This window comes from Mesorhizobium sp. DxT, assembly GCF_058448885.1.
In genome coordinates, this window is record NZ_JBZFLJ010000001.1 from 1 (window position 1) to 229,075 (window position 229,075).

A 229,075-nucleotide genomic window follows, 5' to 3' on the forward strand; every position below is an offset into this window, starting at 1 on the left:
GCGCTTGAACTCGTCACTGAAATTGCCGGTCCCCATCATGGCCTCCTTGCCTCAAATTTAGGGAAGAAGGCGTCCACAAATCTAGGGGCTATTCAGAGCGAGACTTTCGAACGTCCTTGGCAGCAGGCGGCGAAACTGCCTCACCTGCCCCACAAATTTTCGCACGAAGAGATACCGTAACAGAAAAATCCAGCATGGTTTTGCTCCCTTTTCAGGTGTGTACCGCGCCGAATGGACAACACAGCAACAGCAAATCTACATGAGGTTTTTCAACGGGATTGCTGCAGCAAATTCACGCAATGGCTGCACGCGATTGCATATAAAAATCCATCAAAGAGCCGCTTCAATGTCGGTCTTCGAGAAATCCTCGCCCTTGAACAGAAGCGGTGCCTTCAACCGCTTGGCAAACGCGTAGGAAAAACAGTCGCCGAAATTCAACCTCGCACGATGTCCAGTTCCCTTTCCATAACGCTGGTAGGCTTTCAAAACCTCATCAATGAGGTCGGCCGGCACATCCAGGACCTTTATGCCGGCCCGCTCGACAAAATCGGCGACTTGTGAGGCTCCAAACGAGTAGTCGCCCCCATGATAGCGACCTACGGAAATCGCCGCCTCGACCTGCGTCACCGCGCCTATTGTACGATCACTGGTGCGGGCAAGACACGCCGCGAACTCGCCGGCATCTTCTTCGTCCACGACGATTGATACAATTGCAGACGTATCGACAAACATCAGTCCGGCTCCCCCCACATCTCGTCCATAAACTGTTTGTCATCAACCCGCCTTCCCGCGGCGGCCCCCTCTTCCGCCTTGCGGGCTTTGGCACGGTCGATCACTGGCTTTATCCGCGCCAGAAAGGCATCGACTTGATCATCTTCATGCTGGCTTGCCTCGCGGATCGCCACCTTGAGAGCAGCCGTCAGCCCGAGCCCCCTTCTGCGCGCAAACTCGCGCAGAAGCCAGTCGGCCTCATCGTCTTGTACGTGTATAGCCATCCATGTCCACAATCATAAGTTGGTATGTACATAGATTCATTCTACAATGTAGAAACACGGAACACAAGAGGAACATCGTTTGCGGTGCAGCTACCCCCGCATCCGCTCGAAATTGGCGTCGAACAGTGGCATCGCCTGAATTCTTGCAGGCAGGCGCCGGCCGAGGAGCTCGATCTCGAAACCATTGGCCTCGTCGGCGATTTCGCGCGGCACATAGCCCATCGCTACCGATTTCCCGGAATGGTGGGCATAGCCGCCCGAAGTCACCCAGCCACGCACAGAGCCGTCGAACCAGATCGCTTCGTCGCCGATGACGTCGGCGTCCACCGCATCCACGACGAAGCTGCGCAGCCGTAGCCGGCCGCCCTGCTCGCGCTCGGCGAGTGCTGCTGCCTTGCCGACGAAATCCGCCTCCTTGCCATAGGCAACGAAGCGGTCCAACCCGGCTTCGAGCGGGCCGTAGATCGGCCGGTATTCACGCGCCCAGGAACCGTAATTCTTTTCGAGCCGCAGCGCGTTGAGCGCGCGCGAGCCGAACAGGCCGATACCGAATTCTTCACCAGCCGCCATCAGCCGCTCGAATATGTGACGCTGATATTCCGGCGCCATCCAGATCTCGTAGCCGAGATCGCCGGTATAGCTCACGCGACCGACCAGACAGGGCGCCATGCCGATGTCCATCCTGCGGATAGCCATGAACGGGAACGCGGCATTCGTAACCTCGGCACGCATGACCTTCTCGAGCAGTTTCCGCGCGTTCGGCCCGGCAATGGCGAAACCAACCATCGACAGGCCGAGCGCTTCGATCTTCACGCTGCGGTCTTCCGGCAGGTGCTTCTCGAACCAGCGCATATGAAATTGCTCGGCGATGCCGGAGCCGAAAATCATCCATTCCTGATAGATAGGAGCCGATATACCCCCACCCCTTACCCCTCCCCACAAGGGGGAGGGGGAATCCGAAGCGCCCGCGCTTGGCATCCGCACACCAGTTGATGGTGCGACCCCGACGTCCCCCTCCCCCTTGTGGGGAGGGGTAAGGGGTGGGGGTACTTTTCCGCCTTGCCCCAAGTTCGCCACCGTGAAATCGCCGATCAGCTTGCCGTCTTCCTTCAGCATCGGCGCGAGCGCCATGCGACCCGGTGCGGGCAGCTTGCAGGCGAGCATGCGGTCCAGCCAGTCGCGGGCGCCCTTCCCCGTCACCCGGTATTTGGCAAAGCTGGAGATTTCAATGAGGCCGACGCGCTCGCGCACGGCCTGCACCTCGTTTGCGACATGCTGGAAATCCGTCGAGCGCCGCCACGAGAATTCGTCCCTCGCGCCCTGCGGCGCATACCACAGCGGCACCTCGAGCCCGTAGGCGACACCCCACTGCGCGCCCTCGGCCGAAAGAAGGTCATAGATCGGCGTGGTCTTCAGCGGTCGTCCGGCCGGCAATTCCTCGTTGGGGAAGCGGATCGAGAAGCGCCGCGAATAGTTCTCGCGGACCTTGGCGTTCGTGTAGGCCATCGACGCCCAGTCACCGTAGCGCGCCACGTCCATCGCCCAGATGTCGGCGCCCGGATCGCCGTCGATCATCCAGTTGGCGAGCGCCAAGCCTACGCCGCCGCCCTGGCTGAAGCCGGCCATCACGCCGCAGGCCACCCAGAAGCCGGGAAGCCCGCGCACCGGCCCCACGAGCGGATTTCCGTCGGGCGCAAACGTGAAGGGCCCGTTGATGATCTGCTTGATGCCGGTCTTCTGGAAGGCCGGGAAATGCCGGAACCCCACCTCCAGCGAGGGCGCGATGCGGTCGATGTCGGGTTCCAGAAGCTCATGGCCGAAATTCCACGGCGTCTGGTATTCCGACCAGGGCTTGGCGGCCTTTTCGTAGGTGCCCATCAGCATGCCGCCGCGCTCCTGGCGAAGGTAGAGCTCGCCGTCGAAGTCGATGGCATGGATGATCTCGCTGCCGGTCTTCGCATTCCACTCCGCCACTTCCGGCATGTCCTCGGTGATGAGGTACATGTGCTCCATGGCGAGCACCGGCAGTTCCAGCCCCACCATGCGGCCGACCTCGCGCGCCCAAAGCCCGCCGGCATTGACGACATGCTCGGCCACCACCTCGCCCTCGTCGGTGATGACGCGCCACATCCCGTCTTCCCGCCGCACGATATCCTCGACCTTGGTGAAGCGATGCACCTCAGCACCCAGCTTGCGTGCCGCCTTGGCATAGGCATGGGTCACGCCCGACGGATCGAGGTGGCCGTCTTCGGAATTGCGCACCGCGCCGACGAATTGCTTCGGGTCGAGCAGCGGCATCAGTTCCGCCGCCTCCTGCGCGGAGATTTCCTCCAGGTCGAGCCCGAGATAGCGCCCCTTCGCGACCACGCCACGCAGCCAGTCCATGCGCGCCTCGGTGGCCGCCAGAAGCACGCCGCCGGTGATGTGCACGCCGGTTGCCTGGCCGGAAAGCTCCTCGATCTCCTTGTAGAGTTCGATCGTGTATTTCTGCAGCTTGGCGACGTTCGGGTCGCCGTTGACCGTGTGCATCCCGCCAGCCGCGTGCCATGTCGAGCCGGAGGTCAGCTCGTCGCGCTCCAGCAGCATGACATCGGTCCAGCCATGCCGGGCAAGATGATAGAGCACGGAAGCGCCTACGACACCTCCCCCGATGACCACGACACGTGTGTGCGACTTCATGATTGCTGTTCTCGTTCAGTGAGTTGAAGGCTTGGCCTGAATCTTGTTGTCAGGCGCTCGAAGCGGGAGCTTGGGCGTTCCGGCATGGATCCTCGGGTCAAGCCCGACGATGACGAGATCACGGGCTCGTCACCCCGTTCAAGTCTTGTAGGATGGATAGCGTCGGAAACGCATTCGTCATCCTCGGGCTTGACCCGAGGATCCATGCCTGACCATCCCCACCTCGCCAGCAGCACGAAATAGGTCACGGCTCCCCTGCCCCGATCTCTTCCTTGCGTTTGGCGACATAGGCGTCGAGCGCTTCGCGGACGCTCTCGTCCATCGGTGGCTGTTGATATTCGGCCAGCGCCTTCTTCCACAGCACGGTCGCGCGCGCCGTCGCATCGGCGCCGCCGCTCTCCTGCCAGCTCTCGTAATTCTGCCAGTTGGAGACCATCGGTTGGTAGAATGCGGTCGAATAGCGCTCCAGCGTGTGCGCATCGCCGAAGAAGTGCCCGCCCGTCGGCACACGCGACAGCGCATCCAGCGCCAGCTCGGCCTCGTTCACCTCGATCGGGCGCAGCAGTTCCATCATGTGCTGGATCATCTCGACGTCGAGCACGACCTTCTCGAAGCTCGCCGTGAGACCGCCCTCCTGCCAGCCGGCCGCGTGGTAGAGCAGATTGCCGTGGCCGAGCACGGCGCCCCACAGCGCCATCATCGTCTCGTAGGCGCCCTGCGCGTCCGCTGCGTTGGAGGCGGAGCCCGGCGTGGTGCGGTATGGCAGGTTGTAGCGGCGCGCGAGCTGGCCCGAGGCGATGTTGGCCTTGGCGTTCTCCGGTGTGCCGAAGGCCGGAGCGCCCGAGCGCATGTCGACATTGGAGGTGAACGCGCCATACATCACCGGTGCGCCGGGCCGCACCAACTGGGTCAGGACAATGCCGGCGAGCGCTTCGGCATTCTGCTGCGCCAGCGCGCCGGCCAGCGTCACCGGGCTCATCGCCCCCATCAACGTGAAGGGCGTGACAGCGACCGACTGCCCGTGTTCCGCCATCGTCATCAGCCCTTCGGCCATCTGGTCGTCGAAACGGCGCGGGCTGTTGACCGAGATGATGGTGGAAAGTGCGGGATCGCCGCGCATCTGGTCCAGCGTCAGCCCGCGCGCGATCGCCATCATCTCGATACCATCCAGCGCCCTGCCCCGGCCGATGGCGGAGACATGAAAGCTCTTGTCGGTCAGCGTCAGGTTGGCGAGATAGGTGTCGAGGTGCCGGGTGTTGGCCGCAAGCTCGATCGGCGCGCAAACCTGATTCCCAAGCATTGTGATGCAGTTGAATTGCTGCGCCAGCCGGATGAGGTCGCAATAATCGCGATGGTTCCCCGCCCGCCGCCCGCGCTCCATGTCGTGCACGTTGGGCGGCCCCGCGACCAGCGTGAAGCAGATGGCATCACCGCCCAGTGGCACCGCACGCGCCGGGTTGCGCGGCGTCAGCGTGTAGGACGGCTGCGTCGAACTGAGTGCCTCGGCAACGAGGCCACGGTCGATATAGACCGTCCTTGTCGTGCGATCGACCTTGGCTCCGCAGCGGGCAAACACGTCGAGCGCGGCGGCGCTCATCATCTCGATGCCGAGATTTTCCAGGATATGCATCGATGCGTCGTGGATCGCCTCCACCTTGTCGTCGGAGAGGACCCGCATCGGCGGATAGGGATTGCGCACATGTGACGCCGCAAGCTGCGGGATCGGTGCAGGCTCGCGGGCGTTGGCGCGCCCGCCGGAGCGGCGGCGGCGTGGTTCGGCGTTCATCCTCAAAGGCTTATCGTGCTGGAAAGCTTCTTCTGTCGAAAAAGCGTCCTATCCGGGCGTAATTTTAAGATGAGCGGCAAATATTCGCGCCCGACGGAAAGAATACCGACATTTTGCGTCGTACAAGTAACAATGGATGAATTTCGAGAGTTTCGGCGCTTCTGGACGCCACACGACAAATCGGTCAGGAAGTGAGGACGGTGCAGCCTGCGCCTGCAAGACAAACGCCGCCCGAGGTGTCTCAGTGTCCACGCTCCTGACCACGCTGTTCTCCCAATCGGCGCCGCTGATCCTTCTGGCGCTGGCGGCTTTCGGCATTGTCACCTTTGCGGTCTCGATGCTGTTGCTCACCGCCTTCAGGTCATCCACACAGCGCCTCGATCAGGCGGTTCCCGTTACCACCTTCATGAGCACGATCGCGACGGCATGGGCGTTGGCGCTGGGCTTTGCCGCCGCCGACGTTTGGTCCATACGCGCGCAGGCCGAACAGGCCGCCAGCGAGGAACGCTCGACCATCGCGCGCCTCGCAGGCATAGCCGGGCCCGATGCGCTCGACGTGCCGGCCATGATCGAAGGCCTCATCGTCTACAAGGCTGCGGTGCGCGACGTCGAATGGGGCGCCAATGCCAACCGCGACCCGGCACTGGAAGTCGACCGGGCACTTCAGCAGATCCGCATCGGCATGATCGAATTCGCTCAGGCTGGCGCCTCTGCCCCGCTGGTTGCCAAGATGGCGCAGGACTTCGACGAGTTGCAGGATGCGCGCAACAAGCGGCTTGCATTGGGCGGCAACTCGATCAGCCAGTACAAGTGGTATCTGGTGCTGTTCCTGACATTCCTGTCCATGGTTTCGATCGCCGCCGTGCATGCGGAGCGCCCCCCGGCTGCGCGCAACGCGCTGGCGGTGTTCGCCGTCGCGGCTGTCGTCAGCCTTTGGATCCTCGCTTTACATGCGATTCCCTATGCGGGTGCGGCGCGCATCGGTTTCGAGGAAATCCAGTTCCCGATCGCACGCTCCTGAACCGCGCCTTCGGCCCGCCCGGATCGTAAAAATTCAAGGCAAGCTTTCGTTTACGGGCATCCGCTAGTGTGACGGGATGTCTGTATCGCGTTCCTTGCGTTTCCTGCCGCTTTTGTTGTTGCTGGCCGTGTCGGCCTGCGCCAGCAAGCCCGATCGTATCAACAATGTCTGCTCGGTGTTCGACCAGAATTCCGGCTTCGTCGGCAACTGGCATCGTTCGGCAAGCAGCGCTTCGCGTCAATATGGCATTCCCGTTCACATCCTGATGGCGACGATCCGCATGGAGTCCGGCTTCGAAGGCCGCGCACGACCGCCACGCAAGAAGATCCTCGGCTTCATTCCCGGCAAGCGCGCATCGACGGCCTATGGCTATTCGCAGGCACTTGACGGCACATGGACTGAATATCAGCGGGCAACCGGCCGTCATATGGCCCGCCGCAACAACTTCTCCGACGCCGTCGATTTCGTCGGTTGGTACCATAACAAGTCGGCGACCACGCTCGGCATCGCGCCGCACGACGCCTACAATCTCTATCTGGCCTATTATTCCGGCCATGCCGGCTACCGGCGCGGAAGCTGGCGCAGCAATACGTCGATCCAGAACTACGCGCGCCGCACCGCTACGATGGCTCAGAACTACGCGTCCCAGATGCAGTCCTGCGGGCGCTAGACGCCGCCAGCGCCTCGCCGTTGCAATATCGACGCTGTCACTGCGTCCTTCGAGGCTCGCAGAGCCTGCCCTCGGGCTTGCCGAAGGCAAGACCCGGGAGCTCGCACCTCAGGATGAGGGAGGTGGTTTGATCGCGCCCAACAGCACAGCGGATTCAATTACAGGGTAGAGGGTCGACGACGTCGGCAGAACAACCGTCGAGCCCGCCAGTTTGCCGGAGCAATGCACAACAGCCCTCATCCTGAGGTGCGAGCCCCCGGGTCTTGCCTTCGGCAAGCCCGAGGACAGGCTCTGCGAGCCTCGAAGGACGCACGAACTACGAGCAGTACAGCAGAAGCGACCGCCTACCGCGGCTTCTTGCCGAAGACGCGGATGTATTCGGCCTCGCCGCCCTTGGCGAGCGCCTTGGCCTGCTTCACCCAGTCGTCGCGCTCGATGCGCCCCTTGAATTTGAGATAGTTGTCGACCCAGTCGCGCTCGGCCTTCTTCCACGCCGCCACCTGCGCGTAGGTGTAGATGCCGAGACCATTGAGAACGCCCTCCAGCTTTGGCCCGACACCCGAGATCAGCTTGAGATCGTCGGGGTTGCGCGGTTTCTTCACCGCCGGCGGACGCCCCTTCTCGGCGCCACCCGCCGCCTTCGAAACACCCATCTGCGCCTTGGCTTCCTCCGGCGAAGAGGCGGTGCGTGCACGGGCAGGCGTCGTGGCCACCTTGCCGGCCGCCTTTTCCTTCGCGGTCGCGGCGCTTGCGGGTTTCACCGCGGCGCTCGCAGCCTGGCGTCCCTCGCCCGCTTCCGTCAGCGACTTCTCCGGCGCGGAATCACCGGGCCGGCCCGTCATGGGCTTCGACGCACGGGCCTTTGGCTCAGCCTTGGCATCGAGCAGGCGCGCGGGCGTTGCCGCCGCAGCGGCGCCGGGCCGCTCGGCGCGGCTGCCGGCCTTCGTCGGCTTGCGCGGCGCCCTGGCCTTCGGTGTCTCAGCCGCCGGATCGGGTTCTTGCGTACCCTCGAAGCTGATGACCGGCTCCATCGAGGCCAGCTGATCGTCGTCCAGCCAGCAAAGGCTCTTGTGCCCGTTGCCGAGGTCCTTCATCGGCGGCACCTGCGTCTCGCACTTGTTGCCCGGCACGAATTGCTTCCAACGGCAGCGCGTCTGGAAAGGACAGCCGGGCGGCGGGTTCATGGCCGATGGGATGTCGCCTTCCAGCACGATGTGCTTCTTCACCACGCTCGTATCCGCGATCGGGATCGCCGACAGCAGCGCCTCCGTGTAGGGATGGTAGGGCGGCGAAAATATCTGGTCCGTCGTTCCCGTTTCCACGATGTGGCCCAGATACATGACGACGACGCGGTCGGCGATGTAGCGCACGACGGACAGGTCGTGGCTGATGAACAGCATCGTCGTCTTGTTCTTGCGCTGGATGTCCATCAGCAGCTCGGTCACCGCCGCCTGCACCGACACGTCGAGCGCCGAGACCGGCTCGTCGGCCACCACGACCTTGGCATTACCTGCAAAGGCGCGGGCGACGCCGATGCGCTGCTTCTGCCCGCCCGACAGCTGGCGCGGCATGCGCTCGGCAAACGCGCGCGGCAGCTTCACGAGGTCCAGCAGCTCGAACATGCGTTTGCGGCGATCCTCGACCGTGTCGCCGATCTTGAATTTTTCCAGCGTGCGGATGATCTGCGACCCGACCGAATGGCTCGGATTGAGCGTGTCGAACGGGTTCTGGAACACCATCTGGATACCGGAAACCGTCTCGGTGTCGCGCTTTTCGATCGGCGTAGCCTCGATCTCGGTATTGGCCAGCGTGACCGTGCCCGACGTCGCCGTCTCCAGCCCGAGAAGCACCTTGGCGAGCGTGGACTTGCCGCAGCCCGATTCACCCACGATAGCCACGGTCTCGCTCTCGCGCGCCTCGAAGCTGATCTGCTCGTTGGCCTTGACGGTGCGTGTCTCAGCCCCACCGAAGATGGCGTTGGCCGCTACCTCGTAATATTTCTTCAGATTTTCGATCTTGAGCACCGGCGCGCCCGGCTTGACGGCTTCCTTCTCCGTCGTTGCACCTTCTGGCAGCGCATTCCAGTCGATCTCGTTGAAGCGCACGCAGCGGCTGAAATGCCGGTCGTGCCCCTCGACCTCGATCATCGGGATTTCAGCCGCATCGCACAGGCCAGGCTTGAAGTGGTGGCAGCGCGGCCCGAAATTGCAGCCCTTCGGGCGCTCGTGCGGCAGCGGAAGCTGGCCCGGAATGGCGATCAGCGGCCGAGAGTTCTTGTCTGCGCCGGGCAGCGGTATCGAGCGGAACAGACCCTGCGTGTAGGGGTGGCGCATGTGGTCGAACACATCCTTGATCGACCCCGTCTCCACCGCCTCGCCCGAATACATCACCGTGATCCGGTCGCAGGTCTCGAGGATCAGCCCGAGATTGTGCGACACGAAGATCATCGAGGTGCCGAACTGTTCGCCGAGCCCCTTCACCAGCTCGACGATGCCGGCCTCCACCGTCACGTCGAGCGCAGTCGTCGGCTCGTCGAGCAGCAACAGCGCCGGATTCGACAGAAGTGCCATCGCGATGACGATACGCTGCTGCTGGCCGCCCGAAAGCTGGTGCGGAAAGGAGCGCATTATCCGCTCGGGGTCCGGCAGGCGCACGGAGCGAACCATCTCCAGCGCGCGCTTGTAGGCCTCGTCGCTCGAAACCTTGTCGTGGATCAGCGGCACTTCCATCAACTGCCGGCCGATCTTCATCGCCGGATTCAGGCTCGCCATGGGCTCCTGGTAGATCATGGCGATCTCATTGCCGCGAATGGCCCGCAGTTCGGCATCGGACAGGTCGCCCATGTCCTTGCCCTTGAACTTGATGCGCCCGCCGACGATCTTGCCGACATTCGACAGGTCGCGCATCACGCCCAGCGACACCGTCGATTTTCCGCACCCGCTCTCGCCGACGATCCCCATCGCCTCACCCGGCATCACCGTGCAGGAGAAGTCCATCACGGCAGGAATCTCGCCCTTGCGCGTGAAGAAGGAGATAGACAGGTTTTCGATCTCGAGGATCGGATCGGCGTTCTGGGCCGCCTCGCTTGGCTTTACGGCTTCGTTCATGGTTCCGTCCTCAATCCTTCAGCGACTGTTCGCGCAGCGCATCGGCCAGAAGGTTCAGGCCGAGCACGAACGACATCAGCGCGATTGTCGGCGGCAGTGCGGGGTGGATATGCGAACGCAGGAGCCGGCTCGCCTCCTTGATCGCCGTGCCCCAGTCGGGGCTTTCCGGCGCAAGGCCGAGGCCGAAATAGCCCAGCGTTCCGAGCAGGATCGTCGTGTAACCGATGCGCAGGCAGGCATCGACGATCAACGGTCCGCGCGCATTGGGCAGCACTTCCCACAGCATGATGTACCACGGGCTTTCGCCGCGGGTCTGGGCTGCGGCCACGTAGTCACGCGTCTTGATGTCCATCACCAGGCCGCGAACGATGCGGAAGACACCTGGCGACGAGGCGAAGACCACGGCTACGAAGATGTTCAGCTCGTTCGGCCGGATGGCGATGATGCCCAGCGGGTCGGCGTTGAAGACAAGGCCGAGATAGATCCATCCGCCGATCAGCAGCGTCAGCCCGATCTGTATCGCCAACGCCTGCGGTCGATGCTTGTAGCGTGTGTAAAACAGCGTGCAGAAGAAGATGATCGGAAATAGGAAGAACACGCCTGCCATCGTGTAGGGGATCGGTGTGTCCATGATGCCGGGCGTCACCAGCAGGTAGAACAGCAGGATCACAGGGAAAGCCAGTACGAGGTTGGCCAGGAACGACAGGATGGTGTCCACCCGCCCGCCATAATAGCCGGCCGGCAGGCCAAGCGTAATGCCGACCATCAGTGCGAACATGGTCGCCGCCGGCGCGATCACCAGCACGATCTGGCTGCCATAGACCATGCGCGAAAAGATGTCGCGCGCCAACCTGTCGCCACCGAAGAGGAAGGCCTGCCCGCTTTCGGGCTCAATCGCGCCCGGCAGAGCATCCTTCATCACCAGCACCTGGGCCAGCGGATTGAACGGAGCGACGGTCGAGGCGAACATCGCCGTGAACAGCCAGAACAGGCAGATCGTTACGCCGGCGATGCCGACATAGGTATCGAAGAGCTGGCCATAGAGCCCGAGCCGCGCGCGGAAGGCGAAACTGGTGCCGAGCACGACGGCCAGTGCCAGCCAGACCGGCCAGAACCGCACCAGGACACCAAGCAGCACTTGGAACGCGCTGAGATATTCATGTTGCATGCGCGGTCCCCTTACTGCACGCGAATGCGCGGGTTGAGATAGGCGTAACCCACGTCGGAGATGAGCTGGGTGAAGAGCACCACGAACACCGACACCAGCGAACAGCCGAGCAGCAGGTCGATGTCGTTGTTGCCAGCGGCCTCCACCAGCGTGAAGCCGAAGCCCTGATAGCGGAACATCACCTCGACGATCACCACGCCGGTCAGCAGCCACGGAAACTGCAGCATGATGACCGTGAACGGCGCGATCAGCGCGTTGCGCAGCGCGTGCTTGACGACGACGGCGTTGAAGGAAAGCCCCTTGAGCCGCGCCGTGCGGATATATTGCTGCGTCATCACCTCGACCATCGAGGCGCGCGTCATGCGGGCGATGTAGCCGATGCCGTAGATCGCCATCGTCATCACCGGCAGGGTGAAGTTGTAGAAGCTGATGCCCTGGCTGGTCGCCGATGCCGCAGACCCGTTGAGCCAGCCGAGCCACGACGCGAAGACGACGGTGAAGATGACGCCCGATATGTATTCAGGTGTCGCCGTCGTCGTGATCGAGGCAACGGAAAGCGAGCGGTCCGTTCGCGATCCCTCCCGCATGCCGGCGAAGATGCCGATCAGCAGCGCGACGGGCACCATGACCACCATCACCCAGAACATCAGGATGCCGGTGGCGCCCAGCGCCGGCCAGAGCTTGGCCGAAACCGTTGTCTTGAATTTGGTCGAACAGCCGAAATCGCCCTGCAGGATGCCGCCATAATAGGGCTCGGCCGGTTCGTTGCAGTAGGAGAAGCGCGGCGTCACTGCGCCCGTCTCGGCGTCTATGTTGGGCTGCTTCTGCACCACGCCGAGCCAGCGCCCGTAGCGCAAAAAGAAATTGTCTCGGTAACCGTTCCGCACGAGCCAGCTTTCGATGTGCTCGTCAGAGGAGCGCATGTCGAGCTGGCTGATCGACAGCTTGCGCAGGTTCGGCTCCAGATTGACCATGAAGAACACGACCAGCGTGAGGCACAGCATGGTCAGCAGCATCGTTCCGAGACGACGAGTGATAAAGGTCAGCATCGTACCCCCTGCCTGTCGGGTTGGGGAATGCGCCGCACTATACGCCTATGGAGAACCGCAAGGAAATGGCCGTGCCATCGGCAGGACGACCGTCCTGCTTCCGTCCCGGCCCTGGCTTGCGTCGTGTTCCCCTTCAACGCTTTTCTAGCTCAGGCGCCCCGTTGAGGCGGAAAGGGGGCTTGCGCCCCCTTTCCTGTTTTTTCTGCCGATCAGGCTTCGTCCAGCCAGACCTTGCCGAAATCATGCTCGAAGGTCTGGTGCATACCGTGGTTCTTCACGGCCGCCACCGAGTGGTTGTAGAGCTTGCGCCAGTAAGGCTGGATGATGATGCCGGAGTCCTGGAGGATCTTCTCGATCTCCTCCATCACGCCACGACGTTCATCGGCATCCGCGATCGAGAGCGCCTGGTTGATCTTGGCGTCGAGGTCCGGATTGGAGTAGCCGGCTTCGTTCCATGCCTCACCGGTGCGGTAGGCGATGGCGACCACCTGAATGCCCAGCGGGCGCATGTTCCAGTTGGTCATCGAGTACGGATACTTCGTCCAGTCGTTCCAGAAGGTAGAGCCCGGCAACACCGTGCGCTTGACCTTGAAGCCGGCTTCACGAAGCTGGGCGGCAATCGCGTCGCCCGTGTTCTTGTGCCAATCCTCGTCGACCGTGATGAGCTCGTGCTCATAGTCCATCTGGCCGGCTTCTTCCATCAGGGCCTTTGCAGCCTCGATGTCGCGCTCGAACGGCGGCAGCTCGGCATATTCCGGATGGATCGGACAGACGTGGTGGTTTTCGGCCACCTCGCCGGCATTGCCGTAGCCCAGCGCGAGGATGGTCGCGTTGTCGACAGCCTTCGTCAGCGCCTGTCGCACCTTCTGGTCGTCATACGGCGCATTGTTGACGTTGGTGCGCGCAACAATCGTGGATGCGGTAACGACCTCGGACGTCTCGAGGCCGATGCCCTCGAGGATGGACACGAAATCGGCCGTGGTCTCGTGGTTGGTATGCACCTCGAGCGCCTCGAAGGCCGAAACCATCGCCGCCGGATCGGTGCCGTAGTCGATGAACTCGACGCCGTCGAGATAGACCTCGCCGTTCCACCACTTGCCGTCTTCGCGACGCTTGTAAACCACCGACTGGCCGACATCGTAGGAGACGAGTTCGAACGGTCCGGTGCCGATCGGGTTCTGGGCAAAGTTCGCACCCGTCTCGTCGAAGGAGCGGTGCACGATGAGGCCCGGATAGTCGGTCAGGTTCGGGATCAGCGCGATGTCCGGCTCGGTCAGCTTGAGGCGGACCGTCATGTCGTCGACCTTCTCGACAGAACCTTCGCGCAGCTTGCCCGTCTCCGCATCGGCCAGCGAGCCAAGGCGGCCTGGCATGGAATTACCTTCCGCGCTGCGATCCGCCCAGCGCGTGATGTTGAAGATCACGTCATCGGCGTTGAAGGTATCCCCGTTCGTCCAGGTGACGCCCGGGCGGCAATGGAAGACGTACTCGGTGGCGTCGTCGTTGATTTCCCAGCTCTCGAGCAGATAGGGCTCGAAAGTAAACTCGCGCGTGTATTTCACCAGCGGCTCAAGCGTCTGGCGCTCGGCGTTGGCGATCTCCGACCAGTCTGCCGTGCGGGGATCCTTGGGATCCTTGACCGCCATCGCGACCTTGAGGACACCACCTTTCTTGGGCTCTTCCTGCGCCATCGCCGGGGTCGGCGCGGCCAGTCCGATCATGCCATAAGCCATTGCGGTGGTAGCACCGAAGGCGCTGGCCATGGCCAGAAATTCGCGGCGGTCGAGCTTGCCGGCCTTCGTCTCCTCCGCCAGCTTTTTTATATGGTCGGGGACACGGTTGCCGTTGCTCTTGTAAAACTTCATCGACGTTCTCCCATTTGAAGCTGCTTGCGTTAGCATTCCGCAGATGGACGGCGATGTCAAAAACCCCCGTCCGCAGGCACCGCAACGGAATGTGCAACGTTGCAGGGGGCACAGATGGCGTAATTGCGACAAAGTTGACGCAATTTTAGCAATGGGAAAAGAATCTCGGCGGCGCGGAGATCGATTCCGCCCGAGGGTCTCATGACATTACCTGCCGTTTTAGAGTGCCGATAGCGCCACCGCTGACGGGCGTCGATGCCAGTGGGCGCTGTGGGCCGCATTGTTGACAAGCCGTCACGAAGGTTGCCTAAGTTCCGCAACGGTAATTCGTCAGCGTTTGGAGGGTTTCATGTCGATGCGCGCCGCTCGGATTTTCTCCATTCTCGCGACCCTTTTGCTGGCCTTTTCGGTACCCGCTTCCGGCCAGAGCGAGCGTCGGATCGCGACGACCCCCGATTCGGATTATTTCGGCTTCGATCTGCGCACCGAGCAGGACATACCGCTCGACGCCTGCGAGGCAGTATGCCTCGCCGATCAGGATTGCCGCGCCTTCACCTACAACACGCGCGCGCAATGGTGTTTCCTGAAATCCGACTACAGCACGCTGAATTCGTTCCCGGGTGCGGTGGCCGGACGCGTGGTCGTCGACAGCGGCGAAGCCGAACTCGGCGCACCACCCGTGCTCGACTACGTGCCGCAGCATATGCGCGATGAGGCCCTGCGCTACCGCGCGACTCTTGAGCGCGAAACGCCGGACGAATCCACCGGCATCGTCTTCCTGTCCTCGAGCGCAGCCAGCGCCCTGAGTGCCGGCGACCCGCGAACGGCGGTGGAAGCCCGGCGCGCCGCGCTCGTCATCGACCCCGACGACGTGGAACTATGGGCCGGACTTGCTCGTGCGCAGTTCGCCGTCGAGCCCAACTCCGGTACCGAACGCGCGCAGCGTGGCCGGGACGGCATGTCGGCCGCGCTAAACGCCTATGCGCTGGGGCGCACCGCATCGGCTCGCGCAGACAGCCTCGCGGCGGTCGGTCTCGCGCTGGACAACCGCGACCTCTATCGCCCAGCCATCCAGGCCTATGAGGCAAGCCTGGCGCTGGTCGACGATGCGTCGGTACGTGCCGCATATCTCGACCTGAAGGCTCGCAAGGGCTTCCGCGTCGTCAACAATACGGTGGAGGCCGATGGGGCCGCGCCGCGCGCCTGCGTCCAGTTCTCCGAGGATCTGGCGAAATCGGGCGTCGACTACGCGCCCTTCGTCACCGTTGACGACGCCGCCCCGAAGGCCATCGAAACCTCCGGCACGCAGCTCTGCGTCGAGGGTCTCGAACATGGCAAATATTACCGTATCGGCATCCGGTCCGGCCTTCCCGCCGCCGTCGGCGAGGTGATCGCAAGCCCCGTCACGCTGTCCGTCTATGTACGCGACCGCACGCCCTCGATGCGCTTTTCCGGCGAGAATTTCGTGCTGCCGTCCACGGGCCGTCACGCACTGCCGATCCACAGCGTGAACACACCGCTTGCCGATCTGAAGCTGCATCGCGTGGGCGACCGCGCGCTCAGCGACTTGATGAAGGACAACCCCTTCCCGCGCCAGATCGACGAGTACGAGATTTCCTCGCTGGCGGAGAATCTCGGCGAGCTCGTCTGGCAGGGCACGATCGAGATCGACGATGAACTCAACAAGGACGTCGTTACCGCCTTCCCGATCGAAGAAGCGTTGCCGGAGCGAAAGCCCGGCGTCTATGTGCTGACCGGCACGCCGCAGGGCGACACCAGCGAATCCTGGAACGCGCGCGCCACACAGTGGTTCGTCGTCTCCGACATCGGCCTCTCGACCTATGCTGGCGAGGACGGATTGACGGTCTTTGCCCGCTCGCTGGCGACCGCGCGCCCGCTGGAAGGTGTGGAGCTGCAGCTTCTCGCCCGCAACAACGAGGTGCTGGGTGCCGCGACGACCGATGCCAGGGGACAGGCCGTGTTCACGGCCGGCCTGACGCGCGGCAGTTCGGGCATGGCGCCCGCGGTGCTCACGGCCGCGGACGGCGCGCAGGATTTTGTCTTCCTCGACATGACGCGCGGCGGTTTCGACCTGTCCGACCGCGGCGTGACCGGTCGCGCCGCCCCCGGCGCCATCGACGTTTTCGCCTGGACCGAGCGCGGCATCTACCGCCCCGGCGAGACGGTCCATGCAGCCGCCCTCGCGCGCGACGAAAGTGCCGGCGCGATCGAGAACCTGCCGCTGACCTTCATCTACACCCGCCCGGACGGCGTCGAGGAGCGCCGCATCACCAGCGACGGCGGCGCGCTCGGCGGCCATCATGTGCCGCTGGAGCTGCAGCAGACGGCGATGCTTGGTTCCTGGACGCTGGGCATCTACAGCGACCCCGACACCTCGCCCCTTGCCCAGTCGGTATTCCTGGTCGAGGAGTTCGTTCCCGACCGGATCGAGTTCGACCTCGAACCCGAAACCCCGGAGATCAATGCCGGCGAACCGGCCTGGATCGCGCTCGACGGACGCTACCTCTACGGTGCGCCCGCTTCCAATCTGGAGCTAGAGGGCGAGGTCGTCGTCTCCACAAGACGCGAATGGGATCGGTTCCCCGGCTTCTCGTTCGGTCTCGCCGACGAAGAAATCGAGGCGTCATCGACCTCCCTCGGCATTGATGCGACGGACGAGGACGGCAAGGCCCGCATCGAAGTGGCAACCGATGCACTGCCCTCCACGACGGGGCTGCTCGAGGCCAAGGTGACCGTGCGCATGCGCGAAAGCGGTGGCCGCGCGGTCGAGCGCAGCACGACGCTTGCCATCCGCCCGCAGGACGCGGTGATCGGTATCCGTCCCGATTTCGCCGGCTCCGAGGTGCCGCAGGGTTCGACCGCGTCGTTCCGCGCGATCGCCGTCTCGCCCTCAGGCGAACGCGAGGCGCTGTCTGGCGCGCTTTGGACGCTGACCAAGATTGAGCGCAACTATCAATGGTACCGCAGCAACAACGCCTGGAACTATGAGGCGATCACCGTCGAGCGCCGGATCGATAGTGGCACCGTCGACATCGCTGCCGACGATCCCGCGACCATCGCGGTCCCCGTCGACTGGGGCCGCTATCGCCTCGACGTCGAAAGCGCCGATCCTGCCGGACCGGTTGCCAGCTACGAATTCGATGCCGGCTGGTTCGTCGAGGCAACCTCGACGGAAACCCCGGATGGCCTGGAGATCGCCCTCGACAAGGACAGCTACGAAACCGGCGAGACCGCGACCCTGAAGGTGTCGCCCCGCTTCGCCGGCGAGCTGCTGGTGGCGATCGGCTCCGAACGCCTCCATCAGACGATCGAGGCGAGCGTGCCCGCAGAAGGCGCGGAGATCGAAATCCCCGTTTCGACCGACTGGGGCGCTGGCGCCTATGTCACGGCGACGCTTTTCCGCCCCGGCGAGGCGGAGGAAAGCCGCATGCCGTCGCGCGCCATCGGCGTAAAGTGGCTGGCGATCGACCCCGCAGAGCGCAAGCTCGGCGTCGAACTTTCCCCGCCCTCGCAGGCCCTGCCGCGGGCGCCGCTCGCCATCCCCGTCTCGCTGACGGGGCTCGAGGCCGGCGAAGAGGCCTATGTCGCGGTCGCGGCCGTCGACGTCGGCATCCTGAACCTGACCCGCTACGAGCCTCCCGCGCCTGAAGACTGGTATTTCGGCCAGCGCCGGCTCGGTCTTGAAATACGCGACATCTACGGCCGGCTGATCGACGGTTCGGCCGGCGCTTTCGGACGCATCCGCACCGGCGGCGACGGCGGCGGCCTCACCGCCCAGGGCAGCGCCCCGACCGAGAAACTGCTGGCTTTCTTCTCCGGACCCGTGCGGGTCGGCGAAGACGGCAAGGCCGAAATCACCTTCGACATACCCGAATTCAACGGCACTGCCCGCGTGATGGCGGTGGCGTGGTCGAAGCGCGGTATTGGCGAAGCGACAACGGACGTCATCATCCGCGACCCGATCGTGATCACCGCCGGTCAGCCTCGCTTCATGGCGACCGGCGACCGTGCCACCGTGCGCCTCGACATCCACAACACCGACGGCCCCACTGGTGATTATGCCGTTGCGGTGCGGACGGAAGGCACAGCCGGCTTCGACTTTGGCGACGTGCCGCAAAGCGTCGCGCTCGGCGACAACGCCCGCGCCACGCTGACCCTTCCGGTCACGGCGACCGCCACCGGCGATGCCACGGTGACAGTGTCGCTCACTCACGCTGACGGCGTGGAGGTCGACCGCACACTCTTCCTGCCGGTGCGCCAGCCTGCGATGCCGGTCACGAACCGTCAGGTCATCAGCCTCGCGGCCAATGGCGGATCGCTCCGCGTTGATGGCGAATTGCTGGCAGACAGCCTGCTCGACGGCGCATCGGTATCGGTCGGCGTATCGCCGGCATCGGCCTTCGACCTGCCCTCGCTCCTGATGACGCTCGACCGCTATCCCTATGGCTGCGCGGAGCAGACGGTCAGCCGCGCCCTGCCACTGCTTTACGTGGGCGAACTCTCATCCGCGACGGGCCTCGAGAACGATCCCGGCCTGCGCGAACGCGTGCAGAAGGCGATTGCCAGGGTAATGACGTTCCAGACGTCGACCGGCTCGTTCGGCCTGTGGGGGCCGGGCTACGGCGACCTCTGGCTTGACGCATACATCACCGACTTCCTGACCCGCGCCCGCGAAGGCGATTTCGGCGTGCCGGTTCAGGGCATGACCAGCGCACTGGGCAACCTCCAGAACCAGCTTTCCTATACGACGGACGTTTCCGAACGCGGCACCGAGATCGCCTATGCGCTCTACGTGCTTGCCCGCAACCGCAAGGCGCCCATCGGCGACCTGCGCTACTATGCCGACACGCGGCTGGAGGAGTTCACCAGCCCGATGGCACGCGCCCAGCTTGCCGCGGCGCTCGCGCTTTATGGCGACAGCCAGCGCGCCGATACCGTCTTTGCATCGGCGCTGCGGCGCGCGCAGGGCGACACCGCGACCAACTTCAACCGCTCCGACTACGGCTCCTCGCTGCGCGACGGCGCGGCGATGCTGGCGCTGGCGGCGGAAACCCGCCCCTCGCCTCGCACCGTTCCGGCCATGGTAAGCTTTGTCACGCAGCAGAAGAACAACGCGCGCTGGACGAGCACGCAGGAAGAAGCCTGGATGTTGCTGGCCGCCCGTGCCGTGCAGGCTTCGGGCGACGCGATCCGGCTCGACGTGGACGGCGCCCCGCATACTGGAAGCTTCGCGCGCCGCGTTGCCGGCGAGAGCCTGCAGGACAACCCCATCACAATCACCAACCGGGGCAACGAACCTGTCGATGCGGTCGTCACCACGGTGGCTGCACCAGTCGACCCGCTGCCGGCCGGCGGCAACGGCTTCACCATCACGCGCAGCTACTACACGCTCGACGGCGAGGAGGCGACGGTCTCCGAAGCGGCGCAGAACGAGCGTTTTGTCGTGGTCCTTCGCGTCAACGAAGCCAACACCTGGCCCTCGCGGGTGGCAGTGACCGACCTGCTGCCGGCCGGATTCGAGATAGACAATCCCCGCCTCGTCGGCAGCGCGGAGCTCGCCAATTTCGACTGGCTGGCCGAACCGGAAGCCGCCCATTTCGAGTTCCGCGACGACCGCTTCGTAGCCGCCTTCGACCGCAGTGGCGGCGGCTCGTTCCAGGTCGCCTATGTGGTTCGCGCGGTGACACCGGGCGTCTACACCCACCCTGCCGCCGTCGTGGAGGACATGTACCGCCCGCAATTCAACGGCCGCACGGCAGCCGGCATGGTGGAGGTGGTTGCCGCGCAATGACGCGCTGGAAGCGCCCTACTCTCGCGCTCGCGCTGACCGCAGTCCTCGGCACTGCGGCGATGACGGGGCTCGATGCGCTGGATCGCGCTTATCCGCCCCCGCTCGAGCTGCCGGCGACCTCCGCCGAAGTGGTCGACCGGGATGGTGCCCTGCTGCGCGCGCTGGCCACGCCGCAGGGCGCCTGGCGTTTCCGCGTCACACTCGAGGAGGTCGATCCGCATTTCGTCGACATGCTGGTCGCCTACGAGGACCGGCGTTTCCGTCGGCACTTCGGCGTCGATCCCACAGCACTCGCACGCGCAGCCGTCCAGTTCGTCACCAATGGCCGCATCGTCTCCGGCGGCTCGACCATCACGATGCAACTCGCCCGGCTGATCGAGCCACGCAAGGAGCGCTCGCTGACGGCCAAGCTGCGCCAGATGGTGCGCGCCGTGCAAATCGAGCGGCGGCTGTCGAAGGATGAAATCCTCGAACGCTACATGACGCTTGCGCCCTATGGCGGCAATCTCGAAGGCATTCGCGCAGCGACGCTCGCCTGGTTCGGCAAGGAGCCGAAACGTCTCGCCGTCGGCGAGGCAGCCCTGCTGGTGTCGCTGCCGCAACTGCCGGAACGCCGCCGTCCCGACCGGCACCCGCAGGCCGCCGAAGCCGCGCGCGACCGCGTGCTCGCCCGCATGATCACGGCCGGCAGGCTGGAAGAGCGCGAGACCGAGCGCGCTCGCGATGCCGCGGCGCCGGCGAGACGTCACGACATGCCCTTCCTGGCCGCACACGCCGCCGACCGCGCGCTCGCGGAAAACCCCGGCGTCGCACGCCATCAGCTCACCATCAGCCACCGCGTGCAGGAAGGACTGGAGGCCGTGGCCCGCGAGACGGCGGCGCGGCTCGGTTCCCGCCTCTCCGTCGCCATGGTCATGGCCGATGCGCAGACCGGCGATATTCTTGCGGAAGTCGGTTCGGCAGGCTTCTTCGACGGCGCCCGCGCCGGCTGGGTGGACATGACGCGGGCGGTCCGCTCGCCGGGCTCGACCCTGAAGCCGTTCATCTACGGGCTCGCCTTCGAGGAGGGGCTGGTGGCGCAGGAGACGATCATCGAGGATCGGCCGTCGAATTTCGGCGGCTACCGTCCGCGCAATTTCGACCTCGAATATCAGGGCGACGTCTCTGTGCGCACGGCACTGCAGATGTCGCTCAACGTGCCGGCCGTGCGGCTGCTCGACGCGGTCGGTCCGACGCGGCTTGCCGCCCGCTTCCGCCGCGCCGGCGTGACGCTGGCGCTCCCGCGCGACGAGGCGCCGGGCCTCGCCATTGCGCTCGGGGGCGCGGGTCTGACGCTACGCGACCTCGTGCGCCTCTATACCGGGCTCGCCAATCGCGGCGAGACGGTCGCGATTTCCAACGTTGCCGGGGAGCGAGAAACAGCAGCGATCCTCGACCGCCGCGCGACATGGCAGGTCGCCGACATGCTGTCCGGCATCGCGCCACCCGAAGGCGCTGGTGCCAGAGGCATCGCCTACAAGACCGGAACCAGCTACGGCTACCGCGATGCCTGGTCTGTCGGTTTTGACGGCCGTCATGTGCTCGGTGTCTGGGTTGGCAGGCCCGATGGCGCGGCCGTGCCCGGCCTGTCCGGTTATGCGTCTGCCGCGCCCGTTCTGTTCAAGGCCTTCGAACGGTCGGGGCTACCGGTGACGCCCCTGCCCCGCGCGCCTGCCGGTGCGCTACGCATGGCGCGCGCCGACCTGCCGATGATGCAGCGCCGCTTCTCCGCGCCCGGCGACGCATTGCGCCAGCCGGGCGTTGCCGAGCCGGCACCGCAGATCGTCTTCCCGCCGCAGGGCGCGCGGGTCGAGCTTGCATCGGGCGCGGGCAACGCGGCGATACCACTGGTGCTCAAGCTGCAGGGCGGTCGCGCTCCGTTCCGCTGGCTCGCAAATGGCCGCCCCGTCGAAAGCCTCTGGCGCCGGCGCACGGCCAACTGGCAGCCGGACGGTGCAGGCTTCTCCACCCTGACGGTCATCGACGCAGCCGGCCGCACGGCCAGCGTGAAAGTGTTCATCGAACAGGACACGCCAACGCCCTGAATGGACTCACGGATTGGCTGTGCAGCTAAGTCGCCGCGGGCTTTGGCATCAGCGCCTTGAGGTCAGATGCCGGATCGGCGGCGACATCCTGCGGGATCGACAGCCGCGCCGCGAGCAGCCGCCGCGCCACCATGTGGTCGGCCGGGCTGTTGACGCTCTCCACCGCGATCAGCCTGCCTTCGCGATAGACGAAGACGGAAAACTTTCCGTTGGCCGGGTCGCCGCGCATGACGGTTTCGTCCATGCCCATCGCAAGGCCGGCGATCTGCAGCTTGGTCGCGCCCTGATGAGACCAGAACCACGGCAAGCTGTCGTAAGCGTGGTCGTTGCCGGTCAACCGCGCGGCCAAGCATTTGCCCTGGTCGACGGCATTCTGCACGGATTCCAGGCGGATCATGCCGATGCCATACGGGTTCGGGTGCGCCGCGCAGTCGCCGATCGCCGCAATGGCCGGGTCGGTGGTGAGCAGCCGATCGCTCACAACGACGCCATTGTCGGTCGCAAGCCCGGCCTCGGAGGCCAGTTCGGCGTTCGGTACCACACCGGCAGCCACGACCACCGCATCGGTATCCAGTGTGTCGCCGTCCGAAAGCATAACCTTGCGGCCGTCGATTTCGGTCGCCACCGTTCCGAGCCGCAGGCGCGTGCCCATCTGCTCGTGGATCGGCACGAAGCAGGCGCTCATCATCGGCGAAAGCACACGGCCCATCAGCCGGTCGGCCGCTTCGAGCACATCGACGGCGATGTCGCGCTGGCGCAGCAGCGCCGCGACCTCCAGCCCGATGAAGCCACCGCCGATGATGGTGGCGTGTTTAAGGTCATCGAGCCGGCCGGTCATGAGGCGCGCATGGGCTAGCGTGCGCAATTCCATCACGCTCGCCGGATCGAGCCCTTCGATGGGCGGAAAGCGGTTGCGCGCGCCCGTCGCCAGCACCAGATGGTCGTAGGGCAGCCGCTTGCCGCCTTCGAGCACCAGTTCTCGCGCGGAACGGTCAATGCTCTGTGCCCGCTCGCCGAGCCGCAGCTCGATATTATTCTGCCCGTAAAAGGCTTCGCCCTTCAGCGGAAGCGAGAAATCCTCGACGCTTTTGAGAAATTCCTTCGACAGCGGAGGCCGCTGGTACGGCAGGTCCGGTTCGTCGCCGATGACGATCACCGAACCCTGGAACCCGTTGTGCCGCAGCGCCGCAGCGCATTCCACGCCCGCCTGCCCGCTACCGACGATCACCACCCGCGACACTGTCTCTTCGCTCAAGAGCCGTCTCCTGCAATTGGACTGTGCTGGAGATAACAACGCGCCTGCCCGATGTCGACGGGCTGCGTCGTTTGAGCCGCGGTTTCTCTCTCCTGCGTCATCCCGGCCGACCGAGCTTGCGAGGGGTCGCGAAGCGACGGGACCCATTGGCCCGAAAATCGTCTGGCACTGCCCCGTGCAGCACGTGGCGCATGTCCGTACAGCCGCGAACACCCGCAAACCGGCCGTGCTGCTCAATGGGTCCCGGATAGCCTGCGCTACGCTTCGGCTTCCGGGATGACGATGGCGAGGGCAGCACTTCGTATCACGACAACGGCACATCCTCCCTCATCCTGAGGTGCTTCGCGAAGCGAAGCCTCGAAGGGCGCACTACCCCTCAGCCCAATATCCCCGGCAGATCGAGCTGATGCTCCCTGGCACAGTCGATTGCGATCTCGTAGCCGGCGTCCGCATGGCGCATGACGCCGGTGGCCGGGTCGTTCCACAACACGCGCTCGAGACGCTTCGCCGCTTCCGGCGTGCCGTCGCAGACGATCACCATGCCCGAATGCTGCGAGAAGCCCATGCCGACGCCGCCGCCATGGTGCAGCGACACCCATGTCGCCCCGCTTGCCGTGTTGAGGAGAGCATTGAGCAACGGCCAATCGGACACGGCGTCGGAACCATCCATCATCGCCTCCGTCTCGCGGTTGGGCGAGGCGACGGAGCCGGAATCGAGGTGGTCGCGGCCGATCACGACCGGCGCCTTCAGCTCACCGCTGGCCACCATCTCGTTGAACGCAAGGCCTGCCTTGTGGCGGTCGCCAAGCCCGATCCAGCAGATGCGCGCCGGCAGGCCCTGGAACGCGATGCGCTCCTGCGCCATGTCGAGCCAGCGATGCAGGTGCTCGTTTTCGGGGAACAGCTCCTTCATCTTCGCGTCGGTTCTGCGGATGTCCTCCGGGTCGCCGGAAAGCGCTGCCCAGCGGAACGGCCCGATGCCGCGGCAGAACAGCGGCCGGATATAGGCCGGCACGAAACCGGGGAAGGCGAAGGCGTTCTCCAGCCCCTCTTCCTTGGCGACCTGGCGGATGTTGTTGCCGTAATCGAGCGTCGGCACGCCGGCGTTCCAGAAATCGACCATGGCGGCAACGTGGGTTTTCATCGAGGCGCGCGCGGCCTTCTCGACCGCCTTGGGGTCGCGCTCGCGCTTGTCGCGCCATTCTGCAACCGTCCAGCCGACCGGCAAGTAGCCGTTGATAGGATCATGCGCCGACGTCTGGTCGGTGACGATGTCCGGGCGCGCGCCACCAGCCTTCATGCGCTTGACGAGTTCCGGGAAAACATCTGCGGCATTGCCGAGCAATCCGACCGACTTCGCCTCACCGGCCTTCGTCCAGCGCTCGATCTTCTCCAGCGCCTCGTCAAGCGTGGTGGCCTTCTCGTCTAGGTAACGTGTGCGGATGCGGAAATCGATGCGGGTCTCGTCGCATTCGACCGCCAGGCAGCACGCGCCGGCAAAGACCGCCGCCAGCGGCTGCGCGCCACCCATGCCGCCGAGCCCGCCGGTCAGGATCCACTTGCCCTTGAGGCTGCCGTCATAATGCTGGCGACCCGCCTCGGCGAAGGTCTCGTAGGTGCCCTGCACGATGCCCTGTGTGCCGATATAGATCCACGAGCCCGCCGTCATCTGGCCGTACATGGCAAGCCCCTTGCGGTCGAGCTCGTTGAAGTGCTCCCATGTCGCCCAATGCGGCACGAGGTTGGAATTGGCGATCAGCACCCGCGGCGCATCGGCATGGGTGCGGAACACGCCCACCGGCTTGCCGGACTGGACCAGCAAAGTCTGGTCGCCTTCGAGATCGCGCAGCGCGGCAACGATACGGTCGAAGTCCTGCCAGGTGCGCGCCGCCCGGCCAATGCCGCCATAGACCACCAGCTCGTTCGGGTTCTCGGCAACGTCCGGATCGAGATTGTTCATCAGCATGCGCAACGGCGCCTCGGTCAGCCAGCTTTTCGCCGTCAGTTCGATGCCGGTAGCGGCGCGGATGGTGCGGGTGTTGTCGAGGCGGGAGTGGAGCGTCATCATGTCCTCCAGGGTTCAGCGACGCGCCCAATCGAGCGCGGTTTCGAATATGCTGTGCAGCACCACGCGCAGCGGCGCGGCGAAATCGGGGTCGTAGGCAACCGGCCAGTTGGTCTCGTCAACGGGACCGACCGGCTCGCGCAGATACGCCCGACAGGCGAGTTCCATCTGCAGCGCATGCACACCCTCCTCGGGTCGGCCGTAGTGTCGTGTGATCCACCCGCCCCGGAAGCGGCCATTGACGACGAAGCTCTCGTCGCTGGCCTCCAGCAGCGTGGTCACCTTTGCTTCAAGGTGCGGATCGGCACTTGCCCCGCCATTGGTCCCGAGATTGAAAACCGGAAGCTCGCCCGGAAACAGGCGCGGGATCACGGAGCGGATGGAATGGCAGTCGTAGAGCACGACCCGGTCGTGGCTCGCGCGCAGACGTTCCAACTCGGCATGAAGTGCCTCGTGGTACGGGTCGAACCATGTCTCGCGCCGCCGCGCGATGGCCCCCTCGCGGGGCTCCAATCCGTCACTGTAGAGTGGATCGCCATCGAACGTCTCTGTCGGACACAGGCCGGTGGTCGCCTGTCCGGGATAGAGCGACACCCCCGACGGGTCGCGATTGACGTCGATCACCGTGCGCGAGATCGCGGTGCGCACCACCGTCGCGCCGAGCCCGGCCGCAAAATCGTAGAGCTTCTCGATCCACCAGTCGGTGTCGCGCCGGGCCAGCCAGGGTGAGACGATCTGGCCGTCCAGACCCGGCAGTTCCGTGCCGGTATGCGGGATCGAAACCAGCAGCGGTGCATCGCCACGCGTGACGGTTAGCCAAGGGATGGTCACAACCATACCTCCAAGGCTGTGGCTTTACGTTGCCCCCCTCTGTCCTGCCGGACATCTCCCCCACGGGTGGGGAGATCAGCCGTCGCGTTTGCCTTCGCTAACCTCCTGGGTTGCAAGATGGGCGGCCGGACTGAAGCTGCCGATCTCCCCCCGTGTGGGGGAGATGTCCGGCAGGACAGAGGGGGGCGCGACAGAGTGCCAGCGTTTGCGCTCACCACTCCACCCCCGGCAGATCGACCGCTCCCGCCGCCTCGGTCACTGCCCCCGACCGCACCAGCGCGTTGGCGGCCTCCATATCGGGGTGGAAATGGCGGTCGTCGTCGAGATGCGGCACGCTGGCCCGCAACAGCGCCCTCACCGCCTCCAGCGGCGCGCTCGATGCAAGCGGCGCATGGAAGTCGCATCCCTGCGCAGCCGCCAGTAGCTCGATGCCGACGACGGCCGTGGCGTTCTCCACCATGCCGATCAGGCGCCGTGCACCGTGCGCGGCCATGGAAACGTGGTCTTCCTGATTGGCCGATGTCGGGATGGAGTCGACGCTCGCCGGATAGGCCTTCTGCTTGTTCTCCGACACGAGCGCGGCGGCCGTCACCTGCGGGATCATGAAGCCGGAATTGAGCCCCGGCTTCGGCGTCAGGAAGGCCGGCATGCCCGAGAGCGCCGGATCGACCAACATCGCGATGCGCCGCTCGGCGAGCGAGCCGATCTCGCAGACCGCCAGCGCGATCATGTCGGCGGCAAATGCCACGGGCTCGGCGTGGAAGTTGCCGCCCGACAATGCCGTGTCGTCCTCAAATTCATCACCTGGGAAGATCAGCGGATTGTCGGTCACACCGTTGGCCTCCGTCTCAAGTGTATCGGCCGCCTTGCGTAGAACGTCGAGCGCCGCACCCATCACCTGTGGCTGACAGCGCAGGCAGTAAGGATCCTGCACGCGCTCGTCGCCGATGCGGTGCGATTCGCGGATCGCGCTGCCTTCCATCAACCGGCGCAGCGTCTCCGCCGTCTCGATCTGGCCGCGATGCTTGCGAAGCTGGTGAATACGCGGATCGAACGGCGCATCCGAGCCCTTCGCCGCGTCGGTCGACAACGCCCCGGTCACCAGCGCCGACCGGAAGAGCAGTTCCGCCTCGAACAGGCCAGCGAGCGCATAGGCAGTGGAGAACTGGGTGCCGTTCAGCAGCGCCAGCCCTTCCTTGGCGCCGAGCGTCACGGGCGCGAGACCGGCCGCGGCAAGGCCTTCGGCAGCCGGCATGCGGCGATCGTCGAAGAGCACCTCGCCAACGCCGATCATCACCGCCGTCATGTGAGCGAGCGGCGCGAGATCGCCAGACGCCCCGACCGAGCCCTGCGCCGGCACCACCGGCACGACGCCATGCTGCAGCATCGCTTCGAGGAGATCGACCGTCTCCTGCCGGACGCCCGACGCCCCCTGCGCAAGGCTCGCGAGTTTCAGCGCCATCATCAGCCGCGCCACGGATTGCGGCATTGGCTCGCCGGTGCCGGCCGCATGCGACAGCACGATGTTACGCTGCAGGGTTTCCAGATCGACGGCCGGAATGCGCACGCTGGCGAGCTTCCCGAACCCGGTATTGATGCCGTAGACCGGCTCGCCCCTGGCGACGATGCGCGCCACGGCCTCGGCGCTGGCCGCGATTTTCTGGTGGCACGATGGATCGAGCTTCGGCACCGCGCCGCGATAGATAGCGCGCCAGCCGGTGAGCGTGGCAGCGCCCGGTTTGAGCTGTCTGGTCATTTGCCCCTCCACACCCGCGCATGCAGCGGGTTGAAACCGATGCGGTAGACGAGCTCTGCCGGGCTCTCGACGTCCCAGATCGCGAGATCCGCCCATTTGCCTGGCTCCAGCGTGCCGGTCTCACCCAAGAGCCCGAGTGCCCGAGCCGCCTCGCGCGTCACACCGGCGATGCACTCGTCGACGGTAAGCCGGAACAGCGTCGCCGCCATGTTCATCGTAAGCAGCAGCGAGGTCAGCGGCGAGGTGCCGGGGTTGCAGTCGGTCGCCACCGCCATGCGCACACCATGGCGGCGGAAAAGCTCCACCGGCGGCCGTCGCTCCTCGCGGATGAAATAGAACGCCCCCGGCAGGAGCACGGCCACGGTGCCGGCCTCGGCCATCGCCCGCGCACCTGCTTCATCCGTATATTCGAGATGGTCTGCCGAAAGCGCACCGTAGCGGGCGGCAAGTGCGGCGCCATGCAGATTGGAAAGCTGGTCGGCGTGCAGTTTGACTTGCAGTCCGAGCGCGGCAGCGGCATCGAAGACGCGCGCAATCTGCTCGGGTGCAAACGCGATACCCTCGCAGAACCCATCAACCGCATCGGCAAGCCCGGCCTGCGCCACCGCCGGCAGCATCTCGCCGACAACCTTGTCGATATAGCTATCCTTGTCACCCTCCATCTCGGGCGGCAGAGCATGGGCACCAAGGAACGTCGTGCGCACCGAAACGCGACGCTCCTGCGCCAGCCGGCGCGCGGCCCGCAGCGACTTCGCCTCGTTCGCCGTATCGAGCCCGTAGCCCGACTTGATTTCGATGGTGGTGACGCCCTCCCCCAGCAGCGCGTCGAGCCGCGGCAGGGACTGGCGCACGAGCTCGTCTTCGTCGGCCGCGCGCAGCGCCCTCACCGAGGAAACGATGCCGCCGCCGGCCCGCGCCACCTCCTCGTAGGACGCGCCGGCAAGCCGCATCTCGAACTCGTTCGCCCGGCTGCCAGCATGCACCAGATGGGTGTGGCAATCGATAAGCCCCGGCGTCACCAGCCTACCGCCACAATCGATCGTCTCGACCGACCCGAGCCCGGCAGGCAGTTCGGCCTCCAGTCCTGCAAAGACGATGCGGCCGTCGCGCACGGCCACCGCCCCGCGCTCGATGACACCCCCGCCACCATCGGCCTTGGCCATCGTTGCGAGCTTGGCGTTGCGCCAGACCTTCACCGACATCGTTCCTCCTTCGACAGGCAGAGGGGCATTTCCGCCTTTCATTCCTCACCAATATGTATATACATAATGAAAAGCGACGCAAGCGGAGTCTTGGGCCATGACGGTGATCTTTGCGGAACAGGCGCTCACACCCGGCGGCTGGCTCGAAAACGTCAGCATGACGGTCGCCAACGGCCGCATAGGCCGGATCGAAGCGGACTCTTCACCTGCCGACGCCGACGAGCGCTGCACGGTTCTGCTGCCGACGGCCGCCAATCTCCACAGCCACGCCTTCCAGCGCGCGATGGCGGGCATGGCCGAACATCGCGGCCCCACCGCCGATACCTTCTGGACCTGGCGCGAGGTGATGTACCGCCACGCGCTGACGATGACTCCCGACCATGTCGAGGCGACCGCGCTTATGCTCTATGTCGAGATGCTGGAGGCAGGCTTCGGCCGCGTCGGCGAATTCCACTACCTCCATCATGCGCCGGACGGTCGCCCCTATGACGACGAGGCCGAGATGGCGGGCCGCATCGCTGCGGCCGCGCAGGCAAGCGGCATCGGCCTGACGCTACTGCCCGTCTTTTACGCGCATTCGACCTTCGGCGGCGCCGAGCCGACGTCGGGCCAGCGCCGTTTCATCAACGATGTCGATGGCTTCGCGCGCCTGCTTGAATCATCCCGCAAGGTCGTTGAATCACTACCTGAGGCTAACGTCGGCGTCGCACCGCATTCGCTGCGCGCCGTCACGCCCGACGAACTTGCGGCGGTGGTGCCGCTTGCAGCCGGCGGCCCCGTGCACATCCACGTCGCCGAGCAGGTCAAGGAGGTCGAGGACTGTCTTGCCTGGTCCGGCGCCCGCCCCGTCGAGTGGCTGCTGGCCAACGCACCCGTTGACCGCAACTGGTGCCTGATCCATGCCACCCACATGACCGACAGCGAAACAATCGCGGCCGCGCGCACCGGTGCCGTGGCAGGGCTTTGCCCGGTCACCGAAGCCAATCTCGGCGACGGCATCTTTTCCGGCCCCCTGTTTGCCGAACATGACGGCCATTGGGGCGTCGGCTCCGACTCCAACGTGCTGATCGGCCTCGCCGACGAACTGCGCCAGTTCGAATATGCCCAGCGGCTCGGCAACCGCGCCCGCAATGTCATGGCAGGCGGCCCCGGCTCGACCGGCCGCGCCCTTTTCGATGCCGCGCATCGCGGCGGCGCCCAGGCGCTCGGCGCAGCGGACGCTGGCATCGCCGTCGGCGCACCGGCCGATTTCATGGCGCTCGACACCACGCACCCCACCTGCGAGGGCAAGGCGGGCGACGCGCTGCTCGACGCCTTCATCTTTGCCGGCGCAGGCCGGCCGGACCGCGTCTGGATCGGCGGCCGCAAGCTGGTCGAAAACGGCCATCACCGTCTGCGCGACGAAGCCGAACGCCGCTTCCGCAAGGCCCTGCGCGAATTGTCGGAAGCATGACCGCCCCCTCCTCACTCCACCAGCGCATCCTGGCCGACATCGGCCAGAAGATCATCTCCGGCGAATGGCCGCCCGGCCATCGCATTCCCTTCGAGCATGAGCTGACCGAGCAATACGGCTGCTCGCGCATGACCGTGAACAAGGCGCTGACTCAGCTCGCCAAATCTGGACTCATCGAGCGCCGCAAGCGCTCCGGCAGCTTCGTGGCCCGTCCGCGCTCGCAGGCAGCGGTGCTGGAAATCCACGACATACGCACGGAGGTCGAAGCGCTCGGCCTGCCCTACCGCTATTCGCTTTCGTCGCTCACGCAGCGTCTCGCCGAAACGCCGGAAGACGCTACAGCGGGCTTTTCCAATGCGGTCCCGCTTCTCGACATCGCCTGCCGGCATTTCGCAGGCGAGGCACCCTTCTGTCTGGAAGAACGCCTGATCAGCCTCGAAGCTGTGCCGGAGGCGGCGGACCAGAGCTTTGCGGACACTGCGCCCGGCGCGTGGCTCATTAGCCACGTCCCATGGAGCACGGCGGAACACACCATCCGCGCGGTCGCGGCCGACCGCGCCACGGCGCGCCTGCTGGACGTTCCGCCAAACACGGCCTGCCTCGTCGTCGAGCGCCGCACCTGGTCGGGCGGCCTGCCGGTCACGCGGGTGCGGCTGACATATCCGGGCACAAGCCATGCCGTCGTGGCCCGCTTCACACCGGAGGGCTGAACCGTTGCTTTTGCCGCGCCCGGCAGCCATGCTGCCGCAAGCAAAGCTTCAGGAGATACCATGACATCGTCGCTCATCGGCCAGTCGGCCTGCACCATCGTCGACCGGCTGAAAAGCGAAGACGTTTCTCCACTTGATCTGCTGGACGCGCTGGAGGAACGCATCGCCGCGGTCGATCCGGCCGTCAACGCCCTGCCGACGCTGTGCTTTGATCGCGCCCGCCATCGCGCCTCACGGCTGATGAAGCAGCCCGTCGAGAAGCGCGGGCGGCTCGCCGGCCTGCCGGTGCCGATCAAGGACCTGACCGAGGTCGAGGGCGTACGTACCACCTGGGGCTCGCCGATCTACGCCGATTTTGTGCCCGAGCGCTCCGACATCCTGGTTGAGACGGTCGAGGCCGAAGGCGGGCTCATCTACGCGAAATCGGCCACACCCGAGTTCGGGGCCGGCGCCAACACCTTCAACGAGGTGTTCGGCATGACGCGCAATCCCTGGAATACCAGCTGCTCGGCGGCGGGTTCCAGCGGCGGGGCGGCGGTCTCGCTCGCTACCGGCATGGCCTGGGTGGCGCATGGCTCCGATCTTGGCGGCTCGCTGCGCAATCCGGCGAGCTTCTGCGGCATCGTCGGCCTGCGCCCGAGCCCCGGCCGCGTCGCGGCCACGCCTGGCACCATCGCCGACAATATCCTCTCGGTCGAAGGCCCGATGGCCCGCACGGTCGAGGATGTCGCCCTGATGCTCGACGCGATGACCGGCGAAAACCCGCTCGACCCCGTTTCGCTGCCGCGGGACGGTACGTCCTATCTGCAAGCCGCGCGCTCCGGAATGCCGATCAAAAAGGTCGCCTTCAGCGCGGACCTCGGCGTGACGCCAGTCGATCCCGAAGTCGCCGAGATTTGCCGCCGCGCGGCCTACCGCTTCCGCGAGCTCGGCGTCGAGGTCGAGGACGCGCACCCCGATCTTTCAAACGCACACAACGCCTTCCAGACGTTGCGGGCGAGAGGCTTCGCGGCGGCACATTCACGGAAGCTGAAGGACCATCCCGATCTTCTCAAGCCGGAAACGGTCTGGAACATCGAGAAGGGCCTGCGCCTGACGATGGCCGAAATCATCGAGGCCGAGACGCAACGCACCGAGATGATCGCCAACGCGGTGGCGTTCCTGACCGACTACGACCTGCTGATGACGCCAGCGACGATTGTCGCGCCCTACCCGGTCGAACAGCGCTATGTGGCCGAATGCGCCGGCGTGACCTTCGAGACCTATATCGACTGGCTGGCGATCGCCTTCGCGGTCACGCTGACGACTGCGCCGGCGCTGTCGCTGCCCTGCGGCTTCACCAGCGAAGGCTTGCCGGTCGGCCTGCAGATCGTGGCGATACCGCGCGGCGAGGCAAAACTGCTCTCAGGCGCGCGGCAGCTCGAAAAGCTGCTCGACCTCAACACGGTTTCGCCGATCGATGCGCGGCCGGGAAGCTGAGGAACGATCATGCGTCCTTCTCAGCGCCGCTTTTCGAGCCACGCCCAGAGATAGGCCGCGAGCGGCGCCTCGACATGCAGCCGTGCCGTCTCCGGCCCGGTCCGGTAGAGAAAGACCGTGGCACCCGCGAAAAGCACGGCCGCCGAACGGCTGCCTTCCTCGAAGTCTGCAGAGGTGCCCTCGGCCACGATCTCGCGCAGCGCGACCCCGGTTATTTCGAGGATCGCATAGGCGTCGTCGCAGGGGGTGGCGACGTAACCGGTCCGCCAACCGGGCGCGGCAGCAAGCGGATCGGGCGAGACCAGAAGCGCGCGGTCGCGCCCGATCCGCAAGGCAAAAGGCTCCGCCTGGGCCACTGACCAGAGGCCGATTTCCGGCACGCCGGGCATCAATTCGGCAAAAGCGGCGCCAAGGTCGCCTGAAACAAGCGTCTGCCCGAAATCGAGCATACGCCTGACCGAATAGCCGTCTCCTTCGATCTGGGCGGTTCTCCAGTCCGGCACCGGGTTCCAGAACAACCCGCGGTCGCGCATCGTCTCAGGCATCGATCCGGCTCCCTTCGCGGTCGAAGAAGCAAGGCTGCGCGATGACCGCGCGTCTTGCTTTGCCCAGATGGAACAGGCTCACCTCTTCGCCCATGCGCGACATGCCCCGCTCGACCAGCCCCAGCGCGATCGGGCCTCTGATGGCCGGGCTCTCGTAGCTCGAGGTGACGTAGCCGGCCGAGCGCCGCATGCCGCCGGTTTCGTCCAGCACATGCGCGCCGGTCGGCAAAGCCGGCCCGCCATCCGCCACCGCGAGCCCGACAAACTGCTGCCGGTTGTCGCGCAAGGCGTTCTCGGTGAACAGCGAGCGCTTGCCGACATATTCGCCCTGCCGCTTGTCGCGCGGGCCGGTGATGCCCAGATCATGCGGCATCGACGTGCCGTCCGTATCCTTTCCGGCGATGATGAAGCCCTTTTCGGCGCGCAGCAGCAGCAGTGCTTCGGAGCCCATGAGCACGGCGTCGAGCGCCCTGCCCGCTTCGTTCATCGCAGCCCAAAGTGCTGGCGCCTTCGATGCCGGCACCGAGATTTCGTAGGAGCGGTCGCCGGTGAAGCTGACCCGCGCCACGCGCGCCGCGTCCCCTTCGAACGAGCCTTGCGCAGCAGCCATATGCGGCAGCGCCGCGTCGTCCAGGTCCACACCGAGCGACAGCGCCGCAACCAGCGCCTTTGCGCGCGGACCCGTCGCGGTCAGCGTCGCCCAGTGCGCAGTGAGATTGTGCACGAACACCGCCGCCGGATCGAACCGGTCCTGCCGCCATTCTTCCAGCCGCGCAACGACGCCGGCCACATGGCCCGACGAGCAGGAGACGACGTAATGGTCGTCCGCGAGCTTCACCGTCACGCCATCGTCGTAGATAACGCCCCCTTCGGTGAGCATGAAGCCGTAGCGGATGCGGCCGGGCTTCAGTGTCGAGATGGTGTTGTAGGAATTGTAGTCGACGATCGCGCCCGCCTGCGGACCGAAAACCTCGATCTTGCCGAGCGGCGAGCCGTCGAAGATGGCGACCGTCTCGCGCGCCTGGCGCGCTTCGCGCCGTATCTCGTCATCGGCCGCGCCGCCACCATAGAAGGCAGGCCGCAGCCAGCCGCCATACTCACGGAAAACCCCGCCCGCCGTGCGATGCTGCGGTTCCAGCGCCAGCCGTCGCACCGGGTTGAACAGTTGCCCGCGCCGCCGGCCGGCCACCACCGTGAACGGCACCGGCACGAAGGGCGGCCGGTAGGTGGTCGTTCCCGTCTGCTCGATGGTGCGGCCGGTGACCGCGGCCATTGCCGCAAGACCGTTCATGTTGGAGGTCTTGCCCTGGTCGGTCGCCATGCCCAGCGTCGTGTAGCGTTTCAGGTGCTCCACCGAGCGGAAGTTTTCGCGCGCAGCGAGTTCGACGTCCTTCAGCGTCACGTCGTTCTGGAAGTCGATCCACTGGCGGCCCTTTGCGCCGGGGTTCGGCCATGCCGGGGCGATCGCATAGTCGCCGAAATCGCCCGCCGCCGCGCCCGCAAGCGATATACCGTCGACAGGCGCGCCCGGCACGAAGGCGGCGATGGCTTCATCATAGCGCAGCTTTCCCTTCGCCTGGCAGAACAGATGCACCGTCGGCGTGTAACCGCCTGAAGCCAGCAGGCAGTCGGCCTCGATGCGCTTTCCCGAGATCGTGACGGCCTCGACGCCTTTCGGGCCATGAACAGCGTCGACGCTGGCGCCCTCCCGCAGGTCGGCGACCGTCACCGCAGCGCCGGCTTCCCGCAGCGCATCCGCCACCCCCAGCGCACGCGAATTGTTGGCGGCAAGCACGATGCGCTCGCCCACCAGCACGCCGTGGCGGCGCAGATAATAAAGCGCGGCTTCCGCCGACATGACACCTGGCCGGTCATTATCGGCAAAGACCAGCGGCCGCTCGATCGCGCCAGTCGCGAGCACAATCCGCTTCGGTCTGATGCGCCAATGCCGGTCGGGCACTCCGTCCCGACGCTCCCAGCAGCAGACGAGATTGTGGTCATAGATTCCGTAGGCAGTCGTCCGCGATAAAATCCGCGCGCCGGCCTGCTCGACATCACCGGCAAGCACGGCAGCCCGCTCTGCCCCGTCGGCCTCGCGATGGAGCATTGTTCCGCCGGGCTCGAAACGATCGTCGACGAGGATCACGCTGCCGCCTGCACGTGCCGCGTCGCGGGCCGCGATGAGCCCCGAACGGCCGGCGCCGACGACAAGCACGTCGCAGCGCGCGTTCATCGCCGGGCTGTCGGCCGGCGGCTCGTGCGCGGGATCGAGCCGCCCCAGCCCGGCCATGGCGCGGATGCGCGGCTCGAAGCGGTGCCAGTCCGGCCACAGGAAGGTCTTGTAGTAGAAACCGGCCGGCAGGAAGGGCGACAGCCTGTCGAGCAGGCCGAGCCGGTCGCCCTCGGCCGTCGGCCTTGCATTGACGGAGCGCAGGTCCATGCCCGCTTCGAGACGCTGCGTCGTCGCGCGGATGTTCGGCCACGTCTTGCCGTGGATGGTCACGTCGAGGATCGCGTTCGGCTCTTCGCTCCACGCGCCATGGATGCCGCGCGGCCGATGATATTTGAACGAGCGGCCGACAACGCGCACGCCATTGGCCAGCAATGCCGAGGCGAGCGTATCGCCCTCCCGCCCCTCATAGGCTCTGCCGTCGAAGGTGAACGCCAGCGGCGCGCCGCTGACCCGGATGCGTCGCGCGCTCATGCCTCCGGCCTCCGCAGCGAGTGCGACCCCGACACCGCATGACTCACCGTGTCGCGTTCCATCAGGAAGAACTCGCCGCAGGTCGCGTGTAACCAAACCTCCCGTGTCGCGCCCTTCGGGTTGTGGTCGAAATGAAGGTAGCGCGCCCAGGCATCTGCCGAGACCTCGGCCGCCGGCTCGGGGCGCGTCTTGCCGGCCTCGGCGCAGAATGTGAACTCGGTCTCGTCGCGCTCGCCGCAGAAGGGGCAAGAAAAGAGTTGCATGATCCGCCCCCTAATGCGCGATGCCGGAACCGGCCGCTTCATCGACGAGGCGGCCGGTCGCGAAACGGTCGAGGTCGAAGGGACGGCTGATCTCGTGGTGTTCGCCGGTGGCGATCAGATGCGCGGTCAGCCAGCCACCCGCCGGGATCGCCTTGAATCCGCCCGTCCCCCAGCCTCCGTTCAGGTAGAGCCCAGACACCGGCGATGGCCCGATGATCGGCGAGGAATCCGGCACCACGTCGACCACGCCTGCCCACTGCCGCAGCATCTTGAGCTGGCCGAAGGCGGGAAACATCTCCAGCATGCCGGAGACGACCGTCTGCTGCATCGGCGGATTGCCGCGCTGCGCATAGGACGGCACGCGGTCGAGCCCGCCACCCAGGACGATCTCGCCCTTGTCAGACTGGAAAAGATAGGTGCCGGTGCCGGGATAAAGCACCACCGTGTCGAGGCAGGGTTTCACCGGTTCCGACACCATCGCCTGCAGAGAGTAGGAGCGGACGGGAAGCTGGAAGCCCGCCTTCGCCGCAAGCACGCTCGAATGACCGGCAACGCAGAGCGCCACTGCATCGGTGCGGATTGTCCCAAGCGACGTCTCGACGCCAACGCATCGGCCACCCTCGATGACGAAGCCGGCCACCTCGCAGTTCTGGACAATGTCGACGCCAAACCCGTCGGCGGCGCGCGCATAGCCCCAGGCAACGGCATCGTGGCGCGCGACGCCTGCCCGCCCCTGCCATGTTCCGCCGAAGATCGGATAGCGCGCTTCGTCGCTCGTGTTGAGAAGCGGTGCCTTGCCCAGCACGCCGTCGCGGTCGAGCAGTTCGGCATCGGTGCCGTTGATCTGCATCGCATTGACGAGCCGCGCCGCCATCTCCATCTCGGCCGGCGAACTGGCGACTGTGACAACGCCGCGCTGTGACAGCATAACGTTGTAGTTGAGTTCCCGCGAAAGCCCCTCATAGAGCTTGAGCGAGAAATCGTAGAGCGCCACGCTTTCGGGATAGAAATAGTTGGAGCGGATGGTCGCGGTGTTGCGGCCGGTATTGCCGCCACCCAGCCAGCCTTTCTCCAGCACGGCGACATTGGTGATGCCGTGGTTCTTGGCAAGGTAATAAGCGGTAGCCAGCCCCTGCCCGCCGCCGCCGATGATGACGGCGTCGTAGCGTGGCTTCGGTTGCGGCGAGCGCCAGGCCGGCTGCCAGCCGCTATGGCCGCGAAGGCCTTCGCGCAACAACCCGAACGCGGAATAATGTCTGGTCACATGTCCCCTCTCGCTGGCGACATCGCGCCGACTGCGATCTAAGGCCGCGCCGAGCGCTGGCACAACCATGGATGCGACCAAATCTGTTGCGCGACCGAACGATTTAGGGCTTTGTGGCGCCGTTCTTCGGAGGGCCCCATGTTCGAGACGCTTCAACCCGCCGCACCCGACGGCATCCTCATGCTCATGTCGCTCTATCGCGACGATCCGCGCACCGACAAGCTCGACCTCGGTGTCGGCGTCTACAAGGACGTCGACGGCAAGACCCCGGTCATGCGCGCGGTCCGCGAGGCCGAGCGACGGCTCCACAAGACGCAGGCCAGCAAGAGCTATCTCGGGCTTGCCGGTGACGTCGTGTTCAACGAGCTGATGATCGGCCTTGTTTTCGGCGACAAGGCGGAACGCCCTCGCTTGCGCGCGGCGCAGACACCAGGCGGCACCGGCGCGCTGCGGCTGCTGGCCGACCTGATCGCGGCTTCGCGCCCCGATACCACCGTGTGGGTGCCGGACCCGACCTGGCCCAACCACATGCCGATCCTGCGCGCCGCGGGCTTGACCGCGCGCACCTACCCCTATTTCGACAGCACGACCGGCAGCGTACGTTTCGACGCGATGATCGAGGTGCTCAAGGGCGCGGCGCCCGGCGACGTGGTGCTGCTGCACGGCTGCTGCCACAACCCCACCGGTGCCGACCTGTCGACGACGCAGTGGGAGGCGGTGGCCGCCCTGCTCACCGAACGCGGCCTGACGCCTTTCGTCGACATCGCCTATCAGGGGTTCGGCGACGGACTGGAAACGGATGCCGCCGGCCTGCGCATTCTCGCAGCCCACGTGCCGGAGCTCCTCGCCGCCGCAAGCTGCTCCAAGAACTTCTCCGTCTATCGCGACCGGGCCGGCGCGGCGCTGCTGCTCGGCCGCAATGCCGCCGAGGCGGACACCGCCTATGGCCAGTTGCTCGGCCTTGCGCGCGGCATCTGGTCGATGCCGCCGGACCACGCAGCTGCATGCGTGCGCATTGTGCTCGAAGACGACGACCTGCGCGCCGACTGGAAGGCGGAGCTGGAAGCCGTGCGCCTGCGCATGCTGAGCCTGCGTGAAGGCTTTGCCGAGGCGCTGCGCCGCCAGTCCAATTCCGATCGCTTCGATTTCATCGCCCGCCAGCGCGGCATGTTCTCGAGGCTTGGCCTCACCGGCGAGCAGGTGTCCCGGCTACGCGCCGAGCACGGCGTGTACATCGTCGGCGACAGCCGCTTCAACGTCGCCGGCCTGCCCGGCGACCGGCTCGACGCGCTAGCCACGAAGGTCGTTTCGGTACTGTAGGAGGCGTAATGTCCACCACCATAGACAGGGTCAAGGCCGCCCGCGAAGCAGCCTCCGCCGGGCTCGACAGGGCCCGCGACATGGACCGGCAGGATGCGCTGGCCCCGATACGCGGTCTCTTTGCCCTGCCTGCCGGCGAGATCTATCTCGACGGCAATTCGCTGGGCGCGATGCCGGCCTCCGTCGGCCCGGCCATGGCCGAGGCCCTTTCGGAAGGCTGGGCGAAGGACCTGATCCGGAGCTGGAATGGCCGCAACTGGCACATGCTGCCGGTTACGGTCGGCGACCGGCTGGCGCCTCTGATGGGCGCGAAGCCCGGCGAGGTGCTGGCCGCCGACTCCACTTCGGTCAATCTCTACAAGGTTTTCTGCGCGGCGATGCGCATGCGTCCGGATCGCAACGGCGTCATCTCCGAGCGCAACAATTTTCCGACCGACGTCCATATCCTCCAGGGCGCGATCGCCAACGTGTTCCCGCAAGCGCAGATGGCGCTCGCCGACGATGACGACGAATCCGTGCTTGCGCTGCTCGGGCCGGACACGGCGGTCGTGTGCCTGAGCCAGGTCAACTACCGCACCGGCCGCCTGCGCGACATGGCGCGCGTCACCAGGGCCATCCACGAAGCCGGCGCGCTGGTCATCTGGGATCTGTGCCATTCGCTTGGCGCGCTGCCGGTCGACCTCAACGGCTGCAACGCCGACTTCGCCGTCGGCTGTTCCTACAAATACATGAACGGCGGCCCCGGCGCGCCGGCATGGTTGTTCGTCGCCTCCCGCCATCTGGCCAGTGCCGGCAATCCGCTGACGGGATGGCAGGGTCATGCCGCGCCCTTCGCCTTCGAGGTCGACTTCGCACCGTCGGCAACGATCGAGAAGTTCCGGGTCGGCACGCCGCCCGTTCTGTCCTACCTGCCCTTGCTTGAAAGCCTCGCTGTCTTCGAGCGCACCGACATGGAATCCTTGCGCGCCAAGTCGCTGAAACTCACCGGCTATTTCATGGAGCTGGCCGACGAGAAACTTGCCAGGCACGGCCTCAAGGTCATCACACCCAGGAACGAGGCCGAGCGGGGCAGCCAGGTCGCGCTTACCCATGAACACGGCTGGCCGATCATGCAGGCGCTGATCACCTGCGGCGTCGTCGGGGACTTCCGCGCCCCCAATATCCTTCGCTTCGGCTTCACCCCGCTCTATGTCGGCTTCGAGGATGTATGGGGCGCCGCCGCAACCCTCGAAGCGATCATGGAAAGCGGCCTCTGGCGCGAATCCCGCTTCGCCGAACGCAAGCTGGTGACGTGAGACCGCCGCATGCGGTAGCCGGCGCGCCGAAATGAAAGGGAATGCCATGATGCCATCTGTCAGACACCCCGACCTCGAAGGCAGGTCCGTACTGATCACCGGCGGTGGCTCGGGAATAGGTGCGGCACTGACTGAAGGCTTCGCGCGGCAGGGCTGCAAGGTGGCCTTCATCGACATCGCGCGCGAGGCCTCAGCGACGCTGGCTGCGCGCCTGCGGGATGCCGGGCTGAGCGCGCTCTTCCTGCAAGCGGACTTGCGCGACATCGACGCCTTGCGCCAGGCAGCCGCCGAAGCGGCGGAGGCGCACGGGCCCGTCACGGTGCTGGTCAACAATGCGGCATACGACCAGCGCCACGAGATCGCCGACGTCACCGTCGACTATTGGGATGATAATCAGGCCATCAACCTGCGGCCGCATTTCTTCACCGCTCAGGCCGTGGCGCCGGGCATGAAGGCCGCCGGCGGCGGCTCGATCATCAACTTCACCTCCACCTCCTTCATGATCAACCATCCCGACATGCCGTCCTACACGGCGGCGAAAGCGGGCATCATCGGGCTCACCAAGGGACTGGCCGGCAAGCTCGGCCCGGACCGCATCCGCGTCAATGCGATCGCGCCGGGCTGGGTGATGACGGAACGCCAGCGCGAACTATGGGTCACACCGGACGGGCTTTCCGCGCATGTCGAACGGCAATGCCTGAAAGAGGAGATGCAGCCAACAGACCTCGTCGGTCCTTGCCTGTTTCTGGCTTCGGACGCCTCGCGCATGATGACCGCCCAGACGCTTATCGTCGACGCCGGGCATCTGTAAGGGTGCGGCCAGGGCTTACGTGAATATCCGCTCCTCCGAACCATCCCTTCATTGCGCACGTCAGGTGACCGTCACATGCAGCTTCTGCTGATTACTGGACCTGCCGGCGTCGGCAAATCGACGCTTTGCTGGGAAATAAGCGCGCAACTCGCGACCGCAGAGATCGCGCATGCAGTTGTCGAGTCCGACGAGCTCGACAGGGTTTTCCCTCGGCCGAGCCGGGAAGACCTCGACAAGATCCGGCCCGGCACCATAGACATCAGCACAATCAACCTAGCCGCGGTCTGGTCGACCTACCGCGCGCTGGGGCAGACGCGCCTCATTATGTCAGGCGTCATGATGCATCTCGACTTCGACCGGCGATGGATTCTCGCCGCCATTCCCGACGCACAGATCACAGTTGTCCGGCTGTCGGCGACGGAGCCGGAGCCGGAGCTGCTGGCACGTATTGCACAACGCGAAACAGGCACAGGTGCGGAAGAGCAGGCGGAGCGCTCGCTCCGCCAGGCCAAGCGTATCGGCGCGGAGCACGCGGGGGACAAGATCGTCTTGCCCACCGACGGCAAAGGCCCTGCAGAACTTGCAAGGATCGTTCTGCAAAGGGTCGGCTGGCTGGCTATGGCCGAGACACGCCCCTAAAGCATCATCTGATAGCTCACAGGCACGAACCGATAGCCCTGGTCGAGAGGTTCGGCATAGCCGAGCGCCGGGAACGGCATGTGGTAGCCGAGGAACGGAACCCGGTCGGCCGCGATCATGTCGAACACGCGCCGGCGCGTCGCCGCCGCCTCCTCCTTGTCCATATCGAAACGCACGTGCCAGTCGGGACGCTGCAGCGAGGCCACGTAGTGGTTGGCCGTGTCGGCGGTCAGCACGAGCCGCTTGCCTTCGGATTCCAGGTTGAAGATCATGTGGCCCGGCGTGTGGCCGGTGGCCAGCATCGCGTTTATGCCCGGCACCACCTCGTCGCCATCGCCCAGGAAGGTCATCTTCTCCGCCAGCGGCACGACGTTGGCCTGCACTGCCCGCGCCGAGTTCTCGGTCGGCCCCGACAGGCGTTCGTCGGCTGTCCAGAAATCGTACTCAGCCTGTCCGGTCACGTAGCGTGCATTGGAAAATGTCGGGGCACCGTCTTCCATCACCCCGCCGATATGATCGCCGTGAAAGTGGGTGAGAACGACGACCGACACGTCATCGGCGCTATAGCCCGATGCCTCCAGCCTGGGACGGAGTTGCCCCATACCGCCTTCGCGCGCGGCTGCCCCCAGGCCTGTGTCGAAAAGCACCAGTTCGGACCCGGTATTGACCAGCGTCGGCGTGAAGCTGTTCACATATCGGCCCGCGGGCAGGAAATTTTCCTCCAGCAACGCAGCCATGGCCTCGGCATCCTGATCCTCGCCGAAGGTCGGATGCGGCCCATCGCCCGGCCGCAACCCGTCGAGGATCGCCGTCACCTCGAAGCCGCCGAGATTGAAACGATGGAAGCCGGCATTGCCCACGTCCGTCATCGGCGCCTGGGCATGCGCGGCCCGCACCATGATCTGCGGCGTTGCCAGAACCGCCGCCGTACCCGCTACGCTCATCTTGAGAACCGATCTGCGATCTGCCGTTGGCATCATCTTGCCACTCCCTCCGTTCAAATGTCGATGCTGCGAACATGGCAACCTCGGCGGCGGCGGCAAGGGCCTCACAGCAACGTGAGGTTTCGTGAGATGGTCGCCACCGCAACCGAACACGGAAAGAGATGATAAGATAGCCTTATGGATTGATGACGCCCGCACCCCTGTGCTAACCCGCCGTCATGTCCGACCATCCTGCGCCGTTGTCCCGGCGCGCTCCCGCCGACTGGCTCGTCCGTTGAACCGCGCCATCCCGCTCATTCTGGCGGTCGCGCTGTTCATGGAGCAGATGGATTCGACCGTCATCGCCACATCGCTACCGGCCATTGCTGCCGACATCGGCACCAGCCCGATCACGCTCAAGCTCGCGCTGACCAGCTACTTCGTCGCGCTTGCGATCTTCATTCCCGTCTCGGGCTGGATGGCCGACCGCTTCGGCGCCAAGCGTGTGTTCCGCATCGCCATCGTCGTCTTCATGCTGGGCTCGCTTGCCTGCGCGATGGCCGGCTCGCTCGGCGCATTCGTGGCCGCACGCTTCCTGCAAGGCATGGGCGGTGCGATGATGACGCCGGTCGGTCGCCTCGTCCTGGTGCGTTCCACACAGCGCAGCCAGCTAGTTTCCGCCATGGCCTGGCTGACCGTGCCCGCATTGATCGGCCCGCTGATCGGTCCGCCGGTCGGCGGCTTCATCACCACCTTCTTCACCTGGCACTGGATTTTCCTGATCAACATCCCGATCGGCCTGCTCGGCGTGATCGTCTCCGGCTACGTGCTGCCGGATATGCCGCCCTCGCCCGTCGCCCGCATAGACTGGACCGGCTTCTTCCTGTCGGCACTTGCTGCCGCCGGCGTCGTCTTCGGCCTTTCGGTGGTCAGCATGCCTGCCCTGCCCCCGCTCGTCGGCGTCGCAACGCTCAGCCTCGGCATCGCGGCCGCCGTGCTCTATGTGCGCCACGCAAGGCGCATCGCCACACCGATCCTCGACCTTCGGCTGTTCGACCACCCAGCCCCGCGCATCGCGATCCTATCGGGCACCATCTTCCGCATCGGCATCGGCGCGGTGCCGTTCCTGCTGCCGCTGATGTTCCAGCTCGGCTTCGGCCTCAGCCCGTTCGAATCCGGCATGTTGACCTTTGCAAGCGCATTGGGCGCGATCGCGCTGAAATTCGTGGCGACGACCGCCCTGCGGTTCGCCGGCTTCCGCAATGTGCTGATCTTCGCGACGATCGCCGGCGCGCTCCTGATGGGCGCCAACGCCTTCTTCACCCCGGCGACGCCTTACTGGGTCATCATAGCGGTGCTGGTGGCGGCCGGCTTCACGCGGTCGCTGTTCTTCACCTCCAACAACGCGCTGGTCTTCGCCGAGATCGACGACCGGCAGGCGAGTCAGGCAACAGCGATTGCCTCGGTGGCGCAGCAGATTTCCATCGCCATGGGCGTAGCCTTCGCCGGCATGATGCTGGAGGCACACCACGTGCTGACCGGCGAGCCTACGGGGTTGGCTGCCTTCGGCCCGGCCTTCATCGGCGTCGCCCTGCTTGCTGGATGCGCGGTGCTGCCGATCCTGTGGTTGTCGCCAGACGCAGGTCTGACCGTATCCGGCCATGTCCGCAAGAAACAGCCACCGCAGGAAAGCCCTCACTCGGTCGACTGAGGGTCCGTTTCCGCCCTGCCCTTGAAGTCCTTGGCGAGGATGTAGAGCTCGACCGACTCGTCACGCGAGGCCGGTGGCTTGACGTGATGCACCGTGCGGAAATTGCGCTTGAGAAGGTCGAGCAGCCCGCCTTCCGTGCCGCCCTGGAAAGTCTTCGCCAGAAAATGCCCGCCGGGCTTCAGTACCTGGATCGCGAAATCGGCCGCGACTTCGCACAGATGCATGGTGCGGATGTGGTCGGTGCGGCGGTGCCCCGTCGTCGGCGCGGCCATGTCGGAAACGACCAGGTCGGGCGCGCCGCCCAGCGTCTCCATCAGCCGCGCCGGCGCCTCGTCGTCGAGAAAATCCATCTGCAGGATCGCGGAGCCCGGCACCGGGTCCATCTCCAGATAGTCGATGCCGACGACGGTCGGCGCATCCTCCGGCGACTTTACCCGTGCCGCCGCCACCTGCAGCCAGCCGCCGGGTGCAGCCCCCAGGTCGATCACGCGCTGGCCGGGCTTCAGCAGCTTGTGCCGGTCGTCGATCTCGATCAGCTTGAACGCCGCGCGCGAGCGATAGCCTTCCGCCTTGGAGCGGTGAACGTAGGGATCGTTGAGATGACGCTCCAGCCAGCGGCGCGACGAATTCTTCAGCCCGCTCTTCTTCTTGATCCGCGTCTTCAGCGCGCGCGCACCCCCGCCGCCCGACGCCCCGCTTTTGCCCGGCTTCTTCATCGCCCGAACGCTCCCCTGCGGCGGTTGCGGCGCCACGCGCCGTCGTCGGCCATCAGCTCTGAAAGCATGCCCTCGCGCAGGCCCCTGTCGGCGACGCGCAGGCGCTCCGACGGCCAGTGGCGGCGGATTGCCTCCAGGATCGCGCAGCCCGCGAGCACGAGGTCCGCCCGGTCCGGCCCGATGCAGGGGTTCGCCATGCGCTCCTCGAAACCCCAGCCAAGCAGCTTCTCGATCATCGCGTCGACATGTCCATTGTCCATCCACAAGCCGTCGACGCGGCGGCGGTCGTAGCGCTCCAGTCCCAGATGCACGCCTGCCAGCGTCGTCACCGTTCCGGATGTGCCGAGCAGGTGGAAACGCTCGCCAGCCGCCAGATGCGAAAGCCTTGTCCGGCCCTCGAAGCGGTCGAGCATGCCCGACACCTCCTCCACCATCGCCTCGAAGATTGCGGGCGTCACGTGCCGGCCGCCGAACCGCTCGGCAAGCGAGACGACACCGACCGGCAGCGAGGTCCACGAGACGATGTGGTTGGCAAGCCTTGGCGTGCGGTGGCGCGAAACGTCGATCAGCGCGATCTCGGAAGAGCCGCCGCCGATGTCGAACAGCACCACGCCATCCGTGCCGCGCTCTACCAGCGAGCCGCAGCCGGAAACGGCGAGTCGCGCCTCGGTCTTGCGGTCGATGATCTCCAGCTTCAGCCCGGCCTCTGTCTCGACGCGGGCGATGAACTCGGCGCCGTTTTCGGCCGAGCGGCAGGCTTCGGTGGCGATCAGCCGCGCCTTGCGCACCTGCCGCGACTGCAGCTTGTCGGCGCAGACCTTCAGCGCCTCGACGGCGCGGTCCATCGCCGGCTGACCGAGCCGGCCGCTGGCCGAAAGCCCCTCGCCCAGCCTCACGATGCGTGAGAATGCGTCGATGACGCGAAACTGTCCCGGCCGCTGCGGGATCGCCACCAGCAGCCGGCAATTGTTGGTTCCGAGGTCAAGCGCCGCATAGACGGGAAGGTCGGCCGCGCGAGACCGCTGGCCGTTGGCCGCATGTTGCCCTCCGGCCGCGCCACCCTTGCCTATGCCCGGCTGGCCCTGCGGCGCTGCCGGTGCGTCGGTCACTCCCTTGCCCTCAACTGCCTGTCCGCCTGCTGAGGCCGGCTGTGCCGCACCGGGGTTGGCGCCGCCGCCCGGCGTCACGCCGTCGCGCGCGAAAACCTTGCGGCCACGGCGTCGCTTGCGGCGTTTTCTGGATTGGCCTTTTCCGGGAGCGGCGTCACGACCATCCCGTGCCGGCGCAGGATTGCCCTGGCTCCGGCTGCTGGGGTGTCCGGAATGCGGCGCGGCGGCCTCGACCGGCCCGCCCACGCCGCCAGACGCCCCGCCCTGCGACGCATCCGCGCCCGAATCGGGGTCTTTCACTGGCTATCCTTCAGCGCCGCGCGAACCAAAAGGACGCAGCAGGCGCACTCGTCTTTTCTGTTGGCGACAGAGTATCAGCGCCGATGCGAAACACCAAGTGCGTGTACCGGCGAAATTTTCGCAACGGAGGCGCAAGGCCCGCCCCACCGCCAATCCCCGCGAAAAGCGCGGCGGCCCTGCGACGGTTTGGGGTTGACTATTCGCCGTCCGTGGCTATATCGGGCGCATTCGGTGCCGCCCAAGCTGCACCGCCGCCCGTTTCAGGGCGAACCCGGCCAATGTGCCGTGTTGGGGAATAGGTTAACGGTAGACCCACGGACTCTGACTCCGTTAGTCCTGGTTCGAATCCAGGTTCCCCAGCCACCTTCCAAGCCCTTGAAATCATTGAATAAAAATGCTTCGACTTCGCGCCTCGGCAGACAACAAATTTGACCGCATGTTGCGTTTTGTACCAACAAGCTGTGGAAAGCGTTTCAGGCCAAACCGCCTTCCCCGCACGTCATCGCAATTTAAGTTTGTCACCTATAGGTGACATCGGGCGTTGGAGAGGAGGCATTTGTTTCTGCATCAGATGCCACGAAGTACCGATAGGCCTGAACTCCGCTACTTATAGCTTGTGGGAGACCTACGAGAATCAGGGCAGCGGTGAGTATCGCAAGGATTGTCTGGTGACGCTTGTTGTCGCGATGTCGCCGCTCATCCTCTTCAAACTCCGATAGCGTCCGAAGTGCCCGGGACTCTAGCGTGTATGAATACTGCCCCCTCTTAATATCGCCATCTCCGCAAAGCGCGTCCAGAAGGAGATTGTAATAGGCATGCATTTCTTGCTGGCGGGGATGACGTATCCACCGTTTGGAATAGAGTTTCGTCATCAGATCAAAACCGGACGTTTGAAATGTCTGGTCTCGTAGCGTTTGCTCGTAGATGTATCGGAGGGCATCCATCCGATCCTTTCGTACAAGCCTCTTTCGGTTGAAAAACGCCTGCGCTATCCGATCCCGCCAGAGAATGAACCAAGCAAAATGGGTATAATGGTGCAGCAGGAAGCGCCAAGGCGAAAAATAGTAAATCTCGAATCCACGATAATAATGAGAAATCCGGAATGTAAATTCATCGAGACTTCGATTCAAAAGAACGCAATCCATTCCTCCTTGACCATGTCCGTTAAACCAAACTCCTTCAATTCCTTCCGGCAATACATTTCCGGTAACAACAAAAACGTAATCGACTTCTCCAATTTTCGCGCGGGCGGTGTAAACGTTGTTGTTGTCCGCTTCAGGTGAAGTAAGGGGAATGCTCCTGCCTGCTGGCCTGTGACTCACCACGCCAATTGCATGGCGCAGAATTCTTTCGCGCAGCATCGCTCCCCCCACCACTTGACGATGGACATCCTAATCCACGACTTGGCATTCTGACCACAGCGTCAACTGGCGAAACATTATAGGCTCGCCGCTGCCGGCGTCCTTATCGTAACCGTCCGCTTCCAGACTCACCCCTACCGCATCGCGGCGATCTTCCTCCGCAGCCAGCCGGAGCCGATTTCGGCGAGCAGCACGAGGGCGATGATCACGAGCAGGATCGCGGCGACGCGCTGGCTTTCGAGCTGCTGTGTGGTGCGTTTCAGGTACCAGCCCATGCCGCCGCCGCCGAAGAAGCCGACCACGGTCGCGGCACGGAAGGCGACGTCCCAGGTGTAGATGGCGATGCCGGTGAAGGCGACGCGCACCTGTGGCAGCACCGCATACTGGAAGACCTGCAGCGGGCTTGCCCCCACCGAGCGCATGGCTTCCACCGGCCCCATGTCGATCGCCTCCAGCTCGTCGGCGAACAGCTTGCCGGCAAAGCCGATGCAGAACACCGTCAGCGCCAGCGTGCCGGCCAGCATGCCGAAGCCCAGCACGGTCACGAACAGAATCGTCCAGATCGTCTCGTGGATCGACCGGCTGCCCATGATCGCGAAACGCCCGAAGGGATAGGCGATCCGGCGGCCGATCGTGATGTTGCGCGCCGCAAGCCACGCAAGCGGGATGGAGCAGACCACGCCCAGGAAACCGCCCAGCAGCGACATTTCCAGCGTGCGGATCACCGAATGGATGAAATCGGCATCGGAGACGTAGCCAAGATCCGGCGGGAAATAGCGCGTCGCCAGAATCTCGGCGAGCCGGGGAAAGGCCCCAAGCACGCGCGACAGGTCGATGTTGAGGAACGCGATCGACCAGCCGAGGAATGCGAGAACGGCCAGCATGACCGCGAAGCGGATCGTTGCCTCTGGGTGACGGTAGCGCGACCAGCTCCTGCGTGGCGCGGCGACGGTTTCGGCGGTAACGACGGTCATGGCGCCCTCCTCAGATCACGGCCTTGCGGGCATAGTGCGAGACGACCTCGCCGATCGCGATCAGCACCAGCACGGCCAGCACCACCAGCGTCACGCCGCCATAGTTGAACATCGCCATCTGGCGGAAGAACACGAGGCCGAGCCCGCCCGCGCCCACCAGCCCCATGATGGCGGAACGGCGGATGTTGATGTCCCACTCGAAGATGATGGTGCCGATGATGACCGGCAGGATTTGCGGCACTATACCGTAATACATAACCTGGAACTGGTTGCCGCCGACGGCGCGGATCGCCTCCCCGGGCTTGGGATCGATGTTCTCGATCGCCTCGGCGGTGATCTTCGAAATGAAGCCGATCGAGCGCATGGCGACCGCGAGAATGCCCGGAAGCGCACCCAGCCCTACCGCGCCGACGAACAGCAGCGCCCAGATGATCTCGTGGATCGAGCGCGACAGCACCATCAGGAAGCGGCCGACGGGGTAGAAGAAATATTTGCTCGGCGTGACGTTGGCGGCGCCGAACCACGCCACCGGCAGCGAGAGCACGCAGCCGAGCAACGTGCCCAGCGTCGCCATCATCAGTGTTTCCAGCGCCGGCACGATCAGGTGCGGCACCAGCGACCAGTCGATCCACAGGAAGCGTTCCAGCGTGCCGCCTATGCCCAGCGCGCCGCCCATGCGCGCCCAGTCGGTATCGACCATGATGGTGTCCCAGAAACACCAGCCGAGCACGGCAAGGGCAGCCGCCACCAGCAGCCAGTTGTTGATGCGGCGGCCGCGCTTGTGCGCGACCCATGCATCGAACCCGTGTTCGGAGACGGCCGGTGCTGCGACGCTCATCACAGCACCTCCATCGCGTAGATCTCGTCGAGGTCCTGCTTGCGCATGCCCTTCGACGGCCCGTCGAACTTCTTGTAGCCGTCCTGCATGCCGATGATGCGGTTGCAGGTTTCCAGCGCAAGCTGCACGTCGTGAATGTTGCAGAGCACCGGTACCTTGAACTCGTCGGCAAGCTCGCGAATGAGCCCCATGACATCGCGAGAGATCTTGGGATCCAGCGCCGAAGTCGGCTCGTCCAGCAGCAGGATTTCCGGCTTCTGCATCAGTGCGCGGGCAATGCCGACGCGCTGGCGCTGGCCACCCGAAAGGGCGTCGGCGCGCTTGTCGACATGGTCCTGCAGCCCGACACGCTCCAGAAGATGCAGCGCGCGGTCGATGTCCTCGCGCGGAAACGCCTTGAAGAAAGAGCGGAAGGCCCCGGTGTAGCCGAGCCGGCCGGACAGGACGTTGTCCATCACCGACATGCGATTCACCAGGTTGAACTCCTGGAAGATCATGCCGATGCGCCGCCGCAGGTGCCGAAGCTCGCCGCCGCGCAGTGCGCGCACGTTCTGGCCGAACAGCACGATGTCGCCCTCGGTCGGCTCGACCAGCCGGTTGACGCAGCGGATCAGCGTCGACTTGCCGGCGCCGCTCGGGCCGATGACCGCGCAGAAATCGCTGCCGTCAACGGAGAAGTCGATCCCCTTCAGGATCTGCGGCCCGCTCGAAGTGTAACTGACTTTCAGATTGCGAACGTCGAGCACAGGCACGCGGTTCTCCTCATGTCCGGGAGGGCCGCGGCGTGCGCGGCCCTCCACAATACCGGCCTCGTGTCTCACTGACCTTCGGCCTTCTTTTCGGCGTCGACCAGCTTGCGGATGATATCGTAATCCGAATCCTGCATGGCGACGAACTTGGTGGACTTGATGCCGTCGAAGAACGGCTTCGCATCCGCATTTTCGTGAAGCGTCAGGAACGCTTCCTTGATCGCGGCCTTGATGGGCGCGCACAGGTCGGTGCGATAGACCATCGGGTCCTGCGGGATGATGCCCGACTGCCAGAGCACGCGATAATCTTCCGGCGCGGCGAGCCCCCGGTCGATGACGTTGTCGAGGCGATGGGTGGCTACGAAGGCGTCGTCGACGCGGCCTTCCTTCACTGCTAGAGCGGACTGGTCATGGCCGCCGGTATAGACGACCTTGGAGAAATACTGCTCCAGCTCCGGTCCGGTCCCAATCTCCTCTCCGAAGACCATGCGCGGCATCAGGTTTCCTGACGTGCTGGCGGGATCGGCGAGACCGACAATGGTGCCCTTCAGCGACTCGATGCTGTCGAATTTCGAGTCGGACCGCACCACCAGCACGGCGCGATAGCCTGGCCCTTCCTCCTGGAAATGACCCTTCACCTTGGTGTAGGTCGCAAAAACCTCCAGGTTCGGGTCCTTTTCCCTGGCGAGCACATAGGAATTCGGGCCGTGGACGCCGATATGCACCCATCCGTTGACCATGCCTTCGATCACCGAGGCGTAGGATGTCGGCATGAAGAACTCGACGCTCTTGCCGGTCTTCTCCTTCAGGGCGTCGAGAAGCGGCTTGTAGATGTCGAGTTCCTGCGTCGTCTCCTCGGTCGGAATGATCGAAAAGACGAGCTGGCCGGGATCCTTGCACTCCTGTGCGAGGGCAGCCGATGCGTAGGCGACGACCGCGCCGGCGGTCGCCAGTGATGCGAGTATGCGGGTAGCAGGCTTCATGTTTTGCTCCTCCCTTTTGAGCGTCAATCCAGACGGGCGTGCTGCGCAATGCAGACACCCGAAATTCCCGTCAGGCCACCGCCTTGCGGCCGCCGCCCTCCAGTCCCGCAACGGCAATGAGATCCTCCCGCCTGCCGATGAAGTTCTGGCCGCGCTCTCCCTCGAACGCGGTATCGATAAGCGCGCGCCACTCCGCATCGTCGATGCCATAGGCGCGGAAATCGGTCGAAACCCCGAGCTTGTCGAGCGTGGTCTCGAGGCGCTCCGCCGCACCGGCTGCGTCCGTCCCGAAGATCGAGCGCAGCCCCTCCTCGCAGATGCCCCCCTGCCCGGCGACGCTGCGGATGATCATCGGCAGCGAGAACGAGCAGGCGATGCCGTGCGGCACGCCATGTTTGAGTGTGATCGGATAGGAAAGCGAGTGCGCGATCGCCGTCTTGGTGTTGGAGAATGCGAAGCCGGCCAGCGTGGCGGCACGCGCCATACGCTCACGAAGTTGAGGGTTGCGCAGGTCGCCGGCAAGCGCCGGCAGCGTTGAGAGAACGCCACGCGCGGCGGCCACCGCATGGGCCGCCGAAACGGGATTCGAATTGCGGTTCCAGAGGCTTTCAAGCGAATGCGAGAGTGCATCGAGCCCGGTCTGGATCGTCAGTTCGCGCGGCTTGCCGGCCATCAGGTCCGGGTCGACGAGCGCCACCTCGGGATAGAGCCCCGGATGCGCCAGCGAGTATTTGCTGCCGGCCGCGTTGTCCCAGACCGTGCCCCAGCAGGTCACCTCGCTGCCGGTTCCTGCCGTGGTCGGCACGGCGATCAGCGGCCAGGGCGAAAGTGTCTCTGCGCCGGCGCGCTTCTTCAGGAATGCGTCCATCGCGGCGAAATCACCGCGGGCGGCGGCGAAAACCTTGGCGGAATCGATCACAGAGCCGCCGCCGAGCGCAACGATCACCGGCGTTGCGTCAAATGCGGCGAACCGCGCCACCTGACCTTCGAGCAACGCGATGTCCGGGTTCGGCGCGATGTCCTCGACGACCAGCAGCGGCTTTCCCGCGCTCTTTTCCAGCGCGGAGGCCAGGCTTCGGAAGTAGGGTTCGCCATAAGTGACGAGCACATAGGGACGCCCGTTCAGCAGCGAACCGAGCTTTGAAAAGCTTCCGTATCCGAACTGGACGTCGACCGGGTTACGATAGGACCACACGGCGATTTCCTGCGTTGAATGTTCTTGCGCCTCGAACCGTGACCGACTTGCATTCCATTGACTAATACAAATTTCCGGCCACTATCATTGACTGTGGCTATAGTTTTCACCCATCTCCGTTCCTTCCATGCAGTGGCCGAGCATCGCGGCTTCACGGCTGCCGCGCAGGCGCTCAACATCAGCCAGCCCACCGTCACGACGCAGGTGAAGGAGTTGGAAGAGCGTTACGGCGTGGAGCTCCTCGTGCGCCGCGGCCGTCGCGTCGAGCTGACGGAGACGGGCGCGGCGCTGTTCGACATCAGCCGCAGGATCATGAAGCTGACCGAGGAGGCCGACGAGCTTCTGCTGAGCAGCGGCCATCTGACGATCGGGCAGTTGCGTGTCGCCGCCGTCGGGCCTTTCCACGCGACGGACATGATCGCCCGCTTCCTCGCCGCCTATCCCGCGATCAAGGTCAGCATGCTGCTCGGAAATTCGGACCAGACGCTGCAGCGCATCCTCGAGCTGGAGGCGGATGTAGCGATACTCGCCCATGTGGTCGACGATCCGCGCGTCCATTCGGTGCCGTTCAGCACCCACGAGGTCGTCGTCTTCGTCAACACCGACCATCCATGGAACGCGCGCGACGCGGTGTCGATCGCCGAGCTGGCCGACCAGCCGCTCATCCTGCGCGAGACCGGCTCGACGACTCGCCGCGCACTCGAACGCGCTGCCGAGGCGGCGGGCGTCGAGATCAGGCCGTTTCTGGAAATCGGATCGCGCGAGGGCATCTGGAAGGCCGTCGAGCGCGGACTTGGCATCGGCGTAGTCGCCGATTTCGAGTTCGTCGCCCACCCCCGGCTCACAACCATCGCCATCTCCGATGCCGCGATACGCACCGAATACCGGCTGGCCTGCCTGCAGGAGCGGCGCAATTCGCCGAAGATCGAGGCTTTCATGGAAACCGTGCTGGCCGATCGGCCGACTGGAAGATAGTTCCAGCCTATCGTTCCATTGACAGTATCGATTTGACCAATGGCTGCAGTGGCGCGATTCCTACAGGCTCGCTGCCGGAGCCGCCTCTATGCACATCTCACTGATCCTTCTCCACCTTGCCGGTGCCGTCATGCTGCTGCTGGTCGCGGTCCACATGGTCAGGACCGGCATGGAGCGCGCGCATGGCACGCCGCTGCGCCGACTTCTGGCGCGCGCGCGGAAGGGTCGCCTGCCCGCCGCGGCCGGAGGAACGGTCATGGCGGTCCTGCTCCAGAGTTCGACCGCGGTGGCCATCCTCGCTTGCGGCTTTGCGGCGAGTGGCGCCCTGCCCGTCTCGACCGGCATTGCGCTGCTGCTCGGCGCCGACTTGGGCTCGGCAATCGTCGTTCGGGTCCTGTCGTTCGATCTTGGCTGGCTCATTCCCGTCTGCTTCCTCGCCGGCGGTGTGCTGTTCCTGAAGACGCGCGCGCAGACGACGCACGAAACCGGACGCATGGTGCTCGGCATCGGCTTCGTCCTCATGTCGCTGCAACTCATCGCCACCGCGACCGGACCGCTGCGCGATGGCGGCATGCTGCCCACCATCGCCCGCTATCTGGCCGAGGACTATCTGACGGCGTTCCTGCTTGGCGCGGTCTTCACCTGGCTGATCCATTCGAGCGTCGCTTCGGTTCTCATGCTTGCTACCTTCGCAAGCCAGGGCCTGATGCCGCTCGAAGCGGCCGTGCCGATGGTGCTTGGCGCAAACCTTGGCGGCGGCCTGATCGCCTACTGGCTGTCGCGCGGCATGCCGGTCGAGGCCTCCCGTCTGCCTGTCGCAAACCTCCTGTTCCGCGCAGTCGGCTCCGTCCTGGCGCTCGCCCTGTTCGAAACGGCAACCCTGCCCCTGGAATGGCTCGGCGCCGATGCCGGCGCCGGCCTCGTCAACCTGCACCTTCTCTTCAATGCCGCCCTGGTCGCGCTCAGCCTGCCCTTCGTGGGCCTGATGGAGCGCCTGCTCACGCAGTTGATGCCCACTGCCACCGCAAAGCCGGCGGACGAGGACCCGTTGCGCCGCCGTATCAGCGCGCTCGATCGCGCGGTCATCGGCACGCCCCGGCTGGCGCTGGCCAGCGCCACACGGGAACTGCTGCGCATGGGCGAACTGGTGGAAGTGATGGTCCGGCCGGTGATGGACCTGTTCAACGGCGGCGACAGGGTCGAGATCGTCCGCGTCCAAGGCGTCGATGAGGACGTCAATCAGGCGCACAGCGACATCAAGCTCTACCTCGCCGAGGTCAATCGCGGCGAAATGACCAGCGAGGAGGCGCGACGCAGCATCGAGCTCACGGATTTCGCCATCAACCTCGAACACGCCGGAGACATCGTCGCCAAGAACCTGCTGCCGCTCGCCGAGGAGCGCGCGCAGAAGCGTTGGCGCTTCTCCGACGAGGGCTGGGCCGAGTTGCAGGACCTGCACCAGCAACTGCTGGAGAACATGCATCTGGCCCTCAACGTCCTCGTCTCGCAGGACCTCCCTTCCGCGCGCCAGCTCGTGGTCGAGAAAGAGCGGATGCGCGAACTCGCCCGCGCCAGCCATGACCGGCATCTCAAGCGGTTGCAGACCGGGACGCCCGAAAGCATCGAGACGAGCGGCATGCACCTGGAGGTCGCGCGCGGGCTCAAGGAGATCAACTCGCTGCTGGCGACCGTGGCCTATCCGATCCTCAAGCGCAGCGGCGACCTGCTGGAAAGCAGGCTTGCACAGCCGTCCCATTCATAGGACGGCCTCGCCGCTCAGCCGCTCGTTTCGTCTGCAAACTGCTCGGCGATCTTCCAGAACGCACGCACGAGCTTGCCGCCCGAGCGCTCGCGCAGGCAAATGAGCGCCTCGTCCATCGTCACCTCCGGCGCGTCGATCCTGAGCGGCGACAGGCCGCTGTGCCATCCGAACTCGGCAGCCGACACGAAACCGACGCCGGCGCCCGACGCGACGATCTCGCGCACCGCCTCGCGCCCCTCGGCCTCGATCACCGCCTTCAGCGGAACGCCCTGCTCCTGCGCCATCGCTTCCAGCTTGTGGCGCGTTTTCGACCCGCGCTCGCGCATGATGAGCGGATGGCCGGCAAGCTCCTGGAGTGTCACCGACTGCCGGCCTGCCAGTACATGCTTGCCTGACACGAAGGCGATGATCGGCGTGGAGTTGAGATGCAGGATCTCGAATTCCCTGCCTTGCGGAATTTCGCCCAGAACGCCAAGGTCGGCCTCATACGCGAACAGGCTCGAAATCACCGTCTCCGTATTGCCGGACCGCACGCTGATCTGGATGCCGGGATAGGCCTCCCGGAACCGCCCCAGCACATGCAGCAGATGGTGGGCCGCATCGGCAACGATGCGCAGCGTGCCCGACCTCAAAGCCTTCGATTCCGACAGCAGATCGTGCGCCTGCTGCTCGGTGTCGAACATGCGGTGGGTGATGTCGAGAAGCTGCTGACCCTGCCGTGTCAGCGAAACCTGCTTCTTGTGCCGGTTGAAGAGAAGAACGTCGTATTCTTCCTCCAGCTTGCGGACCTGGTCGGAGATCGCCGGCTGGGTCAGGAAAAGCGCCTCGGCCGCGCGCGAAAACCCACCGCAGATGGCGACGTAGTGAAAGGCCCTAAGCTGAACGTAACGCATGCTCTTTCCTTTTTGCCGGCTATCCGACACGTCGACTATCCATCGCCAGGGCTTATTGATGGATACAAAATAACGATTTGGCAAATAGAAAAGCCGAGCGCATGGTGCGCCCATCTTTATCGGAGATGCACACCATGGCGCCGGAATTCTCGCAAACCGCCCCGCTGGAAGCGCCCGCGCTGGGCGAGCCCTACCTGCTGACACCCGGCCCGCTCACGACCGCCTATTCGGTCAAGCAGGCGATGCTGAGGGACTGGGGTTCTTGGGATGCCGACTTCCGCGCGATGACCGCCGATCTGCGCCGCCGCCTCCTCGCTCTGATCGGCGACGACAAGGGCGCCTATGACTGTGTTCCCATGCAGGGATCGGGATCGTTCTGCGTCGAGGCGATGCTGGGTTCGTTCGTGCCGAAGGATGGCAAGGTGCTGGTGCTGGCAAATGGCGCCTACGGGCTGCGTGCTGCCCAGACGATGGACTATCTCGGCCGCGCCCACACGCTGATCGACAAGGGCGACTACCTGCCACCGCGCGGAGACGAGGTCGCCGCAGCACTCGACGCCGATCCGGCGATTACCCACGTCATCGCGATCCACTGCGAGACCAGCTCCGGCATCCTCAACCCGCTCGCCGAGATTTCCGACGCCGTTCACTCACGCGGCCGCAAGCTGCTTGTCGATTCGATGAGCGCCTTCGGCGCCGTGCCGCTGGAGGTAAGCCGCATCCCTTACGAAGCCATGGTGTCGTCGGCCAACAAATGCATCGAGGGCGTGCCCGGCTTCGGCTTCGTCATCGCCAGGAAGACGGCGCTGGAAGCGGCCAGGGGCAACAGCCATTCGCTGTCGCTGGACGTCCACGCCCAGTGGGCGACGATGGAAAAGACGGGCCAATGGCGGTTCACGCCGCCCACCCATGTCGTCGCCGCCTTTATCGAGGCGCTGAAGATGCACGAAGCCGAGGGCGGCGTCGCCGCGCGCGGCGCGCGCTACACGCAGAACCGCGATGTCATGGTCGCCGGCATGAAGGAACTCGGCTTCGAGACGTTGCTGTCGGACCAGTGGCTGTCGCCGATCATCGTCACCTTCTTCTGCCCCGCCGATCCGAACTTCGTGTTCTCGAAATTCTACGACCTGATGAAGGACAAGGGCTTCATCATCTATCCCGGCAAGCTGACGGTAGTGGATTCCTTCCGCGTCGGCTGCATCGGCCGGATGGACGCGCACGTCATGCGCCGCGTCGTCGAGGCCGCAGGCCAGTCGCTCGCGGAGATGGGCGTAACGAGCGCAGCCCCGCCGAGCGCGGCCCTCGACGAGCGTTCGAAGCTCGCGGCCTGATGCCCGAGGGAATTCATAGATCAGATCAATCGATCCAATTCAGAATTGCGATTGGGCAAATGGATTGGAATGCGCGACACAGGCAGCGACCTGCCAGTTTTGAGGAAATGCCATGAACCAGATGTCCCCTGTCACCGTGTCGGCCAACGGTCGATCCTATGCCTGGCCGCGCGTGCCGGCGATCGCGATCTGCCTTGACGGCTGCGAACCGGCCTATCTGGACGAGGCTATTCGCGCCGGCCTGATGCCGACGCTCAAGCGCATCAAGGAGAAGGGCACGGTTCGCACCGCGCACTCCGTCATTCCGAGCTTCACCAACCCCAACAATCTGTCGATCGCGACCGGCCGCCCGCCGTCGGTGCACGGGATATGCGGCAACTACCTCTACAACCCCGAGACCGGGGAAGAGGTGATGATGAACGATCCGAAGTTCCTGCGCGCGCCGACCGTCTTCAAGGCATTCTACGACGCCGGCGCCAGGGTCGCGGTCGTCACCGCCAAGGACAAACTGCGCGCCCTGCTCGGCCACGGCCTCGCCTATGACGAAGACCGAGCGATCTGCTTCTCCTCGGAGAAGTCGGACACCACCACCAAGGCGGCCAACGGCATCGACAACGCCTCCACCTGGCTCGGTCGGCCGGTTCCCGAGGTCTATTCGGCCGAACTGTCGGAGTTCGTCTTCGCCGCAGGCGTCAAGCTGCTCAAGGAGTTCAAGCCGGACGTGATGTACCTGACCACGACCGACTATGTGCAGCACAAATATGCACCGGGCGTGAAGCAGGCGAACGACTTCTACGAGATGTTCGACAAATATCTCGGCGAGCTCGACGCCCTGGGTGCTGCCATTGTCGTGACCGCTGACCACGGCATGAAGCCCAAGCACCATGCCGATGGCTCGCCCTCCGTGATCTATGTCCAGGACCTGCTCGACGAATGGATCGGCAAGGATGCCGCCCGCGTCATCCTGCCGATCACCGATCCTTATGTGGTGCACCACGGCGCACTCGGTTCGTTCGCCACGGCCTATCTGCCCAAGGGCGCGGATCGCGCCGACATCATGAAGCGCCTGGCCGTCATCGACGGCATCACCGTCGTGCTTGGTCGCGAGGAGGCTTGCGAACGCTTCGAACTGCCGGAAGATCGCATCGGCGACATCGTCATGGTCTCCGGCGAGAACATCACCGTGGGAACCTCCGAGCACCGGCACGACCTCGCCGCCCTTGACGAGCCCCTTCGCTCGCATGGCGGCCTGACCGAGCAGGCGGTGCCCTTCATCGTCAACCGCGCCCTGCCGGACATGCCGGATGCCCCGGCGCTCCGCAACTTCGACGCCTTCTATTACGCGGCGATGGCCGCGGCACAACAAAAGTGAGGGAGGCAGCCATGACCAAAGCGGAACCAGCCATCAAGGTTCGCCACGAGCCGATGCGCATCGCCGGCGAGAAGGTCGACGCCGACGGCATCGTCGAGGTTCGCTACCCGTGGGACAATACCGTGGTCGGCACCGTGCCGGCAGGTGGGGCCGAGCATGCGCGCCGCGCCTTCGAGATCGCGGCAGCCTACCAGCCGAAGCTCACCCGCTACGAGCGCCAGCGCATCCTGTTGCGCACCGCCGAGCTTCTCAATGCGCGCAAGGACGAGATTTCGGATCTCGTCACACTGGAGCTGGGCATCTCCAAGCAGGATTCGCTCTATGAGATCGGCCGAGCCTTCGACGTCTTCACGCTCGCCGGTCAACTGGCGATCCACGATGACGGCCAGGTCTTTTCCTGCGACCTCACCCCGCATGGCAAGGCACGCAAGATCTTCACCATCCGCGAGCCGCTGACCGCGATTTCCGCGATCACGCCGTTCAACCATCCGCTGAACATGGTTTCGCACAAGATCGCACCGGCGATCGCCACCAACAACTGCGTCGTCGTCAAGCCGACCGAGCTGACGCCGATGACCGCGCTGGTTCTGGCGGACATCCTCTACGAGGCCGGCCTGCCGCCCGAAATGCTCTCCGTCGTTACCGGCTGGCCGGCCGACATCGGCGACGAGATGATCACCAATCCCAACATCGACCTGATCACCTTTACCGGCGGCGTGCCCGTCGGGAAGCTGATCGCCTCGAAGGCCGGCTACAAGCGCCAGGTGCTGGAACTCGGCGGCAACGATCCGCTGATCGTGCTCAACGACCTCTCCGACGAGGACCTGGCCAAGGCCGCCGATCTCGCCGTTGCGGGTGCCACCAAAAATTCAGGCCAGCGCTGCACCGCCGTCAAGCGCATCCTCGTCCAGGAGAAGGTGGCCGACCGGTTCGTGCCCATGGTGCTGGAGCGCGCAAAGAAGATCGTCTTCGGCGACCCGATGGACCCGGCAACGCAGCTCGGCACCGTCGTGCACGAGAAGGCGGCGGCGATGTTCGAGAGCCGCGTCCACATGGCGGCGGAAGCCGGAGCCGAGGTGCTTTACAACCCGGGTCGGCGTGGCGCCCTGCTGCCGCCGATCGTCGTCGACCATGTGCCGCACGAATCCGAACTGGTGATGGAGGAGACCTTCGGCCCGATCGTCCCGATCATCCGCGCGCCCGATGACGACGACGCCCTGATCGCGCTCTCCAACTCCACCGCCTTCGGCCTTTCCTCGGGCGTCTGCACCAACGACTACCGCCGCATGCAGAAATATATCGCGGGGCTCAAGGTCGGAACCGTGAACATCTGGGAAGTGCCCGGCTATCGCATCGAGATGAGCCCCTTCGGCGGCATCAAGGATTCGGGCAACGGCTACAAGGAAGGCGTGATCGAGGCGATGAAGTCGTTCACCAACGTCAAGACCTTCTCGCTGCCCTGGTAGAGCCCGCATGACATATGATCTCGCCGTCGTCGGCGCGGGCATCGTCGGGCTGGCCCATGCGCTCGCGGCGGCCAGGCGCGGTCTCAGCGTCGTCGTCATCGACCGCGACGCACAGGCCAACGGTGCATCGATCAGGAATTTCGGCCTCGTCGTGGTGTCCGGCGAGGAGCCCGGCCGCCAGCGGAAACTCGCTGAACGGTCTCGCGAGATTTGGCTCGAAGTCGCCCGGCCTGCCGGCATCGAGGTCCTGCACACCGGTCTGCTAGCCGTCGCGCAGCGCCCGGAGGCGCTGGCTCTGCTGGAGGCGTTCGCGGCCAGCGAGAGCGGCGCGGGCTGCACCTTGCTCTCCCCCGCCGAGCTCGGCCGCAGACAGGATGGCCTGAACCTCGGCAACCTGCGCGGCGGGCTCCTCAGCCCCGCGGAAATCCGCATTGAATCGCGCGAGGCGATCCCGAGGATCGCGGCCTATCTCGAGGCCGAGCTGAAGGTCGATTTCCGTTTCGCCACGACCGTTATCGGCGTCTCTCCTCCGGTCGTCGAGACGAGCAGCGGCCCGATCCGCGCCGGCAAGGTCGTCGTCTGCCCGGGCGACGATCTCACCGGGCTCTTTCCCGAGCTGATCGCCCGGCATAACGTCCAGCGCTGCAAGCTGCAGATGCTGCGCCTTGCCCCGAGCGGCCTGCGCCTAGCCTCGGCCGTCGTCTCCGACTTGAGCCTGATCCGCTATTCCGGATACGCGCTGCTGCCCGAAGCCTCGGCCCTGCGCGCGCGGCTCGAAGACGACAGCGCCGAAGCCCTGCGCAACGGCGTGCACATGATCGCCGTCCAGAGCGCCGACGGTTCGCTCGTCGTCGGCGATTCCCATCATTATGGGAAGACGCCCGATCCGTTCGGCTCGGAAGCCGTCGACGCGCTGATCCTTCGCGAGTTCGGCGCGGTCTTTGCAAAATCACCGACAGTCTCGGCGCGCTGGACCGGCACCTACGCCTCCGCACCGGAGCGCGCGCATTTCCGTGAGCACGGCGGCGATGACATCCGTCTCGTGATGATCACCAGCGGCACCGGCGCCAGCACGGCTTTCGCCATTGGCGAGGAAACCATAAGCGAGCTATTCAACTGAGGCGTCCGGCACCGTAGCCGGGCAGACGTCACACCGGGGCGGGGAGACACGACAATGAGCATTGTCCACACCGAGGGCGAGTCCAACCGCGCGGCGGCAAGGCAGAAATGGAACGCGCGTCAGCATCATGTGCCGACGCGTGAACTTCTCCAGCGCGACGCAGACGCCTTCCTGCACCAGAGCCTTTCGAGCCCCTGCGTGTCGACGATCGCGAAGGCTGAGGGCATCTGGATCGAGGACCTCGCTGGCCGGCGATACATGGATTTCCACGGCAACAGCGTCCACCATATCGGCTACGCCCACCCCCGGCTGGTTGCCGCGATCAAGCAGCAGCTCGACGATCTCAGCTTCGCCCCGCGCCGCTTCGCCTGCGAGCCTGCGGTGGAGCTGGCCGAGAAGCTTGGCCGCCTTGCACCGGGCGATCTCTCGAAAGTGCTTTTCACGACCGGCGGCTCGGATGCGATCGAGGTCGCGTTGAAGATCGCGCGTGCGGCCACGGGTCGTTTCAAGACCCTTTCGTTCTGGGATGCCTTCCACGGTGCCGGTTTCGGCGCCGCGAGCGTCGGCGGCGAGGCAACGTTTCGCTCGCAGATCGCCGGCCCGCTCGTCACCGGCGCCGAGCACGTCGCGCCATGGGCCAGCCGCAACTGTGCCTACGGCCACGACAGTCTCGAAGCGTCCGCCCACGCCTGCGCGAACATGATCTCGTATGTGCTTGGCCGCGAGGGCGATTTCGCAGCCGTCATTGCCGAGCCGATGCGCGCCACGCCGCTCGTTCCCGCGCCTGGTTTCTGGAAAGCCGTGCGCGAAGCCTGCGACCGGCACGGAACCCTGCTCATCTTCGATGAAATCCCGACCGGCCTCGGCAAGACCGGCAGGTTCTTCTCGCACGAGCATGACGGGGTCATTCCAGACATTCTCGTGCTGGGCAAGGCGCTGGGCGGCGGCATCCTGCCGATCGCATCGGTCATCGCGCGACGCGACCTCGACGTCGCTGGCGACTACGCGATCGGTCACTACACCCACGAGAAGAACCCGGTGACGACCCGCGCCGCCCTCACCACCATCGGCATCATTGAAGAGGAAGGCCTCGTCGAGCGCGCCGCCGAGCTCGGCGGCTACGCCATGGCAAGGCTTTCGGAAACCCTGGCCCGCAGCCCTCATTTCGGTGAGGTACGCGGCCGGGGCCTGATGATGGGTGTCGAGCTGGTGACCGATACCGACAGCTACGCCCCTGCCCGCGAGCTGGCCGAGCGCGTCTATTATCGCTGCCTTGAGGAAGGCCTGAGCTTCAAGATCAGCGCCGGCAACGTGCTGACCCTGTCACCACCGCTCATCATCGAACGCGAGGATCTCGACCGTGCGTTGGCGACCGTCGAGCGCGCGGTCATGGCCGGCTGAGCATCCGCTTTCCGGTACATGACGGCGCGATGACAAATATCGCCGTGCGCGATAGTACCATCGATTAAATAGATTTTACTTATCGCGACACTTTCCCCACGATCCCACCATGGACGTTTTGAAGCCGGCGATACCGGCATGCCGCAGAGCAGCAGGCGTCCCCTCGCATCCGCTTCAGGTGCCAAATAATGGGGAACACGATCATGACAACATATCGCGCAGCCGCATTCGCAGCTTTCGCGACGGCTCTTTCCGCCTCGGCTGTTTTCGCCCAGACCGAGCTGACCGTCTACACCTCGATCGAGGCCGTCGACCTCGACCGCTACAAGCAGACCTTCGAAGCCGCCAATCCCGACATCAAGGTCAACTGGGTTCGCGACTCCACCGGCGTCATGACCGCCAAGCTGCTGGCCGAGAAGGACAACCCGCAGGCCGACGTAGTCTGGGGCGTGGCCGCGACCTCCCTGCTCCTGCTCAAGAGCGAGGGCATGCTTGAGCCCTATGCGCCGGCCGGCGTGGACAAGCTCGACCCGAAATTCGTGGATTCCTCCACCCCGCCCAGTTGGGTCGGCATGGACGCTTACGTGGCCGCGCTTTGCTACAACACCATCGAGGCGGAGAAGCTTGGCCTCACCCCGCCCAAATCCTGGAAGGATCTGACCAAGCCGGAATACAAGGGCCACGTGGTCATGCCGAACCCGAACTCGTCGGGCACCGGCTTCCTCGACGTGTCGGCCTGGATCCAGATGTTCGGCGAGGACGACGCCTGGGCGTTCATGGACGGCCTGCACGAAAACATCGCTGCCTACACCCACTCCGGCTCCAAGCCCTGCAAGATGGCGGCGGCCGGTGAAACCGTGATCGGCGTATCCTTCGAGTTCCCGGGCGCCAACGCCAAGAAGGCGGGCGCGCCCATCGACATCATCTTCCCCGAGGAAGGCTCCGGCTGGGAAGCGGAAGCAACCGCCATCATCGCCGGCACCGCCAATCTCGAGGCTGCCCAGAAGCTGGTCGACTGGTCGATCACCAAGGAAGCCAACGAGATGTACAATGTCGGCTACGCGGTCGTCGCTTATCCCGGCATTGCCAAGCCGGTCGAGCACCTGCCCGAGGACATTCCGTCGAAGATGATCGAGAACGACTTCGAATGGGCGGCCAACAACCGCAAGGCCATTCTGGCTGAATGGCAGAAGCGCTACGACGCAAAGTCCGAACCGAAGGGCTAGCCCCTTGAGGACAAGGCCGGGTGGAGCGATGATCGCGCCCGGCCTTTTTCATGCCAAACAAAAGGTCGTGCGATGAAACACGAGACCATTCCCGGCGCGACCAGCGCTGCGGTACGCTCGCGGCTATCCGCGGAAGGGACCGAACCGGTGAAATCGCCTTACCTGCAGATCGAGAACGTCTGGAAGACCTTTGGCGACTTTGCCGCGCTCAAGGGCATCTCGCTGTCGATCCAGGAAGGTGAGTTCGTCTGCTTCCTCGGCCCCTCCGGATGCGGGAAGACAACCCTGCTGCGCGCTGTGGCCGGTCTCGACCTTCAGACCCGCGGCACCGTCCATCAGGGCGGCAAGGACATATCGGTGCTTCCCCCATCCCAGCGCGACTACGGCATCGTTTTCCAGTCCTACGCGCTCTTTCCCAACCTCACGATCGAGAAGAACGTCGCCTTCGGCCTTGAGAACACCCGGCGTTCGAAAGCCGAAATCGCGCAGCGGGTCGCCGAACTTCTCGACCTCGTCGGCCTTGCCAGCCAGGCCAGGAAATACCCCGCCCAGCTTTCCGGCGGCCAGCAGCAGCGCATCGCGCTGGCGCGTGCCATCGCCATCTCTCCCGGCCTGCTGCTGCTCGACGAGCCGCTTTCGGCGCTCGACGCCAAGGTGCGCGTCCACCTCCGCCACGAGATCAAGAACCTGCAGCGCAAGCTGGGCGTGACCACCATCATGGTCACCCACGACCAGGAAGAGGCCCTCGCCATGGCTGACCGCATCGTGGTCATGAACCACGGCGTGATCGAGCAGGTCGGAACGCCGACCGAAGTCTATCGCGAACCGGCAAGCCTCTTCGTCGCCGACTTCATCGGCGAGACCAATCAGTTTCCCGCCAAGGTGCTGGCCGACGGCAGGGTTTCGCTCACCGGCACCGAGCTCGCCTGCGCGCCGCACGATTGCGCTGCCGGCACGCCGGTCACCGCCGTGATCCGTCCGGTCGACGTCATTCCTCACGGCGACGGCGCCCGCTCACCCGGCGCGCCGGACGTGGTGGCCACGCGTGAGAACCTGATCGAGGTCGACGTGCGCGAGATGGAATTCCTGGGCGGCTTCTGGCGCACCCGCCTCGCCTCGCCGCGCTTTGGCCACGGCCTGCTGGTCGCCGATTTCTCCATCAATGCCGTGCGCAGGCTCGACATCGCCGAGGGCAGCGCCATGAGCGTCGAACTCCCGCGCGACCGGGTGCTCGTCTTTCCCGAGAGGGCCGCCTGACATGACCGCCGCAACGCTCGAAATCCCCAAGGGCCGCGCGTTGCGGACCAGGGTCTCCGGCGACGATCTCGTCAAGCGCGGCTTGATGGTGGTCATCTCGCTCTATCTGCTGGTGGCGCTTGCCGCCCCGCTCTACGTCCTGCTGTCAAAGTCCGTCTCGACCTACGAGTTCGACCTGACCGCCTTCGAGCTCCAGCGCAGTGACGAAAGCGCTACGAACTGGAGCGAGCCGAAGACCGTCGCCACGCTGAATGAGGAAGTCGGGGGCGTCATCACGCCCGACCAGTTGAACACCGGCTCTGACGGCCGCCTCTCCCTGACCGCGCTTTATCCCGACTTCAGTTTCCGCAGTCCGGTCATGTACCGCATCCGCGGCACGAGCGACGACGCGGCCTATCTGGTGGGCTCGGAACTGCATCGCGGTACCGAATGGCTGGAACTCGATTCCAACACCTTCCGCCGGGTGGTGATCCGCCCCTCGGCTTCGCTCGGGCTCGACAATTTCGTCGCCTATTTCTCGACCCCGGCGCTCGCGCAATCGATCGCCAATTCGGTGCTGATGGGTGTCATCAGTACCGTGCTGGTCATCAGCATCGCCTTCGGCCTCGCCTACGCACTCAACCGAAGCTGCATGCCGTTCAAGGGTTTTTTCAGGCTCGTCACCACCATTCCCATTCTCGTGCCGTCGCTGCTGCCAGGCATCGCGCTCGTCTATCTCTTCGGCAATCAGGGCCTGTTGAAGGGCCTCATGATGGGCCATTCCATCTACGGCCCGATCGGCATCGTCATCGGCTCGGTGTTTTTCACCCTGCCCCACGCCCTGCTCATCATCTCTACCGCGCTGTCGGTAGCCGACCAGCGCCACTACGAGGCCGCGCAGTCCCTCAGGTCGAGCCCATGGCGCACCTTCTGGACCGTTACGGTGCCGGGAGCGCGCTACGGCATCATCTCCGCCGCCTTCGTGGTGTTCACGCTCGTCATCACCGATTTCGGCCTGCCGAAGGTAATCGGCGGCCAGTACAACGTGCTCGCTGTCGACATCTACAAACAGGTCATCGGCCAGCAGAATTTCGAGATGGGCGCGGTGGTGGCTGTGCTGCTGCTGGTGCCCGCCGTCGCCGCCTTCTTCGTCGACAGCGCCATCCGAAAGCGCCAGGTGGCATTGCTGTCTGCGCGTTCGGTGCCCTATCAGCCGAAGCCCGATCGCAGTTTCGATACCGCCTGCTTCGTCTATTGCTCCGCCGTCGCCCTTTTCATCCTGATGATGATCGGCGTCTGCCAGTTTGCAGCGACAGTGAAATTCTGGCCCTACGACCTGACACCCAGCCTCAACAACTTCCGCTTCGACCTGATGGATGGCGGCGGCTGGGGCGCTTATTACAACTCGATCGTGATGGCGCTGCTCACCGCCGTCTTCGGCACGATCATCGTCTTCGTCGGCGCCTACATGGTGGAAAAGACCGACGGCTTCGCGGCCGGCCGCACACTCTTCCAGTTCCTTGCCATGCTGCCGATGGCCGTGCCGGGCATGGTCCTCGGCCTCTCCTACATCTTCTTCTTCAACGATCCGGCAAACCCGCTCAACGCGATCTACGGAACGATGGCGATCCTGGTGGTCTCCACCGTCACCCACTTCTATACGGTGTCACACCTCACGGCGCTGACTGCGCTCAACCAGATGGACCGCGAGTTCGAGCCGGTCGCAGCCTCGCTCAAGCAGCCGTTCCACCGCCTGTTCTTCCGGGTGACGGTGCCGGTTTCCCTGCCCGCCATCCTCGACATATCAATCTATCTGTTCGTCAATGCGATGACGACAGTGTCGGCGGTGGTGTTCCTCTATTCCACACAGACGCAGCTCGCCTCGGTGGCCGTGCTCAACATGGACGATGCCGGCGACATCGCGCCCGCGGCTGCCATGGGCATGATGATCTTCTACACCAACGTCGCCGCTCGCCTGCTGCACGGTATCGTATCAAGGCTGCTGTTGAAGCGCTCGCAGGCCTGGCGGCAGCGGTAGCGCCTCTTTGCCCACGGCTTGCTGTAGATAAGAAAAGGGCCCGCACAAGGCGGGCCCTCTGCATGTCGGAAGGTGCCGCTTGGATCAGAACGCCGGTTCGACGCTGTCGACATTCGCCTTCGTCACGACCGTGAGCGGGATCGGCAGACGGGCGCCGACTTCCTTGCCGTCGAGGATCTCGGCCATGGTCTCGATGGCGAGCTTGCCGTCTTCCACCGGCGACTGGACGATCGTCGAATACATCTCACCCGACTTGATCGACTCGAACGCGTCCTTCTGGCCGTTGATGCCGACGATCGGCGGCGTCGGCTCGCCGGGCTTGGCTTCCTTCCACGCGTCGATGAAGCCGCGCGCCATCGTGTCGTCGTTGGCATAGACGCCGTCGATGCCGTCGCCGAAGCGGGTGATGAGGTCGCGGCTGACGACGAGCGCCTTCTGCTGGTCGAAATCGGCATTCACCGTGTCGAGCACCTCGAGCTTGCTGCCGATCTCGGCAAGGCGATCCACGAAGCCGCCGACGCGGCCGATGGTCGTGCCATTGCCGGCCTGCCCGGCGATCACGACGACGGAGCCTTCGCCGCCCAGCGCGTCATTGAGCGAATCCGCGGCCATCTCGCCTTCCTCGTAGACGTCAGGTCCGGTGAAGGACTTGATGAACTGGTTGGCCTGCTCGTCCATCGGCGAATTGATGAGGATCGACGGGATTTCCGCCTGCTGCGCCCGCGCGAGGCCGGGAATGTAGGCCTGCGGGTCAAGCGGCCACAGGATGATGCCGTCGGCGTTGCGCGCGATGCAGGTGTTGAGCTGTTCGGTGCCGGTCTGCACGTCGAAGTTCTGGCTCAGCGTGATCACCTCGATGCCGAGTTCCTTGGCGCGCGCCTCCAGTGCCTCGTTGGCCGGCGTCGCATAGGCATGCGCGTCGGCAGCGGTGACGTAGCAAACGGTCTTGGCTTCCGCCACACCCACTGAGGCAAGCAGCGCCAGCGCGCTGACAATCATTCCGGTTTTCGTCTTGGTCATGGTTTCCTCCTTAAAATCTCAAGATTTTCAGCCCGATGCGCCTGCCGCCGCATGTGTGCGCGGGCCAGGCCGCACCGTACGGTCGAGAACGACAAGCAGAATGAGGATGAGGCCGGCGACGACCTGCTGGATGTAGGCGGGCACCGACTGGAACTCCATCGCCGTTGTCAGCGCCGCGATCGTCAGCACGCCACCCAGCGTGCCGAGCGCCGAGCCACGCCCGCCCTCGATCCGCGTGCCGCCGACCACCACCGCCGCGATCACCGTTACGATCAGTTCTGCGCCGAACACCGGCGAGCCGGTATTCGTGGTCAGGCTCTGGAGAACGCCGGCCACACCCGCCAGCGTTCCGGCAAAGACGAAGGCGAGGAACACGGTCCGGCCGGGCGCAATGCCGCTTGCCTCGGCCGCGTCGGCGTTCGACCCCACCGCGAACAGGTTGCGCCCCGCCACGGTGCGCGTCAGCCAGAAATGCAGCACCAGGATCGCGCCGACGAACAGCGCGCTGCGCAGCGTGAATATCTCGAGATAGATCTTCGACAGCGCCAGCGACAGCATGATGTCCGTGCCCGGAACCGGCTGGCTGTCGGTCAGCCAGTGAGCAACCGAACGAAAGATCAGCATCGTTGCAAGCGTTGCGACCAGCGCGTTGACCTTGAAGACGACCGAGAGCAGCCCGTTGAAGGCGCCAGCGGCCGCACCCGCAAGCACCCCGGCAAGTGCTGCGGGCCAGATGCCGATGGCAGGCTGGAGCATCACGGCGGTGATGCCCGCCAGCGCGAAGGTCGAGCCCACCGAAAGGTCGATCTGGCGGGCGATGAGCAACACCGTCATGCCGATCGCGATGATGCCGATGGCGGCGCTGCGGTCGAGCCCCAGGCTCAGCGTCGTGACGCTCAGGAATCCGGGAACCGTGAGCGAGGCGACCAGCAGCGTCAGCCCAAGAATGACGGCGACGCGGTAGCGGACGAGCCGTGCGATCGGAGTCATCAAGCCCCTCCCCGCCTGCGAAGGGCGACATCCAGCGCGACCGCGCCGGCGATCAGCAATCCGAGCACAAAGCCCTGCACCGGCGTGCGCACGCCCTGCAGCACCATCACATTGGTCAGCAGCTGCACGAACACCAGCCCGGCAATCGCGCGCGGCACCGAGCCGAATCCGCCCATGATCGAGATACCACCGACGACGACGGCCGTGATGGCGCTGAACTCGTAGCCAGTGCCCACCAGCGGCCTCGCGCTTTGAAGGGTCAGCCCCAGCAGCGCGCCGCTCAGGCCCGAGCACAGCGCGGTAATCACGAATGCGCCAGCCTTGACCGCGCGCACCGGCACCGCGCTCGCCTCGGCGGCGCTGTAATTGCCGCCCGTGGCCACCGTCCACCGCCCCCAATAGGAGCGCGACAGCACGAAATGGCCGACAATCGCCACGGCAAGGAAGATCAGAACGATTGCGGGTATGCCGAACACGCGGCTTTTCACCAGCGCGGCCGTGTCCGGGTTCGTGCCATAGACGATAACGCCACCCACCGCTGCCTGCACGATGCCGAGAACGATCGTGCCCACGCCGAGCGTCGCGATGATCGGATTGATGCCGATATAGCCGATCAGCAGACCACTCATCAGCCCACAGAAACCGGCCAGCGCGATCGCCGCCGCGAAGGCCGGCACCGGGCCGATGACGGGTTGCAGGGCAAGCGACAGGATGGCCCCGCACGCGATCGTCGCCGGCACCGACAGATCGGCAAGCCCGCCCACCACAAGCACGAAGGTCATGCCCACGACGACGATGCCGACGATCGCCATGGAGGTCAGTACATTGACGAAATTGCCTGCCGTGAAGAAGACCGGGCTGGCCAGCGAGCCGTAGATCAGCACCGCCAGGATCGCGATCGCAAGCCCGCCACGGGACAGGAGATCGACCAGAGGGCTTCCGCCCCGAAAACGTTCGTTCGTTGTGTCTTGCTGCATCTGTATCGGGACGTCCGTCACGCTGCCTCCTCCCCGGTGGCAAGCGCCATGATCCTCTCCTCGCTCAGGGCCGCGCGCTCGACGGGTGCGGCAGCATGGCCGTCCCGCATCACCACGACGCGGTCGCACACGCCGAGAACCTCGGGCAGTTCCGACGAAATCATCACCACCGCCATGCCGCCGGCGACGAGTTCGCCGATGATGCGGTGGATTTCGGCTTTCGCGCCCACGTCGACGCCGCGCGTCGGCTCATCGAGGATGAGCACCGAAGGGCTGGCAGACAGCCATTTGGAAATGACGGCCTTCTGCTGGTTGCCGCCCGAAAGAAGGCTGATGCGCCGTTCCGGGTCCGGCGGCACGATGGAGAATTCCTTCGTGTATCGGTCGGCCAGCTTACGGTCGGCGCTCATGCTCACGCGGCCGAAGCGGGACAGCTTGCGCAGCACCGGCAGGCTGATGTTCTCGCGCACGCTGAGCGAGGGGACGATACCGTCGTCCTTGCGGTCTTCCGGCACATAGGCGATGCCCGCGCGCATGGCAGCCGCCGGCGACTTGATTGTCACAGCCTTGCCGCCGATCTCGATCCGGCCCTCGGTGGCGCGTGCCAGGCCGAAGATGGCCCTTGCCAGCTCCGTGCGCCCTGCCCCGACAAGCCCGGTAAGCCCGAGGATTTCGCCCGACCGCACCTCGAAGCTCACATCGCGAAAATTGTAGCCGTCGCCGAGGCCGATCACCTTCAGCACCGGCGAGCCAATGTCCGACGGCGTCTTCGGGAAGACGTTGGTGACTTCGCGCCCGACCATCAGCCGGATCATCTCCGCAGCCGTGATCCCGTCGGCAGGCCGCGTGTCGATCATGCTGCCGTCGCGCAGGATCGTCACGTCGTCGGCGATCTCCAGCACCTCCTTGAGGCGATGGCTGATGTAGATGATGGCAATGCCTTCCTGCTTCATCTTGCGTAGGATGCGGAACAGTGCCGCCGTCTCGTGCTCGCTCAGGCTCGAGGTCGGCTCGTCGAGAACGATGATGCGCGGCTTGGCGGCATAGGCCTTGGCGATCTCGACAAGCTGCTGCTGGCTGATCGACAGGTCGCCGAGGCGCGCCTTCGGGTCGATGGCCGCGCCAAGTTCGTTGAGGATGACTTCGGTGTCGCGCACCATGGCCGCCTTGTCGGCAAGGCCCCACTTTCGTGGCATGCGGCCGAGATAGACGTTTTCGGCAACCGTGAGGTCGGGAACAAGATTGAGTTCCTGATGAACCATGCGGACGCCGAGTTTCTGGGCATCGGCGGGCTTGCGCATGCGCACTTCGACCCCGGCAATCTCCGTCGTGCCGGTCGTGGGCAGGTAGGTACCGCTCAACACCTTCATCAGCGTCGACTTGCCGGCGCCGTTTTCGCCGACGATCGCATGGACGCGGCCGAACTCGACCGTCAGGGTGACGTTCGAAAGCGCCTTGACGCCCGGAAAAGTCTTGCTGATCCCCCGCATGCGGAGGGCCGTTGCCGCAGCCGACATACCCTTCCTCCCGATCGCGCGCCCCTGCCCTTCGTTCCGGTATCGGATGCGCATTGTTCTATTACACTAATATAATACCCTGCGCAAGCAAGCGCCCGGGCTTTCTTCCCGCCTTAGATTGAAAGACCGTAGAAGCGTACGGCATTCAGGCCGTAGACCGCGCCCCGTTCGGCTTCGCTCAGTCGACCGTCGAGGATCGCGCGCAGCGCCTGCAGTGCCTCGGCATAACTCCCCGCCTGAAGGCAAACCGGCCAGTCGCTGCCGAACATCAGCCGTTCGGAGCCGAACAGTCCGGCGACACGATCGACATAGGGCTTGAGGTCTGCCGGCTTCCAGGCCCGGTGATCGGCCTCTGTAATCATTCCCGAAAGCTTGCAAAGCACATTTGGAAATGCAGCTACGGCGGCCATATCCTCGGCCCAGCCGCCGAACGCGCCGGATGCGATATCCGGCTTCGCGATATGGTCGATGACAGCCTTCAGCCCCGGCACCGCTTCCAGCGCGCGAGCGACATGCGGCAGATGCCGGGGATGAACGAGTATATCGAACGCGATGCCACGTTCCGCCAGCAGCTTCAGATTAGCGAGCACTGCGGGTCGCAGGATGTAGGCATCGTCGTCAAGGTCTTGCAGCATCGGCCGCAGGGCGACGAATTTGGGCTGCCGCGCAAGTGCGTCGAGCTTCGTCCCGAAGCCACCATCCTCCATGTCGAGCCAGCCGACGACGCCGGCGACGAACGGCGTTCGCTCCGCCAGCTCGAGCAGGAACGCGGTCTCCGCCTCGGTCTGCGCGGCCTGCACCACAACCGTCGCGTCTACGCCGGCCTTGCGCAGCAGCGGCGCAAGGTCGTCGGGCATATAGTCGCGGTAGAGTGGCTCGCCCATCTCGGGCGACATCCAATGATAGTCGCCGCGCCCGACCTGCCAGAAATGATGATGGGCATCGATAACGGGAGCGGCGGCCATCTGGATCCCCTACGCGTCCGCGCGGAATGTCTGCTTCTGGGTTCCGAGGCCCTCGATGCCGAGTTCGACGACATCGCCGTCCTTGAGATAGCGCGGCGGCTTCATGCCCATGCCGACGCCGGGCGGTGTGCCGGTCGAGATGATGTCGCCGGGAAGCAGCGACATGAACTGCGACAGGTAGGAGACCAGATGCGCGACGCCGTAGACCATCGTCCTCGTCGAGCCGTCCTGCATCGTCTCGCCATTGACCTTCAGCCACATGCCGAGGTCCTGCGGATCGGCCACCGCGTCGCGCGTCACCAGCCAAGGCCCGATCGGGCCGAACGTGTCGCAGCTCTTGCCCTTCGTCCACTGGCCTTGCCGCTCGGTCTGGAACGCACGCTCGGAAACGTCATGCGCCACGCAATAGCCGGCGACGTAATCCATCGCCTCGGCTTCCGTCACGTATTTCGCGGGCTTGCCGATCACCACGCCGAGTTCGACCTCCCAGTCGGTCTTCTCCGATCCGCGCGGGATCAGCACGTCGTCGTCGGGACCGACGATCGCCGAGGTCGCCTTCATGAAGATCACCGGCTCGGACGGCACCGCCATACCCGACTCCGCGGCATGATCGGCATAGTTGAGGCCGATGCAGATGAACTTTCCGACGCCGGCAACGCAGGGTCCGATGCGCGGGTTGCCGGCAACGAGCGGCAGGCTCTTGGGATCGGTCTGCGACAGCGCCTTCAGCGCATCGGGATGCAGATGCTCGCCCGCCACGTCTGCGATCACGCCGGAAAGATCGCGGATATTGCCATCGGCATCGATCAGGCCCGGCTTCTCCGCACCGGGCTCGCCAAAACGAACAAGCTTCATGACTGGTCTCCCGAATAAAATGATCAGTAGGTGGCGCGGCCGCCGGAAAGGTCGAAAACCGAGGCGGTGGTGAAGCTGTTTTCCTTCGTCACCAGCCAGGCAACCATGTTCGCGGCCTCGTCCACCTCGAGGAACCGCGCGCGCGGGATCTTCGACAGCATGTAGTCGATATGCTCCTGCTTCATCTGGTCGAAGATCGGCGTGCGCGCGGCCGCAGGCGTGATGCAGTTGACGGCGATGTCGAAGCCGGCCAGTTCCTTGCCGAGCGATTTCGTCAGGCCGATCACCGCCGCCTTCGAAGCTGAATACGCCGAGGCATTGGGGTTGCCTTCCTTGCCGGCGATGGAAGCCACATTGACGATGCGGCCATAGTTCTGCGCCTTCATTGACGGCACGACGGCCCGGTTCACGTAGAACGTGCCGTTGAGGTTGATGTCGATCACCCGCCGCCACTCGTCCAGCGGATACTCGTCGAGCGTATGATTGGGGCCGGCAATACCGGCGGAATTGACGAGGATCGACACCGGCCCGAGCTGCTTTTCAGTCTGCTGATGCGCAGCATTGACGGCATCGGCGTCGGTGATGTCGACAACCACCGTCTCGACGCCCGCGCCGAGTTCGGCCTTCGCCGCAGCCAGCCGCTCGCCACCGATGTCCCAGAGGCAAACCTTCGCACCGGAGGCGAGGATACGCTTGGCAAAGGCGAAACCCAGTCCCTGAGCGCCCCCTGTGATGACGGCAACCTGGCCTTCTAGATCCAACTTGTTCATTGCCCGAACCTCCCGAATCGTCGTGTCGTGTGCCTTGCCCAGCCTGTCCTGCGCATCGGCTTTTCCTGCATTGCTCTTGCATATTACACTAGTATAATGCAAGCCTTGAAACGCCACGTGATGGCCTCGTGCAGGCCGGTTACCGCCATCGTGGCGGAAAACATGTCGTGAGGACGGGACCATAGTTTCGAAATCGCCTGACCAGCCAACCGAAGACCGGCTGTCCGCATTCCTCGGCGGCGTGGCGCTCAACAGGGCGATACCGCTGCGCGACCAAGTCTATTCGCTCGTCCGCAAGGCTATCGTCACCGGCAAGCTGGCACCCGGAGCCCCCATCAACGAGATCGAGATCGCAACGCGGCTGGGCATCTCGCGCACGCCAGTCCGCGAGGCGGTCAAGAAGGTCAGCGACGAGGGCCTCGTCGAGGTCTTCGCGCAGCACGGTACCTTTGTCGCCGACATCCGCCGCGAGCAGGTGGAAGAAGCCTACATCATCCGCATCGCGCTGGAGTTGGAGAGTATCAGGCGCGCGGCGGAGCGCATAACGCCGTCTCATGTTCAGGACCTCGAGGACATCGTCAACGCGCACGAGACGGCGGTGAAGCGCTCGCGCTACGACGAGGCGATTGCCCGCGACGACGACTTCCACCGCTACATCGCCGAGGTCAACGGCCTGCATATGCTGTGGAAGGTGGTCGACATCTCCAAGGCGCAGATGGATCGATGCCGCCTGCTGACCCTGCCGAGCCCCGGCGCGGGCCAGGAGACGATCGCCCAGCACCGCGCGATCCTCGAAGCGCTGGCGCAACGCGATCAGGACGCGTCGATGCGGGCCTTGAAGACCCATCTCCAGACGTCGCTCGACAATACGCTCGCCTATCTCGACGCAACGATCGGCGACCGCGCATCCTGACCTGGGCGCCGCGGAAGACAAAGACAAACGACCGGAGGAATGCAGGTGAAGGTTTCGCAACGCAGGGCCGTCGGGCGGGCAGGCCTGGAGCTGACGGCGCTGGGACTGGGCTGCGCCGCTTTCGGCGGGCTCTACCGGCCGATCGCCGCCACCGACGCGCTGGCTGCGCTGCGCGCTGCCTGGCAGGCAGGCATTCGCCATTTCGACGCCGCTCCCATGTACGGGCTGGGGCGGGCCGAACATCTCCTCGGACACTTCCTGCGCGAGGAAAGCGGCAATGTCGACGAGGCCGTCATCAGCACCAAGGTCGGCCGGCTGATGGCTCTGCCCCGCCCCGGCCGCGAACTGCCGCCGGAGCCGCCGAAGAACCCGTTCGATTCCGGCTGGAACAACGGCCTCGGGTTCCGCGAGGTCTTCGACTACAGCTATGACGGCCTGATGCGTAGCTTCGACGACAGTCAGCAACGCCTCGGCATGCCCGGCATCGATCTTCTTTTCGTGCACGACATCGGCCGCGTCACCCACGGCGAGCGGCACGACAGGACGTGGAAGGATCTCACCGGCGGCGGCTTCCGGGCGCTTGTCGAACTGCGCGAGGCGGGCCTCATCAAGGGCTTCGGCCTCGGGGTCAACGAGACGCAAGCGATCGACGAGGCGATGAACGAGACCGACCTCGACTGCTGCCTTCTTGCCGGGCGCTACACCCTGCTCGACCGGTCCGGTGAGGAACTTCTGGCCAAGGCCCGGTCTCGCAATGTCTCGATCGTGGCGGGCGGCGTGTACAATTCGGGCATCCTCGCCGCGCGCAACGCAGCCGACCGCAAGTTCGACTACCGCGATGCGCCGGCAGAGATGGTGGAGCGTGTCGACCGTCTCGCCGCAATCTGTGCGCGGTTCGACGTGCCGTTGGGCGCCGCGGCGATCCAGTTCCCGATGCGCAATGAAGCGATCACGTCCGTGCTGGTTGGCGCCAGAAGCGTCGACGATGTCACGACCAGCATCGACTGGTTCGAGCGCGAGATACCGGACGCGCTGTGGAACGAGCTCGACGCGGCCGCCTGATACGGCCGCAAGACCTTACATGGTTGCGCCTACCGACCAGGGCACGAATTCGCTATCGCCGTAGCCAAGCTGCTCGGACTTCGTCCGCTCGCCGGATGCCACGGCCAGCACCCGCTGCAGGATTTCCTCGCCTTTCTGCGCCAGCGAGACCCCGTCGAGGACATCGCCGCAATTGATGTCCATGTCCTCGTTCATCTGCTCGTAGATGTAGGAATTGGACGCGAGCTTGAGCGAAGGCGTCGGCTTGCAGCCGAAGGCCGAGCCGCGCCCCGTGGTGAAGCAGAGCACGTTCGCACCGCCGGCCACCTGCCCCGTCGCCGAGACCGGGTCGTAGCCGGGCGTATCCATGAACACCAGCCCCTTGGCCGTGACGGGTTCGGCATAGTCGAAGACACCGTTCAGGTTGGTCGAACCGCCCTTGGCCGCCGCACCCAGTGACTTTTCGAGGATGGTCGTCAGCCCGCCTGCCTTGTTGCCCGGCGACGGGTTGTTGTTCATCTCCATGTTGTGGCGGGCCGTGTAGTCCTCCCACCAGCGGATGCGCTCCGCAAGCTTCTCGCCCACCTGCGTACTTTCGGCCCGGTGCATCAGCAGATGCTCGGCGCCATAGATTTCAGGCGTCTCCGAAAGGATCGCGGTGCCCCCTTCGGCGACCAGCAGGTCGACCGCCACGCCCAGCGCCGGATTGGCGGTGATGCCGGAATAGCCGTCGGAGCCGCCGCACTGTAGCGCGAGCATCAGCTCCGAGGCCGGCGCCTCGCTGCGCGTCGCTTCGTTGACGATCGGCAGCATTTCCTCGATCGCGCGCACGCCCGCTTCCACGGTCTTGCGCGTGCCGCCCACCTCCTGGATCGTCAGCGTGCGGAAGGTCGTGTCCTCGCTGATACCGTAGGACTGCATCCAGCGCGGGATCTGGAATGCCTCGCAACCTAGACCGACCATCAGCACCCCGCCGATGTTGGGGTTGGTCGCGAACCCCCACTGCGTACGCTTGAGCAGTTCATACGCCTCGCCGTGGGTGTCGAGCCCGCAGCCGGTGCCGTGAACCAGCGAGATCACGCCATCGATGTTTGGATAATCTGCGAGGATGCCGGAGCGCGTCACCTGGTCGGCGATGAAGCGCGCGGCACTCGCCGAACAGTTAACCGATGTCAGCACCGCCACATAGTTGCGCGTGCCGTATTTGCCGTTCGCGCGGCGGAAGCCCTGGAAGCTGCGCCGCTTGTCCGCGGCGACGAACGCCGTCGGCTTCGTTTCAGTACCGAAGGCGTAGTCGCGGTCGAAGGCGTGCAGATAGACATTGTGCTCGTGCACCCAGCTTCCCGGTGCGATGTCCTCCTTGGCGAAACCGATCACCTGCCCGTACTTGATCACCGCTGCATCGCGGGGGATCGCCTCCACCGCCATCTTGTGGCCGCGCGGCACGCGCTGCGATGCGGTGACGCCCACGATCGTATCGCCGGCGCTGAAGGGTTCGATTGCCACAACGATGTTGTCGGCATCGGTAAGTCGGAGTGCGCGCGCTGTCGGTGCCGTCAACATATCCTGGAAATCGCCTGAAAACGGGGTTGCAACCCAAAGGGAATGTAAGAATACTAATATAATAGCTCAGGTCGGTCAAGGCGGCTCCCCCTCCCCGACCGGTGCGAGGAGGACTGAGAGAATGCAACGGATGGGTTTGTGCATCGGCCTGAAGGCCAGCGAGATCGAGCGATACCGCGAACTGCACGCGGCCGTCTGGCCCGACGTGCTGGCCGCCATCTCGACAGCCAACATCCGCAACTACTCGATCTTCCTCAAGGAGCCGGAAAACCTGCTCTTCGCCTACTGGGAATATGTCGGCACGGATTTCGAGCGCGACACGGCGATCATGCGCGAAAACCCCGCCATGCAGGAATGGTGGAAGATCTGCGACCCGCTGCAGCAGCCGCTCGAGACCCGTCGCGACGGCGAATGGTGGGCGGCGATGGAGCCCGTCTTCTTCCACCCGTGAATCCGGGCAGGTCTTCCTCTCTTACAACAGGAAGAAGACGATCGCCGGAAACAGTGCCAGTAGCAGCACGCCGAAAAGCTGGATGCCCACGAACGGCATGATCCCGCGATAGATGTCGCCGATCTTGACCGACCGCGGCGCAGCCCCCTTCAGGAAGAACAGCGCGAAACCGAATGGCGGGGTCAGGAACGACGTCTGCAGGTTGACCGACACCAGGATCGCGAACCAGAGCAGCACCAGGGAACGCTGGTCGGCAACCGGCAGGTGATCGATGCCGAGCGCCGGCGCGAAGTCGGGCGCGAAGCTCGCGATCACCGGCGCGAAGACGGGCAGCACGATCAGCGTGATCTCCAGCCAGTCGAAGAAGAAGCCGAGCAGGAAGATCACCACCATGAGCAGCAGTAGAAGGCTCCAGTGTGTCAGCCCCATCCAGGCGATGAAATCGAGGATCAGGTCCTCGCCGTAAAGCGCGCGGAACACGTAGGAGAAGGCGGTCGCGCCCGCGAAGATCAGGAAGATCATCGCCGAGGTCAGCGCCGTCTGCATGCACACCTTGTCGAGCGATGCCCGCGTCAGCTTGCCGTTGAACCATGCCAGCAGGATGGCCCCGAACGCGCCGATGCCCGACGCTTCTGTCGGCGTCGCCCAGCCGGCAAAGATCGAACCGAGCACGAGCGAAATCAGGAAGACGATCGGCACGAAGCCCTTCACCACCATGCTGACGAGATTGGCAACGCCGATCTCGTCGTCGGCACGCTCCACGGGCGGCGCCTTCTCCGGCCTGAAAGCGGCGATGGAGACGATGTAGGCACAATAGAGGAAAGCCAGCATCAGGCCGGGCAGTATGGCCGCCAGAAACAGGTCGCCCACCGAGATCGCCATCAGGTCGGCCATCATGACCAGCATGACCGAGGGCGGCAGCAGGATGCCCAGCGTGGCGCTGGCCGCGACCGTGCCCGTGCCGAGGCGAACGTCGTACTTCTGCGCGATCATCGCCGGCAGCGCCATCATGGTCAGCATCACAACCGATGCGCCGATAATGCCGGTCGTCGCCGCAAGGATCGTGCCCAGCAGCGTTACGGCAAGGGCCAGCCCGCCGGGCACCCGGCGCAGCATCACCTGCAGCACGCGCAGCAGGTTGCTCGCCACCTGGCTCTGCTCGAGCATGATGCCCATGAAGATGAAGCAGGGAACGGCCACCAGGATCTGGTTGTTGGCCGCCGTCTGCCACAGCCGTTCCACGAAGAGGTAAAGCTCGGACGTATGCATCACTCCGAGGCCGATGCCGCCCAGCGCGAAAAGCAGGGCAAGCCCGCCAAGCACGAGCCCTACCGGAAAGCCGGTGAACACGCACAGCGCCAGCGCCACGAACATGTAGCCGCCGAGATAGTCGTAGAGATGATTGTAGATCGCGGTCATGACGAAACTTCACCGGGCTTGGCTTCGTCTGCGGCTTCCGGCGGATGCCCCACCATGTCGAGACGCCGCAGCGCTTCCTGGCGCAGCGCAGAAGAACCGAACAGATAGACGGCGAGCCGCATCAGCGTCGACAGCAGCGACGCCATCAGCAGGGCTGCGCCGATCAGCACGAAGGACTTGATGATCCAGCGGTTCGGCAGTCCTGTCATCGCCGGAGACCCTTCCCCTTGCAGGAAGGCCTTTTCGACGAAGAACCAGGATTGATAGATCAGCACCCCGCAATAGGGGATCGCCAGTACGAGAAGCGCGATCAGCTCCAGCCATCCGCGCCGGCGTTCAGACTGGCGCTCGCGCCAGATGTCGACGCGTACATGCGTGCCGTTGAGATAGGCCAGCCCGTAGGCGAGCAGGAAGATGACGGCATGCAGATGCCACTCCATCTCCTGCAGCTTCGTCGGAGACAGGAAATCGTAGAGCCAGCTGTTCATCACGAACTGCTGGATGAAGATAATCTTCCGCGTGACGACATCGTAAACGATGATCAGGATCAGCGGGATGATGAGCCATGAGCCCACGCGCCCGAAAAAGGCGCATATCCGCTCCAGAATGTCGGATGCGGCGAGGAAAGAACGCATCATGTGCTCCAATCGAATGCCGGATCGCGCGCCCGCGGAAGAAGAGGCGCGCCGCTGCCGGCGCGCCTCCGACGGTTATTTCAGGTAGGCGCGCTCGCCCCAGACCTTGTAGTTCTCGCGGAACGCCGCAAGGCTTTCCCAGACGCGAGCGGAATCGGCGTTGGCGCCGGTCTCCGCGTCCAGCACCTTCTCCCACGCGGTACGGAATGCGTCGAGCATCTCCTGCGGCCATTCCATGGTCGCCACACCGTCGGCCTCGTTCTGCTGCATGATCTCGTACTGGCCAGCCTCGCCATCGGCAAACTGCTGCACCAGCGCGCTTTCGCAGGTCAGCTCCACAGTGCGCTTCTGGCTGTCGCTGAGCTTGTCCCAGCTATCCTTGTTGATCAGGAGCTCCTGGACAGTGGACTGCTGGTGCCAGCCGGGGAAGTAGTTGAACTTGGCGATCTGGTAGAAGCCCAGCCCACGGTCGATTGAGGGAACCGACTGCTCGGCGCCGTCGAGCGTGCCAAGCTCCAGCGCCTGATAGACTTCGCCCGGCGCCAGGAGCTGCGTGGAAACGCCGAATTCCTCCATCACCTTGGCGCCGAGGCCGAGGAAGCGCATCTTGATGCCGCGCAGGTCCTCGAGCGTCTTGATTTCCTTGCGGAACCAGCCACCGCTTTCCGGAGGCAGGATACCGCACGGCAGCATGTGGATGTTGTCACGCGCGTAGAATTCCTGCGCGAGCTCCAGCCCGCCGCCATGGCGGAGCCAGGCGAGCATCTCGCCCGCACCGGGGCCGAACGGCACGGCAGCGAAGAACGCATAGGCCGAGTTCTTGCCGACGTTGAAGCCCGGAGAACCGTAGGCGGCATCGACGGCCCCTTCGGAAACCGCGTCGTAATACTGCGTTCCGGCGACGATCGCGCCCGGCTCGAAGACGCGGATGTCGAAATTGCCGTCGGTCAGCGTTTCTACGTCCTCGGCGATGTTCCACGCGGTCGGGCCGGCAATCGGCATGGCCTGCGCATAGGCGGAATGAACCCGCCAGCGCAGGCGCTCCTGTGCGTCGGCCACGGTGGTCATCCCCACGGCCAGGGCAAGCGCAAAGCCGCCGGCGGCTGCAAAATTCTTCATTTCGAACTCCTCTCTCGTTTCCTCCGGCTGCCCCCGATCAGGCCTGGCCGAACTCCTCTTCGAAGTCATGGAACCGGTCGTACCCGACCATGCCCATGAACTCGTCATACGTCGCCATGCCCGATGCCGCCGCGATCGTTGTCCCGTCGTTCTTCAGCGTGTCGAGTATGGTTTTCGCCGCCCTGGCGGCGGCAAGCAGGGTCGAAAGCGCGTAGAACACGATGTCGAAACCCATCTCCTGAATGTCGTTCGCCGTCAGCTTCTGGACCTCGTTGCCGTCCATGATGCTGAGAACCTTCCGCCCTGAAACGCCCCGCGCGATGGCCTCGGCCTGCGCGATCGTGCGCACCCCGTCCACGAAGACGAGGTCGACGCCCGTCTCCGCATAGAGGTTGGCGCGGTGGACCGCTTCCTCGATCCCGTGGACGCCCAGCGCGTCCGTACGCGCGATCAGCAGCATGTCGGACTTGCCGCGCGCGCTCACCGCGCCCTTGAGCGTGCGAACCTGGCTTTCGGCGGAAACGAGCTGGATGCCCGCGAGCTGGCCGCAGCGCTTCGGCAATGTCTGGTCCTCAAGATGGATCGCGGCGACACCCACCTGCGCATAGTCCTCGACGGTACGCAGCAGGTTGTTGGCGCCGCCATAGCCCGTATCGGCATCGGCAATCACCGGCAGCGAGGTCGCTCGCACCATGCGCCGCGCGTGATCGATCATCTCGCTTTGCGTCATGAGGCCAAGGTCTGGCATGCCCAGCGTGGTGGCTGTCGCGCCGAAGCCGGTCATGTAGACGGCCGGGAAGCCCGCCTGCTCGACGAGACGTGCCGTCAGCACGTCCGATGCGCCCGGCGCCTGTATGAGCTTGCCCGCGGCAAGAAGGTCTTTCAATGTCGGCATCGGAAACTCATGTCTGGATCAGCGGCCGCCAGCCACGTCGAGTACGCTGGCGCTGATGTAGGAGGATGCGGGCGAAAGCAGCCACACGGCCGCCTCCGCCACTTCGGCGGGAGCGCCCAGCCGCTGCAGCGGGATGACATCGGCCAGCGCGGCGACGGCGGCCGGATCGCCAAGCGAATCAAGCTGGATTTCGGTGTCGATGATGCCGGGCGCGAGCGCGTTGACGCGCACATGCGGCGCAAGCTCCTTGGAGAAGGCATGCGTCAGCGTGACGATCGCGCCCTTCGTCGCGGCATAGGCCATGTTGCCGACCATGCCACCGGTGCGGGCCGCAATCGACGCCATCGAGACCACCGAGCGATCCGCAAAGCTGCCTGCGCGCGCTGCAAAGGCGGAGGTGACGTAGAAGACGCTCTTGAGGTTGACCGAAAGGACGCGTTCGAGCTCCCCCGCGTCCAGATCGGCAAGCGTCATGCGCTTTCCGATGATGCCGGCATTGTTGACGAGATGGGCGATACCGCCCCACTGGCTCTGGACGAGATCGGCCGCCGCGTCGACCTGAGCCTTGTCGCTGACGTCCACGACCTGAGTCAGCACACGCTCGTCATGGCGGTCGGCCAGTTCTGCGAGGCGATCCTCGCGAACGTCCCACACGGCAACGCGCGCGCCGGCCGCCACCAGCTTTTCGGTGATCGCGCGACCGATGCCCGAAGCACCGCCGGTCACAAGAGCCACACGCCCATCGAAAGACGATGCGAACGCGGTCTCGCTGGCTGTTGAAGACATCACCCCTCCCGTTTGCGGCTGGTCAGCCGACGGCGGCGGTATTAGCATATCAGAACTAGTATGCAATCCATTTATGCAATTTGCTCTGGTCAAGGCAGCTTCGGTGCCGCAAAACAGGGCAGGAAACGACGCGGCCGGCCACTATCGCAACGGCACCGCCGCGCAACGATGTTGGGAACGTATGGCCGCATTCACAATTCCACAGGGGAAATCATCGCTCGCCGTCACCGTCGCGGCCAGCATTCGCGACGCGATCGTGAACGCGAAGTTCGGCTTCGGCGAAGCGCTTTCGGAGGAGAACCTGGCCGCCGCCTTCGAGGTTAGCCGCACGCCGGTGCGCGAGGCTCTCAACCTGCTGCAGCTCGAGGGATTGGTTTCGATCGTCCCGAAATCAGGCACCTACGTGTTCACGCCCACGCTGGAGGACATCTCGGAGATCTGCGAATACCGCGCGGTTCTGGAGACCCACGCGGCAGAGCTCGCAGCCCGCGATAATCCTGAGGCCCTGGCTGCAGAGCTGACCGCGCTCGCCGACGAGATGGAGGCGGCGATGAAGGCGCAGGACATCCCGCTCTACGGCCGCCTCGACAGCCGCTATCACGAGGCGTTCTTCGAGAACGCGCGCAACCGCTATCTGGTCATGGGCTTCCAGATGATCATGGGCCGCGTCGCCACGCTGCGTACCCAGCTCGCGCTGCATGCCCGCAACGAGCCCGAACGCTCCTACGGCGACCACCGCCGCATGGTCGAGCTCATTCGCAAGGGCGACACGGCCCGGCTGAAGCAGGTGCTGCGCGCCCATATCCGCCGTACCCAGGACAACTACATGCAGGCGTTCCAGGCGAACCCGATCCGCCCGCTCACCGCGCGGGAAGCGATGCGCAGGAAGCTTGGCCCGCTGAAATCGTGAGGCGCGGCTGTCGGCGATCCCGCCTCAGATGAGCCCGGCACTCGCGAGATCGCGCATGAACCGGCTGGCGCCATAGGTCCACGGCGTGCATTCGGTCGAAAGCTGGACGCGGTTGATCAGCGTCCCGAGCTTCGGCCAGGAAATCTCGACGCTATCGCCCGCATGGTGCGTGAACCCCCGGCCCGCTTCGCCGCGATCCTTGGACGGCACGAACATGGTGCCGAGATAGAGCGCCATGCCGTCGGGATACTGATGATGACGGCCCATGGCGGCCGCGACGAGCTCTTCCGGCGCGCGGCTGATCTCCGACATCGAGCTCGACCCTGCCAGCTCGAACCCGTCCTCGCCGCGCACGTGAAGCCGCACCTCCGCCTGCTTCACGTCATCGAGCGAGAACGTGTCGTCGAACAGACGAATGAACGGACCCAGCGCCGCCGAAGCGTTGTTGTCCTTGGCCTTGCCGAGCAGCAGCGCCGAACGCCCTTCCACGTCGCGCAGGTTGACGTCGTTCCCCAGCGTCGCGCCGACGATGCGGCCCTCGCTGGAGGCGATCACGGCCACTTCCGGCTCAGGATTGTTCCAGGTCGAAACCGGATGCAGCCCCACATCGGCGCCGAAACCGACCGACGCGAGCGGCTGGCATTTGGTGAAGATTTCGGCATCTGGCCCGATGCCCACCTCGAGATATTGCGACCACGCGCCCCGCTCGATCAGGCGCTGCTTGATCGCCATCGCCTCCGGCGAACCGGGCTTGAGTTTCGAAAGGTCGTGACCGATGTGTTGCGCGATGTCGGCGCGGATCGAATCCGCCTTGTCCGCATCGCCGCGCGCCTGTTCCTCGATCACGCGCTCGAGCAGCGACACGACAAAGGTGACGCCGGAGGCCTTCACCGCCTGCAGGTCCACAGGCGAGAGCAGGTGCGGCCTGGCCTTGTCCCTCGCCGCCTGGTGGCTATTGGCTTCGATCTCTGCGACAGGCCCAAGCGAGCGGCCAACGCACGACGCCACATACCCAACCGGATCGGTCATCTCGCAGATGTCGCGCACCGTCGGCGCATCCCGCGCTGTGATGTCGTGCACCTCCCCGTCGCGAACGGTCACGACCAGCGGATGAGCGCGGTCGGCGACGCGGGCGCGGCCGACAAGCGTGCCTTCGCCGGGTGTGGCTGTTGTTGTGCTCACGAAATCCCCTCCTCCTGCTGATGAAGCGCGCGCACTATTGCCTTTTTGATTGCCAAGGCAAAGGGCCATAGCGGATTTGCGGCAAGGTTCCCTCCGATCGCAATCGGCATTGCGCTCGTGGCTGGATGTGCCAGACTTGCCCGTCACCAGCAAGAAAGCACACCGCCATGAGCCTCTATCTGCTTGCCCTGCTCGCGGGCATCGTCACCGGCCTGCGCACGGTAATGGCGCTGGCGGCTTTGAGCTGGGCCGCCTATCTCGGCGTGCTGCCGCTCGGCGGTAGCTGGCTCGGCTGGCTTGGCCATTGGCTGACGCCCTGGCTTCTCACCGCTGCGGCGGCTCTCGAACTTGTCGGCGACAAGCTGCCATCGACGCCCAGCCGCAAAGTGCCCCCTCAGTTCGGCGCACGCCTGGTAGTCGGCGCGCTGTGCGGCGCTGCCATCGGCCTGCCGGCCGGCGCATGGATCGGTGGCTTGCTCGCCGGCCTCCTCGGCGCGGCGATCGGCACGCTGGGTGGCGCGGCGGCCCGCGCCCGCCTCGCCGCGCTGTTCGGGCGCGACCTGCCCCCAGCACTTGTCGAGGACGCGGTCGCGATCGTTGCCGCACTTCTTCTTTTGGGAATTCTCAGGTGACCACCAGCTACGACGCCATCATCATCGGCGCCGGCCAGGCAGGCCCCTCGCTTGCTGCGCGCCTGGCCGGTTCCGGCATGAAGGTGGCGCTTGTCGAGCGCAAGCTTGTCGGCGGCACCTGCGTCAACACCGGCTGCACCCCCACCAAGGCCATGGTCGCGAGCGCCTATGCTGCTCACATAGCCCGTCGCGCCGGCGACTACGGCGTTCGCGGCGTCGGAGAGATCACCGTCGACATGAACGCCGTGAAGGCGCGCAAGGACGCTATCGTCGAAGCCTCGCGCAACGGCCTCGTCGAATGGCTGCAGGGCACGGAAAACCTCACCTTGATCGAGGGCCACGCCCGCTTCACCTCCTCCAACGAACTCACGGTTGCGGACAACCGGATCGCGGCCCCGCGCATCTTCCTCAACGTCGGCGGGCGCGCCTCTGTGCCCGATTACCCGGGCACAGAGGAGATCGGCTACCTCACCAATTCGACCATCCTCGACCTCGATGAATTGCCGGCCCACCTCGTGATCGTGGGCGGCGGCTATATTGGTCTCGAATTCGCGCAGATGTTCCGCCGCTTCGGTGCGCAGGTCACCGTGGTCGAGCGCGGCGCGCGGCTGCTTCCCCGCGAAGACGAGGATGTCGCGCAGGCCATCCACGACATGTTGGTGGATGAGGGCGTGACCATCCGTCTCAACGCCGATTGCATCTCGTTCGAGCGGCGTGGAGACAGCAAGGTCGTGGGCGTGAGCTGCACGCAGGGCGAGCCGGAAGTCGTTGGCAGCCACGTTCTGCTCGCCGTCGGTCGTACGCCCAATACGGACGATCTGGGCCTCGATGCCGCGGGCGTCGAATGCGACAAGCGCGGCTACGTCACCGTGGACGACGAACTGCGCACCAGCGTGTCCGGCATCTGGGCGCTGGGCGACTGCAACGGCAAAGGCGCGTTCACCCACACCGCCTACAACGACTTCGAAATCGCGGCGGAAAACCTGCTCGACAATGCCGGCCGCAAAGTCTCCGACCGACAGACCGCCTACGCGCTCTACACGGACCCGCCCCTCGGCCGCGTCGGTATGAGCGAGACCGAGGCACGCCGTGCCGGTCACTCCATTCTCGTCGGCAAGCGGCCGATGACCCGCGTCTCCCGCGCCAAGGAGAAGGGCGAGACCGTCGGCCTGATGAAGATCGTCAGCGACGCTGCAACCGGCAAGCTGCTCGGCGCGGCGATCCTCGGCGTCGGCGGCGACGAGGCCGTGCACGCCGTGCTCGATCTCATCCATGTCGGCGCGACGGCGGAAACGCTTCGGCGCGCCGTCCACATTCATCCCACCGTGGCCGAACTGCTGCCGACGCTGGTGGCGGAACAGAAGCCCGCCTGACGCTCAAGGCCTGAAACCCGACTGGCGGGAACGACACCATGTCGTCTAGCGTTGGCGGCACATGATTCTTGTCGTCGTCATTCTTCTCGCCGTCTGTATCGGCATACCTTTGGGCTATGCTTGGCGCATCTGGCGCCTGTCGGAACACTCCCGCGTTGCATGGCTGCTCGTGGTCGCCGACTCTGCCGTCTTCGTGGCGCTCGTTATGCTTGTCGGCCGATGGGATATTGCCGGCTACTATACACGCTTCGTGCTGCTGGCCCTGCTGGCGGTGGCCGTTGTGCTTTCATTGCTGCGCCATGCCCGCCTGCCGTGGCTGCCGGCTGACGGCACCTCGATCTGGCGCCAGCACTGGCCCACGGCCGGCTCGCTGGCGCTGTTTTGCGCAGCGCTGGTCTACGTGCTTCTGGGCCTGCGGACGCCGGCCGGCACGCGAGACCTGGCGTTTCCGTTGCAGGGCGGCACGTTTGTTGTCGGGCAAGGTGGCAGCATCACGCTGTTGAACCACCATGCCAGCCATAGCGAGCAGCGCTACGCTGCCGACATCACCGCGATCGGCCCCGCCGGCTTCCGGGCCAGTGGCATCCTGCCCCAGGACGTTGCCAGCTACGAGATTTATGATGCTCTGGTCGTGAGCCCTTGCGAAGGCACGGTGCTGGCTGCCGTCGACGGCTTGCCCGACCTCCCGCCGCCCGAAAGGGACGGAGACAATGCGGCAGGCAATCACGTCGTACTCGACTGCGGCGACATCGACGTCGAGATCGCGCATTTGCGGGAGGGCTCGGTGGCCGTCGAACCCGGCGACACCCTGGTGGTGGGAGTGCCCATCGGCCGCATTGGCAATTCCGGCAACACGACCGAGCCGCACCTTCATATCCACGCGGTCGATCCGCAAACGCGAGACGGCGTGGCCGTCACCTTCGACGGGCGCTTCCCCGTCCGCAATCGCATCTACCGCAACTGAAAACGGGCGACCGTCGCCGGCCGCCCGTCATTGTTCAGCAAGCTTGTCTGCCCGCGTTTTATTCGAACATGCCCTTCGGCGTCTCGCCTTCGAGGAACGGTTCAATGAAAGCGTGCAGAAGGTCGACCTGGCCGATGACCGCGGTATGCGAGGTCGCCGGCAGCACCGCAAGACGCGATTCCGGCAGCGGCTTGCCCATGTCGCCCATGGCTCCGCCGCCCAGCAACCGGAACATCGCCACCGCGTGCTCCAGCGTGCTGACGTCGGCGTCGCCCGAGATGATGAGCACCGGCGTTTCAAGATCTTTGACGTCGTCTTCCCATGCCATCGGCTCGTGCTCGAGCTGGATCAGCTTCTCGACCAGCGCGGGGAAGCCGTCGGGATTGGCTGCAAGCTCGCGGTATTCGGCGGCAAACGGCATGTCGAGGAACATCTCCACGGTCATCTGCGGAATGAACGCCGTAAACTCCGGCTGCCAGCCTTTGGCGTCATAGGCGACGGAAGCGGCCGCCAGCTTGTTCACCTTCTCTGGATGACGGATGGCAAGCTGCAGGCCCGCAGCGGCCCCCATCGAATAGCCGAACACATCGGCCTTCTCGAGGCCCACCGCATCCATGAACGCAGCCACGTCATCCGCAAGGTTAGGGTAGGTGATCGGCCGGTCTATGTCGCTCGTACGGCCGTGCCCCTGGAACTCCAGCGCATAGACCTTATGGGTCTCGGCCAGCTTGCCGACAATGCCGCCCATCGAGGGAATATTCATGTAAGCGCCATGAAGCACGACCAGCGGGTCGCCCTCGCCGGACACCTCATAATACATCTGCATCCCGTTGACCTCGACGCGGTCACCCACCGGCTCGGTCTGTGCGAAGGCGGGGGCGGTCATCAGCAGGATGGCTGCGGCAAAAGTGGTGCGGAACATGGTCGTCTCCTCGGATATTCGGTTTGGCTGCCACTAGGACGCACGACGCAGCCACCTCCCGACACTCGACCCTGAACTTTTTCTAGCGAGGGTATTCGAGCTCCATGGCAACCACGTCGGTCGTGCGTCGGCCATAGCGCTGCTCGATCGCCTGCAAGGTTGCATCGAGCGCCTGCGCCGGCTTCGCATCCGAGAAATCGGCGACCCGTTCGTCGCCTCGCCAGCTTCCCGTTCGATCGGGCACGATCCGCGCGCCGTTTCTGCTTGTGATCGGCCCCTCGGCAAAGGTCCGCGCTTTCGAACGGTAGGTCCGCGACCATGCATCGGCAACCAGCGCCAGCGAAACCTCGTCCACACCCTCCTCCAGCGCAATGGCGAGCTGCTCGCGATTCCAGAACGTCGCACTGTTGCCGATCACGGTCCGCGCGAAACTACGGTTGAAACGGAAGGCACCGCTGGCATGGCGCGCGTCCCACGTATCGACGCCGAGACCCCGCGCGACTTCCACGGCCTTGTCCCGCCCGGCAATTGCCTCGATCAGCGTCAGCATCATCGGCATCGACGCTGTGATGCCGGTCGTCGTCGCCACGTTCCCGTCGACAACGAAGCGCCGGTTGGCCACGTGTTCGATGGTCGGGCTGCGCTTGAGCAGTTCGGTGAGGTAATACCAGTGTGTGGTGGCCTGCCGCCCATCGAGCAGCCCGGCCGCCCCCACCACCTTGGCCCCGACGCAGACGCCGATGACGATCGCGCCCTTGGCCGACTGTCCCCTGATCCAGTCGAGTGCGGCCGGGTCGTCGTCGCGGCTCATCGCCGGCACGATCACATAGTCCGCGCCCTCGGGATATTGTGCGTCGAAAGCCGCGATCGTCGTATCCGGCTCCACCGTCAGCGCCGGATAGAGCGAAACCGGCCCCTCCTGCGTCGCCACCAGCGACACGTCCGCTATGTCCGCGCGGCGCAGGATACCGTAGGGCATCAGATAGTCGGTGGTCTCCGTGGCGTCGTTGATACCGATGATCGCGATCACCGGCCGCTCGCGCTTGGGCGGCTTCAGCGCCGCCAGCATCGCCTGCGTTTCCTCGGGCGGCACCGCCGACGCCGCCATGGCGGGCGGAGCCGGCGGCAGGCTGTAGAGCCAGCCCAGCCACGCTAGGGCGGCAACGGCAACCAAGCCCAACACGCCCAGCGAAATCATCTTCACGCTCATCCTGCGTCTCCATTACCGCAAACCGCGAAACTTGACGCCAATTCTACCGCTGCTACGATTTGGCCGAAATGACATAAATCAGGCAAAAACTGCCATGAGCCGAGCCGTTGCCATCATCCTCCATCCCGGCTTCCAGATGCTGGACGTGACCGGGCCGGTCGCCGCTTTCGAGATCGCCAACCGGTTTCGCCCTAGCAGCTACACGCTGACCGTGCTCGCGCCGGAAGGCAGCGGTCGGGTGCAAAGCTCCTCCGGGCTCGATCTCGACGCCGCGCCGCTCGACGACGCCGAATACGACACGGTTCTGGTTTCGGGCGGTGAGATCGTGCGGTCGATGGCCGCGATGCAGGAGATCGTCGGCTGGCTGCCGCAGGCAAAGGCGCGCCGCATCGCAAGCGTCTGCTCCGGCGCCTTCTTCCTGGCCGAAGCGGGCCTGCTGGAGGGCCGTCGCGCGACCACGCACTGGGAAAGCACCGAACACTTCGCACGCCGCTACCCGGATATCCGGCTGGACGCGGAACGCATCTTCATTCGCGACGGCGATGTCTGGACGTCCGCCGGCATCTCGGCCGGGATCGACCTGACGCTTGCCCTTATCGAGGATGATCTGGGATCGGACATTGCCCGCCGCATCGCCCAGCAGCTCGTCGTGCATCAGAGGCGACCGGGCGGTCAGTCACAGTTCTCCGCGATTGTCGAGCTGGGTGGGCGCAGCGGCCGCTTCGCCGCGCTGATCGACTGGATGCGCGCCCATATCGCCGAACCTTTGACGGTGGAGCGTCTTGCGGATCGCGCCGCGATGAGCCCCCGCAATTTCGCGCGCGCTTTTACTGCCGAGACCGGCACAACGCCGGCCAAAGCGGTAGAGCGGCTACGGCTGGAAACCGCAAGAACGGCGGTGGAATCGAGCGCGCGCCCGCTCGACGAGATTGCCGTATCGGCCGGCTTCGGCGATCCCGGACGCATGCGTCGCGCCTTCGTTCGGCAGTTCGGCCTGCCTCCGCATTCAATGCGCCGCGCCGCACGCCAGATGCCCCAAACGGGCCAATAACGCCGGCGAGCGGTCTGACGGCTATTCGGCCGCGAGCCGCCGCGGCTTTGCCGCACGCGTACGCTTCGGCGCCGGCTTTCGATGCTGGTCGGCCAGCGGCGAAACCTCTTCCATCGGCCACGCATCCACGGCAACGACGCGCTGAACCAGCTCGGCGGCCGCAGCCAGCCGCCCGAACTCCGCCGCGTCGATGACGCCGCGCTCGCGTGCTTCCTCGGGGTCGCGGATTTCCGCGGCCCGCATCTTCTTTTCGATCGGCTCCACGTCCATCACCGCCTGGAAGGCATGTTCCAGATCCTTGAGCGCATGGGTCTCGTGGCCTTCGCCGAGATAGAGCCCCGGCGTCAGGCGATCACGCTGCTCCGACGGTGTCATCAGCGTCTCGGCCACCTTGTCCGTCAGCCTGTCGGAAGGCGCGCGATAGGAAATGCCGAACGGGAACGCAACGATGCGCGTCGCCCAGGCCGCCCAGCGCGCCGGCAGATTGTCGAGCACGCCATCGAACGCCGCACAGATGCGCTCCTCGCCATTCACCATGATGTAGTCGACGATGGGACGGTCGATCTTCTGCCGGCCCTCGTCCTCGTAGCGCTTCAGCACCGCGCCCAGCAGGTAGAGTTCGGACAGGATGTCGCCCAGCCGCGCCGAGATCAGTTCCTTGCGCTTCAGCGCGCCGCCCATCGTCAGAAGCGCCAGATCGGAGATCAGCGCGAAGGCCGAGGCATAGCGCGAAAGCCGCTGCCAGTGGTGCGGCATGCCCACATCCTTCGGCGACGGTGCAAACAGCGCGCCCGACCAACCGCGCAGGAATGCACGTCCGGCATTGGCGATCGAATGCCCCGCATGCGCCCAGAAGCTCCGGTCGAATGCGTCGAGGCCCTTGTCCTTGTCGGCCTCCGAAAGCGCCTCCAGTTCCCTCAGCATGTAGGGATGCGAGCGGATCGCCCCCTGGCCGAAGATCATCAGGTTGCGTGTGAGGATGTTCGCGCCTTCGACCGTAATGCCGATCGGCACGGAGCGATACTGCCCGCCCATATAGTTGCGCGGGCCGTCTATGATCGCCTTGCCGCCATGGATGTCCATCGCCTTTTCGATCGACTCCCGCATGCGCTCGGTGGCGTGATACTTCATGATCGCCGAAATCACCGACGGCTTCTCGCCGCGGTCGAGCGCGGCCACCGTCAGCCGCCGCGCCGCGTCGATCAGGTAGGCGTTGGCGGCAAGGTCGGCGAGATGCCGGCGGATGCCCTCGAACATGCCGATCGGCACGTTGAACTGGCGTCGCACGCGCGAATAGGCGCCGGTCGCCCGCGCGCACATTGCCGCCGAGGCCGCGGACTGCGAGGGCAGCGAAATCCCGCGCCCCGCCGCCAGCGCCGTCATCAGCATCTTCCAGCCCTGCCCGACCTGTTCCTGGCCGCCGAGAATCCAGTCGAGCGGGATGAAGACGTCCTTGCCGTAGAGCGGTCCGTTCTGGAAATGGGTGAACTGCGGGATATGACGCTCGCCATGGTTCACGCCCGGCGTCGCTGTCGGCAACAGGGCAACGGTGATGCCGCGCTCCTTCTCGCCACCGAGCAGCCCGTCAGGATCGAAGAGCTTGAAGGCCAGTCCCATCACGGTCGCGACCGGACCCAGAGTGATGTAGCGCTTGTGGAAATTCAGGCGAATGCCGAGCACCTTGCGGCCCTCGTGCTTGCCGTATTCCACGATGCCGCTGTCGGTCATCGCCGCGGCATCCGAGCCCGCATCCTCCGATGTCAGCCCGAAGCAGGGAATCTCCGAGCCGTCCGCCAGCCTCGGCAGCCAATGGTCCTTCTGCGCCTCGGTGCCGAAATGCATCAACAGTTCGCCCGGCCCGAGCGAATTCGGCACCATGACGGTGACGCCGGCCACCACGCTCGCCGATGAGATGGTCCGCACCACCTCGGAATGCATCGTGTTGGAGAAGCCGAGCCCGCCATATTTCTCAGGGATGATCATGCCGAAGAACTTGTTCTTGCGCATGAAATCCCAGACGTCTGGCGGCAGGTCGCGGTCCTGCCAGGCGATCTTCCAGTCGTCGATCATGGAACAGAGTTCGCGCACCGGGCCGTCCATGAACGCCTGTTCGCGCGCCGAGAGTGCTGCGGGCGGCATGTCCAGCAGCTTCTGCCAGTCCGGATTGCCGGTGAAAAGTTCGCCGTCCCACCAGACTGTGCCGGCGTCGATCGCCTCGCGCTCGGTGTCGGAAATCGGCGGCAGCACGCCGCCCGCCCAACGGAAGATGGGCCGGGTCAGATAGTCCCTGCGGAATTCTCGGATACCCATGTCGCTCCCTTCGCTCGGTTTGCCAATGCGGAAACCGCCTGAAAGTTCCCGCGCGGCGGCCTGCCACTTTTGGATGCGGTCATTCGCATGCCAGTCGAACGGCGGCAGCCAGCATAAGCCGCGCCCCGGCCACTGCCGCTTCCCAGTCGGTCCACTCGTCCGGCGCGTGGCTCACCCCGCCTCTGCTGGGCACGAAAATCAGGCCCGCCGGCGCGAGTGCCTGCATGGTCTGGGCGTCGTGCCCCGCACCTGAGGGCATCACCATCGACGGCAACGCCAGAGCCTCCGCCTCCATGCGCAGAAGCCCTGCAATCGCCGCATCGAGCATGACCGGTTCGATGCGGCTGCGTTCCACGATCTCATGGGCCAGCCCGTGACGTCCCGCCACCGCCGCGATGCGATCGTGCAGACCATCGCACAGCCGGTCCAGCTCAACGCTTTCCGCATCCCGCACGATGATCGAAAACCGCGCCTCGCCCGGGATCGTATGCGGGAAGTTCGGGCTCAGTTCCACCTTGCCGATGGTGATGCGCGACTGTTCCGTCCCCTTCGCTGAAATGAGACCAGGTATTCCGGCCGCAATCTCGGCCAACCCGGCGAAGGCGTCGGCGCGCATGTCCATCGGCGTGGTGCCGGAGTGATTGGCGATCCCGCGCAGTGTGACGCCGAGATGCACCACGCCCGAAACGCGGTCTGCGATGCCGACTGGAATGGAGGTGCGTTCGAGCACCGGCCCCTGCTCGACATGCAGTTCCAGAAACGCCTTGACCGAACCCGCCGGCCGCGCCGACGCCATCACGCCGGCTGGGCCGAGGTCGTGGCTCGCCAGCGCATCGGCGAGGCGCACCCCGTCGGCATCGGCCGCCGTCTCAAGCCATTCCTGCGTCACCAGCCCGGCCAGCGCCTGCGAACCCAGCATGCCGCCGAAGCGACCTTCCTCCTCGCTGGTGGCGATCACCTCGATGGGGTGGACGAGCGGCAGGCCCGCATCGCGCATCGCAAGCGCGCATTCGAGCGCGACAGCAACCCCGAGCGCGCCGTCGAAAGCACCGCCTGAAGGCACCGTGTCGAGGTGCGAGCCCAGCATCACGCAAGGCGCGCCTTCCGGCCCCAGCCGTCCGGACACGTTCACCGCGCCATCCATTGAAACGCGAAGTCCCTCTGCCTCCATGCGCCCGGCGAACCAGCGACGGACGGCCATGTCCTCGGCCGAAAGCCCCGGGCGGTTCCAGCCCGGCCTGTCCGGCACGCGCCCGAAATCGTTGATCGCGTCGAAGATTGCCTTCATCCGCCGGCCGTCGATCTCCGCCCGTCTTCCGCCTGCCACCGGATCCTCCCTTGCTTCGCGTTGCAGTTCCATCGCTTCAACGGGCTGCAGCTAATTTATATGTATAAATCATTGCCTGCCGCAAATTATAGTGATTAATTATCGCTATAACGCAGCGGAACGACGAACGGAGATACCCATGAGACGCGTACTTGCCGCGATGGCGGCCGCATGCGCATTGGCGATCGCGCCAGCCGCCTTCGCCCAGACCCCGCCCAATGTGATCGTGGTCGGACAGATCGCCGAGCCGCAGTCGCTCGACCCGCACGCTGTAACGGCGGTCAACGACTTCCGTATTCTGGTGAACGTCTATGACGGGCTAGTGCGTTTTGCCGACGGCTCGCTCGAAGTGGAGCCCTCGCTCGCCGAGAGCTGGGAGATTTCCGAAGACGGGCTCACCTACACCTTCAAGCTTCGCGAAGGCGTCACCTTCCATGATGGCACGCCGTTCAACGCCGAGGCGGTGAAGTTCAACTTCGAACGCATGCTAGACGAGGAGCATCCGTTTCACGACACCGGCCCCTTCCCGCTGGCCTTCTTCTTCTCGGCGGTCGATGAGGTGACGGCGGTTGACGGCACGACGGTCGAATTCAAGCTGAACGAGCCGTTCGCCCCGTTCCTGTCCAACCTCGCCTATCCGACCGGCCTGATCGTCTCGCCGGCTGCCGTCGAGGCAAGCGGCAAGGATTACGGGCGCAATCCGGTCGGCACCGGCGCTTACAAATTCGAGGAATGGCAGGGCAACCAGCGCGTTGTCGTGACCCGCAACGAGGATTACTGGGACGGCGCCCCGGCGCCGGAAGCCATCGTCTTCCGTCCGATCATCGATGCCAACACCCGTGTTGCCGAGATGCTGTCGGGCGGGCTCGACATCATGGTCGAGGTGCCGCCGGATTCGGTCGCCCAGTTCCGCGATGCGCCCGACTTCGAGGTGCATGAGCAGGCCGGCCCGCACGTCTGGTTCCTCATCCTCAACATGAAGGAAGGCCCCTTCGCGGAGAAAGCCGTGCGTCAGGCGGCCAACTACGCGATCAACAAGGAATCACTCGTCACCGACGTGCTGCAGGGAACCGCGGAGGTCGCGGCAGGCCCGATTCCGCCGGCCTTCGCCTGGGCCTACAACGAGGAGGTGCAGCCCTACCCCTACGACCCCGACAAGGCGCGCGAGCTGCTTGAAGAGGCCGGCTACGACGGCGAGGAGATCACCTTCTACGTCACCGAGGGCGGCTCCGGCATGCTCGATCCGGTCGCCATGGGCACGGCGATCCAGGCCGATCTCGCCGCCGTGGGCATGAACGTCAAGATCGAGACCTATGAGTGGAATACCTTCCTCGGCCAGGTGAATCCCGGCCTCGAAGGCAAGGCCGACATGGCCGAGATGGCGTGGATGACCAACGATCCCGACACCTTGCCCTTCCTGACCTTGCGGACCGAGGCATTTCCCTCCGAAGGCGGCTTCAACTCGGGCTACTACTCCAATCCCGAGGTCGACGAACTGCTCAACCAGGCCCGCGTCTCGGTCGAGTCGGAAGAGCGCGCTACCCTCTACCAGCAACTGCAGGAGATCGTGCACGAGGATGCCCCGTGGGTGTTCGTCGCCAACTGGGTGCAGGGCGCGGTCACGACGGCCAATGTCGAAGGCTTCAGCCTGCAGCCCTCGTTCTTCCTGATGCTTCAGGACGTGTCGAAGAACTGACGTGCCAGCCTGCCCGCGCATCCGGCGCGGGTGGGCTCACCTTCGGCGACCCGGAGCGCACCCATGGCAGCCTACATCGCAAAGAGGCTTCTTGCCGCGATACCCGTCCTGTTCGGGCTCACCCTGATCGTGTTCCTGATCATGGCGCTGATCCCAGGCGACCCGGCGACGGCCATTCTCGGCAATTTCGCCACGCCCGAAAACGTCGCCCGCCTCAACGCGCAGCTCGGCCTCGACAAGCCCCTGCCTCAGCGATACCTGATCTGGCTCGGCAACCTGTTCCAGGGCGATCTCGGACGCTCCTTCGCGCTCAACCGGCCCGTGCTCGACGAAGTGCTGGAGCGTTTCCAGGCAACCCTCATTCTCGCGGGCGCCGCACTCCTGCTCTGTTCGATCTTCGGTCTGCTGGCCGGCATCGTCTCGGCTGTGCGCCAGTTCGGCTGGGCAGATCGCATCGTCACACTGCTGGTGCTGATCGGCATATCCACCCCCTCATTCTTCCTCGGCCTGCTCCTGATCCTGTTCTTCGCGGTCGACCTGCGATGGTTCCCGGCCAGCGGCATGTACGCGATCTATGGCGGCGGCGACCTGCCGGACCTGCTCTACCACCTCGTCATGCCGGCAGTGACGCTGGCGGCGGTCGCCACCGGCGTCATCGCGAGGCTCACCCGAACCGCCATGCTCGAGGTGCTGCGGCAGGATTACATCCGCACCGCCCGCGCCAAGGGGCTCAGCGAGCGCCGCGTCATCTACCGCCATGCCTTCAAGGCCGCCCTCGTCAGCGTCATCCCGGTCATCGGCATCCAGGCCGGCTTCGTGCTTGGCGGCGCGGTCTATATCGAGACGGTCTTCCAGTGGCCGGGCATTGGCGCCATGCTGGTCAACGCCATCTCCACCCGCGACATCCTGCTGGTTCAGGGCGGCGTGCTGGTGGTCGCCGCCAGCTACGTCCTGTTCAACCTTGCAGCAGACGTCATTCAGTCGACGCTCGACCCGAGGTTGAGGCGATGAGCGCAACCATAGAAACCGCGAAGCCGGCGCGCGGATCGGGCCGCCCCGACGCCATTCGCCTGATGCTCAACAACAGGCTGGCGACGGCCGGTCTGGTCATCCTCGCATTCATGGCAGCACTAGCGCTGCTTGCACCGCTGCTGCCGCTTGCCGATCCCGATGCGACAGCGCCTGCGCAGCGGCTGCTTCGCCCGTTCGCCGAAGGCCACCTGCTCGGCACCGATGCGCTTGGCCGCGACATCCTCTCCCGCATCGTCTGGGGTCTGCGCGTCAGCCTCGCCGTCGGCATTTCGGCAACGCTCATCGCCGCCTTCTTCGGCTCGCTGATCGGCCTCGTCGCCGGCTACGCAGGCGGGCGCACGGATACGCTGCTGATGCGCGGCATCGACATGCTCATGGCCTTCCCCTACATCCTGCTCGCGCTCGCCATCGTCGCGGTGCTGGGGCCGGGCCTCATCAACGCGCTTTATGCCATCGCTGCCGTCAACATTCCCTTCTTTGCCCGCAACATTCGCGGTGTCACGCTCGGCCTCGCCCGGCGCGAATTCGTCGACGCGGCGCGGCTTTCCGGCAAGTCGCACATGCGCATCCTGACCTCCGAAATCCTGCCCAACGTCATGCCGGTGATCGTCGTGACGATGTCGACCACCGTCGGCTGGATGATCCTCGAAACCGCCGGCCTTTCCTTCCTTGGGCTGGGCGCTCAGCCGCCGCAGGCCGACCTAGGCTCGATGCTCGGCGACGGCCGACGGGTGCTGTTCAATGCTCCGCACGTCGCGCTGATGCCCGGCATCGCCATCTTCCTGCTGGTGATGAGCATCAATCTGCTAGGCGACGGCATTCGCGACGTGCTCGATCCACGGCTGAAGTCCGGCGCTCTGACACGGCCCGTCGCGCGCACCGCCATCGAGCTTCCGGCCGGCGAAAACCACGCCGACCCGGTTCCCGGCGCAGTGCTCGATGTCGCGGGACTGAAGACCCAGTTCCAGATCGGCTCGAAGACGCTTCACGCCGTCGGTGGCGTCGACCTGCTGCTCGGCGAGACGGAATGCCTCGGCCTCGTTGGCGAATCCGGCTCCGGCAAGTCGGTCACGGCCATGTCGATCATGGGCCTCGTGCCCACCCCGCCGGGACGTATCGCCGGCGGCGCCATCCGCCTGAAGGGCGAGGACCTGCTTGCCGCGTCCGACGCGCGCATCCGGCAGTTGCGCGGCGGCGCGGTCTCCCACGTCTTCCAGGACCCGCTCTCGACGCTGCACCCACTGTTCACGGTCGGCGACCAGATCATCGAGGCGATCCGCGCCCATCAGCCGTTCGGGCATGCGCAGGCGCGAGAACGTGCGAAGGAGCTGCTGGCGCTGGTGCGCATTCCCAACCCGGAACAGCGGCTCGACGCCTGGCCGCACGAGCTGTCGGGCGGCATGCGGCAGCGCGTCTGCATCGCCATGGCGCTCGCCAACGACGCCGAACTGCTGATCGCCGACGAACCGACGACCGCCCTCGACGTCACCGTTCAGGCGCAGATCCTCGCGCTGATGAACAAGCTCCGCCACGAAAAGCAGGCGTCGATCCTGTTCATAACCCACGATTTCGGCGTGGTCTCGGCACTCTGCGACCGTGTGGCGGTGATGTATGCGGGCCGCATCGTTGAAACCGGCACCACCGAACAGGTGCTGGAGAGCCCGGCCCATCCCTACACCCGCAAGCTGATCGACTGCGTGCCCGTGCTGGGCGCGCCCGAACGCCGGCTGGATGCGATCGAGGGCCTGCCGCCTTCCGTCGACGACCTGCCGGAAGGCTGCGCCTTCGCGCCGCGCTGCCCGCGCGTACAACCCGAATGCCGGCGCGGTGAGATCGCGCTCGACCCGCTGGGCGGCGGCCGCGCCGCGCGCTGCCTGTTCCCGCTGGTGAACGATACAGAAAGGCCCGCAACCGATGCCTGACGACGCCGCACTGATCGAGATCGACGCCGTCGAGCGTGTCTTTGGTGGCGGCCGCACGCTGTTCGGCGGGCACAAGCCCGGCGTCCATGCCATCCAGCAGGTCTCCCTGGAGGTCCGCCCTGGCGAGACGCTTGGCATCGTCGGCGAATCCGGCTGTGGGAAGTCGACGCTGGCGCGCATGCTGGTCGGGCTCGACAAGCCGACCGGCGGCGCGATCCGCTTCAAGGGCGAGGACGTGGCCGAAGCCGCGCGACGCGATTTCGGCACGCTGGCGCGGCGCGTCCAGTATGTGTTCCAGGATCCCGTCTCGTCGCTCAATCCGCGCAAGACGATCCGCTCGATCCTGGAAGCGCCCCTCATCCATCTCCTCGGCCTCGGCCGCAGCGAGCGCCGGCAGCGGCTGGCCGAGCTGATGGACGCCGTCAATTTGCGCCCTGAATTCCTCGAGCGCTATCCGCACGAATTCTCCGGCGGTCAGGCCCAGCGCATCGGCATCGCCCGCGCGCTGGCGGCCAGCCCCGAACTGATCGTGCTCGACGAGCCGGTCTCGGCGCTCGACGTTTCGGTGCAGGCGCAAGTGCTCAACCTGCTCGACGACCTGAAAGCGCGTTTCGGCCTGACTTACGTCTTCATCAGCCACGATCTGTCGGTGGTCGAAAGCGTCAGCGACCGTGTCGCGGTGATGTATTTCGGCCGCCTCGCCGAGATTGGCCCGTCGAAGGCCATCTTCGCCGATCCGCGACACCACTATACGAGGCTGCTGCTCGATTCGGTGCCGGTGCCCGGCCGTCCGGTGCTGGCGCCTGAGGACGGCAATGCGGAGCTGCCCGATCCTTACGATCCGCCGCCGGGCTGCGCCTTTGCCGCGCGCTGTCCGGCAGCCGACGAGCTGTGCCGGTCGAAGCGCCCCTCGCTGGAGGAAGGCGCGGTGGACAAGGAGCACCTCGCCGCTTGCTTCCACCCGCCGCTCCTGACAGGAGAGAAACGGGCAGGCTGATGGGCGACAAGGGATGACGACGGGAAACACGCCGCTGGTGGTAACGCCGCCGAAACGGCGCAAGCGCTCGGATATGCTCGCGGCGCGCATCCGCGACCTGATTTCCCAGCGAGGCCTGTCCCCCGGCGACCGCATCCCGCAGGAATGGCTGGCCGAAGAGGAGATGAAGGCATCCAAGGGCACCGTCCGCGAGGCGATGAAGGCGCTGGAAACGCAGGGCCTCATCAAGACCCGTACCGGCCCCGGCGGCGGTGCCTTCGTCACGGCCCTGTCGGGCGAGCAGGCTATGGACCTGCTGAGCAATCTCTTCCTCTTCAACCAGCCGGGCATCGCCGACATCTATGCGCTGCGCAAGCTTCTGGAGCCCGAACTGGCCGCTAGCCTTGCAGGCAAGCTCGACGAGCAGGGCATCTCGGCCCTTCAGGCGACGATCAGGCTCTACGAGAACGAGCCGAAGACGGCCGAGGAGGAATTCCGCCAGCGGATCGCCGAACTCGACTTCCATTCGGTCCTCGCCAGCCTCGCCGAGAACCAGTTGCTCGGCTTCGTCTGCGTGTTCCTGCAGACGCTGCTGCGCGATTTGACCGAGTGCCGCGCGATCTATGCCGAGCCGAACCCGCAACTGCGCGAGACCGCGCTCAACTATCAGGTGCGCACGATCCGCCTGCTCAAGGCAGGCGATGCCGAAGGTGCGCGGCGGCTGATGCGCGAGCATATGGAAGACGCCGAGCGCTACATGCTGGAACGCGCCCGCATCCGCAGCCAAGCTTCGCGCGAAAGCTGACAGCGCCTAGCGCGCCAGCCAGCCGCCGTCGACCGGCAGTACCGCGCCGTGGATATAATCGGAAGCATTCGAGGCAAGGAACACCGTCGCGCCGCCCAGGTCTTCCCCCTTGCCCCACCGTCCAGCCGGAATTCGCTTGAGAATTTCGGTGTTTCGGTCCGAATCCTCGCGCAGCGCCCGCGTATTGTTGGTCTCGATATAGCCGGGTGCAATGGCGTTCACGTTGATGCCGCGCGCCGCCCACTCATTGGCAAGCAGCCGCGTCAGGCCGGCAAGGCCGCTCTTTGCGGCGGTGTACGATGCGATCCTGATACCACCCTGAAACGACAGCAGCGACGCGATGTTGATGATCTTGGCCGGCGCGTTCTCCGCAAGCGCGCCCGCCGCGAAGGCCTGGCAGAGGAAGAAGACAGACTTGAGATTGACGTCCATGACGGCATCCCAGTCTTCCTCGGTGAAGTCCACCGCGTCCGCGCGCCGGATGATGCCGGCATTGTTGACCAGTATGTCGGGCCGACCGCATTCCTGCGTAACGCGCGGCATCAGCCCACGTACCGCCGTCATGTCCGAGAGATCGGCCTTGACAGCCGCAAAGCGTCCGCCCTTGCCCTCGATCAGCGCCGCCGTGTCGTCCATGGCCGAACGGCCCGCACCAACAACAGAAGCACCGGCATTTGCCAGCGCGACAGCGATCGCCTGCCCTATGCCGGTGTTCGCGCCGGTCACCAGCGCCGTCTTGCCTGAAAGATCGAAGGGAGATGCGTGCACGGTCATGCCTTCCTGTGGTGTCGGAAGGCCGTAACAGACCACGGCTCGGGCGTCTGCGTCCATCCCCTGCGCGGTGCTACCGGATCGCGTATTTGTCGATCACGGTTTGCAGGTAGGCGGCGGCTTCCGCCCCCTTAAGCGCATCGCCCCACAGCCGCGCGGCGATCTCCTCGTGCAGCGACATCGCCTCAGGTGCCGAGGTTATCAGCGCCACGCCCAGCCGCACATTCGGCTGCTCGCCCAGCCGGAACGGGCTGATTGCTAGAACCGAGCGGTCCGCCTGGCGGAATATCTGGAAACTCGTCGCCGGCACCTGCTCGCGCACGATACCGATCTGGATGCCGATCGGCTGGTCGTTCAGCATCGAGAGGATGTATTCGGCCTCGTTGCGCGCGGCGCGTCTGCGCTCGTCGACGGTCGCTGCCGGCAGGTCGTGCCGTCCCACCATGCCGTGCATGAGGAAGCGCTCGAGATCCGCCGACGAGATCAGGCTGACGATCAGCGGCCGGCGCAACCGGAAGGCGGCCTTACGTTCGCGCAGGATTTCGACGAGCGCATCCACCGCCCGTGCCGACGTCCCGTCGGGATCGACGCCCTCGGGAATCGACTCCTTCAAAACGGTCTTCAGCACCGTGTCATAGCCGTCGGACGTCAGCAGGTAGGACACCGGGCTGAACAGCCCGATGATCTGCTGGCATTCCTCCTCGAGCTGGCGCATCCGCTCGAAGAACGCCGTCGACGTGCTGACATATTCCACGCCGACGCCCATCAGGCTCGGCAGCGAAACGCCGAGTTCGCCGGCGATGTTGGTCAGCGTATCGATCTTGCGGATTTCGCCCTTTTCGGCGCGATAGAGCGCCGCGCGCGACATGTGGAGCTTTTCGGCCAGGGCATCGGGCGTCAGCCCCTTGCCCATGCGATGGGCACGCAGGCGCGCGCCGATGTCGCGGAAGCTGATTGCGTCTTGGTCCGAACTGCTCACATTCTCTCCCGCGCGGGCTCCAGAAGCGGTCCCGTTATCCGGCGACCGACGCATGATTGTCAATGAAACCTCTCATATCCGCCACTTCGGATCAATTATTGGACGCATCTTAAATTCGTCTCATTTTTGAGAATTGCGATTGACAGCCAATCCGCCCCTCCATTACCGTCCATTCTTTCTTGGCCCCAAAAATAAGAGGTGGAACAGTGAACAGGGTAGTCAGCAGGCTCAAGGCAATCGCATTGTCGACCGTTATCGGTCTTTCTGCCGCGTCGGCGGCATGGTCGGCGGATTTCGTCGCCAAGATCGGCCATCTGGAATCCGCACAGCAGTCGCGTCACGTGATGCTGGAGAAGGTCGCGGCCCTCGTGGCCGAGCGCACCGACGGCGCCGTCGAGTTCCAGATTTTCCCGCAGGGCCAGCTCGGCCAGCAGCGCGAGATGACCGAAGGCGTCCAGCTCGGCACGCTTGAGGCAACCGTCGCGCCGGCGGCCTTCCTCGGCGGCTTCAACCCGCTGGTGTCGATCCTCGACATCCCCTTCCTGCTACCGGACGATGCCGAAGCCGCGCAGAAGATTCGCGGCGGCGCCTTCGGCAAGGCGCTGTGCGATTCCTTCTCCACCCGTGGCGTCGTCTGTGTGACGCTGTGGCCGAACGGCCGCAAGCACTTCACCTCCAGCAAGCCGCTGGCCGCCATCGACGACTTCGCCGGCCAGAAGTTCCGCGTGATGGATTCCAACATCCTGATCGAGCAGTTTAACGCGCTCGGCGCCTCGGCAATAGCGCTGCCCTTCGGCGAGCTCTACACCGCGCTGCAGACCGGCGTGGTCGATGCGCAGGAAAACCCGCTCGATACCATCCAGCGCATGAAGTACTACGAGGTCCAGAAGCATCTTGTGGTTTCGGACCACGGCGCGATGGAAGATGTCGTGCTGTTCAACCCTGCGTTCTGGAACGGTCTGCCTGAAGAGCACCGCACCGTCATCACCGAGGCTTTCCAGGAAGTCATTCCCGAGCTCATCGCCCACAAGGCCGAGGCCGTTAAGGCGGCGCTCGCCGAAATCGAGGCGTCGGGCATCGACATCCGCGAGATGACTTCCGACGAAAAGCAGGCCTTCCGCGAGAAGATGTACCCCGCCACGCGCGAGGCCTTCCTCAGCCGCACCGGCGATGAGGGCAAGGCGCTTATCGAGGTCTACGAGCGCGAATACGAAGCCGTAGCGCAGTAAGAACCGATACGCGGCGCCCGCTTCGATAGCGGCGCCGCGCCCCGATCTTCGAGGAACCGGCCATGAAGGCGCTTTCCATTTTGCGGGCCGCCGAGCGGATTGCCATTGTCGCGATCTTTCTCATCATGGTCGCGCTGTACTTCCTCAATGTCGTGGGACGCCAGTTCGGCGGCTCGATGGCCTCCAACCTCGCCTGGATCGAGGAGGCCGTCCGCCTGATGAGCCTGTTCCTCGTCTTCCTCGCCATCGGGCTCGCGCTTGAAAAGGGCCGCCATGTCGGCGTCCACACATGGCGCGACCGCATCGCCGCGAAGACGCGCCTTCCGGTACGCCGCATCATCGACGCGGTCGGCGTGATCTTCAGCCTCTATCTCGCCTGGCTTGGATACCAGATGACCATCTTCGTCCACTCCATGGGCCAGATCAGCCCAACGCTGAACATGCCGATCTTCTGGATGTACCTGGCGCCGACCGCCGGCTTCATCCTGCTCGCGCTGCGCTACGGTCTGAGCTTCTTTGGACTGATCGACCGCTATTCAGCGCAGGACAAGGAGTAGACGCATGTTGCTCGCTATCGTCGTAGCCACTGCCGTAATCCTTCTCGTCCTCGGCTTCGAGATGCTGCTGGTGCTTGGCGTGCCGGCCCTGATGGTCAAGGAGTTCTTCTACGGCACCCTGCCCGACCCGGTCGCGGTGCAGAAGATCGTTGGCGGCATCAACCATTCCACCCTGCTGGCGATCCCCTTCTTCATCCTCGCCGCCGAACTGATGGGCGGAGGCCAGATTTCCGCCCGCCTCACGGGCATGGCCAGCGCGTTCCTCGGACATTTCCGTGGCGGCCCCGGCTACACCACTATCGGCGGCTCGCTTGCCTTCGGCTCGGTGTCGGGCTCCGCTCCCGCAACGGTCGCCGCCATGGGACGCATGGTCTATCCCGACCTGCGCGCCAAGGGATTCAGCGACAAGTTCAGCCTCGGGCTCATCGCCTCGGCCGCCGAGACATCGTTGCTGCTGCCACCGTCCATCACCCTCATCATCTATGGCTGGATGACGGGCACGTCGGTAGCCAAGCTATTCATCGCCGGCATCGTGCCCGGTCTTGTCCTTGCGCTGTCCTTCGCGATCCTCGTAGCCATCGAGGCGCGCAGGAACGGCATCGAAGGCGGAGAGCGCACAAGCTGGCGCGAGCGGCTGAGGGCGGTATCGCGCGCGACCTGGGCGCTGGGCATGCCACTCATCATCCTCGGCGGCATCTACACCGGCTATTTCACGCCCACCGAGGCAGCGGCCGTCAGCGTCGTCTATGCGATCTTCGTCGAGACCGTCATCTTCCGCAGCCTCAACCTGCGCAAGCTCATCGACATCACCGAGCGCGCGGCCCTGTCCACGGCCATCATCTTCATTCTGCTGGCGTTGGGCGGCCTGCTGTCCTACTTCGTCACACTCGCTCAGGTGCCGAGCCACATCCTCACCTTCATCGAAACCGTCAACGCCGGTCCGATCGTCTTCCTCATCATCATCAACGTCGTGTTCCTGGTCGTCGGCATGTTCGTCGATCCCAACTCGGCGCTGCTGATCCTCGTGCCGCCGCTCTATCCGGTCGCCATGGCGCTCGGCATCGACCCCGTCCACTTCGGCGTCATCGTCACGCTCAACATCACGATCGGCATGATCACGCCGCCATTCGGCCTCGACCTGTTCGTTGCCGCCTCGACGCTGTCGAAGCCGGTCATGGTCATCATTGCGGGCATCGGACCGTTCATCGCCGCCAACCTCGCGACGCTGCTGGTCATCACCTATGTGCCGCCGGTCTCCACCTTCCTGCCCAACCTGCTGGTCGGCTGACGGGGAGATGACGATGCTGCATGCCGAAAAAACGATTCCGCAGATTCCATCGGTTTTCGAGCGCGACCTGCCCGTGGTCTCCAACGACCCGGTCAATGGCGAATATATGCGCCTCGTGCTGCGCGCGCCGGCCGATCTTCTGGAGCAGTGCCGGGCCGGTCAGTTCTTCCATCTGCTCTGCCCCGCGATTGGCGGCGAGACGCCCTATCTGCGCCGTCCCATGAGCATCTACGGCTTCTATCCCGAACGCGAGGAACTGCACTTCCTCTACAAGGTGACGGGCGAAGGCACGCGCGCGCTCTTCCATCTCGGGCCGGGCGACAGCCTCAACGTGCTCGGGCCGCTCGGTCAGGGATTCCGCATCGAGGCCGACTGGCAGCATCTCGTGCTCGTGGCGCGCGGCGTCGGCCTCGCAACGCTTGCGCCGTTGGCGCTGGAAGCGCAGCGGCTCGGGCGCAGCCTCACCGCCATCTGCAGCGCACGCAATCCCGAGGTGCTGATGTCGACGGACTATTTCCGCGATCTCGGCGCCAATGTCATCACCGTCACGGATTCCGAGGGCACCGCCGGCGTCGACAACATCGAGCGTATCATCGAAGGACTGGTCGCCCACCAGGGCGTCGACGCGTTCTACACCTGCGGCTCCAACCGCCTGCTGCGGCTGCTCCAGGTGCTCGGCGAGCGCCACGGCATTCCCGGCGAGATCGCGTTGGAGCAGCAGATGGCCTGCGGCCTCGGCATGTGCCATTGCTGCGTGCGCCCGTTCCGCAAGGGCGAACGCCTCGTCAACCTGCGCGTCTGCCGCGAAGGCCCCGTCTTCGACATGCAAGAGGCGATGCCATGGTAGACCTCTCCGTCGACATCGGGGCGCTGCGCCTCAAGAACCCGATCATGCCCGCCTCGGGCACCTTCTCGGAAGACCTCGCCGACGTCTTCGATCTCGAATGCCTTGGCGCGCACGTCACCAAGACGATCACGCGCGGCTGGCGCGACGGCAACCCGACGCCGCGCGTCTGCGAGGTCTCGGCTTCGATGCTCAACTCCATCGGCATCCCCAGCAAGGGCATCGGCTACTTCATCGAGAAGACGATCCCCTTCTACCAGCGTTATCGCACGCCGCTGGTGGTCAGCATCTCGGGCAACACCGCCGACGAATTCGCCACGCTCTGCTCCGAGGTCAGCGTCGACGGCGTCGATGCCATCGAGGTCAACATCTCCTGCCCGAACATCGAGGAAGACGGCAAGGCCTTCGCCATCCGCGCTTCTTCGACCTATGACGTGATGTGCAAGCTGCGCAAGGCGACCAGCCTTCCGCTCTGGGCCAAGCTCACGCCCAACACCGGCGAGACGCCCGAGGTGGCACGCGCCGCTGAAGAAGGCGGCGCCGACACGCTGGTCGTCGCCAACACGCTGCTGGCGATGGCCATCGACATCCGCACCCGCAAGCCCAAGCTCGGCAACCTGATGGGCGGCCTCTCCGGCCCCTCGCTGAAGCCGATAGCGCTGCGCATGGCCTACCAGTGCGCCAAGGCCGCCAAGATCCCCGTCATCGGCTGCGGCGGCATCTCGACGGCCGAGGACGTGCTTGAATTCCTGATCGCAGGCGCCAGCGCCGTGCAGGTCGGCACTGCGACCTTCATCAACCCCACTGTCATGCCGGCCATCATCGCCGATCTCCAAAGCTATCTGGAACGCGAGAACATCGCCTCCGTGCGCGACCTCGTCGGCACCGTCATCGACGACGAGCAGAAGGCCGGCGTCGTCTTCATGGAGACCGCGCCATGACCGCGCTCAAGGCCAAGCCCGCCGACGACCGCGACGTCGACCTCGAGACCGCGCGCTATCTCTTCGAGACCATCGCCGCACGCACGCCGGATACGCAGGGCGTCAGCCGCCCGGCCTTCTCGGCGGTCGAAACCGATACCCTGCGCTTCCTTGAGGACTTCGCACGCGATAACGGGCTGGAGGTCTGGTACGACGCCGGCGCCAACGCCAACTTCGCCCTGCCCGGCGACCGTGACGCCGAGCGTTTCGTCGTCATCGGATCGCATGTCGACAGCGTGCCCTACGGCGGCAATTTCGACGGGCTCGCCGGTGTCGTTGCCGGCCTCGTCTGCCTGTTGCGGGCGCAGCGGCGCGGCGAGCATTTTGCACGGCCCGTCCATGTGCTTGCCATGCGCGGCGAGGAAAGCGCCTGGTTCGGCCCCTGCTATATCGGCTCCAAGGCGCTCACCGGCACGCTCGATGCGGCCGAGTTGAAGGCGCAGCACAAGGGCGACGGCCGCACGCTCGACAATCACATGGTCGACGCCGGCATTGCCATGGAGCCGGTCCGCGCACGCCAGCCGCTAATCGATCTCTCGGCGATCGAAGCCTATCTGGAGCTGCATATCGAGCAGGGTCCCCTGCTGATCGGCAAGGAGATTCCCGCCGCCGTCGTTTCCGGCATTCGGGGCAATTTCCGTCACCGCCGCGTGCGCTGCATCGGCGAGGCCGGCCATTCGGGCGCGGTGCCCAAGGCCTACCGCCGCGACGCGGTGCTCGCCATGGCCGACCTGCTGGTGCGCCTCGACGAGAGCTGGTCGACCATCCTCAACATGGGCGACGATCTGGTGCTGACCAGCGGCATGGTCGGAACCGACCCCGAGCGGCACGCCATGTCGAAGATCCCGGAAGAGGTTTCCTTCAGCCTCGACATCCGCAGCCAGAGCCCGCGCACCCTCGATGACATGCGCCGGCTTCTCCAGGCTGAGATGCAGCAGGTCGAAAAGGACCGCAAGGTCCGCTTCGAGCTCGACGAGGAGATGCGCGTCGAGCCGGCGATGTGCGATCCCGAACTGGTGGAAGGCCTGAAGGCGGCGATGGCGCGTGTCGGTCAGGAGCCGTTCGTCATGCCATCCGGCGGCGGCCACGACGCGGCGGTATTTTCCGCGGCCGGTGTTCCCTCCGCCATGGTGTTCGTGCGAAACAGCAACGGCTCCCACAACCCGCAAGAGGCGATGGAGTTGGCGGACTTCATCGCTGCCACCGACATCGTCCACGAGTTTCTGACGAGGCACGAATGACGACGCTGACCATCCGCCGACCCGACGACTGGCATGTCCACCTGCGCGACGGCGCTATGCTGCAGGCTGTCACACCTCACACGGCCGCGCATTTCGCCCGCGCCATCATCATGCCCAACCTAGTGCCGCCGGTGGTCACCCGCGCCGATGCCGCAGCCTACCGCCAGCGCATCATGGCCGCCCTGCCACAGGGCAGCGACTTCACCCCGCTGATGACGCTCTATCTGACCGAGGAGACCGACCCCGCCGATGTCGAGGCGGCCTTCCGCGCCGGCGAGATTTCCGCCGTGAAGCTCTATCCGGCTGGCGCCACCACCAACTCGCAGAGCGGCGTGCGCGACATCCGCAAGGTCTACCCGGTGCTTGAACGCATGGCCGAGATCGGCCTGACGCTGTGCGTCCACGGCGAAGTGACCGACCCATCGATCGACATCTTCGACCGCGAGGCCGTGTTCATCGACCGCGTGCTCGATCCGATGCGCCGCGCGATCCCCGGCCTGCGCGTGGCGATGGAACACGTCACCACGAAGGATGGCGTCGATTACGCCCTGTCGCAGGACGAAAACCTCGCCGCGACCATCACAACCCATCACCTCATCATCAACCGCAACGCCATCCTGGCAGGCGGTATCCGCCCGCACTACTACTGCCTGCCGGTCGCCAAGCGCGAGACGCATCGGCTGGCGCTGCGCGCGGCCGCGACCTCGGGCGACCGGCGCTTCTTCCTCGGCACGGATTCAGCGCCGCATACCGACCCGCTCAAGGAATGCGCCTGCGGTTGCGCCGGCATCTTCTCCTCGATCAACACGATGGGCTGCCTCGCCCATGTCTTCGAACAGGACGGCGCGCTCGACCGGCTGGAGGCGTTCGTGTCGCTGAACGGGCCGGCCTTTTACAGGCTCCCCGTCAACGAGGCGCGCGTCACGCTGCAACGGCATAACGAGCCCGTGGCCTTCCCCGAAAAGATCGAGACCGGCGACGGCCCGGTTACAGTCTTCGACCCGATGTTCCCGATCCACTGGAATCTGGCTGGCGAGGCTGGCTAGAGCGAGACGAAGTTGATAGCGAGAGGTCCCGGTCAACTTTTGGGGTGAAGCCATGTTCTCCAACACTTTTCCAGATCGCGCGGTGATATCCGAAACGGTGGCCAAGATGCTGCTGGAGATCAACGCCGTCCATTTCCGCGCAGATCAGCCCTATACCTTCACCTCAGGCCTCGCGAGCCCGGTCTACATCGACTGCCGCAAGCTGATTTCCTACCCGCGCATCCGCTCTGCGATCATGGATTTCGCGGCCTCCGTCATCTTCCGAAATGTCGGCTTCGAACAGTTCGACGCAGTGGCCGGCGGCGAGACGGCCGGCATCCCCTTCGCCGCTTGGCTGTCCGACCGGATGGGCCTGCCGATGCAGTATGTGCGCAAGAAGCCCAAGGGCTTCGGCCGCGACGCCCAGATCGAGGGCACGCTGGAAGAAGGCGCGCGCGTGCTGCTGGTCGAGGACCTGACCACAGACGGCGGCAGCAAGATCAAGTTCGCCGAGGCGATCTCCAAGACCGGGGCGCGCGTCACCGACACCTTCGCCGTCTTCTATTACGACATCTTCCCCGACACGCCTCAGAAACTGGAAGCGGCCGGCATGCGGCTGCACTATCTGGCGACGTGGTGGGACATCCTCAGCGTCTGCAAGGAACAGAAGCGCTTTTCCGCCGAGACGATCGCCGAAGTGGAAAGCTTCCTCAATGCGCCGGTCCAATGGTCGGCCAACCACGGCGGCATATCCGAACTGCCGCGCTCGTAGCCAAGGAAACGGATCATGTTTGATACGCTTGTAAAGGGTTTGAACGAACAGGGCGGAGGCGTGCGCGCCTATGAAGCCTGCGCCCGCGCCGCGCGCGCCCGCATCGCGGACGAGCCGGAAAACGCGGCCGCGCTGTTCCTCATCTCCTTTGCCGCGCAGCGTTTCGTCGAAGCCTATGACGACCAGCCGCTGACGGTGGATGCCGCCGGCGAGGAGCTGGAACAGTTCACCGCCTTTGTCTCGACCCTCGACGCAGCATGGTCCGCTGGCTCGGCCGAAGCCAAGCTCGAGGCCCTGAACACCGTAGCCTCCCGGATCAACGCGACGGCGCGAAGCTGATCCTCGCCCGCCCGGCATCGTCTCAGACGAATTTGATCGACAAGCCGGACCGCCGCACTCTAGTAAAATGAGAGTGCCTGCGGCCGGCCGGTCGGCGGCGGGCGGGAGGAAAGAATGAGCGAGACCGAACCGTGTTTCGACGTGGCCCATCTCGGCCATGTCGAGCTCCTGACCGACAGGCCCGAGGAAAGCCTCGACTTCTTCGTCAACGTCTATGGCCTGACCGAGAGCGGCCGCGACGGCGACTCCGTCTACCTGCGCGCCTTCGACGACTACGAATTCCACACGCTGAAGCTCACCGCGGCCGGGACGACCGGCGTCGGGCACGTCGCCTACCGCACGTCCTCACAAGCCGCTCTCCAGCGCCGCGTCGCTGTCATCGAACAGATGGGGTGCGGGATAGGCTGGCACGACGGCGATCTCGGCCATGGCCGCGCCTATCGCTTCAACGATCCGGACGGCCACATCTTCGAGCTCTATTACGACACAAAGGTCTACGAGGCCCCGCCACAGGAGCGCCCTGCGCTCAAGAACCTCGCCCAGCGCTACCACGGACGCGGCGTCGCCGTGCGCCGCATCGACCACCTCAACCTGCTGGCCGCCGACGTGTCGGTCATCCGCGACTTCATGACGAAGGCGCTCGGCAGCCGTGTGACGGAGCAGATCCAGCTCGACAACGGCCGCCTCGGCGGCTGCTGGTTCACGGTCAACAACAAGACCTACGACATCGCCTATACGGAAGATCATTCCGGCCAGCGCGGCCGCTTCCACCACATCACCTACGCGGTGGACCAGCGCGAGGACGTGCTGCGCGCCGCCGACATCTTCCTCGAAAACGGCGTCTTCATCGAGACCGGCCCGCACAAGCACGCGATCCAGGGCACCTTCTTCCTCTACGCTTACGAGCCTGCGGGGAACCGCGTCGAGGTGGCCAATGCCGGCGCGCGGCTGATCCTGCGGCCAGACTGGCCGACCGTCACCTGGACCGAGACCGAGCGCAAGAAGGGACAGGCCTGGGGGCTGAAAACCATCGAAAGCTTCCATACCCACGGCACGCCGCCGGTCGAGACCGGGAAAGGCTGAGCCGGCCATGAAGATCGGCTTTATCGGTTTCGGCGAAGCCGCGCGCGCCTTCCGGAAAAGCCTCGCCGAGGCCGACCCGGCGCTTGCCTTCTTCGCCTACGACATCCTGCTCGACAGCGAAGGCTCACAGGGCCCCTGCGCCGCCTTGATGAAGGAATGCGACGTGGTCGCCGTCACCTCGTCGGCGGAAGGATTTTCGGATTGCGACTGGATCGTCAGCGCGGTGACCGCCGACCAGAGCCTTGAGGCGGCACGGGCGGCATCCGGCTGGCTGCACCCCGACCAGACCTTCTTCGACATCAATTCGGTTTCGCCGCAGCGCAAGCAGGAGAGTGCTGGGCACGTCTCCGCAGCCGGCGCCGCATATCTCGACATGGCCGTCATGGCGCCGGTTCATCCGCGCGGGCACCGCACGCCGGTGCTGCTTGCGGGCAACGTCGAACCGTCCACAAGACAGGCACTTGCGGATTTCGGCTTCGATTTCGAGGTCGTCGGTCCCCAAGCGGGTGCTGCGACAGCGATCAAGATGGTACGCAGCCTGTTTGTGAAGGGGCTGGAGGCGATCACGGTCGAGGCACTGCTGGCCGCGCAGGCGTCAGGTTGCCTCGACTACGTTCTCAAGTCGCTCGGCAGCTCGTTCCCCGGCCTCGGCTGGCCGAATTTCGCGCACTACCAGTTCGAGCGCACGCTGACCCATGGCAACCGCCGTGCCGCCGAAATGCGTGAAAGTGCCGCAACCATGGCCACGCTCGGCCGCAATGATCGCCTTGCCGACGCGATCGCCGACACCCAGGCCCGCATGGGCGCGATGAAGGCCGATACCCGGTCGAATGCCGATCTGGCGGCCGTTATTGCGGCGCTTGAGCCGAAGTCGGCGCGTTAGCCGACGCGCTTCGCCGTAAATTCGCCGGCAACGCCGTATTCAACAGCAATGAGCCTGCTGCGCGTTGCCTACGCGTTCGGAACCTCCCCGCCGGGCATCCGTTGGGTCGATGCCGCCGGCGATCCACACGGCCGTCAATCGTGGGTACGAGCCTTGGTTCGGCGGCTGATTTTGCGGTTCAATCAACGCACCTGACGCAGCGAGACCATAGACACCAGCATCGATCACGTGTTCATGTCAGTCGTTTTCAATTCCGTTACCACTTTCGCGCTTATGATGCCGAGGGCGGTTTGGGGTGTGAGCGCGGCGGCGCGACCTGTCGCGCACTCGGGGCTTTGCACGAATCGTGCCGGCGCCCTGCAAAAAACGAAATGGTACGGCCGGTTCACCGGTCGAGACCTCAAGGGGAGTACACCTTGAAGGTGAGGAAATATTTCTGGCCCGTCGTCGGTGTGGCGGCCGTGGCATTCTCGATCTGGCTTCTCTACCACGAGCTGCGAGGCCTTTCACTCGACGAGCTGTGGGGCAGTCTTGTTGCAATTTCGGCGAAGGACTGGATTCTCGCCGCCTTGGCAACGCTGCTCGCCTATGCCGCGCTGGCCGGCTACGACCATCTGGCGCTGCTGCACCTGAAACGCCACGTCGGCTGGACCTACATCACGCTCTGTTCCTTCACCACCTATGCGCTGTCGCACAATATCGGCGCTTCGGTCGTCTCGGGCTCGGTGGTGCGATACCGCGCCTACAGTGCAAAGGGGCTCGGCGCGGCTGAAGTCGGCGTCCTCGTCGCATTCTGCTCGTTCACCTTCGCGCTCGGCACGATCATGCTGGCCGGCTTCGTGCTGATCCTGGAGCCCGGCCTTGCCGAACGCTTCGTCGACGTGCTGCCGATGGAAGCCTCGGCGGCGACAGGTCTGCTGCTGCTTGCTCTTGTGCTGCTCTACGTCATCGGCAGCGCGCTGCACCTGAAGCCGCTGAAGGTCGGCAGCTTCGAAATTCACTATCCGCGCCTGCCGATCGTCGCGCGCCAGCTCGTGATTGCGCCGCTTGAACTCATCGGCGCCGCCGCCATCATCTATTTCGCACTGCCGGAAGCCGGAAATCCGGGCTTCCTGATCGTGCTCGGCATATTCCTGGTGTCGTTCTCGGCCGCCCTGCTCTCGCATGCGCCGGGTGGGCTGGGCGTTCTAGAGCTGGTGTTCATAACCGGCCTGTCGGACATGGACCCTGCCGACGTTCTGGCGGCCCTGCTGGTCTTCAGGCTGCTCTACCTGATCATACCCTTCATCATTGCCCTGTTTGTGGTTCTGGGTTTCGAGAGGACCCAGCTTGCGCATCAGAAGGAATGATCGGGCGCCGGATGTCCTCCGGCCAGTTGATGGGGAACGTGTCGGGCGACATCGAGCCGCCGGAAACGATGAAGGCCATGGCGTCGTTCTTGCTCCAGTCGAGCCAGGTCAACCGCGATGTCGGCACGATCTCCACGAACCCTGACGTCGGGTTCGGCGTCGTCGGCACATAGACCGTGGCCAGTTCCGGCTGATCCTCGGTCGCGGGGAAAATGCGGGTAACGATGCCGACGACACGCATGTCGCGCGACGGAAACTCAATCAGCACGACGCGTTGACCTGCCGCCACGCCATCGCCGCCCATAGAGCGGATCAACGTGCGTGTCGCCCCGTAGATGGTGCGGGCCAATGGCACCGCATCGACGAGCCTGTCGACCATGCCGAGAAATCGCCGTCCCACCACGGCGTTGGCGATCCTGCCGAGCACGTAAAGGAAGATCAGCACCAGCAGCAGCGCCAGGCCCGACTGGAACCAGCCTGCCAGAATGAGGTCGGCGATTTCGGGCGACGTCGGCCGCACCATGCCTGACAACGCCAGCGTCGCCGGCCTTCCCGTCCAGATCAGCATGTCCACCACGAACCAGACGATCCAGACCGTAACGAACAACGGAATGACCGTCAGCACTCCGGTAATGATATGGCGGGTGATCGATTGCATCGTGCCTGTCCAGTTCCCGGTGGCCGGTTCCGTACGCTTACTCCTGGGCAGCGCCCGGCTCGATCACGCCCTTCGGCGGATCCATCGCCGGCACTTCGGGATTGCCTTCCGCCCGATCGCGGTAGAGCGCGGCGCGCCCCAAAAGCATCAGCGTCACCGGTGTCGTGATCGTAATGAATATCCCGATCAGCAGTTCATGGAAAACCGGGCGCGACTGCAGCACGCTGAAGCAGATCATCGACGCGATCAGAATCGCTGCCGCGCCCCAGCTCGTGCCGAGCGTCGGCGCATGCAGCCGGTCGTAGAAGGAACCCAGCCGATAGAAGCCGAAAGACCCGATCAGCGTCAGTCCCGCTCCAATCAGCAGGAAGATCGAGACCAGCACGGAGGCCCACAGCGGAAGCTCGGCGATATGGCTCATTCGATCACCTCCCCCCGCATCAGGAACTTGGCCAGCGCCACCGTCGCCACGAAACCCAGCACGGCGATGATCAGCGACACCTCGAAATAAAGGGTGTTGCCGGTGCGGATGCCGAAAACCAGCAGCATCAGCATCGAATTCACATAGAGCGTATCGAGCCCGAGCACCCGATCCTGCGCGCGTGGTCCCCGCATCATCCGCACCATCGCGAACGCCATGGCGACAGCGAGTGCGGCCTGCGCGATCGTGACGGCCAGGGTGAGGATCGCGACGCTCATTCGAATATCTCCATCAGCAGGTGCTCGTAGCGCGTCTTGATCAGTTCGTACCACGTCTCCTCGTCGACGAGGTCGAAAACATGGAGCAGCAGCGTCCCGCGTGAGGCGTTGTAGTCGAGCCAGGCCGTGCCGGGCGTAGCCGTCAGGATCACCGCCAGCAACGCAAGCGCGGTCGGGTCGCGCAGTTCGAGCGGGATCATCATGAAGCCCGACGTATTCGGGCGGCGCGAACCCTGGAGCACGATGCGCGCCACATCGATGTTCGAACGCACGACATCATACACAACAGTCACGACCAGCTTGCCGATCAGGTCCCAGCGCCGCAGGCGCGGCTTCGATGGGTGCAGCGCTGCCATGCCTTGCGCGGCAACAAGCGCGACAGCCAGCCCGACGATGAACTGACCAAGCGAGAAACTCGTCAGAAGCAGCCACATCGTCACCAGCGACGCGATCAGCAGCGGATAGGGAAAGACGCGGCTCATTCGCCCTGCTCCCGCTGCGGCCGCGTCGCCCGCGGCGCTTCCATCACACCCTCGATATACGATTGCGGTGCATAGAGGCTCGTTGCGGTCGCCTCCATATAGCGCATCACCGGCCCGGCCTGCGTCGTCAGGGCAAGCGTCAGGAACAGCAGCCCCACCACTGGCGCGATCTCGATAAGAAGCACGCGCGGCACGCGCACCTCCAGCGGTGCCCAGAACGCGCGGATGCCGGCACGGCTCATGGAGATCAAGGCTGCAAGACCGGATGCGATCAGCATGGCGACCAGCCACCAAGCACTTTGCGGGATCGTCCCGCCCTGCCCGAAACCATCGGGATTCAGCATCGCGGTCAGCATCGCGAACTTGGCGACGAAACCCGACAGCGGCGGCAGGCCCGCCAGCAGGATCGCGCAGGCGCCGAAGCTTATGCCGAGGATCGCGAGCGTGCCGGGTATCGACACGCCAACCACCTCTTCCTCTGCCTCTTCGTCGCCGTCCTCGCCAAACGCTTCCATCGTCACCGCGAGCACGTTGGCAATCGAGTCCTGGCCGCGTTCGATCAGCTCGATCAGCAGGAAAAAGGCCCCGATCGTCAGTGTGGAGGAGACGAGATAGAACAACGCTCCCGCCGTCACGTCGACCTGCAGCAGGCCCATCGTCGCCAGCAGCGTGCCGGATGAGACGAGCACCGAGAAGCCCGCGAGCCGCCCGAGGGCCTGCGAGGCCAGGACGCCGAATGTGCCGAAGGCGATCGTGGCCATGCCGCCGACAAAAAGCAGCCAGGAGCCGAAACCGGGCGAGCTGTCCGGCGTCTCGACGAAGAACAGCAGCGACAGCCTCAGGATGACATAGACGCCCACCTTGCTGAGAATCGCAAAGATCGCGGCAACCGGCGCCGGCGCCGCGGTGTAGGTCGTCGGCAGCCAGAACGACAGCGGCCACATGCCGGCCTTGATGAGGAACGCGACGCCGAGAATGGCCGCACCGGTTTCGAGGAAGATGCGGCTGCCGGGATCCACGAGCGGAATGCGGATGGCCAGGTCGGCCATGTTGAGCGTGCCGGTTGTGCCGTAGATGAGCGCCACGCCGGTCAGGAAAAGCAGCGCCGACAGCAGGTTTATGGCGATGTAGTGCAGGCCTGCCTTGACGCGCTGCGTGCCCGAGCTGTGCAGCATCAGCCCGTAGGATGCCGCGAGCATGATCTCGAAGAAGACGAACAGGTTGAAGAGGTCGCCTGTCAGGAATGCCCCGTTGAGCCCCATCAGCAGGAACATGAACAGCGTATGGAAATGCGGGCCGGCGCGATGCCAGCGGCCGATCGAGAACACCAGCGAGGGGATGGCGAGAAGGCTGGTCAGCACCAGCATCATCGCCGAGAGCCGATCGAGCACAAGGTTGATTGCGAAGGGCGGCGGCCAGTTGCCAAGAAGGTAAACCACGACCCGACCCTTGTCGGGTTCGCCGTCGGCATGCGCCATGCGCAGCAACAGCAGCGAGATCGCCAGCAGGGCCACCGACGTCAGGATCGAGACCGTCGCCTTCAGCAGGCGCTCACGATCGTCGAAGAACAGCAGCAGCGCTCCCGCCACCAGAGGCAGCAGGATCGGTGCGATGACGAGGTGCTGGGGCGCCACGCTCATCGCTCGGGCTCCCTGCCGTCGACATGGTCGGTACCGGTAAGGCCACGGGCGGCCAGCAAAACCACCAGGAACAGCGCCGTGGTCGCGAATCCGATGACGATGGCCGTCAGCACCAGCGCCTGCGGCACAGGGTCGACGAAGGCTGACGGATCGACCTCGACCGAGGTGTCGATCACGGGGGCAAGCCGGTTGGTCAGGCGTCCCATGGAGAAGATGAAGAGGTTCACCGCGTAGGACAGCAGCGCCAGACCGATGACCACCTGATAGGTGCGCGGGCGCTGAATCAGCCAGACGCCCGATCCGACCAGAAGACCGATGCCGAGGGAGAGCGTCAGTTCCATCAGACGAACTCCTCTTCCAGCTCTTCGGCCTTCGTCGCCTCGATCGCGCGTGCACGGTGGCTACGTATGGACTGATGCGCGATGGCGATAAGGATCAGCACGGTCGCGCCGACCACCAGCGAGAAGACGCCGAGGTCGAACAGAAGCGCGGTCGCCGTCGGCACTTTCCCGATGAACGGCACCTCGGTGTACTGGAAGTAGGATGTGAGGAACGGAAAGCCGAACAGCCACGAACCGATGCCGGTAAAGGCCGCCATCAGCAGGCCGAAGCCGATCCAGCGCACCGGGAGGATGCGCAGCCTGTCTTCCACCCAGCGCGTGCCGCCTGCCAGATATTGGAGCAGGAAGCCGATTGCCATGGTGATACCTGCGGCAAAGCCGCCGCCCGGCAGGTCGTGACCGCGCAGGAACAGATACGCCGCAAGCAGGATCGTGACCGGGAAAAGCCATTGCATGATGACCGACGGGATCATCAGATACTCGCGCACGGTTTCGCCCACTTCCCGGTCCGTGCGATCATCGTCGTAGGCGTCCTGGATGCGCTGCTGCTCGGGCACGCCGATGCTTTCGGCAGCGGGACGGAAACGTCGCAACAGCGCGAAGACTGTCAGCGCCACGATGCCGAGCACCACGATCTCGCCGAACGTGTCGAAGCCGCGGAAATCGACCAGGATCACGTTGACGACATTGGTGCCGCCGCCTTCCGGATAGGCGTTGAGGAGGAAAAACTCGGAAATCGACTCCGGCCAGGGCGTCGTCATCATCACATACGACAAGAAAGCCATGCCACCGCCGCACGCGACCGCCAGCGCGAAATCGCGATGCCGGCGCATGCGCGCAATCGACGTCGTCGCGTTGTCGACCTGCTCGAGGCGCTTGGGCAGCCAGCGCAACCCGAGAAGGATGAGCACGGTCGTCACGATCTCAACGAGAAGCTGGGTCAGCGCCAGGTCGGGCGCAGAGAACCAGACGAAGGTGATGCAGGTCACGATGCCCGCGCCGCCCATCAGCACCAGCGCGGCGAGGCGGTGATACTTGGCCTTGTAGGCCGCGCCCAGCGCGCAGATGCCGCCAACAGCCCAGATCGCCGCGAAGATCGGGTCGATGCCTCCGAGTGTGGGCGTCTCCGGCACGAAGCCGATGCGCAGCACGGGCCACGCGCCCGCCACCAGCGCCAGGAACAGGACGAGCCGCAACTGCGGCTGCAGCCGCCGCGTCCCGAAAGCGGTCTCCATCCAGCGCGCCCAGCGCCAGGAAATCGTGACCAGGATGCGTTCGAAGATACGCTGGCCCTTGAGGTTGCGCAGGAACGGCGTTCCGTCCTCGCAGGTCGCAAGGTAGCGGCGCAGCGCCAGGTAGAGGAAGATGCCGCCCACAAACGCCAAAAGGCTCATGATCAGCGGCATGTTGAAGCCGTGCCACACCGAGAGGCTGTAGGCCGGCGTGCGATCGCCCAGCACCGCCACCACGGCTGCGTGCAGATAGGGTCCAACGGTAATGCCCGGCACGATGCCCACGATCAGGCAGATCAGCACCAGAACCTCGATCGGCACCCGCATCCAGTGCGGCGGCTCGTGCGGCACGCGCGGCAGGTCCGTGGGTTTGGGGCCGAAGAAGACCGTATGGATGAACCGGACGGAATAGGTGACGGCAAATGCGCCTGCGATCGTCGCGGCGTAAGGCGTCAGGCCGTCGAGTATCGAGCCGTGGTGCTGTTCCAGCGTCTCGGCGAAGAACATTTCCTTCGAAAGAAACCCGTTCAGCAGCGGCACGCCCGCCATGGCGGCGCTGGCGACCATCGCCAGCGTCGCCGTGATCGGCATGAAGGTGATGAGCCCCGACAGGCGCCGCATATCGCGCGTGCCCGCCTCATGATCGATGATGCCCGCCGCCATGAAGAGCGATGCCTTGAAGGTCGCGTGGTTCATCATGTGGAAAATCGCAGCCACCGCCGCCAGCGGGCTGCCAAGGCTCAGCAGTGTCGTGATGAGGCCGAGATGGCTGATCGTCGAATAGGCCAGCAGCCCCTTCAGGTCCTGCTGGAAAATCGCGAAGAATGCGCCGATCAGCAGGGTGCTCATGCCCGCGAAGCCGAGAATGAAGAACCATTCGTCTGTCCCGGACAGCACTGGCCATAGTCGCGCCATCAGGAAGACCCCGGCCTTCACCATGGTCGCGGAATGCAGGTAGGCCGAGACAGGTGTGGGCGCGGCCATCGCGTTAGGCAGCCAGAAGTGGAACGGGAACTGCGCGCTCTTGGTCAGCGCGCCCATCAGTATCAGCAGAAGGGCAGGCGTATAGAGCTCATGCTCGCGGATCAGGTTGCCGGATGCCAGCACGTCGTCCAGTTCGTAGCTACCCACGATATGGCCGATGATGATGAGCCCGACGAGCAGGCATAGACCACCGATGCCGGTGATCGTCAGCGCCATGCGCGCGCCGTCGCGCGCCGCTGCATTATGGTGCCAGTAGCCGATCAGCAGGAAGGAGAAGATGCTGGTCAGCTCCCAGAAGATCGCCATCACGATCAGGTTGCCGGAGATGACCATGCCCTGCATGGCGCCCATGAACGCCAGGAAAAACGAGAAGAAGCGCGGAACCGGGTCCTTCGGCGACATGTAGTAGCGCGCATAGAGCACGACGAGGAAACCGATGCCGGTGATCAGCATCGAGAACATCCAGCCGAAGCCGTCCATCCGCAGCGTGAAATTCAGCCCGAACTCCGGCAGCCACTCGACCTGCCGGCGCACAACGCCACCATTCGCGACCGACGGAAACAGCGATGTGGTTATCGCGAACGCGACGATGGTCAACCCGCCCGAAAGCCACGCCTCGGCGTTGCGTGCGTTGCCTGGCAGCATGGCCGCCAGCACGCTGCCCATGAAAGGCAGCAAAATCAGGAGCAAGAGCAGGTTTGCTTCGGTCATGCACCAGGTTGGGTTGTTCGAATCGAGAATGCCGGGCGAGCCCGGAGCGCATCATTGAAAAGCGGCATTAGGCCCGCTCCCGTCAAGCCGGTAATTTCACACCGCATCGATATGACGCTATCGGGTGCTCTGGGCGCAACGCCCAAGGAGCGGATCAGGCCGGCGGCGACGACGCCGGCGGCCGTGCCGGCGTATGGTCCGGTGGCGCCAGAACAGTTTCCGTTGTCCGCATCTCGTGCAGCCATTCGCGCCAGATCGCCACCAGCAGCGCCATCAGCACCGGGCCGATGAACAGCCCCAGAAAGCCCATCGTCTTCACGCCGCCGATGAGGCCGAAGAATGTCGGCAGGAACGGCAGCTTGATCGGTCCGCCGACCAACCTCGGGCGCAGCGTCTTGTCGACGATGAAAAGCTCGGTCGCCCCCCAGGCGAAAAGGGCAACACCGGCTACCGGCGAGCCGGAAGCCACCAGATAGACGGACACCAGCGTGAACGACAGCGGCGCACCGCCCGGCACCAGCGCCATGACGCCCGTAATCACGCCCAGCGTCACGGGCGACGGCACGCCCGCGATCCAGTAGGCGATACCAAGCACGATACCTTCACCGATGGCGATCAGCGTCATGCCCATGACGGTGGAGCTGATGGTTGCCGGCACAACCCGCGAAATCCGCTCCCAGCGCATCGGCAGGATGCGTTCGCCCAGAGTATCGAGCTGTGCCACGAAATTCTCGCCGTCGCGATAGACGAAGAACAGCGCGATCATCATGAACAGCAGCGTCAAAAGCAGGTCGAAGAGGCCGGTGCCCGCCGCGAGCACTCCACGATAGATGCTGCCGATATTGGCGCCGCTGACGATCTGCACAAGCTCGCCGATCGCGCCCGGGTGCCCGATATATCGATACCACTGCTCGTCGATCCACTGGCCGATGCCCGGCAGCGCAGCCATCCACTCCGGCGTCGTCGAGCCCGTGCGGTTGGTCTCGACCGCCCAGTTGAACCATTGGCCAACCTCGGTGATCGTGTAGCTGACCGCAATCACGATCGGCACGATCAGGAAGGTGAGGATCAGCAGGATCGCGACCGTCGCCGCGATTGTCCGGTTTCCGCCGCAGCGCCGCAGGATGTCGCGATAGATCGGCCAGCTTGCAAAGCCGATGACCATCGCCGCCAGTACAGGCACCAGAAAGCCGTGGAAGAAATAGATACCGGCCGCCAACACCGCCACCAGCAGCCAGCGCGCCGCCGAAATAGGCGGTATGAGGCCGATGCGCGAAGACGCGGTGGTGCCCAGCCAGCGCGGCTCCTGCGGTTGTTCGATCGGCTTCACGTCGCGAGGGTTCATTGGCAGTGGGCTATCCCGGGATGAGGGCCTTTTCGTTCGGTACGAGGTGTTTGGGCCGTAAGCATATCGGTTGTGTGACACCCGCTCTCAAGCCCGGTCAAGTCCGATAGTCGCGCGGCGTGCGCGCCTTTAGTCGCGCCTGCGGGCTTCAGGGCATTCTGAAAGCCTCGTAACGAAGCGGCATGCCGGGTCTGATCGTCTCGTCTTCTGGCGGCAGAAGGGCTATGCCGTCGGCCGCAGCCATGGCCGAAAGGTTGGCTGAAGAACCGCGTCCCAGCATCTCCACGATAGGGACACCTGCGTCGCTGCGCCCCGCTATGCGAACCGGCACGAACTCCGTTCGTCCCACCCTCTTGCCATACTCGAACCCCGCCACTGCAGGCTGCCAGGCAGGGACGACATCGCGGAGCCCGGCGACCGTGCGGATCGCCGGCAGCGCGATCTGGCGAAACGTCACCAGCGCGGCATTCGGGTTGCCGGGAAGGCCGAAGAACACCGCCTCGCCCAGCCTGCCGACCTTGACCGGCTTGCCCGGCCGCATGGCAACCTTCACCACCTCCAAAGGCGTGCCCTCGTCGCGCATGATCGCCGCGACATGGTCCTCGTCCCCGCCCGATACGCCGCCGGTGGTGACGACCACGTCGCAGGTCGACGACGCGGCGTTCAGCGTCCGCTCCAGCAGCGACCGGTCGTCGGGCACGATGCCGAAATCCTCGACCTGCGCCCATGTCAGCCGCGACAGCATGGCGCGCAGCACCACCCGGTTGGAGTTGTAGATCTGCCCCGGCGCCAGCGTCTCGCCAGGCTCCCGCAGTTCGGAACCGGTGGAGATCAGGCCGATACGCACCTTGCGAAAAAGGGATAGGTTATTCACGCCTGCCCCCGCCAGCAGCGCGAGTTTTTGCGGCGACAGCGCCTCGCCGCTGGAGGCCAGGAGCGCACTACGTTCCACATCCTCGCCCGCAAGACGGATGTTCTCGCCCGCCCGCGGCCGTTTGCCGGAAATGATGACCTGATCGCCATCGCGCCTGCAGCGTTCCTGCATCACGACTGCGTCGAAGCCGTCCGGCACCGGCGCACCGGTGAAGATGCGCAGGGCCTGAGACTCGCCGGGCTTCGAGCCCTGCAAGCTCGCACCAGCGGCGATCCGGCCGGCGACGGGCAAGGTCCACGGACCGTCTCCCGCGAGGTCGCCAAGCCGCACCGCGTAGCCATCCATCGCCGAATTGTCGAAGGGCGGCACCGCCATCGGCGAGATGACGTCTGTCGCAAGCACCCTGCCCTGTGCGTCGACCAGATCGATCGTTTCGGTCTCGACGACCGCGCCAGCGATCGCCACGGCGCGCGCTGCGGCAATATCGGGCGACACCGGCCGCGACGCGTCACCGGCCGAACAGGTCTCTTCCGATAAGGTTTCGGTTTCGCTCATGGGGTTCGGTTCTGGCATCGCTTTCAAGACAATGGCGCACCGCGTGCTCGCGATGCGCCATATCTTGTTACAGGCGGTGTTCGCCCCGGTCCATCAGGCGATGCAATATCAGCCTCAGTCCCCGTCCATCGCAAAGGCGGTGTTTGCGCCTTTCGGCTGCATCGCGCGCCAGATCACAGGCCCCAGCACCGCCGCAAACGCGATCGCGTAGATCGTCAGCGCGATCGGCGAGGTGAACAGGAACGTCCAGTCGCCGCGATTGATCATCAGGCCGCGCCTAAGCTGCTCCTCGGCCAGCGGACCGAGGATCGTCCCCACCAGCACCGGCGCCAGCGGATAGCCGAAGCGGCGCATCAGGAAGCCCAGCAACCCGAACGCAAGCAGCAGCACCAGCGCGAAGACCGACCCTTCCGCCCCCACGATGCCCAGCGTCGCGAAGGTGAGGATGCCGGCATAGAGCCACGGTCTCGGGATCATCAGCAGCTTCACCCACACGCCCACGAAAGGCAGGTTGAGCACGACCAGCATCAGATTAGCGATGAACAGGCTGGCAACCAGCCCCCAGACGATGTCCGGGTTGTTGGTGAACAGCAGCGGACCCGGCTGCAACCCGTACTGCTGGAAGCCGGCCAGCATGATTGCCGCGGTCGCCGAGGTCGGAAGGCCCAGCGTCAGCAGCGGGATCAGCGTGCCGGCAGCCGAGGCATTGTTGGCGGCCTCGGGCCCCGCGACGCCCTCGATGGCGCCTTTCGACCCCTCGAACTCCTCCTTGGCCACGCCTTTCGCCGTCTTGCGCTCGGTCGAATAGGACAGGAAGGTGGGAATCTCAGCCCCGCCCGTGGGCAGCGGGCCGAAGCTGAAGCCCAGCAGCGTGCCGCGCAGATATGGCTTGATGCAGCGCTTGAGGTCGGCGAACGTCAGCCAGACCGAGCCCTTGATGGCTTCCACCTTGTCGCTGATATTTTGCTTCTGCGAGGCGATGTAGAGCGTCTCGCCGACCGCGAACAGGCCGACCGCGACGATGGCGATCGAGATGTTGTCGCGCAGTTCGGCGACCCCGAAGGCAAGCCGCGCCTGCCCTGTCAGCTTGTCGATGCCGACGAGGCCGATCGCGAGCCCGAGGAACAGCGCCGTCAGCCCCCGGATGATCGAGCCGCCGAATGCCGCCGAAACGGTCATGAACGACAGCACCATCAGCGCGAAATATTCCGCCGGGCCGAACGACAAGGCAACCATCACCATGAAGGGGGCGACCACCGCCAGCCCCAGCGTCGCGAAGCTGCCGCCGAAGAACGAGCCGATCGCGGCAGCACCCAGCGCCTTGCCGCCGCGCCCGTCACGAGCCATCTTGTTGCCCTCGACAGCGGTCATGATCGATGCGGTTTCGCCGGGCGTGTTGAGCAGGATCGACGAGATCGCACCGCCATACATGCCACCGTAATAGATGCCGGCGAACATGATGAGCGAGCCAGTGGCGCCGAAGGAAAGGCTGACCGGCAGCAGCAGCGCCACCGTCAGCGCAGGGCCGATGCCCGGCATCACGCCGACGGCCGTGCCGAGGATCACGCCGATCAGCGCGAACAGCAGGTTCATCGGCTCGATTGCGACCGCAAGTCCGTTCAGGAGAAGCGAGAATGTATCCATGACGCTTTGCCTTCCTCAGCGGCGGAACGGGCTGTCGATCAGCCGTTCAAGCGGTCCGGCCCTCAGCGAAAGCCCGAGGCCGTGGCGGAAAAGGATGTAGAGAAACGCCGAAATGCAGACGCCGACGAGAATGGTGAACCACACAGGCCTGCGCCCCATGCCGCGCGCCGAAAGGCCGAACAGCGCGCCGGAGGCCAGAATGAAGCCCGCTCCGATGCTCAGCAGCGCAATTTCGGCAACGACTGCGCCGACGATCCAGCCCACCGGCGGCCAGTTCATCTCCGAGCGCTCCGGAAACTCGCTCAGGATCGCAAGCCGCACTGTCAGGAAGCCGAACACGACAAGCCCGGCCGCCACCAAATAGGGAAAGATTTCCGGGCCGACCTGGGCATAGTTGCGCCTGGCCGGATAACTGGACGCATCCCACCAGATCAGGACCGCCAGCGCGAACAGGCCGAGGGCGATGGCCAGTCCGGCTAGATCACGGCCGGTGGTGTGCTGCGGCTCGGAGGGGAGCCGGCTCTCGCCGGCTCCTTCTGTCTCGGTGGACATCGCCGTCTCCCTTACTGGGTGATGCCCAGCTCTCCAAGGATAGCGCCGGTCTGCTCGATCTCGCCCTTCAGGTATTCGGCGAAATCAGGACCGTCGAGATAGGTGTTCACCCAGCCCTTGGTCTCCAGCTCCTTGTTCCAGGCATCGGATTCGGCCATCGTGCGAATGGTGGAGATCAGCGCGTCGCGCTGCTCGTCGCTCAGCCCCGGCGCGCCGGCGATCATGCGCCAGTTCTGCACGTCGACGTCGAAGCCCTGCTCGACGAAGGTCGGCGCGTCCAGATAGGACTGCCGCTCCGGTGCCGTGATGCCGATGACCTTCAGCGCGCCCGCCTCGATCTGCGCCGAGAACTCGCTGTAACCGGAGACGCCAACGGTAACCTGGTTGCCGAGCAGCGCGGCCAGCGCCTCGCCGCCGCCGGAATAGGGAATGTAGTTGATCGCCGCGGGATCGGCGCCTGCCGCCTTGGCGAACATGCCGGCCGCGATATGGTCGACGCCACCGGCCGAGCCGCCCGCCCACGTCACGGCGCCCGGATCGGTGCGCAGCGCCTCGGCAAGCTGTTCGGCATTGTCGATCTCGCTGTTGGCCGGAGCGACCACCACGACATATTCGCCGGTCAGGCGCGCGATCGGGGTGACGTCGGCAAGGCTCACCGGCGAATCGTTGGCGATGATGGCGCCGACCATCACGTAGCCGCCGACGATGGTGGCAGCCCCGTCGCCGTTCGAATTGTTGACGAACTGCTGCAGGCCGATCGTGCCGCCGGCGCCACCGACATTCTCTACCTGGATGTTGGAGACGAGGCCCTCCGACTGCAGCGTCGACTGGATCGTGCGCGCGGTCTGGTCCCAGCCGCCTCCGGGCGCTGCCGGCGCCATGATCTTCAATTCGGAAAGCTGCGCGAAAGCGGACGTTGCGGAAAGCAGCCCGACGGCTGCGGCAAGCGCGAAAATTCTCATGATGTCCTCCCAGACAATGCTGTCATGACGGCCGCGTGCGGCCAGCCGGTATCCTCCCGGTTGCGGGCATTCTAGCAGCCGAACCTGTCATCCGCCTGTCACCGTCTTTCAGAGATCGTTTGAGAAGGTGCTCCGGCGAGGCAGGTGACGCGGGTTTCGAGAACCCAAGCGGAGCGCATTTTTTTTTTGGGTACGCGAGCATCGGAAGCGCAGAAAACGGCGTCACCTGCCCGCCGGAGTAGAGTTATGGGGCGATCTCTCAGCGGGGAGAGACGATCTCGCGCCATGTCGCCAGGAAACGGCTGCGCCGCTGCTGGTCGAGCGAAACCAGCAGCGATGGCCCAAGCGCCAGCGGCTGGACCGCCCCCCTGCCCCGCGCCGAGATCGCCTCGGAGGTGAACGGCCCGGTCGAGCCGGGCACGATCGAGCCGAGCGCCGCGTCGCCAGCCGAGATCGCCTGCCCCTGCGGCGATAGCGCGAAATCCACGAACGCCCGCGCAAGGTCCGGCTCGGATGCGTCGCGCGGGATCAGCATCGTTCGGGTCAGCACCAGCACGTAGTCGTCCGGCACGATGATGCCGATCTCGGCGCCTGCGGCCTGCCGCGCCAGTGCATAGGAGCCGAGAACGTTGTAGCCGAGCGCCAGATCGCCCCGCGCAACCCGGTCGAGAATATCCGGGCTCGACCCGCTCAGATGCACGCCGATCCGCCCGAACGCGGTCGCAAGCCGCCAGAAGTTCGACGAGATGAGCTGGTCCTGCGCGGCCAGCAGGTAGCCGACGCCGCTCTTGGCGATGTCGTAGGTGCCGACCAGCCCGCGAAAGCGTTCGGGCTGTTCCTCCAGCAGTTCGGCAAGCCGCAGATGCGTGCGCGGCAGCTCGTCCTCGCGCACGAGGTCGGGATTATAGATGATGACGGCAGGCTCGAAGGTGAAGCCGATCACCTCGCCGCGCCACTGCGCCCAGCCCGGCACCGATTGCAGGTACTGCGAGGGATGGGCGAGCGCGTGGCCGTCATTGGCAAGCTTGAGTTGCAGATCAGCCGCCGACGAGATCATCAGGTCCGGCTTCGGCGCGATGCTGCCGCCGAGGAATTCCTCATACATCACCAGCGTGTCGGTCTCCCGGTAGATCACCTCGACATCGGGCCGCACTTGCTGGAAACCCTCCACGAACCGCGCGAAAAGCGGCGTATCGGTCGTGCCGACGATCGTCAGCGTGCGCGCGCCTTCAAGTGACGGCTGCGGAGCTGCATAGCGGTTCTCGGCCGCCTCCCCCTGCCCCGGCATAAGCACCAGCGCGGCGGCAAGAAGCGTCGCCCCGGCGACAGCCGCCGCTGCCGTGTGCGCGGCCGGCTTCCTGCGGCGCAGCGGCAGCGTGATCTCCACCGTCAGCCCGCCGCCGTCGCGGTCTGCCAAGCGGAGGCTGCCGCCATGAGAATCGACGACACGCTTGACGATGGCGAGCCCCAGCCCCGAGCCTGTCTTGCCTTCCCCGGCGCTGCCCCGCTTGAAACGTTGAAGCACCGTTTCCTTCTCCGGATCGGGAATGCCCGGCCCCCGATCGCTCACAGAAAGCACCACCGTTGCCGGCTCGGGCGATTGTGCCGCGATCTCGACCGCCCCCACCGAATAGAGCATCGCGTTGTCGACCACATTGCGCAGCATCTCGCGCATCACCACCCGGTCCGCGAACAGCTCCGCCGCGCCCGCGTCCTTCTCCACCGACACGGAAAGCCGCGCGGCGGCCACCGGATCGAGCCGCTGCCGCACCTCGTCTATCAGCGCGTCGACGCTGGTGGGCCGCGCATCGCGCATATCCAGCCGGTGCGAGATCGTCGCGTCCATCAGAAGCTGCGAGACGAGCTGGCTTGCCTGCGCAGCACTCTGGTGGATGCGCGAGACCCTTGCGCGCAGCTTCTCCGGGTCCGGCTCGTCCATGGCGATCTCGGCCTGTGCGCGAAGCGAGGCCAGCGGCGTGCGCACCTCGTGCGCGGCCTCGCTCACCAGCCCGCTCAGCCGTTCTATCGCCAGCCGCAGCCGGTCGGTGAAGCCGTTCAGCGCAACGACGAGCTGGCTGACTTCCGCCGGCACCGGCACCGAAACCGGCGACAGGTCGTCGGGCGAGCGCGCGCGCAGCTCCTGCTCCAGCGTGGAGAGCGGCGCGAAGGTGCGGCCAAGGCCGAACCAGACGATGCCGATCGCCAGCAGCGTCAGCGCGGCCAGCGGCAGCATCGCGTTGGAGAGGATTTCGGCCGAAAGCAGTTCGCGCTCGTTCTGCGTCTCCGCCACGCGGATCGTCACCCAGGCGGCCTCGTCCGCCGACGAGATCAGCCTTCCAAGGCTCACCAGCCGCAGTGTCTCACCGCGATAATCGAGGTCCTGGAAGACCGGCTCGGCCGAATCGGCCGGAGGCAGGTCGTTGGCGAGGTCGTCATAGCCGGTCACCAGCACGCCGTCGGGTGCCCTGACCGTGTAGAACAGCCTGTCGCTGCCCGAAAACATCGCAAAGGACGCGAACGGCAGCTCGACCAGCACCGTCTCGTCCTCGATCTGCACCGCACCCGCGATCGTCAGCGCGGACGCAGCCAGCAGACGGTCGAAGGCCCGGTCGGCCGCGCGCTCCGCATAATCGTTGATGAAGGCCGCGAGCGCCACGGCGGCCACCAGCAGCAGCGAGACGGCCAGCGCGAAGATACGCCGGCGGATCGAGAACGCGCTATTTGCCATCGCCGCCCGCAGCCCGCGCGAGATAACCCACGCCCCGCACCGTCTCGATTTCCAGCCGCGAGCCCTCCAGCTTGCGGCGCAGGCGCGAGACCTGAAGCTCGAGCGCGTTGACCGAGACGTCCTCGTCGAAATTGAAGAGCTGCGCCATCAGCCGTTCCTTGGCCACCACCTGCCCCACCCGCGCGAGCAGGATTTCCAGCAGCCGGAACTCGCGCCGCCCCAGCTCGACCTTGCGTCCGCCGACGCTCACGAAGCCGTTGGCGAGATCGACAGTTACGTCGCCCACCGTGGCAAGGCTCGTCACCTGCCCCGCCGGCCGGCGCATCAGCACACGCAGCCGCGCTTCCAGCTCGCGCAGGTCGAACGGCTTGACCAGATAGTCGTCGGCGCCAAGGTCGAGCAGGCTCACCTTGTCGTCGATCTCCGCGCGCGCCGTCATCACCAGAACCGGTGTTTCCGACTTGCGGCCCCGCAGCTCGCCAAGGATCGAGATGCCATCGCGGCCGGGCAGCGTCAGATCGAGCGCCACCACGTCGAACGTCTCGCTCGCGGCCACCTCGATCGCATCGTCGCCATTGCGCAGCCACTCGACGGAATGGCCGGCATCGCGCAGCCGGCGCTCGATCGCCTCGCCGAGATCCTCGTTGTCCTCCACCAGCAATATGCGCATTGTCGTCGCATCGCCCTCCTCCGGCGTAGCGGGAGACAATCGCACCTGCAGGCCTCCGCTTCAACGCACCCCGCACAAGTTTGCGCAACGATGGTCTTGTGTGCGCCGCGATTGATTGTCAGAACGTTGCCAGCCGTTTCCTTTCCGCATGCGCCAAGGGACAGACAATGGAAAACGACCTCGAAAGATACGCCATCGCCATCATCGTCGTGTTCGGTGCATTGGCCGTAGGCGGGCTGATGGCGGCCGGCATCGCCGCCGGCGACCGCAGCACCTTCCTTTACGCACTCGGCGCCGCAACGGCCGCGTGGGTGGCGGGCTATGCGATGGTCTTCGGTTTGCCTCGCCTTCTTGCCGTGCTCATCCTTGTCGCGGTGGTGATGGCCATCGCTTCGACCGTCGCCTTCATCACCTGAGTTCAGGCAGGATTCGAGCCAAGCAGCTCCCGCGCGCGCTCAAGGTCGTCGGGCGTGTTGACGTTGAAGAACGGATCCGTGCCCTCCCCGGCAGCAAACTGCGCAACGGCAGCGTCGTGATTCTGCGCCCATGTGGCGACCTTGCGCTCTCCGCGCTCCAGCGCGGCCCGCAAATCCCCGCGCAATGCCACCGGCCAAAGGCCGAAGGTCGGATGAAGCCGCTGCACGCCTTCGCTATCGAGAGACGCCGCAAGCGCCAACCCACCACCGCCGGCATCCTGCAGACGTTTGGCGAGGTCGCCCGGCAGGAACGGCGTGTCCCCAGCGGCCGAAACCAGCGAATCGCCGCCACGCGCGGCCGCCCACTCCATCCCGGCCAGAATGCCGGCCAGAGGGCCCGGCTGGTCCGCAATCGTGTCGGCAACAACCGGAAGGCCAAAACGCGCAAAGCGGGCCGGATTGTTATTCGCATTGATGACAAGCTCGGCGCATTGCGGTCGCAGCCGGGCGATCACATGGTCGAGCAGCGTCGCCTCGCCAAGTGCCAGCAGCGCCTTGTCGCCGCCGCCCATGCGTGAGGCGCGGCCGCCCGCAAGAATCACGCCAACCGTTTTCGCCACCTGCGCCTCCATTTGCCCTGGCGCCGCCATTGAGCACGCGCCGCCCGAAGCGGGCAAGCCGATACGGAACGATCGCGGTTCGCACCCGTTGCGAGACTGGGCGGGTCAGCAAGGGAGAAGATCATGTCCGTAGCACGCATCACCGAAATCTCCTCGACATCGACCAAAAGCTTCGAGGACGCCATCAATGTCGGCATCGAACGCGCCGGAAACACCCTGCGAAACGTCAAGGGCGCATGGGTCAAGGATCAGGAGGTGACTGTGGAGAATGGCCGGATCGCATCCTACAAGGTCATCCTGAAAGTCACCTTCGTACTCGACGATTGATCCGTCGACGCCGGGCGCGGTCGAATGGCCGCGACCGGCACGTGCCCGTCAGTCGAGACGGATATGGCCGGCGAGATAGTCGAGAACAGCGCGAACGCGTGCCGTCTTCCTGAGATCGGGATGCACAAGCAGCCAGAGCTCCGTCTCCAGCGCCGCGATGGGTTCGCCTGTCCTGCGCAGCGACCCATCACTCTCGGCAAGATAGGTCGGCAGGATCGCCGCACCCGCGCCAATGCGTACGGCGTATGCATCGAAAGAATAGAGTTGAAGCGCAGCACGCAGCGCGCATCCAGTCCCGCGTCCTTCATCCACGCGTGAAGCGCGCCATAAGGCATGTCCGCTGACGGACCCAGCATCGGCACCTCTTCGATAGTGCCGCTCGTTTCCGCCGGCACGTAAAGGGCCTGCCGGATGAGCCCAAGCCGCCGCCCCGCCAGGTTAAGCTCCGGGTCCGAAGACGGCCGCAGCGCGATCTCGGCATCGCGACGCGCCAGATCGTAGACGTCGTTGGAGACGCGTATATCGAGCACAATGCCCGGAAAGGCGTTTCGGAAAGGCGCAAGTATCGGCGCGAGCAAGCCGGCAAACAGCGTATCCGTCGTCGTCAGGATGACGCTCCCGGTCGGACGGCTGTCGCGTCCGGCCACTTTGCGTTCGGCCTCCGTTGCGATCTCGCGCATGTCGCGCGCCGCCTTCAGAAGCGCCTCGCCCGCCACGGTCGGCTGATACCCGTCGCGAAACCGTTCGAACATGCGCGCGCCGAGCCGCGCTTCGATGGCGTTGAGGCGACGCATCATCGTCGGATGGCTTTGGCCCGTCGACCGCGCCGCCGCTGCCAGCGACCCCGATTCGGCGATCGCCAGCAGCACGGCATAGTCGGACCAGTCCATCGCATCTTTCAATTCTGAAAGTCCTATCGGCACTTCTGTCTATCGATAAACGAAATTGAACACACTACTCTCTCCCGGACAAGAGATAGGGAGATCGACATGCAGGCTCACATCGTTCACGTTCATCCGGAACCGGCCTCGTTCAACGCCGCGCTGACGCAGCGCGCGATAACCACCCTTGAGGCGACCGGCGCCGCAGTCACCGTATCGGATCTCTACGCGTCCCGTTTCGATCCCGTCGAGGCGGCGGAGCACTATCGCAATCGTTCTAACCAGGCGACCTTCTCCGCGCTCGCCGAGCAACGCCACGCATGGCAGACCGACACTGTGCCCGTTGATGTGGCTATTGAAATCGAGGGGCTTTCGAAGGCCGACCTGCTGGTCATCCAGTTCCCGCTCTGGTGGCACGGGCCGCCCGCCATGTTGAAAGGCTGGTTCGACCGCGTGTTCATGAATGGCGGGCTCTACACCGGCCGCAAGCGCTACGACGCGGGCCATTTTCGCGGTCGCAGGGCCATTCTATCGATCACAACGGGCGCACCCGAAGCGGCGTTCGGTCCAGGCGCACGGGGCGGTGACCCGGAAACCATGCTGTGGCCGATGCACTATTCGCTCCACTATATGGGCTTCACCGTGCTCGCGCCGTTCTGGACCTTCGGCGTGCAGGGGCATGGCTACGTCTACGAACAGGAAGACAGCCTCTCGACCAGGCTCACCACGCAGCTCGATCGCTGGCAGCATCGGCTGGAAACCATCGGAAGAGCACCCACGCTTACTTTTCCCGCTTGGGAGGACTGGGATCGGCACGGCCAACCCCTCGCATCAACGCGCGCACGGGAACCTGTGGCCGCACAATCCTGACGACCCGCCCCGCACCCCTGTCGCAACTCAATGCCGTGTCGTGCGTTGTGCCCGAAAAGATACAGGGAAAAGTCAGATGGACGCCGCACAATTCCGCTTGCCGGTGCGTATCCAGTCAGCACCGGGCGAACCGATCAGTGAAGTCTACAGCGCCGAGCAGGCGCTGGATCTCCTGCTGGCATGGCCGCATCATCAGGGCCGGGTCTATGAGGCGGCCTTGAAGGCCTGTTTCGCTGCCACGGTCGATGTCGAGGCAGCCGAAAAGGCCCAGCAGGCCTTCCGCGCCTTCGCACGGCTGTCAGGCATTCTTTCACGCGACATGATGCCGGCACTCCCCGGCGCTTTCGGCTTCCGCCCGCATCTACCGGGATAGCGTCAGCAAAAGGACCGGACAGCCTTCAAAATGACGTCGTCAGCCGACCCGCGCCGACTCCTCGCTGGCCTGGTAGCTCCGGATGAATTCCCACGCGTCTTCTGCTGTTAGGGGGCGGCTGAACAGATAGCCCTGACCCATGGTGCATCCTTCGGACGCGACGGACACAAGCTGATCTTCTGTCTCGATACCTTCCGCGGTGGTGCCGATACCGATGTTCTGGCCAAGAAGAATGATCGATCGCACAATCGCTGCATCGGAGTCGCTCGCCGCCAGTCCCTGAACGAACCGCTTGTCGATCTTGATCTTGTCGAACCGAAAATTGCTTAGATAGGCAAGCGACGAGTACCCGGTACCGAAATCGTCGATCGATACGCGCACGCCCAAGCCGCGTATCGCCTCGAGAATCTTGACGTTCCGGCCCTCTGCTCCCAGAAGCGCAGATTCCGTGATCTCCAGTTCGAGCCTGTGGGGCGCAAGTCCGGTCGCCGCCAGAGTGTTCACGATGTTCGGAACCAGCGATGGGCTGTTGAACTGCAGCGGCGAGAGGTTGACGGAAACCCCGATCTCCTCGGGCCAGCTCGTCGCCTGCTCGCATGCCTTGCGCAACACCCATGAACCGATCTGGGCAATAAGGCCGGTTTCTTCAGCAATCGGGATGAAGGTGGCCGGGGAAAGCATGCCCCGCGTCTTGTGTGGCCAGCGCAGCAGGGCTTCGAAGCTTTTTATGCTGCGCGACTTCACATCGAGGATAGGCTGGTAGAATACCTCGAAATCCATCGTTGCGACCGCTCGCAGAAGGTCGCTTTCGATCTGCCTGCGTTCATGCAATTGGTCCAGCATTTCGGTTTCGAAGAGTACGACATTGCCGGTGCCCTTTGCCTTGGCATGGTACATTGCAAGATCCGCGGCCTTTATCAGTGCATCGAGATCGCTGTTGAAGCACCGGGCCTGCGCCACTCCGCAGCTTGCACCGACCCTGATCGCGATACCATCCACCTGATAGGGTGCCGATAAGGCCTCAACAATCTGTTCGGCGCGTTCGACCTCGCTCTTCAGATCGCCGGTTTTTTCGATGACGATCGCGAACTCGTCACCGCCAAGACGGGCAACAGGCGTCCCTTCCGGCACCATCGAAACGAGACGCTCGCCGACCCGTTTCAGGAGGCTGTCACCGATGCCATGCCCGTAGCTGTCATTGACGGCCTTGAAGCCGTCGAGATCCATGAACAGCAGGACTGGTTCGCTGTTGTGTACCGGTATGCCGCCCAGCACTTCGAACAATACGTCTCGAAAGCCCTGTCGATTCAGCAGTTCGGTCAGTGTGTCGTGATACGCGAGATAGCGCAGGCGATCTTCCGAGGCGTTGACCCGCGCCGTTTCCTTTGCAAGCCGCTGCGCTGTGTTCTCGAGTTCCTCGTCCAGCACGCGGGCCTTGTCTTCCAGCTTCGACTTCTCGTCCAGGGTCGCCTCCGCTGCTCGCTTGCGTTCGAGCTGCGTGTTGATGCGGGCGACGGCGATCTCGAAATCAACCGGCTTGGTGACGTAGTCGTTCGCTCCCATTTTGAGGTTCTCGACGACATCCTCGCTCTGGCTCTTCGCCGTCACCATGATGACAGGCATGTTGTCGTACTTGCGGTCTGCCCGAACACGCCTGAGCACTTCGGTGCCCGAAAGATCGGGCATCATCACATCCAGTAGAACGAGATCGAAATTGCCCTCTGCGATCTGCTTGAGAGCATCCTCGCCACCAACCGCCTCAGCAACCTCGAAATTGCGGCGAACCAGGCGGCGGACGAGAATGTCGCGATTGTCCGCAACGTCGTCGACAACAAGGATACGCGGCTTCGCCTGATTCACGCGGTCAGCGTTACCTGAAAAATTTTCAGAAAGTATTGCCGCGTTTTGCATTGTGGCCCCCGCCATGAATATTCACCAAGAAGAGTACCCGGAGCGATATTCTGCTCCGAATGAGTTGATCTATGCTTAAGCTGCCTGCGCCATTTGGCCGGCAGAACCCGTATTCTTGTCAGACACGTCGCGGCCAAGCTGCGCCGGAATGTCCACAGTGAAGACCGACCCCTGCCCGGGCTTGCTGGCGACGTGAATTTCGCCTCCAAGCAAAGCGCAGAACTTTCTCGTGATCGCCAACCCCATACCTGTGCCGCCGAAACGCTTCGAAATGCTCGCATCCGCTTGTATGTAGGCCTCGAACAGCTTGGGCAGAACGTCGGCCTCGATGCCGATGCCGGTGTCGCTCACGGTTGCCACCAGGCGATCTTCGGCTATGGACCTGTCGATCTTCAGGCTGATCGAGATTGTGCCATTCTTTGTGAATTTGCCCGCATTGCCGAGCAGATTGATCATGATCTGCGCCACTTTGGTCCGGTCCGTGGACAGCATTTCGTCGCGCATCGGGCAGTCGATGACCAGCTTGTTTCCGTTGGCATTGATTGTCGGAAGCGCGGTTGCGACCACATCATCGCAGAACTGACCGAGACTGAAGTCCACTACATCGATCGCATGAACCCCACTTTCGATCTTGTCGGAATCCAGCACATCGGCCACGAGCGACAGCAGATGCTTGCCGGCCGCGTTGATTCTCGTTAGGTCCTGAGCGGTCTGCTCCGGCACGTCGTCCATGTCCGCGCAGTCTTCGAGCAATATTTCCGAATAGCCGATGATCGCGTTCAGCGGCGTCCTGAACTCGTGGCTCATTTTTGAGAAGAATTGCGATCGGTCGCGATTGAGTCGCTCTGCGACCTCGCGCGCCCGCTCCAGTTCGATAAGGGCGCTGCGGTGACGCTCGGCTTCTGTCTCGAGTTCCGAACGCAAGGCCATGACGCGCGCGTAATAGAGCGCCATCCAGGTCATGTAGATGGCAGCAGCGACGATTGAAAGCCACGCGAGAAGCCGCAGGTTCTGCACGGGGATATCATCCGGCAAGCCGAAATAGGCCACGCAACCGATGAATATGCTCAGGTTGACCGCGAAAAGCGACAGCACGGGAACCACCTGCTTCGACAGGTAAAATAGACCCAGCAATAGGCTCACGATCAGCCAGGGAAGAAACGGCGAGCTGAACCCGCCGTAGAAATACATCCCGAAGAGCGATGCGCTCGACAGGATCATGAACGAAAGCTGGGTGACGAGCTTCATATTGCCCGTCAGCTTCAGCAGGAAGGGAAGCGCCCAGAAACTGCTGATGCCGAACATCATCACCAGCAGTTGCGGGGTCACTTCAGGCGATACCAAGTATAGAAGGATCGCCATTGGTTGCGCGATTATGGGCCCAGCCAGATGCGTGAAAACGAAGATCCTGGCCATTTCCACATTGGTTCGGCTGCTGATGACCGAAGCTGGAAGAAACCAGTTGATGATCTTGTTGTTCGTCATGTCCGTCCCCGCAATGCCGCAACCGCGATGGTCGGGCCTACCCGGCAAGCCGTTCGTCGACGGCGTCGAAACCGGCTTCGAGTTGCGACTTTGCAAGCCGCATCGCAGCCTGCAGCCGCTCCGCCGCTGCTCGGATTTCCTCGTCGGTGTGTCCCGCCATCACCTGCAGACGGAAGCGTGCCAGCCCCTTGCCTACGGCCGGGTACTCGACGAGATTGGATATCAGGCCCATGTCGGGCAGCGCCCGGGCAGTCATCCGGGCCAGGGCCTCGTCACCCGTTTTCACGGCGACGATCGCCGACGGCTCGCCATAATAGTCCATGCCGCGAACGCTGAGTTCGTTGCGCAGATTGACGATGTTGCTCATGAGCCTGTCGCGTAGAACCTTGCCTTCGGTCGACTCCACGATTTCGAGCGCCTTCGAAATGGTTGCAAGCTGCGCCGGGGACAGCGCGTTCGAGAACGTGCAGCTCGGTGAATAGAACCGCAGATATTCCTTTACGGCGCGCGAGTTTGTCGCGACAAAACCGCCGTTCGAACCGAATGTCTTGGAGAAGCTACCCATCACGAGGTCGACTTTGCCCAGCATACCCTGAATGCCGATATGACCGGTCCCGTCTTCGCCGAGACAGCCGAGGTCATGCGCCACGTCCACCATGAGTGTTGCATCGAACGCGTGGGCGAGTTCCTGCAGGCCGACGATGTCCGGTGTATCGCTGTCCATCGAGAACAGACCTTCGGTCACGACCATGATGCCGGCATTGGGTTCGCGCCGACGGATATCCTCAAGGCGCCCCCGGCAGTGATCCAGGTCGTTGTGCCGGAAAAGCACGACATTGCGGGTAGCAGCCTGTGCCCCGGTCTGAAGGCAGGCATGCGCCAGCGCATCCATGACAATGTAGTCGTGCGAACGCACAAGCCCCTTGATGACGCCGAACCCGGCGGCCCAACCCGTAGGAAACAGAACCGCTTCCTTCATGTTGAGGAAGCTCGCGAGCCTCTGCTCCAGCGCCACTGAAACGGAGGTATTGCCGACCAGCGCCGGCGAGCCTGCGGAGTGGACTCCGAACTCGTCGATTGCATTCTTTGCGGCTTCCAGCACCGCAGGATGCGATGAGAGGGAAAGATAATCCTGCGATGCAAAGTTCACGCCGTTGGTCAGCATGCCTCGATCATCTCGCACGGCACAGCTGGAGGCCGGTCCGGTTTCCGTCGACCGGGAAAAAGGCCACGTACCTGAAAGGCGCCGCGTGTTCTGCCAATCATAGAATGCGCCGCAGCGATCAAGCAGATCTGTACCAGACGGAACGCGGAAATCTCGCATGCTGCCGCGCAGCGCCTGCTCCGGAACTCCGTCAATCGTCGATGTTTTGGAATACATTTTTACGCCCCCGTTTTTGTTCTATGCACTATTGCTAAAATAGATGCAGAATCAGTTAATTGCGGAAGCGGGGCGATGCTTGAATTAGCTGTACGGTTAATAAGTAGTGTCTCAATTAGAGGGCAAAAATATTTGTTTGCCCGCATGATTTTCGATGCGTGTGCTTGTAATGGAACGCACCGATGTCGACCGACGAGGACGCTGATAGGCGCTCAGGCGGCAATTTTGGGCTGGCTACTCTGAGCAACTAGCGCCGCAGGTGCCCAGGTTTTCGGGATGCGGACCGTGAAGGACGTGCCTTTGCCGACTGTACTCTCCACCGAGATGGCACATCCCATGGCGCGGGTAAGTTTATGGACGATGGTCAGATTGAGTCCGGTTCCGCCATATTTGCTGGCGGAGGCGTCCCGCTGATCGGCCAGTGCTTCGAAAATCGTCTCAAGCCGATCTGGATGAATGCCGCCACCATTGTCGCGGATCTCCAGCTCGTATCCGCTGTCGTCAGTGGATGACCCGGCCGTCCTGAGGTGAATCTCTGCATAGGCGCCCGGCGCATGCACGGGAATGTTGTCGAGGATAGCACTGATGACCTGCAGCAGCCGCTGCTTGTCCGTCTCCGCAAAGCTATCCTGCGCGCTGATGTGGATCTCCAGCGTATTGCCCTGCCGTCTCATGTCGCCGCGCACGCGCGCGGCTGCTTCCTGGACGACATCGACCAGTTCGATCTCCTCGACCGTGAACTGCATCAGGCCGGCCTCGATCTTCGACAGGTCCAGGACGATGTTGATGAGCCTCATGAGGTATTGCGCGGCGTCGTGAATACGGTCGACGTCTTCCTTCATCCTGTGGTCGTCATTGTCCATCGCGTCCTCATGGATGAGCCGGCTGTAGCCGATGACCGCATTCAGCGGAGTCCGCAATTCATGGCTCATCCGCGCGAGGAATTCTGCCTTGTGAAGGCTGGCGCGATCCGCAGCTACAACGGCCGAGCGTAGTTCGTCGGTCGCGCGGCGGCGCTGGCGAACCTCATTCTCCAGCTCCACGCCCGCATCGAAGATACGCGCATAGTAGATCGCCATGGTCGCGACGTAGCAGAGCGCTGCAACTGTCGAAACAACGCCCAGCACGATAAGCGCGATCATGGGTATGTCGCTCGCAGGCGGGTTTGTCGAATAGTACAGCAGAAGAAAAAGCCCGAATGAGCCGGCAAAAATGCTCATCAGACTAACTTGAAGCCGCGTGTTTGCGCCAATGTAGAAGAACGAGAGGATGGGTATGATCAGCACCCACGGCAGCGTCGGCGACAGAACGCCATCGTTGAAGTAGCAGCTCCAGAAAATGCAGAAATTCAGATTGAGCACCGAGGCGACGACAAGCTGGTCGTAGTTCACGCCGCGCCGCAAAAGGAACGGAAATATCCAGAATGCCAATATGCTCAGCGACAGGACCAATATGTCCCAACCTGGCGTCGGGTCGACAAAGTACAGCGCAATTGGAACCGAGCTGCCCAGGATTGGCCCCATCGTATGGCTTATCAGAAACATACGGGCCTGATTGGACGCATCCCTTTCGTGCCTGATTGCTTCTGGCACGAAATAGTCGATAAGGCGCTGGTAGCGCGCTGCCAACTTCCTGAGCATTCCAACCCCCAAGCCACTGTACATCATCGCGATGCGGGCAAGTCGTCTTCAATCCGACACCGGCAAGTATTTACGCGCGATTACTTACAATGCTGTTAAACAGCTTGTTCCCGCACGCTTGGAGCTCGCCTCCGTCGCAGACTCTCCTCCTCGCCTCGCACTCCAGCGCTTCGCGTTAAGGGTTCGTTAGCCATAATCGACAAATATCCCAGCCATCTATCTGCCCGGGCGCGAAATGCCCGGAACTGTGAATGTCGGGGGTTCGGCGATGACAAAAAAGCTCATATTTGCGGCCATGTTGGTCTGCGCCCAGCCTGCTCTTGCGGGCGACTGGACTGATGCGTCTCTGGAAGCGCGTTACGCTGGCTGGTCCGGTGCATATGTGACCGGGTTCGCTGGCCTCGGTATCACCAATGGTCGCGCGAGCCTGAACGATTATTCCGGTACGCTGCTCACGCTCGACGTTCAGAACGGGCTTTTCCCTCAGGCCATAAGCGGAACCAAGACCCACGGCCTTGTCGGTGCCGCGGCCGGCTACAATTTCCAGTCGGGACGGTTTGTCGGAGGCGTCGAGGTCGATGTAGGCTATTCTTGGTCCGAGGCAACACACGCATATTCGCGCGTCGACCCGGGCCCGATATTTCCAGGCGTCAACACGAACACGACATATGGAACGGAGTTCGGGGCGCTCGGCAGCGCGCGCTTCAGGGTCGGCTACGACATGGGCAACACACTCATTTACGGAACGGCCGGCATTGCAGCAGGCCGGGTCCGCAACAGCCTTTCGCTGGCGCTACCGGAACTTGGCTACACCTCCCCAGACTGGTCCGAATCCGGCACCCGAATCGGCTATGCCGTGGGTGTGGGTGTGGAACACCGCCTGACCGGCAATCTGAGCCTGAGGCTCGAGACGCTGTTCGTGGATCTCGAAGACCAGGTCGTTAACGCTTCGGATTCAACCACATTCCCTGGCGAGACCTTCGGCTACAGGTTCTCCAACACCATCGTTACACCGCGGCTCGGGGTAACGATGAAGTTCTAGCCGGCCCGTCTGCTGGCCGCATACTCCGGCTTCTTACTTGGCGTCGCCGGTACCGGTGCCAGGGGCGTCTTTCATGTCGGGCCAGCGCATCTGAACCGGACACTGGGCGCGATCCATTTTGCATCGATACTCCGCATCGGTCATGCCGGGAGGCGGCGCGCCGCGATACATCGGCCCCGGGGCTCCACAGGCGGAAAGTGCCATCAAAGCTGAAAGCGCCAGGGCCAATTTGCAAACCATGACACTTCCGGCACGCGAGCGGGCGTAGCCCTCATCACGGGGTCCGGCCTCACCAACATTCACTCTGACAACCAATGCGACCTCCTGACAGGTTGGACCGTCCGGAGCACGCCGCAAGGCTGCAACCTGACGGCGCGCCCGCCCTATAGCACGCGCCCTGCCGCCGGTTCAAACGCGGCAACCGCCGAAATCCGGTTTGCGCCCGCGCCGCAAAAAAGGGCCGGCTTCGCGCCGGCCCTTTCCTGTCACTGCTTGATTTCGAAGGTCACGTTGACCTGAACCCTGTAGGTGTTTTCGCCCGCCTCGACGGGCACCGCGTCGGATGCGGCCTCCATGCGATAGGCCCGGCCGCCGAGCGGCATCGGCGGCGGCGCGAAGGACTGCTCCGAGAGTTCCAGGATACCACCGAGTTCGACACCGGCGGCTTCGGCCAGCGTCCGGGCACGGGCCATCGCGTCCTCGACCGCGCGCTTGCGCGCCTCGGTGGTGGCGGCTGCCTGATCGTCATTGGTGAAGGTGATATTGCCGCCCTGGTTGACGCCGAGCGTCACCGAACTGTCGATGACCTCGCCCACCGTTGCGATATCGCGCACGCGCACCGTCAGCGTGTTGGAGACCTGATAGGCGACGATGCGCGGCTGCTGTTCGCCGGCATTGTTCTGTGGGTAGACATAGCGCGGGTTGATCTGCAGGCCGGCGGTCTGGATATCGCGCTGCTCGATACCCGCATCCTTCATCGCCTTGATGACCGCATTCATGGCCTCGTTGTTGGCGTCGAGCGCATCGCGCGCGGTCTCGGCTTCTCGCATCACCGCGAGGCTGACAATCGCCATGTCGGGCGCGATAGCGGTCTCGCCTTCACCGGTGACGACGACGCGCGGGGTATTCCGGGGTTGAGATTCCTGAGCCATGGCCACTCCTGGCAGGGTCATCGCTGCCGCCAGCAGCATCGGCAGGTATCTGCGGTTCATCTGGTTCTCCAATAAGTTGTTTTCCCGAGACCGGATCGGCATAGGAAGCGATTATGGGTGGATTGCGGCGGCAGTCTTGTGCCGAAGCAAAAAAGCAACTAGGTCAGCGGCGGTGGGGCCTGTAGCTCAATGGTTAGAGCCGGCGGCTCATAACCGCTTGGTTGGGGGTTCGAGTCCCTCCGGGCCCACCAATTCCGCCTCAAATACCCGCGATCAGCGGATCACCGGGCAGTTGTGCCGGTCGGCGAAGGTAATGATCGCGGTGCGGTAGCCGTGGCCACGGCCCTTCACGCGCACCGTGCGCGGGCCTGAGCCGATCAGGCGTACATCGCGCAGGCCCATGCGGTAGGCCTTGCGAACCGCCTCGCGGGGCGAGCAGCCACGGTCACGATAGGCGTGGCGGCGATGGTCGCGATAACCGCGGCGGTCGCGATAATCATGACGCCCGCGATCCTCGAAATGAAGCCCGACATTGGGACCGGAATTGCCGAACCCGAAATAGATGCCGCCGTTCTGCGCCTGCGCGGCAGCCGGCATGGCCGACAGCGCTCCGAGGCCGATAAGGATGGAAAGGGCGGCGGTTTTGATGATCTTCAGCATGATTCTCTCCGGAAGCGCTGTGCGTGTTGCGATGGGCCGCACACTGCCACCGGCAAGCTGAACCTGCCGCGAACCGCCCGTTCATCCTGCGTTCAGCAGGCCCGGTCGATCCGCCTTGTCCAGTATTCCATTGTCTTGACTGTCTCTTGCGCCTGCCCGACATCGCGCCAGGAGAACCCCGTGGTCAGCCCCTCGATGCGGGCATAGCCCCGGTGCCGCCAGAAATCGTCGAGTGGCCGATAGCCGGCCGGCCGTAACGGATGATCCGCAGGCCTTATGACGGCAGAGAAGACACAGGCGCCAAACCCTGCTTCCGCCGCCGCCTTTTCGCGTTCCTCGAAGAACCGCACCCCGACCCCCTGCCCGCGATAGCGCTTCTCCAGCACCGATTCGCCGAAGTAGAAGAAATCCGCGGGGTCCAGCCCGCGCTTCGCGAACGGTTCCGCGAATGCCTCGAAATGATCGTTGAGCGGCGAGGCCGTTGCCGCTCCCACGAGCCGGCCACCATCGAAAGCGCCGATCACCACGGCGCCCGACGACCCCATATAGGTCGCAAGGTAGTGCCGTTCGTAATCGAGGTCGCCGTCGTAAAGGTATGGAAAATCGCGGAAAACCGTGATCCGCAGCCGCGCGAGATCGTCGAAGGCCGCTTCGGCTTCCGCGCGGGCGAGTCTGCGTACCTCCACCCGTTCAGTCCTTTACCACCTGCGCGGTCCAGTCGGCGAGATTGTAATAGGTGGTTACGCGCGAGATGAGCCCGTCATCGATCTCGAAGAAGATGCCGGCCGGCAGCGAATAGGTCTGGCCATTGGCCTCGGGCAGCCCTTCCGCCGTTGCAAGATAGGTCCCGCGCACCGTGAATTCGGCCGCCGCGCGGCCGCCGCCCTGGTTGACCATGATCGCCACGTCCGACAGTTCCTCGCGATAGTGCCGGTCCATCATGCCGAGGAACCACCGGAACTTTTCCTTGCCGATCTCGCGACCGCCCTGGTTGATGTCATGGGCGACGTCCTCGGAAAGACAGGCCAGCATCGCATCCCGGTCGCCCGAATTGAAGGCGGCGAAGTAGCGCTCGATCAGCGTGCGGGTCTCGGCTTCGCTCATGTCGGTCTGGTCCTTTTCTGCAGTCTGGTTTTTGTCTAGCCACCGTGCGGCAAGTCGGATGGATGGAAAACGGCAGCGGAAGCCGTGGCAGCGACGTGTCGCCGGCTTCAGGGCTCCTCATCCAGCATATAGTCGAAATAGTCCTCGGGTTCGGCAAGGTCGGTCTCGCTGGCCGTCACCTTGCCGCGCACGGAAACGCCTGCCTCGTGCACGGTATCGCGGCTGCCGGAGACGAGATGATGCCACCAGTAGAGGTCGCGGCCTTCCGCAACCAGCCGGTAGGCGCATGTCTGCGGCAACCACCGGATGGTTGGCACGTTCTGAGGTGTCAGCCCCACGCAGTCCGGCACCACCGCCAGCCGGTGTTCGTAGTCGTGGCAGCGGCAGGCATCCCCATCGAACAGCCAGCAGGCGACGCTCGTCCAGTAGATCTCGCCGCTATCCTCGTCCTCGAGCTTGGAAAGGCAGCATTTGCCGCACCCGTCGCAAAGCGCCTCCCATTCCTGCGGCGTCATCGCCTGAAGCGTCTTTGTTTTCCAGAATGGCTGCGTCATCGGGCCGGTTTGCGCGCTTGAGCCCGTCCGGTCAAGCACCATGCAGACGCGCCTTGCTTTCGCCGCGAAATTGCCCGGCTTTCGGCCATCTCCCCCTTTCGGCGGAACCATTGGAGGCGGGTCGAGTTGCTGTCGCGAACGGGACGATCGGACAGGAGTTTACCGCACGATGAAACGAGCACCCATCCTCACAGGCACCGCCTTGGCGCTGGTCATGGCCGCAGCACAGGCTCAGGCCGCACCATCCGCGGCAGCAATGAAGGTGAGCGAGGCGCGCGCGACCGCACCGGTTGTTCTTGCCCAGGCAGACGAGCAGCTCAGCGAAGAAGAACTGCTGAAGCGTCAGCGCGAGGCGGAGGAAGGCGCACAGGACGAAGCGCCGGCTGCCGAAGAAGCGCCCGCAGCCGAAGCGCCGCCTGCCGCTGAGGAGGCAGCACCTGCGGAAGAAGCACCGCCTGCTGCAGAGGAAGCACCCGCACCGGCAGAGGAAGCACCCGCACCGGCAGACGCTGCACCCGCCGAAGAGCCGGCGGCTGAACCTGCGCCTGAGCCAGAGGCAGCGCCGGAACCCGAAGCCGCGCCAGCGCCCGATGACGAGCCCGGCCTGCAGTTCGAGCAGGATGAGGAGGCACCCGCCGAAGAGGCCGCACCGGCACCTGAGACTGCCCCAGCACCCGCCGAGGAAGAGCCGGCCATGGAAGAAGAAGCTCCGGCCGCAGACGAGCAGCCCGAAGAAGCTCCGGCCGCAGAGGAAGCCCCCGCTCCGAACCCCGAGCCAGCGCCTGCGCAGGAGCCCGCAGCCGAGGAGGAAGCTCCTCAGGCTGATGAGCCCGGTCTCCAGTTCGAGGAGGAGCAGGCCCCGGCTGACGAACCGCAGCCGATCCCGTCCGGCGAGGGCGAACCCGTCCCGACCGACAAGCCACAGCCCATCCCTTCCGGTGAAGGCGAGGCTGTTCCGGCCGATGAGCCGCAGCCTGTCCCGTCTGGCGAGGGTGCGCCTGACGAGGAGGCGACCGGCGAGGAAGCCCCGATCCTCGACAGCCAGAAGGAAGGTGATGCCGCGCAGCAGCAGCCGGAAGGCGAAGGCGAAACGGAAGAGCAGGGCTTGACCTTCGAGGAAGAAGCGGGCCCGCCACCCACGTCGGATGCCGAAGCGCAGAAACTTGAGGAACCTGTCGAAGTTGAGTCGCTTCGCGCCGAGGAAGGTCGCCGCATCGAACGTCGTGACCGTGGCGAGCGCCGCGAAGGTACCGATGTTCTACGCGAGATCGGTGACCGCATCGTGATCCGGCTCAACAACCAGGTGGTTGTTCAGAGCGACGATCGCGAGCGCATCGGCCGCGACGCCGACGAGGTCTACTACGAGGAGCTGCCCCGTGGACGCGTCCGCGAGACTGTGGTGCGCCCGAATGGCGTTCAGGTGGTGACGGTTCGTGACCGCTACGGCGACGTTATCCGCCGTTCGCGCATCATGCCGGACGGGCAGGAATATGTGCTGGTCTACACCGATCGGCGCGACCGTGAGGAGCGCCGCGAATGGCGCGACCCGGCTCGCGAACTGCCGCCGCTGCGCCTCACCATCCCGCGCGACGAGTACATTCTCGACGCCCGCCGCGTGCAGAACGAGGACGCCTACTACCAGTTCCTCGACCAGCCGCCGGTCGAGCCGGTGCGTCGCCTCTACACCGTCGATGAGGTGAAGTATTCGGCCCGCGTTCGCGACAGTGTGCGCCGCGTCGACCTCGACACCATCACCTTCGAGTTCGGCTCCGCTTCGATCTCCGAGAGCGAGATTCCGCGCCTCGAAGGTGTGGCAACCGCGATGGAGCGTCTGCTGGAGGAAAATCCGGCGGAAACCTTCCTGATCGAAGGCCATACCGACGCGGTCGGCTCCGACGAGGCCAATCTGGCGCTGTCTGACCAGCGTGCGGAATCGGTCGCGATCGCTTTGACGAACGTGTTCGCAATTCCGCCCGAAAATCTGGTTACACAGGGCTACGGTGAAACCTACCTGAAGGTGGATACCGAAGAGCCTGCGCGTGAAAACCGCCGCGTTGCCATACGCCGCATCACGCCTCTCGTCTCGCCGGTGGCGAGCCGCTAGTTCCCTGCCCCGTTCCCGCCAGTCGGGAATGACGGCGAAAGCCCGGCCGGATCCCCCTCCCCGGCCGGGCTTTTCTTTTGAGCCTTGAACTTTGGTCACGGTGACGAACGCATCGCGCAGTGCCAGAGTGTGGCGGAGGGAGGAAACCGATGAAGCCCATCAGCGGAGCGATGCCGCTTGCCGCACTTGAGGCAGTCGCCGTCGACACGGAGACGACCGGCCTCGACACGGCGCGGGCACGCATCATTCAACTCGCCGGCATCGGCATCGAACTGGGCCGGGTCAACGCTGACGATTCGTACGAGACGCTGATCGACCCGGGCGAGCCTATCCCCGAAGCATCGAGCGAAATCCACGGCATTCGCGACAGCGACGTGCGTGGCGCTCCCGCCTTCGCCGAAGCGTTTGCCGCCTTCTCTGCGTTCCGGGCTGGCCGGGTGCTGGTCGGCCATTCGATAGGCTTCGACCTCGCCGTGCTGGAAGGCGAGGCAATGCGCGTGGGCCTGCCCTGGATGAAGCCGCGCTCACTCTGCGTGCGTCTTCTTGGGGCCGTCGCCAATCCTCGCCTTCACGATGAATCGCTCGATACGCTGGCAAACTGGCTCGGCATTGCGATTTCGGGCCGGCACAGCGCAAAGGGCGATGCCCGCGCCGCCGCCGAGATCTTCGTTGCGCTTCTACCTCACCTTGCCGAACGCCACGTGCGAACGCTCGCCGAAGCGGAACGCGCCTGCCTGGGCCTGTCCACCCGGCTTGAAGACGGTCACCGTGCCGGCTGGGTCGAACCGGTTTCCCGCCCGGACCTGTCCACCTCCACCGGCGCGATCGACCCCTATGCCTACAGCCACCGCGTCGACGACCTGATGGCCAGTCCGGTCGTGGCGATCGCGGAAAACGCCACGGCGAAAGACGCCATCGACCTCATGGCCGAACGCCGCATCAGCTCGATCTTCGTGTCGGCCGACGGCACGCCCGATGGACCGCTCTCCGCCTACGGCATCGTCACCGAGCGCGACGTGATGCGCCGCATCGCGGCCCATGGTGCGCAGGCGCTGGACATGTCGGCCGGCGAGATCGCCTCGCGTCCACTCGCCAGCATAGCCGCCGAAGCCTTTGTCTATCGCGCCGTCGGCCGCATGGAGCGGCTGCACATCCGTCACCTGGCGGTGCGCGACGAAGGCGACAGGCTCGTCGGCGTCATTTCCGCGCGCGACCTCCTGCGTCTGCGCGCCGGCGCGGCGATCAGCCTCGACGATGCCATCGGTTCGGCCAGCAGCGCCGAAGCCATGGCTCAGGCCTGGGCGACCTTGCCCGCTGTCGCCCGCAGCCTCGGTGCCGAGGAGCTCGACGCCCGCATCATCGCCGGCGTCGTCAGCGAGGAAGTGCGCGTAATGACCCGGCGCGCCGCCGAACTCGCCGAGGCCGCGATGAATGAGGCCGGCCACGGCTCTCCGCCATGCCCCTACGCCCTTCTGGTGCTGGGTTCGGGCGGGCGCGGCGAAAGCCTGCTCGCGCCCGATCAGGACAACGCCATCGTCTTTGCCGAAGGCGCTCCCGGCGGGGAGACCTGCCGCTGGTTCGCCCAACTCGGCAGCCACGTCTCGGACATCCTCGACACCGCCGGCATCCCCTACTGCACCGGCGGCGTCATGGCCAGAAACGAAGCCTGGCGCGGCTCGCTGGAAACCTGGCAGGCTCGCATCGCCGACTGGGTAGGGCGATCGAGCGGTGCCGACCTGCTCAACGTCGACATCTTCTTCGACCAGCGCCCCGTCCACGGCGACCTGTCGCTCGGCGCGCGGCTGTTCGATAGCGCTTTCGATGCGGCCGCCAACCAGCCGGTTTTCGCCAAGCTGATGGGCGAAAAGCTGTTTTCCGCCTCGAACCCGTTCACACTGCTCGGAAATATTCGGACCGATGAGGGCCGCATCGATCTCAAGCTGCACGGCCTTTTCCCGATAGTCGCTGCCGCCCGCGTCCTGGCAATCCGCCACGACATCCGCCGCCGTTCTACCCGCCAAAGGCTAGAAGGCCTTGCCGAACGCGGCCTCGGCAATGTCGGCGAGATCGCACGGCTGCTCGAGGCGCATCGCCTGTTCATGACGCTTATGCTGGAGCAGCAAAGCCGCGACCTCGAAGCCGGCATCCCGGTCTCCAACAAGGTCGAGATAGCAACCCTCCCCACGCCCGTCCGCTCAGACCTCAAGGCAGCACTCAAGGCCACGCAGCTCGTGCCCGATTTCGTGCAGGGGCTGATGTTTCGATCTAGCTGAACGTCCCCGCCAGCTTCGTGCCCGTCCGTTCCAGCACCTCGTCCGGCACGAAGAAGTCGGCTGCGAGTGCTCCCGTGGCACCGGGTGCATAAACGGAAAAGTCGGTCACGCCTTCCGCGCGCAGCACCTCCTCATCGATGAAGAAGTTGCCGGTGGCCTCGCGCGACGGTCGCGTCAGGATGGCGTGAGCGGCGTCCGCCATGATCTGCGGCGAGCGGCTCATCGCCGCCACCGCCTCGCCGCCGAGCAGGTTGCGCACGGCGGCCGTGTCGATGGCCGTCAGCGGCCATAGCGAGTTGACGGCGATGCCGTCGCCAGCAAACTCGGCGCTCATGCCTAGCGTACACATCGACATGCCGAACTTGGCCATCGTGTAGGCCACATGGTTCTTGAACCATTTGGCCTCCATGTCGAGCGGCGGCGCCAGATTCAGAATGTGAGGATTATCCGACAACTTCAGATGCGGAATACACATTTTGGAGACGAGAAACGTCCCGCGCGTGTTGATCTGGTGCATCAGATCGAAGCGCTTCATGTCCGTCTGAAGCGTGCCGGTAAGCTGGATCGCGCTGGCATTGTTGACGCAGATGTCGATGCCGCCGAAGGCCTCGACCGTCTTCTTCACCGCGGCTGAAACCTGCTCCTCTTGACGGATGTCGCACAGCACCGGCAACCCACGGCCACCCGCCGCCTCGATCTCCTCCACCGCCGAATAGATGGTGCCCGGCAGTTTCGGGTGCGGCTCGGCCGTCTTGGCCGCAATGGTCACATTGGCGCCGTCGCGCGCGGCCCTGAGCGCGATCGCAAGCCCGATCCCGCGCGACCCGCCCGAGATGAACAGCGTCTTTCCCTTGAGCGACATGAAATCCTCCTCTCGGCCCCTCGGGGCTATTCAGGCAAAATCAGTTCCGTTCGCGTCCGGCTGGAGCGCGTTTGGACGCCCTGCGTCCCGACGCTGGCGCTTCTCGACGCGGTTTCCACCGACGTCCCGCTGACGCGCGCCGTCGCCGCGCCGCCATAGACCGTGCAACCCGAAACGACGGCCATCAGCGCGGCGAAAACGACATATCGCAGCATCTCAGCCAAAGATCTTGTCGCCCTGCTCGTCGATGACCTGCCTTGCCTTGCGCAAGGTCACGTCGATCGCATCCTGCTTCGCGGCGAACCGGTCTGCGCGGATGAAGCGATGCTCCTTCACCTCGCCCCCGATCTCCTTGCTGATGACCCCGCAGGTCTGGTACTGGCCGCCCTCGGTGAAAGGCGTGGCGCGAATGGTGAAGCCGTTATGCTCCACGGGTTCGCCTGCGGCTTCCGGCCCCGCCTCGCCACCACTACCACCGAAAAGCTTCTTCCAGAACGACATCGCAGAATTCTCCCGTCAGGCCGCGCGAACGGCACGGCCGCTACCGACTGCCTTATCTAAAACGGCAGCGGCGCGCCAAGGGAAACCGCCATCATGCGCTCAAGTGCAGCACGATCTCGCGCCGATGCGGCCGCTCGCGGTGCTCGAACAGGTAGATGCCCTGCCATGTGCCCAGCGCCGGCAGCCCCTCCACCACCGGTATCGACAGCGAAACCGCCGTCAGCGCCGCCTTGATGTGCGCCGGCATGTCGTCCGGCCCCTCCGTCGTATGTACCACCCAGCCCATGGAGGGGTCATCGGCCGGCGGCACCAGCCGACGGAAGAAGGCGTCGAGGTCGCGCCGCACGTCCGGGTCGGCATTTTCCTGGATCAGCAGCGAGCAGGAGGTGTGCCGCACGAACAGCGTCAGCAGGCCGGTATCCACCCGCGCCTTGCGAACGAAGGCGAGCGCTTCCTCGGTGATCTCGTAAAGGCCGGGGCCGGTGGTCGCGACTGTGATCCGGGTCTGCATGGTATGCCTCACAAGCGCCGCACCGGCTGGCGCAGCACGGTCTTGAGCTTTTCAGGCGCGGTCTTGCGCGGGTCCGAAATGTAGATTTCGTGATGGCGCCCGGTCTCGGCGAGCCCGTTCTCCGGCAGGAATTCCTCGTGCAGGCGGCGCAGCACCGGCCCCTCGTCGTCATAGGAGCCGACATGCATGACCTGCACGCTCAGCCCCTCATCGTAAGCCTCCAGCCGCAGCGTCTCCGGCGGCGCGCCGAACTTCGCTTTCGCCTTCTCCACCGCCGCCTCGAACATGGCGGACGTGATCCATTCCGGCTGCATGATCATCATCGTCCACGACCACGCATCCTTGTCGCGGCTCAGGAAGGTGGACATATCCTGCGCCCACCACAATCCCTCGAGCGGCATCACCGCATAGTCGCGGCCCAATTCCTTCTTCGACATGAATTTCAGCGGATAGCTGACCGAATAGAGCCATTCGACCGCGCGCTTGTAGGCCGGCGCGGTGTTGGGGTCGCCATGCCCGTCGAGCTTGACGAACTGCATCGGCGGCACGTCGACCACAGTGAAGCGCCCAGCCGGCGGCTGCCACAGAGCCTTCATCGTCTTCTTGAAATCAACCTTATCCACCGGCACCGCCTCGATTCTAGCCGGACCAGTCAAGCAGTGGCGGGAAAGTGGTGCAAGATGGATGAAGGCCATGTGCCGTCAGATCCCGCACTGACGACCCTTTTGTTGCTACGATTAGCAGGATACGATCGCGCGCATATGCCTAAGCCGCGCATCATGTACATCGAGAATAAATCCGGCTCTCTGAACGGGCCGGCGAGGATTGGACGCGTGACCTTCTCGAAAACAGGCAAATCTGTAAGCTATGACGGACGAACATTTCGGAGTTTAAAGGGAAGCGGCTTCAAAGCGAACTACGTCGACGTCGAAACGGGTGAAGAGTTCTGGATATCCGGGCCGAGGAAAGACGGCCGTGACCGCCTCTACCCGGAAAGCTCCAGCCCCGTCGAAATCGACGCCGACGTCGCGGAAGAATACTGGCGAGAAATCAGGGGGATGAACCAACCTGATTGATAAATATCGCTACTCCGGCATCGCTCCGGCATAGATCGCGGTCGGCCTCAGCAACCTGCCCGTGCGCTGCTGTTCGATGGCGTGCGCCGTCCAGCCCGCGCTGCGGCCCACCGCAAACACCGGCGTGAAGGCGCGCCGCGGGATGCCCAGCGCGTCGAGCAGGATCGCCGTATAGAATTCGACATTGGTGTCGAGCCGGCGGTCCGGCTTTGCGATCTCCAGTGCCCGGCGTGCATAGGCCTCCACCTCGGCCGCGAAACCAAGGTCGGTTCCGCGCCCGCCAAGCCGCTCCACGGCCTGCTTCAGCACATCGGCCCGGGGGTCGCGCACTTTGTAGATGCGATGGCCGAAGCCCATCAGCCGCTCGCCGCGCGCAAGGGCGGCATCGATCCATTCGCCGATCCGATCGGGCGTCGCGATGGTATCGAGCATGTCGAGCACCGGTTCGGGCGCCCCGCCGTGCAGCGGCCCCGTCAGCGCGCAGTAGCCGGCCAGCACCGACATCGCGAGGTCGGCCTGCGTGGAAGCTACCACCCGCGCAGCGAAGGTGGAGGCGTTCATGCCGTGGTCGGCCACCGTCACCAGATAGGCATCGAGCGCCTTCGCCTCCTCGTCCGACGCGACCTCGCCCCGCATCATCCGCAGAAGGTCCGCCGCGTGTCCCATCGACGGGTCAGGCTCGACCGGTGCCTCGCCCTGCGCCTGGCGCACGAGGCATGCGGCAATTACCGGCATCGCACCGACGATGGCTGCCTCCGGCGGCATGCCGTCGGCCGGCGAGATTCCCGCGACGCCGATGCGAAACGCCTCGATCGTCGGCACGCCATCGGTCACCGGCATAACCGTTTTCATCCGTGCAAAGGCGGCAACCCTGGCCTCGCCCAGCCAACGCCGCACGTCCGTCTCATCCAACGGCTTCGCAGAAGCAGCGCTCCACAGCCGCGCGACAAGACCCTCGAAGTCTGTCTGCTCGGCGAGGTCGCCGATACGCGTGCCGGCAACGATCAGTTCGCCGTGCTCGCCATCGACATGGGAAAGCGCGGTCACCGCTGCCGCAACCCCATCGAGTCCTGCTGCCGATTTGGTGTGAATGGTCATCGATCTGTCTCCTGCTGCATTGCAACAAGGTGATGCCCCTTCCATAATTGATCAATATTGATTAGCTTGATCAATATGAAAAATGCGCCGACGCCCGCTTATCTCACCGCCCGCGAAGCCGCTGCCGAGCTCTCGGTTACGCCCGCGACCCTCTACGCCTATGTCAGTCGCGGCCTGATCCGCTCCGAAGCGGTTGGCGACAGCAGAAGCCGCCGCTATCGCGCCGACGACATCCGCGCCCTGCGCGCGCGCCGCAACGCTTCGCCAACGGCCCAGGGCGAAGCGGCGATGCCCGTGCTTGATTCCGCCGTGTCAACGATCACCGAGGCTGGCCCGATCTATCGCGGCGTGCCTGCAATCGCCCTGTCCGATACGGCTACGCTGGAGCAGACGGCGCAGATCCTGTGGGACGCGCGCGGTGCCGACCCGTTTGAGGCCGGAAACATGCCGGTGGTCAGCGCGGAGATGCAGGCAGTCATGCAGGCGGCCTTGCCGGCAAAGCCGCTGCCGCGCGCGATCGCCGCCCTGTCGCTGGCCTGCGATGCCGATCCCCGCGCCCACAACCGCTCGCCCGAAGGCCGCATGGCCGCCGGCGCGCGCGTCATGCGCCTCGTCGCGGCCGCGATCCTCGGCACGGATCCGTCGTCGCGTCCGCTGCACCTGCAACTGGCCGATGCCTGGATGCCGGGCGAGCCCAGCGCCGGCGAGCTCGTCCGCCGCGCGCTCGTGCTTCTTGCGGACCATGAGCTGAACGCCTCCACCTGGACCGTGCGTAGCGCCATCTCCACCGGCCTCAGCCTCCACGACGCCCTGATTGCCGGCCTTGTCGCGCTGAAGGGCCCGCGCCACGGCGGCGCCGGCCCGCTTGCGGCTCGTTTCGTGACGGAGCTTGCCGAGGGGGACATCGCCGACAGGGTGGCCGACCGCGTGGAGCTGGGCGAAACCATCCCCGGCTTCGGCCACAGCGTCTATGCGGATGGCGACCCGCGCGCGGATGTTTTGCTGCGTGCGCTCGTCAAGGCCGGCGCCGACAGGCGGCTGGCAGCAGAGGCCCCGGCGCTCGTCACCGAGGCGACGGGCCTGCATCCCAACATCGATTACGCGCTGGCGGTGATGATGCACATGTTTGGCATGCCGGTCGGCCGCGAGACGGCGATCTTCGCCGTCGCCCGCACGGCCGGCTGGGTCGCGCACGGCATCGAACAACTGGAGACCGGCACGCTCATCCGGCCCCGCGCCCGCTATGTGGGCCCGGAGCCGGGACGATCTCACTCCATCGGCTAGACGTCAGACCGGCAGCGCCTCCTCCGCATACTGCGCCGCATATTCGGCGTTTGGCGGGATCGGCTTGATGATGTCGATCAGCACGCCGTTGGGGTCGGCGGTGATGAAGTGGCGCTGGCCGAAATCCTCGTCGCGCAGCGAACGCAGCACCGGCAGCCCGGCGGCCACCAGCCGGTCGTGCACGGTATCCACGTCCTCCACCTCGAAATTGAGCAGCAGGCCCGACACGCGGCCCCTGCCCTGTTCGGGGATGGTCTCATGGCTGCCGTCGAGGATCGCGAGGTTGATCGTCTCGTCCTCGCTCGATGTCAGATGCACGTACCAGTCGCTTTCGAACATCACCGTGAACCCGAAATGCTGGACATAGAACGCAGTCGTGCCGGCAACGTCGCCGGTCATGATCACGGGGTAGTAGCTGGTCGCTTTCATGGTCTTCCCTTTCGCTTGCCATTAACATACAATCTGCATGTATCTATTCAAATAACATACAGGCTGCATGTATGCAAGAAGCAAATTCCCCCCGCCGCTCCAACCGCGAACGCACGGAAGCCACCCGCGCCGCGCTGCTCGATGCGGCGCGCAAACTTTTCGTCGAAAAGTCTTATGCGGAGACCGGCACGCCGGAGATCGTGGCCGCCGCCGGCGTCACGCGCGGCGCGCTCTACCACCATTTCGCTGACAAGCAGGCCCTGCTGCGCGCGGTTGTCGAGGCGGAATCGCAGGCCGTCGCGGATGAAATCGACCGCGCGGCCCCCGAGGCCCTTTCGGCGCGCGATGCGCTTGTGCGCGGCGGTGAGACCTTTCTGGAAGCGATGGCCGCTCCCGGCCGCACCCGGCTCCTGCTGCTCGACGGGCCGGCCGTACTGGGCCGCGCGGCGATGGACGAGATCGATGCCCGCCACGCCAACCGCACCCTCAAGGTGGGGCTGGAAGCAGCCATGCAGGCCGGCGACCTGCCCGGCCTCCCACTCGATGCGCTGGCCGCCCAGCTCGGCGCGATGTTCGACCGCGCGGCACTCGCTATCGAGGCAGGCGCCCCGCCGGAGGATCACCGCAAGGTGCTGGCCGCCGTCATCGATGCGCTGGTGGCCGCAAAGAGCTGATCTGGCGGGCTACCCTGCGTTTGGCTCCGAAGGCAGCGTTGTATCGCCTGCCCCCAGCGATCGCTGCATCAGCACGGTGTCGACCCATCGGCCGAGCTTGAAGCCCACCGAGGTGAACGTTCCGGCATGGGCAAATCCCATGCGCCTGTGCAGCGCAATGGAACCCTCGTTGCCGCTGTTGCCGATCACGGTCAGCATCTGCCGCCACGACCCCTTTTCGCAGCGCGCAATCAGCTCGCCAAGCAGCGCGCTGCCGATACCCTTTCCCGCAAGCCCGTCGGCGACATAGACGGAATCCTCGATCGAAAACCGGTAGGCCGGCCGCTGCCTGTAAGCCGTGGCATAGGCGTAACCGACCACCTGCCCATCGAGTTCGGCAGCAAGATACGGAAGCTCCGCTGCAAGCACGGCCGCGCGCCGCGCCAGCATCTCCTCGGCCGCCGGCGGCACCTCCTCGAAGGTCGCCAGCCCATGCAGCACATGATGCGCGTAGATCCCCCGGATCGCTGCCATATCGCTCTCGCCCGCATCGCGAACGGTTACGCTTGTCGTTGGGGCGCCCGCATCAGCCATGGCTTCTCCTGCTCGCTCGACGTTGCATGCCCGCCATCATGCGCGATGATTTCGAATAAGGAAAGATTTGCCTATTGATGATTCATATGAGATTTTCTTTGATATGAAAGGCCTCAATCTGGATTACCTGCGCACCTTCGTTGCCGTCGTGGAGCACGGGGGCTTTTCGGCGGCGGCCACCCGGCTGGGCCTGACGCAACCGGCCGTCAGCCTGCAGATCCGCCAGCTCGAAAAGCGGCTTGGCGTCAGGCTCATCGAACGCGTCGGACGCGGCACACGCCCCACACCCGCAGGCACGGAACTTCTACACCACGCCGGAAGGATCGAAGGCGAGGTCGCAGCCGCGCTCGACGCGGTCGCGCACCATGCCTCCGGCACGATGGGCCTTGTGAGGCTCGGCACCGGCGCGACCGCCTGCATCTTCCTCCTGCCGCCGCTGTTGCGCGAACTGCGCGAGCGCTTTCCTGATCTGGAAATCACCGTCAGCACCGGCAACACGGCTGAAATCGTCCGGGCCGTCGAGGAAAACACGCTCGACATCGCTCTGGTCACCATGCCGGCATCGGGCCGCATTCTCGAAATACAGCCGGTCATGGAGGAGGAATTCATGGCAATCGCCCCGCCGGGCACTGTGTTGCCCGATCCTGCGACCCCTGCCGCACTGGCGGAAATGCAGTTGCTACTCTTCGAACCGGGCGGCAACACGCGCCGTATCGTCGATCAATGGTTTGCCGCCGCCGGCATCCAGTTCAGGCCGGCAATGTCGCTCGGCAGCGTCGAGGCGATCAAGGAACTGGTCGCGGCCGGCCTCGGCTGCTCGATCCTGCCCGCATCGTCGGTCAGCGCGGACAGGCGAGAAACCGCGTCGCCGTATTCTCGGTTGTCGCCGCCGCTGCACCGTACCCTGGCAAGCGTCGTGCGGCGAGACAAGCCGCTCACCCGCGGCATCAGGGAAATGCTGCGCGCGCTGGAGCGGCTGGCGCCGGATGCTCCCGCCTCTCGGCCCACTCCGTCGGGCAAAGAAAAACCCGGCGTGTAGCCGGGTTTTTCGATTTAACTTCAAACGCTTGAGCTTGCTTCCGGACTCAACTGTCGAGGAAGCTTCTCAGCTTGCGCGAGCGGCTCGGGTGCTTGAGCTTGCGCAGCGCCTTGGCCTCGATCTGACGGATACGCTCGCGCGTCACCGAGAACTGCTGGCCAACTTCCTCCAGCGTATGGTCGGTGTTCATGCCGATGCCGAAGCGCATGCGCAGCACGCGCTCCTCGCGCGGCGTCAGCGAAGCGAGCACGCGCGTGGTCGTCTCGCGCAGATTCGCCTGGATCGCAGCATCGATCGGCAGGATCGCCATCTTGTCCTCGATGAAATCGCCGAGGTGCGAGTCTTCCTCGTCGCCGACCGGCGTTTCGAGCGAGATCGGCTCCTTGGCGATCTTGAGAACCTTGCGCACCTTTTCCAGCGGCATCGCCAGCTTCTCGGCGAGTTCTTCCGGCGTCGGCTCGCGGCCGATCTCGTGCAGCATCTGGCGCGAGGTGCGCACGATCTTGTTGATCGTCTCGATCATGTGCACCGGAATGCGGATCGTGCGCGCCTGGTCGGCGATCGAACGGGTGATCGCCTGCCGGATCCACCACGTCGCATAGGTGGAGAACTTGTAGCCGCGGCGATACTCGAACTTGTCCACCGCCTTCATCAGGCCGATATTGCCTTCCTGGATCAGATCGAGGAACTGCAGGCCGCGGTTCGTGTACTTCTTGGCGATGGAGATCACGAGGCGCAGGTTTGCCTCGACCATTTCCTTCTTGGCGATGGCTGCCTCGCGCTCGCCCTTCTGCACCTGATTGACGATCTTGCGGAACTCGAGGATCGAGATCGCCGTCTCGGTGGCCAGGTTCTGGATCTCCGAGCGGATTTCCTTGATGGTCTCTTTTTCGTTCTGGTAGAATTCCTTCCAGCCGCGGCTGGAAAGATTGGCGATCGCCTTCATCCAGTTCGGGTCGAGCTCGGTGCCCTGATATTCCTTCAGGAAATCCTCGCGGCGCACGCCGTAGCTTTCGGCCAGACGCAGCAGCTTGCCTTCATTCTGCACCAGTCGCTTGTTGATGTCGTAGAGCTGCTCGACCAGCGCCTCGATGCGCGCCTGATTGAGCGACAGCGACTTCACCGCCGTGATCAGCTCTTCCTTGAGCTTCTTGTAGGAACGCTCCTGGCTGGAAGACAGCGCGCCGGCGGCAGCAAGACGCGCCTCCACCTGCTGGTCCTGAAGCTTGCGCAGCCGCTTGTAGGTCGATGCGATGACGTCAAGCGTCTCCATCACCTGCGGGCGCAGCTCGGCCTCCATCGCGGCGAGCGACAGGTTGGCCTCGTCTTCCTCGTCGTCCTCTTCCTCGGCGCGGCTCTCGCCACCGACATTGGTGATGTCGTCGTCTTCGCGGCCACGGCGTCCGCCGCGGGCATCCTCTGTCTTGGGCTTTTCTTCTTCCTCGACGCGCTCGACCGTGGGCGCCTGCTTGGCCTCGGGCCCGGCATAGGTCGCCTCGAGATCGATGATCTCGCGCAGCAGGATCTTGCCTTCGTTAAGCTCGTCACGCCAGATGATGATGGCCTGGAAGGTCAGCGGGCTCTCGCACAGGCCCGCGATCATCGTCTCGCGGCCGGCCTCGATGCGCTTGGCGATGGCGATTTCGCCCTCGCGCGACAGCAGCTCAACCGAACCCATCTCGCGCAGATACATGCGCACGGGGTCGTCGGTGCGGTCGGTCGGCTCCTTCTTGGCCGGCGTCGCGGCAACGGCCGTGCCGGTCTGTTCGGCCAGCTCGTTGGCGTCTTCCTCGGCGTCGGAGTTGTTGTTGTTGTCCGCTTCCTCGCCCGCCTCGTCATCCTCGACCACGTTGATGCCCATGTCGGACAGCATCGCCATCGTGTCTTCGATCTGTTCGGACGTGACCTCCTCGGAGGGCAGGACGGCATTGAGCTCGTCCATCGTGACATAGCCGCGCTTCTTGGCGACCTTGATCATCTTCTTGACAGCGTCGTCGGAAAGGTCGAGCAGGGGACCGTCGGTCGTGCCCTCGCGTTCGGTTTCGACCTCTTCCTTCTCTTTTGTCGCCATATTGTTTTTTCTCCAAGCGGCAGAAGCTTCGTCGAGGCGTCAAAGCCCCTGCGTGCGCGGCAAGATCGGTTTCTACTTGCGCCTAGACCGCGATAGCTGCGTTTGCCTTAATTCCCGATTAACCCTGCTATACGGCATATAAGGCGCATATCTCGGCCGTCCAACGGCAGCCGCATCCTTTTTACCCCAGCGAGGCCCAGACCTCGTCCGTCACGATTGCGATCGTCCTGATTCCGTCATTCACGCGGAAGGTCAAGCGGCTAGAGCTGATTCGGCGCAAAAAAGCGAATCAAATGCTCCTTAGCCTGCCCCAACCGTCAAGCGGTCAAGGGTATCCTGCGAAGCCATCCGCCTCGCTGCGCCTATGTAGAGAGCCGTCGAAGTTTCGACAAGGGGCGCTCACGAAAGAGATGGCAGCACGATGCTCGCGTCAACCGGGCCAGCGCGCCTCGAAGGTGATAATGTTGTCTCCGTCTCGCGGTGCGCGTCCGAAGGCGTAGTTGCCGGAGACCGTAACATCCGTGAAGCCAGCGGCCTCGAGCGCCAATCCGAACTCCGTGACACCCCACCACCGCAGCCTGAAGAGATCCAGTTCGGTGTCGACGAGCCGGCCCTCGCGCCACAGCTCATAGCGAAGATGAGACAGCGTCACCTGCGCCACGTGATCGGTTTCCACGCGTTGGTCAGTCAGCGTCAGCAGGCCGCCATCGTCCGTCTCCCAGCTTCGTACCGACATTGCAGGCCCCACAAATGCACCAGCCGGATCGAGATCGAGGATAAGTCTGCCGCCAGGCTGCAAATGGTCGCGGAACCGCGCGATCACCGCCCGCGCGGTTCCAACGTCGGTCACAAGCTGGAATGAACCGGCCGGCACGACGATGGCGGCAAAGCGCTTGTCATAAGAGAACGTATCGAACGTCTGGCGTGTCAGATTGGCCGGCAAGTGGCGAGCGCCACATACCTGGCGACAATTAAAAAGCATCTCTTCCGAAGCGTCGAACCCCTCGACGGCGAGACCGGCTTCGAGCAGCGGCACGAGAATCCGTCCGTTGCCGACGGCGGGCTCCAGCAAGGGACCATCGCATCCGGCAAGCCGCTGAAGATAATACTCGACATCGCCGAAGGACCGTCCCACCGGCTTATCGAGATCGTAGACCCACGAAGCGAGCTTCCCATAGCGATTATGCATGATGTCCCTGCGAGATTGCGCGGTTGCCCAACGGCGACGTCATAGGGGTGCCGGCTGGAACGTGCCAGCAGACTTGCGGTGTTTCGGTGCGTCAAATTGGCCTTAAGTCGCGGCCATGGTCGCAGAGAAGACCAGTCTCTACACCCGCCCCGACGAAACCCCGAACCCCTCGATCAGCGCTTCCAGCCGCTCCAGATTGGCGATGTCGGCGCTGATGGCGTTCAGCACGTGCAGCAGGTGCTGGCATGACTGCTCTTCGCCGCCCTCCACCGCTTCCGCGAGTGCGGCTTCCACGCTCGAGCGCTGCTCGCGCAATTCGCGGGTGCGTGAATGAAGTGCGGCGAGCTGGCCGAAGGCTTCCCGCACATCGTCGAGTGCGGCATCTTCAAGTGCCGGCCACAGGCGCGCCCGGCGCACCAGCGCGACGGCGTTATCCCACGTGCCGCTCAGCCCGGCCTGTTCCAGCGCGGCGACAAGCGTCGACCGCTCGTGCGCCGCGCCGTGGGCCAGTGCATCCAGCAGTGCGGCATGCAGCCGCTTGAGGTCGAGATGCTGCAGGTTCATATGCTCGAACGCATCGAAATAATCGTCGAGCAATGTCGGGTGGTTCACCATCGCGACCAGCATTGCCGTATCGCGAAGCGGCAGCGGCCCACCGCTGCTGCGAACGAGCGCCGAACGCGCGAGGCTGTCGCTCACCGCCAGCCGGCCCGAAGCCTGCCCCGGTCGCCCGCGCCCTGCGCCGTAGCCGCCGCGCTCCTGTCCGCCGAAGCGGCTGTCGCGCCCGCGATTGCTTCCGAAGAACGCCTGCACACGCTCGCGCATATCCTGCTGGTAGTGCCGCCGCACGCTTTCGTCACGGATGCGGCTGGTGAGATCGCGCAGTGTCCGTTCGAGCTCGGCCCGTCGTTCGGGCGTGTCGAACACGCCGCCGGACGTCTCGCGCAGCCACAGCAACTCAGCGAGCGGCCGGGCCTGCGCCAGCACCTCGCGAAACGCTTCCGGCCCGCCGGCCTTCACCAGGTCGTCGGGGTCCTGCCCCTCCGGCAGAAGCGCGAAACGCAGCGTGCGCCCGGCCTGCACCAGCGGCAGAGCCAGTTCGGCCGCCCTGTGCGCCGCCTTCAGCCCGGCCTGGTCGCCGTCGAAACACAAAACCGGCTCGCCGGTCATCCGCCACAAGAGTTCGAGCTGGTTCTCCGTCAGCGCCGTGCCGAGCGGCGCGACCGCGTTCTCGATGCCGGCCTGCGCCAGCGCTATCACGTCCATGTAGCCCTCGACGGCGATCACCGTGCCGGCCTTCACCTGCGCCTTGCGGGCGCGGGCGAAATTGTAGAGCACGTTGCCCTTGTGGAAGAGCTCGGTGTCGTTCGAGTTGAGGTACTTCGCCGGCACGTCGGCCGAAAGCGCCCGCCCTCCGAACGCGATCACCCGGCCGCGGCTGTCCTCGATCGGGAACATGACCCGGTCGCGGAACCGGTCGTATGAAACGGGGATGTCCGACCCGTGCACCACCAGCCCGCACGCCTCGATCTGTTCCTTCGTCGCGCCCTTGCCGGCGATAAACTCCTTCAGCGCGTTGCGGCTGTCGGGCGCATAGCCCATCCGGAAGGCCTGCTGCGTCACCGACGAGAGGCCGCGCTCGCGCAGATAGGCGCGTGCCTTCGCCCCATTGGCCGACTGAAGCTGTTCCTGGAAGAACCGCGTCGCAAGTTCCATCACGTCCGTCAGCGTGGTGCGCTCGCGCTCCCGTCGTTCGGCCTGCTCGTCGCGCGCCGGCATCGGCACGCCTGCCATCTCCGCCACCCTCTCGACCGCCTCGGGAAAGCTCATGCCGTCCAGCTCGGTCAGGAAGCGGAAATGGTCGCCCGACACCCCGCAGCCGAAGCAGTGATAGCGGCCCTTCTTGTCCTCGCAGTGAAACGATGGCGACTTCTCGCCATGGAACGGACAGCAGGCCCAGTAGTCGCCGCGCTGGGCATTCGTCTTGCGCCTGTCCCACGTCACACGCGCGCCGATCACCGATGAAATCGGCACACGGTCGCGTATCTCGTCGAGGAATGAGGGCGAAAAGCGCATCGGCGGAACTCTTTTGTCACCCCATATAGGCGAGCCCGGCCCGCAAAGCGACAAGCCGCGCGCCGCCTTGCCCGGTATTCACAGCCCGCACGCAACAGGCCGCCCGCCCGCCGGGCCGCCACGACCATAACGCGTATGATGAGCTAGTTGCGCGTACGCGGCTTGACTCACGTGCCCCTGGGTCAATACTGCTGTCCCGCAGATCATCGGTGTTCGGTGCGCCGGGCACAAGAATACCGAATGTGGGGGGCATGTAATGCTACGTTTGGTAGGCGACGCGCATCGATTTGCGTGGTTTTCGGCACTTGTCGCATACTTTGGCGTCGCTGCCGCAATGACAAGTCTTCCTGCACGATTCATGCGCGCCAGCTTGCCGGCATTGCTTGTGGTGTTTGGCATCGCCGTTGCAACTGCGCCGGCCAGCGCGCAGCACATCACGATCACCCCATCGCCGTCCAGCTTCACCGCCGCCGGTCAGACCATCAATTTTACGATTACAGTTCATTCCGGCTCGTTCAACCTGACGAGCTTTGACGGCATGACCGACATCAATGGAAAAATCTCGCCAAGCTGCAGCTTCTCGCCGCCTGTGGCGCCGGGTTCGAGTTTCAACTGCACAGCCAGCTACGTAACGACGGCCGCCGACATGACCAACGGCTTTATGTTTGTAAATCTTTCGGCATCGGGCAATCGCACCGGCGGCACCTGGAACGCGGGACCGCAATACCAGAACATCCCCCGCGACGGCGGCGGCGGCACCAATACGACGGTCAGTGCCGGGCCAAACTTCAGCCAGTACGGTCAGACGGTTACCTTTACCGCCACCGTCACTCCCAACGGGGCCGGCACACCGACGGGAACGGTAGAATTCGTCATTGGCCCTTTAGGCTCGCCGGTCCAAACGGGCACGGCTACGCTCTCGGGCAATACCGCCACCTATACGACCAACACCCTGCCACCTGGCAGCCGGCCATACCAGGCCACCTATCTGGGCGATGGCGACTTCGGCGCCAGCTCTGCCCTTTCGGCGAGCAACCATACGGTCACGAAAGCGTCGACCAACCTATTGATGACCGTGACCCCGAGCCCAAGCCTCGTTGGCCAAACCGTGGAGTTGAGGGCCACCGTCACGCCCCAGTTCGGCAGCCATGTACCGACCGGCAGCGTTACCTTCACGATCGACGGCGCGCCACAAGCGCCCACGCCTCTCGACGGCAGTGGACTGGCCGTGTTGCCGACCAATTCGCTTGCATTGGGCTCGCATACGATATCGGCGCAATATACCGGTGACACCAATCATAATTCGACGAGCGTGCTGCCGCTCACCCATACCGTCAACAAGGCCGACACGACGACAGTCCTGTCGTCCAGCGCGAACCCGTCGACCGTCGGGGACCTTGTCACCTTCACCGCCACCGTGGCGCCGACGGCCGGCGGTGGCACCCCGACCGGCACCGTCACATTCACCATAGACGGCGCGCCGCACGCGCCCACAACCTTGAACGGTAGCGGACAGGCATCGGTATCGACCAGTTCGCTCGCGGTCGGACCGCATACAATAGCCGCGCAGTATAGCGGCGACACCAATCACAGTTCGTCGACAGCGACCAATCTGAGCCAGACCGTCAACCAGATCGCAACCACCACTAGCCTCGCGTCGGGCTCAAATCCGTCGAACGTGGGAGATTCTGTCACCTTCACGGCCACGGTTGCGCCGGTTTCCGGCGGCGGCACGCCGACCGGCACCGTCACCTTCACCCTAGACGGCACGCCGCAGGCCCCGGTCGCCATCGACGGCAGCGGTCAGGCGACATTTTCCACCGCGGCACTCGTGCCCGGCAGCCGCACGATCGGCGCGTCATATTCCGGCGACGTCAATTACGTCGCTTCAAACGATTCCCTGACGCAGACCGTCAACCAGATCGCCACAACGACTGCGCTTGCATCCAGCGAGAACCCCTCCTCTGTCAGCGATTCAGTGACATTCACGGCCACGGTGACGGCCAATTCCGGCGGCGGCACGCCCACGGGCACCGTCACGTTTACCGTTGACGGTACGCCCCAGGCGCCGGTGGCGCTGAACGGCGGCGGCCAGGCCAGCTTCTCCACTGCCGCCCTTGCGATCGGCTCGAGGTCCATCGGCGCTTCATATTCGGGCGATACCAACTATGTCGCCTCTAACGACACGCTGACGCAAACCGTCAACCAGATCGGCACGACGGTCGCGCTGGCCTCCAGCCAGAACCCCTCCACTTCGGGCGACAACGTCACCTTCACGGCCACGGTCGCGGCCAACACCGGCGGCAGTACACCTACGGGCTCGGTGACGTTCTGGGTCGATGGCACTCCACAGGCCCCGGTGGCCCTCGACGGCAGCGGCCAGGCGAGCTTCTCCACCGCCGCTCTTGCGCCGGGCGCTCACACCATCGCCGCGGACTATTCGGGCGATACCAATTATGTCTCCTCGAACACCTCGCTGACGCAGACCGTCGACCAACTCGGCACGACGACCGCGCTGGTATCGAGCCTGAACCCCTCCACTTCCGGCGACAGTGTCACCTTCACCGCAACCGTGGCCGCCGCGTCAGGCGGCGGCACGCCCACCGGCACGATCACCTTCACTGTGGACGGCACCGCGCAGGCCCCGGTTGCCCTCGACGGCAGCGGCCAGGCGAGCTTCTCCACCGCCGCTCTTGCGCCTGGGCCCCACGCCATCGCTGCGGACTATTCGGGCGATACCAATTATGTCGCCTCGAACACTTCGCTGACGCAGACAGTCGACCAGCTCGGCACCACGACCACTCTTGCGTCCAGCCTCAACCCCTCCACTCCCGGCGACAGTGTCACCTTCACTGCAACCGTGACCGCTGCGTCAGGCGGTGGCACGCCGACCGGCACGATCACCTTCACCGTGGACGGCACCGCGCGGGCCCCCGTGGCAGTCGATGGCAGCGGTCAGGCAAGCTTCTCTAGCGCCGCTCTTGCGCCCGGCGCCCACGCGATCACCGCTGATTATTCCGGCGACACGGATTACGTTGCATCCACCGCCTCGCTGACACAGACGGTCAACCAGATCGGCACCACGACCGCACTCGCCTCCAGCCTCAATCCTTCCAACTCGGGCGACAGCGTCACCTTCACCGCCACGGTCGCGGCCGTATCCGGCAGTGGCACGCCGACCGGCACCGTCACCTTCACAGTCGACGGACCGCACAGGCCCCGGTCACGCTCGACGGTAGCGGCCAGGCCACCTTCACCACCGAGTCGCTCGCTCCCGGCAGCCAGACCATCGAGGCAGCCTATTCCAGCGACACCACATACACTGCCTCGACCGACACGCTGACGCAGACCGTCGAGCAGATCGCGACCACCACTGCGCTCACGTCGAGCCAGAACCCCTCCAACGGAGGCGACAGCGTCACCTTCACCGCCACGGTCACGGCGGCATCCGGCGGCGGCACGCCGACCGGCACCGTCACCTTCACCATCGACGGAACCGCGCAGGCCCCGGTCACGCTCGACGGCAGCGGCCAGGCAAGCTTCTCCACCGCTGCCCTTGCCCCCGGCAACCGAACGATCGAGGCGTCCTATTCCGGCGACACCACCTACACGGCCTCGACCGACACGCTGACGCAGACCGTCGACCAGATCGCCACCGCAGCCGCGCTGGTTTCAAGCGCCAACCCCTCCACGGCTGGCGAGGCGGTAACGTTCACAGTCACCGTCTCTGCGGCATCGGGCGGCGGCACGCCGACCGGCACCGTCATATTCACCATCGACGGCACCGCACAGGCTCCGGTCGCGCTCGATGCGAGCGGTCAGGCAAGCGTTTCTACGACGGCCCTTTCTCCCGGCGCGCGGCCGGTCGCGGTCGCGTATGGCGGCGATGCCACCTACCTCGCCTCCTCCGATACGCTGACCCAGACCGTCAATCAGATCGCCACCACGACCATTCTCGCCTCCAGCAGCAACCCGTCGGATTTCGGCGAGAGCGTCAGCTTCACCGCAACGGTCGCGCCCGTGACCGGCAGTGGCACGCCCACAGGCACGGTCACCTTCACGATCGACGGGACGGCGCAGCCCGCTGTCGCGCTCTCCGGCGGCACGGCGGTGCTGACGACCAATGCGCTGTCGGGAGGCGACCACACGATCGTCGCAACCTACAATGGTGGCAGCGGCTACTCGGGCAGCACGTCACCGTCGCTGCTGCAGCGCGTGCGCGCACTCGGAACCGTCGTCATCCGCCAGACCGTCAGCGGAACGGACAGCACTTTCGACTTCTCGTCCGCCACGCCGGAACTCAATCTGTCGATCGCCACCGCAAACGGCTCCGGACAAAGCGGCCCGATAGGGCTCATGGCCGGCAGCTATGTCGTCACCGCCGGTGATCGACGTGCCAAGGGTTATGCGCTCGTGGGCATCGCGTGCGACGACGGTGACAGCGCCGGCAATGTCGGGGCCCGCACCGCGACCATCAACCTCACCGCCGGCGAAACGGTCACTTGCACGTTCAATTCGCTCAGCTCCGCCGACAAGGCGACGCAGATGATCGGCGAGTTCCTCGAGGCCCGCGGCGCACTCATCCTCTCGCACCAGACCGACATGCAGCGCCGCATCGACCGTCTCAACGGCACCGCTCCCTCCATGGGCAACCCGGTCTCGATGCTTTCGGCCTATCTGCCGGGCATTGTCGACGGCGGTGTGCTGTCGATGTCCACCAGCCTCGCGCAGGTCGACAGGCTGGCCGGCAAGGAAAAGCAGTCGCGTTTCGACATATGGTTCGAGGGCACCTACGGCCGGTTCGACGGCGACAGCGCTGACGGCAAATTCGCCGTCGCCTCTGTCGGCGCGGACTATCTGGTCAACCGCAACCTGCTGGTCGGTGCATTTTTCCAGGTCGATCATCTCAGCCAGTCCCCGCTGGCGGACGGCAGCTTCGTGCGCGGCACCGGCTGGCTTGCCGGGCCGTATGTCACCGCACGGCTTTCCGAACATCTCTTCCTCGATCTGCTGGGCGCCGCCGGCACGTCCCAGAACACGATCAGCCCACTCGGCACCTTTACCGACGACTTCGATGCGCGGCGGTGGCTCGCAAGCGCGCAGGTGAGCGGTCAGTGGGCCTATGGCGCATGGACCTTCTCACCACGCGCAGGCGTCTCCTGGTTCGGCGAGCACACGAAGGCCTATGTCGACAGCCTGGGCGTCAGCGTTCCGTCCGTTGACTATAGTGTCGGTCAGTTCGCGTTCGGACCCGGTGTCTCCTACCGTCACCTGACGGAGAGCGGATACGTGATCGAACCGAAGCTGCGCGTTGAAGGCGTTGCCGAATTCCGCAACGAGGCGTCGGGTGCGCGCACCGAAGATTTCCACGCGCGCATCCAGGCCGGCACCGACATCAGGACACCGGGCGGCGCCTCGCTGGGGCTCACCTTCACCTATTCCGGCATCGGCGGCGATACCCGAAGCTATAGCGGCAAGATCGGCGTCTCCGTCCCGCTGAACTAGAGTATTTCTCGTCTCGTCCGTTTCAGACGAAAAGCCTCCAGCATGACCGGCCTGCCATTCGGGCAGGCCGGTCAAACAGGGTTCGGTCAAAAAACCCGACCCCGACTTAAACGTTTCTCAATAAGCTTCAGCTAATCCAGCCAAGTACTTCTGGGGGCTCATCTTCTGGGTTGGGGCTTGTCTGCATGCTGACCGTCTACAATTGCATCGTCGAAGACCATGACGTGCGGCTCGTGTTGCTCGCCGCGATCATCTGCGCCATATCCTCGCTGACTGCGGTTTCACTTCTGGATCACGTCAAGAAGGCGACAGGGCGCGTGCATCTGGCATGGACGGCCCTTACCGCCTGCTCGATCGGCTTCGGCATCTGGGCCACGCATTTCGTGGCCATGCTCGCTTTTGCCCCTTCCCTGCCGGCCGCCTACGATATGCCGCTGACGCTTCTGTCGCTTGCCGCCGCCGTGCTCATAACCGGCCTTGGCGTCTATCTGGCGACCATCGGCGAGACCATCGACCATCACCTCGTCGGCGGATCGATCATCGGCGGCGGCATCGCCGCCATGCATTTTATCGGCATGGCAGCCTTCGAGGTTGAAGGCGTTCTCCTGTGGGACCAGCGCTATGTGGCCGTGTCGCTCGTCGCCGCCGTCATTTTCGGCGCATGCGCGATCCGCGCAGCACTCGCATTGGCCGGGCGCTGGAACAAACCGGTCGCCGCCCTCGTTCTCACGCTCGCGATCTGCAGCCTGCACTTCATCGCCATGGCCGCCGTGTCCATCCGGCCCGACGCTTCCGTGACGATTGCGCCGTCGGCCGTCCCCACGACCTGGCTTGCCGTTGCGGTCGCTGTCGCCGCGCTCGTCATCCTTCTGCTTTCGGCGGTGGCCCTGTGGGTTGACCTGCGCGACCTGCGTCGCTCGGATGTCGAGAGAAAACACCTGCTCGATCTCGCCAATGCAGCGATCGAGGGGCTGGTCGTCTGCCAGGCCGGCACCGTCGTCACGGCCAACGCCAGCTTCCTCGGCCTTTCGGGCCTCGCCCTGTCGGATGTGATCGGGGTCGACTTCGACCGCTTGATCATGCGTCAGGCAACCAAGACGCCCGAAGACGAGACGTTGCTGCTGCGTGCCGACGGCAAGCGGCTGCCGGTCGAGGTGCTGGCGCGCACCATGAGCTACAACGGCGTCCCGCATACCGTCTACGCGGTGCGCGATCTGCGCGAACGCAAAAAGGCCGAGGCCGACATCCGCCATCTGGCCTTGCATGATGCGTTGACCGGCCTTCCCAACCGCCGTGCCTTCAACGAGCGGCTGGAGCAGGAGATCGCCGCCCACGGCGCTGACGACGGCCGCCAGCTGGCGCTGCTGTGTCTCGATCTCGATCGCTTCAAGGAAATCAACGACCTCTTCGGCCACGCAGCCGGCGATGCCATGCTGCAGCGCGTTGCACAGTCCATGGAGGGCGTCCTTGGAAAAGACCAGATGTTCGCACGCCTGGGTGGCGACGAGTTTGCCATCATCGCCCCCGGCGTCGACGGCTGGCAGGACGTCGCGCGCCTTGCCGAGGCTGTCCTCGAAGCGTTTCGCATCGAAAACCGCGACGCGACCAACGACGGGGTCATCTCCACCAGCATCGGCATCGCGCTCTTCCCGTCCGATGCCACCGACGCCGAGACGCTGGTCGGTCAGGCCGACACCGCGCTCTACCGCGCCAAGGCAGACGGCCGCGACACTTTCCGCTTCTACGAAAAGCAGATGGGCCAGGAAGTGCGCATGCGCAGGCTGATGGAGCACGAGTTGCGCCACGCGGTGTCGCGCAACGAGTTCAGCCTCGTCTACCAGCCGCAGAAGAAGCTCGACACCGGCGAGACGATCGGCTTCGAAGCGCTTCTTCGCTGGCATCATCCCGAGAGAGGCAGCATCTCGCCGGCCGTTTTCGTTCCGGTCGCGGAAGAATGCGGCGCGATTGTCCCAATCGGCGAATGGGTTCTGGAAACAGCCTGTAACGACGCGGCCGGCTGGGAAAGCCATATCACCGTTGCCGTGAACGTGTCTGCGGTTCAGCTTCACAGCCCCGAATTTGCGCAGAAGGTCCACCAGATCCTGCTCAGAACCGGCCTTCCGCCGAGACGGCTCGAGATCGAGATCACCGAGACGGCACTCGTTCGCGACATGAACCGTGCCCTGGCCACGCTGCGCCAGCTCAAGGGCCTGGGCGTGATGGTGGCGATGGACGATTTCGGCACCGGCTATTCGTCCCTTTCGAACCTGCGCGCGTTCCCCTTCGACAAGATCAAGATCGACGGCTCCTTCGTGCGCTCTGTCGACACCAACGAGCAGGCCGCAACCATCGTCAAGGCGGTGCTGGGCATCGGGCGCGGTCTCGGCCTGCCTGTGCTGGCGGAAGGCGTGGAGACCACCGAGGAGCTGAAATTCCTCGCAAGCGAGTTCTGTCAGATCGGCCAGGGTTATCTGCTCGGACGTCCGGCGCCGCTGTCCTCCATGAAGGATGACAAGGTGGCAACGCCCTCCGCAGCTTAGCCGGGAGCCGATGTGATTCGTCGGAAATAGGCCATTTAAAGTTTATTCGGCTAAGCTATAATTGTCGGAACCAAAACGCTTTCCGGTGATTTGCAGGCCATGGCCTCACATGTGAACCAAGCCGGCCGCGCCCGCCGCGCGGCCAAGTCGCGATGACGGGCTCCGTCGTCCTCATCCATCTCGCAGGCGCCGTCGCGCTGCTGCTGTGGGCCACCCGCATGGTCCGGACCGGCGTCGAACGCGCCTATGGTGACGTCCTGCGCCGCAAGTTGCGCGGCACGTTGCGCAATCCGCTGCTCGCGGTCGCGGCCGGCGGTGCGCTGGCGATTGCGTTTCAGAGCGCGACCGCCGTCTCCCTGCTGGTCGGCTCCTTCGCGGGGTCCGGTATCGTTACGGGTGCGGCAGGCCTGGTCGCCGTGCTCGGCGCGGACCTCGGCTCCGCCTTCGTCGTCAAGCTCCTGTCTTTCGATCTGTCACTGCTTGTGCCGATCGCGCTCTTCGTCGGTACGACGATCTTCCTGGCCACCGAGCGTCGCGCATGGCGCCAGTTCGGGCGCATCCTGGTCGGCGTCGGCCTCCTGATCCTGTCGCTGCGCCTTATCGGCGAAGCCTCCGAGCCCCTGCGCGAGAGCGGCATCCTGCCGGTTGTCGTCAACTACCTCGCAGCCGATCCCGTCACCGCGTTCCTGATTGCGGCCGTTGCAACCTGGCTCTTCCATTCCAGCGTCGCGTTCATCCTGCTCATCGTCGCGCTGGCCGCGCGCGGCCTCGTGCCGGCCGAGCTCGGCATCGTCATGGTGCTCGGCGCAAACCTCGGCGGCGGGCTGATCGCGGCAATGCTCTCGCGCACCATGTCGCCGCCCAGCCGCGTCGTGCCCCTGGGCAATCTCACGATCCGGGCCATCGGCGCGTTGCTGGCATTGGCCGGCATTGTCTGGCTGCACCCGCCGCTGGAACTGCTGGGCGCGAGCGTGCCGTTGCAGATCGTCCACGCGCACATTGTCTTCAACGTGGCGCTTGTGATTGCTGGCATTCCGTTTGCCGGCCTCGTCGCCCGCACGATCGAGCGGCTGCTCGCCTATGCCGCGCCGCCGGTTCCGGTCACGCTCGAGGACAAGGATACGAACGCGCTCGATCCCGAAGCGCTGGGCACACCGTCGCGCGCGCTCGCCAATGTTACGCGCGCGGTCGTCGGCGTATGCGAGACCATCGAGGTGATGTTGAAGAACATCATGGAGCTCTATGAGGAGCCCGATCGTGCGCGCATGGCGGCGCTTGCCGCGCTCGACGACCGGGTGGACCGCAGGCACGCGGCGATCAAGCTCTATTTGGCGCGCATCACCACCGGCCAGATGAATGACGACGAAGCCCGGCGCACGCAGGAGCTTCTTGGCGCCTGCGTGAAGCTGGAGCAGGTCGGCGACATCATCGTGCGCAACATGCTCGTACATGCCGGCAAGAAGCTGGACCGTGGCCTGAACTTCACGCCGGAAGGCTGGCGCGAATTGTTGAACCTGCATGCGGCGGTGGTTGCCAATGCCCGCCTCGCCTTCAACGTGCTGATCTCGCGCGATACCGAGACCGCGCTGCAGCTTGTGCGCGAGAAGGATCGGCTGCGCGATGTCGAGCGCGCGACCAGCCGCAGCCACTTCGAGCGTCTGCGCGAAGGAACGCCGCGCAGCGTCGAGACGAGTTCGCTCCACCTCGACACGATCCGCGACCTGAAGCAGATTAACTCCCTGCTCGCCTCCATCGCCTATCCTGTGCTCGAGGAGCGCGGCATGCTGGGCGGCACCCGGCTCAAGGCGGCGGAGTAGAGCGCATAGACCCGATTGGTAAGAAGCGGAACGCTCCGTCTCATTCAATCAAGCTGCGCGTCGTTCCAGGCATCTACGGTCTGGCCCGGCTCGCCGGCGACGCCCCCATCCCGGACTGGGCCAATGGTCCCGGCTTTTCGGCGGTAATCCGCGCCGACGACGAGCTTACCATCGTCTGCCCGCAGGACCGGATACCGGATCAGGTGGATGCAGACCGCAACTGGCGCTGCTTTCGCAGTCTCGGCCCGTTCGCGTTCGATGCGACCGGAATCGTGCTATCGCTCATTCAACCCCTGTCCACGCAGGGCGTCGGCGTCTTTGTCGTCTGCACCTTCGACGGGGAACATATCCTCGTTCCCGAAATGGATTGGGACAAATCGCAGGCTTTGCTTGAGCGCGCCGGCCATATCTTTGTGGAGTGAGGATCAAGGCCCTGCCCGCCTCAATCGCCCATCCAGGGTTGGAGGGGCGCGGCATGCTGGGCGCTGCCCGGTTGAAGGCGGCTGAATGGCCGCCGCCTCCCTCCAAGCCGTCCTCGTTCAGGCGAAGACATCCGCCACATAGCGCCCGTGGTCCCGCTCCACCGTGTCGGCCCAGTCTTCCGCCTGCGCCTCGCTCGCGCCCGAAGCCTCGCGGTAGATGCGGATCAGCGTTTCGCGAACGGCGGGCGCCATGTGCCTGCCGTCGCCGCAGACGAAGACCGTAGCGTCCTGCCGGAAGAGCGCCTCCACGCGCTGCCGCTCCGTCCAGACCCGATGCTGCACGAACGTGACCTCGCCGTCAGGCTGTTCCGAAAACGCCGGCAGCACGGTCACGACCTCGTCCCTCTCCCAGCCCGACAGCTCGTCGCGATAGAGATAGTCGACATCGGCGTGGTTGGTGCCGAAGAACAGCAGCGCAGGGCCGACCTCCTGCCCGCCGGCCTTCTGCGCCGCGCGCTCCTGCAGGAAGCCGCGGAACGGCGCAAGTCCGGAGCCGGCGCAGATCATCACCATCGGCTTTGCCGGGTCTGCCGGCGGGTGGAAGCGCGCATTGGAGGGCCGAACCGCGATCGAAACACGGTCGCCCGCTTGCAGCGATGCGAGGTAGGACGACGCCACGCCCCGGTACTGGCCGGCGCCCGAAAAAGCCGGCGCATCGACCACAGCGATCGTCAGCGTCACATGATCCGGCTTCCACAGTGGCGACGACGAGATCGAGTACTGCCGCGCCTTCATCGGCGGCAGCATCTGTAGATAGGTCTCGAACGTGACGGGGCACGACTGGAACCGGTCGAGCAGGTCGATGACGCTGCAACGCCGGCCAAGGACGTCTGCATCGTATCCGTCGCCTGCAAGCAACTCCAGCTCCGCCTTCTCCGGCGGGCAACGCGTTGCGGCGGCAAGCGCACCGACCTGCGCCCGCGTTGCAGGCTGCGACAGTTCCACATAGTTCGACAGAAGCTCTGCGCAGCTCACGGGGTGGCCCACCGGTAGACCTGACGCTCCTTGCGCACGGTTGATGACGACCATCGTATCCGCCGCCAGCCCGAACCGGCGCAGCACGCGATCGACGGCAGCCTCGGGGTTGCGCGCCAGAACGGCCAGATAGTCGCCCGCGCGGTAGGTCATGCCTTCCGGCAGCCTGAATTCGATATGCCGCTTCGAGCGCGCGCCGGGCGCCGTCATGTCGACCAGCTCCCGGTTTTCGGTGACGACGCCCTGTTCGAGGTCGCCTAGCCGCAGCGCACTTTCGCGCCCGCCCTTCACGAATTCGAGTTCGAGCGTGGCGGCTGGCTCTGCGGCCGCGATCGTCCGCCCGAATGCCTCGCCCAGCGCCGGCCACAGACCGGCATACCAGCTATCGAAGCTGCCGAAGAAGTCGCCGCCCGAATCCGCTTCGCCGCGCTCGCCAGCCCGCTTTGCGCCCGCCTTTTCAAGCGCGACATCCACCCGCTTGGGGATCGCCTGATAGGTGCGCGCCCACTGGCGGTTGCCGCAACCGAAGACGGCGAAGGTGAGCCCGTCCAGCGACCCCGCCTTCAGGTCTTCCACCGAAGCGACGAACTGACGTGCATTGTCCGGCGGCTGGCCTTCATAGGACGCGGTCACCACCACCAGCGCTCCTTCAGCCGGCAGGTTGTTGGCATAGCCGTCCATCGGCGCGACGACGGCGTCGAACCCGTTGGCGGCCGCGTCCGCCGCGATCCTGCCGGCAAACGCCTCCGACGAGCCGGTATTGCTCCCGTAGAGCACCAGCAGCCGGGTCGCGGCTTCGCCCTCCGGCAGCGAGACCTTTGCCGGAGCCGCAAGCGGCTTTTGCGGCGTGGTCAGTGGCTTGCCGCGCGTCAGCGTCTTCGACGAGCGGCGCGCTTTGGCGCGGATCTTCAGGTTGTCCGGCTTGATCGTCAGCGTCTCGTGAATCTTGAGCTGGTAGGCCGGGTCGTCGAAGACGAAGTCGAACCGCTGCAGCATCATCGCAAGCACAAGCTGCGCTTCCTGCATGGCGAATGGACGGCCGATGCAGGCGCGCTTGCCGGTGCCGAAGGGTTTCCACGCGTTCGGCGGAAGCTGCTCTGCACTTTCCGGCGCGAACCGCTCGGGGCGGAATGCTTCCGCGTCCTCGCCCCACACCGCCGGGTCGCGATGCAGCATCGGCTCCAGGATCATCACGGTATCGCGTGTCGTCAGGTCGTATTTGCCCGCAAGGACGGTGTCTTCCAGCGGCTTGACCGCAAAGGCGGCGGCAGTCGGCCAGATGCGCAGGCTCTCCATCAGCACCTGCTCGATGTAGCGAAGCTGTGCCAGATGTTCGACGCGGGGCACCTCGTCGCCCAGCACCTCGTCGACCACGGCGCGCGCCTTCTGCAGCACCTCGGGGTTTTTCAGAAGCAGATAGGTCGCGAACGAAAGCAGCCCGCTGGTCGTCTCGTGCCCGGCGATCAGGAACGTGATCATCTGATAGGCGATGTTTTCTTCCGAGAGCTTCTCGCCCGTTTCCGGATCGACACCGTTGAGCATGCGGCTGAGAAGATCGTCCTTTTCAGCCCCCTTCGGATCGCTCTTGCGTTCCGCGATCAGGTCCTGCGCGACGCCGCGAAGCAGGTCGGAATCGGCCTGGTACTGACGCGCCGTGGAAAGCATCAGGTTGCTGACCAGCTTTGGCCGGCGCGCCCTTTGGCCGGATTCGGCCAGCGCTCCCACCATCGCCCCCACGAACGGGTGCATCTCATTCTGGTAGAAGCTGTTGAAGCGATAGTCGAAAGCGCACAACGCGATCGTGTCGAGCGTAAGCCGCGTCATGTTGTCGGGCACGTCGATCACCGCGTCGGGGCCAAACCGCTCCCACCGCACGAACATCTGGTCGGCAATGTCGAGCATCTTGTCGAACATCGAGCGCACGCCGATCGGCCCGAATGCGGGCATCAGGATGCGGTGCGCCTTGCCCCAGTTCGGCTCTTCGCTATGGGCGGTAAACAGCCCGTCGCCGGCAAAGGCGCGGATTTCCTCCAGCGGCGCATGCACGCGCTTGTTGAAACGCGTCTCGTCGCACAGCTCGTTCACGAGTTCCTGCGAACTCGCCACATACATCTCGCGATCGAGGATCTTCAGCTTGAAGAAGGGACCGTACGTCCTGGCAAGCCCCATGAGGCTTTGGACCGGGTTCTGCGCGTCCAGCTCGGTCAGGTTGCCGATGATCGGCTTCAGCGGCGGTTGCGGTACATGGTTCGTTGCGGGCATGAAAGCACCTCTGGAAAAAGCCGGCGCTTGACGGTCAGCCGGCAGACAACTAAATTACAAATGTAAAATAGTAAGCAGGCAGGGGCTTGTAAAGTGGCGGATGTCAAAAACAGAAAATCGCGGGAAGACGACCCCCGTTACAGGCGCAGCCTCTCGGCGATCCTCGACGCGGTCACCAGCCTCGTCGAGGCGCATTCGCTTGCTGAAATCTCGATAACGCGGGTCGTTGAGGCCGCCGGCGTCACCCGCCCCACCTTTTACCAGCACTTCGCCGACGTGCCGGCTGCGGCAAGGGTGGCCGGCCTAGCAAGACTGGAGGCGGCATTCCCGCCGCCTGAGCCGCTGTCCGATCTGGGGACGCTGACCCCGCAAGCCTTGCGCACGCATATCGTCGGCCACGTCGAGCCGGTTCTGCGTCACCTGTGCGAGCACCGCGTCTTTTATCTGCGCATCCTCGACGGTGCGGGAAACGTCGCCTTCTTCGAGGAGATCGTATCCTTCGTCTCCGGCCGCATGTTGCCGGATGTCTTCGAGATCGCCACGCGGGAGGGAGGGGCCGAGACCGACGACCTCATCGCCGTCACCGCGGGCGGTGTCATGTGGCTGACCATCCGCTGGCTTCGGGGCGAACCGCCGCCCGAAAACGCCGAGCAGATGGCCCATCGCATAGCGGGCCTCACGCCCGCCATGGTCGCGCGGATCGGTTGAGAGGACGAAGCCTGCCGGCGCGTGCCAGCCTAAGCCAGCAATTCCTTGACGATGGCGCTGGCGCGCGAAAAGTCGACCCGGCCCGGATAACGCTCTTTCAGCACGGCCATCACCGCGCCCATGTCGCGCAGGCTCGACGCGCCCGTCTCGGCAATCACGTCCGCACAGATGCGTCGCAGCTCGTCCTCGCCTATCTGGCGCGGCAGGAACTCTTTTACGATCTCGATCTCGGCGCGCTCCGCGGCCGCCAGTTCAGGGCGCCCGCCATCGGCGAACGCCTTGGCCGATTCCTCGCGCTGCTTGACCATCTTGGTCAGGATCTGGAGAATCTCGTCGTCGCTGACCCGCTCCTTGCCGACGCCGCGATTGGCGATGTCCCTGTCCTGGATCGCAGCAGTGATCAGCCGCAGCGTCGCGACGCGGATCCTGTCCTGGCTTTTCTGCGCATCCCTCAATGCCTGGGCGATTGTGTCGCGCATGACTGTTCCCTTGTTTCGCCGGCGTGCGTTGCCGATCATTGACCGCGCCAAGGCCTTCGCCTATGGACCGGACCATACTATCTATAACGCGGCGAAGGCCAGAAGGTCCCCGCCAGGCTGCAGTCTGCGCGATATGTCCCGCCGACGGGATGATTGCAAGCGCGGTCTCTCAGGAACGGAGAACGGCGATGGTCGAAAAGAACGACGCGAGCACGAGCGCGCCCTGGGCGCAGAGGAAGCCCACCGCCCTTCTGGTGCTGGCCGACGGCACGGTGATCGAAGGCTTCGGACTGGGCGCGACCGGCCACGTCGTTGCCGAGGTCTGCTTCAACACCGCGCTCACCGGCTACCAGGAAATCCTCACCGATCCGTCCTATGCCGGCCAGATCGTCACCTTCACCTTCCCGCATATCGGCAATATCGGCGCCAATGGCGAGGACATTGAGGACCTGAACCCGGCTGCGCGCGCCGGCGCCGTCGGCGCGGTCTTCAAGGCCGACATCACCGCACCGTCGAACTACCGCTCCGCCGAAGGCCTGAACGACTGGCTCAAGCGGCGCGGCATCATCGCCATGAGCGGCATCGACACGCGGGCGCTCACGGCGCTGATCCGTGAAAAGGGCGCGCCCAACGCCGTCATCGCCCACGCGCCGGACGGCAATTTCGACGTCGCGGCCCTCACGAAGGAAGCGCAGGCCTGGTCCGGCCTCGTCGGCCTCGACCTGGCGAAGGACGTCACCTCCGGTCAGTCCTCGGCGTGGAACGAGACGCCCTGGGAGTGGAACAAGGGTTATGGCGAGACGGCCGCCGAGCCTGCCATGCACATCGTCGCCATCGACTACGGTGTGAAGCGCAACATCCTGCGCCTTCTGGCGGGTCTCGGCGCCAAGGTCACCGTGGTGCCCGCAAAGACCCAGGCCGAGGACATCCTTGCGATGAAGCCGGACGGCATCTTTCTGTCCAACGGCCCCGGCGATCCGGCAGCAACCGGCGAATATGCGGTGCCGGTGATCCGCGACCTTCTGGCAGCCGACCTGCCGATCTTCGGCATCTGCCTCGGCCACCAGATGCTGGCGCTCGCCGTTGGCGGCAAGACGGTCAAGATGCACCAGGGTCACCACGGCGCGAACCATCCGGTGAAGGACCACACCACCGGCAAGGTCGAGATCGTGTCGATGAATCACGGCTTCGCGGTGGATTCGAAGTCCCTGCCGGAAGGCGTTGAAGAGACTCACATTTCGCTGTTCGACAATTCCAACTGCGGCATCGCGCTTGCCGGCACGCCGGTCTTCTCCGTGCAGCATCACCCGGAAGCCTCGCCGGGCCCGCAGGATTCGCACTACCTCTTCCGCCGCTTCGCCAACCTCATCCGCGCCCGCAAGGGCGAACCCGCACTCGCCGAGCGCTAGTCGGGCCTACCTGGCCCCGGCACGCCGTCGCCTGCGGCCGAAACCCAGCAGGCGCGCGATCGCCATCGTCATCAGCGCGCCGATCCCGAACCCGGCTGCCGCCCATGCCAGCCCGTGCGGCGTGATCGGCAGCGCCGGCTCGAAGTCGCGCCACGCGCCCCGCACGAGCCTCCCGTCATAGCCACGAGTCAGCGCCAGCGGGCGCGCGATCGGCGGCATCGCGCCCATGCGCTCCACCTGCTCGGCAAGGCTTTCATAGCGCGCCACCGCCTCGCGCATGCTGATGCCACGGTCGCGGAAGAACGTCTCCGCGGATTCGCTGTACAGCGCCAGCGCCTCCTCGCGGCTCAGCCCGCTGCGCGCCGCATCCTCGTCGAAGCGCGCGACCACGGCCTGCATCTCCTCGATCGCGCCGCCCAGCCGCTGCCTGTACTGTTGTGCGAACTCCGGTGCCTGGCCAGCCGCAAGCGCCACGGCGATCCCGCCCGCCATGACTGCCGTTCTGCGCACGATCGCCACGAGCCTTCCTCCCGCTATCCCGCCGCCACCGCGGCGTACCCGAAGACCCTCTCCAACGTCCCTGCCACCGCCATGGTTTCATCGAGGTGACCGGGTGACGTAAAGGTGCCGTCTTGCGTAAACGTCACCGCAGCCTATCTAGGGGGGCGGTTACCAAAAGATACCGCCCTCGTTCGAACCGACTTCCCACCGCAGGAACGCCCTTACCCATGAGTTTCACCATCGATCTTCTCGACGACGCGACACGGCCGAAGGCGCCCAGGATCGAGGGCGTCACCGAGCCGCAGCGCATGCAGGGCCGCCGGCTCGCCATGATCCACGCAATGCACCTGCGCCAGATGGCCGAAGTGCGGCAGGTCATGGAGCATGTCACGGCCGGCGAAATGCAGGTGGACGCGCTCGGCGAAGCGCTGTCGGACATGCAGATGAGCCACAACTACCGGGTCTTCGGCAGTCTCTGCGGTCAGGAGTGCCGCATGCTCACCTTCCACCACACAGCCGAGGACCGGATGCTGTTTCCGGCGCTTGCGGCGCAGGACAATGACGGTCTGCGCAAGGTAGTCGAGCGCCTCGCCGCCGAGCACGAGGTCATCCATCACCTGATAGAGCGCATGGAGGCCGCAGCCCGAGCCGCGATGAGCGAGCCCGGCCCGGAAACCTTTGCCAGCCTGCGCGAATCGTTCGAGACGCTGGAACGCGTCGTCGTCTCCCACTTCGGCTACGAGCAGGAAGAACTCGAGGAAGCGCTCGGCTACTACGAGATCGAGATCTGACCTGACACGTCGGGAAAAGCGCGTCAGATCGGGTTGTTGAACGTATCGCAGTCCGCCAGCCGGCCGTTGCGCAGGCCGTTGGCGAACCAGGTCGCGCGCTGCTCCGACGTGCCGTGGTTGAAGCTTTCGGGCACGACATAGCCCTGCGTGCGCCGCTGCAGCGTGTCGTCGCCGATCTGGTGGGCCGCGTTCATGGCTTCCTCGATATCGCCGTCCTCGAGCAGGCCCTTCTGCGCGGTGAAATGCGCCCAGATGCCGGCGAAGCAGTCGGCCTGCAACTCAACCCGCATCGACATGCGGTTGGCCTCGGCCTGTCCCATGGTCTGGCGCTGCCTGTTGAATTCCGGCAGCACGCCGATCAGGTTCTGCACGTGATGGCCGACCTCGTGCGCGATCACATAGGCCTGCGCGAAATCGCCGGACGCGCCGAAGCGCTGCGACAGTTCGCGGAAGAAGCCGAGATCGATATAGACCCGCGAATCGCCGGGGCAGTAGAATGGGCCGGACGCCGCGGAAGCAAAACCGCATGCCGAACGCACCTGATCGGTGAAAAGCACCATGCGCGGCTCGGTATAGGTCTGCCCTTCCGCCTGGAAGATGCCGTTCCACACATCCTCTGTCTCGGCCAGAACCACGGAGACGAACTGCGCCTCTGCATCGGTCGGCTGGCTGCCGGGCGCCTCATCCTGAGTGATCTGCGGATTGGCCGGCCCGCTGCCGCCCTCCAGGATCTGCAACGGGTCGATGCCGCATGCGCGCAGCACGAAGAACAGCACAACCAGGATAACGATACCGGAAAGCCCGCCCCCGCCGATGGGGATCTGCATCGGCCTGCCGCTACGCCCGAAACCGCCGGGTGCGCCGCTCTGTCCACGACGGTCCTCGACATTGCTGCTCTGCCGACGGCCTCTCCAACGCATGGTCTGCTCCTCGCAAGTCCCGGCCTGTGCCCACTCGGCCAAGCGCAATACAACTGCAAACTAGCGAAAGCGTTGCACCGGGTCATCCGCTTTCTCGCATCGCCCGCAGAACGTGTCAGCGTTAATGAAGCGTTAAATCAGGGCGGTTAGCGTCGCGCAACCATCCTGAAAACCGGCCCCGCATGACCACGCCCGCGCCCCTTGCACCGCTGATCGAACTCGCCGCGCAGAAGAACCTCGATCTGTTCTTCCGCGTCGGGCGAGGCTATCTCACGCGCGCCATGCGCAGTGGCATGCAGAACCAGCAGGGCTGGGGCGCAAGCCCCCTCGGCGTCCAGTCGCGTGCGGAGGCCCGCATCGTCTGCACGCTGGCTCCGCCATTGCCGGAAGCCCGCCTTTATGCGTGGCCCGGCGGTGCGCAGCGCCGCGGCGCCCTGCCGGTCACGCGCTGAACGCCGCTACCTGAACAACAGCACCGGGATCTTGCACGACCGGATCATCTCCGTCGTGGTAGAGCCGATGAACAGCGACCGGATACGGGAATGGCCATAGGCGCCCATGACCAGCAGGTCGATCCCGTCGCGTTCCACCGTCTCTGAAATGACCTTGTCGGGCTGTCCGGGCACCAGCTCGGCGGCTGACTCGTGCCCTCCGGCCTTCAGCGTCGCCTGCGCGCCCTCCAGGGCCCGCCGCGCCTCCACGCTCTCGGTGCCCGCCATCAGAAGCCGGATGTCCAGACCTGCGAAAAGCGGCGAGCGCGCCACATGGTCCACGGCCTTCATCGCGCTCTGCCCGCCATCATAGGCGATCAGGACCTTGCGAACCGGCCTGAATGTACGCGCGGCAACGAAGACCGGCTTCTTCGACGCGCGCGCGATCCGCTCCATGTTGGAGCCGAGATGCAGCTTGGCGAAATCCGCCGCCTCGCCCCGCTTGCCGATCACGATGCCGCGCGCGTCGACCTCGGCCTCCGCAACGGCCTCAAGCAGATCGCCATTGCGCAACCGCGCGCTCACCGTCTCGACGCCGGCTTGCTTCAGGGCGGCCTCGGCATCCTCGAGGATCGCCCGGCCGCGCTTCTGCGCCAGGCGCGCACGCTGCTCGTCCAGTGTCGAAAGCTCCTCCAGCAGAGCGGTGCGCGCGCCGAGCGCAATCGAGCCCGAAAGGTCGGAGCTCGCCGTTTCGCGCCGCCCGAGCACGTGCAGCAGTTCGACCGGCGCACCGGTGCGGCTGGCGATCCAGGCTGCGTATTCGCACACGCTCCTGGAATAGGCCGATCCGTCGACCAGCGCGATGAGTTTGTCGGTCATGAAATCCTCCCTGCCGTGCAGGTTAAGCCGAGAAATCGAAAAGGTGCAAACGAAGCAAGCTCGCCCATCGTCAATGCGCCATCAGCTTGTCGAGCGCGCCCGGCTTGTCGTGGATGGCAAGCCGGTCGACGATCGTCTCGCTCGCCGTGTTCATGCCGACTATCTCCACCTCCGCGCCGTCGCGGCGGAACTTCAGCACCGCCATGTCGAGCGCGGCCACGCTGGAGATGTCCCAGATGTGGGCGCCCGAGACGTCGATCGTGACCTTCTCCAGCGTCTCCCTGAAATCGAACGCCGCCATGAAATCCTCCGCCGAGGCAAAGAAGAGCTGGCCTTCGACCCTGTAGGTGCGGTGTCGGCCGTCCGCGCTGAGCGTCGAGGAAACGGCGAAGAGCTGCGCGATCTTCCAGGCAAAGAAGATGCCCGAGAGAAGCACGCCGATCAGCACGCCGATGGCGAGATTATGCGTGAAGATGACGCCGACCACCGTCGCCAGCATGACGATGGACGACGAGCGCGGATGATCCCGCAGGTTCCTGATCGACGACCACGAGAAGGTGCCGATCGACACCATGATCATGATCGCCACCAGCGCGGCCATCGGGATCTGGCTGACGAGGTCGCCGAGCACGAGGATCATGAACAGCAGCAGCACGCCGGCGGCAAAAGTCGACAGCCGCCCGCGCCCGCCCGACTTCACGTTGATGATCGACTGGCCGATCATCGCGCAGCCCGCCATGCCGCCGATGAAGCCGGTCGCCGTGTTGGCGATGCCCTGTCCGATGCACTCCTGGTTGCGGTCGGACGGCGTGTCGGTCAGGTCGTCGACGATCTGCGCCGTCATCAGCGATTCCAGCAGGCCCACCACCGCCACTGCCGCCGAATAGGGCAGGATGATGAGCAGCGTTTCCAGCGTCAGCGGAATATCCGGGATCAGGAATACCGGCAGCGTCGAAGGCAGTTCGCCCATATCGCCCACGGTGCGCACGTCGAAGCCGAAGGCAATGGCAACCGTCGTCAGCACGACGATGCACACCAGCGGCGACGGAACGGCCTTGGTGAGGCGTGGAAAGAGATAGATGATCGCCAGTCCCGCCGCGACCATGACATAGGTCAGCCACGGCACGCCGATCAGCTCGGGAAGCTGCGCCATGAAGATCAGGATTGCCAGCGCGTTGACGAAGCCGGTCATCACCGAGCGCGACACGAAGCGCATCACGTAGCCGAGCTTCAGGAAGCCCGCGCCGATCTGCAGCAGCCCGGCAAGCACCGTCGCTGCCAGCAGGTACTGCAGCCCGTGGTCGCGCACCAGCGTCACCATCAGCACGGCGGTCGCCGCCGTCGCGGCCGAGATCATGCCCGGCCTGCCGCCCACGAAGGCGATCAGCACGGCAATCGAGAACGAGGCGTAGAGCCCGACCTTCGGGTCGACCCCGGCGATGATCGAGAAGGCGATGGCCTCAGGGATAAGCGCAAGCGCGACGACGAGGCCGGCGAGAAGATCGCCGCGCACGTTGCCGAACCACTGCGCGCGGTAGGCGGACAAGGATTTCATGAAATTCCAGCAGTATCGAAAGCCTGACGATCGGCCCGGGCGGGTCGCATGGCGTCTCAGGCGTGTTCGTTGTCCGGCGGATTGGCGGCCGGAAGAGCCACCCGGACTTTCACCGGGTCCTGACGGGATGGGGTGGTCTTAGGCAATTCGTTGCTGCGCCGCAACATAAAATCCGGATCGCCGCCACATTCGCTGCGGCGTCTTCACGTCGGGCAACCCTCATGCTACCCAGCACCCGCTATGAAGTTCGCATTCAAATCCTCCTCGACCTTCTTCCTGGGCTGAACCACGCGTTCAGGCCGGCGCATTGCGATGCGTCAGGAAGATGACGGCCCGGCTTTGCCAGCGGCCGAACAGAGGATTTCGACATGCAGAACGATACCGCGCACGGGCTGAGCCCCGCGCAAATCTCAACCTTCATCTCGCATGGCTTCGTCAGGATCGACGAGGCCTTCCGACCCGAGCTGGCGCACGACGCCCGCGCCATCCTGTGGCGGGCAATGGGCCTGTCGCCCGAGGAGCCGACCGGCTGGACCCAACCCGTCATACGGCTGAGCATGTTCACCGAGCAGCCGTTCATTGCCGCGGCCAACACCCCGCGCCTGCACGCGGCCTACGACGCGCTTGTCGGACCCGGCCGCTGGCATGCGCCGGCCGCCATGGGCACCTTTCCGGTGCGGTTTCCGAGCGCGGATGATCCCGGCGACGCCGGCTGGCACATCGACGCCAGCTTCGGCACCGACGCGGCGGACTTCATGCAATGGCGCGCCAATGTGGTCAGCCGTGGTCGCGCCCTGCTGATGCTGTTCCTGTTCTCCGATATCGGCCAGGACGACGCGCCGACACGCATCCGCATCGGCTCGCACCGGCAGATCGCGCGGCAATTGCTGCCGCATGGCGAGGCGGGTCTGACGCTGCGCGAACTGGCAGCCAACGGCTTTGCGGAGAGCGCAGATTGCGCCGAAACTCTGGCGACCGGCCCCGCCGGCACGGTCTATCTGTGCCATCCGTTTCTGGTCCACAGCGCCCAGCCGCATCGCGGAACGACACCGCGTTTCCTGGCCCAGCCACCGCTGCTGCCGACAGGCCCCTTCAGGTCGGACCTGCCGCCTTCACCGGTGCAGATCGCCATCCGCGAAGCCTGCAAGCTGACCTTCTAGTGGCAAGGTGCCGCTTTTGGCCTGCGTTGAATATGCGTCGAAAACCCTCTCGCCGCAGACGTCAGGGCAATCGCATGCGGGGACGGCCGGCGTCGCGGCAGCGTCGTTGCGCCCGTCCGAAAGGCCTTGAGCAAGAGTGCAGCCACCTCAGAATCCCCCTCCCCCTTGTGGGGAGGGGTAAGGGGTGGGGGTGACGCCTTGTGCGATTGCTTGCCGCACACGGTGAGAGGCGACAGATTAATCACCCCGATGCCGGACAAGCTCTACTCCGCGATCGCGCCGCAGGTCAGGTTGGCCACCGCGCCTGTCATCGCACCGGCCCGGTCCGAGGCCAGAAACGCAGCCGTCTCGGCTACATGCTCGATGCGCGGCAGCCGCTTCAGCATGGTCGATTGCGCCGCACCGCCCAACCATTGGTCGACGCTGAGCCCCATCATCGCTGCCTTGGCGTCGAACATCGGGCCTGTGAACGAGCCGGCCGCTGGCGCATCGGTCAGTGCATGAGACCTGATGCAAGCGACCCGGATGTTGCGTGGCCCCAGTTCGTCCGCCAGCGTGCGGGAGAACGCCTCGACACCAGCCTGCGATGCGGCGTGGCCGAGGTGCCCGCCCACGGCAAGCACCGCGCCCGGCGCCGACAGCGTCAGGATCACGCCGGTCCGCGATCGCCCCATATGCGGGGCGACCGCCTTCGACGTGATGAAAAGCGCCCGCAGGAACCGATCCACCGGCAGCATGAACGCGTCCAGCGTCAGCTCTGCGATCGTCGTTCCCTGGTCATGCGGGAAGCTCACCGCGTTGAGCGCGATGTCTATGCTTCCCGCGCGCTCGGCGATGTCCGCCGCGTGGCGGTCCACGGCCTGTTCGTCGAGCACGTCGAGTTCGGCCGTCTCCACCTGTCCGCCCGCCGAGGCGATTGCATCGGCCACCCGGTCGAGCTTTGCCCGGTTGCGCCCTGCAACGAAGACGCGCGCGCCTTCCCGGGCAAACAACTCGGCCACGGCGGAGCCGATGGCGCCGGCGCCGTAGATCACGGCATTCCTGTCATTCAGTAACATGATGTTTCTCGCGTGCTCCGGCTGCCGTCAGGCAAGGGACTTTTCAAGCGCCTCAAGGATTGTGGTCCAGCCATTGATGTGGCCGTCGCGCGAATCCTCGCTCCTGAACTTGACCTGCCGCAGCGTGATCTCGGTTGCGCCCGCTTCCGGCTCGGCGAAGTCGACCGTCACCACGCTGTCGTCGAGCGAGTGCGGCGATTCCCAGGTGAACGACAGGTGCGAATGTGGGTCGATCGCAAGGTAGGTGCCCGCATGCGGGATCTCCTTTTCGGGCGTCACCATGACGATCGAGAACCGCCCGCCCTTCACCGGGTCGTTCGTCACCCGGGCATTGCCCGTCGTGGACGGCGGCCGCATGAATTTCGACAGCATCTGCGGCGACAGCCACGCCTCGAAAACCTTCTCACGCGGGGCCGCGATCCTGTGGTTTATCGTCAGTTCCAGTTCGCTCATCGTCTTGGTCTCCTGTAACCAGCAACTCTTCCAGCGCCGAGAGGCGCAGTTCCCAGATCGATTTCAACTGGCCGAACCACTGCTCGGTGAGCCTCAGCGGTGCGAGCTCGGGTGCGATGAAATGTTCGCGCCCCACGGTCCGGCGGGTGACGAGACCCGCCTCCTCCAGCACCTTGATGTGCTTCGAAACGGAGTTCAGCGACATCTCGAAATGGGCGGCGAGTGCCGTCACCCTCAACGCGCCCTCCTGCACGAGGAGCGTGAGTATCCTGCGCCGCGTGGTATCGCCTGCGGCCTTCAGAATGCGTGACAGGTCTTCTTCGTCCATTCATTCACCCTTATGGTTGAATATATGCCCCACGAAAATTAGTCAACCATTTGGGTGAATAATTTTTCGCGACGCGCCCCCGGTCCGCGACGACTGGCTGCGAACCCTTGTCTATCTCGAGACCACCAGCTCCTGCTCTATCCGGTCGAACAGCGCACGCCAGGCCGTGTCGGGAAGATCGACGAGCCCAAGCCCGCGCAGCAGGAACGCCCCCTCGGCGGCGAAGAATGCAATGCGCGCCTGCTCGTCACGGCCGAACAGCTTCAGCCGGTCGCGATAGTAGTCGCGCAGCACCTCGGCATGGCCGGGCGATTCCGCCAGCGTCGCCATCAGGCTTGCGGCGCGCGCGGCAAGCGCGTCGTTTTCGTCGCGGGTCGCTGCCAGATGCGCCTGCATGCCGGCCTCCGCGCTGTCCGCAAGCGTCTCCCGCTTTGCCTCGACCTCACCCAGAAACCGGTCGATGTCGCGCCTTGTCATCGCGGCAACCAGTTCCTGCTTGCTGGCGTAGCAATAGAGCACGCCACCCTTGCTGACACCGGCGCGCCGTGCGACCGCGTCGAAGGTCAGGCTCCCTGCCCCCTCCTCGGTTACGATCGCTTCGGCCGCGTCCAGGATCGCATCCCTGTCGATCGTTCTCTTCCTGCCCATCTGTTTTCCTCTTTTCAAACCGTCTGGTCGGATATATATAGCACCGAAGTTCCGGCACGTCACCCGTCGCCGGCATCGGATCGAAAGGAGAAAAGTCATGGCCTGGCTCTATCTCGGCTTTGCCGGCCTGCTGGAAATCGTCTGGGCCTCGTTCCTGAAGCAGTCCGAGGGGTTCACCCGCCTCACGCCGAGCGTCATCACGCTGGTGGCGATGGTTGGCTCCTTCTGGCTGCTGGCCCTGGCCATGCGCAGCCTGCCGCTCGGCACCGCCTATGCCATCTGGACCGGCATCGGCGCGGTTGGCGCCTTTGTTGTCGGCATCGTGGTCATGGGCGAAGCCGCGACCCTTGGCCGTATCGTCAGCGTTGCCCTGCTGATAACCGGCATGGTGGGCCTCAAGCTCTCGTCGGGCCACTGAGACCTGCCGCGCCTCATCGCGGTCTTGACCCGGCCCGTGACCATGTCGCGGGCCTTTTCCGTCAATTCCCACCCACGTCATCGCGCCCGGCCAGGCGACCGCGTAACCACGTGCAGAAAGTTGATGCGCGGTTGTCGGGGTAGGCTCCCCTCGCGCGTCCTTGGTCCGAAACGTTCGGTTGACGGAAGGAAGGAACGGACAATGCGCAAGATCATCGCGGCAGCATTCACCACGCTCGACGGCGTCATGCAGGCGCCGGGCGGCCCCGAGGAAGACCCCAGCGGCGGCTTCGAATATGGCGGCTGGCTGCCGAATTTCTGGGACGACGAACTTAGTGCTGCGTTGGACAGGAACTTCTCCGAGCCCTTCGACCTGCTGCTCGGGCGTCGCACCTACGACATCTTCGCTGCGCACTGGCCCTACATCCAGGTTGACCCGGAGGCGAGCGATTTCGATGCGATGAATGCCGACATCGCCAACACCTTCAATCGCATCACCAAATACGTCGCGACCCACCGGCCGGAGTCGCTCGACTGGCAGAACAGTCAGGCACTCGGAACCGACGTTGTCGCCACATTGCGCGAACTCAGGCAGGGTGACGGCCCCGACCTGATGACGCAGGGCTCGAGCGAATTGCTCGATATCCTGTTCGAGAACGACCTCGTCGACGAGCTGCGCCTTTTCATCTTCCCGCTGGTGCTGGGCAAGGGCAAGCGCGTCTTCGGCAATGGCAGCGCTCCCCGCACGCTCAAGCTCGCCTCCTCGAGCCTCTCGCCCAACGGCATCCTCATCACGCGTTACGAGCGCGCCGGCGATGTCCAGATCGGCTCTTTCGCCATGGAAACACCAACACTGGCCGAGCTCGAGCGCCGCAGCAACCTAGGTTGACCCAGCCCTTCTCAGGCTTCCGCTTGGCCGCGCCGCCGCCAGCGCGGCCAAGCGGCAATCGTTACCGCCCGCAACAGCCATTCGAGCGGACCGTAGGCGAAACGCTGGAGCCACCACCGGCTGGCGACGAGTTGCGCGGCGAAGATCGCCGCCGCGATCCCCTGCACCGCCAGCGGCGGCAGCTCGCCCATCAGCCGCATCCCGTATCCGTAGAAGATCACGGCGCAGACCAGCGATTGCAGCAGGTAGTTCGAAAGCGCCATGCGTCCGGCAGGCGCCAGCGCCGCGCTGACCATCCGGCCGGGGCGCGTCTGGAAACCAGCCATGACCAGGGCGATATAGGCCCCCGTCAGCAAGGGCGCGGTTGCCAGCCCGATGCCGAGCCCAACAACCTCCCAGCCGCTCCCGGTGAGGTGAATCGTCGTCCATGCGTAGAAAATGCCGCCCGGCAGACCGATCGTCAGTCCCGCCATCGCGATTCGGCGGAACAGCGGCCTGTAGTCGTCGAAACGCACGAACATCTGCCGCTTGCCCGCCACCAGCCCCAGCAGGAACATGGCCAACGCACATGGCGCCTGCATCAGCCCGGTCACGATCCAGATGACGCGCAGCTCACGCAGGTTCTGCTCGATCACCGCTGCAGGCGTGCCGCGATAGGCCTGCAACGCGCGCTCCGCGTCGGCAATGGCGGACGACGTGTCGATCGGCTCGCCGGAGATCAGCAGCACAGCCCCCAGGCCTGCCCACAGCGACGAAACGATGAGCACCAGCCAGAACGCGGTGCGCAGCGCGCGGCCTTCGCCGATGTCCCGCAACCAGAGAAGCAGCAGGCCGAGCACCGCATAGGTCGTCAGGATGTCGCCGCGATAAAGCAGGACCGCATGCGCGAGGCCGGCCACCCACAGCCCCGCCTGCCGGCGCAGCAGGCGCGGCACGAATGCCTCGCCGGCGCGCTGCGCGGATTGCATCTGCAGCGTGAAGCTGTAGCCGAACAGGAACGAGAACAGCAGGTAGAACTTGGTTTCGAACAACAGCGCGACAACGAAGCCCACCGCCCGGTCGAGCGGTCCTGCATAGATCGGATCGGAGACCCCGGCGCCGTAATAGGCGGAGGCGAACGTCATGATGTTGACCACCAGGATACCGTAAAGCGCGGAACTGCGCAGCGCGTCGATGTCGGTGATCCGCGCCTTGTCGGCGTTCATGCTCATCGTCCAAGCTCCCCGCCCCGGAGGAAACGGCCGAGCAGCAGCCGCATCGTCGCCCCCTGCTCGCGCGGGCGGAAATCTGCATCCACGGCGACACGGTTGAAGATGCCGTCCACCAGCGCGGCCAGCCAGCTTGCCGTCGAAGTCGCGTCGAGCGTCTTGTCGATCTGTCCGCGCTGCGCAGCCTCGCGCAGCAGTTCGACCAGGGCTGTGCGCAGTTCGGCATCGTTGCGCGCCACCCGCGCGCCAATATCCGGGTCGCGCATGGCCTCCGCGGAGATTTCCAGCGCGAGGCTCGAAGAGTCCGCATCGGCCGCCATGTCGAGAATGACATCCATGAATTCGATCAGCGCGCCGTAGAGGTCATCACGCACGCCGAGCGTCTCGAAATAAGCCGCCGTCTCCGCCTGCTCCTGGTCGACGATGGCTGCGATGATCGCCTTCTTGTTGGGGAAGTAGTGAAACAGGTTGCCCGGGCTCATACCGGCCGCGGCACAGATCTCGGCTGTCGAGGTCTGGTGAAACCCCTTGAGCGCGAAGCACGACTTTGCAGCCTCCACGATCGCCTGTCGCCGCGCCTCGTGCTTTTCGGGGTCCACTTTGCGCACCTTGTGCTCCTAGTTATTAGATCGACTAGTCTATTAATTATAGGAGGCGGACGGGATGTCAAGCGCGATGGCAGGCGGCAGCGCGGAACAGGCTATCGCCGGCCCTCGCACTGTCGTCTGCGTGGTGATCTTTGGTTTTCCGCTGCGCCGCCCTAGGCAGCCCGGTAATCCGGCGCGCTCTTCAGATACCGCGCATAGGCGTCGGCGTTGGGTGGCGACAGGTTCTCAGCCAGCGGATTGCGCTTGCGCACCTTGGCCCCTATGTCGTCAAGCAGTTCGTCGAAGTGCTTGAAATGATAGGGCGCAACGCATAGCCCGCCATACACGCCGGCGGCCGGCCGCTCGTGCCGCTTCCATTGCAGCATCATGTCGATATTGGCGTTCATCTCCTCGGCGCTGGGCTGCCGCGCCAGCATGCCGTCGGCATAGCGCACCAGCCAGTTCGCCGCGAGCTCCGCGCTCAAAACCGTGCAGAAGGACGAGTTGAACCCGACGAACCCCATATCCGGCAGGTCCGGATTGGCGACGATGCGATAGAGCCTGTATTGACCGTCCGGCTCCACCAGCTTGCGGGCATATTCGTGGGGCAGAAAGGGCACGCCGAGCTTCCAGCCCGTCGCCAGTATGGCGATGTCCGTGGGCACACGTTCCCCGCCGGTCAGCACGACCCCGCCCTCCTCGTAGCGCGCGAACGTGCCCTGCACGGCCTTGATGCGCCCGTCGGCGACCATGTCGAAGAAGCCGGGCGTGACGATGGGGACCGAACAGTTGAGCCCGGTCTCGATCGGCTTGGTCGGGCGAAGTCCCGTCTTCTTCAGCTTGAGCTGCATCGTCAGCAGGCTTTCCAGCGCCCGCCAGTTGGCCCACACGAACGGCTTGGCAATCGCATGGTTCAGCCGCGCCATCGCCGTCTGCCCCCAACCGGGAAACATCTTTTCCTGCGCCCGGATATAAAGGATACGCTTGAAGTTGATCAGCCCGCCGATGAAGTAGGGTATACGCCAGACCGACTCCAGATAGACGATGGTCACGCTGCTCGCGCCCGACTTCACTGCGTTGACCGCAATGTCGGTCGCCGATTTCGAGAAACCGAGCACCGTCACCCGCTTTCCCTTGACCATCGCCGGATCGGTATATTCCGAAGAATGGACCGCTTTGCCGCCGGCCGCCTCGAATTCGTCCCGTCCGGGAAATTCCGGCACGTTCCGGTCGCTGAACTGGCCGGTGCAGACGGCGAGGAAATCGCAATCTGTCTCCTGTTCCGCGCCGTTCGATTCCAACGTCAGCGTCCAGCCCTTCCTGCCGTCGGCGCGGCGCTTCATCCCGGTTACGCGCGTATCGAGCGCGATCAGCGGTAGAATGCCGTTCTCGTTCGCATAGTCGCGCAGATAGGCATGCACCTGTGGTCCCTTGGGCCATTCCGGATAGCTCGCCGGCATAGGCTTGGACGTGTAGCGATAGAGCTCCTTCGGGCTCTGCGTTTGTACGTCGGGATATGAGCGCGACGGCTCCCACACGCCGCCGAGGTCGTGGATGCGTTCGACCACGGTCACGTCGTGCCCGCGTTCCTTGAATGCCTTGGCGGCTGCGAGCCCGCTCACGCCCGCGCCGATGACGAGGACCTTCTTCCTCTCGACCATTGTCGTCTCCTCTCATCCGGCACGCGCTTCCCCGTCCGGCGCGCACGGCGCACCGGTGGAGATCGGTCCAGATCAGTTCGTGTCAGGTTGGGTCTGCCGAAGTTCAGGTCAGGGCGAGTCGAAAATGGCCGGATTCACGGTCGTGCGGCGACGAACTTGTTTAAGGCAGGTCAGCATCGCAGACGCAGAAAGTCGCCATTTACAGGCCGCCCTCACCCGAACTTTAGTCGTTGGCTTCTGGCGGCAGGAAATCGACCTCATGCATCGCCGAAATCTTCACCACCTCTTCAGGGTCGCTGAGGTTGTCGAGCTTGGTGAAAAGCGCCTCCAGCATCCGCGCCGGCGAGACCCAGAACAGCGCCCGCGTCGGCTTGTCCGACTTGTTGAAGTAGCCATGAGGGATACCGCGCGGCATGCGCACGAGGTCGCCCGCTTTGGCCTTCACCCACTCGCCGTCGAGCTTCAGGTCGAGCTCTCCTTCCTGCACAAGGATGAACTCGTCCTGGGTGGGGTGGATGTGCACGGGCACGAACTGGCCGGGCTCGCTGTTTGTCTCGAAGGCAAAGGTGCTTTCACACACCGCCTTGGGAAAATAGACCTGGCCCAGGATGTTCCAGGTCTTGCCGTCGTAGCCGGTGCCTTTGCGGGTGATGCCCTTGTCGAGGTCATTGCTCATCGTGAAGCTCCCATTCTGATTGAGGATGCAGCCTTTTGCGGCTGTCATTGGTTCCGTTCCCATGTGTAGGATAGCAGGCTTCCAGCCCTCTATCCGCATCACGCGGCCACTATCCGGAAAACGCAAAAATCGACCGGCTGCGGCTCCACGCCGCGCTTTCGGCTTGGTGACGTTTAGTCATGTGCTAATGTTCAGGCATGCACATGAAAGAGGGGCATAGCAACGCAGCACCGCTTTCGGCACATATCCTGTTCGAGTCGGACGATCTCGACTGCGCGCGGGAGCGGGTTGCGGAGAAATTCTGCAGTCACCGGCTGGAGATCATCGGTGACAGGAAGCCTTTTCGCGCGGTCCACCACCACGCTCCAGGCGACATCATCTCGCTCAACTACATCAGCTACGGCGCGGACGTTCTCATCGACCCCGGCGAGCTTGGCGATTTTTACCTGATCCAGATGCCGGTCAGTGGCGGCGCCACCATCCGCCACGGCGGCCGCGAGTTCATCACCAGCCGCAGCGTCGCCTCGGTGCTCAACGCGGACCTCGCCACCCGCATGCAGTGGTGGCAGGGCTGCGCGCAGATTCTCGTCCAGGTGCGCAAGGCGCCCTTCTTGGCGCTCGCCGAACGCCTGCTCGACCGACGCCTTCCCGGCCCCGTCGTCTTCGACCCGCTGATCGACTTCAACCGGCCGCACATGCTCGCCTGGCGCGGCATGGCCAACGCCATGTTCCACGCCGCGGAGGAAACCGCCGGCGGCCCCACGCTTCAGGCAGCCCTCAACGAGCAGCGCCTCATGGAGCTCTTCCTGCGCGGCCAGCCCAACAGTTGCAGCCTGTTCTTCGACGATGCGCCGTCGTGCGCGACCCCGCGCCATGTCCGCCGTGCCGAGGAATATATCCGTGCCTTCGCCGACCGACCGATCACCCTGCTCGACATCGCCGAGGCCGCAGGTGTCGCGCCGCGTACCCTGCAGCTCGGCTACCGCACCGTCCTCGGCATCTCGCCGCTGCGCTCGCTCGCCCGGGAACGCCTGCGCCGCGTGCGCTACGAGCTCATCGCCGGGGAAGGATCGGTTTCCGTCACCGACGTCGCATTTCGCTGGGGTTTCGGCCATCTCGGCCGCTTCGCAGCCGACTATCGCCGCGAGTTCGGGGAGCGCCCGAGCGAGACCGTACGCCGCAGCGCAGCCGCGCCGTTTCCCTCCTATCCGGAGCGTTTCGGGCAGCTTCGCTAGCACGACGTCCACACGCCGCGACGCTTCGCCGCCGCTCGCCCCATTTCCGGGGTTCCCTACCCCTTCTCCTTACCCTATAAGGCCCGCCTAGCCTGACAGAATCTTCACTTGCCCCGAACCGGCAGGGCCTCCGCGACGCGTCAGCGCAAAACGGAGAATCCCCGTCCGGCGCTTGGGCAAGCCCGAACCGACGGACGCTTCCATGCCAAAACGCACCGACATCAAGTCGATCCTGATCATCGGGGCCGGCCCCATCGTGATTGGCCAGGCCTGCGAGTTCGACTATTCGGGCACCCAGGCCTGCAAGGCGCTGAAGGCCGAGGGCTACCGCATCATCCTGGTCAACTCCAACCCGGCCACCATCATGACCGACCCGGAGCTGGCCGACGCGACCTATATCGAGCCGATCACGCCGGAAGTCGTCGCCAAGATCATCGCCAAGGAGCGCCCCGACGCGCTGCTGCCCACCATGGGCGGCCAGACCGCGCTCAACACCGCTCTCTCGCTGCGCCGCATGGGCGTGCTGGAGCGCTACAACGTCGAGATGATCGGCGCCAACGCCGAGGCCATCGACAAGGCCGAGGACCGCTCGCTCTTCCGCGAGGCGATGGCGAAGATCGGGCTGGAGACGCCGCGCTCCATGCTCGCCAACGCGTCGGAAGTGAAGGACGCCGACCGCAAGCAGCACGAGGCGCGCCGCGCAGAACTCAAGGCTTCCAACCCCGCCGATCTCGACGCCGCGCTCGACGCGCTCGAGACCGAATGGAACCTCGGCGAAGGCGACCGCAAGCAGCGCTACATCGCGCATGCCATGGGCATCGCCGCCCAGGCGCTCGACCATGTCGGCCTGCCCGCCATCATCCGCCCGTCCTTCACCATGGGCGGCACCGGCGGCGGCATCGCCTACAACCGCGCCGAATTCTTCGACATCATCAATTCCGGCCTCGACGCCTCCCCCACCACTGAAGTCCTCATCGAGGAATCCGTGCTCGGCTGGAAGGAATACGAGATGGAGGTCGTGCGCGACCGCGCCGACAACTGCATCATCGTCTGCTCCATCGAGAACCTCGACCCGATGGGCGTCCACACCGGCGATTCGATCACCGTCGCGCCGGCCCTGACGCTGACGGACAAGGAATACCAGATGATGCGCAACGCCTCGCTGGCGGTGCTGCGCGAGATCGGCGTCGAGACCGGCGGCTCCAACGTCCAGTTCGCCGTCAACCCGGCCGATGGCCGCCTCGTCGTGATCGAGATGAACCCGCGCGTCTCGCGCTCGTCCGCGCTTGCCTCCAAGGCCACCGGCTTCCCCATCGCCAAGGTCGCGGCCCGCCTCGCCGTCGGCTACACCCTGGACGAACTGGACAACGACATCACCGGCGGCGCGACGCCCGCCTCCTTCGAGCCGTCCATCGACTACGTCGTCACCAAGATTCCCCGTTTCGCCTTCGAGAAGTTCCCCGGCGCCGACAATGTGCTCACCACCGCCATGAAGTCGGTCGGCGAGGTCATGGCCATCGGCCGCACCTTCCAGGAATCGCTGCAGAAGGCGCTGCGCGGGCTGGAAACGGGCCTCACCGGCCTCGACGAGATCGAGATCCCCGGCCTCAACCACGGCGACGACAAGAACGCCATCCGCGCCGCCCTCGGCACGCCCACGCCCGACCGCCTGCGCATGGTCGCCCAGGCGATCCGCATGGGCACCTCGCTCGAAGACGTGCACCAGATGTGCCGCATCGACCCGTGGTTCCTCGAGCAGATCGCCGGCATCCTCGCCATGGAGGCCCGCATCCGCCAGCACGGCCTGCCGCAGGATGCCGAGAACCTGCGCATGCTCAAGGCGATGGGCTTCTCCGACGCCCGCCTCGCCTCGCTTGTCAACAAGGACGCCGAAGACGTTGCGAAGATTCGCGAAAAGCTCGCCGTCCACCCCGTCTACAAGCGCATCGACACCTGTGCTGCCGAGTTCGCCTCGCCCACGGCCTACATGTATTCGACCTACGAGGTGCCTTTCGCCGGCGCGCTCGCCGACGAGGCCAAGGTCTCCGACCGAAAGAAGGTCGTCATCCTCGGCGGCGGCCCCAACCGCATCGGCCAGGGCATCGAGTTCGACTATTGCTGCTGCCACGCCTGTTTCGCGCTGGCCGATGCCGGCTACGAATCGATCATGGTCAACTGCAACCCCGAGACCGTCTCCACAGACTACGACACCTCCGACCGGCTCTATTTCGAGCCGCTGACGCCGGAGGACGTGCTGGAGATCCTGCGCGCCGAGCAGGCCGCCGGCACGCTTGCCGGCGTCATCGTCCAGTTCGGCGGCCAGACCCCGCTCAAGCTCGCCGAAGCGCTGGAGAAAGCCGGCATCCCGATCCTCGGCACCTCGCCCGACATGATCGACCTCGCCGAGGACCGCGACCGCTTCCAGAAGCTCCTGAAGAAGCTCGACCTGAAGCAGCCGCACAACGGCATCGCCTGGTCGGTCGAGCAGGCGCGCACCGTCGCCTCCGAGCTCGGCTTCCCGCTGGTCGTGCGCCCGTCCTACGTGCTGGGCGGCCGCGCCATGCAGATAATCCACGACGAGGGCATGCTGCAGACCTACCTGCTCGACACCGTCCCCGGCCTCGTGCCCGAGGACATCAAGCAGAAATACCCCAACGACAAGACCGGCCAGATCAACACGCTGCTGGGCAAGAACCCGCTGCTGTTCGACACCTACCTGTCGGAGGCCATCGAGGTCGACGTCGACGCGCTCTGCGACGGCAAGTCCGTCTACGTCTCCGGCATCATGGAGCATATCGAGGAAGCCGGCATCCATTCCGGCGACAGCGCCTGCTCGCTCCCCGTCCGCTCGCTGTCTGCCGACACCGTCGCCGAGCTCGAGCGCCAGACGGCGGCGCTTGCCAAGGGCCTCAACGTCGGCGGCCTGATGAACGTGCAATATGCCATCAAGGACGGCGAGATCTTCGTGCTCGAGGTCAACCCGCGCGCCAGCCGCACAGTGCCCTTCGTCGCCAAGACCATCGGCCGCCCGATCGCCAAGATCGCGGCCCGCATCATGGCCGGCGAGAGCCTCGACGAAGCCTTCGCCCACTATGGCGAAAAGCCGGACCTCGCCGGCCTCTCCCACGTCGCGGTCAAGGAAGCCGTCTTCCCCTTCGCCCGCTTCCCCGGCGTCGACACGCTGCTGGGGCCGGAGATGAAGTCCACCGGCGAGGTCATGGGCCTCGACGCCGATTTCGCGCTCGCCTTCGCCAAGAGCCAGCTCGGCGCCGGCGTCGACCTGCCGCGCGCGGGCACCCTCTTCGTCTCGGTGCGCGACGAGGACAAGGTCAAGATCCTGCCTTCGGTCAAGAAGCTCGCCGATCTCGGCTTCCGCGTGCTCGCCACCGGCGGCACCCAGCGTTTCCTCGCCGAAAACGGCGTGGCGGCGGAAAAGATCAACAAGGTCCTCGAAGGCCGCCCCCACATCGAAGACGCCATCCGCAACCGCCAGGTCCAACTCGTCTTCAACACCACCGACAGCCAGAAAGCCGTCTCGGACTCAAAATCCCTCCGCCGCGCCACCCTGATGCAGAAGGTGCCCTATTACACGACGATGGCCGGTGCGGCTGCGGCAGCGCAGGCGATCGCGGCGCTCAAGGCTGGCAGCCTCGAAGTGCGCCCGCTGCAGGGGTATTTCGGGTAAGGCGCGACACCGAAGGCGCTCTCCTCTTCCTGCTTGCGGGGAGAGGATGCCGGCAGGCAGGTGAGGGGCAGCACCAGAGTCGGTGACTAGCCGAGAATCTTTGCGCCGTATCCCTTATCCGTCACTTCGTAACGCCTTTTCCCCGTAAGCGGGGAGAAGGCAAAGCGTCGGGCCATCCTGATGCAGAAGGTGCCCTACTACGCCACCATGGCGGTGCTTAGGCGCCCCCGGCCAGACCACCGCAGTCTTGAAGGTGGCGACTCTGGAAGTGATAACGTTGTCGGGGTATTTCCACATAGGGATCGCGTCCCCCTCCTAACCAAATATCGGAGAGCGTCACCTATGTCGAAGAAGGCAAAGACCACCGAGCCTAAGCAACCGGGCATTGACTTCGTGGTGCCGTTGGAAGTGTTTCAACTGAAGCTTGTTCAGGCCGTGCTGGACCCCACTGCCGTCGTCGGCAACTTCGCTGTCGATCAGCGTGTCCGAGCAGCAAGGGACGCGGCCGGAACCGACAAGAACATTGATGCCGGTCAGGCACTAAATGTGCTGAGTCAGGTAACAAGCTACCATTTGAATGCCGACGACAAGATCGAGCCATTCGGCCCTGTCGCGATCTTCGAAGGCCGAAGGTCGCCTATTCCCTCTGATTTGCTTTCCGATCAGGTCGTCATTCTCGCTCAGTTAGTGCCTGAGATAGGACATCCAGCATTACGTGCGCGACTTGCCGATGTGTGCTGGTTGCTCAACAGACGCGATGTATCGTCCGGCCTATTTGCCGTTAGCGGCTATGTAGAATGCGTTAGGATGGTTCTAAATGGTGAAGCTAAATTCGACTTCGACCAAGCCAACGCAGCTAGCGTATCCAGTGCTGATCTACTGACCCGTGCCGCAAATATCGCCCGAAGAATGGGATGGGGTCGCACTGATTTCGATTGTCTAAGGGCCACAATCGACCACGTGTGCGAACACGCCATTGCCAATGATGACGGCTGGGGCTTCATCCACGTCGGTCCTGTCAACCTAGCTCATCAGATTTGGAAACCTGAGAAGACGGCCAAGGCAGCCGAAGCACTGGCAATCTCCTTTAGGCCTGAAGGTGATAACAGAGGTCGAAGGCTCCTTTGGGAGATCGCCGGACAGGCATACCGTCGTGCTGGAGATAACGACAGCAGTAATAGAGCCTTGATCGAGGCAGCGGAAACCCATGTCGCAGACGCCGATCTCCGAACGGATTCGGCCTTCGTACAGGTCCATTTCCTGAATGAAGCCATACAGGCCCTGCGGCCATTACCGGGCACAGTTGCTCGACGACGGGAATTGCAGGATCGCATGAGTGCCTTGCAGGCCCTCACCCATGACGAGATGCGCGTTTTCGAGATGAAAGACGACATAACGGAGTTGGTGAAGGCTTCCGAAAAAGAGGTCAGGGGCAAAATCTTGTCTGAGGTCATCCGCACGCTATTCACCTGTGCAAGATCGCCAGACCCTACAAAACTCCGCGAGGATGCGCTTAAGGAAGGCTACGGCAGCATTTCCGCCCTGTTCTCAACCAAAGTGAGCGACCACCAAGGCCGCATCCGGTTCATTGCGCCGGGACTGGCACCGAACGGCGAACCGGACAAGAATCAGGTACTCTACCTAGTAAACCAAAGAGACCAGATCAGACGGCATCTAATAGTTGCTTCAGCGATCAATCCTATCCGGCGCGTGCTATGGGAAGAGCATTCAGTCACCGCTGCAGCGCTCACCCCACTAATGCAGATGAGCCCCTTCGTCCCGCCTAATCACGAAACAGTCTTTGCTCTGGGTGCAGCCAAGTTCATCGGTGGTGACGAGATAGAAGCTGCTCACCTCATCCTGCCTCAACTAGAAAACTCACTTCGACACCTCCTTAGTCTGGCAGGCGTAGAGACCAATCGCTTGAATCAGGACGGCACGCAAGAAGAGGCAATGCTGTCCCGCTTACTTGGTGATTATCGAGAACAGTTGTTGGCAATCCTGCCAAGATCCATCGTTGAGGAAATCGATCTACTCTTCAACTTTAAGGGCGGTCCGTCCATCCGCCATGAGCTTGCCCACGGAAAGATGTCAGACGGTGATTTCTGGGCGAGGGACGTGACTTATTCTATATGGCTGGTTCTGCAATTAGTGACCCTGCCGACTTTGCAGCATTGGCACGAGGTCGCGCAGCATATTGAAGAATACGCCCGATAACCGCAGAATCGAATACTCCCGCCTAAAGACTTGATAGGCTGCTCTTGCCGTTTAGGCGACGACTGCTAAATTTCGATCATGACCAAGCTTGAAAAAATCGAGCGGGAGATCGAGGCACTTGGCCACGAGGAGTTGTCGCGTTTCCGCGCGCGGTTTGCCGCCTTCGATGCCGCCAATTGGGATGCCCGTATCGACAGAGATGCCGCGTCCGGAAAACTCGATGCGCTAGCCGAACGGGCTCTCGCCGCCCATCGCGACGGCCGCAGGCGTCTGCTGTGAACCATTTCACCGTAGCCTCTTCGTCATCCCAGGGCGGAGCCGAAGCGAAGCGGAGGCGCAGACCCTGGGATCCATGCCTGAATGACAGCGGCCGCATGAGGCGGCTGGGCGAAGGGCGACCCTTGCTGTCCCGCCGCGCACCTAACGAACGTCCCGGCATGGATCCTCGGGTCAAGCCCGAGGATGACGAAGCGGAGGGGGCCGCGCCTAACGACCAGGCGGACAGGGCAGCATCTCACCCACCGACGTTGGTAGCCTCCCCACACTTCGTCATCCCAGGGCGGAGCCGTAGCGAAGCGGAGGCGCAGACCCTGGGATCCATGCCTGAATGACAGCGGCCGCATGAGGCGGCGGGCGAAGGGCGTCCATTTCTTCACCGCTAACGCGAAATTACCGCCCTGGCATGGATCCTTGGGTTTGCCCTTCGGGCGTTCGGCCGCTCGCAAAGCCAAATCGTTGGCTTTTCGTCTGCTTCGCAGACCGCTCCTCACCCCGAGGATGACGACGCGAAGAAGGCTGTGCTCAACGACAATGCGGACAGGTCAGCGCCTCACCCATCCGCGCCGGTTGCCACCCAAGCCTGATACTCACCCACCAGCCCCTCATATTCCTCCATGTCCGGAAATTTGTCGAAGCTGCGCACAGCGCCCGTCTGCGCGAAGGGCAGCCGGGTGGAGGTGTATGTCTCCATGAAGGGGTGGAACCACGAGGCGTCGTCCAGCATCGTCGGGCGCACGTTCACGAACCGTGAGACAGCGGTCCGCGGAGCGGACGAAGAGCCAACGATTTGGCTCTTCGAGTGGCGAACGCCCGGAGCAGTAGCGGAGGGCTCGCCTTGGGCGCGCGTGAACATCCACGTCATGCAGTGCCCGCAGCAATAATGGTGGATGTCGTCGCCATGCAGGCCGCCGATCACCGGCTCACCCTTGGTCACCGCGAAGCCGTCGGCGGGGATGATCGCGGTCAGCGAATAGGCGCTGGCCGACATCTTCTGGCAGCCGGGGCAGTGACAGGCGCTGGTTGCGAGCGGCGGTTTCGTCACGCGGATTTCGACGCGCCCGCAGCGGCACGATCCGGCAAGCGGCAGGGGCATTCTGGACATAAGGACATCTCCGGGTGTTTTCGGCGGTGAACGTGGCGCACCGGGCCGGCGCGGCATCGCGCCATGGAAGAAAATTCACCCCCGCCTGTCCACCCCCTCCCCGCCCCGATCTGCCCTTTTCAACCGCCCGCCGGTCGCAACGGCGACGGCGTTGCGCCACCGCCGCCTCGTCATCCCAGGGCGAAGCCGCAGCGAAGCGAAGGCGCAGACCCTGGGATCCATGCCTGAACGACAACGGTCGCATGAGGCGGCGGGCGAAAGACACCCGTTTCTGCGCCGCGCACGCCCTTCCCCCGTTCCGGCATGGATCCTCGGGTCAAGCCCGAGGATGACGACGCGGAAAGGATAGCGCCTCATCAAGATGCGGATGGGTCAGCGCCTGGAGACGAAGCAGATAGAAGCGGACAGCCGATCAAACGCCTCACCATCCGATGCCCACGAACAGCTCGTTCCAATCCGGGTTCGACTTCTCGATCAGCTCGATCTTCCATTGCCGAGGCCAGCGTTTCAACGACTTCTCGCGCTGAATGGCATCACGAATGTCGAAATGCTCCTCGTACCAGACCAGTCGTTGCACGCCGTAGCGGGACGTGAATCGCGAGCCGGCACCGGCCTTGTGTTCAGGCATCCGCCGCGCGAGATCGTTCGTGACACCGATATAGATGGTGCCCCGCTTCTGGCTGGCGGTCATATAAACATACCCAGTCATGACGAGATGGTAGCTGGCACGTAAGTGCTCGTCATCCCGGTTCTCCCCTGCGTTAGCGGGCTCCCACCCCTCGTCATCCTCGGGCGGAGCCAAAGCGGAGCGGAGGCGCAGACCCAGGGCCTGAACATCGCGGCCGCGCGAGGCGCTGGCGACCGGCGGTCCTTTCTACGCCGCCGCGCACCGTCTACGGGTCCGGCATGGATCTCGGGTCAAGCCCGAGGATGACGATCCGGAAGTGTGAGCGCCCAGCCGCACAGGGCGCTCGCCCTCCAAAAAAAATCCATCCACCTCCTCCCAACTCGCCCGACAATCCCACGCCGGACCGGAATGAGGAACGGCGATGGACTGGCATGTGGCGATCGAGAAGAACCGGGAGGCGCTGAAACGCGTGCTTGCCATGCTCGTTGCCATGGTGAGGAGCGGTCCGCGCAGCGGGACGGAAAGCCAACGATTTGGCTTTCCGAGCGAACGAACGGCGAGACCCCGGTGGCCCTTCGGGGGCATCGGAAGGTCCAGTGGACCTTTCGAAGGGGTCGAATGCCCGGAAGGGCAAATGGCCATAGCCGAGGGCTGGGCTCAACAGGTGGCTAGCCCCAACGAAGCGTCTGAGAACGGCCGGGACACTGCCGGAGGCAGCGGGCACCCGGAGGGGATGCGTTCCGAAAGCCGCCCGGCGCTCCCCCGCCATCTTCACCGCGCCGTGCTGCGGCTGCTGCGTCCGGCGGAAGCGGCGGCACGACGGCTGATCGTCGTCGCCGCGCGCGACCTCGTCGTCACACTGCCGCCGGCACGCCCGCGAAAGCCCGCGCCGCAGCCGGCCGCGCCCGCTCTGCGCCGCCTCGGCATTGCCGGTTCGCCGTTGGCTACCGGGGCGGCGGCGGCCGCGATCACAGCTCCCGCCCGTCCGCGATCCGCGCCCAGCCTGCCGCTCATCGATCCGATCCGCCTTCCGAGGCTCGGGCGTCATGTGCCGCCGCATCGCGCCCCGCGCATTTCCTTCCCCGGCGCGGCAGACCGGCGGCCGCTCACGCAGCCGCCGGCGCCCGACGATCTGCTGGATGCGACACGGCTCGGCCTCAGGCTGCGCGCTCTGGCGGATGCCCTCGACGATTTGCCGAAGCACGCCCGCCGTTTCGCCCGCTGGCGGGCGCGGCGCGATCGCGCGGTGACGGCGGGACGCGTCCGCCGCCTGTCGCCACTGCGCCCCGGTCGCCCGCCCGGCGCGCGGCGCGGCTCCACCCGTGAGGTCCACGAAGTCCTCGCCGACCTGCTATGGTTCGCCCAACAAGCGCTGTCACGACCGGACACCTCATGATGGAGCGGGCAGGAAACAATCGGCCCCGACCCAAGCCCGCGACTGCGGGCCGCCGGTCGTCCGGCGCCCCCGCGGAGCGCCAGCCGCCGCAGGCGGCGAAACGGCGCGTGAGCGAAAACCAAAGGCAAGCGAAAGCTAAACCACCACTCCGATGATCTCCGCGAGCAGGTCGTTCAGCCTGTCGCGGTAGCCGTTTTCGGCCGAGCGGCGGGTCTCGTCGGAGGTCATCGCCACGGTCAGCGACAGCGCCGGCACGATATAGGCCATCTGCCCGCCATGCCCCCAGGCGAAGCGCACCTCCTGCCCGCCGATTTCGTGCAGGAACCAGCCATAGCCGTAGCGGTAGCCGTTGAAGGGTGAGCGCGTGCGCGGCTGCCAGGACTGTTCGATCCAGCCGGCCGACACGATGCGGGTGCCGTCGGGGGTGCGTCCGCCACTGCGGTAGAGCTCGGCGAAGGCCGCAAGCGAGCGCGTCGACATCGCCATCTGGTTGCCGCCGAGATAGATGCCCTGCGGGTCGCGCTCCCAGCCGCCGATGGCGAACCCCTCGAGCGGGTCGAACCAGTCGCGCGCCAGCGCCAGCATGGTCTGGCCGCTCACGCGGGTCAGAATCGCCGAGAGAAGGTGCGTCGAGCCGGTCGAATAAAGCATGCGCCCGCCCGGCTCGTCCTCGAACGGCATGGCAAGCGCGGCGCGCACCCAGTTGGTGCTCGCCACCCAGCGCCCGTAATTCGGGCCCGACGTGCGTCCCAGCCCCGCCTGCATCGAAAGCAGATTGCCGATGGTGATCTGCTCCAGCCGCGGGTCCGGTTCGGCCGGCAGCTCGGCGCGCAGCAGCGGCGCGATCTTCTGGTCCGCTCCCTCCAGCAGCCCCTTGTCGATGGCGATCCCCACCATCGCCGACACCACCGACTTGGAGGCCGACTTGATATTCGTGGGATCGCCCGGCGCATGGCCGCGATAGCCGCGCTCGGCGATCACGCGCCCGTCGCGGCACACCACCACCGCCTTCAGCGACTCCAGCGCCTCCGCCCTCTCCAGAATATCGACGACTGCTTCGGCGCTGGCCTCGTTTTCCTCAGCGCGGGCAGCGGGCGCAAGCGGCAGCAGCAGGGGAAGGGTGAGCGCGGTGCGGCGGGTGATGCTGATCATGTCTCGCAGCTAGGCGAAACCGGCGGCGAAATCACGGTCCCTTCCGACGATTCACGGCAAGTTTATCGGCAACGCACAGGTCCTCCCCTTCTGTTTCAGTTTCGCCTAATATGGAAACGGGACGGACGGGCGAGACCGGAAGCGAGAGAGGGAGTATCGCAATGCCCAATTCCATCCAGCAGCCGCAGCCTTTCGACATCGTCGGTGACCCGGTGCTCATCGCCGGCATAGGCCAGGGTTTCGAGGCCACGCTCAACTGGCGCGTCCATGACGGCCACGACGAGCGCACCGGCTTCTTCAATGTCGGCGGCGGCACGGGCGAGCACGGCCAGTTCCAGGTGCAGGCGGCGATCGGCAGCGCCGCGTTCCAGCTCGACCGGCTTTTCGTCGAGGTGTTCGAGGAAAGCGCGCAGGACGGCTCGGAGATCAACAAGGTGATCGTGCCGGTGATCTACGGCCCACGCATCGTCCCGGGCTATGTCGGCTTCCGCCTGCATCTGGTGAAGGCGGGCGATACGCTGTCGAAAATCGCCCAGCAGCACTACGGCGATTCCGGCCAGTTCCAGCGGATCGCGCGTGCGAACCCGCAGCTCGTTACCGACCCGAACGTGATCTTCCCGGGCAGGAGCTGAAGGTGCCGATCGGGACTTGAGGAGGACAGCTAGTCGGCCGGTGGAACCGGGCAACTCATGTCGCCTTCCTCGCAGTCGAGATAGGCCTTGAGCTGTTGTGTCCGCGCGTCGGTCAACGTCGTCTTGCAGCCGGCGACGATCAACGGGTAGATGCTGCCGCCCTCGACGCTCTTTGCCTGGAACGCGCACTCGCCGTCGCGGAAAGCGATCCACGCGCGCTGGGCTGCGGTCAGCGCCGTTTTGGTCTCGTGATCGTCACCGATCCGGCGGACCATCTCACGATAGGCCGCGTTGAGTGCCTTGTCGGCGGCCTCGAATTCCTTGCCCGCGCAGATGTTCATCGTCGTCTGGTCCTGCGGGTCGGCGCATTCGTCAGCGAGAGCAGGCATGCTTATGCCACACAGCGCGACGACCGAAAGGATAATGAGCTTTCGCGACAGCCACATCGGCGCGCTCCCCGGCTTCATGGTCAGGACGATTTCGCCATGCGCGTACGCGCCGGCCGCAGCCCCGTCTCCTCAAGCAGGCCCTTGCGCTTGGCGTCGTAGTAGTAGCCGCGTGAATAGAACCGCACCGCCAGATCATGGTCGCCGCCTGCGGTAATGTAGGCGCCGCGCAGATATTTGCCCGCATACATCAGGTTCGTCTCGGCATCGAGCAAACCTTCGGGCGTACCGCGATAGCCCATGGTGCGCGCCGTCTGCGGCAGAATCTGCATCAGCCCCCAATAGGGACCGTTGCGCGCGGCGGGATTGAAGGTGCTTTCACGCTCGACCACGCGCCGCAGCAGCGAAACAGGGATTTCGTGTTGAGCGGCGTAGCGTGCGATCAGCGCATCGAGTTCCGGGCTGCGTGGCGCCACCGCCTTACCGGGCATGAACGCCGCTGCGGCAGGGTTATCCGGCGTCGGTCCCGCAAATGCGCTTGCCACGACGGCGTCGGTCGACGCATCCGTCGAAAACGCTGGCAGCGTTTCCACCGTTTCAGGCAGGACCGGATCGGAGCCTGCAAACGACATTTCGGGCTCGAGGCCGAGATCGGTCGAGGTGCATCCGGATGCAAGTGCGGTACAGAGCAGTGCGCCGGCAGCGATTGTGAAGCGGAAACGAGGCAAGGCCGCGCCCATCATTCGTTGATTTCGTGGTCCCACCCAACGTTGCCTTAACTGAAAGCGCGCCGCGAAGCAACGCCGCGCGACGCGCTTGCTGGTCGCAGTTTTACAGCAGTAGAATGAAACCCAGCCCAATCAGAAGACCTCCCATGCCGAACCGTTTTCATGGCCTTGCACTCGCTTCCTCACTCTGCGTCGCCTGCCTGCCCGCGCTGGCTGCCGAGGAGACGGTCTCGTTCGAAGTTGAGGGGATGAAAGTCGTCGGCACGCTCAACCTGCCCGATGGAGTGAACAACCCGCCCGCGATCCTGCTGTTGCATGGCTTCACCGGCTCGCGCGACGAGCTGGAAATCCCAGCGGTCGGCGAAGGCATTTTCGCACGCGCGGCGCGCATGTGGGCAGAAAAAGGGATCGCCAGTCTCCGCATCGACTATCGGTTCAACGGCGAGAGCGACGGCGAATTCGCCGATTCGACACTGCATGCACACATCGCCGACGGGCTTGCAGCGCTGGATTGGCTGGCAAGGTCCGGCCGGGTCGACGACGATCGGCTGGCACTTGTCGGGTGGAGCATGGGCGGCGCGGTTGGCGCGGCCGTGGCTGGCCGCACGGAGCATGACCTAGACGCGGTCGCGCTATGGGCGCCGGGCGTCAACATGGCAGCCTCCATCACGATGATGTTCGGACCGGAAACGGTCAAGAAAGGGCTTGCAGGTGGCGATACCCCAGTGACCGCCACGCTTCCCTGGGGCGACAAGATCGAGCTGAAGCCCGCATTCTTCCAGAGCCTGTTCGAGGTCGATCCGGTCGCCGAGATCACGGAATACGACGATCCGCTTTTTGTCGCCGTCGGCACCAAGGATGACGTGGTGTTTCCGCAGCCGGCCTCCGGCCAGATCCTGCTCGACTATCGCGACGACGACGATGATGACGCCACGCTGTTCGTCCGCGAGATGGACCATGTCTTCAACGCCTTCGCCGGCGTGGAGCAGGTCGACGAGCTCATCGGCGCAACCGGCGACTTCATCGCCAGGCATCTGGACGACTGAGACACGTTGTGCCGTGCAGCAACTGTCAGGAGCGTTCGGCGCTCACTTCGTTCCCTCTATGTTCCGTGTCGCCATTGTGATACGCTCTGCTTGAGTCGAAAAAGGCCGGGTCGATGAGCGAAGCCCCTTCCCAGCATCATCTCGTGTTCGAGACGGAGCTCGGTTTTATTGCGATTGCGTGGAGCCAGACGGGATTGACTCATCTGGCTCTGCCCGAGGGGAGTTATGAAGCTGCCGAGCACCGCGCGGCACGCTGGTCTACCGGTGCGGCTGGAAAGACGGAAGAGGCGCCGGCCTTCGTTGGCGAGGCGGTTGCCCTCATCCGGCGTTACGCGACCGGCGAGGCGATCGACTTTTCAGCACTACCGCTGGACCTGACCGGCATCGATCCGTTCCGGCGCGCGATCTATGCGGCAGCACTCAAGCTGGCTCAGGGCGAAGTCACGACCTATGGCGAACTGGCTGACCGCGCGGGCTTTCCAAAGATGGCGCGTGAGACCGGCGCTGCGCTCGGGCGCAATCCCCTGCCCCTCGTTGTGCCGTGCCACCGTATTCTCGCCGCCGGCGGCAAGATCGGCGGTTTTTCGGCGCCCGGTGGCACCGTCACCAAGGAGAGGCTGCTGTCCCATGAGGGCGTACAGCTAGGTCCTCCCCCGCCAGCGCAGACCTCTTTCGCATTCTAGGACCATCCCTAGGGCGTAGACTCATTACCACGTAGCCAGATGCGGATTGCTACGAGTTTGAGAGCGGCGAGATAGTTCTCAGCCAGCTTGTCATAGCGGGTTGCGATACGACGGAATTGCTTGGCCGTGTTGAAGAAGCGTTCAATGAGGTTGCGTGCCTTGTGGAGGAAGGTGCTAAATTAGATCGCGAGGTGCGCGCGCCGTATCGCAGAACCCAGAAGATGCCGTTCAGCATTCTGCGGTCGTCTACGCGAGGCACGCCTCGCGACTTGTTGGGCAAATGCGGCTCGATCGCGCGCCATTCAAAGTCGGTCAGGTAAAATCGGCTCATTTCCGACTTGAATCAGACTTCTCGCTCTAAGAAAAGGTCTGGTAGTGAGGCATCCATTAACCAACTACCCATGAGGATATTCTTGGCGTCTTCGCTCACAATCTGGGACCACGAATTCGCAGCTTTCGGCAAGCGACGTATGACCTTTGCTGGTTCCGCTGGGACCTATTTCGTGGACGTGGACGAGCAGAACCAGGATCAGATTCTCGTCACTTACGAGAGCGCACCTTTGCCATGGGAGATCCTGCAAAAGAGCGTACTTGACGGCGTATTTCGTTTGGAAGGCACCACTTGGGGGCACGGAGACCCTTATGATGATGGCGGAGACTGGTTCGAGCTGACCTTACGAACCCCGGCAGCTATGCGCCTGTGGGGCAATCAGGTGATTGTTCATGAGGATAACGAAATAGACGCTGGCGCAACAATCAAATGACAGCCGCTCACTCCCAAATCAAACGGCCACCGTTTATGAGTGTACGGCCTGGCGGCTTTCCCGAAGCTTGCCGAGCGCAGCCCTTGTTCTTGTGAATGCAGGGGAAGCTGACATAATTGGGATGTCGAATCGACCGTGGTCGTCCCGACTAGTTCTTCTCTCCCAGTATTCGTCCTGTATCCCCCGAGTTCCCCTGGTTCCGGGTACGCGCGCCTGCGCCAGAACCAAAAGAACAGAATGACAGGGATCGAAAATGATGCTGCTTCCACCCGATGACTACACCAAACGCCGGCTGACGGAACCGGCCGAGCTCACGGTTGCCGCCGAATTTCTGATCGCGCGCGGTTTCGGCAGCGACGAGATCGCCGTCCAGCTCTCGCGCTTCTATTATGTCGACATCGACGCATTGAACGATGTCGTTTCGAACATGAGCGACCATGGCAGGAAGGCTCAGTGGAGGCACGTCTCCTGACTGCCTCTTGAAAGGCCGGGGATCGGTGCCCACATAGGGTCTGTTCCTGCTGGTCGCGCCGCGAGGCGCTTGACCGGTCTTTCCTCGAAAGATGGCGCAATGCGCCGGCAGGAACCTTCGGCAATCATGGCTGGCCGCATGCGCCATCGACCCGGGTCGGTGATGGCGCGGCAAGTCACGGATGTACTGGCGGCCCCGCCTCGCGCGCGGCCGGCCTGGTTGACCTGAGTGATTCCCCGCTTCGAGGTATCAGATACGCTTGCCGCTGCCTGCGTCGAACAGATGCGCCATGCCGGCGTCGATCGCAAGCGGCAGCACGTCGCCGTCGGCAACGCGGACGGTACCCGGCAACCGCGCGATCAGCTCGCCCGCTCGCGCATCCCCGTCGACCGGATAGCCGTGCGCAAGCGTGTCGGCGCCAAGCGCCTCGACCGCGGTGACCTTCATCTCAATGTCGGCGTTGTTGCGCGCCGAAACCAGCGTGAGATGCTCCGGCCGCACACCGAGCAGAACCTTGCGTCCGGCTTCCGGCAGGCTCGTTTCCCGTGGCTTTACCGTGCCGCCGGCTGCCAGCTTCAGGCCCTTGCCCGTTTCACCGCCTTCGGCGGCAAGCAGGTTCATTGCTGGCGACCCGATGAAGCCCGCAACGAAGATGCTCGCCGGCCTCTCGTATATCGCGATAGGCGTATCGACCTGCTCGGCCAGCCCCTGGTTCATCACCACCAGCGTGTCGGCAAGCGTCATCGCCTCCACCTGGTCGTGCGTGACATAGACGCTTGTGACGCCGAGCGAGCGCTGCAGGTTCTTGATCTCGATGCGCATCTGGCCGCGCAGCTTGGCGTCGAGGTTGCTGAGCGGCTCGTCGAAAAGGAACGCCTTGGGACTGCGGACGATGGCGCGGCCCATCGCCACGCGCTGGCGCTGGCCGCCGGAAAGTTCGCGCGGCCGCCGCTCCAGAAGCTCGGCAAGTCCAAGCGTGCCAGCCGCATCGCGCACGCGCCGGTCGATTTCGTCCTTGTCCATGCCGCGATTGCGCAGCCCATAGGCCATGTTGTCGTAGACCTTCATATGCGGGTAGAGCGCATAGTTCTGAAACACCATGGCGATGTCGCGCTCGGCCGGCCCCAGCGTGTTGACCACCTTGTCCCCGATAGAGACCGTACCGGAGGTGATCTCCTCCAGACCCGCGATCATGCGCAGGAGCGTGGACTTGCCGCAGCCGGAAGGGCCGACGAGCACGCACATCGCGCCATCGGCAATGTCGATCGAGATGCCTTTCACGGCCTCGACGCGGCCGCCATAGGTTTTTCTTACGTCTTTGAGTTCGACGGTCGCCATGGAGGTTGGTTTCTCACTTCTCGGTTTCGACGAGGCCCTTCACGAACCAGCGCTGCATGAACAGAACCACCAGGATCGGCGGCAGGATTGCGAACACCGAGGTCACCATTACGAGGTGCCATTCCGTGTCCGCATCGGCAAACGAGATCATCTTCCGCAGAGCGATGACGATCGTGTTCATGTCGTTGCTGTTGGTGACGAGCAGCGGCCAGAGATATTGCGTCCAGCCGTAGATGAACATGATGACGAACAGGGCCGCCAGATTGGTCTTCGACAGGGGCATCAGGATGTCCTTGAAGAAGCGCCACGGACCCGCGCCGTCGACGCGCGCCGCCTCGACCAGTTCGCCCGGTATAGTCATGAAGAACTGGCGGAACAGCAGCGTCGCGGTTGCCGACGCCATCAGCGGCAGAATGAGGCCGGTATAGGAATCGATCAGGCCGAGATCGACCATGACCTTGTATGTCGGCAGGATGCGTACCTCGACCGGCAGCATCAGCGTGATGAAGATCACCCAGAAAAAGAACATGCGGCCGGGGAAGCGGAAGAAGACGATCGCGAAAGCCGACAGCACCGAAATCACGATCTTGCCGATGGCGATGCCCAGCGCCATCACCGTTGTGTTGAACAGCAGCGTGCCGACGCCCACCCCGCCGATGCGGCCGACACCGCCGAAAAGCGCCTCGTAATAATTGTCGAAGAAGTGCTCGCCCGGCAGCAGCGGCAGCGGCGGCCGCAGAATAGTCTGCAGCGAATGAGTGGAGGCGACGAAGGTGTAGTAGATCGGGAACGCGACGATGAACACGCCGACGATGAGGATCGCATGGGCGATGTAGCGCGATCTGCGGCTGATGCCGAGCATCGCGCCTTGCTCGCGCCGGCCGAGAGCGGCCGCCGTCGACTGCTGGGTGGCGGCCTCAGCCATAATGCACCTTCTTTTCCACGTAGCGGAACTGGATGGCCGTCAGCGCGATCACGATCACCATGAGGATCACCGACTGCGCGGCGGAGTCGCCGAGGATCAGATTGACGAAGCCGTCATTGTAGACCTTGTAGACCAGCGTCTCGGTAGCCTTGCCCGGTCCGCCGCCGGTGACGGCATGGATGATGCCGAACGTATCAAAGAATGCATAGGTCGTGTTGATGACCAGCAGGAAGAAGGTCGTCGGCGCCAGCAGCGGGAAGATGATCGTCCAGAAGCGCTTGGTCTCGCCGGCGCCGTCGATCGCGGCAGCCTCAATGAGCGTCTTCGGGATCGCCTGCAGTCCGGCGACAAAGAACAGGAAATTGTAGGAAATCTGCTTCCAGGCGGCAGCGGCGATCACCAGCACCATTGCCTGATCACCGCGCAGCAACGGATCCCACTGGTAGCCGGACGAGCGCAGCATGTAGGCGAAGGTGCCCATTGCCGGATTGAACATGAACAGCCACACCATGCCCGCAATCGCCGGCGCGATGGCATAAGGCCAGATCAGCATGGTGCGATAGATGCCCCTGCCCCGGATGATCTTGTCAGCCATCACCGCGAGCAGCAGCGCAATCGACATCGCCACGAAAGCGACTGCTATCGAGAACACAGCCGTGTTCTGCAGCGCGTTGATGTAGTTCGGCTCCGCCAGCACGCGGCGGAAATTGGCCAGTCCCACGAAGGTGCTGCGCAGCCCGAACGGGTCCTCCCGCAAGACCGACTGGTAGAGCGCCTGGCTGGCCGGCCAGTAGAAGAAGATGCCCACGATCACGAGCTGCGGCGCGATCAGCAGATAGGGCAGGATCTTGTTGGGAAAGGTGACGCGCGGGGACAAGAAGCCTCCTCCACGGTGAAAGGGCCGCCCGCGCGAATGTCGCGCGGGCGGCCGGGATGAGAGACGGGACTGCTAGTTGCCGATCGCCTGCTGGATCGCAGCGTTGCCGCGTTCCACCGCGTTGTCGAGCGCCTGCTGCGCGGTCTGCTCGCCGGCAAGCATCTTCTCGAACTCCTCGTTCTCGATGTCGCGCACCTGCGGCAGGTTCACGAGGCGGACGCCGCGCGAGTTCTCGGTCGGTGCCTTGCCCATCATCTGCGTGATCGGGATCTCGCGGCCCGGGTTCTCGTCATAGAAGCCGGAGGCCTTGGTCGCCTCGTAGGCTGCCAGCGTCACCGGCAGATAGCCGGACACCTGGTGGAGACGCTCCTGGATCTCGGTCTGCGACAGGAAATTGAAGAAGGCCGCGACGCCCTCATACTCCGCGTCCTCGTGGCCGCCGAACACCCAGAGGCTCGCGCCGCCGGGGATCGTGTTCTGCGGTGCGCCTTCTGCTTCCGGATAGTAGGGAAGCTGGCCGAGGCCGTAGTTGAGGCCGGACTTCAGCACGTCGCCGAGACCACCCGAAGACTCCGTCAGGATCGCGCACTCACCCGACAGGAAGAGCTGCTTGGCCTCGGAGGTGCGGCCGCCGTAGCGGAACGTGTCGTCCTTAGCGAGATCGGCGAGGTTCTGGAAGTGGGTGACGAAGAGGCCTTCGTTGATCTTCAGCTCAACATCGGTGCCGGCAAGACCGTTCTCCTGCGTGCCGTACTGCAGATTGTTCCAGGCAGCGAAGTTCTCGAGCCCGATCCAGGTGAGCCAGGTCGAGGTCAGGCCACACGATGCCGCACCCGATTCCTTGATCTTCTTGGCGGCTTCGAACACTTCCGGCCAGGTCTTGGGCGGGTTTTCGGTGTCGAGGCCGGCCTTCTCGAAAATGTCCTTGTTGTAATAGAGGATCGGCGAGGAGGAGTTGTAAGGGAACGACAGCATCGTGCCGTCGGGCTTGGAATAATAGGCGACGATTCCCGGCAGGTACTCGTCCTTGTTGAACGCTCCGCCGCCCATGGAAAGCACTTCGGCCACCGGCTTCACCGCGCCTTCGGCGGCCATCATCACGCCGGTGCCGACGTCGAAGACCTGAATGATGTGCGGCGACTGGTTCGCACGGAATGCGGCAATGCCGGCATTCAGTGTCTCGGGATAGGTGCCCTTGAACACCGGAACGACCTTGTAGTCGCTCTGGCTCTCGTTGAACTCCTTCGAGAGCGTTTCCACGACCTCGTTGTTGGCGCCGGTCATCGCGTGCCACCACTGGATTTCGGTGACGGCGAAGGCCGCGGATGTGGACAGAACGGTGAATGTCGCGGCGAGTCCGGCCGCAAAGCCCTGGGTCTTCATGTTACGCTCCCTTTAATTCGTTGGCGAAAGATCCGGGATACCAGGCGCAACCCAAGGCTGCGCGGCCGGTAGCCGGCTCCGCAATCGGGAGTATTGTCGCTCTATGACGGCTCGGCAACAGTTTTGTTTCACTTTCATGAAATTTCGCGGCGAACATTCCACAGCGAAACGCGAGCGAAACGAAAATCAGGCGAAAGTGCGCGCTTAAACCGCGCGCAAATTCTAGGGCAGCCAGTCGATCGGCACGTGGCCTTCGTCGGCGCGCACCCGGTCAAGCCAGGCCACGACGTTCGCAAAGCGCGCCATCTCGTAGCCGGCGTAGTCCGCGTCCTGCGTATAGGCGAACAGCGCGATGTCGGCGATGCTGAGCGCCTGCCCCGCGACGAACGGCGTATGCGCGAGCTGGTCCTCCATGACGGCGAGCGCGGCGTGCCCACCCTGCAGCAACTGCTCCATGCGTTCGGGCGTCGCCTGGCTTGCCCGCTCCGGATATTTCCTCAGCGCCCGGCGAACCGCGATGAACGGTTCGTGGCTGTATTGCTCGAAGAACAGCCACTGATAGACCAGCGCGCGTTCGTATGCGTCGTCAGGCAGGAAGCGCGTCCCTTCGGCGAAGTGGAGAAGCATCGCATTCGATTCGGCCAGAAGCCGGCCATCCTCGAACTCCAGCAGCGGCACCTTGCCGTTGGGGTTCTTCGCCAGATAGCCGGGACGCCGGGTCTCGCCGGTGATCGAGTTGACCTCGACGTGCCGGAACGGGCGTCCGAGCTTGGCCAGCAGCAGGCGCGGCTTGTAGCAATTGCCGCTGTCGTGCATTCCGTAGAGTGTGAGCATGGCTGTTCCCTGTGTTCGCGATCGCGGCACTATCCGCGATCGCCGTCACAGGCGCCAATGACAAGAATTGCTCTTCCCTTCAGCCGCGTTGATGCGTCTCAGCGTCGTCCGCCGAACAGAGGGATCACCTTGGCTTCGCCGGCAAACATCTCCGAGAATTCGATCTCGGCGGCATCCGATGCCGTACCGGCCAGTTGCGGAGCGGAAAGCAGAAATCCCTGATAGAGATCCGCACCGGCGTCGAGCGCAGCCGAAAGCTGCCGCCTCGTCTCGATACCTTCGATCAACACCTGCGCGCCGTCGGCCTGAAACCCCTCGACTAGCCGCGGCAGCAGCCGCGAAGCGCCTTCGCTTTCCGCCACTCGCCGAAACCAGAGCCCGTCGATACGCACGAGGTCCGGCGCAACCGTACGGATAAGATCCAGCGGTGGCGGTTCGCCGGCGATGCCGCCAAGCGCGATACGCAGGCCGTGCCCTCGCAGCGTCCGGACAATATCAGGTATGGTCTCGAAATCGAACGCGGCAAGGTTGCGGAAAGTGCTGGTCATGCGATCGACCGGTAGTTCCACACGGTCCAACAGCTTGGCGATGTCCTCGGCAAATCCCCGCGACGAGCCAACCCCGATTATGCAGTCCAGGCCCTGCAGATCGAAATGTCGGTAGTTGCCGAGATGCAGCGCAGCCGCAAGACGCTCGGCGAAGGCGCGCTCTCCGGCCGGCAGAGAGGCGAGATAGGGCCTCGGCGGCATTGGAGTGCCGTCTCTGAAAGGCCGTAGGAAACCTTCGGCATGCGCAGCGACAAGACCACCTGCCTTGCGCCGATAGACCGGCTGAAATGCACTGCGCAGGATGAAATCGCCGAGACGCGCGGTCTCGATCCCTATTTCGTCAGCGGAAATCGCATCGTCAGGTACCCGCTGCGGTCTCATGAAGACTTGCGCCGTCCGAAGGTTGGGTGGGGATGTCTGGTGAAAGCTGCCGGAGCTGCTCCAGCAGATGATGTCGCGCCGGCGCTCGCACTGGCGCCGAAGCTGCCGGGCACCACTTCCGGCCGCGCAAGAAGGAAGCCCTGCACCATATGCGCGCCGGCGGCTTCCGCTGCCTCGAGTTGCCAGTTCTCTTCAATGCCCTCGAAGATAACGGTGATCCCCTTGGACACAAACTCTTCGACCATGACGGACAGCAGGGCGAAGCCCGGCTTGGTTTCCATCAGCCGCGAAATCCAGCGCGCGTCGAATTTGACGATGTTGGGTCTCAGCGCTTCGACGCGTTCCATATCGGACGCCTCGGCACCAAAATCGTCGATTGCGACCTGGAAGCCGCTGCTGCGCAATGCCTCTACGAAAATGGCAAGTGCCTGTTGCGACGACGACTTCTGCTCGGTCACTTCGCAGACGACCCTGCGCGGGTCGATGCCGGCTTCGTTCAGGGTCACGCGCATTTCATGCAAGGTCATGTCGGCAATCTGACGCGCGTGGAAAACCGAGGGGTCGAAATTGACGAACAGCATCTTTTCCGGATCGAGGAACCTTCCCGCATTGAGGACATGGAGAGTACGCGTCAACGTCTCGACGTTGAGCCGCTCTGCCGGCGGTATGGCCAGAAAGAAATCTTGAGGCGAGACGCTCTGCTCATCTTTGAAGGGACGGATCAGCCCCTCATACGCCGTGACCTTGAGCTTGCCGTGGCCAAGGGCAAATATCGGCTGAAATGCCGACCTGAGCACGTAGGGTTCCCATATGCCCGTGGCAGTGCCGTCGTCCTGCTCCTCAATGTGCGCCAAGATTGTGCTGCGCGACACGCAGTGTCCTCCAAGCTGCCCGCATTTACCCCATCATCGGACCTTCCCACCGAAGGATTTACTATCTGTTAACGGCAGTCCGGAGCCGCGCTGCACCAACGCTTCGCGCTTTCCGCGCTTGCGATTCCGTGTGCAATGCGACATTAAACGCGCGGCCGCGAAGGGCGGCCTTTCCCGGAACGGAGATTTGATTATGGCCTTCCTCGCCGATGCCCTTTCACGCGTAAAGCCTTCCGCGACCATCGTGGTGACGCAGAAAGCGCGCGACTTGAAGGCGAAAGGACGCGACGTGATTTCGCTGGGCGCCGGCGAGCCGGATTTCGACACACCCGACAATATCAAGAACGCGGCCGTCGAAGCGATCCGGCGCGGCGAGACCAAATATACGCCGGTCGCCGGCATCACGCCGCTACGCGAAGCGATCGCGGCGAAGTTCAAACGCGAGAACAATCTGGACTACAAGCCCGAGCAGACCATTGTCTGCACCGGCGGCAAGCAGGTTCTGTTCAACGCTTTCATCGCCACGCTGAACCCCGGCGACGAAGTCGTGATCCCGCGTCCTTACTGGGTCAGCTACCCGGAGATGGTGGCGCTCTGCGGCGGCACCCCGGTCTTTGCCGAGACGTCGATCGACAACGGCTTCAAGCTGACGGCCGAGGCGCTGGAAAAGGCGATCACGCCGAAGACCAAGTGGTTCCTGATGAACTCGCCGTCCAACCCGTCGGGCGCGGCCTATACCGAGGCCGAGCTTCGCGCGCTGGCCGACGTGCTGATGAAGCACCCGCATGTCTGGACGCTGACCGACGACATGTACGAGCACCTGACTTATGGCGACTTCAAGTTCCGCACGCTCGCGGAGGTCGAACCGGCTCTCTACGAGCGCACGCTGACCATGAACGGCGTTTCCAAGGCCTATGCGATGACAGGCTGGCGCATCGGCTACGCGGCAGGCCCGCTGCAGCTCATCAAGGCGATGGACATGGTGCAGGGCCAGCAGACCTCGGGCGCCTGCTCGATCGCGCAGTGGGCCGCGGTCGAAGCGCTCAACGGACCGCAGGACTTCATCGAGACGAACAGGACGCTCTTCCAGGGGCGCCGCGATCTGGTCGTGTCGATGTTGAACCAGGCACGCGGCCTCTCCTGCCCGACGCCCGAAGGCGCGTTCTACGTATATCCGTCGTGCCAGGATCTGCTCGGCAAGAAGACGCCCGCAGGCAAGGTGATCGAGACCGACGAGGATTTCGTCTCGGAACTGCTGGAGGCCGAAGGCGTTGCGGCGGTCCATGGCTCGGCCTTCGGTCTCGGCCCGAACTTCCGCATCTCCTACGCAACGTCGGACGCGCTGCTGGAGGAAGCTTGCACCCGCATCCAGCGCTTCGCTGGCTCCCTCACCTGACGCGACACGCGCCAGCTTCGCCTCGGTTATTTAATGCACTCCCTGAGCCCGGCCCGTCGGCCGGGCTCTTTCGTTGAACAAGCCTCCACTGCACTTTGTGTTGTGCGATTGTCGTCTGCGTGTGCAAACTGCCGACGACGTCCGGCGAAAACGCGAGGGAGGAAGATCCATGCTGAAACAGGTTACGATCGTGGCAACGGCAGCAGCAATGTGGAGCGGGATCGCCGCGGCACAGGAAAACCGGATCGACATGGTTCGCCCGGATGCGCCGGAGCTCGCCGCGCACGGCCAGCAAGCGATCGGCGTGCGAACGATCGAACTGGTCAACCCGGACCAGATCGACATCGTCAATGTCGAGGCCGGCAAGGATCATCCTCGCTACGACCGTCCACTGACCGTTGAAGTCTGGTATCCGGCCGATACGATGGAACAGGGCGGGACCTATGAAGGCGTCTATCTACGCGACGGCGAAACGCAGGTCACGCTGACCGGCAAGGCAGTACGCGATGCCGAGCCGCTGGCAGGCGACAACGCACCATACCCGCTCGTCATCATCTCGCACGGCTATCCCGGCAATCGCTTCCTTCTGAGCCATCTCGCCGAGAACCTGGCGACCAAGGGCTATGTCGTTGCTTCCATCGACCACACGGACTCGACTTACAACGACCAGAACAAGTTCGGCTCGACACTGGTCAATCGCCCGCTCGACCAGAAGTTCGTCCTCAACGAGATGGAGCGGCTTTCCGCCGAGGCGGACGGCTTCCTCTCCGGCATGGTGGAAACCGGCAACGTGGCGATCGTGGGCTATTCGATGGGCGGATACGGCGCGATGATCAGCGCCGGAGCCGGCGTAACCCAGGCAAGCACGGAATATGACTGGGGCGCACCCGACGGCACGCTGGGGATCCACCTTTCGGGGTCCGACACCTATGCCACGCTGCCGGACGAGAGGGTCAAGGCCGTGGTTGCTTTCGCGCCATGGGGCATGAATACGGGTTTCTGGGATGCGGAAGGGCTTAAGGGCGTGGCCAAGCCCGTCTTCATCGTTGCGGGCAGCGTCGACGACGTCTCGCTCTACGAAGGCGGCGTGAAGACGATCTACGATCTAAGCGTCAACGCGCCGGAGCGCTTCCTGCTCACTTTCGAGAACGCGAACCACAACGCGGCCGCGCCCATGCCGGCGCCGGCGCAATCGTGGAAGCATTCGGAGAAGCTGGGGTTCGCGCCCTTCGAACACTATGCCGACGCGGTTTGGGATACGGTGCGCATGAACAACATCGCCCAGCACTTCGTCACCGCGTTCCTCGGCAAATATCTCAAAAAAGACAACGAGATGGAGGCCTATCTCGATCTCATCCCCAATGCGGCGGACGGCGTTTTCGCACTGGAGGAGAACGGCAATCCCAAGCCGGAGCACACCTACTGGAAGGGCTTCGGGGATCGCTCCGCAAAGGGACTGACCCTGCAGCACGCGACAGCAGCGGAATAGTCCTGCTTCCCCGGCGTCGGTCAGTCGCTGTCGTCGGGGATCTTCAGCATGTGGCCGCAGGCCTTGCAGTAGACCGCATCCATTTCATGCCGTTGAAGCGCGCATTGGGGGCACGGGAAAAACACCTTCGCCGGCCGAAAGATCGCCTGCGCCAGCCGCACGAACAACGATATGCCGACGATCATTGTCACGATCGCCGTCAGCTTGCCCCACGTGCCGGGCAGCACGATATCGCCGAAGCCTGTGGTCGTGACGGTTGCGACGGTGAAGTATAAAGCGTCGACATAACCCACCACGCCCGACCCTTCGTTGAAGAAGAAGGTGTAGACGAAACCGGTGACAACGAAGAGGAACGTCAGCAGGTTCATGACCGCGTGCACGGTCTCGCGCCATTCGCCGTAACCGTTGCGCTCGAGCGGTCCCCAGAGCACACCGCTGCGCGACAGCGTCCACAAGCGTAGGATGCGCAGGAACCCCAGATTGGCGAGCGTCTGGGGAAAGAGCAGCGTCACCAGCACGAGCAGGTCGACCCAGATTGTCGGCTGCCTGAACCAGCGCCCGATATCGCTCGAAGCCAGTGCACGCGCGGCGATGTCTATGCCGAGGATCGCGGCCACGGTGTAGTCGATCCACAGGAACGACGGCCGGTCGCGCAGCATCGGCGACGCGATGAAGAACACAATGGCCGCAAGATCAACGACGGTAACGGCGAGCTGGAACCGCAGGGCGGCGCGCGTGCGCCCATGATAGAGCTTTCGAAGCTTCGCGCGCAGCGCCGCGAACCTGGTTTCTTCGGCGGCTGGTGTCTTGTCGATGGTCATACGGCCTCGATAGACGCTGCAGCCATCGGCGTCCACTGCCCCGGTCGAGAGCCGCCCTTGCAGCACGAATGCTGCGCTGCATCATTTTTTTCGTCGCGCGAAACGACTCCTTAAAGGCTGGGCGCTAGCGTCCTGCTGGAACGGGGCGTTTGGGGCGACGCACAGTGAATACCCTTGCAAGCATTCGCAAACACGGCAGGCGTGGCTACCTGTTGCTGCAATTTCTGCTTGCGGGCAGCGCGCTGGCGCTGACGGGCGCGCTACTCGTCTTGAATGGCAACAAGATGCTGTCATGGGCGCTCGGCTCGGGGCTCGCCGCCAACATGCTTGCCATCGTCATCCTTTTCCGCCTGCAACGTACGATCGTCGCCGAACTTGATCGTGCCAGCCTCGATGCCGAGGAACGGCAGCAACGTGCCCTCACCGATGCACTGACCGGCGCGATGATGCGGGGGCATTTCCTCGATGAGCTGAAGCGCAGCGTCGGCCGCCCACTGGAACCACGGCAGGCGACACTCGTCCTCGTCGACATCGATCATTTCAAGCAACTCAATGACAGCTTCGGCCACCCTTTCGGCGACGCCGTGCTTGTGCACGTGGTCAGGGCCATGAAGCGCATCTTTCCCGATGGCGCTGTCGGGCGTCTCGGCGGCGACGAGTTCGGCATCATCCTGCGCGACTGCGACATGCAGACAACGCTGGCGCGCGCCGATATTCTGCTCGGCACGCTGCGCAGTGGCATCCACCACGAAAACCACACCATCGCGCTCAGCGCCTCCATCGGCGCTGCACTGGCACCGCTACATGCAACACAGCCCAAGGAATTGATGTTGCTGGCCGATGTCGCCCTTTACGAGAGCAAGGCGGCCGGGCGCGGGCGCATGACCGTCTTCGACAAGGGCATGCTGTCGGACAAGCGGCACCGCCGGTTCGTGGAACGGGAGTTGCGCGCGGCCATCTACATGAACGAGCTCGAACTTCACTATCAGCCCGTCATCAATGCCGATGGCTCCGTCTTCGGGGTCGAGGGACTGGTGCGCTGGCGTCATGGCGTTCGCGGGCTCATTCCGCCGGACGAGTTCATTCCGATCGCCGAATCCTCAGTCCTGATCGACTCGCTCGGCGAATGGGTATTCCGCCGCGCATGCGCGGACATCGACGATTTTCCCGGCTACCACATCGGGATCAACGTGTCCGGCGAGCAGCTCAAGCGCGACGAGTTCGTCGCCATGCTGGCGCGCGTTCTGGATGAAACCGGCCGAAGCGCCGAGCGGTTCGTGCTCGAGATCACCGAGACGGTGGTGACGACCGCAACGCCGGACGTGCTGCGCCGGCTGGCGGCTGCCCGTTCGATGGGCTTCCGCGTCGCGCTTGATGATTTCGGCACGGGCTTCTGCGGTTTCAACTATCTCAAGACGCTGCCAGTCGACTCCATCAAGGTCGACAAGAGCTACATCCAGAGCCTTTCGGAAGACGAGGTCGCGCGCGTGCTGGTTTCAGCGCTGGCTCAGATCGCGCGTATCCGGGATCTGACGATCGTGGCCGAAGGGGTCGAGACCGAGCTCGATTTCACCCTCGCGAAGGCTGCCGGTTGCAACCGCTTCCAAGGGTACCACTTCGCCCGCCCGGCTCCCAAGGAGCAACTCGTCCGCCTCTTTGGGTGCGACGGAGCCCGCTCGACGTCGCTGGCGGGCTAGCACCCTAGGCAACCACTTGCCCTCGCCCAAATCCCGTGGGACGATGACCATATGGCCCCGCACGGCCGCAGAGCCGTCGTGGTCATGCGACGGCCGAAGGCCGGCCGCCGCTCATGAGGCAACGCGTGAGAGGAGGTCAGGTCATCATGGGTGCAAGAGCCGGAGAACGACGCAAGGGACCGAAATGCATAGCCATCGTCGGTCCCTTCGCGAGCGGCAAGACAACGCTTTTCGATGCGATTCTGGCGCGAACCGGCGCAATCCCGCGACAGAACGCGGTGTCGTCGGGCAACACCGTCGGCGACCACACGCCGGAAGCCCGTGCCCACCAGATGAGCGTCGAGGCGACCTTCGCCACCACCGAATTCCTGGGTGAGAGCATCACCTTCGTCGACTGCCCGGGTTCCGTCGAATTCGCTTTCGAGGCCCAGCCGGTGCTGGCTGCCTGCGATCTTGCGGTGGTGGTCGCCGAACCGGACGAGAAGAAGTTTCCGGCGCTGCAACTCATCATGCGTCAGCTCGACGCGATGGGCGTGCCGCGCATGCTGTTTCTCAACAAGATCGACAAGGCAACTGTCGGCGTGCGCGATACGTTGAAGCTCCTGCAGCCGGCAAGCTCGATCCCGCTTCTGCTGCGGCAGATCCCGCTCCGCAAGAACGGCATCGTCATAGGCTCGATCGACCTCGCACTGGAACGGGCCTACATCTACCGCGAATATGCCGAAAGCTCGATCGCGGACATCCCCGACGACGACAAGGCACGCGAGATCGAGGCGCGCTTCTCCATGCTGGAGACGCTGGCCGACCACGACGACCTCCTCATGGAACAGCTTCTTGAGGAGATCGAGCCGCCGCGCGACAGTATCTTCGACGACCTCGCTGCCGACCTGCGCGAAGGTGCCGTGACCCCGGTGCTGATCGGCGCAGCCGAAAAGGGCAACGGCGTTCTGCGCCTGCTGAAGGCGATCCGCCACGATTCCCCGGACTCAGAAGCAACGCGCGCGCGCCTTGGCGTGCCGTCCGGCCAATCCGCGCTTCAGATCATGAAGACGATCCACACGCCGCATGGCGGTAAGCTGTCGCTCGCGCGGGTGCTGTCCGGGACCATCTCCGATGCGACGGAGGTGTTCTCTTCCTCCGGCACCACGGGCAAGGTTTCCGGCATCTATCGAATGCTTGGCAAGGATCAATCAAAGGTGCCGGCAGCGGAAGAAGGCGAGACCGTGGCCCTCGGCAAGCTTGACGACATTGCAACGGGCGAGACGATCAGCACGGCGAAAGGCGTTGCGGCGCTGGTGGAACTCGATGTGCCCTCGCCAGTCTTCACCACCGCGCTCAGGCCGAAGGAGCGCAAGGACGACGTCAAGCTGTCGACCGGCCTGCAGAAACTGCTGCAGGAAGACCCCTCGCTGTCGATGGAGCAGAACCAGGATACCGGTGAGACGATCATCTCCGGCCATGGCGAGATGCATTTGAGGGTCACCGTCGAGCGGCTGGAGGGCAAGTACCAGATCCCGGTAGAATCCCACACGCCGCAGGTCCCCTATCGGGAGACGATCCGCAAATCTGTCACTCAACGCGGCCGGCACAAGAAACAGTCGGGCGGCCACGGCCAGTTCGGCGACGTGGTCCTCGACATCAAGCCGCTGCCACGCGGCGCGGGCTTCGAGTTTACCGATACGATCACCGGCGGCGTCGTACCGAAGCAGTACATACCGTCGGTCGAGCATGGCATAAGGGACTATCTCAAGACCGGACCGCTAGGCTTTCCGGTCGTCGACGTGGCCGTCAACCTCGCCGACGGCTCCTACCATTCGGTCGACTCCTCCGACATGGCTTTCCAGCAAGCCGCGCGCCTCGGCATGAAGGACGGCATGGCCGCCTGCTCACCGGTTCTGCTCGAACCGGTGCTGAAAGTGGAAATCTACACGCCATCGGAAGCGACCGCGAAGGTCACCGCGATCGTCCCGCAAAGGCGGGGCCAGATTCTCGGCTTCGACGGTCGTCCGGGCTGGCCCGGATGGGACGTGGTCGAGGCGATGATGCCACAGGCCGAGATTGGAAACCTGATCGTCGAGCTGCGATCCGCGACCGCGGGCGTCGCCACGTATGTGGCGACTTTCGATCACATGGCGGAGCTGACCGGGAGGCTTGCCGACGAAGTGATGAACGCGAACGGCAAGGCCGCGTAGAACCACCCGCAAACAAGAAACGGCGTCTGGATGATAGCCAGGCGCCGTTTCCTTGCAGACCGCCATCGTGTCGTCCGATTTCGGCAGGCCCGCCGCATATTACCGGAACAAGCCGGGACGGTTGTGAGTGGGACACGGCGTTTGCCTGAACGCCTCTTCGTTGCGACAGATGCCCCCATCTCCCGCTACGCCTCAGCGCCACCGCGTCCTGACTTCAATTCCTAACCGATCTGCACGCGCTCGCGCAGGTTACGGAGGGTTACAAGTCACCGTTACGTGCCCGCTTTCCCGGCATTCGCGGCTGCGGACGAGCAACAATCAGGCATGCAGACAAGAAAAAAGCCGGATCTGGGAAGATCCGGCTGAGTTATTGGAAGTGCCGTTAGGCAAAACCTCCAGAGGGGAACACTCGCGGGCGCTAATGGGAGGAGGAACGCGCCCGGGAGATGATTAGGATATGGGCGTTATCTGCCCAAAATGCAAGCAAGGTATTTTGCATTGCACCTATGCAGGTCGCGCATGGCTTGTTTGCCGGGCAACCTGCCACCCTGCCGGGCAGCGACTGGCGTCAATATGACCAGCTCCGCGCCTTGGCGATCAGGAAGTCGCGGAAGACGTGCAGCTTGACCTGGTTCTTCATCGCGTCCGGGTAGCAGAAATAGGTGTCGAACGACGGCACCTCGGTCTCAGGCATGATCTGGACCAGCCCAGAGTCCTTCTCGACCATGTAGTCGGGCAGCATCGCGATGCCAGCACCGCGCTGCACGGCCGCCTTTATCGACATGATGTTGTTGATCTGCAGCGAGGCCACGCGCTTCGACCCCTCCGGGCGCCCCGCCGTCTCCAGCCAGTTCATGTCGGCGAGATGCGACGGCACAGGCTCCCCAAAGCTGACGATGCGGTGCTGGTCCATCTCGTCTATGGAACGCGGCTTGCCATGCTTGTTGACGTAGGAGGGCGCCGCGTAGAGATGGAAATGCACGGTAAACAGGCGACGCTGGATCAGATCCGGCTGCTGCGGCTGTCGAAGGCGGATGGCGCAATCGGCCTGGCGCAGCGTCAGGTCCAGTTCCTCATTGGCGAGGATGAGCTGGAGCTGGATTTCCGGATACAAATCGAGGAATTCCTGCACGCGCTCGGTCAGCCAACCGGAGCCGAGGCCGACCGTCGTCGTGACGCGCAGCGGCCCGGACGGCCGGTCCTTGGCCTCCGTCAGGCGCATCTTCACGCTTTCGAGCTTCATCAACACTTCGTGTGCCGCCTGGTAGAGCATTTCGCCCTGCTCGGTCAGCACCAGGCCGCGCGCATGCCGATGGAACAATGCCACCCCGACATCCTGCTCAAGCGCGCTCACCTGCCGCGAGATCGCCGATTGCGACAGGCGCAGGCTCTCGGCGGCATGGGTGAACGACCCAGCCTCCGCGGCTGCGTGGAAAACGCGCAGCTTGTCCCAGTCCAGAGCCATTTTCCGGTCCCCTCAACCAGATTGCGGGACGGCTATTCCGCCGCTTCCCGGTGCGCTTCCATTTCAGCGATGTAACGCTCGGCTTCGAGCGCGGCCATGCAGCCCAGACCGGCCGCCGTGACCGCCTGGCGATAGATGTCGTCGGTGACATCGCCAGCCGCAAAAACGCCCGGCACATCGGTCACGGTCGAATCCGGCGCCGTCCAAAGATAGCCGTTCGGCTTCTGCTTGAGCTTGCCTGCGAACAGCTCCACGGCCGGAGCATGGCCGATCGCGACGAACAGCCCATCCGTCGACATTTCAGTCACTTCGCCTGTCTTGGTGTTCTTGAGCTTCAAGCCGGTGACAGAAGGCGGCAGCGGCGCCTTGCGCACATCGCCGACGATCTCGTCGACCTGATGATCCCAGAGAACCTTGATGTTGTCCTTCTTGAAAAGGCGATCCTGCAGGATGCGCTCGGCCCGGAATTCGTCACGGCGGTGAACCACCGTCACGCTCTTGGCGAGGTTTGCAAGGTAAAGCGCTTCCTCGACCGCGGTGTTGCCGCCGCCGACTACCACAACGTCCTTGCCACGGTAGAAGAAACCGTCGCAGGTGGCGCAAGCCGAAACGCCAAAGCCCATGAAAGTCTGCTCGCTGGGCAGCCCAAGCCATTTGGCCTGCGCACCCGTGGCGACGATCAGCGCATCGCATGTGTACTCCGCGCCGGAGTCCGTCGAGATGCGGAACGGCCGCACGTCGAGATCGACGCTGGTCACGAGGTCGGTGACGATCTCGGCGCCGACATGCTCGGCCTGTTTCAGCATCTGCTCCATCAGCCAAGGCCCCTGAATAGGGTCGGCGAAGCCGGGATAGTTCTCGACGTCGGTGGTGATGGTGAGCTGCCCGCCCTGCTGCATGCCGGAGATCAGCACCGGCTCCAGCATTGCGCGCGCGGCGTAGATCGCCGCCGTATAGCCGGCCGGACCCGAACCGATGATGAGGACAGGCGCGTGTTTCGCTGTCATGACGTTGCCTTCTGCCGCTGCTGCTGCGCGCCGGAGCGCGTCGCAAAATCGCTGTGGAATTGTTGCCGCTAATCTAGGTGTTGTGGCCCGGCCGTTGCAAGGCGACGAATTGTTCCGCCCGGCAAAGGCTGGGGAAAGTCGTTCTCCCGTCGCACCTACCGGCGCAAAGCGGCCAAAAAGCTTTGGATGCTTGGACATTATCCGCTAGTTTCGCGACCGAAACGCGACAGATTCTCTCTCCTCGCCCACCCGGAACCACCAGATGCCCATTAAGGCCGACCTCGACGCCATCGACTGGAAGATCCTCAAGGAGCTTCAGGATGACGGCCGGATGACCAATGTCGAATTGTCGCGCCGCGTCGGCATATCCGCCCCGCCCTGCCTGCGGCGGGTCAAGCGCCTCGAGGATGCGGGGATCATCCGTGGATACCGGGCATTGCTCAACGCGCGTGAACTGGGGCTCGATGTCGTCGCCTTCTGCCTGATAGGGCTTCACCACCAGTCGGAAGCGGAATTGAAGGCTTTTGCCGCCCGCACGCTCAACTGGCCGATCGTGCGGCGCGCGTGGATGGTTTCGGGCGAGTCGGATTTCATGCTGCATTGCGTGGCGAGCGACCTCACCGCGTTCCAGACCTTCGTCATTGAGGAACTGACCTCAGCCCCCAACGTCGACACCGTGCGTACGGCTCTGACTATCCGCCAGGTGAAGGACGAAGGGCTCGTGGGCATCGGCGAATAGGGTTTCGACAATGACCGCGACAACCAGACCGCTTTCCAGCGAAGAGCATGAAGGCGTCGATCAAGACGAGCACCTGCCATTCGGGCACTTTGCGCCCGATGGCCGGCAGAAGGCGCTGATAGCGATTGCCCGCGCCAGCTTTCTACACCGTGGCCTCTTCCGCGGTGCGGTCACCCGTGCCGTTATGGGGAGCGCAGGTGGACCTCTGGACGTTCAGTTCCGAGATTGCGCGTATCGCCTTCGCGGCCTGGACAACTCGATTCAATCGGGGCTTCTGCTTAATCCGAATTACAATGCGGCCGATCTGGATTTCCTGATCGAAGGCGTTCGTTCCGGCGGCACCTTTCTGGATATCGGGGCCAATATCGGCCTCTACACGCTTCCCCTTGCGAAGCGGGCAGGCCCAGCCGGAAAGGTGGTGGCGATCGACGCGAACCGGCTGATGGCACGGCGGCTCGCCTGGAACGCCAGGGCGTCCGGCATCGACAACATCGCGATTTTCCCATGCGCCGTGAGCGACCATGAAGGCATGGGGTCTCTCAGTCTGCGCAAGAACAACATTGCCAGCGCCGCGCTCGCCGACGACAGCGACGGCGGCATCGTGATCCGCACCTTGCCTTCCATACTCGCGGAAGCTGGAATAAGTCGGATTGACGGCCTCAAGATCGACGTCGAAGGGCACGAGGACCGTGTCCTGGCCCCGTTTCTCGAGACTTGTGACGACGAACTTCTTCCCGCGCGGATCGTCATCGAACGTCCGAACGGAAGTGACGACTACCCGGCCTGCAGGGCGGCTTTCAAGAACCGCGGCTACCGACCGGTGGGGCGCTCGCGCTACAATTCATTCTACATGCTCGGCTGAGGCGTTCCGCCAAGCCGCCTGTAAATCTCGATCAACCGCTCCGCCTCGCCTTCGAGACGGAACCGCGCAGCGACATGCCGGCGGCCGTTTTCCCCGTGAAGTGCCGCCCGCTCCGGATCGCGCAGATAATCTTCTACCGCTGCCGTCATTGCCGCGAGGTCGTCCGGAGCGATCACCG

The 229,075-nt window shown here is 64.5% G+C and carries 200 protein-coding genes, 2 tRNA genes, 4 pseudogenes and 1 other annotated feature (1 of these 207 cut by a window edge); of the genes and pseudogenes, 90 read left to right on the forward strand and 116 right to left on the reverse strand.

Features of this window, described 5'->3' with window-relative positions:
- A partial coding sequence (locus tag ACVJNE_RS00005) for a hypothetical protein (RefSeq protein WP_499561864.1) occupies positions 1-180 on the forward strand: 180 nt, incomplete at its 5' end.
- 150 nt (positions 181-330) lie between these two features.
- Here ACVJNE_RS00005 and ACVJNE_RS00010 read toward each other — a convergent pair.
- The 4 genes from ACVJNE_RS00010 to ACVJNE_RS00025 form a co-directional block, all read right to left on the reverse strand.
- A complete protein-coding gene (locus ACVJNE_RS00010) occupies positions 331-732 on the reverse strand; it encodes a type II toxin-antitoxin system VapC family toxin (RefSeq protein ID WP_499561866.1) in 402 nt (133 codons plus the stop codon).
- Positions 732-995 carry a type II toxin-antitoxin system VapB family antitoxin gene (locus ACVJNE_RS00015; protein ID WP_499561868.1) on the reverse strand — a complete coding sequence of 88 codons (264 nt, stop codon included), beginning with the start codon at positions 993-995 and terminating at the stop codon, positions 732-734. Before ACVJNE_RS00015 ends, ACVJNE_RS00010 begins: the two co-directional genes overlap by 1 nt.
- Before the next feature lie 90 nt (positions 996-1,085).
- Entirely contained in the window at positions 1,086-3,674 is a 2,589-nt protein-coding gene (locus ACVJNE_RS00020; RefSeq protein WP_499561870.1) for a GcvT family protein, read from the reverse strand.
- 244 nt (positions 3,675-3,918) lie between these two features.
- Positions 3,919-5,460, reverse strand: coding sequence for a trimethylamine methyltransferase family protein (locus tag ACVJNE_RS00025; RefSeq protein WP_499561872.1), 1,542 nt, complete (start codon positions 5,458-5,460; stop codon positions 3,919-3,921).
- 244 nt (positions 5,461-5,704) lie between these two features.
- Between ACVJNE_RS00025 and ACVJNE_RS00030 the strand changes: the two genes are divergently transcribed.
- Both ACVJNE_RS00030 and ACVJNE_RS00035 read left to right on the forward strand, forming a co-directional pair.
- On the forward strand, positions 5,705-6,481 hold the full coding sequence (locus ACVJNE_RS00030) for a bestrophin-like domain (protein ID WP_499561874.1): 777 nt from the start codon (positions 5,705-5,707) through the stop codon (positions 6,479-6,481).
- A gap of 76 nt (positions 6,482-6,557) precedes the next feature.
- A complete protein-coding gene (locus ACVJNE_RS00035) occupies positions 6,558-7,151 on the forward strand; it encodes a transglycosylase SLT domain-containing protein (protein WP_499561876.1) in 594 nt (197 codons plus the stop codon).
- 344 nt (positions 7,152-7,495) lie between these two features.
- Here the strand turns inward: ACVJNE_RS00035 and ACVJNE_RS00040 are convergent, their stop codons facing one another.
- The 5 genes and pseudogenes from ACVJNE_RS00040 to ACVJNE_RS00060 form a co-directional block, all read right to left on the reverse strand.
- Complete coding sequence (locus ACVJNE_RS00040; RefSeq protein ID WP_499563156.1) at positions 7,496-7,993, reverse strand: helix-hairpin-helix domain-containing protein; 498 nt, start codon at positions 7,991-7,993, stop codon at positions 7,496-7,498.
- Positions 7,994-8,095: 102 nt separating this feature from the next.
- Positions 8,096-10,258 (reverse strand): annotated as a pseudogene (locus tag ACVJNE_RS00045) (dipeptide ABC transporter ATP-binding protein); the annotation flags it as partial.
- 10 nt (positions 10,259-10,268) lie between these two features.
- On the reverse strand, positions 10,269-11,426 hold the full coding sequence (locus ACVJNE_RS00050) for an ABC transporter permease (RefSeq protein WP_379013079.1): 1,158 nt from the start codon (positions 11,424-11,426) through the stop codon (positions 10,269-10,271).
- Between the two features lie 11 nt (positions 11,427-11,437).
- On the reverse strand, positions 11,438-12,475 hold the full coding sequence (locus tag ACVJNE_RS00055) for an ABC transporter permease (protein ID WP_173192322.1): 1,038 nt from the start codon (positions 12,473-12,475) through the stop codon (positions 11,438-11,440).
- A 209-nt stretch (positions 12,476-12,684) separates the two neighbouring features.
- On the reverse strand, positions 12,685-14,340 hold the full coding sequence (locus ACVJNE_RS00060; protein ID WP_499561878.1) for an ABC transporter substrate-binding protein: 1,656 nt from the start codon (positions 14,338-14,340) through the stop codon (positions 12,685-12,687).
- Positions 14,341-14,689: 349 nt separating this feature from the next.
- On the opposite strand from ACVJNE_RS00060, the gene ACVJNE_RS00065 reads away from it, so the two are divergent.
- The gene (locus tag ACVJNE_RS00065; RefSeq protein ID WP_499561880.1) at positions 14,690-20,152 is read left to right on the forward strand and encodes an alpha-2-macroglobulin family protein; all 5,463 of its coding nucleotides are present in this window, start codon (positions 14,690-14,692) and stop codon (positions 20,150-20,152) included.
- Positions 20,149-22,236, forward strand: coding sequence for a penicillin-binding protein 1C (gene pbpC, locus ACVJNE_RS00070; RefSeq protein WP_499561882.1), 2,088 nt, complete (start codon positions 20,149-20,151; stop codon positions 22,234-22,236). Before ACVJNE_RS00065 ends, pbpC begins: the two co-directional genes overlap by 4 nt.
- A gap of 25 nt (positions 22,237-22,261) precedes the next feature.
- Here pbpC and ACVJNE_RS00075 read toward each other — a convergent pair whose 3' ends face one another.
- From ACVJNE_RS00075 to hutI, 5 genes are all read right to left on the reverse strand, one after another.
- Positions 22,262-23,491, reverse strand: coding sequence for an NAD(P)/FAD-dependent oxidoreductase (locus tag ACVJNE_RS00075; RefSeq protein WP_499561884.1), 1,230 nt, complete (start codon positions 23,489-23,491; stop codon positions 22,262-22,264).
- Between the two features lie 376 nt (positions 23,492-23,867).
- Positions 23,868-25,556, reverse strand: a complete 1,689-nt coding sequence (gene hutU, locus ACVJNE_RS00080) for a urocanate hydratase (protein ID WP_499561886.1) — start codon at positions 25,554-25,556, stop codon at positions 23,868-23,870.
- 15 nt (positions 25,557-25,571) lie between these two features.
- A complete protein-coding gene (hutG, locus tag ACVJNE_RS00085) occupies positions 25,572-26,393 on the reverse strand; it encodes an N-formylglutamate deformylase (protein WP_499561888.1) in 822 nt (273 codons plus the stop codon).
- 205 nt (positions 26,394-26,598) lie between these two features.
- Complete coding sequence (gene hutH / locus ACVJNE_RS00090; protein ID WP_499561890.1) at positions 26,599-28,143, reverse strand: histidine ammonia-lyase; 1,545 nt, start codon at positions 28,141-28,143, stop codon at positions 26,599-26,601.
- Entirely contained in the window at positions 28,140-29,345 is a 1,206-nt protein-coding gene (gene hutI, locus ACVJNE_RS00095; RefSeq protein ID WP_499561892.1) for an imidazolonepropionase, read from the reverse strand. Before hutI ends, hutH begins: the two co-directional genes overlap by 4 nt.
- Positions 29,346-29,442: 97 nt before the next feature.
- Between hutI and ACVJNE_RS00100 the strand changes: the two genes are divergently transcribed.
- Genes ACVJNE_RS00100 through ACVJNE_RS00110 form a run of 3 tightly spaced genes read left to right on the forward strand, consistent with a single transcriptional unit; the run spans position 29,443 to position 32,987 of the window.
- Positions 29,443-30,798, forward strand: a complete 1,356-nt coding sequence (locus ACVJNE_RS00100) for a formimidoylglutamate deiminase (RefSeq protein WP_499561894.1) — start codon at positions 29,443-29,445, stop codon at positions 30,796-30,798.
- Positions 30,795-31,508 carry a histidine utilization transcriptional repressor HutC gene (hutC, locus tag ACVJNE_RS00105; RefSeq protein WP_499561896.1) on the forward strand — a complete coding sequence of 238 codons (714 nt, stop codon included), beginning with the start codon at positions 30,795-30,797 and terminating at the stop codon, positions 31,506-31,508. Before ACVJNE_RS00100 ends, hutC begins: the two co-directional genes overlap by 4 nt.
- 60 nt (positions 31,509-31,568) lie before the next feature.
- On the forward strand, positions 31,569-32,987 hold the full coding sequence (locus ACVJNE_RS00110; RefSeq protein ID WP_499561898.1) for an amidase: 1,419 nt from the start codon (positions 31,569-31,571) through the stop codon (positions 32,985-32,987).
- Between the two features lie 20 nt (positions 32,988-33,007).
- Here ACVJNE_RS00110 and ACVJNE_RS00115 read toward each other — a convergent pair whose 3' ends face one another.
- The 4 genes from ACVJNE_RS00115 to ACVJNE_RS00130 are packed head-to-tail and all read right to left on the reverse strand — an operon-like array spanning position 33,008 to position 37,763.
- Entirely contained in the window at positions 33,008-33,532 is a 525-nt protein-coding gene (locus ACVJNE_RS00115) for a hypothetical protein (RefSeq protein ID WP_499561900.1), read from the reverse strand.
- Positions 33,525-36,236, reverse strand: a complete 2,712-nt coding sequence (locus ACVJNE_RS00120; protein ID WP_499561902.1) for a 2Fe-2S iron-sulfur cluster-binding protein — start codon at positions 36,234-36,236, stop codon at positions 33,525-33,527. Before ACVJNE_RS00120 ends, ACVJNE_RS00115 begins: the two co-directional genes overlap by 8 nt.
- Positions 36,233-36,499 carry a sarcosine oxidase subunit delta gene (locus ACVJNE_RS00125; RefSeq protein ID WP_173192338.1) on the reverse strand — a complete coding sequence of 89 codons (267 nt, stop codon included), beginning with the start codon at positions 36,497-36,499 and terminating at the stop codon, positions 36,233-36,235. The genes ACVJNE_RS00120 and ACVJNE_RS00125 overlap by 4 nt, the downstream gene beginning before the upstream one ends.
- A gap of 10 nt (positions 36,500-36,509) precedes the next feature.
- Positions 36,510-37,763 carry a sarcosine oxidase subunit beta family protein gene (locus ACVJNE_RS00130; protein WP_499561904.1) on the reverse strand — a complete coding sequence of 418 codons (1,254 nt, stop codon included), beginning with the start codon at positions 37,761-37,763 and terminating at the stop codon, positions 36,510-36,512.
- 138 nt (positions 37,764-37,901) lie between these two features.
- Between ACVJNE_RS00130 and ACVJNE_RS00135 the strand changes: the two genes are divergently transcribed.
- The 4 genes from ACVJNE_RS00135 (at position 37,902) to ACVJNE_RS00150 (ending at position 41,828) form a co-directional block, all read left to right on the forward strand.
- The gene (locus ACVJNE_RS00135; RefSeq protein ID WP_499561906.1) at positions 37,902-39,083 is read left to right on the forward strand and encodes an amino acid aminotransferase; all 1,182 of its coding nucleotides are present in this window, start codon (positions 37,902-37,904) and stop codon (positions 39,081-39,083) included.
- Between the two features lie 8 nt (positions 39,084-39,091).
- Positions 39,092-40,378, forward strand: coding sequence for a kynureninase (gene kynU, locus ACVJNE_RS00140; RefSeq protein WP_499561908.1), 1,287 nt, complete (start codon positions 39,092-39,094; stop codon positions 40,376-40,378).
- A gap of 46 nt (positions 40,379-40,424) precedes the next feature.
- Positions 40,425-41,189, forward strand: coding sequence for an SDR family NAD(P)-dependent oxidoreductase (locus ACVJNE_RS00145; protein ID WP_499561910.1), 765 nt, complete (start codon positions 40,425-40,427; stop codon positions 41,187-41,189).
- A gap of 75 nt (positions 41,190-41,264) precedes the next feature.
- A complete protein-coding gene (locus ACVJNE_RS00150; protein WP_499561912.1) occupies positions 41,265-41,828 on the forward strand; it encodes an ATP-binding protein in 564 nt (187 codons plus the stop codon).
- Here the strand turns inward: ACVJNE_RS00150 and ACVJNE_RS00155 are convergent.
- Positions 41,825-42,805 carry an MBL fold metallo-hydrolase gene (locus tag ACVJNE_RS00155; protein ID WP_499563158.1) on the reverse strand — a complete coding sequence of 327 codons (981 nt, stop codon included), beginning with the start codon at positions 42,803-42,805 and terminating at the stop codon, positions 41,825-41,827. The genes ACVJNE_RS00150 and ACVJNE_RS00155 overlap by 4 nt on opposite strands.
- 241 nt (positions 42,806-43,046) lie before the next feature.
- Between ACVJNE_RS00155 and ACVJNE_RS00160 the strand changes: the two genes are divergently transcribed.
- Positions 43,047-44,462 carry an MFS transporter gene (locus tag ACVJNE_RS00160; protein ID WP_499561914.1) on the forward strand — a complete coding sequence of 472 codons (1,416 nt, stop codon included), beginning with the start codon at positions 43,047-43,049 and terminating at the stop codon, positions 44,460-44,462.
- Here the strand turns inward: ACVJNE_RS00160 and ACVJNE_RS00165 are convergent.
- Entirely contained in the window at positions 44,447-45,178 is a 732-nt protein-coding gene (locus ACVJNE_RS00165) for an RlmE family RNA methyltransferase (RefSeq protein WP_499561916.1), read from the reverse strand. The two genes, ACVJNE_RS00160 and ACVJNE_RS00165, sit on opposite strands and share 16 nt — an antisense overlap.
- Positions 45,175-46,587 (reverse strand): Ppx/GppA phosphatase family protein, encoded by a 1,413-nt coding sequence (locus ACVJNE_RS00170; protein ID WP_499561918.1) that lies wholly within the window; start codon positions 46,585-46,587, stop codon positions 45,175-45,177. Before ACVJNE_RS00170 ends, ACVJNE_RS00165 begins: the two co-directional genes overlap by 4 nt.
- Before the next feature lie 289 nt (positions 46,588-46,876).
- Between ACVJNE_RS00170 and ACVJNE_RS00175 the strand changes: the two genes are divergently transcribed.
- Positions 46,877-46,950: transfer RNA gene (locus tag ACVJNE_RS00175), tRNA-Gln, on the forward strand.
- Between the two features lie 155 nt (positions 46,951-47,105).
- Here the strand turns inward: ACVJNE_RS00175 and ACVJNE_RS00180 are convergent.
- The 6 genes from ACVJNE_RS00180 to psrA form a co-directional block, all read right to left on the reverse strand.
- Positions 47,106-47,948: a hypothetical protein gene (locus ACVJNE_RS00180; RefSeq protein ID WP_499561920.1), complete on the reverse strand. Its 843-nt coding sequence runs from the start codon at positions 47,946-47,948 to the stop codon at positions 47,106-47,108.
- A gap of 134 nt (positions 47,949-48,082) precedes the next feature.
- Complete coding sequence (gene phnE, locus ACVJNE_RS00185) at positions 48,083-48,922, reverse strand: phosphonate ABC transporter, permease protein PhnE (RefSeq protein ID WP_499561922.1); 840 nt, start codon at positions 48,920-48,922, stop codon at positions 48,083-48,085.
- 10 nt (positions 48,923-48,932) lie between these two features.
- Positions 48,933-49,760 carry a phosphonate ABC transporter, permease protein PhnE gene (gene phnE, locus ACVJNE_RS00190; RefSeq protein ID WP_499561924.1) on the reverse strand — a complete coding sequence of 276 codons (828 nt, stop codon included), beginning with the start codon at positions 49,758-49,760 and terminating at the stop codon, positions 48,933-48,935.
- Positions 49,760-50,512: a phosphonate ABC transporter ATP-binding protein gene (gene phnC, locus ACVJNE_RS00195; protein WP_368804296.1), complete on the reverse strand. Its 753-nt coding sequence runs from the start codon at positions 50,510-50,512 to the stop codon at positions 49,760-49,762. Before phnC ends, phnE (ACVJNE_RS00190) begins: the two co-directional genes overlap by 1 nt.
- Before the next feature lie 65 nt (positions 50,513-50,577).
- Complete coding sequence (locus ACVJNE_RS00200) at positions 50,578-51,492, reverse strand: phosphate/phosphite/phosphonate ABC transporter substrate-binding protein (RefSeq protein ID WP_499561926.1); 915 nt, start codon at positions 51,490-51,492, stop codon at positions 50,578-50,580.
- A 70-nt stretch (positions 51,493-51,562) separates the two neighbouring features.
- Complete coding sequence (gene psrA, locus ACVJNE_RS00205; RefSeq protein ID WP_499561928.1) at positions 51,563-52,687, reverse strand: iron-containing alcohol dehydrogenase PsrA; 1,125 nt, start codon at positions 52,685-52,687, stop codon at positions 51,563-51,565.
- A 93-nt stretch (positions 52,688-52,780) separates the two neighbouring features.
- Here psrA and ACVJNE_RS00210 point away from each other — a divergent pair, with 93 nt between their 5' ends.
- Both ACVJNE_RS00210 and ACVJNE_RS00215 read left to right on the forward strand, forming a co-directional pair.
- Complete coding sequence (locus ACVJNE_RS00210) at positions 52,781-53,662, forward strand: LysR substrate-binding domain-containing protein (protein WP_499563160.1); 882 nt, start codon at positions 52,781-52,783, stop codon at positions 53,660-53,662.
- Positions 53,663-53,750: 88 nt separating this feature from the next.
- Positions 53,751-55,424 (forward strand): Na/Pi cotransporter family protein, encoded by a 1,674-nt coding sequence (locus ACVJNE_RS00215; RefSeq protein ID WP_499561930.1) that lies wholly within the window; start codon positions 53,751-53,753, stop codon positions 55,422-55,424.
- A gap of 14 nt (positions 55,425-55,438) precedes the next feature.
- Here ACVJNE_RS00215 and ACVJNE_RS00220 read toward each other — a convergent pair whose 3' ends face one another.
- Positions 55,439-56,317, reverse strand: coding sequence for a LysR substrate-binding domain-containing protein (locus ACVJNE_RS00220; RefSeq protein WP_499561932.1), 879 nt, complete (start codon positions 56,315-56,317; stop codon positions 55,439-55,441).
- Between the two features lie 134 nt (positions 56,318-56,451).
- Here ACVJNE_RS00220 and ACVJNE_RS00225 point away from each other — a divergent pair, with 134 nt between their 5' ends.
- The 8 genes from ACVJNE_RS00225 (at position 56,452) to ACVJNE_RS00260 (ending at position 67,507) form a co-directional block, all read left to right on the forward strand.
- Positions 56,452-57,648 (forward strand): 2-aminoethylphosphonate--pyruvate transaminase, encoded by a 1,197-nt coding sequence (locus ACVJNE_RS00225; RefSeq protein WP_499561934.1) that lies wholly within the window; start codon positions 56,452-56,454, stop codon positions 57,646-57,648.
- Positions 57,649-57,760: 112 nt separating this feature from the next.
- Entirely contained in the window at positions 57,761-59,020 is a 1,260-nt protein-coding gene (gene phnA, locus ACVJNE_RS00230) for a phosphonoacetate hydrolase (RefSeq protein ID WP_499561936.1), read from the forward strand.
- An 11-nt stretch (positions 59,021-59,031) separates the two neighbouring features.
- Positions 59,032-60,486 (forward strand): phosphonoacetaldehyde dehydrogenase, encoded by a 1,455-nt coding sequence (phnY, locus tag ACVJNE_RS00235; RefSeq protein ID WP_499561938.1) that lies wholly within the window; start codon positions 59,032-59,034, stop codon positions 60,484-60,486.
- 7 nt (positions 60,487-60,493) lie between these two features.
- Positions 60,494-61,606: a TIGR03364 family FAD-dependent oxidoreductase gene (locus ACVJNE_RS00240; protein ID WP_499561940.1), complete on the forward strand. Its 1,113-nt coding sequence runs from the start codon at positions 60,494-60,496 to the stop codon at positions 61,604-61,606.
- A gap of 54 nt (positions 61,607-61,660) precedes the next feature.
- The gene (gene pbfA, locus ACVJNE_RS00245; protein ID WP_499561942.1) at positions 61,661-63,007 is read left to right on the forward strand and encodes a (R)-1-hydroxy-2-aminoethylphosphonate ammonia-lyase; all 1,347 of its coding nucleotides are present in this window, start codon (positions 61,661-61,663) and stop codon (positions 63,005-63,007) included.
- A 203-nt stretch (positions 63,008-63,210) separates the two neighbouring features.
- A complete protein-coding gene (locus ACVJNE_RS00250; protein WP_499561943.1) occupies positions 63,211-64,233 on the forward strand; it encodes a putative 2-aminoethylphosphonate ABC transporter substrate-binding protein in 1,023 nt (340 codons plus the stop codon).
- 72 nt (positions 64,234-64,305) lie between these two features.
- Positions 64,306-65,490 (forward strand): putative 2-aminoethylphosphonate ABC transporter ATP-binding protein, encoded by a 1,185-nt coding sequence (locus ACVJNE_RS00255; protein WP_499561945.1) that lies wholly within the window; start codon positions 64,306-64,308, stop codon positions 65,488-65,490.
- A 1-nt stretch (position 65,491) separates the two neighbouring features.
- Positions 65,492-67,507, forward strand: coding sequence for a putative 2-aminoethylphosphonate ABC transporter permease subunit (locus ACVJNE_RS00260; protein ID WP_499561947.1), 2,016 nt, complete (start codon positions 65,492-65,494; stop codon positions 67,505-67,507).
- Positions 67,508-67,591: 84 nt separating this feature from the next.
- On the opposite strand, the gene ACVJNE_RS00265 is transcribed toward ACVJNE_RS00260, so the two are convergent.
- From ACVJNE_RS00265 to ACVJNE_RS00295, 7 genes are all read right to left on the reverse strand, one after another.
- The gene (locus tag ACVJNE_RS00265) at positions 67,592-68,527 is read right to left on the reverse strand and encodes a sugar ABC transporter substrate-binding protein (protein WP_499561949.1); all 936 of its coding nucleotides are present in this window, start codon (positions 68,525-68,527) and stop codon (positions 67,592-67,594) included.
- A 27-nt stretch (positions 68,528-68,554) separates the two neighbouring features.
- Entirely contained in the window at positions 68,555-69,517 is a 963-nt protein-coding gene (locus tag ACVJNE_RS00270) for an ABC transporter permease (RefSeq protein ID WP_499561951.1), read from the reverse strand.
- Positions 69,517-70,515, reverse strand: a complete 999-nt coding sequence (locus ACVJNE_RS00275; RefSeq protein WP_368804281.1) for an ABC transporter permease — start codon at positions 70,513-70,515, stop codon at positions 69,517-69,519. The genes ACVJNE_RS00270 and ACVJNE_RS00275 overlap by 1 nt, the downstream gene beginning before the upstream one ends.
- The gene (locus ACVJNE_RS00280) at positions 70,512-72,011 is read right to left on the reverse strand and encodes a sugar ABC transporter ATP-binding protein (protein ID WP_499561953.1); all 1,500 of its coding nucleotides are present in this window, start codon (positions 72,009-72,011) and stop codon (positions 70,512-70,514) included. Before ACVJNE_RS00280 ends, ACVJNE_RS00275 begins: the two co-directional genes overlap by 4 nt.
- Positions 72,012-72,124: 113 nt before the next feature.
- Positions 72,125-72,976, reverse strand: coding sequence for an amidohydrolase family protein (locus ACVJNE_RS00285; protein WP_499561955.1), 852 nt, complete (start codon positions 72,974-72,976; stop codon positions 72,125-72,127).
- Between the two features lie 9 nt (positions 72,977-72,985).
- Positions 72,986-73,831, reverse strand: coding sequence for a fumarylacetoacetate hydrolase family protein (locus tag ACVJNE_RS00290; protein WP_499561957.1), 846 nt, complete (start codon positions 73,829-73,831; stop codon positions 72,986-72,988).
- A gap of 23 nt (positions 73,832-73,854) precedes the next feature.
- Positions 73,855-74,601 carry an SDR family NAD(P)-dependent oxidoreductase gene (locus tag ACVJNE_RS00295; protein ID WP_499561959.1) on the reverse strand — a complete coding sequence of 249 codons (747 nt, stop codon included), beginning with the start codon at positions 74,599-74,601 and terminating at the stop codon, positions 73,855-73,857.
- A 241-nt stretch (positions 74,602-74,842) separates the two neighbouring features.
- Here ACVJNE_RS00295 and ACVJNE_RS00300 point away from each other — a divergent pair, with 241 nt between their 5' ends.
- Positions 74,843-75,514, forward strand: coding sequence for a GntR family transcriptional regulator (locus ACVJNE_RS00300; protein WP_499561961.1), 672 nt, complete (start codon positions 74,843-74,845; stop codon positions 75,512-75,514).
- Between the two features lie 39 nt (positions 75,515-75,553).
- Complete coding sequence (locus ACVJNE_RS00305; protein ID WP_499561962.1) at positions 75,554-76,576, forward strand: aldo/keto reductase; 1,023 nt, start codon at positions 75,554-75,556, stop codon at positions 76,574-76,576.
- A 15-nt stretch (positions 76,577-76,591) separates the two neighbouring features.
- Here ACVJNE_RS00305 and ACVJNE_RS00310 read toward each other — a convergent pair whose 3' ends face one another.
- Positions 76,592-78,118 carry a UxaA family hydrolase gene (locus ACVJNE_RS00310; protein ID WP_499561964.1) on the reverse strand — a complete coding sequence of 509 codons (1,527 nt, stop codon included), beginning with the start codon at positions 78,116-78,118 and terminating at the stop codon, positions 76,592-76,594.
- Positions 78,119-78,239: 121 nt separating this feature from the next.
- Between ACVJNE_RS00310 and ACVJNE_RS00315 the strand changes: the two genes are divergently transcribed.
- Positions 78,240-78,569 carry an L-rhamnose mutarotase gene (locus tag ACVJNE_RS00315; protein ID WP_499561966.1) on the forward strand — a complete coding sequence of 110 codons (330 nt, stop codon included), beginning with the start codon at positions 78,240-78,242 and terminating at the stop codon, positions 78,567-78,569.
- Positions 78,570-78,590: 21 nt separating this feature from the next.
- Here the strand turns inward: ACVJNE_RS00315 and ACVJNE_RS00320 are convergent, their stop codons facing one another.
- From ACVJNE_RS00320 to ACVJNE_RS00340, 5 genes are all read right to left on the reverse strand, one after another.
- Positions 78,591-79,988 carry a TRAP transporter large permease gene (locus ACVJNE_RS00320; protein WP_499561969.1) on the reverse strand — a complete coding sequence of 466 codons (1,398 nt, stop codon included), beginning with the start codon at positions 79,986-79,988 and terminating at the stop codon, positions 78,591-78,593.
- Entirely contained in the window at positions 79,985-80,626 is a 642-nt protein-coding gene (locus tag ACVJNE_RS00325) for a TRAP transporter small permease subunit (RefSeq protein WP_499561972.1), read from the reverse strand. The genes ACVJNE_RS00320 and ACVJNE_RS00325 overlap by 4 nt, the downstream gene beginning before the upstream one ends.
- A 72-nt stretch (positions 80,627-80,698) precedes the next feature.
- Positions 80,699-81,742 carry a TRAP transporter substrate-binding protein gene (locus ACVJNE_RS00330; RefSeq protein ID WP_499561974.1) on the reverse strand — a complete coding sequence of 348 codons (1,044 nt, stop codon included), beginning with the start codon at positions 81,740-81,742 and terminating at the stop codon, positions 80,699-80,701.
- Positions 81,743-81,779: 37 nt separating this feature from the next.
- Positions 81,780-82,637 (reverse strand): isocitrate lyase/PEP mutase family protein, encoded by an 858-nt coding sequence (locus ACVJNE_RS00335; protein ID WP_499561976.1) that lies wholly within the window; start codon positions 82,635-82,637, stop codon positions 81,780-81,782.
- A gap of 18 nt (positions 82,638-82,655) precedes the next feature.
- The gene (locus tag ACVJNE_RS00340) at positions 82,656-83,423 is read right to left on the reverse strand and encodes an SDR family NAD(P)-dependent oxidoreductase (protein WP_499561978.1); all 768 of its coding nucleotides are present in this window, start codon (positions 83,421-83,423) and stop codon (positions 82,656-82,658) included.
- A gap of 181 nt (positions 83,424-83,604) precedes the next feature.
- On the opposite strand from ACVJNE_RS00340, the gene ACVJNE_RS00345 reads away from it, so the two are divergent.
- Complete coding sequence (locus tag ACVJNE_RS00345; protein ID WP_499561980.1) at positions 83,605-84,333, forward strand: GntR family transcriptional regulator; 729 nt, start codon at positions 83,605-83,607, stop codon at positions 84,331-84,333.
- Positions 84,334-84,357: 24 nt separating this feature from the next.
- On the opposite strand, the gene ACVJNE_RS00350 is transcribed toward ACVJNE_RS00345, so the two are convergent.
- Complete coding sequence (locus tag ACVJNE_RS00350) at positions 84,358-85,515, reverse strand: fumarylacetoacetate hydrolase family protein (RefSeq protein ID WP_499561982.1); 1,158 nt, start codon at positions 85,513-85,515, stop codon at positions 84,358-84,360.
- 167 nt (positions 85,516-85,682) lie between these two features.
- Between ACVJNE_RS00350 and ACVJNE_RS00355 the strand changes: the two genes are divergently transcribed.
- From ACVJNE_RS00355 to ACVJNE_RS00365, 3 genes are all read left to right on the forward strand, one after another.
- Positions 85,683-86,147 (forward strand): DUF4126 domain-containing protein, encoded by a 465-nt coding sequence (locus ACVJNE_RS00355; RefSeq protein ID WP_499561984.1) that lies wholly within the window; start codon positions 85,683-85,685, stop codon positions 86,145-86,147.
- Positions 86,144-87,520 carry an FAD-containing oxidoreductase gene (locus ACVJNE_RS00360; RefSeq protein WP_499561986.1) on the forward strand — a complete coding sequence of 459 codons (1,377 nt, stop codon included), beginning with the start codon at positions 86,144-86,146 and terminating at the stop codon, positions 87,518-87,520. The genes ACVJNE_RS00355 and ACVJNE_RS00360 overlap by 4 nt, the downstream gene beginning before the upstream one ends.
- A 61-nt stretch (positions 87,521-87,581) precedes the next feature.
- Entirely contained in the window at positions 87,582-88,484 is a 903-nt protein-coding gene (locus ACVJNE_RS00365) for a M23 family metallopeptidase (protein ID WP_499561988.1), read from the forward strand.
- A gap of 58 nt (positions 88,485-88,542) precedes the next feature.
- Here ACVJNE_RS00365 and ACVJNE_RS00370 read toward each other — a convergent pair whose 3' ends face one another.
- Positions 88,543-89,406 (reverse strand): alpha/beta fold hydrolase, encoded by an 864-nt coding sequence (locus ACVJNE_RS00370; RefSeq protein WP_499561990.1) that lies wholly within the window; start codon positions 89,404-89,406, stop codon positions 88,543-88,545.
- Between the two features lie 82 nt (positions 89,407-89,488).
- On the reverse strand, positions 89,489-90,616 hold the full coding sequence (locus ACVJNE_RS00375) for a DJ-1/PfpI family protein (RefSeq protein ID WP_499561992.1): 1,128 nt from the start codon (positions 90,614-90,616) through the stop codon (positions 89,489-89,491).
- Positions 90,617-90,710: 94 nt separating this feature from the next.
- On the opposite strand from ACVJNE_RS00375, the gene ACVJNE_RS00380 reads away from it, so the two are divergent.
- The gene (locus ACVJNE_RS00380; protein ID WP_499561994.1) at positions 90,711-91,667 is read left to right on the forward strand and encodes a GlxA family transcriptional regulator; all 957 of its coding nucleotides are present in this window, start codon (positions 90,711-90,713) and stop codon (positions 91,665-91,667) included.
- 21 nt (positions 91,668-91,688) lie between these two features.
- Here the strand turns inward: ACVJNE_RS00380 and ACVJNE_RS00385 are convergent, their stop codons facing one another.
- Positions 91,689-93,977 (reverse strand): acyl-CoA dehydrogenase, encoded by a 2,289-nt coding sequence (locus ACVJNE_RS00385; RefSeq protein WP_499561996.1) that lies wholly within the window; start codon positions 93,975-93,977, stop codon positions 91,689-91,691.
- A 79-nt stretch (positions 93,978-94,056) separates the two neighbouring features.
- Positions 94,057-95,304, reverse strand: a complete 1,248-nt coding sequence (locus tag ACVJNE_RS00390; protein WP_499561998.1) for a Zn-dependent hydrolase — start codon at positions 95,302-95,304, stop codon at positions 94,057-94,059.
- A 139-nt stretch (positions 95,305-95,443) separates the two neighbouring features.
- On the opposite strand from ACVJNE_RS00390, the gene ACVJNE_RS00395 reads away from it, so the two are divergent.
- From ACVJNE_RS00395 to ACVJNE_RS00415, 5 genes are all read left to right on the forward strand, one after another.
- A complete protein-coding gene (locus ACVJNE_RS00395; protein ID WP_499562000.1) occupies positions 95,444-97,000 on the forward strand; it encodes an ABC transporter substrate-binding protein in 1,557 nt (518 codons plus the stop codon).
- 63 nt (positions 97,001-97,063) lie between these two features.
- Positions 97,064-98,011, forward strand: a complete 948-nt coding sequence (locus tag ACVJNE_RS00400; protein ID WP_444727399.1) for an ABC transporter permease — start codon at positions 97,064-97,066, stop codon at positions 98,009-98,011.
- A complete protein-coding gene (locus tag ACVJNE_RS00405) occupies positions 98,008-99,954 on the forward strand; it encodes a dipeptide/oligopeptide/nickel ABC transporter permease/ATP-binding protein (RefSeq protein WP_499562002.1) in 1,947 nt (648 codons plus the stop codon). Before ACVJNE_RS00400 ends, ACVJNE_RS00405 begins: the two co-directional genes overlap by 4 nt.
- The gene (locus tag ACVJNE_RS00410; RefSeq protein ID WP_499562004.1) at positions 99,947-100,951 is read left to right on the forward strand and encodes an ABC transporter ATP-binding protein; all 1,005 of its coding nucleotides are present in this window, start codon (positions 99,947-99,949) and stop codon (positions 100,949-100,951) included. The genes ACVJNE_RS00405 and ACVJNE_RS00410 overlap by 8 nt, the downstream gene beginning before the upstream one ends.
- 13 nt (positions 100,952-100,964) lie before the next feature.
- Positions 100,965-101,735 carry a FadR/GntR family transcriptional regulator gene (locus ACVJNE_RS00415; protein ID WP_499562006.1) on the forward strand — a complete coding sequence of 257 codons (771 nt, stop codon included), beginning with the start codon at positions 100,965-100,967 and terminating at the stop codon, positions 101,733-101,735.
- 6 nt (positions 101,736-101,741) lie between these two features.
- Here ACVJNE_RS00415 and kduD read toward each other — a convergent pair whose 3' ends face one another.
- Complete coding sequence (kduD, locus tag ACVJNE_RS00420; protein ID WP_499562008.1) at positions 101,742-102,509, reverse strand: 2-dehydro-3-deoxy-D-gluconate 5-dehydrogenase KduD; 768 nt, start codon at positions 102,507-102,509, stop codon at positions 101,742-101,744.
- Between the two features lie 70 nt (positions 102,510-102,579).
- Complete coding sequence (locus ACVJNE_RS00425) at positions 102,580-103,485, reverse strand: helix-turn-helix domain-containing protein (protein ID WP_312860643.1); 906 nt, start codon at positions 103,483-103,485, stop codon at positions 102,580-102,582.
- 206 nt (positions 103,486-103,691) lie between these two features.
- On the opposite strand from ACVJNE_RS00425, the gene ACVJNE_RS00430 reads away from it, so the two are divergent.
- The 12 genes from ACVJNE_RS00430 (at position 103,692) to ACVJNE_RS00485 (ending at position 115,075) form a co-directional block, all read left to right on the forward strand.
- Positions 103,692-104,714, forward strand: coding sequence for a TRAP transporter substrate-binding protein (locus tag ACVJNE_RS00430; RefSeq protein ID WP_499562010.1), 1,023 nt, complete (start codon positions 103,692-103,694; stop codon positions 104,712-104,714).
- Positions 104,715-104,776: 62 nt separating this feature from the next.
- Entirely contained in the window at positions 104,777-105,271 is a 495-nt protein-coding gene (locus tag ACVJNE_RS00435) for a TRAP transporter small permease (RefSeq protein WP_444727406.1), read from the forward strand.
- A gap of 4 nt (positions 105,272-105,275) precedes the next feature.
- Positions 105,276-106,559, forward strand: a complete 1,284-nt coding sequence (locus ACVJNE_RS00440; protein WP_499562013.1) for a TRAP transporter large permease — start codon at positions 105,276-105,278, stop codon at positions 106,557-106,559.
- 13 nt (positions 106,560-106,572) lie between these two features.
- Positions 106,573-107,406: a dihydroorotate dehydrogenase electron transfer subunit gene (locus ACVJNE_RS00445; protein ID WP_499562015.1), complete on the forward strand. Its 834-nt coding sequence runs from the start codon at positions 106,573-106,575 to the stop codon at positions 107,404-107,406.
- Positions 107,400-108,344: a dihydroorotate dehydrogenase gene (locus ACVJNE_RS00450; protein ID WP_499562016.1), complete on the forward strand. Its 945-nt coding sequence runs from the start codon at positions 107,400-107,402 to the stop codon at positions 108,342-108,344. The genes ACVJNE_RS00445 and ACVJNE_RS00450 overlap by 7 nt, the downstream gene beginning before the upstream one ends.
- Positions 108,341-109,624: a Zn-dependent hydrolase gene (locus ACVJNE_RS00455; protein WP_499562018.1), complete on the forward strand. Its 1,284-nt coding sequence runs from the start codon at positions 108,341-108,343 to the stop codon at positions 109,622-109,624. The genes ACVJNE_RS00450 and ACVJNE_RS00455 overlap by 4 nt, the downstream gene beginning before the upstream one ends.
- On the forward strand, positions 109,621-110,670 hold the full coding sequence (pyrC, locus tag ACVJNE_RS00460) for a dihydroorotase (protein ID WP_499562020.1): 1,050 nt from the start codon (positions 109,621-109,623) through the stop codon (positions 110,668-110,670). The genes ACVJNE_RS00455 and pyrC overlap by 4 nt, the downstream gene beginning before the upstream one ends.
- Before the next feature lie 52 nt (positions 110,671-110,722).
- Positions 110,723-111,421 carry an orotate phosphoribosyltransferase gene (locus tag ACVJNE_RS00465; RefSeq protein WP_173192443.1) on the forward strand — a complete coding sequence of 233 codons (699 nt, stop codon included), beginning with the start codon at positions 110,723-110,725 and terminating at the stop codon, positions 111,419-111,421.
- Positions 111,422-111,436: 15 nt separating this feature from the next.
- Positions 111,437-111,760 carry a hypothetical protein gene (locus ACVJNE_RS00470; RefSeq protein WP_368804246.1) on the forward strand — a complete coding sequence of 108 codons (324 nt, stop codon included), beginning with the start codon at positions 111,437-111,439 and terminating at the stop codon, positions 111,758-111,760.
- Between the two features lie 114 nt (positions 111,761-111,874).
- On the forward strand, positions 111,875-112,843 hold the full coding sequence (locus tag ACVJNE_RS00475) for a catechol 2,3-dioxygenase (protein WP_499562023.1): 969 nt from the start codon (positions 111,875-111,877) through the stop codon (positions 112,841-112,843).
- A gap of 7 nt (positions 112,844-112,850) precedes the next feature.
- Positions 112,851-113,726, forward strand: coding sequence for an NAD(P)-dependent oxidoreductase (locus ACVJNE_RS00480; RefSeq protein WP_499562025.1), 876 nt, complete (start codon positions 112,851-112,853; stop codon positions 113,724-113,726).
- A gap of 416 nt (positions 113,727-114,142) precedes the next feature.
- Positions 114,143-115,075, forward strand: a complete 933-nt coding sequence (locus ACVJNE_RS00485) for a lysylphosphatidylglycerol synthase transmembrane domain-containing protein (RefSeq protein ID WP_499562027.1) — start codon at positions 114,143-114,145, stop codon at positions 115,073-115,075.
- On the opposite strand, the gene ACVJNE_RS00490 is transcribed toward ACVJNE_RS00485, so the two are convergent.
- From ACVJNE_RS00490 to ACVJNE_RS00555, 14 genes are all read right to left on the reverse strand, one after another.
- Positions 115,014-115,733 (reverse strand): DUF502 domain-containing protein, encoded by a 720-nt coding sequence (locus ACVJNE_RS00490; RefSeq protein ID WP_499562029.1) that lies wholly within the window; start codon positions 115,731-115,733, stop codon positions 115,014-115,016. The two genes, ACVJNE_RS00485 and ACVJNE_RS00490, sit on opposite strands and share 62 nt — an antisense overlap.
- Positions 115,734-115,770: 37 nt before the next feature.
- On the reverse strand, positions 115,771-116,154 hold the full coding sequence (gene mnhG, locus ACVJNE_RS00495) for a monovalent cation/H(+) antiporter subunit G (protein ID WP_173192455.1): 384 nt from the start codon (positions 116,152-116,154) through the stop codon (positions 115,771-115,773).
- Positions 116,151-116,432, reverse strand: coding sequence for a K+/H+ antiporter subunit F (locus ACVJNE_RS00500; RefSeq protein ID WP_368804241.1), 282 nt, complete (start codon positions 116,430-116,432; stop codon positions 116,151-116,153). Before ACVJNE_RS00500 ends, mnhG begins: the two co-directional genes overlap by 4 nt.
- On the reverse strand, positions 116,429-116,914 hold the full coding sequence (locus tag ACVJNE_RS00505; RefSeq protein WP_499562031.1) for a Na+/H+ antiporter subunit E: 486 nt from the start codon (positions 116,912-116,914) through the stop codon (positions 116,429-116,431). The genes ACVJNE_RS00500 and ACVJNE_RS00505 overlap by 4 nt, the downstream gene beginning before the upstream one ends.
- Entirely contained in the window at positions 116,911-118,554 is a 1,644-nt protein-coding gene (locus ACVJNE_RS00510) for a monovalent cation/H+ antiporter subunit D (RefSeq protein ID WP_421926070.1), read from the reverse strand. The genes ACVJNE_RS00505 and ACVJNE_RS00510 overlap by 4 nt, the downstream gene beginning before the upstream one ends.
- On the reverse strand, positions 118,551-118,895 hold the full coding sequence (locus tag ACVJNE_RS00515) for a Na+/H+ antiporter subunit C (RefSeq protein WP_173192463.1): 345 nt from the start codon (positions 118,893-118,895) through the stop codon (positions 118,551-118,553). Before ACVJNE_RS00515 ends, ACVJNE_RS00510 begins: the two co-directional genes overlap by 4 nt.
- The gene (locus ACVJNE_RS00520) at positions 118,895-121,822 is read right to left on the reverse strand and encodes a monovalent cation/H+ antiporter subunit A (protein WP_499562034.1); all 2,928 of its coding nucleotides are present in this window, start codon (positions 121,820-121,822) and stop codon (positions 118,895-118,897) included. The genes ACVJNE_RS00515 and ACVJNE_RS00520 overlap by 1 nt, the downstream gene beginning before the upstream one ends.
- A 154-nt stretch (positions 121,823-121,976) precedes the next feature.
- A complete protein-coding gene (locus ACVJNE_RS00525) occupies positions 121,977-123,167 on the reverse strand; it encodes an AI-2E family transporter (protein WP_499562036.1) in 1,191 nt (396 codons plus the stop codon).
- Between the two features lie 148 nt (positions 123,168-123,315).
- Positions 123,316-124,596: a molybdopterin molybdotransferase MoeA gene (locus ACVJNE_RS00530; RefSeq protein WP_499562038.1), complete on the reverse strand. Its 1,281-nt coding sequence runs from the start codon at positions 124,594-124,596 to the stop codon at positions 123,316-123,318.
- A gap of 114 nt (positions 124,597-124,710) precedes the next feature.
- Positions 124,711-126,240: a tripartite tricarboxylate transporter permease gene (locus ACVJNE_RS00535; protein ID WP_499562040.1), complete on the reverse strand. Its 1,530-nt coding sequence runs from the start codon at positions 126,238-126,240 to the stop codon at positions 124,711-124,713.
- A gap of 15 nt (positions 126,241-126,255) precedes the next feature.
- A complete protein-coding gene (locus tag ACVJNE_RS00540) occupies positions 126,256-126,792 on the reverse strand; it encodes a tripartite tricarboxylate transporter TctB family protein (RefSeq protein WP_499562042.1) in 537 nt (178 codons plus the stop codon).
- Between the two features lie 11 nt (positions 126,793-126,803).
- Positions 126,804-127,754: a Bug family tripartite tricarboxylate transporter substrate binding protein gene (locus ACVJNE_RS00545; protein WP_499562044.1), complete on the reverse strand. Its 951-nt coding sequence runs from the start codon at positions 127,752-127,754 to the stop codon at positions 126,804-126,806.
- Positions 127,755-128,013: 259 nt separating this feature from the next.
- A complete protein-coding gene (locus ACVJNE_RS00550) occupies positions 128,014-130,482 on the reverse strand; it encodes an extracellular solute-binding protein (RefSeq protein ID WP_499562046.1) in 2,469 nt (822 codons plus the stop codon).
- On the reverse strand, positions 130,472-131,152 hold the full coding sequence (locus ACVJNE_RS00555; RefSeq protein WP_368804578.1) for a response regulator transcription factor: 681 nt from the start codon (positions 131,150-131,152) through the stop codon (positions 130,472-130,474). The genes ACVJNE_RS00550 and ACVJNE_RS00555 overlap by 11 nt, the downstream gene beginning before the upstream one ends.
- Positions 131,153-131,319: 167 nt before the next feature.
- On the opposite strand from ACVJNE_RS00555, the gene ACVJNE_RS00560 reads away from it, so the two are divergent.
- Positions 131,320-131,568 (forward strand): hypothetical protein, encoded by a 249-nt coding sequence (locus ACVJNE_RS00560; RefSeq protein ID WP_173192475.1) that lies wholly within the window; start codon positions 131,320-131,322, stop codon positions 131,566-131,568.
- Positions 131,569-131,570: 2 nt separating this feature from the next.
- Here ACVJNE_RS00560 and mobA read toward each other — a convergent pair whose 3' ends face one another.
- Positions 131,571-132,188 (reverse strand): molybdenum cofactor guanylyltransferase MobA, encoded by a 618-nt coding sequence (mobA, locus tag ACVJNE_RS00565; RefSeq protein ID WP_499562048.1) that lies wholly within the window; start codon positions 132,186-132,188, stop codon positions 131,571-131,573.
- A 123-nt stretch (positions 132,189-132,311) separates the two neighbouring features.
- Here mobA and ACVJNE_RS00570 point away from each other — a divergent pair, with 123 nt between their 5' ends.
- Complete coding sequence (locus ACVJNE_RS00570) at positions 132,312-132,515, forward strand: dodecin family protein (RefSeq protein WP_499562050.1); 204 nt, start codon at positions 132,312-132,314, stop codon at positions 132,513-132,515.
- On the opposite strand, the gene ACVJNE_RS00575 is transcribed toward ACVJNE_RS00570, so the two are convergent.
- Positions 132,473-133,405, reverse strand: a complete 933-nt coding sequence (locus ACVJNE_RS00575) for a LysR family transcriptional regulator (RefSeq protein WP_499562052.1) — start codon at positions 133,403-133,405, stop codon at positions 132,473-132,475. The two genes, ACVJNE_RS00570 and ACVJNE_RS00575, sit on opposite strands and share 43 nt — an antisense overlap.
- 99 nt (positions 133,406-133,504) lie before the next feature.
- On the opposite strand from ACVJNE_RS00575, the gene ACVJNE_RS00580 reads away from it, so the two are divergent.
- Entirely contained in the window at positions 133,505-134,266 is a 762-nt protein-coding gene (locus ACVJNE_RS00580) for an NAD(P)H-dependent oxidoreductase (RefSeq protein WP_499562054.1), read from the forward strand.
- Between the two features lie 76 nt (positions 134,267-134,342).
- Positions 134,343-134,639: a DUF982 domain-containing protein gene (locus ACVJNE_RS00585; RefSeq protein ID WP_173192485.1), complete on the forward strand. Its 297-nt coding sequence runs from the start codon at positions 134,343-134,345 to the stop codon at positions 134,637-134,639.
- Between the two features lie 39 nt (positions 134,640-134,678).
- Here the strand turns inward: ACVJNE_RS00585 and ACVJNE_RS00590 are convergent, their stop codons facing one another.
- The 4 genes from ACVJNE_RS00590 to ACVJNE_RS00605 form a co-directional block, all read right to left on the reverse strand.
- Complete coding sequence (locus ACVJNE_RS00590; RefSeq protein WP_499562056.1) at positions 134,679-136,499, reverse strand: putative bifunctional diguanylate cyclase/phosphodiesterase; 1,821 nt, start codon at positions 136,497-136,499, stop codon at positions 134,679-134,681.
- A gap of 126 nt (positions 136,500-136,625) precedes the next feature.
- Positions 136,626-138,035, reverse strand: a complete 1,410-nt coding sequence (locus tag ACVJNE_RS00595; protein WP_499562058.1) for a sensor histidine kinase — start codon at positions 138,033-138,035, stop codon at positions 136,626-136,628.
- A 37-nt stretch (positions 138,036-138,072) separates the two neighbouring features.
- Entirely contained in the window at positions 138,073-139,200 is a 1,128-nt protein-coding gene (locus ACVJNE_RS00600) for an aminotransferase class I/II-fold pyridoxal phosphate-dependent enzyme (RefSeq protein ID WP_499562060.1), read from the reverse strand.
- A 428-nt stretch (positions 139,201-139,628) separates the two neighbouring features.
- The gene (locus ACVJNE_RS00605) at positions 139,629-141,056 is read right to left on the reverse strand and encodes a sensor histidine kinase (RefSeq protein WP_499562062.1); all 1,428 of its coding nucleotides are present in this window, start codon (positions 141,054-141,056) and stop codon (positions 139,629-139,631) included.
- A gap of 268 nt (positions 141,057-141,324) precedes the next feature.
- On the opposite strand from ACVJNE_RS00605, the gene ACVJNE_RS00610 reads away from it, so the two are divergent.
- Positions 141,325-142,098 (forward strand): outer membrane protein, encoded by a 774-nt coding sequence (locus ACVJNE_RS00610; protein ID WP_499562064.1) that lies wholly within the window; start codon positions 141,325-141,327, stop codon positions 142,096-142,098.
- 485 nt (positions 142,099-142,583) lie between these two features.
- Here ACVJNE_RS00610 and ACVJNE_RS00615 read toward each other — a convergent pair whose 3' ends face one another.
- Positions 142,584-143,309, reverse strand: coding sequence for an SIMPL domain-containing protein (locus ACVJNE_RS00615; protein ID WP_499562066.1), 726 nt, complete (start codon positions 143,307-143,309; stop codon positions 142,584-142,586).
- 115 nt (positions 143,310-143,424) lie between these two features.
- Here ACVJNE_RS00615 and ACVJNE_RS00620 point away from each other — a divergent pair.
- Positions 143,425-143,500: transfer RNA gene (locus tag ACVJNE_RS00620), tRNA-Ile, on the forward strand.
- A 22-nt stretch (positions 143,501-143,522) separates the two neighbouring features.
- On the opposite strand, the gene ACVJNE_RS00625 is transcribed toward ACVJNE_RS00620, so the two are convergent.
- From ACVJNE_RS00625 to ACVJNE_RS00640, 4 genes are all read right to left on the reverse strand, one after another.
- Entirely contained in the window at positions 143,523-143,909 is a 387-nt protein-coding gene (locus ACVJNE_RS00625) for a hypothetical protein (RefSeq protein WP_499562068.1), read from the reverse strand.
- Between the two features lie 92 nt (positions 143,910-144,001).
- A complete protein-coding gene (locus ACVJNE_RS00630) occupies positions 144,002-144,595 on the reverse strand; it encodes a GNAT family N-acetyltransferase (RefSeq protein ID WP_499562070.1) in 594 nt (197 codons plus the stop codon).
- Between the two features lie 4 nt (positions 144,596-144,599).
- Positions 144,600-145,013, reverse strand: a complete 414-nt coding sequence (locus ACVJNE_RS00635) for a ketosteroid isomerase-related protein (RefSeq protein WP_499562072.1) — start codon at positions 145,011-145,013, stop codon at positions 144,600-144,602.
- A 107-nt stretch (positions 145,014-145,120) separates the two neighbouring features.
- Positions 145,121-145,567: a YcgN family cysteine cluster protein gene (locus tag ACVJNE_RS00640; protein ID WP_499562074.1), complete on the reverse strand. Its 447-nt coding sequence runs from the start codon at positions 145,565-145,567 to the stop codon at positions 145,121-145,123.
- Positions 145,568-145,736: 169 nt separating this feature from the next.
- Here ACVJNE_RS00640 and ACVJNE_RS00645 point away from each other — a divergent pair, with 169 nt between their 5' ends.
- Entirely contained in the window at positions 145,737-147,671 is a 1,935-nt protein-coding gene (locus tag ACVJNE_RS00645) for an OmpA family protein (protein ID WP_499562076.1), read from the forward strand.
- Positions 147,672-147,820: 149 nt separating this feature from the next.
- Positions 147,821-149,944 carry a DUF294 nucleotidyltransferase-like domain-containing protein gene (locus ACVJNE_RS00650; RefSeq protein ID WP_499562078.1) on the forward strand — a complete coding sequence of 708 codons (2,124 nt, stop codon included), beginning with the start codon at positions 147,821-147,823 and terminating at the stop codon, positions 149,942-149,944.
- Here the strand turns inward: ACVJNE_RS00650 and ACVJNE_RS00655 are convergent.
- From ACVJNE_RS00655 to ACVJNE_RS00675, 5 genes are all read right to left on the reverse strand, one after another.
- Positions 149,937-150,806, reverse strand: a complete 870-nt coding sequence (locus tag ACVJNE_RS00655; protein ID WP_499562080.1) for an SDR family oxidoreductase — start codon at positions 150,804-150,806, stop codon at positions 149,937-149,939. The two genes, ACVJNE_RS00650 and ACVJNE_RS00655, sit on opposite strands and share 8 nt — an antisense overlap.
- A 26-nt stretch (positions 150,807-150,832) precedes the next feature.
- Positions 150,833-151,030 (reverse strand): hypothetical protein, encoded by a 198-nt coding sequence (locus ACVJNE_RS00660; RefSeq protein WP_499562082.1) that lies wholly within the window; start codon positions 151,028-151,030, stop codon positions 150,833-150,835.
- The gene (locus ACVJNE_RS00665) at positions 151,023-151,307 is read right to left on the reverse strand and encodes an HlyU family transcriptional regulator (RefSeq protein ID WP_499562084.1); all 285 of its coding nucleotides are present in this window, start codon (positions 151,305-151,307) and stop codon (positions 151,023-151,025) included. Before ACVJNE_RS00665 ends, ACVJNE_RS00660 begins: the two co-directional genes overlap by 8 nt.
- A gap of 91 nt (positions 151,308-151,398) precedes the next feature.
- On the reverse strand, positions 151,399-151,818 hold the full coding sequence (locus ACVJNE_RS00670) for a secondary thiamine-phosphate synthase enzyme YjbQ (protein WP_499562086.1): 420 nt from the start codon (positions 151,816-151,818) through the stop codon (positions 151,399-151,401).
- Between the two features lie 8 nt (positions 151,819-151,826).
- Positions 151,827-152,441 carry a GyrI-like domain-containing protein gene (locus ACVJNE_RS00675; RefSeq protein ID WP_499562088.1) on the reverse strand — a complete coding sequence of 205 codons (615 nt, stop codon included), beginning with the start codon at positions 152,439-152,441 and terminating at the stop codon, positions 151,827-151,829.
- Between the two features lie 57 nt (positions 152,442-152,498).
- Between ACVJNE_RS00675 and ACVJNE_RS00680 the strand changes: the two genes are divergently transcribed.
- Complete coding sequence (locus tag ACVJNE_RS00680; RefSeq protein WP_499562090.1) at positions 152,499-152,894, forward strand: 1-deoxy-D-xylulose-5-phosphate synthase; 396 nt, start codon at positions 152,499-152,501, stop codon at positions 152,892-152,894.
- Positions 152,895-152,903: 9 nt separating this feature from the next.
- On the opposite strand, the gene ACVJNE_RS00685 is transcribed toward ACVJNE_RS00680, so the two are convergent.
- The gene (locus tag ACVJNE_RS00685; RefSeq protein ID WP_499562092.1) at positions 152,904-153,992 is read right to left on the reverse strand and encodes a citrate synthase/methylcitrate synthase; all 1,089 of its coding nucleotides are present in this window, start codon (positions 153,990-153,992) and stop codon (positions 152,904-152,906) included.
- A 75-nt stretch (positions 153,993-154,067) separates the two neighbouring features.
- On the opposite strand from ACVJNE_RS00685, the gene ACVJNE_RS00690 reads away from it, so the two are divergent.
- Positions 154,068-155,276, forward strand: coding sequence for a citrate synthase family protein (locus tag ACVJNE_RS00690; RefSeq protein ID WP_499562094.1), 1,209 nt, complete (start codon positions 154,068-154,070; stop codon positions 155,274-155,276).
- 3 nt (positions 155,277-155,279) lie between these two features.
- Here ACVJNE_RS00690 and ACVJNE_RS00695 read toward each other — a convergent pair whose 3' ends face one another.
- Positions 155,280-155,705, reverse strand: a complete 426-nt coding sequence (locus tag ACVJNE_RS00695; protein ID WP_499562096.1) for a VOC family protein — start codon at positions 155,703-155,705, stop codon at positions 155,280-155,282.
- A 71-nt stretch (positions 155,706-155,776) separates the two neighbouring features.
- Here ACVJNE_RS00695 and ACVJNE_RS00700 point away from each other — a divergent pair, with 71 nt between their 5' ends.
- A complete protein-coding gene (locus ACVJNE_RS00700) occupies positions 155,777-156,379 on the forward strand; it encodes a TetR/AcrR family transcriptional regulator (protein ID WP_499562098.1) in 603 nt (200 codons plus the stop codon).
- A 9-nt stretch (positions 156,380-156,388) separates the two neighbouring features.
- On the opposite strand, the gene ACVJNE_RS00705 is transcribed toward ACVJNE_RS00700, so the two are convergent.
- Entirely contained in the window at positions 156,389-156,952 is a 564-nt protein-coding gene (locus ACVJNE_RS00705; protein WP_499562100.1) for a GNAT family N-acetyltransferase, read from the reverse strand.
- A gap of 103 nt (positions 156,953-157,055) precedes the next feature.
- On the opposite strand from ACVJNE_RS00705, the gene ACVJNE_RS00710 reads away from it, so the two are divergent.
- The gene (locus tag ACVJNE_RS00710) at positions 157,056-157,991 is read left to right on the forward strand and encodes a LysR family transcriptional regulator (protein ID WP_499562102.1); all 936 of its coding nucleotides are present in this window, start codon (positions 157,056-157,058) and stop codon (positions 157,989-157,991) included.
- Between the two features lie 46 nt (positions 157,992-158,037).
- Here ACVJNE_RS00710 and rpoD read toward each other — a convergent pair whose 3' ends face one another.
- The 3 genes from rpoD to dnaG all read right to left on the reverse strand — a co-directional run bounded on the left by rpoD (position 158,038) and on the right by dnaG (position 163,327).
- Positions 158,038-160,062: an RNA polymerase sigma factor RpoD gene (gene rpoD, locus ACVJNE_RS00715; protein ID WP_499562104.1), complete on the reverse strand. Its 2,025-nt coding sequence runs from the start codon at positions 160,060-160,062 to the stop codon at positions 158,038-158,040.
- Positions 160,063-160,492: 430 nt separating this feature from the next.
- On the reverse strand, positions 160,493-161,251 hold the full coding sequence (locus ACVJNE_RS00720; protein ID WP_499562106.1) for a class I SAM-dependent methyltransferase: 759 nt from the start codon (positions 161,249-161,251) through the stop codon (positions 160,493-160,495).
- 138 nt (positions 161,252-161,389) lie between these two features.
- Positions 161,390-163,327, reverse strand: coding sequence for a DNA primase (gene dnaG / locus ACVJNE_RS00725; RefSeq protein ID WP_499562108.1), 1,938 nt, complete (start codon positions 163,325-163,327; stop codon positions 161,390-161,392).
- Positions 163,328-163,661: 334 nt separating this feature from the next.
- Here dnaG and ACVJNE_RS00730 point away from each other — a divergent pair, with 334 nt between their 5' ends.
- The 6 genes and pseudogenes from ACVJNE_RS00730 (at position 163,662) to ACVJNE_RS00755 (ending at position 173,611) form a co-directional block, all read left to right on the forward strand.
- Positions 163,662-166,670: a beta strand repeat-containing protein gene (locus tag ACVJNE_RS00730; protein WP_499562110.1), complete on the forward strand. Its 3,009-nt coding sequence runs from the start codon at positions 163,662-163,664 to the stop codon at positions 166,668-166,670.
- A gap of 17 nt (positions 166,671-166,687) precedes the next feature.
- A complete protein-coding gene (locus tag ACVJNE_RS00735; protein ID WP_499563162.1) occupies positions 166,688-168,832 on the forward strand; it encodes an Ig-like domain repeat protein in 2,145 nt (714 codons plus the stop codon).
- Positions 168,833-169,017: 185 nt separating this feature from the next.
- On the forward strand, positions 169,018-171,372 hold the full coding sequence (locus tag ACVJNE_RS00740) for a putative bifunctional diguanylate cyclase/phosphodiesterase (protein ID WP_499562112.1): 2,355 nt from the start codon (positions 169,018-169,020) through the stop codon (positions 171,370-171,372).
- Positions 171,373-171,524: 152 nt separating this feature from the next.
- A complete protein-coding gene (locus ACVJNE_RS00745) occupies positions 171,525-173,189 on the forward strand; it encodes a Na/Pi cotransporter family protein (RefSeq protein ID WP_499562114.1) in 1,665 nt (554 codons plus the stop codon).
- An 80-nt stretch (positions 173,190-173,269) separates the two neighbouring features.
- Positions 173,270-173,377 (forward strand): annotated as a pseudogene (locus tag ACVJNE_RS00750) (ACT domain-containing protein); the annotation flags it as partial.
- 15 nt (positions 173,378-173,392) lie between these two features.
- Entirely contained in the window at positions 173,393-173,611 is a 219-nt protein-coding gene (locus ACVJNE_RS00755) for an ACT domain-containing protein (RefSeq protein ID WP_499562116.1), read from the forward strand.
- A gap of 117 nt (positions 173,612-173,728) precedes the next feature.
- Here the strand turns inward: ACVJNE_RS00755 and ACVJNE_RS00760 are convergent, their stop codons facing one another.
- Positions 173,729-176,908 (reverse strand): bifunctional cytochrome P450/NADPH--P450 reductase, encoded by a 3,180-nt coding sequence (locus ACVJNE_RS00760; RefSeq protein WP_499562118.1) that lies wholly within the window; start codon positions 176,906-176,908, stop codon positions 173,729-173,731.
- Between the two features lie 93 nt (positions 176,909-177,001).
- Between ACVJNE_RS00760 and ACVJNE_RS00765 the strand changes: the two genes are divergently transcribed.
- Complete coding sequence (locus ACVJNE_RS00765) at positions 177,002-177,616, forward strand: TetR/AcrR family transcriptional regulator (protein WP_499562120.1); 615 nt, start codon at positions 177,002-177,004, stop codon at positions 177,614-177,616.
- Between the two features lie 29 nt (positions 177,617-177,645).
- Here ACVJNE_RS00765 and ACVJNE_RS00770 read toward each other — a convergent pair whose 3' ends face one another.
- Positions 177,646-178,095, reverse strand: a complete 450-nt coding sequence (locus ACVJNE_RS00770; RefSeq protein ID WP_499562122.1) for a GatB/YqeY domain-containing protein — start codon at positions 178,093-178,095, stop codon at positions 177,646-177,648.
- 188 nt (positions 178,096-178,283) lie between these two features.
- Between ACVJNE_RS00770 and carA the strand changes: the two genes are divergently transcribed.
- Positions 178,284-179,504 carry a glutamine-hydrolyzing carbamoyl-phosphate synthase small subunit gene (gene carA, locus ACVJNE_RS00775; RefSeq protein ID WP_499562124.1) on the forward strand — a complete coding sequence of 407 codons (1,221 nt, stop codon included), beginning with the start codon at positions 178,284-178,286 and terminating at the stop codon, positions 179,502-179,504.
- A 6-nt stretch (positions 179,505-179,510) separates the two neighbouring features.
- Here carA and ACVJNE_RS00780 read toward each other — a convergent pair whose 3' ends face one another.
- Positions 179,511-180,014 carry a DUF2937 family protein gene (locus ACVJNE_RS00780; RefSeq protein WP_499562126.1) on the reverse strand — a complete coding sequence of 168 codons (504 nt, stop codon included), beginning with the start codon at positions 180,012-180,014 and terminating at the stop codon, positions 179,511-179,513.
- Positions 180,015-180,232: 218 nt separating this feature from the next.
- Between ACVJNE_RS00780 and ACVJNE_RS00785 the strand changes: the two genes are divergently transcribed.
- Positions 180,233-180,796 carry a hemerythrin domain-containing protein gene (locus ACVJNE_RS00785; RefSeq protein ID WP_499562128.1) on the forward strand — a complete coding sequence of 188 codons (564 nt, stop codon included), beginning with the start codon at positions 180,233-180,235 and terminating at the stop codon, positions 180,794-180,796.
- A gap of 23 nt (positions 180,797-180,819) precedes the next feature.
- On the opposite strand, the gene ypfJ is transcribed toward ACVJNE_RS00785, so the two are convergent.
- Positions 180,820-181,716 carry a KPN_02809 family neutral zinc metallopeptidase gene (ypfJ, locus tag ACVJNE_RS00790; RefSeq protein WP_499562130.1) on the reverse strand — a complete coding sequence of 299 codons (897 nt, stop codon included), beginning with the start codon at positions 181,714-181,716 and terminating at the stop codon, positions 180,820-180,822.
- A 182-nt stretch (positions 181,717-181,898) separates the two neighbouring features.
- On the opposite strand from ypfJ, the gene ACVJNE_RS00795 reads away from it, so the two are divergent.
- Positions 181,899-182,168 (forward strand): hypothetical protein, encoded by a 270-nt coding sequence (locus ACVJNE_RS00795; protein ID WP_499562132.1) that lies wholly within the window; start codon positions 181,899-181,901, stop codon positions 182,166-182,168.
- A 6-nt stretch (positions 182,169-182,174) separates the two neighbouring features.
- On the opposite strand, the gene ACVJNE_RS00800 is transcribed toward ACVJNE_RS00795, so the two are convergent.
- Both ACVJNE_RS00800 and ACVJNE_RS00805 read right to left on the reverse strand, forming a co-directional pair.
- Positions 182,175-183,026 carry a universal stress protein gene (locus tag ACVJNE_RS00800; protein WP_499562134.1) on the reverse strand — a complete coding sequence of 284 codons (852 nt, stop codon included), beginning with the start codon at positions 183,024-183,026 and terminating at the stop codon, positions 182,175-182,177.
- 70 nt (positions 183,027-183,096) lie between these two features.
- Positions 183,097-184,581, reverse strand: coding sequence for a SulP family inorganic anion transporter (locus ACVJNE_RS00805; RefSeq protein ID WP_499562136.1), 1,485 nt, complete (start codon positions 184,579-184,581; stop codon positions 183,097-183,099).
- A 67-nt stretch (positions 184,582-184,648) separates the two neighbouring features.
- Positions 184,649-184,704: a sequence feature (sul1 is cis-regulatory element that is thought to sense ions involved in sulfur or methionine metabolism; They are found in Alphaproteobacteria), on the reverse strand.
- 245 nt (positions 184,705-184,949) lie between these two features.
- Here ACVJNE_RS00805 and ACVJNE_RS00810 point away from each other — a divergent pair.
- On the forward strand, positions 184,950-185,741 hold the full coding sequence (locus ACVJNE_RS00810) for a phytanoyl-CoA dioxygenase family protein (protein WP_499562138.1): 792 nt from the start codon (positions 184,950-184,952) through the stop codon (positions 185,739-185,741).
- Between the two features lie 263 nt (positions 185,742-186,004).
- On the opposite strand, the gene ACVJNE_RS00815 is transcribed toward ACVJNE_RS00810, so the two are convergent.
- From ACVJNE_RS00815 to ACVJNE_RS00830, 4 genes are all read right to left on the reverse strand, one after another.
- The gene (locus tag ACVJNE_RS00815; protein WP_499562140.1) at positions 186,005-186,799 is read right to left on the reverse strand and encodes an SDR family NAD(P)-dependent oxidoreductase; all 795 of its coding nucleotides are present in this window, start codon (positions 186,797-186,799) and stop codon (positions 186,005-186,007) included.
- A 27-nt stretch (positions 186,800-186,826) separates the two neighbouring features.
- Positions 186,827-187,252, reverse strand: a complete 426-nt coding sequence (locus tag ACVJNE_RS00820; RefSeq protein ID WP_499562142.1) for an SRPBCC family protein — start codon at positions 187,250-187,252, stop codon at positions 186,827-186,829.
- Positions 187,203-187,580, reverse strand: coding sequence for an ArsR/SmtB family transcription factor (locus ACVJNE_RS00825; RefSeq protein ID WP_173192544.1), 378 nt, complete (start codon positions 187,578-187,580; stop codon positions 187,203-187,205). Before ACVJNE_RS00825 ends, ACVJNE_RS00820 begins: the two co-directional genes overlap by 50 nt.
- A 111-nt stretch (positions 187,581-187,691) precedes the next feature.
- Positions 187,692-188,228, reverse strand: a complete 537-nt coding sequence (locus ACVJNE_RS00830; RefSeq protein WP_499562144.1) for a TetR/AcrR family transcriptional regulator — start codon at positions 188,226-188,228, stop codon at positions 187,692-187,694.
- 97 nt (positions 188,229-188,325) lie between these two features.
- On the opposite strand from ACVJNE_RS00830, the gene sugE reads away from it, so the two are divergent.
- Both sugE and ACVJNE_RS00840 read left to right on the forward strand, forming a co-directional pair.
- Positions 188,326-188,646 (forward strand): quaternary ammonium compound efflux SMR transporter SugE, encoded by a 321-nt coding sequence (gene sugE, locus ACVJNE_RS00835; protein ID WP_499562146.1) that lies wholly within the window; start codon positions 188,326-188,328, stop codon positions 188,644-188,646.
- A 201-nt stretch (positions 188,647-188,847) separates the two neighbouring features.
- Complete coding sequence (locus ACVJNE_RS00840) at positions 188,848-189,534, forward strand: dihydrofolate reductase family protein (RefSeq protein WP_499562148.1); 687 nt, start codon at positions 188,848-188,850, stop codon at positions 189,532-189,534.
- 11 nt (positions 189,535-189,545) lie between these two features.
- Here the strand turns inward: ACVJNE_RS00840 and ACVJNE_RS00845 are convergent, their stop codons facing one another.
- The 4 genes from ACVJNE_RS00845 to ACVJNE_RS00860 all read right to left on the reverse strand — a co-directional run bounded on the left by ACVJNE_RS00845 (position 189,546) and on the right by ACVJNE_RS00860 (position 193,666).
- Positions 189,546-190,745, reverse strand: coding sequence for a DUF418 domain-containing protein (locus ACVJNE_RS00845; protein ID WP_499562150.1), 1,200 nt, complete (start codon positions 190,743-190,745; stop codon positions 189,546-189,548).
- Positions 190,742-191,350, reverse strand: coding sequence for a TetR/AcrR family transcriptional regulator (locus ACVJNE_RS00850; RefSeq protein WP_499562152.1), 609 nt, complete (start codon positions 191,348-191,350; stop codon positions 190,742-190,744). Before ACVJNE_RS00850 ends, ACVJNE_RS00845 begins: the two co-directional genes overlap by 4 nt.
- A gap of 152 nt (positions 191,351-191,502) precedes the next feature.
- Positions 191,503-192,990 carry a flavin-containing monooxygenase gene (locus ACVJNE_RS00855; protein ID WP_499562154.1) on the reverse strand — a complete coding sequence of 496 codons (1,488 nt, stop codon included), beginning with the start codon at positions 192,988-192,990 and terminating at the stop codon, positions 191,503-191,505.
- Between the two features lie 223 nt (positions 192,991-193,213).
- Positions 193,214-193,666: a cupin domain-containing protein gene (locus tag ACVJNE_RS00860; RefSeq protein ID WP_499562156.1), complete on the reverse strand. Its 453-nt coding sequence runs from the start codon at positions 193,664-193,666 to the stop codon at positions 193,214-193,216.
- Between the two features lie 203 nt (positions 193,667-193,869).
- On the opposite strand from ACVJNE_RS00860, the gene ACVJNE_RS00865 reads away from it, so the two are divergent.
- From ACVJNE_RS00865 to ACVJNE_RS00880, 4 genes are all read left to right on the forward strand, one after another.
- A complete protein-coding gene (locus ACVJNE_RS00865; protein ID WP_499562158.1) occupies positions 193,870-194,901 on the forward strand; it encodes a cupin domain-containing protein in 1,032 nt (343 codons plus the stop codon).
- A 202-nt stretch (positions 194,902-195,103) separates the two neighbouring features.
- Positions 195,104-198,586, forward strand: a complete 3,483-nt coding sequence (gene carB, locus ACVJNE_RS00870) for a carbamoyl-phosphate synthase large subunit (RefSeq protein WP_499562159.1) — start codon at positions 195,104-195,106, stop codon at positions 198,584-198,586.
- 342 nt (positions 198,587-198,928) lie between these two features.
- Positions 198,929-200,803: a DUF7380 domain-containing protein gene (locus tag ACVJNE_RS00875; RefSeq protein ID WP_499562160.1), complete on the forward strand. Its 1,875-nt coding sequence runs from the start codon at positions 198,929-198,931 to the stop codon at positions 200,801-200,803.
- A 78-nt stretch (positions 200,804-200,881) separates the two neighbouring features.
- Positions 200,882-201,082 (forward strand): hypothetical protein, encoded by a 201-nt coding sequence (locus ACVJNE_RS00880; RefSeq protein WP_499562162.1) that lies wholly within the window; start codon positions 200,882-200,884, stop codon positions 201,080-201,082.
- A gap of 550 nt (positions 201,083-201,632) precedes the next feature.
- On the opposite strand, the gene ACVJNE_RS00885 is transcribed toward ACVJNE_RS00880, so the two are convergent.
- Together ACVJNE_RS00885 and ACVJNE_RS00890 are read right to left on the reverse strand one after the other, a co-directional pair.
- Entirely contained in the window at positions 201,633-202,184 is a 552-nt protein-coding gene (locus tag ACVJNE_RS00885) for a GFA family protein (protein WP_499562164.1), read from the reverse strand.
- Between the two features lie 421 nt (positions 202,185-202,605).
- A complete protein-coding gene (locus tag ACVJNE_RS00890; protein ID WP_499562166.1) occupies positions 202,606-202,893 on the reverse strand; it encodes a GIY-YIG nuclease family protein in 288 nt (95 codons plus the stop codon).
- A 340-nt stretch (positions 202,894-203,233) separates the two neighbouring features.
- Here ACVJNE_RS00890 and ACVJNE_RS00895 point away from each other — a divergent pair, with 340 nt between their 5' ends.
- On the forward strand, positions 203,234-204,208 hold the full coding sequence (locus ACVJNE_RS00895; RefSeq protein WP_499562168.1) for a hypothetical protein: 975 nt from the start codon (positions 203,234-203,236) through the stop codon (positions 204,206-204,208).
- A gap of 135 nt (positions 204,209-204,343) precedes the next feature.
- Here the strand turns inward: ACVJNE_RS00895 and ACVJNE_RS00900 are convergent, their stop codons facing one another.
- On the reverse strand, positions 204,344-205,360 hold the full coding sequence (locus ACVJNE_RS00900) for a serine hydrolase domain-containing protein (RefSeq protein ID WP_499562170.1): 1,017 nt from the start codon (positions 205,358-205,360) through the stop codon (positions 204,344-204,346).
- A gap of 161 nt (positions 205,361-205,521) precedes the next feature.
- On the opposite strand from ACVJNE_RS00900, the gene ACVJNE_RS00905 reads away from it, so the two are divergent.
- Positions 205,522-205,992: a Gmad2 immunoglobulin-like domain-containing protein gene (locus ACVJNE_RS00905; RefSeq protein WP_499562171.1), complete on the forward strand. Its 471-nt coding sequence runs from the start codon at positions 205,522-205,524 to the stop codon at positions 205,990-205,992.
- A gap of 29 nt (positions 205,993-206,021) precedes the next feature.
- Here the strand turns inward: ACVJNE_RS00905 and ACVJNE_RS00910 are convergent, their stop codons facing one another.
- Together ACVJNE_RS00910 and ACVJNE_RS00915 are read right to left on the reverse strand one after the other, a co-directional pair.
- Positions 206,022-206,381, reverse strand: a complete 360-nt coding sequence (locus ACVJNE_RS00910) for a lysozyme inhibitor LprI family protein (RefSeq protein WP_499562173.1) — start codon at positions 206,379-206,381, stop codon at positions 206,022-206,024.
- Positions 206,382-206,461: 80 nt separating this feature from the next.
- Positions 206,462-207,121 carry a transglycosylase SLT domain-containing protein gene (locus ACVJNE_RS00915; RefSeq protein WP_499562175.1) on the reverse strand — a complete coding sequence of 220 codons (660 nt, stop codon included), beginning with the start codon at positions 207,119-207,121 and terminating at the stop codon, positions 206,462-206,464.
- A gap of 131 nt (positions 207,122-207,252) precedes the next feature.
- On the opposite strand from ACVJNE_RS00915, the gene ACVJNE_RS00920 reads away from it, so the two are divergent.
- Together ACVJNE_RS00920 and ACVJNE_RS00925 are read left to right on the forward strand one after the other, a co-directional pair.
- Positions 207,253-208,152, forward strand: a complete 900-nt coding sequence (locus ACVJNE_RS00920; protein WP_499562177.1) for an alpha/beta hydrolase family protein — start codon at positions 207,253-207,255, stop codon at positions 208,150-208,152.
- Positions 208,153-208,265: 113 nt separating this feature from the next.
- Positions 208,266-208,835, forward strand: a complete 570-nt coding sequence (locus ACVJNE_RS00925) for a methylated-DNA--[protein]-cysteine S-methyltransferase (protein WP_499562179.1) — start codon at positions 208,266-208,268, stop codon at positions 208,833-208,835.
- 8 nt (positions 208,836-208,843) lie between these two features.
- Here the strand turns inward: ACVJNE_RS00925 and ACVJNE_RS00930 are convergent.
- Both ACVJNE_RS00930 and ACVJNE_RS00935 read right to left on the reverse strand, forming a co-directional pair.
- Positions 208,844-209,002: pseudogene (locus ACVJNE_RS00930) on the reverse strand (transposase); the annotation flags it as partial.
- Between the two features lie 32 nt (positions 209,003-209,034).
- Positions 209,035-209,166 (reverse strand): annotated as a pseudogene (locus tag ACVJNE_RS00935) (transposase); the annotation flags it as partial.
- A gap of 82 nt (positions 209,167-209,248) precedes the next feature.
- On the opposite strand from ACVJNE_RS00935, the gene ACVJNE_RS00940 reads away from it, so the two are divergent.
- The gene (locus tag ACVJNE_RS00940) at positions 209,249-209,599 is read left to right on the forward strand and encodes a hypothetical protein (protein ID WP_499562181.1); all 351 of its coding nucleotides are present in this window, start codon (positions 209,249-209,251) and stop codon (positions 209,597-209,599) included.
- Positions 209,600-209,852: 253 nt separating this feature from the next.
- A complete protein-coding gene (locus ACVJNE_RS00945; protein ID WP_444727473.1) occupies positions 209,853-210,071 on the forward strand; it encodes a hypothetical protein in 219 nt (72 codons plus the stop codon).
- A gap of 249 nt (positions 210,072-210,320) precedes the next feature.
- Here the strand turns inward: ACVJNE_RS00945 and ACVJNE_RS00950 are convergent, their stop codons facing one another.
- The 7 genes from ACVJNE_RS00950 to ACVJNE_RS00980 all read right to left on the reverse strand — a co-directional run bounded on the left by ACVJNE_RS00950 (position 210,321) and on the right by ACVJNE_RS00980 (position 217,229).
- Positions 210,321-211,409 (reverse strand): sn-glycerol-3-phosphate import ATP-binding protein UgpC, encoded by a 1,089-nt coding sequence (locus tag ACVJNE_RS00950; RefSeq protein WP_499562183.1) that lies wholly within the window; start codon positions 211,407-211,409, stop codon positions 210,321-210,323.
- A gap of 13 nt (positions 211,410-211,422) precedes the next feature.
- The gene (ugpE, locus tag ACVJNE_RS00955) at positions 211,423-212,271 is read right to left on the reverse strand and encodes a sn-glycerol-3-phosphate ABC transporter permease UgpE (RefSeq protein ID WP_173193664.1); all 849 of its coding nucleotides are present in this window, start codon (positions 212,269-212,271) and stop codon (positions 211,423-211,425) included.
- Positions 212,272-212,326: 55 nt separating this feature from the next.
- Positions 212,327-213,211 carry a sn-glycerol-3-phosphate ABC transporter permease UgpA gene (ugpA, locus tag ACVJNE_RS00960; RefSeq protein ID WP_173192591.1) on the reverse strand — a complete coding sequence of 295 codons (885 nt, stop codon included), beginning with the start codon at positions 213,209-213,211 and terminating at the stop codon, positions 212,327-212,329.
- 72 nt (positions 213,212-213,283) lie between these two features.
- A complete protein-coding gene (gene ugpB, locus ACVJNE_RS00965) occupies positions 213,284-214,594 on the reverse strand; it encodes a sn-glycerol-3-phosphate ABC transporter substrate-binding protein UgpB (protein WP_368804171.1) in 1,311 nt (436 codons plus the stop codon).
- A gap of 222 nt (positions 214,595-214,816) precedes the next feature.
- A complete protein-coding gene (locus ACVJNE_RS00970; protein WP_499562185.1) occupies positions 214,817-215,428 on the reverse strand; it encodes a glutathione S-transferase family protein in 612 nt (203 codons plus the stop codon).
- 98 nt (positions 215,429-215,526) lie between these two features.
- Complete coding sequence (locus tag ACVJNE_RS00975) at positions 215,527-216,357, reverse strand: EAL domain-containing protein (RefSeq protein WP_499562187.1); 831 nt, start codon at positions 216,355-216,357, stop codon at positions 215,527-215,529.
- Positions 216,354-217,229 (reverse strand): EAL domain-containing protein, encoded by an 876-nt coding sequence (locus tag ACVJNE_RS00980; protein WP_499562188.1) that lies wholly within the window; start codon positions 217,227-217,229, stop codon positions 216,354-216,356. The genes ACVJNE_RS00975 and ACVJNE_RS00980 overlap by 4 nt, the downstream gene beginning before the upstream one ends.
- Positions 217,230-217,422: 193 nt before the next feature.
- On the opposite strand from ACVJNE_RS00980, the gene ACVJNE_RS00985 reads away from it, so the two are divergent.
- Entirely contained in the window at positions 217,423-218,625 is a 1,203-nt protein-coding gene (locus tag ACVJNE_RS00985) for a pyridoxal phosphate-dependent aminotransferase (RefSeq protein WP_499562190.1), read from the forward strand.
- A gap of 169 nt (positions 218,626-218,794) precedes the next feature.
- A complete protein-coding gene (locus ACVJNE_RS00990) occupies positions 218,795-220,114 on the forward strand; it encodes an alpha/beta hydrolase family protein (RefSeq protein WP_499562192.1) in 1,320 nt (439 codons plus the stop codon).
- 20 nt (positions 220,115-220,134) lie between these two features.
- Here ACVJNE_RS00990 and ACVJNE_RS00995 read toward each other — a convergent pair whose 3' ends face one another.
- Positions 220,135-220,935 (reverse strand): potassium channel family protein, encoded by an 801-nt coding sequence (locus ACVJNE_RS00995; protein ID WP_499562194.1) that lies wholly within the window; start codon positions 220,933-220,935, stop codon positions 220,135-220,137.
- A 164-nt stretch (positions 220,936-221,099) separates the two neighbouring features.
- On the opposite strand from ACVJNE_RS00995, the gene ACVJNE_RS01000 reads away from it, so the two are divergent.
- Positions 221,100-222,632, forward strand: coding sequence for a putative bifunctional diguanylate cyclase/phosphodiesterase (locus ACVJNE_RS01000; RefSeq protein ID WP_499562196.1), 1,533 nt, complete (start codon positions 221,100-221,102; stop codon positions 222,630-222,632).
- A gap of 146 nt (positions 222,633-222,778) precedes the next feature.
- Positions 222,779-224,824 carry an elongation factor G gene (locus tag ACVJNE_RS01005; protein WP_499562198.1) on the forward strand — a complete coding sequence of 682 codons (2,046 nt, stop codon included), beginning with the start codon at positions 222,779-222,781 and terminating at the stop codon, positions 224,822-224,824.
- A 568-nt stretch (positions 224,825-225,392) separates the two neighbouring features.
- On the opposite strand, the gene ACVJNE_RS01010 is transcribed toward ACVJNE_RS01005, so the two are convergent.
- Positions 225,393-226,289, reverse strand: coding sequence for a LysR family transcriptional regulator (locus ACVJNE_RS01010; RefSeq protein ID WP_421926179.1), 897 nt, complete (start codon positions 226,287-226,289; stop codon positions 225,393-225,395).
- A gap of 32 nt (positions 226,290-226,321) precedes the next feature.
- Positions 226,322-227,296, reverse strand: coding sequence for a thioredoxin-disulfide reductase (gene trxB, locus ACVJNE_RS01015; protein ID WP_499562200.1), 975 nt, complete (start codon positions 227,294-227,296; stop codon positions 226,322-226,324).
- A 262-nt stretch (positions 227,297-227,558) separates the two neighbouring features.
- Between trxB and ACVJNE_RS01020 the strand changes: the two genes are divergently transcribed.
- Positions 227,559-228,035 carry an Lrp/AsnC family transcriptional regulator gene (locus ACVJNE_RS01020; RefSeq protein ID WP_173192609.1) on the forward strand — a complete coding sequence of 159 codons (477 nt, stop codon included), beginning with the start codon at positions 227,559-227,561 and terminating at the stop codon, positions 228,033-228,035.
- A gap of 10 nt (positions 228,036-228,045) precedes the next feature.
- Positions 228,046-228,897: an FkbM family methyltransferase gene (locus ACVJNE_RS01025; RefSeq protein WP_499562202.1), complete on the forward strand. Its 852-nt coding sequence runs from the start codon at positions 228,046-228,048 to the stop codon at positions 228,895-228,897.
- Here the strand turns inward: ACVJNE_RS01025 and ACVJNE_RS01030 are convergent.
- A protein-coding gene (locus tag ACVJNE_RS01030) for a glycosyltransferase family 4 protein (protein WP_499562204.1) crosses the window boundary here: on the reverse strand, positions 228,882-229,075 show its 3' portion. Its footprint extends 862 nt past the window's final position; 194 of the gene's 1,056 nt are visible here — the last part of the coding sequence; the start codon falls outside the window, past its right edge; it ends in the stop codon at positions 228,882-228,884. The genes ACVJNE_RS01025 and ACVJNE_RS01030 overlap by 16 nt on opposite strands.

Excerpts from the sequence above, each read along its gene's own strand:
- ACVJNE_RS00010 (WP_499561866.1), bottom strand. The coding sequence starts at position 732 with ATGTTTGTCGATACGTCTGCAATTGTATCAATCGTCGTGGACGAAGAA.
- ACVJNE_RS00015 (WP_499561868.1), bottom strand. The coding sequence starts at position 995 with ATGGCTATACACGTACAAGACGATGAGGCCGACTGGCTTCTGCGCGAG.
- ACVJNE_RS00020 (WP_499561870.1), bottom strand. The coding sequence starts at position 3,674 with ATGAAGTCGCACACACGTGTCGTGGTCATCGGGGGAGGTGTCGTAGGC.
- ACVJNE_RS00025 (WP_499561872.1), bottom strand. The coding sequence starts at position 5,460 with ATGAACGCCGAACCACGCCGCCGCCGCTCCGGCGGGCGCGCCAACGCC.
- ACVJNE_RS00035 (WP_499561876.1), top strand. The coding sequence starts at position 6,558 with ATGTCTGTATCGCGTTCCTTGCGTTTCCTGCCGCTTTTGTTGTTGCTG.
- ACVJNE_RS00040 (WP_499563156.1), bottom strand. The coding sequence starts at position 7,993 with ATGACGGGCCGGCCCGGTGATTCCGCGCCGGAGAAGTCGCTGACGGAA.
- ACVJNE_RS00050 (WP_379013079.1), bottom strand. The coding sequence starts at position 11,426 with ATGCAACATGAATATCTCAGCGCGTTCCAAGTGCTGCTTGGTGTCCTG.
- ACVJNE_RS00055 (WP_173192322.1), bottom strand. The coding sequence starts at position 12,475 with ATGCTGACCTTTATCACTCGTCGTCTCGGAACGATGCTGCTGACCATG.
- ACVJNE_RS00060 (WP_499561878.1), bottom strand. The coding sequence starts at position 14,340 with ATGAAGTTTTACAAGAGCAACGGCAACCGTGTCCCCGACCATATAAAA.
- ACVJNE_RS00065 (WP_499561880.1), top strand. The coding sequence starts at position 14,690 with ATGTCGATGCGCGCCGCTCGGATTTTCTCCATTCTCGCGACCCTTTTG.
- pbpC (WP_499561882.1), top strand. The coding sequence starts at position 20,149 with ATGACGCGCTGGAAGCGCCCTACTCTCGCGCTCGCGCTGACCGCAGTC.
- hutU (WP_499561886.1), bottom strand. The coding sequence starts at position 25,556 with ATGACGCTCCACTCCCGCCTCGACAACACCCGCACCATCCGCGCCGCT.
- hutG (WP_499561888.1), bottom strand. The coding sequence starts at position 26,393 with ATGGTTGTGACCATCCCTTGGCTAACCGTCACGCGTGGCGATGCACCG.
- hutH (WP_499561890.1), bottom strand. The coding sequence starts at position 28,143 with ATGACCAGACAGCTCAAACCGGGCGCTGCCACGCTCACCGGCTGGCGC.
- hutI (WP_499561892.1), bottom strand. The coding sequence starts at position 29,345 with ATGTCGGTGAAGGTCTGGCGCAACGCCAAGCTCGCAACGATGGCCAAG.
- ACVJNE_RS00100 (WP_499561894.1), top strand. The coding sequence starts at position 29,443 with ATGACGGTGATCTTTGCGGAACAGGCGCTCACACCCGGCGGCTGGCTC.
- hutC (WP_499561896.1), top strand. The coding sequence starts at position 30,795 with ATGACCGCCCCCTCCTCACTCCACCAGCGCATCCTGGCCGACATCGGC.
- ACVJNE_RS00110 (WP_499561898.1), top strand. The coding sequence starts at position 31,569 with ATGACATCGTCGCTCATCGGCCAGTCGGCCTGCACCATCGTCGACCGG.
- ACVJNE_RS00115 (WP_499561900.1), bottom strand. The coding sequence starts at position 33,532 with ATGCCTGAGACGATGCGCGACCGCGGGTTGTTCTGGAACCCGGTGCCG.
- ACVJNE_RS00120 (WP_499561902.1), bottom strand. The coding sequence starts at position 36,236 with ATGAGCGCGCGACGCATCCGGGTCAGCGGCGCGCCGCTGGCGTTCACC.
- ACVJNE_RS00125 (WP_173192338.1), bottom strand. The coding sequence starts at position 36,499 with ATGCAACTCTTTTCTTGCCCCTTCTGCGGCGAGCGCGACGAGACCGAG.
- ACVJNE_RS00135 (WP_499561906.1), top strand. The coding sequence starts at position 37,902 with ATGTTCGAGACGCTTCAACCCGCCGCACCCGACGGCATCCTCATGCTC.
- kynU (WP_499561908.1), top strand. The coding sequence starts at position 39,092 with ATGTCCACCACCATAGACAGGGTCAAGGCCGCCCGCGAAGCAGCCTCC.
- ACVJNE_RS00145 (WP_499561910.1), top strand. The coding sequence starts at position 40,425 with ATGATGCCATCTGTCAGACACCCCGACCTCGAAGGCAGGTCCGTACTG.
- ACVJNE_RS00150 (WP_499561912.1), top strand. The coding sequence starts at position 41,265 with ATGCAGCTTCTGCTGATTACTGGACCTGCCGGCGTCGGCAAATCGACG.
- ACVJNE_RS00155 (WP_499563158.1), bottom strand. The coding sequence starts at position 42,805 with ATGCCAACGGCAGATCGCAGATCGGTTCTCAAGATGAGCGTAGCGGGT.
- ACVJNE_RS00165 (WP_499561916.1), bottom strand. The coding sequence starts at position 45,178 with ATGAAGAAGCCGGGCAAAAGCGGGGCGTCGGGCGGCGGGGGTGCGCGC.
- ACVJNE_RS00180 (WP_499561920.1), bottom strand. The coding sequence starts at position 47,948 with ATGCTGCGCGAAAGAATTCTGCGCCATGCAATTGGCGTGGTGAGTCAC.
- phnE (WP_499561922.1), bottom strand. The coding sequence starts at position 48,922 with ATGACCGTCGTTACCGCCGAAACCGTCGCCGCGCCACGCAGGAGCTGG.
- phnE (WP_499561924.1), bottom strand. The coding sequence starts at position 49,760 with ATGAGCGTCGCAGCACCGGCCGTCTCCGAACACGGGTTCGATGCATGG.
- ACVJNE_RS00200 (WP_499561926.1), bottom strand. The coding sequence starts at position 51,492 with ATGAAGCCTGCTACCCGCATACTCGCATCACTGGCGACCGCCGGCGCG.
- ACVJNE_RS00215 (WP_499561930.1), top strand. The coding sequence starts at position 53,751 with ATGCACATCTCACTGATCCTTCTCCACCTTGCCGGTGCCGTCATGCTG.
- ACVJNE_RS00220 (WP_499561932.1), bottom strand. The coding sequence starts at position 56,317 with ATGCGTTACGTTCAGCTTAGGGCCTTTCACTACGTCGCCATCTGCGGT.
- ACVJNE_RS00225 (WP_499561934.1), top strand. The coding sequence starts at position 56,452 with ATGGCGCCGGAATTCTCGCAAACCGCCCCGCTGGAAGCGCCCGCGCTG.
- phnA (WP_499561936.1), top strand. The coding sequence starts at position 57,761 with ATGAACCAGATGTCCCCTGTCACCGTGTCGGCCAACGGTCGATCCTAT.
- phnY (WP_499561938.1), top strand. The coding sequence starts at position 59,032 with ATGACCAAAGCGGAACCAGCCATCAAGGTTCGCCACGAGCCGATGCGC.
- ACVJNE_RS00240 (WP_499561940.1), top strand. The coding sequence starts at position 60,494 with ATGACATATGATCTCGCCGTCGTCGGCGCGGGCATCGTCGGGCTGGCC.
- pbfA (WP_499561942.1), top strand. The coding sequence starts at position 61,661 with ATGAGCATTGTCCACACCGAGGGCGAGTCCAACCGCGCGGCGGCAAGG.
- ACVJNE_RS00250 (WP_499561943.1), top strand. The coding sequence starts at position 63,211 with ATGACAACATATCGCGCAGCCGCATTCGCAGCTTTCGCGACGGCTCTT.
- ACVJNE_RS00255 (WP_499561945.1), top strand. The coding sequence starts at position 64,306 with ATGAAACACGAGACCATTCCCGGCGCGACCAGCGCTGCGGTACGCTCG.
- ACVJNE_RS00260 (WP_499561947.1), top strand. The coding sequence starts at position 65,492 with ATGACCGCCGCAACGCTCGAAATCCCCAAGGGCCGCGCGTTGCGGACC.
- ACVJNE_RS00265 (WP_499561949.1), bottom strand. The coding sequence starts at position 68,527 with ATGACCAAGACGAAAACCGGAATGATTGTCAGCGCGCTGGCGCTGCTT.
- ACVJNE_RS00270 (WP_499561951.1), bottom strand. The coding sequence starts at position 69,517 with ATGACTCCGATCGCACGGCTCGTCCGCTACCGCGTCGCCGTCATTCTT.
- ACVJNE_RS00280 (WP_499561953.1), bottom strand. The coding sequence starts at position 72,011 with ATGTCGGCTGCGGCAACGGCCCTCCGCATGCGGGGGATCAGCAAGACT.
- ACVJNE_RS00285 (WP_499561955.1), bottom strand. The coding sequence starts at position 72,976 with ATGGCCGCCGCTCCCGTTATCGATGCCCATCATCATTTCTGGCAGGTC.
- ACVJNE_RS00290 (WP_499561957.1), bottom strand. The coding sequence starts at position 73,831 with ATGAAGCTTGTTCGTTTTGGCGAGCCCGGTGCGGAGAAGCCGGGCCTG.
- ACVJNE_RS00295 (WP_499561959.1), bottom strand. The coding sequence starts at position 74,601 with ATGAACAAGTTGGATCTAGAAGGCCAGGTTGCCGTCATCACAGGGGGC.
- ACVJNE_RS00305 (WP_499561962.1), top strand. The coding sequence starts at position 75,554 with ATGCAGGTGAAGGTTTCGCAACGCAGGGCCGTCGGGCGGGCAGGCCTG.
- ACVJNE_RS00310 (WP_499561964.1), bottom strand. The coding sequence starts at position 78,118 with ATGTTGACGGCACCGACAGCGCGCGCACTCCGACTTACCGATGCCGAC.
- ACVJNE_RS00315 (WP_499561966.1), top strand. The coding sequence starts at position 78,240 with ATGCAACGGATGGGTTTGTGCATCGGCCTGAAGGCCAGCGAGATCGAG.
- ACVJNE_RS00320 (WP_499561969.1), bottom strand. The coding sequence starts at position 79,988 with ATGACCGCGATCTACAATCATCTCTACGACTATCTCGGCGGCTACATG.
- ACVJNE_RS00325 (WP_499561972.1), bottom strand. The coding sequence starts at position 80,626 with ATGATGCGTTCTTTCCTCGCCGCATCCGACATTCTGGAGCGGATATGC.
- ACVJNE_RS00330 (WP_499561974.1), bottom strand. The coding sequence starts at position 81,742 with ATGAAGAATTTTGCAGCCGCCGGCGGCTTTGCGCTTGCCCTGGCCGTG.
- ACVJNE_RS00335 (WP_499561976.1), bottom strand. The coding sequence starts at position 82,637 with ATGCCGACATTGAAAGACCTTCTTGCCGCGGGCAAGCTCATACAGGCG.
- ACVJNE_RS00340 (WP_499561978.1), bottom strand. The coding sequence starts at position 83,423 with ATGTCTTCAACAGCCAGCGAGACCGCGTTCGCATCGTCTTTCGATGGG.
- ACVJNE_RS00345 (WP_499561980.1), top strand. The coding sequence starts at position 83,605 with ATGGCCGCATTCACAATTCCACAGGGGAAATCATCGCTCGCCGTCACC.
- ACVJNE_RS00355 (WP_499561984.1), top strand. The coding sequence starts at position 85,683 with ATGAGCCTCTATCTGCTTGCCCTGCTCGCGGGCATCGTCACCGGCCTG.
- ACVJNE_RS00365 (WP_499561988.1), top strand. The coding sequence starts at position 87,582 with ATGATTCTTGTCGTCGTCATTCTTCTCGCCGTCTGTATCGGCATACCT.
- ACVJNE_RS00370 (WP_499561990.1), bottom strand. The coding sequence starts at position 89,406 with ATGTTCCGCACCACTTTTGCCGCAGCCATCCTGCTGATGACCGCCCCC.
- ACVJNE_RS00375 (WP_499561992.1), bottom strand. The coding sequence starts at position 90,616 with ATGAGCGTGAAGATGATTTCGCTGGGCGTGTTGGGCTTGGTTGCCGTT.
- ACVJNE_RS00380 (WP_499561994.1), top strand. The coding sequence starts at position 90,711 with ATGAGCCGAGCCGTTGCCATCATCCTCCATCCCGGCTTCCAGATGCTG.
- ACVJNE_RS00385 (WP_499561996.1), bottom strand. The coding sequence starts at position 93,977 with ATGGGTATCCGAGAATTCCGCAGGGACTATCTGACCCGGCCCATCTTC.
- ACVJNE_RS00395 (WP_499562000.1), top strand. The coding sequence starts at position 95,444 with ATGAGACGCGTACTTGCCGCGATGGCGGCCGCATGCGCATTGGCGATC.
- ACVJNE_RS00400 (WP_444727399.1), top strand. The coding sequence starts at position 97,064 with ATGGCAGCCTACATCGCAAAGAGGCTTCTTGCCGCGATACCCGTCCTG.
- ACVJNE_RS00405 (WP_499562002.1), top strand. The coding sequence starts at position 98,008 with ATGAGCGCAACCATAGAAACCGCGAAGCCGGCGCGCGGATCGGGCCGC.
- ACVJNE_RS00410 (WP_499562004.1), top strand. The coding sequence starts at position 99,947 with ATGCCTGACGACGCCGCACTGATCGAGATCGACGCCGTCGAGCGTGTC.
- ACVJNE_RS00415 (WP_499562006.1), top strand. The coding sequence starts at position 100,965 with ATGACGACGGGAAACACGCCGCTGGTGGTAACGCCGCCGAAACGGCGC.
- kduD (WP_499562008.1), bottom strand. The coding sequence starts at position 102,509 with ATGACCGTGCACGCATCTCCCTTCGATCTTTCAGGCAAGACGGCGCTG.
- ACVJNE_RS00435 (WP_444727406.1), top strand. The coding sequence starts at position 104,777 with ATGAAGGCGCTTTCCATTTTGCGGGCCGCCGAGCGGATTGCCATTGTC.
- ACVJNE_RS00440 (WP_499562013.1), top strand. The coding sequence starts at position 105,276 with ATGTTGCTCGCTATCGTCGTAGCCACTGCCGTAATCCTTCTCGTCCTC.
- ACVJNE_RS00445 (WP_499562015.1), top strand. The coding sequence starts at position 106,573 with ATGCTGCATGCCGAAAAAACGATTCCGCAGATTCCATCGGTTTTCGAG.
- ACVJNE_RS00450 (WP_499562016.1), top strand. The coding sequence starts at position 107,400 with ATGGTAGACCTCTCCGTCGACATCGGGGCGCTGCGCCTCAAGAACCCG.
- ACVJNE_RS00455 (WP_499562018.1), top strand. The coding sequence starts at position 108,341 with ATGACCGCGCTCAAGGCCAAGCCCGCCGACGACCGCGACGTCGACCTC.
- pyrC (WP_499562020.1), top strand. The coding sequence starts at position 109,621 with ATGACGACGCTGACCATCCGCCGACCCGACGACTGGCATGTCCACCTG.
- ACVJNE_RS00465 (WP_173192443.1), top strand. The coding sequence starts at position 110,723 with ATGTTCTCCAACACTTTTCCAGATCGCGCGGTGATATCCGAAACGGTG.
- ACVJNE_RS00470 (WP_368804246.1), top strand. The coding sequence starts at position 111,437 with ATGTTTGATACGCTTGTAAAGGGTTTGAACGAACAGGGCGGAGGCGTG.
- ACVJNE_RS00475 (WP_499562023.1), top strand. The coding sequence starts at position 111,875 with ATGAGCGAGACCGAACCGTGTTTCGACGTGGCCCATCTCGGCCATGTC.
- ACVJNE_RS00480 (WP_499562025.1), top strand. The coding sequence starts at position 112,851 with ATGAAGATCGGCTTTATCGGTTTCGGCGAAGCCGCGCGCGCCTTCCGG.
- ACVJNE_RS00490 (WP_499562029.1), bottom strand. The coding sequence starts at position 115,733 with ATGCAATCGATCACCCGCCATATCATTACCGGAGTGCTGACGGTCATT.
- mnhG (WP_173192455.1), bottom strand. The coding sequence starts at position 116,154 with ATGAGCCATATCGCCGAGCTTCCGCTGTGGGCCTCCGTGCTGGTCTCG.
- ACVJNE_RS00500 (WP_368804241.1), bottom strand. The coding sequence starts at position 116,432 with ATGAGCGTCGCGATCCTCACCCTGGCCGTCACGATCGCGCAGGCCGCA.
- ACVJNE_RS00505 (WP_499562031.1), bottom strand. The coding sequence starts at position 116,914 with ATGAGCCGCGTCTTTCCCTATCCGCTGCTGATCGCGTCGCTGGTGACG.
- ACVJNE_RS00510 (WP_421926070.1), bottom strand. The coding sequence starts at position 118,554 with ATGAGCGTGGCGCCCCAGCACCTCGTCATCGCACCGATCCTGCTGCCT.
- ACVJNE_RS00515 (WP_173192463.1), bottom strand. The coding sequence starts at position 118,895 with ATGGAACTGACGCTCTCCCTCGGCATCGGTCTTCTGGTCGGATCGGGC.
- ACVJNE_RS00520 (WP_499562034.1), bottom strand. The coding sequence starts at position 121,822 with ATGACCGAAGCAAACCTGCTCTTGCTCCTGATTTTGCTGCCTTTCATG.
- ACVJNE_RS00525 (WP_499562036.1), bottom strand. The coding sequence starts at position 123,167 with ATGAACCCTCGCGACGTGAAGCCGATCGAACAACCGCAGGAGCCGCGC.
- ACVJNE_RS00530 (WP_499562038.1), bottom strand. The coding sequence starts at position 124,596 with ATGAGCGAAACCGAAACCTTATCGGAAGAGACCTGTTCGGCCGGTGAC.
- ACVJNE_RS00535 (WP_499562040.1), bottom strand. The coding sequence starts at position 126,240 with ATGGATACATTCTCGCTTCTCCTGAACGGACTTGCGGTCGCAATCGAG.
- ACVJNE_RS00540 (WP_499562042.1), bottom strand. The coding sequence starts at position 126,792 with ATGTCCACCGAGACAGAAGGAGCCGGCGAGAGCCGGCTCCCCTCCGAG.
- ACVJNE_RS00545 (WP_499562044.1), bottom strand. The coding sequence starts at position 127,754 with ATGAGAATTTTCGCGCTTGCCGCAGCCGTCGGGCTGCTTTCCGCAACG.
- ACVJNE_RS00550 (WP_499562046.1), bottom strand. The coding sequence starts at position 130,482 with ATGGCAAATAGCGCGTTCTCGATCCGCCGGCGTATCTTCGCGCTGGCC.
- ACVJNE_RS00555 (WP_368804578.1), bottom strand. The coding sequence starts at position 131,152 with ATGCGCATATTGCTGGTGGAGGACAACGAGGATCTCGGCGAGGCGATC.
- ACVJNE_RS00560 (WP_173192475.1), top strand. The coding sequence starts at position 131,320 with ATGGAAAACGACCTCGAAAGATACGCCATCGCCATCATCGTCGTGTTC.
- ACVJNE_RS00570 (WP_499562050.1), top strand. The coding sequence starts at position 132,312 with ATGTCCGTAGCACGCATCACCGAAATCTCCTCGACATCGACCAAAAGC.
- ACVJNE_RS00575 (WP_499562052.1), bottom strand. The coding sequence starts at position 133,405 with ATGGACTGGTCCGACTATGCCGTGCTGCTGGCGATCGCCGAATCGGGG.
- ACVJNE_RS00580 (WP_499562054.1), top strand. The coding sequence starts at position 133,505 with ATGCAGGCTCACATCGTTCACGTTCATCCGGAACCGGCCTCGTTCAAC.
- ACVJNE_RS00585 (WP_173192485.1), top strand. The coding sequence starts at position 134,343 with ATGGACGCCGCACAATTCCGCTTGCCGGTGCGTATCCAGTCAGCACCG.
- ACVJNE_RS00595 (WP_499562058.1), bottom strand. The coding sequence starts at position 138,035 with ATGACGAACAACAAGATCATCAACTGGTTTCTTCCAGCTTCGGTCATC.
- ACVJNE_RS00600 (WP_499562060.1), bottom strand. The coding sequence starts at position 139,200 with ATGCTGACCAACGGCGTGAACTTTGCATCGCAGGATTATCTTTCCCTC.
- ACVJNE_RS00605 (WP_499562062.1), bottom strand. The coding sequence starts at position 141,056 with ATGCTCAGGAAGTTGGCAGCGCGCTACCAGCGCCTTATCGACTATTTC.
- ACVJNE_RS00610 (WP_499562064.1), top strand. The coding sequence starts at position 141,325 with ATGACAAAAAAGCTCATATTTGCGGCCATGTTGGTCTGCGCCCAGCCT.
- ACVJNE_RS00615 (WP_499562066.1), bottom strand. The coding sequence starts at position 143,309 with ATGAACCGCAGATACCTGCCGATGCTGCTGGCGGCAGCGATGACCCTG.
- ACVJNE_RS00625 (WP_499562068.1), bottom strand. The coding sequence starts at position 143,909 with ATGCTGAAGATCATCAAAACCGCCGCCCTTTCCATCCTTATCGGCCTC.
- ACVJNE_RS00635 (WP_499562072.1), bottom strand. The coding sequence starts at position 145,013 with ATGAGCGAAGCCGAGACCCGCACGCTGATCGAGCGCTACTTCGCCGCC.
- ACVJNE_RS00640 (WP_499562074.1), bottom strand. The coding sequence starts at position 145,567 with ATGACGCAGCCATTCTGGAAAACAAAGACGCTTCAGGCGATGACGCCG.
- ACVJNE_RS00645 (WP_499562076.1), top strand. The coding sequence starts at position 145,737 with ATGAAACGAGCACCCATCCTCACAGGCACCGCCTTGGCGCTGGTCATG.
- ACVJNE_RS00650 (WP_499562078.1), top strand. The coding sequence starts at position 147,821 with ATGAAGCCCATCAGCGGAGCGATGCCGCTTGCCGCACTTGAGGCAGTC.
- ACVJNE_RS00655 (WP_499562080.1), bottom strand. The coding sequence starts at position 150,806 with ATGTCGCTCAAGGGAAAGACGCTGTTCATCTCGGGCGGGTCGCGCGGG.
- ACVJNE_RS00665 (WP_499562084.1), bottom strand. The coding sequence starts at position 151,307 with ATGTCGTTCTGGAAGAAGCTTTTCGGTGGTAGTGGTGGCGAGGCGGGG.
- ACVJNE_RS00670 (WP_499562086.1), bottom strand. The coding sequence starts at position 151,818 with ATGCAGACCCGGATCACAGTCGCGACCACCGGCCCCGGCCTTTACGAG.
- ACVJNE_RS00680 (WP_499562090.1), top strand. The coding sequence starts at position 152,499 with ATGGATGAAGGCCATGTGCCGTCAGATCCCGCACTGACGACCCTTTTG.
- ACVJNE_RS00685 (WP_499562092.1), bottom strand. The coding sequence starts at position 153,992 with ATGACCATTCACACCAAATCGGCAGCAGGACTCGATGGGGTTGCGGCA.
- ACVJNE_RS00690 (WP_499562094.1), top strand. The coding sequence starts at position 154,068 with ATGAAAAATGCGCCGACGCCCGCTTATCTCACCGCCCGCGAAGCCGCT.
- ACVJNE_RS00695 (WP_499562096.1), bottom strand. The coding sequence starts at position 155,705 with ATGAAAGCGACCAGCTACTACCCCGTGATCATGACCGGCGACGTTGCC.
- ACVJNE_RS00700 (WP_499562098.1), top strand. The coding sequence starts at position 155,777 with ATGCAAGAAGCAAATTCCCCCCGCCGCTCCAACCGCGAACGCACGGAA.
- ACVJNE_RS00705 (WP_499562100.1), bottom strand. The coding sequence starts at position 156,952 with ATGGCTGATGCGGGCGCCCCAACGACAAGCGTAACCGTTCGCGATGCG.
- ACVJNE_RS00710 (WP_499562102.1), top strand. The coding sequence starts at position 157,056 with ATGAAAGGCCTCAATCTGGATTACCTGCGCACCTTCGTTGCCGTCGTG.
- rpoD (WP_499562104.1), bottom strand. The coding sequence starts at position 160,062 with ATGGCGACAAAAGAGAAGGAAGAGGTCGAAACCGAACGCGAGGGCACG.
- ACVJNE_RS00720 (WP_499562106.1), bottom strand. The coding sequence starts at position 161,251 with ATGCATAATCGCTATGGGAAGCTCGCTTCGTGGGTCTACGATCTCGAT.
- dnaG (WP_499562108.1), bottom strand. The coding sequence starts at position 163,327 with ATGCGCTTTTCGCCCTCATTCCTCGACGAGATACGCGACCGTGTGCCG.
- ACVJNE_RS00730 (WP_499562110.1), top strand. The coding sequence starts at position 163,662 with ATGACAAGTCTTCCTGCACGATTCATGCGCGCCAGCTTGCCGGCATTG.
- ACVJNE_RS00740 (WP_499562112.1), top strand. The coding sequence starts at position 169,018 with ATGCTGACCGTCTACAATTGCATCGTCGAAGACCATGACGTGCGGCTC.
- ACVJNE_RS00745 (WP_499562114.1), top strand. The coding sequence starts at position 171,525 with ATGACGGGCTCCGTCGTCCTCATCCATCTCGCAGGCGCCGTCGCGCTG.
- ACVJNE_RS00760 (WP_499562118.1), bottom strand. The coding sequence starts at position 176,908 with ATGCCCGCAACGAACCATGTACCGCAACCGCCGCTGAAGCCGATCATC.
- ACVJNE_RS00770 (WP_499562122.1), bottom strand. The coding sequence starts at position 178,095 with ATGCGCGACACAATCGCCCAGGCATTGAGGGATGCGCAGAAAAGCCAG.
- carA (WP_499562124.1), top strand. The coding sequence starts at position 178,284 with ATGGTCGAAAAGAACGACGCGAGCACGAGCGCGCCCTGGGCGCAGAGG.
- ACVJNE_RS00785 (WP_499562128.1), top strand. The coding sequence starts at position 180,233 with ATGAGTTTCACCATCGATCTTCTCGACGACGCGACACGGCCGAAGGCG.
- ypfJ (WP_499562130.1), bottom strand. The coding sequence starts at position 181,716 with ATGCGTTGGAGAGGCCGTCGGCAGAGCAGCAATGTCGAGGACCGTCGT.
- ACVJNE_RS00795 (WP_499562132.1), top strand. The coding sequence starts at position 181,899 with ATGACCACGCCCGCGCCCCTTGCACCGCTGATCGAACTCGCCGCGCAG.
- ACVJNE_RS00800 (WP_499562134.1), bottom strand. The coding sequence starts at position 183,026 with ATGACCGACAAACTCATCGCGCTGGTCGACGGATCGGCCTATTCCAGG.
- ACVJNE_RS00805 (WP_499562136.1), bottom strand. The coding sequence starts at position 184,581 with ATGAAATCCTTGTCCGCCTACCGCGCGCAGTGGTTCGGCAACGTGCGC.
- ACVJNE_RS00810 (WP_499562138.1), top strand. The coding sequence starts at position 184,950 with ATGCAGAACGATACCGCGCACGGGCTGAGCCCCGCGCAAATCTCAACC.
- ACVJNE_RS00815 (WP_499562140.1), bottom strand. The coding sequence starts at position 186,799 with ATGTTACTGAATGACAGGAATGCCGTGATCTACGGCGCCGGCGCCATC.
- ACVJNE_RS00820 (WP_499562142.1), bottom strand. The coding sequence starts at position 187,252 with ATGAGCGAACTGGAACTGACGATAAACCACAGGATCGCGGCCCCGCGT.
- ACVJNE_RS00825 (WP_173192544.1), bottom strand. The coding sequence starts at position 187,580 with ATGGACGAAGAAGACCTGTCACGCATTCTGAAGGCCGCAGGCGATACC.
- ACVJNE_RS00830 (WP_499562144.1), bottom strand. The coding sequence starts at position 188,228 with ATGGGCAGGAAGAGAACGATCGACAGGGATGCGATCCTGGACGCGGCC.
- sugE (WP_499562146.1), top strand. The coding sequence starts at position 188,326 with ATGGCCTGGCTCTATCTCGGCTTTGCCGGCCTGCTGGAAATCGTCTGG.
- ACVJNE_RS00840 (WP_499562148.1), top strand. The coding sequence starts at position 188,848 with ATGCGCAAGATCATCGCGGCAGCATTCACCACGCTCGACGGCGTCATG.
- ACVJNE_RS00845 (WP_499562150.1), bottom strand. The coding sequence starts at position 190,745 with ATGAGCATGAACGCCGACAAGGCGCGGATCACCGACATCGACGCGCTG.
- ACVJNE_RS00855 (WP_499562154.1), bottom strand. The coding sequence starts at position 192,990 with ATGGTCGAGAGGAAGAAGGTCCTCGTCATCGGCGCGGGCGTGAGCGGG.
- ACVJNE_RS00860 (WP_499562156.1), bottom strand. The coding sequence starts at position 193,666 with ATGAGCAATGACCTCGACAAGGGCATCACCCGCAAAGGCACCGGCTAC.
- ACVJNE_RS00865 (WP_499562158.1), top strand. The coding sequence starts at position 193,870 with ATGAAAGAGGGGCATAGCAACGCAGCACCGCTTTCGGCACATATCCTG.
- carB (WP_499562159.1), top strand. The coding sequence starts at position 195,104 with ATGCCAAAACGCACCGACATCAAGTCGATCCTGATCATCGGGGCCGGC.
- ACVJNE_RS00875 (WP_499562160.1), top strand. The coding sequence starts at position 198,929 with ATGTCGAAGAAGGCAAAGACCACCGAGCCTAAGCAACCGGGCATTGAC.
- ACVJNE_RS00880 (WP_499562162.1), top strand. The coding sequence starts at position 200,882 with ATGACCAAGCTTGAAAAAATCGAGCGGGAGATCGAGGCACTTGGCCAC.
- ACVJNE_RS00885 (WP_499562164.1), bottom strand. The coding sequence starts at position 202,184 with ATGTCCAGAATGCCCCTGCCGCTTGCCGGATCGTGCCGCTGCGGGCGC.
- ACVJNE_RS00890 (WP_499562166.1), bottom strand. The coding sequence starts at position 202,893 with ATGACTGGGTATGTTTATATGACCGCCAGCCAGAAGCGGGGCACCATC.
- ACVJNE_RS00895 (WP_499562168.1), top strand. The coding sequence starts at position 203,234 with ATGGACTGGCATGTGGCGATCGAGAAGAACCGGGAGGCGCTGAAACGC.
- ACVJNE_RS00900 (WP_499562170.1), bottom strand. The coding sequence starts at position 205,360 with ATGATCAGCATCACCCGCCGCACCGCGCTCACCCTTCCCCTGCTGCTG.
- ACVJNE_RS00905 (WP_499562171.1), top strand. The coding sequence starts at position 205,522 with ATGCCCAATTCCATCCAGCAGCCGCAGCCTTTCGACATCGTCGGTGAC.
- ACVJNE_RS00910 (WP_499562173.1), bottom strand. The coding sequence starts at position 206,381 with ATGCCTGCTCTCGCTGACGAATGCGCCGACCCGCAGGACCAGACGACG.
- ACVJNE_RS00915 (WP_499562175.1), bottom strand. The coding sequence starts at position 207,121 with ATGATGGGCGCGGCCTTGCCTCGTTTCCGCTTCACAATCGCTGCCGGC.
- ACVJNE_RS00920 (WP_499562177.1), top strand. The coding sequence starts at position 207,253 with ATGCCGAACCGTTTTCATGGCCTTGCACTCGCTTCCTCACTCTGCGTC.
- ACVJNE_RS00925 (WP_499562179.1), top strand. The coding sequence starts at position 208,266 with ATGAGCGAAGCCCCTTCCCAGCATCATCTCGTGTTCGAGACGGAGCTC.
- ACVJNE_RS00945 (WP_444727473.1), top strand. The coding sequence starts at position 209,853 with ATGATGCTGCTTCCACCCGATGACTACACCAAACGCCGGCTGACGGAA.
- ACVJNE_RS00950 (WP_499562183.1), bottom strand. The coding sequence starts at position 211,409 with ATGGCGACCGTCGAACTCAAAGACGTAAGAAAAACCTATGGCGGCCGC.
- ugpE (WP_173193664.1), bottom strand. The coding sequence starts at position 212,271 with ATGCTCGGCATCAGCCGCAGATCGCGCTACATCGCCCATGCGATCCTC.
- ugpB (WP_368804171.1), bottom strand. The coding sequence starts at position 214,594 with ATGAAGACCCAGGGCTTTGCGGCCGGACTCGCCGCGACATTCACCGTT.
- ACVJNE_RS00970 (WP_499562185.1), bottom strand. The coding sequence starts at position 215,428 with ATGCTCACACTCTACGGAATGCACGACAGCGGCAATTGCTACAAGCCG.
- ACVJNE_RS00975 (WP_499562187.1), bottom strand. The coding sequence starts at position 216,357 with ATGAGACCGCAGCGGGTACCTGACGATGCGATTTCCGCTGACGAAATA.
- ACVJNE_RS00985 (WP_499562190.1), top strand. The coding sequence starts at position 217,423 with ATGGCCTTCCTCGCCGATGCCCTTTCACGCGTAAAGCCTTCCGCGACC.
- ACVJNE_RS00990 (WP_499562192.1), top strand. The coding sequence starts at position 218,795 with ATGCTGAAACAGGTTACGATCGTGGCAACGGCAGCAGCAATGTGGAGC.
- ACVJNE_RS00995 (WP_499562194.1), bottom strand. The coding sequence starts at position 220,935 with ATGACCATCGACAAGACACCAGCCGCCGAAGAAACCAGGTTCGCGGCG.
- ACVJNE_RS01005 (WP_499562198.1), top strand. The coding sequence starts at position 222,779 with ATGGGTGCAAGAGCCGGAGAACGACGCAAGGGACCGAAATGCATAGCC.
- ACVJNE_RS01010 (WP_421926179.1), bottom strand. The coding sequence starts at position 226,289 with ATGGCTCTGGACTGGGACAAGCTGCGCGTTTTCCACGCAGCCGCGGAG.
- trxB (WP_499562200.1), bottom strand. The coding sequence starts at position 227,296 with ATGACAGCGAAACACGCGCCTGTCCTCATCATCGGTTCGGGTCCGGCC.
- ACVJNE_RS01020 (WP_173192609.1), top strand. The coding sequence starts at position 227,559 with ATGCCCATTAAGGCCGACCTCGACGCCATCGACTGGAAGATCCTCAAG.
- ACVJNE_RS01025 (WP_499562202.1), top strand. The coding sequence starts at position 228,046 with ATGACCGCGACAACCAGACCGCTTTCCAGCGAAGAGCATGAAGGCGTC.